Annotated in this window: 112 protein-coding genes and 2 pseudogenes (1 of these 114 cut by a window edge); 52 read left to right on the top strand and 62 right to left on the bottom strand. The window is 70.8% G+C overall.

The window, feature by feature from the left end:
• The 3 genes from JK363_RS14990 to JK363_RS14980 all read left to right on the top strand — a co-directional run.
• Window positions 1-14,428, top strand: a 14,428-nt coding sequence (locus JK363_RS14990) for an SDR family NAD(P)-dependent oxidoreductase (RefSeq protein WP_201875362.1), incomplete at its 5' end; no start/stop codon positions are given.
• A gap of 48 nt (window positions 14,429-14,476) precedes the next feature.
• Window positions 14,477-25,780: a type I polyketide synthase gene (locus tag JK363_RS14985; protein WP_201875361.1), complete on the top strand. Its 11,304-nt coding sequence runs from the start codon at window positions 14,477-14,479 to the stop codon at window positions 25,778-25,780.
• 32 nt (window positions 25,781-25,812) lie between these two features.
• Window positions 25,813-26,571: a thioesterase II family protein gene (locus tag JK363_RS14980; protein WP_201875360.1), complete on the top strand. Its 759-nt coding sequence runs from the start codon at window positions 25,813-25,815 to the stop codon at window positions 26,569-26,571.
• A gap of 86 nt (window positions 26,572-26,657) precedes the next feature.
• Here the strand turns inward: JK363_RS14980 and JK363_RS14975 are convergent, their stop codons facing one another.
• Complete coding sequence (locus JK363_RS14975) at window positions 26,658-28,013, bottom strand: cytochrome P450 (protein WP_372444763.1); 1,356 nt, start codon at window positions 28,011-28,013, stop codon at window positions 26,658-26,660.
• Between the two features lie 310 nt (window positions 28,014-28,323).
• Between JK363_RS14975 and JK363_RS14970 the strand changes: the two are divergent.
• Window positions 28,324-28,512: pseudogene (locus JK363_RS14970) on the top strand (acyl carrier protein); the annotation flags it as partial.
• Between the two features lie 84 nt (window positions 28,513-28,596).
• On the opposite strand, the gene JK363_RS14965 reads toward JK363_RS14970, so the two are convergent.
• Entirely contained in the window at window positions 28,597-29,736 is a 1,140-nt protein-coding gene (locus JK363_RS14965; protein ID WP_201875390.1) for an RNA polymerase sigma factor, read from the bottom strand.
• Complete coding sequence (locus JK363_RS14960) at window positions 29,733-30,152, bottom strand: YciI family protein (RefSeq protein ID WP_201875359.1); 420 nt, start codon at window positions 30,150-30,152, stop codon at window positions 29,733-29,735. The genes JK363_RS14965 and JK363_RS14960 overlap by 4 nt, the downstream gene beginning before the upstream one ends.
• A gap of 640 nt (window positions 30,153-30,792) precedes the next feature.
• On the opposite strand from JK363_RS14960, the gene JK363_RS14955 reads away from it, so the two are divergent.
• Genes JK363_RS14955 through JK363_RS14930 form a run of 6 tightly spaced genes read left to right on the top strand, consistent with a single transcriptional unit; the run spans window position 30,793 to window position 36,423 of the window.
• On the top strand, window positions 30,793-31,983 hold the full coding sequence (locus tag JK363_RS14955; protein ID WP_201875358.1) for a M16 family metallopeptidase: 1,191 nt from the start codon (window positions 30,793-30,795) through the stop codon (window positions 31,981-31,983).
• Complete coding sequence (locus JK363_RS14950; protein WP_201875357.1) at window positions 31,980-32,774, top strand: hypothetical protein; 795 nt, start codon at window positions 31,980-31,982, stop codon at window positions 32,772-32,774. The genes JK363_RS14955 and JK363_RS14950 overlap by 4 nt, the downstream gene beginning before the upstream one ends.
• Window positions 32,771-33,847: a nucleotidyltransferase family protein gene (locus JK363_RS14945; RefSeq protein WP_201875356.1), complete on the top strand. Its 1,077-nt coding sequence runs from the start codon at window positions 32,771-32,773 to the stop codon at window positions 33,845-33,847. The genes JK363_RS14950 and JK363_RS14945 overlap by 4 nt, the downstream gene beginning before the upstream one ends.
• A complete protein-coding gene (locus tag JK363_RS14940; RefSeq protein ID WP_201875355.1) occupies window positions 33,844-34,833 on the top strand; it encodes an ABC transporter ATP-binding protein in 990 nt (329 codons plus the stop codon). Before JK363_RS14945 ends, JK363_RS14940 begins: the two co-directional genes overlap by 4 nt.
• Window positions 34,830-35,594 carry an ABC transporter permease gene (locus tag JK363_RS14935; RefSeq protein WP_201875354.1) on the top strand — a complete coding sequence of 255 codons (765 nt, stop codon included), beginning with the start codon at window positions 34,830-34,832 and terminating at the stop codon, window positions 35,592-35,594. The genes JK363_RS14940 and JK363_RS14935 overlap by 4 nt, the downstream gene beginning before the upstream one ends.
• 25 nt (window positions 35,595-35,619) lie before the next feature.
• A complete protein-coding gene (locus tag JK363_RS14930; protein ID WP_201875353.1) occupies window positions 35,620-36,423 on the top strand; it encodes an ABC transporter permease in 804 nt (267 codons plus the stop codon).
• Window positions 36,424-36,529: 106 nt separating this feature from the next.
• Here JK363_RS14930 and JK363_RS14925 read toward each other — a convergent pair whose 3' ends face one another.
• From JK363_RS14925 to JK363_RS14865, 13 genes are all read right to left on the bottom strand, one after another.
• Window positions 36,530-37,339 (bottom strand): histidinol-phosphatase, encoded by an 810-nt coding sequence (locus tag JK363_RS14925; protein WP_201875352.1) that lies wholly within the window; start codon window positions 37,337-37,339, stop codon window positions 36,530-36,532.
• 4 nt (window positions 37,340-37,343) lie between these two features.
• Window positions 37,344-38,132 carry an SDR family NAD(P)-dependent oxidoreductase gene (locus tag JK363_RS14920; RefSeq protein ID WP_201875351.1) on the bottom strand — a complete coding sequence of 263 codons (789 nt, stop codon included), beginning with the start codon at window positions 38,130-38,132 and terminating at the stop codon, window positions 37,344-37,346.
• Window positions 38,129-39,136 (bottom strand): hypothetical protein, encoded by a 1,008-nt coding sequence (locus JK363_RS14915; RefSeq protein WP_201875350.1) that lies wholly within the window; start codon window positions 39,134-39,136, stop codon window positions 38,129-38,131. The genes JK363_RS14920 and JK363_RS14915 overlap by 4 nt, the downstream gene beginning before the upstream one ends.
• Entirely contained in the window at window positions 39,130-40,320 is a 1,191-nt protein-coding gene (locus tag JK363_RS14910) for a methionine adenosyltransferase (protein WP_201875349.1), read from the bottom strand. The genes JK363_RS14915 and JK363_RS14910 overlap by 7 nt, the downstream gene beginning before the upstream one ends.
• A 243-nt stretch (window positions 40,321-40,563) precedes the next feature.
• Window positions 40,564-41,304, bottom strand: a complete 741-nt coding sequence (locus JK363_RS14905) for a helix-turn-helix domain-containing protein (protein WP_236075773.1) — start codon at window positions 41,302-41,304, stop codon at window positions 40,564-40,566.
• Between the two features lie 109 nt (window positions 41,305-41,413).
• Window positions 41,414-42,727: a DegT/DnrJ/EryC1/StrS family aminotransferase gene (locus JK363_RS14900; RefSeq protein WP_201875348.1), complete on the bottom strand. Its 1,314-nt coding sequence runs from the start codon at window positions 42,725-42,727 to the stop codon at window positions 41,414-41,416.
• The gene (locus tag JK363_RS14895; RefSeq protein WP_201875347.1) at window positions 42,724-43,251 is read right to left on the bottom strand and encodes a P-loop NTPase family protein; all 528 of its coding nucleotides are present in this window, start codon (window positions 43,249-43,251) and stop codon (window positions 42,724-42,726) included. The genes JK363_RS14900 and JK363_RS14895 overlap by 4 nt, the downstream gene beginning before the upstream one ends.
• A gap of 58 nt (window positions 43,252-43,309) precedes the next feature.
• Window positions 43,310-44,260, bottom strand: a complete 951-nt coding sequence (locus JK363_RS14890; protein WP_201875346.1) for a hypothetical protein — start codon at window positions 44,258-44,260, stop codon at window positions 43,310-43,312.
• Window positions 44,257-45,291: a phosphotransferase enzyme family protein gene (locus JK363_RS14885; protein ID WP_201875345.1), complete on the bottom strand. Its 1,035-nt coding sequence runs from the start codon at window positions 45,289-45,291 to the stop codon at window positions 44,257-44,259. Before JK363_RS14885 ends, JK363_RS14890 begins: the two co-directional genes overlap by 4 nt.
• Complete coding sequence (locus tag JK363_RS14880) at window positions 45,284-46,396, bottom strand: inositol-3-phosphate synthase (protein ID WP_201875344.1); 1,113 nt, start codon at window positions 46,394-46,396, stop codon at window positions 45,284-45,286. Before JK363_RS14880 ends, JK363_RS14885 begins: the two co-directional genes overlap by 8 nt.
• A gap of 418 nt (window positions 46,397-46,814) precedes the next feature.
• The gene (locus JK363_RS14875; protein WP_201875343.1) at window positions 46,815-47,288 is read right to left on the bottom strand and encodes an NUDIX hydrolase; all 474 of its coding nucleotides are present in this window, start codon (window positions 47,286-47,288) and stop codon (window positions 46,815-46,817) included.
• Window positions 47,285-48,232, bottom strand: a complete 948-nt coding sequence (locus JK363_RS14870) for a phosphoenolpyruvate carboxykinase (ATP) (RefSeq protein ID WP_201875342.1) — start codon at window positions 48,230-48,232, stop codon at window positions 47,285-47,287. Before JK363_RS14870 ends, JK363_RS14875 begins: the two co-directional genes overlap by 4 nt.
• A 534-nt stretch (window positions 48,233-48,766) precedes the next feature.
• Window positions 48,767-49,855, bottom strand: coding sequence for a LuxR family transcriptional regulator (locus JK363_RS14865; protein WP_236075807.1), 1,089 nt, complete (start codon window positions 49,853-49,855; stop codon window positions 48,767-48,769).
• Between the two features lie 267 nt (window positions 49,856-50,122).
• Between JK363_RS14865 and JK363_RS14860 the strand changes: the two genes are divergently transcribed.
• Window positions 50,123-50,542, top strand: a complete 420-nt coding sequence (locus tag JK363_RS14860) for a hypothetical protein (protein WP_201875340.1) — start codon at window positions 50,123-50,125, stop codon at window positions 50,540-50,542.
• 259 nt (window positions 50,543-50,801) lie between these two features.
• On the opposite strand, the gene JK363_RS14855 is transcribed toward JK363_RS14860, so the two are convergent.
• Both JK363_RS14855 and JK363_RS14850 read right to left on the bottom strand, forming a co-directional pair.
• Complete coding sequence (locus JK363_RS14855) at window positions 50,802-51,248, bottom strand: hypothetical protein (RefSeq protein WP_201875339.1); 447 nt, start codon at window positions 51,246-51,248, stop codon at window positions 50,802-50,804.
• A 19-nt stretch (window positions 51,249-51,267) separates the two neighbouring features.
• Complete coding sequence (locus JK363_RS14850) at window positions 51,268-52,053, bottom strand: alpha/beta fold hydrolase (protein ID WP_201875338.1); 786 nt, start codon at window positions 52,051-52,053, stop codon at window positions 51,268-51,270.
• A gap of 85 nt (window positions 52,054-52,138) precedes the next feature.
• Between JK363_RS14850 and JK363_RS14845 the strand changes: the two genes are divergently transcribed.
• Both JK363_RS14845 and JK363_RS42410 read left to right on the top strand, forming a co-directional pair.
• The gene (locus JK363_RS14845; RefSeq protein WP_201875337.1) at window positions 52,139-54,457 is read left to right on the top strand and encodes an ATP-binding protein; all 2,319 of its coding nucleotides are present in this window, start codon (window positions 52,139-52,141) and stop codon (window positions 54,455-54,457) included.
• Window positions 54,458-54,794: 337 nt separating this feature from the next.
• Window positions 54,795-55,172 (top strand): ATP-binding protein, encoded by a 378-nt coding sequence (locus JK363_RS42410; protein WP_268981043.1) that lies wholly within the window; start codon window positions 54,795-54,797, stop codon window positions 55,170-55,172.
• A gap of 51 nt (window positions 55,173-55,223) precedes the next feature.
• On the opposite strand, the gene JK363_RS14835 is transcribed toward JK363_RS42410, so the two are convergent.
• The 4 genes from JK363_RS14835 to JK363_RS14820 all read right to left on the bottom strand — a co-directional run bounded on the left by JK363_RS14835 (window position 55,224) and on the right by JK363_RS14820 (window position 62,085).
• A complete protein-coding gene (locus JK363_RS14835) occupies window positions 55,224-56,552 on the bottom strand; it encodes a hypothetical protein (protein WP_307821728.1) in 1,329 nt (442 codons plus the stop codon).
• 90 nt (window positions 56,553-56,642) lie between these two features.
• Complete coding sequence (locus tag JK363_RS14830; RefSeq protein ID WP_201875335.1) at window positions 56,643-60,074, bottom strand: outer membrane protein assembly factor BamB family protein; 3,432 nt, start codon at window positions 60,072-60,074, stop codon at window positions 56,643-56,645.
• A 140-nt stretch (window positions 60,075-60,214) separates the two neighbouring features.
• Complete coding sequence (locus tag JK363_RS14825) at window positions 60,215-60,865, bottom strand: response regulator (RefSeq protein ID WP_201875334.1); 651 nt, start codon at window positions 60,863-60,865, stop codon at window positions 60,215-60,217.
• Complete coding sequence (locus JK363_RS14820; RefSeq protein WP_201875333.1) at window positions 60,847-62,085, bottom strand: sensor histidine kinase; 1,239 nt, start codon at window positions 62,083-62,085, stop codon at window positions 60,847-60,849. The genes JK363_RS14825 and JK363_RS14820 overlap by 19 nt, the downstream gene beginning before the upstream one ends.
• Before the next feature lie 109 nt (window positions 62,086-62,194).
• Here JK363_RS14820 and JK363_RS14815 point away from each other — a divergent pair, with 109 nt between their 5' ends.
• Complete coding sequence (locus tag JK363_RS14815; protein ID WP_201875332.1) at window positions 62,195-64,129, top strand: FtsX-like permease family protein; 1,935 nt, start codon at window positions 62,195-62,197, stop codon at window positions 64,127-64,129.
• 88 nt (window positions 64,130-64,217) lie between these two features.
• Here the strand turns inward: JK363_RS14815 and JK363_RS14810 are convergent, their stop codons facing one another.
• The gene (locus JK363_RS14810) at window positions 64,218-64,448 is read right to left on the bottom strand and encodes a hypothetical protein (RefSeq protein ID WP_201875331.1); all 231 of its coding nucleotides are present in this window, start codon (window positions 64,446-64,448) and stop codon (window positions 64,218-64,220) included.
• 264 nt (window positions 64,449-64,712) lie between these two features.
• On the opposite strand from JK363_RS14810, the gene JK363_RS14805 reads away from it, so the two are divergent.
• From JK363_RS14805 to JK363_RS14795, 3 genes are all read left to right on the top strand, one after another.
• The gene (locus JK363_RS14805; protein WP_201875330.1) at window positions 64,713-65,663 is read left to right on the top strand and encodes an EVE domain-containing protein; all 951 of its coding nucleotides are present in this window, start codon (window positions 64,713-64,715) and stop codon (window positions 65,661-65,663) included.
• A gap of 237 nt (window positions 65,664-65,900) precedes the next feature.
• On the top strand, window positions 65,901-67,454 hold the full coding sequence (locus JK363_RS14800) for a DoxX family protein (RefSeq protein WP_201875329.1): 1,554 nt from the start codon (window positions 65,901-65,903) through the stop codon (window positions 67,452-67,454).
• A gap of 39 nt (window positions 67,455-67,493) precedes the next feature.
• Window positions 67,494-68,432 carry an NAD(P)/FAD-dependent oxidoreductase gene (locus JK363_RS14795; RefSeq protein ID WP_201875328.1) on the top strand — a complete coding sequence of 313 codons (939 nt, stop codon included), beginning with the start codon at window positions 67,494-67,496 and terminating at the stop codon, window positions 68,430-68,432.
• Between the two features lie 22 nt (window positions 68,433-68,454).
• On the opposite strand, the gene JK363_RS43800 is transcribed toward JK363_RS14795, so the two are convergent.
• The 4 genes from JK363_RS43800 to JK363_RS14775 all read right to left on the bottom strand — a co-directional run bounded on the left by JK363_RS43800 (window position 68,455) and on the right by JK363_RS14775 (window position 86,533).
• Window positions 68,455-68,835 carry a winged helix-turn-helix domain-containing protein gene (locus JK363_RS43800; protein WP_201875327.1) on the bottom strand — a complete coding sequence of 127 codons (381 nt, stop codon included), beginning with the start codon at window positions 68,833-68,835 and terminating at the stop codon, window positions 68,455-68,457.
• A gap of 217 nt (window positions 68,836-69,052) precedes the next feature.
• Window positions 69,053-69,265: an MbtH family protein gene (locus JK363_RS14785; protein ID WP_201875326.1), complete on the bottom strand. Its 213-nt coding sequence runs from the start codon at window positions 69,263-69,265 to the stop codon at window positions 69,053-69,055.
• Between the two features lie 34 nt (window positions 69,266-69,299).
• Window positions 69,300-78,773, bottom strand: coding sequence for a non-ribosomal peptide synthetase (locus JK363_RS14780; protein ID WP_201875325.1), 9,474 nt, complete (start codon window positions 78,771-78,773; stop codon window positions 69,300-69,302).
• A complete protein-coding gene (locus tag JK363_RS14775) occupies window positions 78,770-86,533 on the bottom strand; it encodes a non-ribosomal peptide synthetase (RefSeq protein ID WP_201875324.1) in 7,764 nt (2,587 codons plus the stop codon). Before JK363_RS14775 ends, JK363_RS14780 begins: the two co-directional genes overlap by 4 nt.
• Window positions 86,534-86,773: 240 nt before the next feature.
• On the opposite strand from JK363_RS14775, the gene JK363_RS14770 reads away from it, so the two are divergent.
• On the top strand, window positions 86,774-89,152 hold the full coding sequence (locus JK363_RS14770) for an ATP-binding cassette domain-containing protein (RefSeq protein WP_201875323.1): 2,379 nt from the start codon (window positions 86,774-86,776) through the stop codon (window positions 89,150-89,152).
• A 70-nt stretch (window positions 89,153-89,222) separates the two neighbouring features.
• Here the strand turns inward: JK363_RS14770 and JK363_RS14765 are convergent, their stop codons facing one another.
• Entirely contained in the window at window positions 89,223-89,969 is a 747-nt protein-coding gene (locus JK363_RS14765) for a thioesterase II family protein (RefSeq protein WP_201875322.1), read from the bottom strand.
• Between the two features lie 158 nt (window positions 89,970-90,127).
• On the opposite strand from JK363_RS14765, the gene JK363_RS14760 reads away from it, so the two are divergent.
• The 3 genes from JK363_RS14760 (at window position 90,128) to JK363_RS14750 (ending at window position 94,797) form a co-directional block, all read left to right on the top strand.
• On the top strand, window positions 90,128-91,498 hold the full coding sequence (locus JK363_RS14760; RefSeq protein WP_236075771.1) for a cytochrome P450: 1,371 nt from the start codon (window positions 90,128-90,130) through the stop codon (window positions 91,496-91,498).
• Window positions 91,405-92,931 carry a (2,3-dihydroxybenzoyl)adenylate synthase gene (locus tag JK363_RS14755; RefSeq protein ID WP_236075803.1) on the top strand — a complete coding sequence of 509 codons (1,527 nt, stop codon included), beginning with the start codon at window positions 91,405-91,407 and terminating at the stop codon, window positions 92,929-92,931. Before JK363_RS14760 ends, JK363_RS14755 begins: the two co-directional genes overlap by 94 nt.
• 63 nt (window positions 92,932-92,994) lie before the next feature.
• Complete coding sequence (locus JK363_RS14750; protein ID WP_201875320.1) at window positions 92,995-94,797, top strand: non-ribosomal peptide synthetase; 1,803 nt, start codon at window positions 92,995-92,997, stop codon at window positions 94,795-94,797.
• Window positions 94,798-94,845: 48 nt separating this feature from the next.
• Here JK363_RS14750 and JK363_RS14745 read toward each other — a convergent pair whose 3' ends face one another.
• From JK363_RS14745 to JK363_RS14735, 3 genes are read right to left on the bottom strand one after another with little or no spacing between them, the layout of a single operon-like run.
• The gene (locus JK363_RS14745) at window positions 94,846-95,541 is read right to left on the bottom strand and encodes a tryptophan 2,3-dioxygenase family protein (RefSeq protein WP_236075770.1); all 696 of its coding nucleotides are present in this window, start codon (window positions 95,539-95,541) and stop codon (window positions 94,846-94,848) included.
• 45 nt (window positions 95,542-95,586) lie between these two features.
• A complete protein-coding gene (locus JK363_RS14740) occupies window positions 95,587-97,626 on the bottom strand; it encodes a KedN5 family methylcobalamin-dependent radical SAM C-methyltransferase (protein ID WP_215910908.1) in 2,040 nt (679 codons plus the stop codon).
• A gap of 41 nt (window positions 97,627-97,667) precedes the next feature.
• Window positions 97,668-98,354, bottom strand: a complete 687-nt coding sequence (locus JK363_RS14735; RefSeq protein WP_201875319.1) for a class I SAM-dependent methyltransferase — start codon at window positions 98,352-98,354, stop codon at window positions 97,668-97,670.
• A 358-nt stretch (window positions 98,355-98,712) separates the two neighbouring features.
• Between JK363_RS14735 and JK363_RS44195 the strand changes: the two genes are divergently transcribed.
• Entirely contained in the window at window positions 98,713-100,617 is a 1,905-nt protein-coding gene (locus JK363_RS44195) for a B12-binding domain-containing radical SAM protein (RefSeq protein ID WP_201875318.1), read from the top strand.
• Window positions 100,614-101,783 (top strand): MalY/PatB family protein, encoded by a 1,170-nt coding sequence (locus tag JK363_RS14725; RefSeq protein WP_201875317.1) that lies wholly within the window; start codon window positions 100,614-100,616, stop codon window positions 101,781-101,783. Before JK363_RS44195 ends, JK363_RS14725 begins: the two co-directional genes overlap by 4 nt.
• A 42-nt stretch (window positions 101,784-101,825) precedes the next feature.
• On the opposite strand, the gene JK363_RS14720 is transcribed toward JK363_RS14725, so the two are convergent.
• Together JK363_RS14720 and JK363_RS14715 are read right to left on the bottom strand one after the other, a co-directional pair.
• Entirely contained in the window at window positions 101,826-102,650 is an 825-nt protein-coding gene (locus JK363_RS14720; protein WP_201875316.1) for an ABC transporter permease, read from the bottom strand.
• Window positions 102,647-103,636, bottom strand: coding sequence for an ATP-binding cassette domain-containing protein (locus JK363_RS14715; RefSeq protein WP_201875315.1), 990 nt, complete (start codon window positions 103,634-103,636; stop codon window positions 102,647-102,649). Before JK363_RS14715 ends, JK363_RS14720 begins: the two co-directional genes overlap by 4 nt.
• Between JK363_RS14715 and JK363_RS14710 the strand changes: the two genes are divergently transcribed.
• From JK363_RS14710 to JK363_RS14695, 4 genes are all read left to right on the top strand, one after another.
• Window positions 103,623-103,760 (top strand): hypothetical protein, encoded by a 138-nt coding sequence (locus tag JK363_RS14710; RefSeq protein ID WP_201875314.1) that lies wholly within the window; start codon window positions 103,623-103,625, stop codon window positions 103,758-103,760. The two genes, JK363_RS14715 and JK363_RS14710, sit on opposite strands and share 14 nt — an antisense overlap.
• A gap of 50 nt (window positions 103,761-103,810) precedes the next feature.
• On the top strand, window positions 103,811-104,593 hold the full coding sequence (locus JK363_RS14705; RefSeq protein WP_201875313.1) for a TioE family transcriptional regulator: 783 nt from the start codon (window positions 103,811-103,813) through the stop codon (window positions 104,591-104,593).
• Between the two features lie 58 nt (window positions 104,594-104,651).
• Window positions 104,652-105,407: an SDR family NAD(P)-dependent oxidoreductase gene (locus tag JK363_RS14700; RefSeq protein ID WP_201875312.1), complete on the top strand. Its 756-nt coding sequence runs from the start codon at window positions 104,652-104,654 to the stop codon at window positions 105,405-105,407.
• A gap of 119 nt (window positions 105,408-105,526) precedes the next feature.
• Window positions 105,527-106,774: a pyridoxal phosphate-dependent aminotransferase gene (locus tag JK363_RS14695; protein WP_201875311.1), complete on the top strand. Its 1,248-nt coding sequence runs from the start codon at window positions 105,527-105,529 to the stop codon at window positions 106,772-106,774.
• A gap of 160 nt (window positions 106,775-106,934) precedes the next feature.
• Here JK363_RS14695 and JK363_RS14690 read toward each other — a convergent pair whose 3' ends face one another.
• Together JK363_RS14690 and JK363_RS14685 are read right to left on the bottom strand one after the other, a co-directional pair.
• Complete coding sequence (locus JK363_RS14690; protein WP_307821727.1) at window positions 106,935-107,483, bottom strand: winged helix-turn-helix transcriptional regulator; 549 nt, start codon at window positions 107,481-107,483, stop codon at window positions 106,935-106,937.
• Window positions 107,484-107,538: 55 nt separating this feature from the next.
• Window positions 107,539-107,826, bottom strand: coding sequence for a DUF5996 family protein (locus tag JK363_RS14685; RefSeq protein WP_201875310.1), 288 nt, complete (start codon window positions 107,824-107,826; stop codon window positions 107,539-107,541).
• 220 nt (window positions 107,827-108,046) lie between these two features.
• Between JK363_RS14685 and JK363_RS14680 the strand changes: the two genes are divergently transcribed.
• The gene (locus JK363_RS14680) at window positions 108,047-108,382 is read left to right on the top strand and encodes a hypothetical protein (RefSeq protein ID WP_307821726.1); all 336 of its coding nucleotides are present in this window, start codon (window positions 108,047-108,049) and stop codon (window positions 108,380-108,382) included.
• A gap of 143 nt (window positions 108,383-108,525) precedes the next feature.
• Here the strand turns inward: JK363_RS14680 and JK363_RS14675 are convergent.
• Together JK363_RS14675 and JK363_RS14670 are read right to left on the bottom strand one after the other, a co-directional pair.
• Window positions 108,526-108,818 (bottom strand): annotated as a pseudogene (locus JK363_RS14675) (glycosyltransferase); the annotation flags it as partial.
• Between the two features lie 73 nt (window positions 108,819-108,891).
• Complete coding sequence (locus JK363_RS14670; protein ID WP_201875308.1) at window positions 108,892-109,509, bottom strand: TOPRIM nucleotidyl transferase/hydrolase domain-containing protein; 618 nt, start codon at window positions 109,507-109,509, stop codon at window positions 108,892-108,894.
• Between the two features lie 392 nt (window positions 109,510-109,901).
• Here JK363_RS14670 and JK363_RS14665 point away from each other — a divergent pair, with 392 nt between their 5' ends.
• Together JK363_RS14665 and JK363_RS14660 are read left to right on the top strand one after the other, a co-directional pair.
• A complete protein-coding gene (locus JK363_RS14665) occupies window positions 109,902-110,318 on the top strand; it encodes a VOC family protein (RefSeq protein WP_201875307.1) in 417 nt (138 codons plus the stop codon).
• A 350-nt stretch (window positions 110,319-110,668) separates the two neighbouring features.
• A complete protein-coding gene (locus JK363_RS14660; protein WP_201875306.1) occupies window positions 110,669-112,003 on the top strand; it encodes a phosphatase PAP2 family protein in 1,335 nt (444 codons plus the stop codon).
• Window position 112,004: 1 nt separating this feature from the next.
• On the opposite strand, the gene JK363_RS44665 is transcribed toward JK363_RS14660, so the two are convergent.
• Window positions 112,005-112,457 carry a winged helix-turn-helix transcriptional regulator gene (locus JK363_RS44665; protein WP_201875305.1) on the bottom strand — a complete coding sequence of 151 codons (453 nt, stop codon included), beginning with the start codon at window positions 112,455-112,457 and terminating at the stop codon, window positions 112,005-112,007.
• Between the two features lie 168 nt (window positions 112,458-112,625).
• On the opposite strand from JK363_RS44665, the gene JK363_RS14650 reads away from it, so the two are divergent.
• The gene (locus JK363_RS14650) at window positions 112,626-113,624 is read left to right on the top strand and encodes an NAD(P)H-dependent flavin oxidoreductase (protein WP_201875304.1); all 999 of its coding nucleotides are present in this window, start codon (window positions 112,626-112,628) and stop codon (window positions 113,622-113,624) included.
• 69 nt (window positions 113,625-113,693) lie between these two features.
• On the opposite strand, the gene JK363_RS14645 is transcribed toward JK363_RS14650, so the two are convergent.
• Window positions 113,694-113,894: an SCO3870 family protein gene (locus JK363_RS14645; RefSeq protein WP_201875303.1), complete on the bottom strand. Its 201-nt coding sequence runs from the start codon at window positions 113,892-113,894 to the stop codon at window positions 113,694-113,696.
• A 430-nt stretch (window positions 113,895-114,324) separates the two neighbouring features.
• Between JK363_RS14645 and JK363_RS14640 the strand changes: the two genes are divergently transcribed.
• The 3 genes from JK363_RS14640 (at window position 114,325) to JK363_RS14630 (ending at window position 116,325) form a co-directional block, all read left to right on the top strand.
• Window positions 114,325-114,879, top strand: a complete 555-nt coding sequence (locus JK363_RS14640; RefSeq protein ID WP_201875302.1) for a hypothetical protein — start codon at window positions 114,325-114,327, stop codon at window positions 114,877-114,879.
• Window positions 114,876-115,838, top strand: a complete 963-nt coding sequence (locus JK363_RS14635) for a putative T7SS-secreted protein (RefSeq protein WP_201875301.1) — start codon at window positions 114,876-114,878, stop codon at window positions 115,836-115,838. Before JK363_RS14640 ends, JK363_RS14635 begins: the two co-directional genes overlap by 4 nt.
• A gap of 145 nt (window positions 115,839-115,983) precedes the next feature.
• A complete protein-coding gene (locus JK363_RS14630) occupies window positions 115,984-116,325 on the top strand; it encodes a hypothetical protein (RefSeq protein ID WP_201875300.1) in 342 nt (113 codons plus the stop codon).
• Between the two features lie 4 nt (window positions 116,326-116,329).
• Here the strand turns inward: JK363_RS14630 and JK363_RS14625 are convergent, their stop codons facing one another.
• From JK363_RS14625 to JK363_RS14615, 3 genes are all read right to left on the bottom strand, one after another.
• Window positions 116,330-116,974, bottom strand: coding sequence for a protein-L-isoaspartate(D-aspartate) O-methyltransferase (locus tag JK363_RS14625; protein ID WP_201875299.1), 645 nt, complete (start codon window positions 116,972-116,974; stop codon window positions 116,330-116,332).
• A gap of 208 nt (window positions 116,975-117,182) precedes the next feature.
• A complete protein-coding gene (locus JK363_RS14620) occupies window positions 117,183-117,653 on the bottom strand; it encodes a (2Fe-2S)-binding protein (protein ID WP_201875298.1) in 471 nt (156 codons plus the stop codon).
• Between the two features lie 9 nt (window positions 117,654-117,662).
• Window positions 117,663-119,795, bottom strand: a complete 2,133-nt coding sequence (locus tag JK363_RS14615) for a xanthine dehydrogenase family protein molybdopterin-binding subunit (RefSeq protein ID WP_236075800.1) — start codon at window positions 119,793-119,795, stop codon at window positions 117,663-117,665.
• A 545-nt stretch (window positions 119,796-120,340) separates the two neighbouring features.
• Here JK363_RS14615 and JK363_RS14610 point away from each other — a divergent pair.
• Complete coding sequence (locus JK363_RS14610; RefSeq protein WP_201875296.1) at window positions 120,341-124,708, top strand: hypothetical protein; 4,368 nt, start codon at window positions 120,341-120,343, stop codon at window positions 124,706-124,708.
• 147 nt (window positions 124,709-124,855) lie between these two features.
• On the opposite strand, the gene JK363_RS14605 is transcribed toward JK363_RS14610, so the two are convergent.
• Window positions 124,856-125,569, bottom strand: a complete 714-nt coding sequence (locus tag JK363_RS14605; RefSeq protein WP_372444756.1) for a response regulator — start codon at window positions 125,567-125,569, stop codon at window positions 124,856-124,858.
• 34 nt (window positions 125,570-125,603) lie between these two features.
• The gene (locus JK363_RS14600; protein ID WP_201875294.1) at window positions 125,604-126,809 is read right to left on the bottom strand and encodes a sensor histidine kinase; all 1,206 of its coding nucleotides are present in this window, start codon (window positions 126,807-126,809) and stop codon (window positions 125,604-125,606) included.
• 267 nt (window positions 126,810-127,076) lie between these two features.
• Here JK363_RS14600 and JK363_RS14595 point away from each other — a divergent pair, with 267 nt between their 5' ends.
• Window positions 127,077-127,862, top strand: coding sequence for an ABC transporter ATP-binding protein (locus tag JK363_RS14595; RefSeq protein WP_201875293.1), 786 nt, complete (start codon window positions 127,077-127,079; stop codon window positions 127,860-127,862).
• A gap of 50 nt (window positions 127,863-127,912) precedes the next feature.
• The gene (locus JK363_RS14590; RefSeq protein WP_201875292.1) at window positions 127,913-130,432 is read left to right on the top strand and encodes an ABC transporter permease; all 2,520 of its coding nucleotides are present in this window, start codon (window positions 127,913-127,915) and stop codon (window positions 130,430-130,432) included.
• Window positions 130,433-130,878: 446 nt separating this feature from the next.
• Here JK363_RS14590 and JK363_RS14585 read toward each other — a convergent pair whose 3' ends face one another.
• Entirely contained in the window at window positions 130,879-131,106 is a 228-nt protein-coding gene (locus JK363_RS14585) for a hypothetical protein (RefSeq protein ID WP_201875291.1), read from the bottom strand.
• 59 nt (window positions 131,107-131,165) lie between these two features.
• On the opposite strand from JK363_RS14585, the gene JK363_RS14580 reads away from it, so the two are divergent.
• Window positions 131,166-131,822: a TetR/AcrR family transcriptional regulator gene (locus tag JK363_RS14580; protein WP_201875290.1), complete on the top strand. Its 657-nt coding sequence runs from the start codon at window positions 131,166-131,168 to the stop codon at window positions 131,820-131,822.
• A 76-nt stretch (window positions 131,823-131,898) separates the two neighbouring features.
• A complete protein-coding gene (locus JK363_RS14575; protein ID WP_307821725.1) occupies window positions 131,899-134,262 on the top strand; it encodes an arylsulfatase in 2,364 nt (787 codons plus the stop codon).
• Between the two features lie 60 nt (window positions 134,263-134,322).
• Here JK363_RS14575 and JK363_RS14570 read toward each other — a convergent pair whose 3' ends face one another.
• From JK363_RS14570 to JK363_RS14555, 4 genes are all read right to left on the bottom strand, one after another.
• Window positions 134,323-135,348, bottom strand: a complete 1,026-nt coding sequence (locus JK363_RS14570) for a formylglycine-generating enzyme family protein (protein WP_236075768.1) — start codon at window positions 135,346-135,348, stop codon at window positions 134,323-134,325.
• Between the two features lie 242 nt (window positions 135,349-135,590).
• A complete protein-coding gene (locus tag JK363_RS14565) occupies window positions 135,591-136,718 on the bottom strand; it encodes a MerR family transcriptional regulator (protein WP_201875289.1) in 1,128 nt (375 codons plus the stop codon).
• Entirely contained in the window at window positions 136,712-137,497 is a 786-nt protein-coding gene (locus JK363_RS14560) for a HEAT repeat domain-containing protein (RefSeq protein ID WP_201875288.1), read from the bottom strand. The genes JK363_RS14565 and JK363_RS14560 overlap by 7 nt, the downstream gene beginning before the upstream one ends.
• 97 nt (window positions 137,498-137,594) lie before the next feature.
• Window positions 137,595-137,996, bottom strand: a complete 402-nt coding sequence (locus JK363_RS14555) for a RidA family protein (RefSeq protein ID WP_201875287.1) — start codon at window positions 137,994-137,996, stop codon at window positions 137,595-137,597.
• A gap of 101 nt (window positions 137,997-138,097) precedes the next feature.
• Here JK363_RS14555 and JK363_RS14550 point away from each other — a divergent pair, with 101 nt between their 5' ends.
• The 4 genes from JK363_RS14550 (at window position 138,098) to JK363_RS14540 (ending at window position 139,737) form a co-directional block, all read left to right on the top strand.
• The gene (locus JK363_RS14550; RefSeq protein WP_201875286.1) at window positions 138,098-138,481 is read left to right on the top strand and encodes a winged helix-turn-helix transcriptional regulator; all 384 of its coding nucleotides are present in this window, start codon (window positions 138,098-138,100) and stop codon (window positions 138,479-138,481) included.
• 158 nt (window positions 138,482-138,639) lie between these two features.
• Window positions 138,640-139,017 carry a hypothetical protein gene (locus JK363_RS14545; protein WP_201875285.1) on the top strand — a complete coding sequence of 126 codons (378 nt, stop codon included), beginning with the start codon at window positions 138,640-138,642 and terminating at the stop codon, window positions 139,015-139,017.
• A 121-nt stretch (window positions 139,018-139,138) separates the two neighbouring features.
• Window positions 139,139-139,273: a hypothetical protein gene (locus tag JK363_RS43795; RefSeq protein ID WP_268981034.1), complete on the top strand. Its 135-nt coding sequence runs from the start codon at window positions 139,139-139,141 to the stop codon at window positions 139,271-139,273.
• Window positions 139,274-139,302: 29 nt separating this feature from the next.
• Window positions 139,303-139,737, top strand: coding sequence for an SMI1/KNR4 family protein (locus JK363_RS14540; RefSeq protein ID WP_201875284.1), 435 nt, complete (start codon window positions 139,303-139,305; stop codon window positions 139,735-139,737).
• A gap of 185 nt (window positions 139,738-139,922) precedes the next feature.
• On the opposite strand, the gene JK363_RS14535 is transcribed toward JK363_RS14540, so the two are convergent.
• Both JK363_RS14535 and JK363_RS14530 read right to left on the bottom strand, forming a co-directional pair.
• Window positions 139,923-140,606 carry an ABC transporter ATP-binding protein gene (locus JK363_RS14535; RefSeq protein ID WP_201875283.1) on the bottom strand — a complete coding sequence of 228 codons (684 nt, stop codon included), beginning with the start codon at window positions 140,604-140,606 and terminating at the stop codon, window positions 139,923-139,925.
• Window positions 140,603-141,691 (bottom strand): ABC transporter permease, encoded by a 1,089-nt coding sequence (locus JK363_RS14530; RefSeq protein ID WP_201875282.1) that lies wholly within the window; start codon window positions 141,689-141,691, stop codon window positions 140,603-140,605. Before JK363_RS14530 ends, JK363_RS14535 begins: the two co-directional genes overlap by 4 nt.
• A 171-nt stretch (window positions 141,692-141,862) precedes the next feature.
• On the opposite strand from JK363_RS14530, the gene JK363_RS14525 reads away from it, so the two are divergent.
• Together JK363_RS14525 and JK363_RS14520 are read left to right on the top strand one after the other, a co-directional pair.
• Window positions 141,863-143,083, top strand: coding sequence for a sensor histidine kinase (locus JK363_RS14525; RefSeq protein ID WP_201875281.1), 1,221 nt, complete (start codon window positions 141,863-141,865; stop codon window positions 143,081-143,083).
• Complete coding sequence (locus JK363_RS14520; RefSeq protein ID WP_201875280.1) at window positions 143,080-143,718, top strand: response regulator; 639 nt, start codon at window positions 143,080-143,082, stop codon at window positions 143,716-143,718. The genes JK363_RS14525 and JK363_RS14520 overlap by 4 nt, the downstream gene beginning before the upstream one ends.
• A gap of 216 nt (window positions 143,719-143,934) precedes the next feature.
• Here the strand turns inward: JK363_RS14520 and JK363_RS14515 are convergent, their stop codons facing one another.
• Window positions 143,935-144,156 carry a hypothetical protein gene (locus JK363_RS14515; protein ID WP_201875279.1) on the bottom strand — a complete coding sequence of 74 codons (222 nt, stop codon included), beginning with the start codon at window positions 144,154-144,156 and terminating at the stop codon, window positions 143,935-143,937.
• A 28-nt stretch (window positions 144,157-144,184) separates the two neighbouring features.
• Between JK363_RS14515 and JK363_RS14510 the strand changes: the two genes are divergently transcribed.
• Window positions 144,185-145,264, top strand: coding sequence for a carotenoid oxygenase family protein (locus tag JK363_RS14510; RefSeq protein ID WP_201875278.1), 1,080 nt, complete (start codon window positions 144,185-144,187; stop codon window positions 145,262-145,264).
• Window positions 145,265-145,338: 74 nt separating this feature from the next.
• Window positions 145,339-145,545 carry an SRPBCC family protein gene (locus JK363_RS14505; RefSeq protein WP_201875277.1) on the top strand — a complete coding sequence of 69 codons (207 nt, stop codon included), beginning with the start codon at window positions 145,339-145,341 and terminating at the stop codon, window positions 145,543-145,545.
• Between the two features lie 70 nt (window positions 145,546-145,615).
• Here the strand turns inward: JK363_RS14505 and JK363_RS14500 are convergent, their stop codons facing one another.
• The 5 genes from JK363_RS14500 to JK363_RS43790 form a co-directional block, all read right to left on the bottom strand.
• Window positions 145,616-146,569, bottom strand: coding sequence for an AraC-like ligand-binding domain-containing protein (locus tag JK363_RS14500; RefSeq protein WP_443726299.1), 954 nt, complete (start codon window positions 146,567-146,569; stop codon window positions 145,616-145,618).
• Window positions 146,570-146,794: 225 nt separating this feature from the next.
• A complete protein-coding gene (locus tag JK363_RS14495) occupies window positions 146,795-148,573 on the bottom strand; it encodes a thiamine pyrophosphate-binding protein (protein WP_201875276.1) in 1,779 nt (592 codons plus the stop codon).
• Between the two features lie 35 nt (window positions 148,574-148,608).
• A complete protein-coding gene (locus JK363_RS14490; RefSeq protein WP_201875275.1) occupies window positions 148,609-149,283 on the bottom strand; it encodes a hypothetical protein in 675 nt (224 codons plus the stop codon).
• Window positions 149,280-150,320 (bottom strand): 3-oxoacyl-ACP synthase III family protein, encoded by a 1,041-nt coding sequence (locus tag JK363_RS14485; RefSeq protein ID WP_201875274.1) that lies wholly within the window; start codon window positions 150,318-150,320, stop codon window positions 149,280-149,282. Before JK363_RS14485 ends, JK363_RS14490 begins: the two co-directional genes overlap by 4 nt.
• A 126-nt stretch (window positions 150,321-150,446) precedes the next feature.
• The gene (locus JK363_RS43790; RefSeq protein WP_268981033.1) at window positions 150,447-150,575 is read right to left on the bottom strand and encodes a hypothetical protein; all 129 of its coding nucleotides are present in this window, start codon (window positions 150,573-150,575) and stop codon (window positions 150,447-150,449) included.
• A 103-nt stretch (window positions 150,576-150,678) separates the two neighbouring features.
• Between JK363_RS43790 and JK363_RS14480 the strand changes: the two genes are divergently transcribed.
• Together JK363_RS14480 and JK363_RS14475 are read left to right on the top strand one after the other, a co-directional pair.
• Window positions 150,679-151,791 (top strand): AraC family transcriptional regulator, encoded by a 1,113-nt coding sequence (locus JK363_RS14480; protein WP_307821723.1) that lies wholly within the window; start codon window positions 150,679-150,681, stop codon window positions 151,789-151,791.
• Window positions 151,792-152,055: 264 nt separating this feature from the next.
• Complete coding sequence (locus tag JK363_RS14475) at window positions 152,056-153,507, top strand: amidase (RefSeq protein ID WP_201875272.1); 1,452 nt, start codon at window positions 152,056-152,058, stop codon at window positions 153,505-153,507.
• Between the two features lie 706 nt (window positions 153,508-154,213).
• On the opposite strand, the gene JK363_RS14470 is transcribed toward JK363_RS14475, so the two are convergent.
• A complete protein-coding gene (locus JK363_RS14470; protein WP_201875271.1) occupies window positions 154,214-154,834 on the bottom strand; it encodes a TetR/AcrR family transcriptional regulator in 621 nt (206 codons plus the stop codon).
• Window positions 154,835-155,000: 166 nt separating this feature from the next.
• Here JK363_RS14470 and JK363_RS14465 point away from each other — a divergent pair, with 166 nt between their 5' ends.
• Window positions 155,001-155,966 (top strand): alpha/beta hydrolase family protein, encoded by a 966-nt coding sequence (locus JK363_RS14465; protein WP_201875270.1) that lies wholly within the window; start codon window positions 155,001-155,003, stop codon window positions 155,964-155,966.
• 114 nt (window positions 155,967-156,080) lie between these two features.
• Here JK363_RS14465 and JK363_RS14460 read toward each other — a convergent pair whose 3' ends face one another.
• Both JK363_RS14460 and JK363_RS14455 read right to left on the bottom strand, forming a co-directional pair.
• Window positions 156,081-156,845 (bottom strand): SDR family oxidoreductase, encoded by a 765-nt coding sequence (locus JK363_RS14460; RefSeq protein WP_201875269.1) that lies wholly within the window; start codon window positions 156,843-156,845, stop codon window positions 156,081-156,083.
• Between the two features lie 17 nt (window positions 156,846-156,862).
• A complete protein-coding gene (locus JK363_RS14455) occupies window positions 156,863-158,338 on the bottom strand; it encodes a DHA2 family efflux MFS transporter permease subunit (RefSeq protein WP_201875268.1) in 1,476 nt (491 codons plus the stop codon).
• A 256-nt stretch (window positions 158,339-158,594) separates the two neighbouring features.
• Between JK363_RS14455 and JK363_RS14450 the strand changes: the two genes are divergently transcribed.
• The gene (locus tag JK363_RS14450) at window positions 158,595-159,491 is read left to right on the top strand and encodes a DUF4184 family protein (protein ID WP_201875267.1); all 897 of its coding nucleotides are present in this window, start codon (window positions 158,595-158,597) and stop codon (window positions 159,489-159,491) included.
• Between the two features lie 131 nt (window positions 159,492-159,622).
• Here the strand turns inward: JK363_RS14450 and JK363_RS14445 are convergent, their stop codons facing one another.
• Window positions 159,623-160,345, bottom strand: a complete 723-nt coding sequence (locus JK363_RS14445) for an SDR family oxidoreductase (protein ID WP_201875266.1) — start codon at window positions 160,343-160,345, stop codon at window positions 159,623-159,625.
• Window positions 160,346-160,505: 160 nt separating this feature from the next.
• On the opposite strand from JK363_RS14445, the gene JK363_RS14440 reads away from it, so the two are divergent.
• Window positions 160,506-161,480: a helix-turn-helix transcriptional regulator gene (locus JK363_RS14440; protein ID WP_201875265.1), complete on the top strand. Its 975-nt coding sequence runs from the start codon at window positions 160,506-160,508 to the stop codon at window positions 161,478-161,480.
• Between the two features lie 348 nt (window positions 161,481-161,828).
• Here JK363_RS14440 and JK363_RS14435 read toward each other — a convergent pair whose 3' ends face one another.
• On the bottom strand, window positions 161,829-161,931 hold the final stretch of the coding sequence (locus JK363_RS14435; protein ID WP_201875264.1) for an amidohydrolase. It continues 1,499 nt past the right edge of the window; only the last 103 of its 1,602 coding nucleotides appear in the window; its start codon lies beyond the right edge, outside the window; its stop codon occupies window positions 161,829-161,831.

Raw genomic sequence — 161,931 nt, 5'->3', positions numbered from 1 at the left:
GCAGGCGCTGCTGGCCACCTACGGCCAGGACCGCCCCGCCGACCAGCCCCTGTGGCTCGGCTCGATCAAGTCGAACATCGGTCACACCCAGGCCGCCGCGGGCGTGGCCGGTGTGATCAAGATGGTGATGGCGATGCGGCACGGTGTGCTGCCGCGCACCCTGCACGTCGACGAGCCGTCCCCGCACGTGGACTGGTCCGCCGGTGCGGTGGAGCTGCTCACCGATCAGCGTGAGTGGCCCGCTGCGGACCGGCCCTGGCGAGCCGGTGTGTCGTCGTTCGGATTCAGCGGAACCAACGCCCACACCATCATCGAGCAGGCACCCGCGGTCGAGCAGGACGAAGCTCCGGAGCCGACGTACGACGGGCTGGTGCCGTGGGTGTTGTCGGCCAAGGGGCCCGAGGCGTTGCGGGAGCAGGCCGCGCGGCTCAAGTCCTTTGTGGACGCAACTCCCGAACTGGCCGTGGCGGATGTGGGCCGTGCGCTGGTGTCTTCGCGGTCGGTGCTGGAGCACCGTGCGGTGGTGGTCGCCGCCGACCGGTCGGAGCTGCTGGCGGCTTTGGCGGCTGTGGCCGAGGGTCAGGCGACCAGTGCCGCGGTCACGGGAGTTGCTGACGAGTCTGGCCGGGTGGGTTTCCTGTTCTCGGGCCAGGGGTCGCAGCGGCTGGGCATGGGTCGTGAGCTGGCTGACCGGTTCCCGGTGTTCGCCGAGGCGTTGGATGCGGTGCTGGGCGAGTTCGACCCGGCGGTGCGTGAGGGGCTGTTCGGCGAGGACGCCGATGCCCTGAACGAAACCGGGGTGACCCAGCCCGCGCTGTTCGCGGTCGAGGTGGCGCTGTTCCGCCTTCTGGAGTCCTGGGGCGTCCGACCCGACATGCTGGCGGGCCACTCGATCGGCGAGCTGGCCGCCGCCCACGTGTCCGGCGTGTGGTCGTTGGCCGATGCCGCCAAGGTGGTGTCGGCGCGCGGTGCGCTGATGCAAGCACTGCCTGAGGGTGGTGCGATGATGGCCATCCAAGCCACCGAGGGCGAAGTCGCGCCCGACCTGCCGGACACCGTGGGGATCGCGGCGGTCAACGGGCCGACGTCAGTGGTCGTCTCGGGTATTGCTGCCGATGTCGAGGCGGTCGCGGAACGGTGGCGTGAGGCGGGCCGGAAGGTAACGCGCCTCCGCGTCAGTCACGCGTTCCACTCGCCACTGATGGACCCGATGCTCGACGAGTTCCGCCGAGTGCTGGAGAGCGTGTCCTACGAGGCACCGACGGTCCCGATCGTGTCGACGCTGACGGGTCAGCTGGCCACCGCCGAAGAACTCGCCTTGCCGGAGTACTGGGTGCGGCACGTGCGCGAATCGGTGCGGTTCGCCGACGCCATGAGCACGCTCGTCGACGAGGGCATTGCGTCGTTTGTCGAGGTGGGGCCGGGCGGGACACTGTCCGCGATGGGGCAGGAGTCCGCGCCCGACGCCGGGTTCGTGCCGGTGCTGCGCGGCGATCGGCCAGAGGCCATGGCTGCCACCACGGCCGCGGGCCAGTTGCATGTGCGCGGCGTCCGGGTGGACTGGGAGGCGTTCTTCGCCGGTCCTGGCGCACGGCGGGTGGACCTGCCCACCTACGCGTTCCAGCACGAGCGCTACTGGCCTGAGGTGCTGCCGCTGATCGGTGATGTCTCGGCGGCCGGGCTCGGTCCCGCCGAGCACCCGCTGCTGGGCGCGGCTGTCACCCTCGGCGGCACGGACGGTGTGCTCCTGACCGGCAGGTTGTCGGTCCAGACCCACCCGTGGCTGGCCGATCACGAGGTCATGGGCTCGGTGCTGTTGCCCGGTACGGCGTTCCTCGAGTTGGCGATTCGTGCGGGTGACCAGGTCGGGTGTGACCTGGTGGAGGAGTTGACGCTTGAGGCACCTCTTGTCCTGCCGGAGAACAGCTCGATGCGGGTGCAGGTGTGGATCGGCGCCGAGGACTCCTCCGGCAGGCGCGAACTGACCTTCCACTCCAGCGCGGGCGACATCGACGACGGTCGTTCCTGGACCCGGCACGCCACCGGTGTGCTGGGCGCGGCAGGCCGCTCTGGTGGAGCTTCCCTGGTCGAATGGCCGCCCGCAGGCGCGGAGGTCATGGACCTGGACGGGTTCTACGACCGCATGGCCGACGGCGGTTTCGGCTACGGGCCGGTCTTCCAGGGACTGCGCTCGGCTTGGCGCAGCGGTCACGAGATGTTCGCCGAAGTCGCGCTGCCGGACGGTGTGAAGGCCGAGGGCTTCGGTCTGCACCCGGCCCTGCTGGACGCGACGCTGCACACCATCGGGCTGATGGGCGAGGCCGACGCTCCCGGCAAGCTGCCCTTCTCGTGGTCGGGTGTGCGGCTGCACGCCTCCGGCGCGACGGTGCTGCGGGTGCGGTTGACACCCACAGGTGCGGACGGGGTGTCGTTGGCGGTCGCGGACGGCTCCGGTGCTCCGGTGGCCACGATCGACTCGCTGGTGTTGCGACCGGCCGCGCCGGACCAGGTCGCGGGTGACGATCGGGACGACGCGCTGTTCGGCGTCGACTGGGTGTCGGTGCCGCTGTCTGACGGCGACGCCCCGACAACCGAGTGGACCGACCTGGAGACCCTGACGCGGTCGGCGGAACTGCCCGACTTCGTCATCCTGCCGTGCCCGATCACCTCGGCTTCTGATCCGGTGTCCAGTGCCCATGAAGCGGCGCACTGGGCGCTGACCACGGTCCAGAATTGGCTTGCCGACGAGCAATACGATGCGCCGCGCCTGGCCATCGTGACCAGGGGTGCCATCGCCACCACGCCCGACGAGGACGTGCGGGACATCGCGCAGGCAACGGTGTGGGGCCTGGTGCGGTCCGCTCAGTCGGAGAACCCGGACCGGATCGTGCTGGTCGACCTCGACGACGAAGCGACCTCACTCGATGTGCTGCCGTCCGCCTTGGCCACCGGAGAGCCACAGCTCGCGGTGCGCTCCGGCGCCGCCAGCGCTCCGCGCCTGACCAGGGCCAAGCAGTCCGTGATGGACGACCCCGGCTTCGGTTCAGGTGCGGTGCTGATCACCGGCGCGACAGGCACACTGGGCGGCCTCGTTGCCCGACACCTGGTCACGGAACGAGGCGTACAGAGCCTGCTACTGGTGAGCAGGCGCGGCGCCGCAGCCGAGGGCGCCGACGAACTGCGCGACGAACTCACCGCGCAGGGCGCCGAGGTGACGTTCGCGACGTGTGATGTGGCCGACCGGGAGGCCGTTACGCGGCTGCTGGCCGAGCACCAGGTCTCCGCCGTGGTGCACACCGCGGGCGTACTGGACGACGGCACGATCGGCTCGCTGACCTCGGACCGGATCGACGATGTGTTCCGGCCCAAGGTCGACGCGGCCTGGAACCTCCACGAGCTCACCCACGACCTGTCGGCGTTCGTGCTGTTCTCGTCCGCCGCCGGTGTGTTCGGTGGCGCCGGTCAGGGCAACTACGCGGCGGCCAACGTCTTCCTGGACGCACTCGCCCAGCACCGCCGCGCTGCCGGCCTGCCCGCCACCTCCCTGGCATGGGGCCTGTGGGCCACGGCCGACGGCATGGCAGGCAGCCTCGACGAGACCGACGTACGGCGGATCACCAGCGGCGGCGCGGTCCCGATCGGCGCGGCCGAGGGCCTGGCGCTGTTCGACGCGGCGGGCTCCACGGGACGCGCACTGCTTGCACCGGTGCCCCTCGACCTGACCGTGTTGCAACGGCAGGCGCGTTCCCACCCCGTGCCGCACCTCCTGCGTGGTCTGGTGCATGGCACGGCACGCAGGACCGTCGATCCCGCCGCCACCCGGTCCGCGCTGGCGCAGTCGCTGGCGGGCATGACCGAGGCCGAGCGGGAGAAGGCACTGCTCGACCTTGTCCGTACCCACGCCGCTGTGGTGCTCGGCCACAGCTCGGCGCATGCCATCGCGCCCGACCGCGCGTTCAGGGACCTGGGCTTCGACTCGCTCAGCTCCGTCGAGCTGCGCAACCATCTCAACGCGGCCACCGAGCTGCGCCTGCCTGCCACGCTGGTCTTCGACCACCCGAGCCCCGCCGCGCTCGCCGAGTTCATCGGTGCCGAGTTCGCGGGTGCGCCCGTCGTCGCGGCGCCCACCCGCACGGCCGTGGCCGTGACCGACGAGCCGATCGCCATCGTCGGCATGAGCTGCCGCTACCCCGGCGGGGTGAACTCACCCGAAGACCTGTGGCGACTCGTCCTGGACGGGGTCGACGCCATCAGCGAGTTCCCCACCAACCGCGGCTGGGACATGGACGCGCTGTACAACGAGGACCCCGACCACACGGGTACCTCGTACACCCGCGAGGGCGGCTTCCTGCACGACGCCGACCAGTTCGACCCGGCGTTCTTCGGCATCTCACCGCGCGAGGCGCTGGCGATGGACCCGCAGCAGCGGTTGTTGCTGGAGACCTCCTGGGAGGCGTTCGAGCGGGCTGGTATCGCGCCGGAGTCGGTGCGGGGCAGTGCGACCGGTGTGTTCGCGGGTGTGATGTACCACGACTACGTGGCGCGGCTGCGTGCCGTCTCGGAGGACGTCGAGGGCTACCTCGGCACCGGCGGGTCCGGCAGTGTCGCGTCCGGCCGCGTCGCCTACGCACTGGGCCTGGAGGGGCCCGCCGTCACCGTCGACACCGCGTGCTCCTCGTCGCTGGTCGCCCTGCACTGGGCGTGCCAGGCGCTGCGCCAGGGCGAGTGCACGATGGCGTTGGCCGGTGGTGTCGCCGTGATGGCGACCCCCAGTACGTTCGTCGACTTCAGCCGCCAGCGCGGTCTGTCCGCCGACGGTCGGTGCAAGTCGTTCTCCGACAGCGCCGACGGCACCGGCTGGGGTGAGGGCGTCGGCATGCTGCTGGTCGAGCGGCTGTCGGACGCCCGCCGCAACGGACACCCGGTCCTGGCGGTGATCCGTAGTTCCGCGGTGAACCAGGACGGCGCGTCCAACGGCCTCACCGCGCCGAACGGTCCGTCCCAACAGCGGGTGATCCGGCAGGCGTTGGCGAGCGCCGGGCTGGCGTCGTCCGATGTGGACGCGGTCGAGGCACACGGCACCGGCACCACGCTCGGCGACCCGATCGAGGCACAGGCCCTGCTGGCCACCTACGGCCAGGACCGCACCGGTGAGCCGCTGTGGCTCGGCTCGATCAAGTCGAACCTCGGCCACACCCAGGCCGCGGCCGGTGTCGCGGGTGTGATCAAGATGGTGATGGCGCTGCGGCACGGCGTACTGCCGCCGACCCTGCACGTCGGCGAGCCCTCGTCGAACGTGGACTGGTCCGCGGGCGCCGTCGAGCTGCTGACCGAGGCCCGGCAGTGGCCGGAGACCGGTCGCCTGCGGCGGGCCGGTGTGTCGTCGTTCGGCGTGAGCGGAACGAACGCACACACCATCGTCGAGCACGTGCCGAGCGAGGACCGCGTCCCGGCCCCGGTCGACGGTGTCGTGCCGTGGGTGCTGTCGGGCAGGAGTGCGGAGGCGCTGCGGGAGCAGGCGATCAGGCTGCGGGAGCGCATCGCGGATGAGCCGGAGATCGGCGTACAGGACGTCGCCTACTCGCTGGTGACCACGCGATCGGCCTTTGACCACAGGGCAGTTGTCCTGGGCGACGACCGCACGGCGCTGCTGGAGGGGCTCTCCGCGCTGGTTCAGGGGCAGCCGCTCCCCGGCTTGGTAGCAGGGTCCCCCGCCGTGGGTGGTGTGGGTTTCCTGTTCTCGGGTCAGGGGTCGCAGCGGCTGGGCATGGGCCGTGAGTTGTCCGAGCGGTTCCCGGTGTTCGCCGAGGCGTTGGACGAGGCGCTGGGCGCCTTCGACCCGCAGGTGCGCGAGGTGCTGTTCGGCGAGGACGCCGATGCCCTCAACGAGACCGGGGTGACGCAGCCCGCGTTGTTCGCGGTCGAGGTGGCGCTCTTCCACCTGTTCGAGTCCTGGGGCATCCGGCCGGATGTGCTGGCCGGGCATTCGATCGGCGAACTGGCCGCCGCCCACGTGGCCGGTGTCTGGTCACTCGCCGATGCCGCCAAGGTGGTATCGGCACGGGCCGGGTTGATGCAGGCACTGCCCTCGGGTGGCGCGATGATGGCCATCCAGGCGACCGAAGCCGAGGTCGCGTCGGACCTGCCGGAGACCGTCGGTGTTGCCGCGGTCAACGGCCCGAACTCGCTGGTCATCTCCGGTGTCACCGCCGATGTCGAGACCGTTGCCGAGCGCTGGCGTGAGGAAGGCCGGAAGGTGACCCGGCTGCGGGTCAGCCATGCGTTCCACTCGCCGCTGATGGACCCGATGCTCGACGAGTTCCGCCGAGTGCTGGAAGGGGTGTTGTTCGAGGTACCCGCGATCCCGATCGTGTCCACGCTGACCGGCACGCGGGCAACCGTCGAGGAGCTTGCCTCGCCGGAGTACTGGGTGCGCCATGTGCGGGAGTCGGTGCGGTTCGCCGACGCCATGAGCACATTGCGGGAGGAGGGCATCGCCACGTTTGTCGAGGTGGGGCCGGGCGGAACGCTGTCGGCACTCGGCCAGGAGTCCGCGCCGGACGCCGGGTTCGTACCGGCGCTGCGAGCCGATCAGCCGGAGGAGTCCGCGCTGATATCCGCGGTGGCACAGCTGTGCACACAGGGCGTGCGGCTGGACTGGGAAGCCTTCTTCACCGGTCGTGGCGCACGACGTGTGGACCTGCCCACCTACGCGTTCCAGCGTCAGCGCTACTGGCTGGACGCCGGGGTGGGCGCAAGCGACCTGAACGCCGCGGGGCTCGGCTCGGCCGGCCACCCGCTGCTGGGCGCGATAGTCGACACGGCCGATTCGGACGGGCAGCTCTTCACCGGCCGGTTGTCGGTGGAGTCCCACCCGTGGCTGGCCGATCACGAGGTCCTGGGTGAGGTGCTGCTGCCGGGTACGGCGTTCCTCGAGTTGGCGATCCGTGCGGGTGACCAGGTCGGGTGTGCCTCGGTGGAGGAGCTGACCCTGGAAGCACCGTTGGTGGTACCCGAGCGTGGCGGTGTGCGGGTACAGGTCCAGGTGGGTGTGCCGGATGAGTCGGGTCGTCGCCCGGTGACGGTGCATGCGCGCGGTGACGACAGCGACATATGGGTCCGGCACGCCAGTGGTGTGCTCTCGGATGGTGTTGATACGCCGCCGGTTGAGCTCGGTGCCTGGCCGCCTGCCGGGGCCGAGGCCGTGGACCTGGATGGGTTCTACGACGGTATGGCCGATGGCGGTTTCGCCTACGGGCCGGTGTTCCAGGGGCTGCGGTCGGCCTGGCGCAAGGGCGACGAGATGTTCGCCGAAGTCGCGCTGCCAGAGGGTGCGGAAGCAGGGAGCTTTGGTCTGCATCCGGCGCTGCTGGACGCGACGCTGCACACCATCGGGCTGATGGGCGAGGCCGGTGCTCCCGGCAGGTTGCCGTTCGCATGGTCAGGTGTGCAGTTGCATGCCTCGGGGGCGACGGTACTGCGGGTGCGGTTGGCACCCGCGGGTACGGACGGCGTGTCCTTGACCGTCGCGGACGGCTCCGGTGCTCCGGTGGCCACGATCGACTCGCTGGTGCTGCGCCCGGTGTCGACGACACTGTCGCGACAGGCATGGGAATCACTGTTCCGCCTGGACTGGGTGCCCGCCCCGACCCCGACCGGGAACGCTGGTTCGGTGGCGGAGTTCACGGACTGGGCCGCGATGCGGTCCGCCCTGGACGCGGGGGAATCACTGCCGGAGAACGTCGTGGTCCGGTACACCGAGTCCCATGACGTGGACGCGGTACGCCGCGAGGTGCACACCGCCTTGGAACTGGTGCAGGGCTGGCTGTCCGACGACCGCTGCGCGGCGTCGCGGCTGGTCCTGGTGACCCGCGGCGCCGTGGCGACCGGCTCCGAGGACGACGTGCCGGACCTGGCATCGGCCGCGGTATGGGGTCTGATGCGAACCGCACAGTCGGAGAACCCCGACCGCTTCATGCTGGTGGACGTCGACGTCGACGACGAGGACGGCTGGAGGTCCGCCCTGACGACCGGGGAACCCCAGGTCGTCGTGCGGGACGGACGGGTGTTCGTGGCCCGCTTGGCGCGAGTGCGGCCGGAGCCCGGGACTGAGCCGGCGTTCGGACCGGACAGTTCGGTGCTGGTGACGGGTGCGTCGGGTGCGCTGGGCGGTCTGGTCGCCCGGCACCTCGTCGGCAGCCACGGGGTCGGACGGCTGGTGCTGGTCAGCAGGCGCGGGCCGAGCGCCGACGGTGCCGAGGAGTTGCGCGCGGAGCTGACCGCGCAGGGCGCCGAGGTCACCATGGCGGCCTGTGACGTCGCGGACCGGGACGCGGTGGCCGCGCTGCTGGCCGAGCACCCCGTGACCGCCGTCGTGCACACCGCCGGTGTGCTGGACGACGGCACGATCGGCTCGCTGACCCCGGACCAGGTCGACACCGTGTTCCGGCCCAAGGTCGACGCGGCGTGGCATCTGCACGAGCTGACCCGCGACCTGGACCTGTCGGCGTTCGTGCTGTTCTCCTCGGTGGCGGGCACGCTCGGCGCGCCCGGTCAGGGCAACTACTCCGCGGCCAACGCCTTCCTCGACGGCCTGGCCCACCGCAGGCGCGCCCAAGGGCTGCCCGCGGCGTCGCTCGCGTGGGGCCTGTGGGCCGACGGCATGGGCGCTCGGGTGGCGCAGTCCGACTCGACCGGTCTGTCCGCGGAGGAGGGGGTCGCACTGTTCGACGCCGCGGTCTCCGGGACCGATCCGGTCGTCGTACCGATGCGGCTGGACCTGCGAGCCGTACGGGAACTCCCGCTGATACCACCGGTGTTCAGCGGCCTGGTGCGGACGACGACCCGCAGGGCGGCAGAGAGCGGGGCCGACCCGGCCGGGGCGCTCCGCAATCGGCTGGCGTCGCTGGCCGAGGACGAGCGCGAGCGGGTGCTGCTGGAGCTCGTCCGCACCCAGGCCGCGGTGGTGCTCGGCCACGCCGGGCCGGAGGCGGTCGCGTCCGGCCAGGCGTTCACCGAGCTGGGCTTCGACTCGCTGACCGCCGTCGACCTGCGCAACCGGCTCAACATGGCCACGGGGCTGCGCCTGCCCGCCACGCTGGTCTTCGACTACCCGACCCCCACGGCGCTCGCCACGTTCGTCGGCACCGAGTTCGCGGGCGCGCCCGTCGTCGCGGCGCCCACCGGCACGGCCGTGGCCGTGACCGAGGAACCGATCGCGATCGTCGGCATGAGCTGCCGCTACCCCGGTGGCGTCCGCTCGCCGGAGGACCTGTGGCGGCTGGTCGTCGAAGGCGCCGAGGGCATCACACCGTTCCCGACCGAGCGCGGGTGGGACGTGGACGCGCTCTACGACCCGTCAGGCGAACGGATCGGCAGCTCCTACACCCGCGAGGGCGGCTTCCTGCACGACGCCGACCAGTTCGACCCGGCGTTCTTCGGCATCTCGCCCCGCGAGGCGCTGGCCATGGACCCGCAGCAGCGGCTGCTGCTGGAGACCTCCTGGGAGGCGTTCGAGCGGGCGGGCATCGACCCCAAGTCGGTGCGGGGCAGCGCGACCGGCGTGTTCGCCGGTGTGATGTACCACGACTATGCCGCCCAGCTGCACGGTGTGCCGAAGAACGTCGAGGGCTACCTCGGCACGGGCAACGCGGGCAGCGTCGCGTCCGGCCGCCTGTCCTACACGTTCGGTCTTGAAGGCCCGGCGATGACCGTGGACACGGCGTGCTCGTCGTCGCTCGTCGCGCTGCATCTGGCGGCGCAGGCGCTGCGATCCGGTGAGTGCTCGCTCGCGCTCGCCGGTGGCGCCACCGTCATGGCGACGCCTGCCGCGTTCATCGACTTCAGCCGCCAGCAGGGCCTGTCGCCGGACGGCCGGTGCCGCTCGTTCTCCGCCGATGCCAACGGGACCGGCTGGGGCGAGGGTGTCGGGATGCTCGTACTGGAACGGCTCTCGGACGCTCAGCGCAACGGACACCCGGTGCTTGCGGTGATCCGCGGCTCCGCGGTGAACCAGGACGGCGCCTCCAACGGGCTGACTGCCCCGAACGGTCCGTCGCAACAGCGGGTCATCCGGCAGGCGTTGGCCAACGCGGACCTGGCTCCGTCCGATGTGGACGCGGTCGAGGCACACGGCACCGGTACCACGCTCGGCGACCCGATCGAGGCACAGGCGCTGCTCGCCACCTATGGACGGGAGCGGGCGGGCGACCCGCTGTGGCTGGGCTCGCTGAAGTCCAACATCGGCCACACTCAGGCCGCCGCGGGTGTGGGTGGCGTCATCAAGATGGTGATGGCGCTGCGGCACGGTGTGCTGCCGAAGACGCTGCACATCGGCGAGCCCTCGCCGAACGTCGACTGGTCCGCGGGCGCCGTGGAGCTGCTGACCGAGGCACAGCCGTGGCCTCAGGCGGACCGGCCCCGGCGAGCGGGTGTGTCGTCCTTCGGTTTCAGCGGCACCAACGCCCACGTCATCGTCGAGTCCCCGTCGGACGTCGACGCGCCGCAGACCCCCGAGGTGCCACTCGGTCCGTGGCTGGTGTCCGGCCGCACCGAGAGCGCCTTGCGCGACCAGGCGGTGCGGCTGCGTGACTACCTGACCGCGCGGCCCGACCTCGACCCGGCGCACGTCGCCCACGCGCTCGCGACCTCGCGGGCCGGTTTCGAGCACCGACTCGCCGTCGTCGGCCGGGACTTGACCGACCTGGTGGCCGGACTGACCGACGCCGTCGAAGGGCTGCCTGGTGGCGTGGCTGTGCGTGGTGTCGCCGACGAGCACCGGGTCGGCTTCCTGTTCTCGGGCCAGGGGTCGCAGCGGCTGGGCATGGGCCGTGAGTTGTCCGAGCGGTTCCCGGTGTTCGCCGAGGCGTTGGACGAGGCGCTGGGCGCGTTCGACCCGCAGGTGCGCGAGGTGCTGTTCGGTGAGGACGCTGATGCCCTGAACGAGACCGGGGTGACCCAGCCGGCGCTGTTCGCGGTCGAGGTGGCGCTCTTCCACCTGTTCGAGTCCTGGGGCATCCGGCCGGATGTGCTGGCCGGGCATTCGATCGGCGAACTGGCCGCCGCCCACGTGGCCGGTGTCTGGTCGCTCGCCGATGCCGCCAAGGTGGTATCGGCACGGGCCGGGTTGATGCAGGCACTGCCCTCGGGTGGCGCGATGATGGCCATCCAGGCGACCGAGACCGAGGTCGCGTCCGAGCTACCGGACACCGTGGGAATCGCGGCGGTCAACGGACCGACGTCCGTAGTCGTCTCCGGTGTCACCGCCGATATCGAGACCGTTGCCGAGCGCTGGCGTGAGGAAGGCCGGAAGGTGACCCGGCTCCGGGTCAGCCACGCGTTCCACTCGCCGCTGATGGACCCGATGTTGGACGAGTTCCGCCGGGTGCTGGAAGGCGTGTCCTACGAGGCACCCACGATCCCCATCGTGTCGACGCTGACCGGTGCGCGGGCGACCGCCGAAGAGTTGGTGTCGCCGGAGTACTGGGTGCGGCATGTGCGGGAGTCGGTGCGGTTCGCCGACGCCGTGGTCGACATGGGCACGGACGTCCTCGTCGAGATCGGACCCGGTGGCGTGCTGTCGGCGCTCGGGCAGGAGTCCCTGCCGGACGCGGCTTTCGTCCCGGTGCTGCGCGGCGACCGGCCGGAGGACAGCGCCGTCATGACCGCACTCGCCGAGCTTCATGTGCGAGGTGTGCGCGTCGACTGGGCCGCCTACTTCTCGCGCCGCGGCTACGGCGTTGACCTGCCGACATATGCCTTCCAGTACCAGCGGTTCTGGCCCGACACCAGCGTGCGGCCCGCCACCGACGCGACCGGGCTCGGGCTCGGTTCCGCCGACCACCCGCTGCTGGGCGCCGCGGTCACGCTCGCGGACGAGGACACCGTCCTGTTCACGGGCAGGCTGTCGCTGCGGACACACCCGTGGCTGGCCGAGCACGAGGTCATGGGTTCGGCGCTGCTGCCGGGTACGGCGTTCCTCGAGTTGGCGATCCGTGCGGGTGACCAGGTCGGGTGTGCCTCGGTGGAGGAGCTGACCCTGGAAGCACCGTTGGTGGTGCCCGAGCGTGGCGGTGTGCGGGTACAGGTGCGGGTCGGTGCACCGGAGGAGTCCGGTCGTCGCCCGGTGACGGTGCATGCACGGGATGACAACGGCGATGTATGGGTCCGGCATGCCAGTGGTGTGCTCGCGGATGGTGTTGATACGCCGCCGGTTGAGCTCGGTGCCTGGCCGCCTGCCGAGGCGGAGCCCGTGGACCTGGATGGGTTCTACGACGGTATGGCCGATGGCGGTTTCGCCTACGGGCCGGTGTTCCAGGGGCTGCGGTCGGCCTGGCGCAAGGGCGACGAGATGTTCGCCGAAGTCGCGCTGCCAGAGGGTGCGGAAGCAGGGAGCTTTGGTCTGCATCCGGCGCTGCTGGACGCGACGCTGCACACCATCGGGCTGATGGGCGAGGCCGGTGCTCCCGGCAGGTTGCCGTTCGCATGGTCAGGTGTGCAGTTGCATGCCTCGGGGGCGACGGTACTGCGGGTGCGGTTGGCACCCGCGGGTACGGACGGCGTGTCCTTGACCGTCGCGGACGGCTCCGGTGCTCCGGTGGCCACGATCGACTCGCTGGTGCTGCGCCCGGTGGCCACGACACTGTCGCGACAGGCATGGGAATCACTGTTCCGCCTGGACTGGGTGCCCGCCCCGACCCCGACCGGGAGCACTGGTTCGGTGGCGGAGTTCACGGACTGGGCCGCGATGCGGTCCGCCCTGGACGCAGGGGAATCACTGCCGGAGAACGTCGTGGTCCGGTACACCGAGTCCCACGACGTGGACGCGGTACGCCGCGAGGTGCACACCGCCTTGGAACTGGTGCAGGGCTGGCTGTCCGACGACCGCTGCGCGGCGTCGCGGCTGGTCCTGGTGACCCGCGGTGCCGTGGCGACCGGCTCCGAGGACGACGTGCCGGACCTGGCCTCGGCCGCGGTATGGGGTCTGATGCGAACCGCACAGTCGGAGAACCCCGACCGCTTCATGCTGGTGGACGTCGACGACGAGGACGGCTGGAAGTCGGCCATCGGGAGCTCCGAACCCGAGCTGGCGGTGCGGTCCGGTGAACTGCTCGCGCCCCGGCTGGTGCGGGCTCGTCCCACGGAGTCGGAGGGGCCGGGCTTCGGTGACGGTCCGGTGCTGGTGACCGGTGCCAGCGGCATGCTCGGCGGGTTGGTGGCACGCCACCTGGTGGTACGGCACGGGGTGCGACGGCTGGTGCTGGCGAGCCGGCGCGGCCACGTCGGCGCACTGCACGACGAGTTGACGGAGCTGGGTGCCGAGGTCACCACGGTGGCCTGTGATGTGGCGGACCGGGACGCGGTGGCAGCACTGCTGGCCGAGCACCCCGTAACAGCCGTCGTGCATGTGGCCGGTGTGCTGGACGACGGTGTGATCGGCTCACTCACGCCGGAGCGGATCGACACCGTGTTCCGGCCCAAGGTCGACGCCGCCCGGCATCTGCACGAACTGACCCGCGAGCTGGACCTGTCGGCGTTCGTGCTGTTCTCCTCCGCCGCGGGCACCTTCGGCAACCCCGGCCAGGGCAACTACTCGGCGGCCAACGCCTTCCTCGACGCGCTGGCCCAGCACCGGCACACCCAGGGCCTGCCCGCGACATCGCTGGCGTGGGGCCTGTGGGCCGGGGAGGACGGTATGGGCGCCCGGATGGCCGAGACCGGGGCCGTGGGCCTGTCCGCGGAGGAGGGCCTCGAGCTGTTCGACGCGGCGGCCGTCGGGGCGGACCCGGTCGTCGTACCGATGCGGCTCGACCTGCGGGCCGTACGGGAACTCCCGGTGGTGCCACCGGTGTTCAGCGGCTTGGTGCGGACGACGACCCGCAGGGCGGCGGAGACCGGGGGCGACCCCGCCGCCGCGCTGCGGGACCGGCTGGCGGCGCTGCCGACGGCCGAGCGGCCGTCCGCGCTGGTGGACCTGGTGTGCACACAGGTCGCGGCGGTGCTGGCGTTCTCCGGTCCCGAGGAGGTCGACGAGCGGCGCGCGTTCACCGAGTTGGGCTTCGACTCGCTGACCGCCGTCGACCTGCGCAACCGGCTGAACACCGGCACCGGGCTGCGGCTGCCCGCCACCTTGATTTTCGACTACCCGACCCCGCTCGACCTGGTCGGCTACCTCGCGGACGCGCTCGTCGTCGATGAGCCCGGCGGGGTGGCGCCGCTGCTGGCCGAGTTGAACCGCATCGAGGCGAGCCTCGCCTCGATCAAGCCCGGCGACGACGAGGACGACCAGGTCGGCGCCCGTCTGTCGGCGCTGCTCGCCGCGTGGCGCGACAGTCGTGCCGACGCGCCCGCGCAGGCATCCGACGACCTCGACGCCGCGACGGACGACGAGGTGTTCGACCTGCTCGGCAAAGAGTTCGGCATCTCCTGACCCGCCCGGCCACCCCACTTGCTTGACGTTCCCTGGAGTAGAAACGGCATGGACAACGAGGACAAGCTCCGGTACTTCCTCAAGCGGGTCACCGCTGACCTGCGCGAGACACGTCGCCGGTTGCGCGAGGTCGAGGAGGGCGAGCAGGAGCCGATCGCGATCGTCGGCATGAGCTGCCGCTACCCCGGCGGTGTGCGCTCCCCCGAAGGGCTGTGGGAGCTGGTCGCGAACGGCCGCGACGGCGTGACGGCGTTCCCCACCGACCGAGGATGGGGTGACGTCGAACTGTCCGACCCCGAGGACCCCGACCGGGTGTTCCGCACCGAGGGCGGGTTCCTGCACGACGCGGCCGAGTTCGACCCCGGCGTGTTCGGGATCTCGCCGCGTGAGGCGCTGGCGATGGACCCGCAGCAGCGGTTGCTGCTGGAGACCTCCTGGGAGGCGTTCGAGCGGGCCGGGATCGACGCGTCGTCGCTGCGCGGCAGCAGGACGGGCGTGTTCGCGGGCGTGATGTATCACGACTACACATCGCGGCTGCGATCGGTACCGGAGGGGCTGGACGGCTTCCTCGGCACCGGCAGCTTCGGCAGCGTCGCCTCCGGCCGCGTGTCGTACACGTTCGCCTTGGAGGGGCCCGCCGTCACGGTGGACACCGCCTGCTCGTCCTCTCTGGTCACGCTGCACCTGGCGGCGCAGGCGCTGCGGTCGGGCGAGTGTGCGCTCGCCCTCGCGGGCGGTGTCACCGTGATGGCGACCCCGCACACATTCATCGGCTTCAGCAAGCAGCGCGGCCTCGCCACGGACGGTCGGTGCAAGTCGTTCTCCGAGAGCGCCGACGGCACCGGCTGGGGCGAGGGCGCCGGCATGCTGCTGCTGGAGCGGCTGTCCGACGCCCGGCGCAACGGTCACCCGGTGCTGGCGGTCGTGCGTGGTTCGGCGGTGAACCAGGACGGTGCGTCGAACGGCCTCACCGCGCCCAACGGCCCGTCACAGCAGCGCGTGATCCGCCAGGCGCTGGACAGCGCCGGACTGACCGCGGCCCAGGTCGACGTGGTCGAGGCGCACGGCACCGGCACCACGCTCGGCGACCCGATCGAGGCGCAGGCGCTGCTGGCCACCTACGGCCAGGACCGCGGTGGTGAGCCGTTGTGGCTGGGGTCGGTGAAGTCCAACATCGGTCACACCCAGGCGGCGGCGGGTGTGGCGGGCGTGATCAAGATGGTGATGGCGCTGCGGCACGGTGTGCTGCCGCCGACCCTGCACGTCGGCGAGCGCTCCCGGCACGTCGACTGGTCGGCGGGCGCCGTGGAACTGCTGACCGAGGCGCGGCCGTGGCCGGAGACGGGGCAGCCGCGCAGGACGGCGGTGTCGTCGTTCGGCATCAGCGGCACCAACGCGCACGTCGTCCTCGAGCAGGCCCCGGCCGAGGCCGCCAACGACGTCGAGGACGCCGACGACGAGCAGGGCGAGCCTGTCTCCCCCGTCCTGGCCGACGCGGTGCCGTGGGTGCTGTCCGGCAACGACCCCGCCGCGCTGCGCGAGCGCGCCGCCGCCCTTCTGTCCCACCTGGACGGTGGGGACGCCTCGGCGGTGGACGTCGGCTACTCGCTCGCCGCGAGCAGGACCGCGCTGGAGCACCGGGCCGCCGTTGTCGGCGCGGACCGCGCGGAGTTGCTGCGCGGGCTGGAGGCCCTGGCCGCCGGTGGCGAGGCGCCGAACCTGGTGCGCGGCATGGTGGGTTCGCGCGGCAAGCTCGCGTTCCTGTTCAGTGGACAGGGCAGCCAGCGGGTGGGCATGGGCCGCGCACTGTACCGGGAGTTCCCCGTGTTCGCGCAGGCGCTGGACGAGGTCTGCGCCGGTCTGGACCCGCATCTGGACCGGCCGCTGCGGGACGTGCTCTTCGCCGAGCCCGGCACCGAGGCCGCCGACCTGCTCGACCTGACCACCTACACACAGCCCGCGCTGTTCGCGATCGAGGTGGCGCTGTTCCGCCTCGTCACGGCGTGGGGCCTCGCCCCGCAGTTCCTCGCGGGCCACTCCATCGGGGAGTTGGCGGCGGCGCATGTGTCGGGCGTGTTCTCCCTCGCCGACGCGTGCACGCTGGTCGCCGCCCGCGGCAGGCTGATGGGGGCACTGCCCGAGGGCGGAGCGATGCTGTCGCTGCGCGCGGACGAGGACACCGTCCGGCGCCTGGTCGCCGAGCACGGCGGCGCGGTGGACGTCGCGGCGGTCAACGGACCCGAGTCCACGGTGATCGCGGGCGACGCCGACGCGGTGGCCGCCATCGACAGCGCGTGGCGGGAGCGCGGCGGGAAGACCCGGTATCTGCGGGTCAGCCACGCGTTCCATTCGCCGCACGTGGACGCCGTGCTGGAGGACTTCCGCGCCGTCGCCCGGAGTGTCGCCTACGGGACGCCGGTGATCCCCATCGTGTCCACGCTGACCGGCGCCGTGCTGACCCCGGAGCGGGCGCGCGACCCGGAGCACTGGGTGCGCCATGCCCGCGAGGCGGTGCGGTTCCTCGACGGTGTGCGGTGCCTGCGCGAGCGGGGCGTCACCAACTTCCTGGAGCTGGGCCCCGACGCGGTGCTGACCGCGATGGGCCGCGACTGCGTCGACGAGGGCACGCTGCTGGTGGCCGGGGCGCGCGCGAACCGGCCCGAGGGCGCCACGCTCACCTCGGCGGTCATGGCCCTGCACGTGCGGGGCGTCGCCCTGGACTGGCAGGCGGTGTTCGCGGGACGTGGCGCCCGGCGGATCGACCTGCCCACGTACCCGTTCCAGCGCACCAGGTTCTGGCTGGACGCGGGCGCGCAGGTGTGGGACGTGGCTTCGGTGGGCCTGCGGCCCGCCGACCACCCTCTGCTGGGCGCCGCGGTCACCCTGGCCGACGAGGAGGGTGCCCTGCTCACCGGCAGGCTCTCCCTGGCCACCCACCCGTGGCTGGCCGATCACACCGTCGGGGGCGTGGTGCTCGTGCCGGGCACCGCCCTCGTGGAGCTGGCGATCAGGGCCGGCGACCAGGTCGGTCTCGACCAGGTCGAGGAGTTGACGCTGGCGGCGCCACTGGTCCTGCCGGAGGACGGCGCGGTGCGGCTCCAGGTGTCCGTCGGCGCGCCGGACGAGTCGGGGCGCCGCGCGCTGAGCGCCTACGCGCGGCCCGACGACGCGCCCGACGATCAGCCGTGGACGCGGCACGCCGTCGGCACGCTCGCGGCGGGTGCCGAGGTCCCGGCCGCCGATGGGGAGGTCTGGCCGCCCGCGGGGGCCGAGCGGATCGACACCGAGGGCCGCTACGACGACCTCGCCGCGTCGGGACTCGGCTACGGGCCCGCGTTCCGCGGTCTGCGCGCGGCGTGGCGGCGGGGCGACGAGGTGTTCGTCGAGGTGGAGCTGCCCGACCGGGACACCGCGGGCTCCTTCGGGCTGCACCCCGCGCTGCTCGACTCCGCGTTGCACGCCATCGGGCTCGGCGGCTTCGTGGCCGACGCGGAGCGCCTGCATCTGCCGTACTCCTGGCGCGGGGTGCGGCTGCACAGCGGTGGCGCGTCCGCGCTGCGGGGGCGGCTGTCCCCGGCGGGCGCCTCGGGTGTCGCGATCGCCCTGACCGACGGCACGGGCGCCCCCGTCGCCTCGGTCGAGGCACTGTCGCTGCGGCCCCTGACGGCGGACGGGCTGGGCGGCGACCGGCTGGACTCACTGTTCCGGGTCGACTGGGCGCGGGTGCGGCCCGCCGCCCCGACCCCGGCCCGCTGGGCGGTCCTGGGGGACGGGCTCGGTCAGGCGGACACCTCCGAGCCGGTCCGCGCGTACGCGGACCTGGCCGCGCTGGGGGAGGACGAGGTGCCGGACCTCGTGTTCGCCCCCGTACCCGCGGCCGCGGGCACCGCGGAGGCCGCGTACTGGGCGCTGGCACTGGCCCGGACCTGGCTCGCCGACGATCGGTTCGGCGCGGCGCGGTTGGTGTTCGTCACCACCGGCGCGGTGGCGGCGGGCCCCGACGAGGACGTTCCCGACCTGGCCAACGCGCCGGTGTGGGGCCTGGTGCGCGCGGCGCAGGCCGAACACCCCGGCCGGTTTGTGCTCGTCGACGTCGACCGGGCGGCGGCCGCGATCCACGCGCTGCCGGGCGCCGTCGCGACCGGTGAGCCGCAACTGGCCCTGCGGTCCGGTGAACTGCTGGCGCCGCGGCTGGTGCGGGCCCGTCCCGCGGAGTCGGAGGGGCCGGGCTTCGGTGACGGTCCGGTGCTGGTGACCGGTGCGAGCGGCATGCTCGGCGGGTTGGTGGCACGCCACCTGGTGGTACGGCACGGGGTGCGACGGCTGGTGCTGGCGAGCCGGCGCGGCCACGTCGGCGCACTGCACGACGAGTTGACGGAGCTGGGTGCCGAGGTCACCACGGTGGCCTGTGATGTGGCGGACCGCGACGCGGTGGCGGCACTGCTGGCCGAGCACCCCGTAACAGCCGTCGTGCATGTGGCCGGTGTACTGGACGACGGTGTGATCGGCTCACTCACGCCGGAGCGGATCGACACCGTGTTCCGGCCCAAGGTGGACGCCGCCCGGCATCTGCACGAACTGACCCGCGAGCTGGACCTGTCGGCGTTCGTGCTGTTCTCCTCCGCCGCGGGCACCTTCGGCAACCCCGGCCAGGGCAACTACTCGGCGGCCAACGCCTTCCTCGACGCGCTGGCCCAGCACCGGCACACCCAGGGCCTGCCCGCGACATCGCTGGCGTGGGGCCTGTGGGCGGACACCAGCGGCATGACCGGCGAGCTGGCCGAAACCGACCGCGGCCGCCTGGGCCGGGCCGGTGTCGCCGCCCTGTCCGCCGAAGAGGGGCTGCGGCTGTTCGACGCCGCCATCGCGCTGCCGTCGGCCGTGGCCGTGCCCATTCGGCTGGACCTGGCGCCACTGCGGGCGCGCCCCGAGGCCGTCCCCGCGCTGCTGCGCGCGCTGGTGCGCACGGCGCGCCCCGAGGCCGCCAAGGACGACGGGAGCCTGGCGGCGCGGATCTCGGCGCTGCCGGAGGACGAGCGCCTCCCGGTGCTGCTCGACCTCGTGCGCACGTCCGTCGCCGCCGTGCTCGGTCACGCGTCCGCCGCGGAGGTGGAACCGGAGCGGGCGTTCGGCGAACTCGGCTTTGACTCCCTCACGGCGGTCGAGCTGCGCAACCGGCTCGACGCGGCCACCGGGCTGCGCCTGCCCGCGACGCTGGTCTTCGACTACCCCACGCCCTTGGCGCTCGCGGGTCACCTGCACTCCGCGCTGCTCGGCGGCGACGAGGCACGGACGGCGACCGCCCGCACCACCATCGCCGAGGACGAGCCGATCGCGATCGTCGGCATGAGCTGTCGCTATCCCGGCGGTGTGCGCTCCCCCGAGGAGCTGTGGGAGCTGGTGGCGAACGGCCGTGACGCGATATCCGACTTCCCGGACGACCGGGGCTGGGATGTGGAGTCGCTCTACAGCCCGGACCCCGAGGACACCGGCACCAGCAGCGTCCGGTCGGGTGGTTTCCTCTACGACGCCGCTGAGTTCGACCCGGTGTTCTTCGGCATGTCGCCGCGCGAGGCGCTGGCGGTCGACCCGCAGCAGCGGTTGCTGCTGGAGACGTCGTGGGAGGCGTTGGAGCGGGCCGGTATGGACCCGAAGTCGTTGCGGGGCAGTGCGACCGGCGTGTTCGCGGGCGTGATGTACAACGACTACGCCTCCCGGCTCCGGCGTGCTCCGGAAGGTTTCGAGGGCCAGCTCGGGATCGGCAGCTCGGCCAGCGTCGCTTCCGGCCGGGTGTCCTACGTGTTCGGTCTTGAGGGCCCCGCGATGACCGTGGACACGGCGTGCTCGTCGTCGCTGGTGGCGATGCACCTCGCGGCTCAGGCGCTGCGCTCGGGTGAGTGCTCGCTCGCGCTCGCGGGCGGTGTGACGGTGATGTCCAGCCCCGCGACCTTCGTGGAGTTCAGCAGGCAGCGGGGGCTGGCCCCGGACGGGCGCTGCAAGGCGTTCTCCGACAGCGCCGACGGCACCGGCTGGGGCGAGGGCGTCGGCATGTTGGTGCTGGAGCGGCTGTCGGACGCGCAGCGCAACGGCCACCGGGTGCTGGCGGTCGTACGGGGTTCCGCGGTCAACCAGGACGGTGCGTCGAATGGTCTGACGGCGCCGAACGGGCCCTCGCAGCAGCGGGTGATCCGGCAGGCCTTGGCGAACGCGGGTCTGGCACCGTCCGATGTGGACGCGGTCGAGGCACACGGCACCGGCACCACGCTCGGCGACCCGATCGAGGCGCAGGCGCTGCTGGCCACCTACGGCCAGGACCGCACCGGTGAGCCGTTGTGGCTCGGGGCGCTGAAGTCGAACGTCGGCCACACCCAGGCCGCGGCCGGTGTCGGCGGCGTGATCAAGATGGTGATGGCGATGCGGCACGGTGTGCTGCCGTGCACCCTGCACGTGGATGAGCCGTCGTCGCATGTGGACTGGTCCGCGGGCGCGGTTGACGTACTGACGGAGGCCCGGCCGTGGCCGGAGGTGGGCCGCCCGCGCCGGGCGGGAGTGTCGTCGTTCGGTGTGAGCGGCACGAACGCGCATGTTGTGCTGGAGCAGGCGGCTGACGAGGCCCCGGTCGTTCCGTCGTCGGTGTCGGGGCCGGCTCCTCTGGTTCTGTCCGCGCGTTCGGAGGGCGCGCTGCGTGCCCATGCCGCCCAACTTGCCGGTGCCGGTGCTGCCGAGGGTTTGGTGCCGGTGGAGGTGGCGGACGCTTTGTTGTCACGGTCGGTGTTCGAGCACCGGGCTGTGGTGGTGGCGGGTGGTACGGAGGCGTTGGCGGCGGTGGCTCGGGGGGCCGAGTCGGCCCGCGTGGCGGTCGGGGTCGCGCGACCCGCCGGGAAGGTGGCGTTTGTCTTCCCCGGTCAGGGTTCGCAGTGGCTGGGCATGGGGGCCGCGCTGGCTGAGTCGTCGCCGGTGTTCCGCGCCTCACTCGATGCCTGCGCCGACGCTCTCGCTCCGTATGTGGACTGGTCGTTGGAGGATGTGCTCGGCGATGGTGCCGCGTTGGAGCGGGTGGATGTGGTGCAGCCGGCGCTGTTCGCGGTGATGGTGTCGTTGGCCGCGCTGTGGCGCTCCTACGGTGTCGAGCCGGATGCGGTGGTGGGGCACAGTCAGGGTGAGATCGCCGCCGCGCACGTCGCGGGCGCGCTGTCGCTGGACGATGCGGCCAAGATCGTCGCGTTGCGCAGCAGGGCGTTGTCGGAGTTGTCGGGTCAGGGTGGCATGGTGTCGCTCGCGGCCACGGTCGATGACGCGAGTGAGCGGATCGCGCGGTGGGGCGGGCGGATCTCGGTCGCCGCCGTCAACGGCCCCGGCTCGGTGGTGGTGGCGGGTGACGCCGACGCACTCGACGAGCTGGTCGAGTCGTGTGCCGCCGACGATGTGCGGGCCCGCCGGATCCCCGTCGACTACGCCTCCCACTCGCCGCATGTCGAGCTCATCCAGGAGGCGTTGGCGAGTGCGCTGGCCGGAGTGGAGGCCAAGGCCGCCCAGGTGCCGATGGTGTCCACCGTCACCGGGGAGTGGCTGACCGGGACCGAGGTGGGTGCGGACTACTGGTACCGGAACCTGCGGGAGACGGTGCGGTTCGAGGACGCTACGCGCGGTCTGCTGGACCGGGGTGTCGGTGTGTTCATCGAGTGCAGCCCGCATCCTGTGCTGGCCTTCGGGGTGCGGGAGACTCTGGACGCGACCGGTGGTGACGCCGTGGTCGTCGATACGCTGCGGCGGGACGACGGCGACCTCGACCGGTTCCTGCTCTCCGCCGCCGAGGGGTACGTGGCGGGGCTGCCCTTCGACTGGCGTGCTGTGGTGCCTGCCGGGCGGCGCGTGGACCTGCCGACCTACCCCTTCCAGCGCAAGCGCTACTGGCTGGACGCTCCCCGTGACCTGAGCTTCGACGAAGCGGCCGGTGGTCTCGGCCTGGCGGGCGCGGACCACCCGCTGCTCGGCGCAGCCGTGGACCTCGCCGACGAGCAGGGCCTCGTGTGCACCGGCAGGCTGGGCACGGACACCCACCCGTGGCTCGCCGACCACGCCGTCGCGCAGATGACCCTCCTGCCCGGCACGGCGTTCGCGGAACTCGCGCTCGCCGCGGGCGGCAGGCTCGGCCTGGACGAGGTGGAGGAGCTGACGCTGGCCGCACCGTTGGTGCTGCCCGAACGTGGCGGGGTGCGACTGCGGGTGACGGTCGGCGGCGACGACGGCTCCGGCCGCCGCACGCTGAGCGTCGACTCCTGCCCGGACGCCCCGGTCGCCGACCCCGAGTGGACCCGGCATGCCACCGGTTTCCTCACCACCGGAGCCCCCACCCACCCGGCCGCGATCACGCAGTGGCCGCCCGCCGGAGCCGAGCCCGTCCACATCGACGGCCTCTACGACGGTCTTGAGGAGGCCGGGTTCGGGTACGGGCCCGCCTTCCAGGGCCTCCGGGCGGCATGGCGCGGCGAGGGCGCCGTGTACGCCGAGATCGAGCTGGACGAGGCCCAGCACCGGGACGCCGCGTCGTTCGGGCTCCACCCGGCGCTGCTCGACGCCGCGCTGCACGCGTGCATGCTCGGCGGCCTCGTCGAAGACGCCGGTCGCCCCCGGCTGCCGTTCTCCTGGAGCGGCGTCCGATGGCACGCGACCGGTGCCACCACGGCGCGGGTCCGGCTCACGCCGGCCGGACCCGACGCCGTGACCCTGGAACTGGCCGACGCACAGGGGCACCCCCTGGCGACGGTCGCATCCCTCGTGCTGCGGCCGATCGCCGCGGACCAGTGGGGTGCGCGCCACCGCGAATCGCTGTTCCGGCTGGAGTGGGTGGCCGCACCGACCCGTGCGGCCACCCCCGCTCCTGCCCGCGGTTGCGCTGTTGTCGGCCCGGACGACCTGAAGGCCGGGGCGGGCCTCGCCGCGTCCGGCATCGCCGTCGAGGAGCACCGCGACCTCGCGGCCCTCGCCGAGGCCGGGGTGCCGGAGCTGGTCGTCGTTCCGTGCGCCGAGGACGACTCGGAGCCGGTCTCCGCCGCCCGCACCGCCGCGCTCCGCGCGCTGCGGCTTGCTCAGGAGTGGCTGGCCGACGACCGGTTCCTCGACTCCCGCCTCGTCTTCGTGACCCGCGGGGCCGTCGCGACCGGGCCGGGCGAGGACGTGCCCGACATCGCCAACGCGACGGTGTGGGGCCTGATCCGGTCGGCGCAGTCCGAGAACCCCGACCGGTTCGCGCTGGTCGATGTGGACGCGCAGGACGCGTCCTGGGCGGTGCTGCCCGCCGTTCTCACCGGTTCCGAGCCGCAGTTGGCGGTGCGCGCCGGTGACCCGCTGGTGCCACGTATCGCACGATCCGGGCCGTCCACGACGGAGTCCCCCATCGCGTTCACGCCCGACGGCACCGTCCTCGTCACCGGAGCCACCGGCATGATCGGCGGCCTGGTCACCCGGCACCTGGTGACCGACCACGGCGTCCGGCACCTGGTGCTGGCCAGCCGCAGCGGTGCCGCCGCGCCCGGAGCCGACGACCTGCGTGCGGAACTCGCCGATCTCGGCGCCCATGTCACGCTCGCCGCCTGCGACGTCACCGACCCCGCCGCGCTGGCGGATCTGCTGGCCTCGGTGGCCTCGGACCACCCGCTGACCGGCGTGGTGCACTCGGCGGGCGTGCTGGACGATGGTGTGATCGGCTCGCTGACGCCTGAGCGGATCGGCAGGGTGTTCCGGCCGAAGGTCGACGCGGCGTGGCATCTGCACGAGCTGACCCGCGATCTGGACCTGTCGGCGTTTGTGCTGTTCTCGTCGGTCTCGGGCATCCTCGGCGGCCCCGGCCAGGGCAACTACGCGGCGGCCAACGCGTTCCTCGACGCGCTCGCCCACCACCGCACGTCGGCCGGGCTGCCCGCGACATCGCTGGCGTGGGGCCTGTGGGAGACGGCCAGCGCGATGACCGGCGGAATGGTGGAGACCGACGTGGAGCGGATGTCCCGCACCGGTGTCGCAGGCTTGACCGAGGAGCAGGGCCTCGCGCTGTTCGACCTCGGGTGCGCGGCGGGTGACGCGGTCGTGGTGCCGATGCGGCTCGACGCCGGTGCCTTGCGCGGCGAGCCCGACGAGGTGCCCGCGCTGCTGCGCGGCCTTGTGCGCCCGCGAGCCACCAGGGCGGCCGACGCGGGCGAGGAGCGGTTGGCGCAGCGGCTGGCCGGGCTGACGGAGGAGGAGCAGGAGCGGGAACTGCTGCGGCTCGTCCGGGACCAGACAGCGGCCGTGCTCGGCTTCTCGCCGGACGAGCTCGATGTCTCCGGCGCCCTGACCCAGCTCGGCCTGGACTCCTTGACCGCGCTGCAACTGCGCAACCGGCTCGCGGGCGCGACCGGGCTGCGTCTGCCCACCACCGTCGTGTTCGACCAGCCGACCGGTCCGGCGCTCGCCGGGTATCTGCGGCGCGAACTCGCCGCGGGGACGGGGGACGCGTCTGTCGCGCCCGCCGCCTTGCCGGTCGAGGACACGCTCACCGGCCTGTACCGGCAAGCCTGCGAACTCGGGCTGTACGAGGAGGGGTGGCAGATGGTGAACGCGGCCGCGCTGCTGCGGCCGGTGTTCGGGGCGCCGGAGGAGGTGGCCGCACTGCCGCCGATCACGCTGGCGACCGGGTCGGGAACCCCGCTGCTGTGCTTCCCGCCGACGATGGCGCCCTCCGGCCCGCACTACTTCGGCCGGTTCGCCCCCGTGTTCGCGGGCGAGCGCGACGTGACCGTGCTGCCCAACCCCGGTTTCGCGGCGGGGGAAGCGCTGCCCGCGACCAGGGAGGCGGTCGTCCGCTTCCAGGCCGAGGCCGTCCGGAGGCAGGCGGGCGACCAGCCCTTCGTGCTCCTCGGCTACTCCTCGGGCGGGTGGATGGCCAACGCCGTCGCCGCGCTGCTCGAACGGCAGGGCAGGGCACCGGCGGCGGTGGTACTGGTGGACACCTACACCGCGACCACCTCGTTCGAGGGCCGGCTGGAAGCGGCGTTGAGGAAGCGTGCGTCCACCAGCGAGGCGTTCGAGCTGCTGACCGGTGCGCAGCTGACCGGGCAGGGCGGCTATCTGCGCGTGTTCGGCGACTGGGAGCCCGAGCCGATCGAGGCGCCGACGCTGTATGTGCACGCCACCTTCCCGCCGGGGGAGTCGGCGGCACTGGAGACCGAGGACGCCTGGCAGCCCGAGTGGCCGCACCCGCACGAGGACGCCGACGTCCCCGGCGACCACTTCACGATCCTGGAAGACCACTCGGAGTCGACGGCGCTCGCCGTGCGGGCCTGGCTGAGCGACAGCCGAGGCGACAACCCCCTCTGAGTACAGCAACAACGGGAGAATGGACAATAAACATGGCAGTTGCCGACGCCAGTGACCTCTGGCTCCGCCGGTTCCACCCCACACCGAACGCCCCGGTCCGGCTGGTGTGCTTCCCGCACGCGGGCGGATCGGCGAGCTTCTACTTCCCTGTCTCGGCCGCGCTGGAGAACGACTGCGACGTCGCGACCCTCCAGTACCCCGGCCGCCAGGACCGGCGGACCGAACCGAACCTGGACGACATCGGTGTGCTGGCCGACCGGATCGCGCCGGTGGTGGCGCCGCTGTTCGACCGGCCCGTGGTGTTCTTCGGGCACAGCATGGGCGCGATCATCGCGTTCGAGGTCACGCGCAGGCTCCAGGGGCGTCGCCACACGCCCGCGATGCTGTTCGCCTCCGGCAGGCGCGCACCGTCCACGCACCGCGTGGAGATCGTCCACCAGCGGGACGACGACGGGATCGTGGCCGAGCTGAAGTCCATGAGCGGCACCGATGCCCAGGTGCTCGGTGACGAGGAACTGCTGCGGATGGTGCTGCCCGCCATCCGCAGCGACTACCGCGCCATCGAGACATACGGTCCCGTGGACGCCACCGTCGACTGCCCGGTCACGGCCCTGGTGGGCGATGACGACCCGAAGACGACGGTCCGGGAAGCCGACGCGTGGCGTGCCCACACGACCGCCGCGTTCAATATCCAGGTGTTCCGCGGCGGCCACTTCTACCTCAGCCCGCGCGCGGCTGAGGTGATCGCGGTGATCCGCGAGGCGCTTCGCGGCGCCGTGGCCGCCCGATAGGCACGGGTGAACGGGGGGCCGGACGAGGAGATCGTCCGGCCCCCCGTTTCGCTGCGTGGTCGGTCGTGTCGAAGGTGACGGGCGCTCTATGAGCCCTCCGGAACGGGCGTGATGGAGGCGGGTGTCGGACCGTCCGGGCGGACGGTGATCCCGAAGAAGGCCGAGGCCGGGGTGGTGTGGAAGGAGGGGGTGAAGGCGGGCAGCAGGTGTTCCAGGAGCACGGTCGTCTCGCGCATGGCGAACTGCGCGCCCAGGCAGGCACGGGCGCCGAGCCCGAAGGGGATGTACGCGCCGTGCCGGGAGGAACGGCGGTCCTCGTCCCGCGCGATGAACCGCTCGGGGTCGAACCGCTCGGGCTCGGGCCACAGCGACGGGTCGCGGTGGGTGAGGTACGGGCACACGAAGATGTCGGTTCCGGCCTCGACGCGATAGCCGGCCAGGGTGTCGTCCTCGGTGGCGTGACGGGGCATCAGCCATGCCGGCGGATAGAGCCGCAACGTCTCCGAGGCGAGAGCCCGGATGGCCCTCGCGCGCTCGGGCGAGCCCGCGGCTCCCGCGTCCAGGGCCCGGCGGCGGGCTTCGGGATGACGGTCGAGCAGCAGATACAGCCAGGTCAGCGTGGTGGCAGTGGTCTCGTGACCGGCGGCAAGCAGGGTGACCAGTTCGTCGCGGATCAGCTGGTCGGTGTATGCGGGCCGGGTCTCTCCGGCGTCCACCAGGACGCGCAGCAGGCCGGGGCCCTCCGGTCCCGCCTCTCCTCGACGGGCGGCGGCGATCGCGTGTTCGGCGACGGCGTCGATCCTGGCGAGGTCCGCTGCCACGGCGGCCCGCAGTTCGGCCGCGTCGGCCGACGCGGAGGGGGTGGCCGGAAGGGCGGCGCCCACCGCCTCGACGGCGGCGAGTTCGCGGTTCGTGGTCTCGTCGAGGGGGTGGCCGGTGAGGGAGCGCCAGATGGTGTCCAAGGCGAAGAACCGCATGTCCTCGCCGACATCGGTCGGCGTGCCCGTACGGGCGCACTGTGCCCAGTGGTCGGCGGTGCGGCGCGCGGCGCCGACGATCCGCTGCTCGTAGCGAGCGATCCCCGCGCCGGTGAACTCGGCCTGGAGCAGACGGCGCTGACGCTTCCACGGTTCGCCGGTGGCCGCGAGCACCCCGTCTCCGACCAGCACGCGGGCCCGATGCGAGCGCTTGACGTAGCGGTCGGGATGCAGGGCCAGGACGTGCTGAACCGCCCCCGGGTCGGTGACCAGCACCGTGGGGCGCGAGCCGAGACGCACCGCGCTGACCCCGCCGAGCTCGCGCGCCTGGGCCAGCAGGTCGATCACCGCCCCCGAGGAGGAGCGCCACCGCTTGACGGCCGCCGGGTCGAGCTCCGGAGGCAGGGGCACGGCACCGGGCCCGGGTGACGGGACGGGGGCGCCTTGCGGGGCTGTGGTGGCCACTGTGCTCTCCTGCTCGATGACTGCGTGCGCGGACACGGGGGACGACGAAGGGCGGACCCGGTCAATGACTTCCCACCCGGCCTCCCCCGGCAAGCTACCCGACCGCCGGAAGGGTGCCGCTGCGCAACGCAGTTGAGCAACGAAGGCGTACGGGCGCCGCAGCGCGCGTTCCCTCGTCAGTGACCCGGATCGTCACGCTGCGGCCTCCCGCCCATCACCGTCTCCGGGAGCGGTAGTTCGGTCAGGTACAGGCGGCGGCGGGCGATGCGCCACTGGCCGTCCTCCTTGCGGAGCAGGTCGGCGGCCTGCCCCCGATCAGGACCTGTTCGGCTCCGGGCTGGTGTCGTCCATGTTCGCCATGCAGCTCATCGTCCATCTGGAGCAGGAGTACGGGATCCGGATCGTCGGAAAGGACCTGCGGCTGGACAACTTCCGTACCGTGCGGACGATGTCAGCCCTGGTCCTGCGGCTGCGCGGGGATACGGCGGCCGGGGGCGACGGCACGGGCCATGCCCGATCCACAGGCCGATCCGCGAACGCCATCGGCCGCGCTGGCGGAAGGCCGTGGCGCGGCCCATCAGCGTCACCGGCGGGCGTTGAGCCGGGCGGCCTGGCGCGTCAGGTAATCGCGCTCGGCGAGGTTGGGTGCGTTGTGGGCCGCCTCGGCGTACAGCCGTGCCGCCGTCGCCAGGTCGCCGTCGCGCTCGTGGAGGTACGCCGCCACCGCGGCGTGGCGGGGCACTGAGGGGTCCAGCGCCGCGAGCGCCGCCAGCCCGGCGCGCGGTCCGTCGGCCTCGCCGACGGCCACCGCGCGGTTGAGCCGGACGACCGGGCTGTCGGTCAGGCGCACGAGCTCGTCGTACCACTCGACGATCTGCACCCAGTCCGTCTCCTCGGCGGTGGGCGCGTCGGCGTGGAGTGCCGCGATGGCGGCCTGGGCCTGGAACTCGCCCAGCCGGTCGCGGGCGAGGGCCGCTTGCAGGATCTCGATGCCCTCGGCGATCGGCTTCGTGTCCCACCGGCCGCGGTCCTGTTCGGCGAGCGGTACCAGGCTGCCGTCGGGCGCGGTCCGGGTGGCGCGCCGGGCGTGGTGGAGCAGCATGAGGGCGAGCAGCCCCGCCACTTCGGGGTGGTCGATCGCGGCGGCGAGCTGCCGGGTGAGCCGGATGGCCTCGGCGGCGAGGTCGACGTCGCCGGAGTAGCCCTCGTTGAAGACCAGGTAGAGGACGCGCAGCACGGTGGCGACGTCGCCGGGCTGGTCGAATCGCACGCCGGAGACGGTGCGCTTGGCACGGCTGATGCGCTGCGCCATGGTCGCCTCGGGCACCAGGTAGGCCTGGGCGATCTGGCGGGTGGTGAGCCCGCCGACGGCGCGCAGGGTGAGCGCGACCGCGGACGACGGCGTCAGCGACGGGTGGGCGCACAGGAAGTAGAGCTGGAGCGTGTCGTCCACGGCGGGCGCGGGCCCGGGCGGCGGCTCCTCGTCGACGAGATCCTCACGCCGGCGGCGGGCGGCGTCCGCCCGGGTCGCGTCGAGGAACCGGCGCCAGGCCACGGTGATCAGCCAGCCCTTCGGATCCCGCGGCGGATCGGCGGGCCAGACGCGGACCGCCTCGACCAGCGCGTCCTGCACGGCGTCCTCGGCCGCCGCGAAGTCGGCTCCGCGGCGGACGAGGATGGCGAGCACGCTCGGCGTGAGGCTCCGGAGCAGGGCCTCGTTCATCGATGAGGGCACTCCGTGATGGTGGGCTGCGCGGCCAGGAACGGGCGGACCTCGAGCCACTCGTGAATCGGCTCCCCGCCCGCCCCGGGGGCGGCCGACAGTTCCCCGGCCAGCTCGATGGCGCGCTCGTAGCTGTCGACGTCGATCACCATCCAGCCGGCGATGAGGTCCTTGGTCTCGGCGAACGGACCGTCGGTGACCGGCGGGCGCCCCTCACCGTCGTACCGGACCCACATCCCCTCGGGGGCGAGCGCCTGACCGTCGACGAACTCGCCCGTCTTCTCCAGTTGGGCCGCGAAGTCCTGCATGTACTGCACGTGCGCCGAGATCTCCTCCGGCGTCCACTGATCCATGGGAACGTCGTTCACCGCGGCCGGGGCTCCGCGGTAGTGCTTCAGCAGCAAGTACTTGGCCATCGTGTTTCTCCTCGGTGCGGGTGCGACCCATGGTGGTCGCGTTCACCTCGGGGACGGAGCCGGTCACGGGTTCTCGACATCGCCGCCCGAATTTTTTTGTTGTTCAACGGCATCCATGGGAAACCATCACGGTAGGGCAAAGCCGTCGCCCCCGCACTTGTCGCCATGACAACGGTTCGCCGCAGGTCAGGGGCGTGCCAGACCATGGCCGGCTCGATTGCGGGTCGGCCGAGCTCGGCCTTCCACTCGTCGAGGGCCGCGGGGGCGTCCGCGTGTGACGGCCGAGGCGCGGATAGCCGCCGGGGGCACGAGGGGGTCGCGGGAAGGGACACCCTTCCCGCGACCCCCGGCAGTGCGTTCGGCAGTGCGTGCCAACTCTTTACTGGCCTTGGTTCCGCTGCGCGGAACGCCGCGCCGCAAATATTCGACCCGCTGGTAGAAAAAATCACGTGTCCGGTTCACCGGACCGGACTGTTCATTCGAACACAAAAGGAGCTCGGTATGACTCGCAACCACGTTTCCCTGCTGCGTCCGCGTCTGGACAAGATCAAGACGAAGTGACGCAAGGGCTGCCGCGGGGAGGCAGTTGCCTCCCCGCGGCAGCCCGCACAGCTGAGATCCGCCGGCCAAGGAGACGCCCATGACCATCGACCTGCGGCTGCCCGTGATGGCACTCACCGACGAACGGTTGCAGACCACCAGCTTCTGCCTCGCCGCCGCACACGGAGCCCGGGACGATCCCGCGACCGGCGGTGGCATCGCGCATCTGCTGGAACACCTGCTGATGTCGGCGCCCGTGACCGATGGCATCTCCTTCTGCGAACACGTCGAGCGCCAAGGCGGCCACGCCAACGCGCAGACCGGGCTGGACACCATCCTGTGCTACGCCCAGGTGCACGCGGACGACGCGGACCTCACCGCCGAACTCCTCCAGCGCACGGTGGGTGACCCGCAGTGGTCCCAGGATCTGCTGGACGGCGAGCGGAACGTGGTGTTGCAGGAGCTCACCGCCGCCGCCGCGGACCCCAGTGATGTGGTGCAGGATGCCTTCCTCGCCGATCTGTTCGGAGACCAGGGTCTCGGCCGACCGGTCGGAGGGATACCCGAGGAACTGGCGGCGCTGAGTCTGGATGATGTGCGGGCCGCCTACCATGACGGTTTCCTCACCGCCCCCATGACGCTGGTCGTGGTGGGGCCCCGCGTCCCGGAGCCACTGGTCGGCGCGCCGTCGGCCACCGCCGACGCGGCACGTCCCGCGTCGGCCGTTCCTGTCGCCCCCCGCAAAGAGGTGCCGCGGTGGCCACTCGACGAGGAGTTCTGCTGGGTCTGCTGCGGAGGGCTCGCACCGCGTGCGGGCGACCCGGACCGGCTCTCCTACCGCGTGCTGGCCAAGCTGCTCGGTTCCAGCCCGGCGTCGCTGTTCTACCGCGCCGCGCGCAACGAAAACGGCTTGTCCTACGCCTTCCAGGCGTGGAGCCGCGGTTACGCCGACACCGGGGTGTGGCGACTGCTCGCCGGTGTCGAGCCCCGTCATGCGGGCCAGTTGGTGGGCCTCGTCAAGCAACTACTGGACCAGATGGCCCATGTCGGGCCGACACCGGCCGAACTGGAGATCGCCCGTCGGCAGGCCTGCATGAGCATGGTGCTGGACTGGGAAACACCTCTGGAGCGCGCGAAGCTGGTGGCACAGCGGATCCGCGCGGGGCGCCCGGCCTGGTCGCTCACGCAGGAACTCAAAGAACTCGATTCCGTCACCGTCGACGACGTCCGCCGGGCCGCCGGACGGATCGCGGACGATCTGCGCATCACCGTCCGTCCGGAGCCACGATGACGGCCCCGGACCCTGGCTATCTCAAGGCCGCCGACGCCGCGGGTCTGCTGCACACTCTGGACGGTCACCGCTACGTCGCCGGAGCACACACCGATCCGGTCACCGGAGCGCATCAGACGCTGATCGAGTACGCCGACCGGGCACTGATCGAGGACCCCCGCCTGCTGGCCCGCCTGCGTGGGACGGACTCCTCCCCCGCCACCGCGATGGTGTTGCGGACACCGGCGGACCTGGAGTTGCCCGAGCCGTGGCGCCGGCAGATGACCTATGTGCAGCTGACCACTGTGGCTGAGTCCGCCGAGGACGAGGCCGTGGACGAGGCCGTGCGCGAATCCGACGCGGTGGGGGACGGCCTGGTCCGGGAGTGGCTCGTGCGGGCCTTCCAGACCGCCGGCGCCCAGACCGGGGCGCCCGTCTCCCGGGAGGCGGCCGCCCTGGAGGCCGCGGAGTCGGTGCTGGACCGGCCCGACCGGGTGTCCCTGCTGTACGTCCTGGAGGGGAAACCGATCGGCCATGCCACGCTGCTCACTGACACGGCGGACGAGGTGACCGGTCAGGCATGCAGCGAACTCGTCGATGTCCTGGTCGAACCGGGGCCGGCCCAGCGCGCCGCTCTCGCCGCACTGACCGCGGCGGCGGCGCACCGGGCCCACGCCGCCGGTCTGCCGCTGGTGGGCCACGTGGTCCATGCCGTGGAGGACGCGGAGCGGGACCACGCGACCCATGTGCTGAACTCCCTGGGCCGACGTGGGTGGGTGCCCACACACTGCTTCTGGCGGGCGGACTCGTGACGCTGCACCTGGACACGCTGCGGAGGCTGTACGGCCTCTCCCCCGACGACGGTGTGCGCGCCCTGGTGCGCGGGGCTCGCTCGTTCGCGCAGAGCCATACGCCGCTGGCGATCTCAGCGGCCGCCGCTGCCGGCGTTCCCATGGGCAGCGGCAGCCGGGACGAACTCCACCGCGCTCACCTGCGCGCAGCGGGGTACGCCGAACTGTTCGACGCGATGGCCGACGCGGCCGACATACGGACGATCAAGGGCCCCTCGCTGGCCGCGTACTATCCGGAATCGGTGGTGCGCCCCGTCGGTGATCTGGATGTGATAGCCGCATCCGAAGCGGATCTGTGGGCCGCGGCGCGTGTGGTGTGTGCCCGCAGAGACGTGGATACGATCGATCTGTCGCTCATTCCGCACGCCGACCAGAAACACGTACAACTGGGGCTGCTGTGGCCCACCGACGATCCGATGCTGGAGCGGGACCACAACATCGAGATCGGCACACTGCCGTACGCCGGTGATTTCGGCACGGTCCCGGCCATCCCCGAGCTGCCGTCCGATCCACGCCTTGCCGATCTGCTCGCCCTGGCCGAGGAGCGTTTCCAGCGTCCCTACTCCCCCAAGGACATACTGGACGTGCGTTTCCTGCTGGAGCGCACGGAGCTGGACCCCGTTGTCACCGCACGGCTCATCGCCGGTCACCGGCGTGCCCCGGAGCTGGTCGAACTGCTGGAGCTGGCCCGACCGCACGCCTCCGCGCCGGAGCTCACCGGTCTGCTCGAAGCACTGCGCGAACCGGCCGCACACGAGCGCGCGTTGCGGGAGAACACCCCCATCACCCGCTCCGATCCGCAACCGGTCGATGTCCGCGAACGCCTGGACGAGGGCCTGCCGGTGTACGGAATGGCATTGCGGCCGGACCCCCCGCAGGACCGCTCCGGCTGGCGGGCGGCGCGCCACGAGGTGGTGGACGGCAGCCATCTGCTGTGCACTCCGATCGGCGACTACCTGCTGGTCGGCGAGGCGACCGTGTCACACGAGAGTTACTCCGCCGCCATGGCGGCACTGACCCGGATCGAGGGATGAGCGACGTGGACGGTGTCGGCACCGCGGAGCCCGCGGTGGAGGTACGGGGGCTCGCGCGGGTGTATGACCGTGGCCGGGGCCGGAACTCTCGGCAGATCACCGCACTGGACCGGATCGATCTCACCGTGGCCCGGGGAGAGATACGCGGCCTTCTCGGCCCCAACGGCGCCGGCAAGACCACACTGTGCAAGATCCTTTGCACCGTGCTGCTGCCCTCCGCCGGCAGCGCCAGGGTCCTGGGTCACGATGTGACGGCGGACCCGGTGGCGGTCAAGAAGTCGGTGGGTGTGGTCTTCGGCGGTGACCGCGGGCTCTACGGCAGGCTGGACGCGCGTGCCAACCTCAATCTCTGGGGCGCGCTGCACGGTGTGCACGGTGCCGCGCTGCACCGCCAGGTGGACGCCTTGCTGGAACGGGTCGGCCTGGCCGATCGCGCCGAGGAGCGGGTGGATGGATTCTCGCGCGGCATGAAGCAGCGTCTGCACCTCGCGCGGGGCATGGTCGCCGATCCCCAGGTGCTGCTGCTCGACGAACCCACCAGCGGAATGGACCCGGTCGCCGCGCACGACTTCCGTTCCCTCGTCGAGCAATTGCGCCTCGAGGGGCGTACCGTGTTGCTGACCACCCACGACATGGCCGAGGCCGAGGCGGTGTGCGACCAGGTCACGCTGATGGACAAGGGAACACTGCTGGCAACCGAGCGCCCCAGCGAACTCTCCGCAGGGCTCAGCAGTCTCGAATCGGTGGAGGCGGAGGACGTACCGGAGAGTGCCGTAGGCGAGATCTCCGAACTGTCCGGGGTGGCCGACGTGAAGAGACTGTCGGCGGGACGGCTGCGGGTGGACACCGAGTCGTCCGACGTCACCCGGCAGGTGCTCCAGGTGCTGGTGAATGCCGGAGTCACCTCACTGGGCACGGTGCGGCCCAGTCTCGAGGACGTGTATCTGCACTACATCGGGCGGCGCGGGATGGCGGTGCGCTCATGAGGGTGTTCACCGCGGCGTTCCGGTTCCAGCTGGCGCTGGCCCGTCGTAAACCCGACACCGTTCATGTCCTGGTCACGGCACCGCTGTTCACGCTGGTCTTCGTCTCCATCGGAGTGCATGCGCACCGGCCTGACTTCACGGCGTCCGCGGTGCTCGCGCCCGTTCTGATGTCGCTGTGGTCACTGGCCCTGCTCACCGCCGGCGACCTGATCAGTCAGGACCGCAACCGTGGAACGCTGGAGGCGATCGTGGCGACTCCGGCCCGGTTCGCCACCGTGGTGCTGGGCAGGCTGACCGCGGTCGCCTCGGTCGCCCTGGTCTGTTTCGCCGAGTCGTGGCTGGTGGCGTGGTCGTGTTTCGGGGTGGTGCTGACCATCGCGCATCCGCTGGTGTTCGTGTCGTGTCTGGTGTGTTCGTCGCTGGCCATGGCGGGCACGGCGAGCCTGCTCTCCGCGGCGTTCGTCCTGATGCCCTCCGCCCGCGTGCTCCAGAACACCCTGACCTATCCGTTCTACCTGCTGGGCGGGCTGCTGGTGCCGGTGGCCGAGCTGCCCGGCTGGCTGCGTCCGCTGAGCCGCCTGGTGTTCCTGTCCTGGAGCTCGGATCTGCTGCGTGCCTCGGTTTCCGGTCCTGCCGGACACTGGTGGACGGCTCTGGCCGCCATCGTCGGACTGGGCGTGGCGGGTGCGGTATCGGGAGCGCTGCTGATCGGCGCCATCCTGCGCAGAGTCAGGCGCACCGGCACGCTTGCGCTGACATGAACCTCACCACCGACGAGGAGCCTCGTTGTCCGCATTGACCTCGTCCTTCCACGTGGTCCGCTACAGCGCCGCCAACGCGGTGGCCGACTTCCGCGCCACCTACACATGGCGGAGCTGGACCTTCGGCTGGCTGGGCCGGATGCTGGCTCAGGTCACCTTCTTCGCCACCATGGGCCTGGCCCTCCACTCGTCCGCCTCGGCTCACTACCTGGTCGTCGGCAATTCCGTGATGACCTGCGTGGTGGAGGCCATGACCGTCGTCACTTCCAGTGCCTGGGAGCGCCGGCAGGGAACGCTGCCGCTGCTGGCGGCCTCGCCCGCCCGGCTCATCTGGGTGTTCTTCGGCCGGAGCCTTCAGTGGCCGGTCAGCGGGACCGTCACGTCCCTGGTGGCGCTCCTGGGCCTGGGCCCGCTGTTCGGCGTCACCTGGTCACCGGGGCAGGTGCCGGTGCTGGTCGGGCTGGTCCTGCTCACCGCCGTGTCCACCTACTGCGTAGGGCTGTTCCTGGCCGCGTTCGTGCTGTCCGCGTCCAACGCACGGAACATCGTGTCCAACGTCGGCTACCTGGTGATGATGGCGATCTGCGGTGTGCAGGTGCCGGTGTCGTTCTGGCCCGACTGGGTGGGCGTGGTGGCGCAGTCCCTACCCCTCACCCACACGCTGGCCGCGGTCCGGGGTGTGGCCGCTCACGCCGGTGCGGGTGATATCGCCCTGCGCGCGGGCTGGGCGGTGCTGGCCGGCGCGTGCTGGCTGGGCGCGGCCGCTGTCGCGTTCACCAGGTTGCAGATACACGCCAGGCGGAACGGCCACTTCTCTTTCGCCGAGTGAGTCGACGTCCTGCCGAGTGGATCAAGGGCTCGCCGCCTTCCGGGCCACGCCCGGACGCCCCGGCCGGCCGGGTATGCGAGCCCGGACCGGCGGGGGCGGCGGAGCGTCAGGCCAGTGAGAGCGTGCGGGGCGTACCGCGCCGGAACACCGTCCAGGTGCGGAACCCGATGTCGTGGAGCACCCGGACCACCTCCGGGTACTGGTCGCAGACCCGCTCGGGAACGTGCGCGTCGGAGGCGAAGGTGATGGGCACTCCGAAGTGGTGTGCGCGCTCGAGGAGGTCGTGTTCGGGGTACCAGCCGCCGCACCTCTTGGTGTTGCCGGAGGTGTTGATCTCCATCACGGCGCCGGAGTCGCGGATCGCCCGGAGCATCTCGTCCGCCGCGGCGGGCGCCGGGACGGCCCCGAGCTTCGGGTGGTTGCCCTTGAGAGCGTCCACATGCCCCATGACCTGGAAGAGCCCGGAGCGGGCGCACTCCGCGATGGCGCGGAAGTACCGTCCTTTGACCGCGGCCAGTTCGCCGTCCTCGATGTTCTCCCAGCGGGTGGTGTCGAAGATGTCATGGCCCTCGAACATGTGGACCGAGCCGATCACATAGTCCAGCGGGTAGCTGCCCAGCGCCTTCGAGTAGGGGTCCATACGGCCCTGGAAGAAGTCCGCCTCGGTGGAGACGAGGATCTCGATGCTGTGGGCGAACTCCTCCTTGAGGGCGAGCGCTTCGGCGATGTAGGAGGGGAACTCCGACTTGGGCATCGCCACCGGGGGCAGCGCCTGGTCGGCTTCTTCAGCGAACATGGGGGTGTGGTCGGACAGGCCGAGGACCGTGACCCCCTTGTCCAGAGCGGCGATGACGTAGTCGCGCAGCGAACCGGTGGCGTGTCCGCACCGGTTGTGGTGGGTGTGAAGGTCGATCACCGGCTCACACCGCCAGGTATCCGCCGTCGACGGGCAGGTCCGTTCCCGTGATGAAGCTCGCCTCGGAGGAGAGCAGGAAGGCGATCGGTGCCGCGATCTCCTCGGGGTCGGCGAAGCGCTTCAGCAGGAACTTTCCACCGTGTTCGGGAGCGGCCTCGGCCGTCGCCCGGTCAAGGCCCAGTGCTTCGCGGTGGAATCGCTCGTTGTTGGCGTTCCACACGGTGCCCGGACTGACCGAGTTGACGCGGATCCCGCGCGGGGCGAGTTCCTCGGCCGTGCAACGGGTGAAACCGAGCACGGCGGCCTTTCCGGTGTTGTAGGTCAGATAGCCGCTCTGCGAGATGTGCGCCGATATCGACGCCATGTTCACGATGGCCGCGTCGGCCTCACGCTCCGGGAGACCCGCCACGAACTCACGTGTGACCAGGGAGAGTCCGATGATGGTCGGGTCGAGGGCGGCATGCCAGTCCGCCGCGGTCGCCTCCAGACCCTTGAAGACGAATCCGGCGGCGAGGTTGACCAGGAGCGTCGGCCGCTGCCAGCCCTCCGGGAGGCCGTCGAAGGCCGCCGTGACCGCCGCGGCGTCCATCACGTCGCCGACCACCAGATGGACCTGGTGCCCCTGGGCGGTCCAGGCCGCGACCGAGGCCCGGCCGTGCTCCTCGCTCTTGTCGTAGACCAGCACCCGGCAGCCCTCGGAACACAGTCGCTCCACGACCGCCGCACCGATGCCCTGTGCTCCGCCGGTCACCATCGCGGTGCGTCCGGCGAGTCCACGTGTCCGGCCCCTCATACTGCCCACTCCTTCGCGGTGGTGACCCACTGTCCGACGAGGCGGACGACTTCGTCACGGTCCAGGTGCTCGGTCGCGCCGTGCGGGGCCAGCGTCCGCCCCATGCCATCGGTGAGGTCCCGGTCGGCGGCCAGCGCGGCCACGGCGCCCAGGTTCACACCGGCACCCGCCAGGGACCGGCCCAGGGGGGTGCTGTCCAGGCCGTCCCCGTCCTTGGCGGAGAAGTACCGCCAGTTCTGGAACATTCCTTCCAGGTGGCCCGCCGACAGGTGCACGGCGTTGCGTCCCTCCGACACGGCGATGCCGTGCTCGCGTGCCACGGCGCCCAGGGTGCCGCGCAGTGAGCCGGGGTGGGCCCGCAACGGGTGCAACTCGCCGAGAACGTGGCCACGCAGCTCCGCCACGGGGCGCTCGCTGTGGCACTCCAGCAGGCCGACCAGGGAGTCCGGGGCGCGGTAGCCCTCGCTCAGGGCGGGCAGGAAGCCGTTGAGGACCGTCACCGGCCGGCCGTTCACCTCGGTGACCGAGGCGTACGAGCCCGAACCCAGCTTGTGGATGCCCGCGCCCCGGCAGCGTTCTTCCAGGGCGCGCGGGGACAGGCCCCCGTGGGCCATGGCCTCGTAGGCCGCGAGGACCTGGGCCACGTCCGTGCGCTCCCGCAGGGCGTCGAGTGCGCCGCGGGCGTCGGGGGTCAGGGCGGCGGCTCCGTCCGCGGCCACCCGGTGCAGTCGGGGGTAGTGCAGGAACAGGTCGCCGCGGGCGGCGAAGTCCGCCGCCGGGACCACCGCGCAGCGAAGGACGGCCACATCCTGGCGGCCGAGTGCCCCGACCGCCTCCGCCAGTGTGGCGGCCGCGTGCGGGGCGGTCATGACCTCGGGCTTGACGAGGACCGCGACATGACTGCCGGTCTCGGGGGCCGGTGTGTCCGGTCTGCCGCTGTCGGCGCGGCTCCGGGTGTCCAGCGCCTCGGCCGACAGGAAGCGGGCCCGCTCAGGGGTCACCACAGCGTGACACCCGATTCGATGAGTTCCGTCGTCAGGTCGCCGGAGCTTGCGACCGTTTTCTCCACCAGCTGCTTCAGCGCGGCCTCGTCCGCGTCGGGGGAGGTCACGACCACCTCGTCGGGACGCTCCAGCGGGGCCTCCTTGGAGGTGAAGATGTGCACCTGGGAGGGGCCGCCGAACCGCTCGTGGACCTGTCGGGCCAGCCGCATGGCCATCACGTTGTAGATCTTGCCGGTGTGGTCGAGCGGATTCTTGCCCGCGGGCGCCTCGATGCTCATCGGGCGCATCGGGGTGATGAGACCGTTGACGCGGTTGCCGCGGCCGACGACGCCCACATCGCCGGTGTCGGCCACGGAGCCGATCGCGGTGAGGTACGGACGGCCGTTGCGATCGGTGGCGTTCATGAGCATGCGGCAGTCCTGGATGCCGAGCGAGGCGACGTACGCCTCCAGCTCCTGCTGGATGACCGCCTTGCGGGCCCAGTACTGGTCCATCGACTCGATATCGGCCGCCAGGAAGGGCATGTTGACGACGAGGCTGAACGCGTCCTGACGGCGGCTGCCGAAGACCTTGACGTCCCAGCCGGTGTCGGCGTGGCGCTTCTTGAAGCCGGCGCCGTTGATGAGGTTCTCCAGGCCGAGAACCACGGTCTCCAGGCGCGACAGCGGAGCGTATCCGTGCAGCAGGTTGGTGTCGTTGGAGACGAGTCCGGCGGCGCCCAGCTGCACCAAGTCCTCCGGGGAGGACGGCTGGTAGCGGGAGACACCGCGGCCCGAGCCCTGGTGGTCGACGATGCCCAGCTCGATCACCAGGTGTTGTTCCGGCCGGAAGCCGGTGGTGACCTCGGAGAGGACGTCGGCGGCGGCGCGAAACATGATGTCGCGCACCGGGATCTCGGCGGCGCCGACGCGGTAGGCGCCCTTGCCGAACACCTTGACGCGGTACGGGGAGGTGATCTCACCCCGGCCGAAGTCGATGTCCGCGCCGCCGCCGTACAGCGTGACCTTGTCGAACCAGTGGTGGGCGACGCCACCGAACTCCTTCAGGCAGTACTGGGAGTAGTAGCGGGACATGCGCTCCGCCATGGCGTCGCACATGGTGTCAGGGTGGCCCACCCCCTTGCGCTCGACGAGTTCGTAGGGAAGGTCCTCGACGGTGCGGGAGTCGCGTTCGATCGACAGCATGGCCATCTCTTCCTGTCCTGCTCCGGCGTACGCCGGCGGCTCCTGGTCTGCGGCGGCCGCGCGTCCTCACGCGCCGCACGGGAGGGTGACGGGGTGGTGGAACAAACAGGCCCGCCAGGGACGTGGGGTGACATCGAAGGGACCGCCCGACGACCCGTGGGACCCGGCGCTCCGCGGACCGGGTCAGCCTGCCAAGCGCCCGGGGCCCGGTTCAACGGACGTTCCGGCAGCCGGAACACTGCCTCACGACGCGGTCACCAGCTCGGGATCGCGCTGCATGGCACGGGAGACCGCGGCGCACGCGGTCTTCAGGTGTGCGGCAGCCATGGCCACTTCGAGCCGGGCCCGCGGCCCCGCGACGGCCAGTGCCCCGGCGGCCGCCCCGGCCGCCGTCAGCACCGGGGCGGCGACACCGACCGCGCCGGACGCGCCGCGGACGGCCGCGAAACCCTGGTGCCGCGCCCGGGCCGTCTCGGCATCCCGGTGCACCGCGCGCCCGCGCACCACCGTGTCGTCCTCGGCCCCGAAGGCGTGGAAGATCCTGGTCGCGGCCCGGTCGGAGGCCCGCATCTCCTCCATGGCGAGTCCGTGGCCGGGTCCGTGGTCGGGTCCGTGGGTACGCCGTACGGTGTCCACCAGGACGGCATCCGGCCCGGTGGGGTCGGCGATGAAGACAAAGGCGCTACCACGGGTGATGCGGTGCAGCTGCTTCGCGTAGGGGACGGCGATGTTGCGGAGCATCAGCTGACGGGGGACCCGGGCGCCCAGCATGAACAGGCCCATGCCGAGCCTGAGTCCCCGCTCGCCGCGCTCCAGCATGCCCTCCTTGACCAGCTCGGCGATGATGCGGTGGGCCGTCGCCTTGGGCATCTCGGCCCGCCGGGCGATCTCGGAGAACGGCAGCTCCGGCTCACCCGGCCGGAAGGAGCGGAGGACGCACAGACCGCGCGCGAGCATGGAGCGGGAGCTGTTCTCGACGGACATGAGGACTTCCTCCGTGTCAGGGCGGTGCAGAAGCAGTGATGCGGTGGCGGCGCGGGACGCCGATCGGCCCCGCACCGGCGCCCGGGACCGTGGTGGTGCTTCAAGCCGGTCAGTGCTGTGCGGTGCGGGCGGGGTCCTGGACGGTGAGGGCACCGGCGGCGTACCGGTCGTGCAGTTCCCCTGCGTTGTCCACGACCTTGCGGATGCCTTCGGCCCAGGCGTCCATCAGGTCGCCCCGCTCCTCGGAGTACACGGGCAGCCGCAGCACACGGGAGAGGTAGGCGTCGACACCCGGGAACTCGTCGCCTCGGTAGCGGCGGTAGGTGCTGTCGCCGGGGTGGTACGTGCCGGGATGCCAGGACGCGCTGCGGAAGGCGGCCTCCCGGTGCAGTGGGGGTGAGGTGGGCCGGGTCAGCGGGACGCCCTCGGCCCTGGCGGCGGCGGTGAAGACGTCGATGGGGAGGCCGCCGAGCTCCTCGGCGGCGTAGAGGGGCTGGTAGCTCACGTAGTGGGCGACGCGGTCCACGTGCGCCTGCCGCACCGGAGGGGTGATGCCCGGGATGTCCCTCAGGGGGGCGCCGAGCCGGTCGCAGTTCTTCTCCCGGCCTTCCAACACGGTGTCGAGCCGGGAGAGGGCACCCCGGGCGAGGGCCGAACCGACCGGGTGAATGCGGTAGTTGAGGCCGAAACCCGTCCGGCCGTAGCCACCGTACTCCTCACTGGTGACGTCCTCCTCGCCGCGGTCGAGGCAGTGGCCGAGCAGCACCGCGCGCTCGTAGATCCTGCGGTCGTCGGTGACCAGGATGCCGCCCTCACCCGCCGTGACCTGCTTCTTGGCCTGGAGGCTGAAGGCGGCGACATCGCCGTGGCGGCCGACCGGGCGGCCCGAGCACGCCGCTCCGTGGGCCTGGGAACAGTCCTCCACGACCGCGAGGCCGTGCTCGCACGCGAAATCGGTGATGCGCTCCATGTCGGCGGGGAAGCCCATGAGGTGGGTGACCACGACGGCCCTGGTGCGGGGTGTGAGGTGGGCGGCCAGCCCGTCGGGGTCCAGGATGCCGGTGTCGGGGTCCACATCGGCCAAAACCGGCACCCCGTTGCAGGCGAAGACCGGCATGGCGGTGGCGAGAAAGGTGTAGGCCGGGGCGATGACCTCGTCGCCGGGCCGCAGATCGAGGCCGAAGAAGGCCGAATGCAGGGCGGAAGTACCGGAGTTGACCGCGAGGGCGTGAACCACGCCGAGGCGCTGCCGGTAGCCGTCCTCCAGGGCCCGCACCTCGCCCTCGCTGCCGTTGTAGGAGATCTCGCCGCGCCGCAGCAGGGCGGTCACCGCCTCGATGTCCTTCTCGGTGATGTGCGGCCACACGGGCCGCTCGGCCGGGGTCAGCAGGGGCTGCCCGCCGAGGAGCGCGAGTCGCGTCATACCCGTTCCTTCGTGAGTAGGTCCTGGATGTCGTGCGAGGTCCGCAACCGCAGACAGCGGACGGAACGGGCCCGCATACGCGTGAACAGGGCGGTGTTGGTGCGCCGGACCACGGGAAACTCCCGGTGGGCCCACAGCACGAGCCCTACGGCGCTGCCGGGGCGTTCGCGGTTGCCGTTCCACAGCTCCTCCCGTGTGCGCAGCCGTCGCAGGGTGCGGCGCAGCAGCCGCGCGGTGGTCACGGAGCGGCGCGGGTCGACCCAGACGACGGTGTCGGCGAGCTCCTCCAGCACCGGGTGGGCCGAGGCGTACTGGCCGTCGGCGATCCAGCGGTCGGTGCGGTCCAGGGCGGCGATGCCGGCGAGGAACTCGTCCTCGGGGCGCCGCTGCCAGCCCGGTGCCCAGAACATCGCGTCCAGCTCGTAGTGGGGCAGGCCCCGGGCCTCGGCGAGAGCGCGGGCCACCGTGCTCTTGCCCGCGCCCGACGGGCCGACCACCCACACCCTGTTGCCGGTCAGCGCCACGGCCGCACACCCTTCCCGGCGGCGGGGGCGGCCCCGGCACGGTCCCCTGGGGACATGCTCACGTTCCCTGCCTTTCGAGAGGTGCGGGGGTGTGCCCGGCCAGGAGCCCGGTCAGTGCGCGGGTTCCGTCGTGCAAGGCGGAGAACCGCTGCCGCAGTTCGAAGGCGGGCACCTCCGCCGCGAGACGGGCGAGGAGGCCCCGCCGGCCGGAGGGCGTGACGGAGTCGAAGAACGGCAGCAGGAAGTCGACGTGCTTGACCGGGGTGGGCAACTCGTTGGCCACCAACCGGTCCAGAGTCTCGTCCGGGCCGAGGGGCACCACTTCGGGCTCGGTGTGGAACCGCGGGAAGACCAGGATTCCCACCCGCGCCTCGGCCAGCAACGGTCGGCCGCCCACGGCGTCGCGCACCTCCGACGGGTGGAGCACACGGTCGGTGTCCCCGGGCAGGCCGACGGCGGCGAAGGTGTCCCCCCGGACGGACACCCGTCGCGGCCAGCCGCGTCCGGTCCATCCGCCGTCCGCGTGGACGGAGACGTCGTCGTTGCCGACGAAGTGGTGCCCCGACCGCAGGGCGGATAAGACGGTGGAGGTCTTCCCCGCCCGTTTCGCGCCGAGGACGAGCGCACCGGACCCGCCATGGGCGACCATTCCCGCGTGCAGGAAGACCTCCGGGTCCGCCGTGTGCATCAGTCGCAGCAGGATGCGGGTGAAGCGGACGAAGTTGTACCGCAGGAAGTCGTGCGGCATCGCCGGGTCGAACAGCACCTCGCGGGCCGTTCCGTCGTACCAGAGCCGGGTGAGGGGTTCGGTGGCGCTGGTGATCAACGCCTCCTCCCCCGTCGGCCGCTCCCCGTCCGCGATCCCGATCCGCCAGCGGGCTGCTGACGCCTCGGGCGCGGGAGCGACGGTCACATACGGGGCGAGCAGCTCACGGACGTACGCGGCGGTGTCAGGACTCACGTCCAGCGCCACCGCATGCCGGGGAGTGCGGCATACGTACCGTGTCATCGCTCTGCCCCCCGCGCGGCTGTGGCGATGACGTCCGAGAGGATGCCGCGCACCGATGCGGCGCCCTCGGCCCGCCAGCCCAGGTACCACTCCAAGTGGCCCGGGGTGTGCCGGGTGACCTGCCGGAGGTAGTCGGGCGACGGAACGAAGTTCAGCTCCAGGACGGGTATCAGGGAGTCGAGTTCATCCGGCACAAGCGGCTGGTGAGCCGTCGAGGCGTCGAGCACCGCACGGGCCCGGTCGGACAGGATCTGGAAGCTGCCGCGGGCCCGCCGGGGCAGGAACAGCAGCCCCCGGGCGATGTCGTAGACGCGGGACCGCAGTTGCAGCGCGTCCCAGTCGAGAACGCAGGCCAGCTCCCCGCTGTCGGAGTACAGCAGGTTGGAACCGGCGACCTCGCCGTGCGTGAGGACCTCGGGAAGGCCGGCGTACCCGGCGAGTTCGGTCCGGGCCCGGCACAGCACCGCGGAGAAGGCGCGCCGGGCGGCGGCGCGCACGGCGGCGCTGACATACGGGGCGGCGATCTCGTCCACCTCGTCCAGCACCTCGTGCGGGGGCCGCTCGGTGGCGAGCCAGAACTCCAGGTTCCGGGTGGAGCAGTGACCGTCCGCGGGCAGTCCCTCGACCGGGACGCGGTGCAGCGCCGACAGGAAGGCGCCGACCTGTTCGATATCGCCCGGCCGGGCGGAGTCGAAGGGCCTGCCCCGGCGCCAGGGCCGCAGTTGCCAGACGGAACCGTCGTGGACCACCGAGCCGGCTCCGGTGGCGGTCGGCAGCGGCGGCGCGATGGGGATCCCGGCGGCGGCGATCCGGGGCAGCGCCGCCCCCTCGAAGGCGAGCCACCGCGGAGCGATGTCCCGCCCCAATCGCTTGAGCACGTACTGCCCGTCTGATGTCTCCACGCGCCAGAGGCTGTTGACGCTCTCCCGGTCGAGGGACCACGTCGTGTGGGCGCCGAGGCCGTACTCCCGGGTGAGGACACGGGCGACGGTGGTGTTGTGCCCGGGCAGCCAGGTGGCGGTGTCAGGCACTCCGGTCCACCGCCTGATGGGCGTGGTGCTCCGCCGACTTGCGCACGAACGCCTGGAAGTCGTGCAGCGCCTCGGACTCCCTGGCACCTGTCTTGGGGCTCTTGAAGAGGAAGGCGCAGACCGGGTCGATGACACCGACCATGCCCTGACGGGCGGCGCTGTGCGCGGCGCGGACGGCGTTGGCCAGCACGGCGGCGGCGTTGGGGCTGTCCTCGACCTCCAGGCGCAACTCCATGTGCACGGGGGCGCCGATGATGCTCTCCCCCTCGATGCGCAGGAAACACACCTTGCGGTCGCCGAGGTGCTTGACGAACCCGTTGGGTCCCGCGGCGACCTCGCGGGAGTCGATACCGGCGTTGGCGAGGGCCTTGCGCTTGGAGACCTGCTTCGAGCGGGACCTGGACGGGTCGGAGAGATTCAGGAAGTCGGTATTGCCGCCGACGTTCAGCTGGTAGTTGTCCTTCACTTCGACAGCACGGCTCTGGAACAACTCGATCAGGGCGGTGTGCAACGTGGTGGCCCCGAGGTGACTGCGCAGGTCGTCACCGAGGAGCGCGGCACCGCGCTCGGCGAACAGTGCGGCCAGCTCGGGGTCGTTGGCGACCGGCTCGGGGGTGGCGTTGACGAAGCCCGCCCCCGCCTCGGCAGCGGCCCTGGCATACGTGGCGACGGCCTCGGTGGAGCCGGTGGGCAGCAGACAGACCACGACATCGGGCCGCGCGTCGGCCAGGGCGGCTGCCAGGGACGCCGGGGAGGCGTGGCCGACGTCCGCATGGGTGCTGACGGCATCGCTGAGCGCGCCGTCGAGGCCGTCGAGCAGCGGGCCGGCCTGGACCTTGACGCCCAGGTGCGGCACATCCACGTGGCGGACGGCGGCGGTGCGGCCGGCGTACACGGCTTCGGACAGGTCCCGGCCCACCTTCACGCTGTCGACGTCGAAGGCCGCGACGAATTCCACGTCGCCGAGCCGGTGACCACCGATGTACTCGTGCATCACACCGTTGGCGGGGCCGGGCTGTTCCCGGTCCAGGGCCACGGACTGGACGAAACTGGAGGCGCACGAACCGACGCCGACCAGCGCGACCCTGATCGCGTTGCTACTCAAAGGTTTCCCTCCGGATGTTTGCGTGACGACCAATGCACGGTTGCTCTCGGCGCGTTGAGGCATCGCACGCAGCCGGGACCGAAAAACAGCCGGGCCGTTCTCACCATGTTTATCCACCGGAGCAATCGCGTGACGGGCATAACCGATCCCCCTCTAGGGATTCACCCAGAATCTTCCGGCGCCGGACAACCCGAACCGGGGGCGCAATGGCTGCTATCACGCGAGCATTTGACCGTCCCGTTGCACAAGAATGACCCTGCAAAAGGGTTGTCGGAGCGTGGAGCTAAAACCTTTTCCAAATCCGGAACCGGATGTGTGTGATCGGCATCGGAGTGGCGGCGACAACAGGCGCGCGTTTGCCGGTACGGGGGCCCGGCGCCCTCACCGGGTCGGCGACGCCTGTCCTCCGGTCCCGCGGTCAGCTGCCGACGGCTTCGGGCCCGGCGGGGGCGCCGTCGGTGAGGACGGCGCGCAGCCGCGGCGCCAGGTCGGCGGGCACCAACCGGTCCGCGGTGGCATCCAGCTCGTCCAGCGTCCACCAGCGGTGGCCGGTGACCGTGTCGATCTCTCCCTGACTGAAACCGCTGGTGTCGATGGTGAAGTGGGGCACCCGGCAGAGATAGATGCGCTCGCGGCAGTCGTAGGTGTTCCCTCCCCAGGAGGCCACGGCCTGCCGGTACCAGATCTGGGGACCGATCGCGAGTTCCGTGAAGCCGGTCTCCTCCTCGACCTCGCGGCGGAGGGCGGCCTCGGGGGACTCGCCGTCCTTGATGCCACCGCCCACCGGGTACCAGAAGGTGCCGCCCTCGTCGACGCTGGAGAACAGCAGCAGTTTGCCGTCCTCGTCCAGCAGCAGGGCACGGGCGCTGTAGCGAATCTGAGGGGCCGTCACAGACGGACTCCTGTCGTTTCGGTGGTGTCGTCGGCTGATGTGGTCAGCCAGGCTGTCAGGGTGTCCCTCCCGTAGGTCGCCGGTGTCCACACACCGTGCCGGGCGGGTACGGCAGCGGCCAAGGCGCGGAGCCGTCCCGTGGGGTCGTCGGCCGGCTCGGGGCTCGGGTCGGCCGACAGCCACCGGCTGCGGTAGGCCGTGTCGGGCACGAGGACATGCTCGGCCAGCGCGGTCACGGCCCGCGCCGCGGGCAGCGGCCTGGACAGGGGCCGGGGCGTGCCGGTGTTCTCGAGCACCACGAGCTGGTCGATCCGGGTGGACGCCGCGAACTCGACACCTGCCAGGCGGTGCATCTCCCCGTTGCTGAGGGAGAGTTTGCCCTTGGGATCCGGCCTGCGCACGGCCGCTTCGCCATGTCTGATGAGCGTGTCCCGCTCATCGGGAGCGATACCGAGACCGAGCGCCGCCTCGCGGGTGAGCCGGGTGGACAAGGGCAGGCCGATCACGGTCCATCCCGCGGCGCCGGCCAGCAGCAGGGATCGGTCGGTGGCCACGCAGTAACCACCGGCGCGGGCGATTTGCACGGCCGTGGAGGTCTTGCCCGCGCCGGAGAGCCCCGCGAGGACGAGTCCGGTGCCGTCGGGCATGACGGCCGCCGCACCGTGCAGCATGAGCGCGCCACGGCCGACGAAGTGCTCGCGCACCAACTCCCGAATGGTGCGGGTGACAACGAGCCCCAGCTCGTGCTCCTGGGCGGCGACGATCTCCCACGCGCGGAAGTCCGTGGTGACCAGGGCGTGCGTGAACTCGTGCCCCTCCCCCGAGACGATGACGAACGCCCCGTCCTCGCGCCGGTGGCAGTCGTACCACCATCCCGCGCACGACTCCCGGCGCTCGGTCGCCGGTGGCCCGGTCAGTTCCGCGAGCCGCGACGGAGAACTCACGGCCGAGATGTCGAACCGCGTCACCACCGGGTTCACATCGGTGCGAGCGAGCTGGTGCTGACTGCTGATGTAATCGACAACTCCCGGGCCCTCGGCGCGGACTCGGAACGCCAGATCGTGCCAGACAAATTCGGTTTCACATTCCGATAGCAAGTCCACCACTCTCCGATCCCTTGCACATACCAACCTCACCTGCGGCTAGCCATGATGCCGTCACGGCATGCCCTGCGTCCCACAGAAAGCGGTGGCTGAAAAGCGATGGCTGCTCGTGAGCGGCTATCTCTGTACGGACCGGGTCAGGGCGGCGAAGTAATACGTCCCTGAGGCCGAGCATACACATGACATCGTGGTGCCCGGATTCACTCTCGATTCCCCACGTTGAGCAAACTCGCACACTCTGGCGTGCTACTGACACGCCAACTCCGCAGCGGTTCGACAAGTCTGGGACATCGCCTAGTTTCGGCTCGCCTGTCGGCGTCGCGCAGCACCTGCCCTCCCCAGCTCCGGGCCCGCTCTCGGCTCTGCGTGCCGGGCTCAGAGGCGAACGTCGAGGCTCCGGACCGCTTCGGGGAGTTGGCGTCGCCCGGTGATGTTGAGTTTGCGGAACGAACTGGTGAGGTGGTTTTCCACGGTGCGCTGGGTGATGAACCGTTCCTGGGCGATCTCACGGTTGGTGAGACCTTGGGCGGCCAGGACCACAACCCGGCGTTCGCTTTCGGTCAGGGCCTGGATTCCGACCGTACGCAGGCTGCGGGGGCGGCCCCCGAAAGTCCGCAGCCTGTCGAGGGCCCGGTTGCTCAGTGCCGTCGCACCGCAGTACTGCGCGAGCTGGAGTGAGCGGCGAGCCAGCTCGCGCGCCAGGCGGATATGGCCGGATTCGAACCTCAGGGTGGCCAGGTCGATGAGCGAGCGTGCCTGTTCCAGGGTGGCCCCGGCCTCGTCCAGCAGTCCGACGGACTCCTCCACCAAACGCTGTCCCCGCCCCCCGCGCACAGTGAGCCCGGCGGCGCGCAGGGAGATGCCCACAGCCCGCGGTGTGCCGAAGGCACGTGCCTGGTGGAGCTCCTCCTCCGCGAGGCGTTGGGCGGATGCGTGGTCGCCCATGGCCAGGTGGACGAGGGCAGCTTGGGAGCGCCAGGCCAGCACGGCCGGGTTGTCCCGTCGCCACTCCGTCTGGCGACGTCCGCATGCAAGGAGGTCCGCCAGGGCGTCTTCGAGGTGACCGTGTGCGAGGGAGAGCCGCGCGCGGGCTTCGAGAAGGTGACTGCCGTGCCAGACGCCGTCCAAGCGGTTGCCGTCGGGCACGGCGAGAAGAGGTACGGCCTGGTCGGCCTGGTCGCATTCCACCAGAGCCCGTACCAGGGGGGCCGTGACGAGGGCCAGTCGGTTGTCCCCACGGGAGGAGGACAGCAGCTCCAGACAGGTGCGGCCGGTGTCGATCGCCGTGTGCAGGTCACCGGTGCGCCAGGCGTGCTCGGTTCTGTTCAGCGACGCCCAGATCCGGGCCTGCGGCTCGCCATCGCGCTGGGCATGAGCGGCCAGCCGGTCGATGAACACGGCCGCTTCCTCGTCCTGGCCGCACCAGGTCAGCGCCTGCACGGCCAACCCGGCAACTGTGATCATCACGCCTGGCGAAAGATCACCTTTCAGCGCCCGGCGGGCCTCAGTGGCCATCGCAGCAGCATCCGGTTCCTGGTCCGCTCCACAGCGTGCGCGAAGGGCCGCCGTCCCCCGTTGGACCATCTCATCGTCCGGATACCGTCCCTCGAACTCCGCAACCTCCCGGGCCAGGTGAGGCCGCTTCGCCCGGTCGTCCGCATCGATCAGCAGACGCTGTAGGTGCAGACGCGCGGCCAGGTCATGGCGGGGTGATCCGGTGGTGACGAAGGCATGGGCTTCGCGGTCGAGCACTTCGGTTGCCTGGCATCCACGGCGACAACGGGTCAGAGCATCGGCAAGAACGGTCACCACCTCCAGCCGCCGCGCCGGGTTCTCATGGCCGAGAAGGCTGAGCGCCTCGGTGAGATGACGCACCGCAACCGCCGGATGCAAGCCCGCCTCGATCTGGCCCAGCTCCGCCAGCACAACGGCACGCTCGCCCGGCGACAGCGGCTCGTGCAGAATCCGGCGGAGGTAGTCGGCGGCAACGCCGGGCTCTGCTCGTTCCGTGGCAGCACGGGCAGCGGCCCGGAGCACACTCACCACCCATGGCTCACCGGCCGACTCGGCGGCCAGCAGGTGCCTCGCGATCTCCTCGGGCGGCGCATCCTCATCGTGCAGCGCACGCGCGGCCCGGTACCGCGGACATGACTGCTCACACGGCTCCGTCACAGTGATGACCGTTCCTCCCCACTAGACGCCCCATCAGGTCAGCCCCTCACACGGCAGACCCACCGCACATGCGGCCATCTCCCCGGGGGTGGAACCCGGCGATCCGCACCACCATGGCCGCCCGTCCGGGGCACCGGGCAGGGGAGGAATACGCATCTCACTACTCACACCGCGGATGCTCACCCCACGGCGGCAGGGCCGGCTCTGCCCGCAGAGCCGGCCCTTCACTGCATCGGTGTCACCCGGCGGCTCTCCGCAGTCCGGCCACCTGCAACGCGGCGAAGACCACGACCGCGATGCCGATGAAACCGATATACAGGGTCCCGAGATCAGTCACGGGGAACCAGCCGGCCGTTGCCAGCGCCAGGCAGCCCACTGCCCAGACGACGTTGAGAACCACCGCGCCGACCGCGATCCACCGGATCACCCTCGGCCGGGTGGCGGCGTACCACAGCGCAGCCGCGTAGACCGCCAGGAACCCGCCCTGTGCCCAGTGCAGCCACGCGGGAAGGCCCAGCAACCCGTCCATCGGCCGCGCGCCCAGCAGACTGAGCACGGCAACCGCCCCGGACACCGCCCCGTCCAGCTTCAGAGCCAAACGCAGCAGACTCTGCTCCTTCACCTGCCCGGTTCCCACCGCACCGGTCTGCGCTGCATGCATAACGACCGCCTTCACTTCCTTCACTTCTCGTGCTGAATGGTGGTCACGCGGTGCGGGAGCCGGACCGGGCCGCGGAATCAATCACCTTGGCGACCTGCTCCGGGTGGGACAGCGGCGCGGCATGGCTCGCGGGAACAGACGTGGTGATCGCCTTCATACGCTCGGCCATCCACCGCTGCGCCGCGGGCAGCAGCGCCCGGTCCTCCTCGGCCACCACGTACCACGACGGAACAGACGCCCACGCCGGCTCACCCGAGCGGGTCTCGAAGCAGGCAGGCGCAGCCGGCTTCTGCACACTGGCCAGCACCGCCGCACGGGACGGGTGCAGGTCCGCGGCGAACACCGGCCCGTACTGGTCGGGGTCAAGCCACATCCGGCCCTGCTCATCCTGGCGCAGTGCCTCAGCCACCGGCGAGGGGAAACGGGCCAGAACATCGTTGCCGTTCTCGCCCTTGTCCGGCGCGAACGCCGCGACATACACCAGGGCGGACACATTCGCCGCCCCCTGAGCCGCGTTGGTGATGACCGCGCCGCCGTAGGACCACCCCGCCAGAACCACCGGCCCGGGCAACCGGTCCACCAGCTGCCGGACCAGGGTGATGTCTTCCTCCACCGACGTCAGAGGCAGTTGCACTGCCTGCACCCGGTGCCCAGCTTGGTGGAGCTTGGGGATCACCTCGCTCCAGCTCGAACCGTCCGCCCACAGCCCGTGAACCAGCACAATATCCGTCATTGCCATCAATTCCCTGAACTCGTCGAGGGTCCGCCCGGTGATCAGCGCCGGACGGAACAGACTTGCCGGGGACCAAGACTGGTCAACCGGACGCATCGGCGGATCACGGCATCACCGTGAAGTTTTTCCGCCGCGCGCTGTCTCTCGGGGCGGTGCGGCGGCCGTGGCCTAGGCTGCGACCATGGGCGCTGCCGTGCGAGACGCATCCACCTTGCCTGCGGAAATGAACAGCTTCGTCGGTCGACGCCGGGAAGTGTCTCAAGTCCGGCACTTGCTGTCGTCCGGCCGGCTGGTGACGCTGACCGGCGCGGGCGGTATCGGCAAGACCCGACTGGCCGTGCGTGTCGCCGCCGACGTACACCGTTCTTTCCCGGGCGGCGTGTGGCTGGTGGAGCTGGCCACGCTGGAGGAGGAAACGCTGGTGGCTCAGGCGGTTGCCGCCAAGCTCAGGCTCGGAAACGAGTCGGGGCGCGAGCCGGTGGAGATGCTGGCGGACTACCTGGTGGACCAGCGGCTGCTGCTCATCCTCGACAACTGTGAACACCTGCTCGAGCAGTGTGCATCCCTGGTGGCCACGTTGCTGGGCGCCGCTCGCGATCTGCATGTGCTGGCGACCAGCCGCCAAGCGCTCGGTGTGCACGGGGAGCGTCCGTTGCCTGTGCCGCCGATGTCGCTGCCCGAGCCGGGCGAAGTGTATGCATCCGAGGCGCCGGGACAGTGTGAGGCCGTGCGGTTGTTCACCGACCGTGCCGTCGCCGTCCGTCACGACTTCGTGGTCACCGCGGACAAAGCCCAGGCGATCGCGCAGATCTGCCGACGCTTGGACGGAATGCCACTGGCTATCGAGCTGGCCGCGGCAAGAACGCGCGTCCTGTCGGTCGAAGAGATCCTGCACCGCCTCGATGACCGTTTCCACCTGCTGACCGGCGGATCGCGTAGCGCGCTTCCGCGTCACCGAACCCTGCGCGCGGCGATCGACTGGAGTTTCGAGCTGTGCTCGACGCGTGAGCAACAGTTGTGGTCACGTCTGTCGGTGTTCTCCGACGGTTTCGACCTTCCGTCGGTCGAGGCTGTCTGCTGCGGTGACGGCATCGAACGGTCCGAGGTGCTCGATCTGGTGACGGATCTGGTCGACAAGTCCGTACTGGGGTGTGAAGAGCACGGCGCACGGATGCGGTACTGGCTGCCGGAGACATTGCGCCAGTACGGACTGGAGCGGCTGGCGGCGTCAGGTGAGAAGGACACCCTGCGGGCACGCCATCGGGACTACTACCACGGCCTTGCCGATCAGGCCGAGGCCGAGTGGTTCGGCCCCGGCCAGTTCGAGCGGTTCCGCGTACTGCGCGCCGAGCATCCCAATCTCCGTGCCGCGCTGGCGTTCTGCATGAGTGATCCCGGCCAGGCCCGTAGCGGGTTGGCGCTCGCCGCCGCGATGTGGAGCCACCGGCTCGGCTTCGGCTCGCTCGGGGAGGGGCGCCGCTGGCTGTCCGAGGGACTCACCCTGGACGCGGAGCCCAGCCCTGTCACAGCGAAAGCCCTGTACGTCGACGGCCTGCTCGCGCTCCTCCAGGGTGACGGCGATGGGGCCGCGGCACGGCTGGAGCAGTTTCGCAGCCTGCCCCAGGAGCTGCGGAGCCATCCGGATCTCGCCCGTGCCGCTGTGACCATCGAAGGGCTGAGTGCGCTGTTCCGCGGGCACTTCCGCGATGCGGTCCCGGCGCTGGAAGACGCCTTCAGCCGGCATATGGCCGCAGGTGACCCCGGCTCGGCCGCAGTCACCGCCTTCATGCTGACCACCGCCTTTTTCAACCTCGACGACGCTCGGGCGGCCGAGCATGCCGAGCGATGCCTTGCCTTGTGCGAGACCCACCAGGCGGAGTGGTCCCGCACCCACGCGCGGTGGGCACTGGCCCTGGAGGAATACCGACAGGGCAGCACACGGCGCGCCGCCACACTCGTCCGTCATGCGCTGCGGGAGAAGCCGCTCTCACACGACCAGTACGGCATTGCCCAGTGCTTGGAAGTCCTGGGCTGGTGCGCCATGAAGGAGGGGCGCGGCGCTCGGGCCGCCACGCTGCTCGGTGCCGCACAGGCAACCTGGGAGGTGTCCGGCTCTGCCCTCTCCGGCTTCGGCCATCTGCTCACCGGCCACCAGCGGTGCGAGGCCGCATTGCGCCAGGAGATGGGTGACGAGGCGTTCACGCTCGCCTTTCACGGCGGAAGGCAGCTGACATTGGAGCAAGCGGTCACCTACGCCCTGGAGGAGAAGCAGGCGGCCGCGGTGCCACCACCCGCCGAGGCAGCGTCCGCACCGCTGACCCCCCGCGAACGGCAGGTCGCCGACCTCGTCGCGCAGGGGCTGAGCAACAAGGAGATCGCCGCGAAACTGGTGATCGCACGGCGTACCGCCGAAGGCCATGTCGAGCACATCCTCACCAAGCTCGGCTTCACCTCCCGCTCCCAGATCGCCGCCTGGGCGACACGTCAAGAGGCCGGCTGATCGCCGCTTCAGGAGCAGCTTGCCGCCACATCACACAGCGCGACATCACCTTCACAGATCGTGAACTCATGCGGGTCGGTGAAGAACGTAGGCAGCGCATAGGTATCGGTCCGCGTAGTGTCCCCCTTCTCTCCACGACGAGGCCCTGCGCAGTGTGAGAGGTGTTCCACCGCTGTGCCGTCCACCTCTGGTAAGGACGATGGAAACCACGCAACAGGCCGCACCTGCGATACCCACGCCGACGTGTACCACCGGCGGCAACGGCCTTCGCGACAGGGGCCAGGACGTAGCCCGCCTCGAACGCGATCCCCGTTTCGTCGACCGGACATCGCGTCGGCTGGCGCACGGCCCGGAAGCGGTCGCTCACGCCCGCCGCATCGCCCGGTCCATGCTCAGCACCTGGCAGATCGGCGACGATGCCGCCCATTCGGTGCTGCTCGTGGTGTCCGAGCTGGTCACCAACGCCGTGGAGCACGCCCGGCCGCCGCTCACCCTGCACCTGTCCCGCGAGAACACGGCTCGTCGGGTGTGGGTGGGTATCACCGATGGCGGCCCCGCGACACGGGAGGGGGCCTGGGCGTCGTCCTGTGCCCATGACGAACACGGGCGCGGCCTGGCCATTGTCGAAGCCCTCGCCACCACTCACGGTGCCCGTCGTCACACGGGTGGGACCACGTATTGGGCCCGCCTGCCCTTGGCGCACGGGGCCCGCTGATCATGGTCGATGAGTACGCCGGTTTCCGGCCGGGAGTCGCCCACCTGAGCCTCAGGGGGCCAGGACGCGTCCCGCGGCCAGTACGGAGGCCAGGCTCCCACCGAGTACGACGGCCACGGCGGAGACCATGGGTGCGCGCCGCGTCCACACGTGCAGCGTGGGCGAGTGGGAGGCGCGTGTCAGCAGGGCGTCGCGCCCCCGGAGTACGACCAGGCCGACACCGGTCAGGGTCAGCGCCATACCGCAACCGAATGCCGCCACCATCAGCACCGCGGTCCCGACCTGGCCGGTCAGCAGCCCGCTGAGCAGCACGAGGAACGCCGACGGCGAGGGCAGCAGACCGCCGGAGGTGCCGAGCAGCAGGATGCCGCGCCAGGTGAGCAGGGAACCGGCGGGGGCATGGTGGCTGTGCCCATGGCTGTGCGGGTGTCGGTGCCCATGGTCGTGGCCATGCGCGTGTCCGTGGTCGTGGCCGTGCGCATGGCCCCGGTTGCCCAGGTGGCGCCGGAGCAGGCTCACCCCGACCCCCACCACGACCAGGGCGGCCGTCAGTTGCAGCCAACCCGTCAGCGCCGCGATGTCCGGGGCACTCGCCGCGGCGAGCCACCATCCGACGGCGAGCGTGGCGACGGACGCGGTGTGCATCACGGCGACGATGACGCCCAGCCACACCGCTTCCCGCGCCCGCCCCCGGCCGGCCACGAGGAACCCGGCCGCGAGCGTCTTCCCATGGCCCGGGGCGCAGGCGTGAAAGGCCCCCACCGCGGCCGAGACGAGCAGCGCCAGGGGCAGTACGGCACGGTGTTCCAGCAGTCGGGAAAGGTCAGTGGTCCAGACGCTGAACGGCTCCTGGGGCCCGGCCGCCGCGTCCGGATCGCCTCGGCCGGACGCGCCGGGCGCGAGCGTACGGGTCGGCTCGTCGGCCGTGTGCAGACCGCCGCCGCCCGACTCCGTGACGGATATCGTGCGGTACTTCGGGTCGACATCGTTCAGCGCGGTGATGGTCATGGCGACCGTGGCCACCGGCTCCGGGCAGTGGTAGCGCAGGCGGGCGCCCGCGTCGGCGAGGTGTGCGGTGTCCGCGCGGTCCAGCGGGCAGGACCGCCCGTCCTGGCGCAGCGTGATGTGCGAGCCGAGGTACCGCGCCTGGGACATGCCCGCCCTGTCGGAGACCGTGCGGAGTACGGCCAGGTCGTCCTTGGCGGCCGACCAGACGACCTCGACCGCCTTCCCGTCGGCCTTGATCCTGGCGACCGGAGGGGTACCGAAGGGGTGGGCGTCCGCCGGGCCCGCGAGACCGAGCAGCACCAGCGTGGTGAGCGCGCCGACAAGGAAGAGGCGGCGAGCCGCCCGGGAGCAGTTGTGGCCGAAGGTGTGCACAGTGGTGTTCCGATCAGGAGTGCCCTGCGGGCCGCCTCCCCTGGAGGGGGAGCCGGCCCGCAGGGCGGGAGGGGTGTAACCGGGTGGCTGTCAGCCGCGGCGGTCGCGCCGGGCCGCCAGGGCGTGGATCGTCCCGTCGTCGGTGAGGGCGATCACCCAGTCACCGCTGACGGACAGCGCCGAAGCCACACCGCCGCCGAGGTTGTACTCGGTCAGCCGCTTGCCGGTCGCGCGGTCCAGGACGACCACTCGTCCGTCCCAGGTGCCCGCGTAGAGCCGGTCCTTGGTCACCAGGGCGTGCATCGTGGGGGAACCGGGCCCCGCGCCGGTGCAGCCGACGGCCACCCGCCACTTGTCGTCCATGGGGCTCTCCCCGGGCAGATAGCCGACGGGGGTCTCCCACAGCGGCTTGGCCGGGTCGGCCGCGCTGGTGTCGTAGGCGCGGATGACACCATCACGGTTGGCGATGTAGGCGACGCTGCCCCAGACGGCGGGGCTCGTCAGCGGAGCGCGGCCGGGCTCGCAGTTCGAGGCGTCGTTCGCCGGGGTCTTCCACAGGACCTCACCGGTCTGCGGGTTGTGCCCACGGGCACCGCTGGTGGTCCTTGTCACCACCTGCGGCTCCCCGTTGTCGGGGTCGGTGAGGGCCGGGGAGGAGTGGCTGTCGATACCGCCGTCGGTGTTCTGGGCCCACAGCTGTGTGCAGCTCGCGAGGTCCATCGCGACCAGTGTGTTGCTGGAGTCGGTGTGCAGGTAGGCGGTGTTGGTGCCGGGCTTGCGGACCGCCGTGCTGTGGAACTGCCCCCAGCTGGTCGCTCCGTTGAAGCCACCGAGCAGCTCTCCGCTGGCGGCGTCACGGCACCGGATCTTGTTCCAGTTCTGGTAGACCGCGACCTTGCGGTTGTCGCCCGTCAGGCCGAAGACACTGACCGGACCACCGGCCCGCCCGTGGCGGCGCACGGTGTCGCCGTGCTGCTGCTCGTCCTCGATCGTCTGCCAGACGACATGGCCGTCCTTGGCGTCGAGAGCATAGATCCGGCCGACAGCGGTGGTCAGGTAGACCTTGCCGTCGTGGAGGGTGGGCGCCGATTCGGCGTCGCCGTCCAGATAGGTGCGCCAGACCTCACGGCCGGAGGCGAGGTCGTAGGAGAGCATCATGCTGTACGGGGAGTCGAACGCCCGGGAGCTGACGATGACCTTGCCGTCGGCGACAACCGATCCGTTGAGGTTGAACTGCTCACCGGTACTGGCGGCCCACCGCAGGTCGAGCTTGGTGCCCGGATTGTCCGAGCTCGCGGAGCGCCCCGCCTCGTCGCGGCCCTGACGGGTCCAGTCCTGGCCGCTCCGGGGCTTGGCCAGCTGGCCGTCGGGCACCACCTGGAAAGTGTTCTTGATGGTGGGCCATGCCTTGCCCTTGGTGTCCACGGCGGTCATCTGCGCCGTGTACGTTCCCGGGGTCAGGTCCTGGATACGGTCGCTGACCCGGGTCCAGGAGATACGGGCGTCCGGACAGGGCTCCCGCTCGCCACCGGGCGCCGTGTAGCAGTTCTCGATGCCCGTCGGGTGGTTGCCCGCGCCGAACTTCAGCCCCTTCTCCTGCCGTACCGCGCGGCCACGTCCGTCGCGGACGGTGAGGGTCGCGGTGGCCGGGGTGCGGCCGTCGTCCTCGGCGTACAGCTCGACCGGGATGGGGGCACCGGCGGGGTGGACACTGTCCGCCGCGGGGCTGACCAGCGCGGCATCGTCATCGATGTCGAACTGCCGGTGTGTGCCCTTGATGTAGCCGGTGTCTTCATTGCGCTGGGTGCGCGGGTTGTCGGTGATGTCCTTGAAGTCAAGGATCTTGTAGTCCGGGTGGGCTCCGTCGATGCCGTACTTGCCCTGGTTGTTGACCTCCACCGAGCGGCGGAAGGCGCCACGGCGGTACTCGGCCTGCTGGTTGTGGCCCGCGGCGAACATCCGCACGTCGTACTTGGCCAGCTCGTCGACGGTCGGCTGCATACCGGCGCCGGGTCCCCACACGGTGAACAGGGACCGGTGCGCGAACACGAGCACCTGCTTGCCCACGGCGTGGCGCTTGAGGTCCTCACGCAACCACTCCAGCTGCGGCTTCAGACCACTGGAGTCGTAGTTGTCCTCGAGGACAACGATATGGCGGCCGTTGCGGTCGAAGCTGTACCACTCCGGGCCCATGTTCCTGCGCCAGTACTCCATACTGCCGCCATAGCCCTGGGAGGTGGCGGTGCCACCGAAGTCATGGTTGCCGATCGTCGGGTAGAAGGGCATACCGAGCCGACCGTCGGTCAGCCCCTTGCGCAGCAGGTCGTAGCCACCTTGCCGACGAGGCTCCGCGGCGTAGTCGGTAACCGACAGATCACCTGTCGTGATCACCATCGACGCTCCGTCGACCTCGGACATCGCGTCGACCTGGCCGGTCCACTCCGGGAGGGTGCTGCGCGCGGCCGCGTCCGAGGTGTTGGACACCTCGCCGTCGGAGTCCATCAGCCACTTCTCGGTGGGGTCGGCGGCGCGCTTGTCCGGCACCAGGGCGAAGTCGATGCCGGTGCGCGGACCGCTGTCGGGCACCTTCTGGAAGAACTGCGGGACGTAGTCCTTGCGCAGCGCGGGCGTATAGCCGTTCGGGGAGACGATGTTGATGAGATCGGTCTCCCGGCGGTTCGGGTCGATCCGCAGAGTGTACGAGCCGTCGGCGCCGGTCGTCGTCCAGACCTCGCCGTCGGTGACATCAACACCGGGCATGGGGTCCTCGCCCGGGTCACGTACGCCGTTGTGGTTGGCGTCCTTGAAGACGGTGCCCTCAACGGCCACCCGACCGTCGGTCGGCTCGGCGGCGAACGAGGCACCGGCGGTCACACTGGACACCATCCCCGCCACCAGCGCCGTCCCGGCCGCGACCAGCTGCTTGCGGCGACGCCGGGGGCTGTGCGCCTGCGGCTGGTGCCGACGCCGGTACCGCGCGCCGAGCCGGAGCGCCCATCGGAGGGCCGATAGAGCCACCACGGCGAGACCTATGAGCAACACCACGGGGCGCCAGGGAAAGGCCGAGCCCGCGGGCACCTCATGGGCGCCCGACGCGTCGACCACGGGGGTGGCCGCGGTAGCATCGACCGTGGTGCCGTCGAACTCCACGACGGCCTGCGTCAGTCCGCCGTCCTTCAGCATCGAGGTCAGGTCGAGCTTGTCGACATGGCAGCTCCATGCCAGCTCGACCACCACACCGCCGGGGACGCCGCCACTGTCGCCCGCGACTCCGGAGGCGCTGGTCGGGCAGGATGCGTCAAGAAGGTGCGACGCCCACGCGCCCGCCTTCTCGGGGGACACCACATCCTTGTGAACGATCAGCCGCCCGCTGGTGACGTTCTTGTTGGTGGAGACGATGAGTTCGGCATGCTGCCGCGACACATGGGCCGACGCGGGCTGCGCGCCAAAGGCCAGGCCAAAGGCCAGTACGAAGACCAGCAGCGCCAGTACCGCTCTCGCTGCTGTTCGGATTGTTTTCATGGTCATGAAGATTGGGCCCAACAGGCTGCCGGGGGTAGAACTTCTCGCAAAAAATTACCCTCCCAGCGGCGAACAGCCGTACGAGGCGAAGCCCGGCCGCGCACGCGACGCGGCTCGGACAAACGGCGCGGCGCACGTGCTCATGATCTGAGGAACGCCAGGACGGCCAGCACCCGACGGTGGGTCTCCTCCGCGGGAGGCAGGTCCAGCTTGGCCAGGATGTTGCCGATGTGCTTGCCCACCGCCGCCTCCGTGACGACAAGTTCGCGGGCAATGGCCGCGTTCGACCGTCCTGTCGCGATGAGCGCCAGTACCTCCCGTTCGCGCGGCGTGAGCCGCTGGAGCGGATCGCGGTGGCGGCGCAGCAGCTGCCGTACGACCTCGGAGTCCACGGCCGGCCGCCCTGCCGCCACCCGCTCGACGGACGCCGCGAACTCTTCCACCTCCCCGATGCGGTCCTTCAGCAGGTAGCCGACACCCGAGCCGTCCCCGGACTCCAGCAGCTCGGCGGCGTAGGCGCGTTGTACGTACTGGCTGAGCACCAGCACCGGAAGGCCGGGGTACGACTCGCGCAGGGCGAGCGCAGCGCGCAGGCCCTCGTCGCCGTAGCCGGGCGGCATGCGCACATCGGTCACCACGATGTCGGGCCGGTGTTCCGCCACCGCGGCGGTGAGCGCTTGCGCGTCGCCGACCGCGGCGACCGTCTCGTGGCCGAAGCGCTGGAGCAGGGCGATGAGTCCCTCGCGCAGCAGGACGCTGTCTTCGGCGAGGACTACGCGCAGGGACGGCACGGGATCTCCGCTCGCAGGACGGTGGGCCCGCCGGGCGGGCTGGTCAGCGCCAGTGTGCCAGTGAGGACGGACAGCCGGTCGGCGAGCCCGGTCAGTCCTGTGCCCGCGGAGGGGTCGGCCCCGCCGCGGCCGTCATCGTTCACGGTGAGCGTCAGCCTGCCGTCGTCGTACCGGGCGCTGATGCCCACCCGCGCCGCGCCGCTGTGCTTGGCCGCGTTGGCGAGGGCCTCGCGGACCACGAAGTAGGCGGCGGATTCGACGGCTTCAGGGAAGCGAGGCAGGCTCTGGGTGTCGGCTGTCGCCGGGACGGGGCAGCGGTCGGCGGCGTCGGCGAGCGCGGCGGGCAGGCCATAGTCGGTGAGCACCTGCGGATGGATGCCCTGTACCAGGTCACGGAGTTCGGCCAGGGCTGCCTGCGCCTCGGCGTGGGCGCGGGTGAGTTGGGCGTGCAGCGGGGTGCCGGGTTCGATGTCGAGGCGGGCCAGGCCCAGCGTCATCGACAGGGAGACCAGGCGCTGCTGAGCGCCGTCGTGCAGGTCGCGTTCGATACGGCGGCGCTCGGCTTCGAAGGCGTCGACCAGCCGGGCCCGGGAGCGTGTCAGCTCGCGAACCGTGACCTCGCGGATCTCGGGGGCGAGCAGAACGCGGATGAGCCGGGCACGGGCGGCGGCCAGTGCCCGCAGCGGATGGGAGGCGAGCAGCAGCAGAGCGCATCCGGCCGCGGCGCAGGCGAACGCGACGGGCTGCCCGGTGACCGACCACAGCTTGAGGACCTTCACCTCGGAGCCGTCCATGGCGAGCAGCGGTGGGGTGGCGATGAGCGCACCCGGTAGCGCCACCAGCAGCGTGAGGGCGGCGGCCTCCAGGGGCCACAGTGTGGTGGCCAGCAGGACCGCGTACCCCAACTCGCGCCATGTGGCGCCCTCGGTGAAGCGGTGCCGCGCCCACGGCCACAGCCCCGGGCGGTCCGGCGCGGTGTGCTGGGTCGGCGGTGGCGGTACGTCCAGCAGCCGCATCCGCTGTCGTTCGGCGGCGGCGACCGGGATGCCGGTGAGGGCGGCGAGCGCCAGCAGTGGCACGCCGACGAGCACAGGTGCCAGGGCGGCGCCGGAGGCGGTGAGCAGCAGGAGGGCGAGGAGCGCGGCGGCACCCAGGGGGAGGCCGGCGGCCAGGTAGGCAAGGGCGCGGGCGGTGCGGGCCGGCTGCGCGGAGGGACGCATGCGCTCCACCGTAGAGCGGGGGCGGGCCGCTGACGGTAGGCCCAGCCCTACCTTCGCCCGGGGTCTGGTGGGTGTGTGCCGGGTCGGCGCCCTCGCTGGGATGGGAGGCATGAACCCCATCCGCATGCTGAAGGTCATCCGGCGCTCCGTGGCGGCTCGTTGGGCCACGCTCACCGGCAGCTTCCTCGCGCTCGCGCTCGGCACCGCCCTCATCACCGTCATGTGCCGTGTCCTCTCCGGCGCCGCGGGGCTGCCCGCGAGTGAGGAGCTGACCACCGTCGTCGCCCTGCTCGGCACCGCCGCGGGGGTCACCGGTTTTGTGTCGGTGTTCGTCGTCGCCTCGACCTTCTCGTATGCCGTGGCGCAGCGGCGTCGCGAACTGGGCCTGTTGCGGCTGGCCGGGGCGAGCCGGGCGCAGGTTCGCCGGATGGTGCTGGGGGAGGCCGCGGTGCTGGGCGTGGCGGCGTCCGGTGCGGGATGCGCGCTGGGCGGCTACGCGGCGCCGGACGTGGTGCGCCGGCTGGTCTCCCAGCGGCTCGCGCCGGAGGCGCTGACGGCGGGCAGCGCCGCCTGGCCGTACCACGTCGCCTTCTGGACCGGGCTGACCGTGGCCCTCACGGGAGTGGCCGCCGCGGCCTGCCGCGCGGGCCGGGTCGCGCCCACGGAGGCGCTGCGCGAGGCGGAGGTGGACGAGCGGGTCATGACGCCGGGCCGCTGGGCCGCTGCCGGGACGCTGCTGGCCACGGCGATCGTGCTGCTGGGCTGGCGACTCGCAACCGATCCCGGTGAGTTGCTGCACCGCAAGACCTACACCGTGCAGCCGATGCTGCTGGTCACCGCTGTCGCACTGCTCGCCCCGGTGACCGTCGGGCCGCTGAGCCGCCTCGCCGGGCGGGCGCTGCCCGGCTGGGCGGGACGGGTGGTGCGGGGCAGCGCCGCGGGGTCGGTACGGCGCACGGGTGCGCTCGCCGCGCCGGTGCTGCTCGCGGTGGCGCTCGCCGGATCGCTGCTGGGCACCGCGCAGACCGTCGGCGCGGCGAAGGCGCGGGAGGCCGCGGCGCGGACGCGGGCGGAGTGGGTGGTGACGGGCCCGGTGCGGGCGACCGACGTCGAGCGGGTGCGGCAACTCGCGGGCGCACGGGCCCTGGTGAGCGCGCCGACGGTCGTGGAGTCCACGGAGGACAGCGATCAGCGGATCGCCTGGGAGGCCCGGGCGGTCGACCCACACGCGCTGACCGCGCTCACCGCGCTGCCGGTGACCGCCGGGCGCGTCGGGGACCTGGACGACCGGAGCATCGTCGTCACCGAGGAGTGGCTGCACCACGGCGTCGGCACCACGGTCCCGGTATGGCGCGCGGACGGTACGCACACCGACCTGCGTATCGCCGCCGTCCTGCGCACCGGCACGGGCGACAACGGTGTGTACGTCACCCCGGCCAACGCCCCCGGCGCAACCGCGGACCGGCTGGAGGTGCGCGGCGTCACGGGAGCGGCGCTGCGGGCAGCGGTGGCCGACGGGCCGCCCGCGGCACACGGCCGGACCGAGGAGCCGGGAGCGGAGCGGAAGGGTGCCACGGCGTCCGCGCTCCGGATCCGCACCGCTGAGCAGTGGCTCACCGACACCCACCCCCGAACCAGCCGCGCGACCCGCGCCGGCTTCATCCTCGTCCTGGGTATTGCCCTTCTGTACGGCATGTTGGTGCTGGCCAACACCTTGGTGATGTCCACCACCGACCGAGTGCGCGACCTCGCCGTGCTGCGGCTGGCCGGTGCCACGAAGGGCCTGGTGCTGACCGTGGTCGCCGCGGAGACGCTGCTCGTCGTCACCACCGGCGCGCTCCTGGGTACCGCGGTGGCGGCCGTCAACCTCGCCGGCGTCGCGACGGCCTTGGCCCTCCTGGGCGTTGGGACCACGATCGTGGTCCCGTGGACAACCCTGGCCGCCTTGACCGCCGCGTGCACGGCCGTCGCCCTACCGGCCGCGGTCGTGCCCGCATGGCGGGCGCTTCGGGTGCGGCCGGTGGAACGCTTGAAGGCGGCTTGACGCGCGTCGGACGGCGCTGATTCTGCCGCCGCGAACGCGGAACAGGGGGCCGACGACACCAGTCGTCGGCCCCCTGCCACCGGCCGGATCAGTACTCGCGGATGTACCAGCCCTTCGTCATTTCACCGTCCGGGGAGGCCTTGAAGTACAGGCACTTGAAGTCCGGGCCGGGGTAGCTGCCCTTCTGGACGACGTCGCACTTCGCCTTGGTCGAGAAGGGGCCGGCGACGAGTTTGATGGGAGGAGCGGCGTTGGCCACTGGAGCAGCGGCGAGGGTGGCGGCGACCGCGACCACGGCGGTGCTCAGGAGCTTCTTCACTTGATGATCCCCGTTTCACTCGGGATGCGGGTCGGGCATCCCGTGATCGATTACGGCGATCATGCTACAGAGCGACGGCCCCGGCGGGAAGGACACATGACAGTTGACCACGCCTTGCCGGGCTGGCCTGGTAACCGGCAGCAGTCAGGGTCAGAGCGACAGCCGCGATCGGCTCGGCGATCAGACATGGCTTTCATCTGCGGGAGTTGGCCCACATCTTCGAGGCGTGTAGCCTCGTCTCCACTTCAGAGACAAGGAGACATCATGGCGACACGACTCGAGGCGACGTACGGGGACAACGGGGAACGGGAACATGCCGTCGAGCACTCCGATGCGCTCGCCCGGGCGCTGGTGGCGGCGGTACGCGGGGAGCGAGGGGCAGAACCGCCGGCCGACACGAAACTCATGGAGCTGCTGCGGGACATCGCGCGCGCCAGTCGGCTGATCCAGCACCTGGAGGAGTGGCGAGAGCTGGCCATCGTGCGGGCAGACCAGCTGGATGCCGACGCAAGCCGCGTCAACCTCGGAGTGGCGGCGGGCATGTCGCCGTCGAAGCTGTACAAGCTTCTGGAGAAGCATGGTCGCCCCAAGAGCCGTACGCCTCTTACTCGTTCGGAGATCGTGGAGAGCGCCATCACCACCGAGGGGGGCGAGTGGGACGCGGCCCGTGTCATCGAGACGCTGGAGAGGTACGGCTTCGAGACGGATGACAAGGGTGCGCGGTCGCTGCTGCGAGGCCTGAACCGAGACAAGGTCCTGGAGCGCAAGCCTGGCGCCGGAGGCCGAGCGATTTACCGTGTTCCCGGGGCGGGCCGGGACTGGCTGTACGTCCTGGACCCGGAGCTGAACACCGTGGAAGGGGGGCCGTCGACTCCCGCGCGGGTGTCGCGGCTGGCCCGCGAAGCCGACGGCCCGGGGCACTGGTGGCTGGGCCGAAAGCTCAAGGACATGCGAGCCGGTGACCGGCTGTGGATCTACTTCGCGGCCCCGGAAAGGAAGATCTCCGCCATGGCCGAGGTGTCGTCGGAGCCGTACCCGGCACCCGCCGGTTCGGAAAAGCCCTACCTGGTCAATGCCACACTGCACGCGAGGGCGACCGAGGCCCTGCGGAAGAACCCGGTGAGGCTGGAGCAGTTGGCGAACCAACACCCTCAAGGATGTGTCGGCCTCGCCGACGCGGACCTGGCGCTGGCCCTGAAGAACGCCGGTCTGTAGGACGCGGGCCTGGCGGCGGCCCCCTTGCTGTGCTCAGCCCGCCGACAGGTTGGCGCGCGGGGTCGTTCGTGTTCCGTGATGACAGAGGTTCGCAAGACACCCCGGACCACACCGCGGACGGCACGACCATGGTCGTATGACTGAGCCGGTTGCCGATCCGCGGGAGGCGGCGGGCCGCACCCAATCCCTGCGTGAATTCCTCCATCGCGAATACGGCGAGCGCGAAGGCAACGAATCATGAAGCTACCCACAGCAGGCACCTGGATACGGACGCTGCTCGCGCCCGCGCCGCGGCCCAACCGGGCCGCCAGGCGGGCCGGTCCGCGAGTCGGCCCGCGGGTCGGCGGGGCGGGGCGATCGCCTCGTGCGAGGGGGATCGCCCAGGACGCGGCCTCGCACTCGGCCGATGATGCCGCCCAGTTGACCCAGGGAGTATCCCGATTCGCCGCCGAAGCCTCACAGTTCGCCCGCGACGCCTCCCGCCTCGCCCCGACTGTTTCGCAGTTCGCGCTCGGTGCCTCCCGGTTCGCCCGTGAGACCTCCCGGTTCGGCCTCGTCTACTCCGGGCTCTACTGCCTGACGAATTCCCAGATCGTGCCGTCCCTCCTGGGGGGCGGGCTGGGCCATCGACGGGCCGCGGTCGACGCGTGGTCGAAGGTCTGGGGCATACGGCCAGTGCGCTCCTGGGTGGCCTCGCGGGTGTTCCGCACCGAGGTGGACGATCGCTTCGAGGGCGGCGACAACCGGTACGCGTGGGTGGGGCAGGCCTGCTGGCTGGGGGCCGCCGCCGCGGTCACCTCCGTGTGGTCCGCGCTGGACCGGCGCCAGACGGGCTACGACGCGGCGCGGCCATGGATCGAGCTGGCCGTCCGGCTGTGTCTGGCCGGGCAGATGTTCTACTACGGTGCCGCCAAAACCATCCCGTTGCAGTTCCAGACGCCGCTCTCCCGGCTCGTCGAGCCGCTCGGAAACCTCAGTCCGATGGATCTGCTGTGGGCCCAGTCGGGCTACTCGACGGTGTATCAGATCCTGCTCGGCTGCGCCGAGATCTCCGGGGGTCTGCTGCTGCTCCAGCCGAGGACGGCGTCGCTGGGCGCGCTGCTGTCGGCGTTGGAGCTGGCCCAGGTGTTCATCCTGAACATGACCTTCGACGTCCCGGTGAAGCTCCACTCGTTCCATCTGCTTCTGCTGAGCCTCGTACTGCTGGCACCGGAGTCCGCCCGCCTCGCCCGGTCCCTCCTGGCGGACCAAGAGGTCCCTCTCGCTCCCCGGCCCCGGCTGCTGCACAACGAGCGAGCGAACCGGATCGCCGAGGCCGCGCAGGTCGCCGCGGGACTCTGGCTGCTGGGCGCGCAGCTGCGCAACAACTGGGGATTCTGGAAGAAGTTCGGCGGCGGACGGGAGAAGCCCGCGCTGTACGGCATCTGGCACGTCGACGAGTTCTCGGTCGACGGCGAGCCGCGCCTGCCGCTGACCACCGACCCGCAACGGTGGCGGCACGTCATGTTCGACTCCGGCGACCTCGTCGGCATCCAGCGCATGGACGACTCGCTCGACACCTGTCTCGCGGCCCACGCCCCGGACGGCACGTCGCTGACGCTGCTCAAGATGACCGACCCGGAGTGGAAGGCGACCGTGTCGGTGGAGCGCCCCGCGGACGACCAGCTGACGCTGGACGGCGACGTCGACGGCGCCCATGTGCGGGTACGGCTGCACCGGCTGGATCTCCGGCGGTTCCCCCTCATCGGCCGCGGCTTCCACTGGGTGCAGGAAAGCTCCTCCCTGCGATAGCGGACTCCCTGCGACAGCGGACTCGGAAGGTACCGACCCATGGCTTCGAACTCCGGCAACGAAACCGTCATCGTGGGAGCCGGCCCCGCCGGGCTCACCGCGGCGCTCGCCCTGAGCAGATACCGCCACCCCGTGGTCCTCGTGGACAGCCGGCAGGCACCGCGCAACCACCTGTCGAGCGGCGTGCACGGGCACATCGGTCTGGACGGTGTCCCTCCCGCCGAGATCCGGTCCCGCGCCTTCCGGGAACTCTCCCGGTACGCGACCACCGACATCCTGGAGGCCGATGTCGACGGCGTACGCACCGCGGACGACGGCCGGTTCCGCGTCGCCCTCGGCAACGGGGACACCCTGGAGGCCTCGACCGTCCTGTTCGCCACCGGTGTCATCGACGTCCACCCGGCCGACGTGGACGGGTTCCGCGCCTGCTGGGGCCGCACCGTCATCCACTGCCCGTTCTGCCTCGGCGAGGAGAACGCCGGCCGCCGCTGGGGCCATGTCACGGACAACGCCCAGCTCGCCGCCCTGTCGGCGGTGGCGATGCGCGCGTGGAGCAAGGACACCGTCGTCATCTGCCCCGAATCGATGCCCGGCCTCGACGAAGCCCGCACGACCGCGCGCGGCTTGGGCGGCGACATCGTCGCGGGCACGATCCGCCGCCTGCACCACCACGACGGATCGCTGTACGCGGTCGAGTTCGACGACGGCCGCACCCTGGAGCGCGACACCCTGGTGTGGACGCCGGAACAGCGGCAGCAACCCGTCATCGCACAGGCCGTCGAGGAGCTGAAACTGACCGTCGACGACTGCGGGTTCCTGAGCGTCGACGACACGCAGTGCACCAACATCCCGGGCCTGTACGCGGCCGGGGACGTGGCCTCCCGGTGGAAGCAGTCGTTCACCTCGGCGGCCGCGGCGGGTGCCGCCGCCGCCGAGGCCATGCACGCCTCGGCGGTCTTCAGCGCCATCCAGCACTGACCCCGCCCTCGGACTGTTCCCTTCAGGCCTGCGCCTTCTCCAGCATGTACCCCCGACCCCACACGGTCCGGATCGACAGATCGATCGGCAGGAGCCGGCGGCGGAGCCGCATGATGTGCAGGTCGAGCGAGTTCCTGGTCAGCGTCGGCATCCGCGAGGCCAGACAGTGCACGAACTCATTGCGGTACACCACTTCGTCGAAACGCTCGATGAGCAGCTTCATGAGCTCGGTCTGGGTGGTGGAGATGGTGATCGAGTGACGGCCGAATCTCAGATTTCCTGCCGAGTCGAGGGTCGGTATCCTACGACTGTTGAACCGGTTCTGTAAGGCTCTGACCCGAGCCTCCAGGTCGTCGCGGGAGATCGGTGGCCGGACCCAGTCCTCGACCGGGTCAATGCTCACCGGCGGCTGCGCACCTCCCTCGACGACGAGTAATCGCGGTACTCCTTCCCTACGACATCGGCTCCTCAGGTCCATTTGCACGGGCCACCGGACGAAGATGACGTCGCTCCGAGCTCCCACAGGTAACTCCACCCCCAGTTCGGCGCTTACGCGTAGTCCCTACGGCTCTCGCGATGAGTCCCTCCAAGGTGTTGTGGGCGTCGTTCCCCCGTCGGTCTCACGCGTCCATGGCCTGCTGGAGGCTTCGGGGACGCATATCGGTCCAGTTCTCCTCCACATACGCCAGGCTCTCCGCCCGTCCGGCCGGACCGAAGACCGTGCGCCAGCCGGCGGGGATCTCGGCGAACGCGGGCCAGAGCGAGTGCTGGTCCTCGTCGTTGACCAGCACATGGAACCGGCCGTCCTCGTCATCGAACGGATTGGTGCTCATGCGGCTCCTCCATCCCTTCTTGTCGGTCGGTGCCTCACGGGCGTCGCAGCTCCCGGAGCATCCGGTTGATCACACGGCTGACCTCGGCGGCGTTCCGCGGCCAGTACATCTCGTTGTGCGCGCAGGCCACGTCCACGCGGTGCACCGGCCCGTCGATGTAGCGGTGCCACCGCGCGTCCATCTCCTCGTCGAGTTGGCGCAGGTCACGCGTGTCCAGATCGAGGAGCGCATTGAAGAACACGACGTCGCCGCGGTACCGCGGCGAGGTGTAGCGCTGCATCTGCTCGATGTGCTTCACGAAGATCGACGAAGCGGTTTCGACGAGGAACTCATAGCCCTCCATCCCCTGGAGGTGCTCCATGTAGGCGGCGAGGAAGGGGCGGATCATGTCCTCGTTGAACGTCTCCAGGCCGGAGAAGTAGTTGGCTGGCGCGGCGTCGAGGATCGCGAGGAGCGCCACCTCGTGCCCGCGGCGCTGGAGCTCCGCGGCCACCGCCTGGGCGAGGGTGCCGCCGAACGACCAGCCCAGCACGTGGTACGGGCCCTCCGGCTGGACCTCGAGCACCTGGCCCACATAGTCGTCGATCATCTCCTCGATGGAGGACGACGGCGGGGTGACCCGGTCGAAGCCCCGCGCCTGGATGCCGTAGAGCGGCCACGACGCGTCGATGTGCCGGGCGAAGCTCATGTACGGCCAGCTCAGGCCGCCGCCGGGGTGCAGCCACCACAGCGGGGGGTTCTCTCCCTCGGTGCGGATCGGCAGGACGACGGCGAACGGGTCCTCGAAGGTCGTCACCTCCGTGTCCATGGACAGCTGCTCGGCGAGCTCGGCCACCGTCGGATACTGGAACACCGTCCTGATGGGCGCGTCGATGCCCATCGTCTCGCGGATCTGCCAGACAAGACGGGTCACCCGCAGCGAGTGGCCGCCGCAGGCGAAGAAGTCGTCGTCGATCCCGACCCGGTCCAGGCCCAGCACCTGGGCGAACAGGCCGACGAGGGCCTTCTCTCGCGAGGTGCGCGGGGCGCGGTAGGCGCCACCGCTCGGGTCGGGGTCGGGCAGCGCGGCGCGGTCCACCTTTCCGTGGTCGTTGAGGGGCAGCTCGGTGAGCAGGACGATCTCGCTCGGCATCATGAAGTCGGGCAGCTCCCGGGCCAGTTGCTCGCGCAAGCGCGACGGCAGCCGGGACGCGCCGCGGGACAGCGCGGGCGAGTTCACCAGCCGCCCGGTGCGGCCACGGGTGGGGCGGTAGATTCCGTCGCAGGCGGTGGCGTCCACGTCGGGCACCACGACCGCCTCGAAGCAGTCCGGTGACTCCGCCGACCAGGTGCAGTACACCGCGTAGCCCCGCTCGGCGCCCCATGCCTCCAGGTCGGCCGGGTCGAGTGCGGTGCGGTCGTCGATCTGGCCGCCCCATTCGCCCTTCTCGGTGGCCAGCCGGGCGTTCGGCACCCCGGTCAGGCGGATCTTCCCGCCGTGCCGGGCCAACGCTCCCGCCACGCCCTCCAGTTCATGGACATCGTCGCCCCAGGTTTCCATCGGCAGGGCGGCGAGGTCGAGGGCCTGGACGGGGCCCTTGTGGAGCACCACCTCGTATCGGTGGCGGGTCAGTTCGTTGTGCGCGGTGCCCTGCTTGAGCCGGACGTCGGTGGCGGCGACGTCAGGGTGTGCCTCGGCCCACCGCACGAAGAAGTCCGGGGCGATGACCAGTTCCTTCTCGTCCAGGACCGCGCGCTCGACCGCGGCCTGTACGGCGGCCGCCCGGTTCTCCGGGCGCCGCGCGCGGTGGACGGCCTCGGTGAACGCCCGCAGTGTGTGGTGGCTGCGGACATCGCCGACCACGATCCGCCCGCCCGGGGCCAGGCTGCGCATCGCGACGTCCAGCACCCGCTCGAGATAGCCGGCGTCCGGGAAGTACTGCACCACCGAGTTGAGGATCACCGTGTCGAAGTGCCCGGCGGGAAGGTCACCGGCCTCGTCGGCGCCCTGGACGCGCAGCGTCACCTTCTCCGCGAGCCGGGGCTCGGCGGCGACCTGGGCGCGCAGCCGCTCGACCACCGGGACACAGAAGTCGGTGCCCCAGTACTCCTCCGCCTCGGGCGCGAGCGGCCCCATGAGCAGGCCGGATCCGACGCCGATCTCCAGCACGCGCCGCGGCCGCAGGGCGCGCACCCGGCCCACCGCGGCGTCGCGCCACGCCCGCATCTCCGGCAGCGGGATGGGCTGACCGGTGTAGGAGCTGTTCCAGCCGGTGAAGTCCTCGCCGACCCCGTCCAGGCCCACCTCGGCCTCGCCGTACATGGAGTCGTAGATCTCCTGCCACTCGCCGAGGTGCTGCACGGCCTCGTGGTCGGAGTCGACCGACGCGTCGGGCACCACGTACGCCACCAGACGCCGTTCGCCCAGGCGGTCTTCGCGGACGGTCACGACCGCCTGCACCACGCCTTCGCGCCTGCGCAGCGCCGTGGCGATCTCCCCCGGCTCGACGCGGAAACCGCGCAGCTTCACCTGGTCGTCCACCCGGCCGAGGAACATCAGGTGCCCGGCGGTGTTCCAGCGCACCAGGTCGCCGGTGCGGTACATACGCGCGCCCGGCGCCCCGTACGGGTCGGCGACGAACCGCTCGGCGGTCAGCAGCGGTCGGTTGACATACCCGCGCGCCACGCCCTCGCCCCCGATGTACAGCTCCCCGGCGACACCGGACGGCACGGGCCGCAGGGCGGCGTCGAGCACCCGGAACTCGGTGCTCTGCAAAGGGCCGCCGATGGGCAGCGGGTCGGTGCACTCCGCCAGTGAGGCGATCCGGTGGCCGGAGACGAAGGTGGTGGCCTCCGTCGGGCCGTACGCGTTGACCACGGCGAGGCTGGGGCAGGCGGCCAGGACCTTGCGGACCGCCGACGGCGGCAGCACCTCGCCGCCGGTCCACACCTCGGCGACGTCGGCGAAGCACTCCGGGTGCTGCTCGGCCATCACGACGAACAGCCCGGTGGTCAGCCACAGGCCGGTCACCTTGCGGTCGGCGATGACGCCGGCGAGCTCGGCGGTGTCCAGCCTGCCCGCGGGGGCCAGCACCGCCGCGCCGCCGCTGAACAGGGGCACCCACAGCTCGTAGTTCAGCGGGTCGAAGGTGAACGTGGTGTGGAACAGCACACGGCGGTGCGCGGCGCCCGCCCAGCACGTGTCGAGTACGAAGTCCACGACGTTGCGGTGGGTCACCTCGACGCCCTTGGGGCGGCCGGTGGAGCCGGACGTGAACATCACATACGCGCCGCTCTGCTCCCCGACTCCCTTGATCTCGGGCGCGGAATCCGGGTGACCGGACAGGTCGGTGTCGGCGAGGGTGTGGTCCACGACGACGTCGGGCGCGGCGTCCGCGAGCATGAAGTCGACGCGGTCGGCGGGGTAGCAGGGGTCGACGGGCACAAATGCCGCTCCCGCCTTCAGGACCGCGAGGAGGGCGGCGACCATCAGCGGCGAGCGGTCGAGCCGCACCGCCACGCGGCCGTTCGGGCGGGCACCGCGCTCGCACAGGTGGTGGGCGATGCGGTTGGACCAGCGGTCCAGCTCGGCGTAGGTCCAGCGTTCCGAGCCGTCGGCGGAGATCAGCGCGGTGGCGTCCGGGTCGGCGGCGGCGACGGCGGAGAACCGCTGGTGGACGGTTCCGGCCTCGAGCCGCTCCGCGCGGCCGCAGCCGCCCCACCGGGCCAGCGTCGCGGACTCGCCGCCCATGAGGATGTCCACCGCCCCGATGGGCGTGTCCGGCGCGGCGACCGCCTGCCGCAGGAAGTGCGTCCAGCGGTCGAGCAGTGCGGTGATCGTGCCCGCGTCGAAGAGCTCGGTCGCGTACTCGGCGAAGCCGGAGATGTGCGGCCGGTCCCCCTCGTGTTCGGTGAGGCTGAGGAACAGGTCGAAGCGTGAGACACCCGCGCTGAAGATCTCCTCGGAGAGCGTCAGGCCCGGCAGGGAGTAGTTTCCCGGGGTGTTGTTCTGGAGCGCGAGGTGCACCTGGAACAGCGGGTGGTGGGCGGGCGAGCGCACCGGGTTCAGGACCTCGACCAGGTGCTCGAAGGGGACGTCCTGGTTGTCGTAGGCGGCCAGGCTCCGCTGCCGCACCCGGCCGACGAGGTCGGCGAAGGTGGGGTCGCCGGAGGTGTCGGCCCGCAGCACCCAGGTGTTGACGAAGAAGCCCACCAGGCCGGCCAGCGCATCGTCCGTGCGGCCCGCGATCGGGGCACCGAGCGGCACATCGGTACCCGCGCCCAGCCGGGTGAGGATCGCGGCCAGCCCCGCCTGGAGCACCATCGACACGGTGGCACCGGTCTCCCGCGCCAACGACCTTATGCTGCCCGTGAGTTGCTCGTCGATGTCGATGAAGACCGCGTCGCCCTCGTAGGACGCCACGGCGGGCCGCGCCCGGTCGGTGGGCAGGTCGATGGTGGCCGGCAGGTCCGTCAGCTGGGTGGTCCAGTAGTCCAGCTGGCGCCGGTACACGCTGTCCGGGTCGTCGCTGTCCCCGAGCAGATCACGCTGCCACAGGGTGTAGTCCGCGTACTGCACCGGCAGCGGCTTCCACTCCGGCCGCCCGCCCGCGCACCGGGCCTCGTAGGCCGTGGCGAGGTCCGAGGCGAGCGGGCGCGCCGACCATCCGTCCGCGGCGATGTGGTGCGCGCTGATCAGGAACATCCACTCATGGGCGCCGAGCCGGAACAGCCACGCACGGATGGGGATCTCGTTCGCCAGGTCGAAGGGGCGGCGGGCCGCATCGCGCAGCGCGGCCGGCAGTTCGGCCTCGGTGACCTCGCGTTCCTCCCACCCCACTTCGACCTCGCCCGGCGCGAGGACTCGTTGGTACGGCTGCCCGGCGTCCTCGCCGAAGACCGTGCGCAGCGACTCGTGCCGCTCCACGACGTCGTCCATGGCCTCGCGGAGGGCCGCCGCGTCGAGGTCGCCGCGCATCCGCAGGCCCAGCGGGACGTTGTAGGTGGCCGACGGCCCTTCGAGCCGCTGGATGAACCACAGCCGCCGCTGTGCGAAGGAGACCGGCAGCCGCTCCGGCCTGGTCTGGGGGACCAGCGGCGGCCGGACGGCGGTCGCGGTGGTCAGGTGGACCGCCAGCTCGGCGGGGGTGGAGGCCTGGAACACCAGGCGGATCGGGATCTCCACACCGTGCACCGCGCGGATGCGGCTGACCAGCTTGGTGGCCAGCAGCGAATGCCCGCCGATGGAGAAGAAGTTGTCGTCGGCGCCGACCCGGTCGACGCCGAGCACGGCGGCGAACAGCGTGCACAGCGACTCCTCCTCCGGCGTCGACGGGACCCGTCCGCCGCTGCCGGCGGCGTAGTCGGGCACGGGCAGCGCGCGTCGGTCCGGCTTGCCGTTGTCGGTCAGCGGCACCCCGGCGATCGGCACGATCGCGGCGGGCACCATGTACGCGGGCAGGCTCTCCCGCAGGTGCGCGCGGAGGGCGGGCAGCAGCGCGGCTATCCCGTTCGCGACGGCCGGGTTGTTGACCGGCGCCCGGTCACCCCGGCCGGGCAGGTACACCCCGCTCAGGGTCCGGCCGGCCGCCGGGCCGTCCCGGAAGACGAGCACGTCCACCCCGTCGACCGCGGTGGCTGACAGCGTCACGAGCGCGTCCCAGTTGTGCCGTTCGGCCCAGGCGTGGATCACGGGCGGATCGAGGGCTGGTGGCACCAAGGTGCCGGGCTGCTCCTCGCCGAGCTCCCGGGCGGCGGCGATCTCGTCGGTCAGGCGGGCGTTCGGCACACCGGTGACGCGGACGACCGCCGCGTCCTGTCCGCCCACCCGCGCGGCCAGGCGGTCGAGATCACCGTCCCAGGCCAGGGCGGGAACACCGGCCACGGACCGCGCCGGCTGTGTGCCGCCCGGCTTGTGCAGCACGATCTCATAGCGGTGTCCGGTGAGTTCGTTGTGCGCGTCGCCGTCCTTGACCCGGACGTCGACGGCGGCCCCGCCGGCGTGGTCGGCCCAGCGCAGGAACCACTCGGGGTCGACGACGAGTTCCTTCTCCAGCAGTACGGCCTGGTCCACGGCGCTGTGCAGCACCTCCGGTGTGGCCTCCGGGTGCCTGGCCCGCTGGACGGCGACCTGCAGCACCGGCAGGGAGGCGGCCCGGCGGACGTCGCCGAGGACGATCCGGCCGCCCGGCGCGAGCATGTCCCACGCGGCGTCCAGGACCTGGCGGAGGTAGTGCTCGTTCGGGAAGTACTGCACCACCGAGTTGAGCAGCACGGTGTCGAACTCGCCCCGGGGCAGGCCGGATGTGTCGTGGGCGGCCTGGCAGCGCAGCTCGACGCGGTCGGCCAGGCCGGCCCGTGCCACCTGACGGCGCAGCCGCTCGACGACCGCCGCGGAGAAGTCGGTGGCCCAGTACCGCTCCACCCGGCCCGCCAGATGGGCGAGCAACAGGCCGGAGCCGACGCCGAGTTCGAGGACACACCGGGGCGACTGGTCGAGGACGCGGCGCACCGCGGCGTCCCGCCAGGCGCGCATCTCCTCGATCGGGATCCGGTCGCCGGTGAAGGCGCTGTTCCAGCCGGTGAAGTCCTCGCCGAACGGCACGTCGGGTTCGTCGGCGTACCCCTGGTCGTAGACCTCGTGCCACTCCTCGATCTGCTCCTGTGCCCCGCCCGCGGTGTCCAGGGCGCCGGTGTCCGCGACGATGTAGGCGGCCAGCCGCTTGTCGCCGGGCCGGTCCTCGCGCAGGGTGACGATGGCCTGGCGGACGGCGGGGTGGCGGACCAGGGTGGCTTCGATCTCGCCGGGTTCGACGCGGAAGCCGCGCAGTTTCACCTGGTTGTCGGCGCGGCCCTGGAAACAGATGTTCCCGTCGGGGTAGAAGCTGGCCCGGTCGCCGGTCCAGTAGAGGCGGTCGCCGTCCCGGTGGGGATACGGATCGCGGAGGAAGCGTTCCGCGGTCAGTTCCGGGCGGTTGGCGTATCCGGCGCACAGCACGTCCCCGCCGATGTAGAGGTCGCCTTCGATGCCGACCGGGCACGGCTGCATGCTGTCGTCGAGGATGTAGTAGCGCGCGTTGTCGATGGGCCGGCCGTAGGGAATGCTGCGCCAGGCCGGGTCGATCTCGCGTACGCGGAAGTAGTTGGACCACACCGTGGCCTCGGTCGCCCCGCCGAGGCTGACGATCTCGGCGCGGTCGAACACCGCGCGGATCTCATCCGGAAGGGGCAGCGGGGTGTAGTCGCCGGACAGGAACACCAGGCGCAGCCTGTCGGTCCCCTCCCAGGTGTCCTTCCGGGACAGCAGGGGCGGCAACTGGTTGAGCGTGGTCGGCACCGAGTTCCAGAAGGTGATCGGCTCGGTGAGCAGCAGGTTGAGCAGGAGGGCGGGATCGCGCTGCTGGGCCTCGTCGGCGACGTACAGCGAGCCGCCGCAGCCCAGGAGGCCGAAGATGTCGAAGACCGACAGGTCGAAGCCCAGCGAGGTGAGGCACAGGCCGGTGTCGTCGGGGCCGAAGCCGAAGGTGCGGAAGCACCAGTTGAGCAGGTTGTGCAGCGGCCGGTGGGTCATCACCACGCCCTTGGGCTTACCGGTGCTGCCGGAGGTGAAGATGACGTACGCGGTGGTGTCCGGCCCGGCGGACGGCTCCGGATCGCCCTCGGCGGCGTTGGGCGGCGGGTCCTGCTCACCGGCGACCTCGACGCGGGTGACACCGTCGGGGAGGGCCAGGGGTTCGGTGTCCGCCGTGGTCAGCACGGTGTCCGCCCCGGTGTCGGCGAGCATGCCGGCGACGCGCTCGGCGGGGGACGACGGTTCGAGCGGCAGATAGGCGCCGCCCGCCTTGAGCACGCCGAACACCGCCGCGACCATGACCGGGCCGCGCCGGATGCCGATGCCGACCACCGTCTCCGGGCCGACGCCGTGTTCCTTGAGGTCCCAGGCGATCCGGTTCGCCCGCTGGTTCAGCTCGCGGTAGGTCATGGTGCCGTCGGTCCAGCGCACCGCGATCGCGTCCGGGCGCAGGGCGGCCTGCTCCTCGAACAGCACATGGATCGGCCCGGGACAGGGCACCTCGCGCGCGGTGTCGTTCCACTCGACGAGGATCGTGTGGCGCTCCGCCGCGTCGAGCGGGCGGCGCGCGGCGTCGGGCGCGGGGGCCTCGTCGTCCGTGGTGGTGTGCTCCCCGCCGCCGACGGCCGGTACGTCGACTGCGCCGACGCTGATCTCCGGGTCGGCGACCACCTGTTCCACCACCCGTACGAACCGGGCGGCGATCTCCTCCACGGTCGAGCGGTCGAACAGGTCGGTGGCGTACTCGATCTCGCCCGTCACCGACCCGTCGGACTCGTCCGGCGCCATGTTGAAGAACAGGTCGAACTTCGCGGTGCCGGTCGGGATGGGCTCCATCGACACCGTCACACCGGGTATCTCCAGCTCCGGCGGCGTGTTGTTCTGCCAGGCCAGCACGGTCTGGAACAGCGGGTGGTGGGCGGTGGACCGCTCCGGCCGCAGCAGTTCGAGGAGCCGCTCGAAGGGGACGTCCTGGTTCTCGTACGCCGCGAGCGCCTTGCTCCGCACCTGGTCGAGCACGGACGCGAACGACGCTTCCGCGGACACCTGGACGCGCAGCACCCACGAGTTGACGAAGAATCCCACCAGGTCGTGCAGCGCGTCGTCGGTGCGGCCGGCGATCGGTGAGCCGACCGTCACGTCGTCACCGCCGTCCAGCCGGTGCAGCAGCACCGTCAGCGCCGCCTGGAACATCATCGACACCGTCATGCCGCGGGCGCGGGCCAACTCCTCGACGCGTGCCCGGATCTCGCTCGGCAGGACGAGCGGGACGGATCCGCCGCGGTGGCTCGCCACCTCGGGCCGGGGCCGGTCCAAGGGGAGCGGAAGCGGCGTGGAGACCCCGGCGAGCTCCTCGCGCCAGTACGCCGCCTGGGTCGACAGGACGCTGTCCGGATCGTCCAGGTCTCCGAGCATCTCCCGCTGCCACACCGCGTAGTCCGCGTACTGCACCGGCAGTTCCGCCCACCGGGGCGCGTGTCCGGCCACCCGTGCGCGGTAGGCCGCCGACACATCCCGCGCCAGCGGCGCCAGCGACCCGCCGTCCCCGGCGATGTGGTGGATCACCAGGACCAGCAGGTGTTCGTCGTCGCCGCTCCGGACGAGGCTGCCCCGCAGCGGCGCGTCGGACGACAGGTCGAACCAGCTGCCGATGATCGAGGAGATCACGCCCGGCACCCGGTCGGCGGCCACCCGGCCCCAGTCCGTCCAGGGCAGTTCGACCTCGTCCGGGTCGAGGATGCGCTGGTAGGGCTCGCCGTCCTCCTCGCCGAACACCGTCCGCAGGACCTCGTGCCGCGCCATCACATCGCGGAACGCGGCGCGCAGCGCGCCGGTGTCGAGCGCTCCGGTGAACCGCAGGAGCAGGGGGATGTTGTACGTCGGGGACGGGCCCTCGAAGCGGTTGATGAACCAGAGCCGACGCTGCGCGTACGACAGGGGAATCATGTTCTCGTTCACCTTTCGATCATTCTGCGCAACTGCGTGCGGGCAGGGGCCGACATCTCGTTCCAGCGATCGGACAGCTCGGCGGGGGTCCGTGAGGTGAACAGCGCGCGGATCGGGATCTCCACGCCCAGTTCCGCGCGCACCCGCGCCACCAGCCGGGTGGCCAGCAGGGAATGCCCGCCCAGGGCGAAGAAGTCGTCGTCCATCCCGACGCGTTCGGCACCGAGCACCTCGCCGAACAAGCGGCACAGCGTCGCTTCTCGCCCGGACCGCGGGGCGCGGTAGGCGACTCCCGCGAACTCCGGCGCGGGCAGCGCCGAGCGGTCCAGCTTGCCATTGGGGGTGAGCGGGAATTCCGTCAGCACGACGACGGCCGCGGGCACCATGTACCCGGGCAGCCGCTCGCCCACCAGCGTCCGCAGCCGCTCGGCGGACGGCACCTCGGCGCCGCTCTCCGGCACCACGTACGCCACCAGCCGACGCTCGCCGGGCTGGTCCTCCCTGAGGACGACGGTGGCCTGGCAGATGGCGTCGTGGCCGGCCAGCGTGGCTTCGATCTCGGCGGGTTCGATGCGGAACCCCCGCAGTTTGACCTGGTGGTCGGAGCGGCCGAGGTACTCGACCTCGCCGCTGCCGGTCCAGCGGGCGAGGTCCCCGCTGCGGTACATCCGGGACCCCGCGGGGCCGTACGGGTTCGCCACGAACCGCTCGGCGGTCTGCGCCGACCGGCCGAAGTAGCCGCGAGCCAGACCGTCTCCGGCGATCCAGAGGTCGCCGGTCACCCCCGGCGGCACCGGGCGCAGGCCATGGTCCAGGATCAGGATCCGGTAGTTGGCCACGGGTGCGCCGATGGACGGGGGCAGGCCCGAGGAGCCGGGGCCGAGACGGGCGGCGGTGGCGTAGATGGTCGCTTCGGTGGGGCCGTACAGGTTGGTGGCCTCGGCGGCGTGGCCGCGCAGCTCCTCGGCCAGGGCACGCGGCAGAGCCTCGCCGGTGCTGATCACGCGGAGTCCGGCCAGGCGGGCCGGGTCATGGGCGATCAGCTCCTGCCAGAGCGCCGGGGTGGCCTGCACGAGGGTGACGCCCGCCCGGTCGACGAGGTCGAGCAGCGCCGGGGGCTGGAGGACGTCGTCCTTGCCCGCCAGCACGACCCGCGCCCCGGTCAGCAGCGGCAGGAACAGCTCCAGCGCGGCGATGTCGAACGCGACGGTGGCGACCGCGAGGACCCGGTCGCGAGGGGTGAGCGCGAACCGTTCCCGCATGCCGGTGAGCAGGTTGACCAGCGCGCCCTGCTCGACGACCACGCCTTTCGGCCTGCCGGTGGAGCCGGAGGTGTAGATGGTGTAGGCGGCGTGCCGCGCGGTGACCGGTGTCCGCGGCGCGTCGGCGGGGCAGACGGACAGGTCCGCCCCGGCCAGCCGCTGCGCGTCGAGCACCAGCACCGGGCCGCTGTCCTCGACCACGGAACGCACCCGGGCGGCCGGGTAGTCGGGGTCCACCGGCACATACGCGCCGCCGGCCTTCCCCACCGCGAGCAGCGCGACCACCAGGTCGGTCGAGCGGGGCAGCAGCACCACGACCCGGGCCTCCGGCCGCACGCCCTGCCCGATCAGCCAGTGCGCCAGGCGGTTGGCTCGCTCGTCCAGTTCGCGGTAGGTGAGGGTGTGCCCGTCGTGCTCGACCGCCACCGCGTCCGGTGCCGCCGCCACCTGCCGGGCGAACAGGGCGGCCACGGTCTCCCGGGGGACCTCGGCGGCCGTGTCGTTCCAGCGGTGCAGCACCTGGTCGCGCTCGTCCGCGGTGAGCACGTCGAGGGCGCCGACGGTGGTGTGCGGGTCGGCGGCGATCTGCCGCAGTACCTGGGTCAGCCGGCCGGCGATGGCCTCCACCTCGTGGTGGTCGAAGGCATCGCGCTGGTACTGGAAGGACAGCCGCAGCAGGGGGTCGGCGGCCGCGATGACGGTCAGCGGGTAGTGCGGCGGGGCGTAGGGACGCACGCCGGTCACGGCGAGACCCGGTGCCGCGCTCGCGGCGGACAGACCCGCCCGGTCGACGGGGAACGACTCGAAGACCATGAGGGTGTCGAACAGCGCGCTCAGCCCGGTCGACCGCTGGATATCGGCCAGCCCGAGGTGGTGGTGTTCCACCAGCCCGGCCTGGGCGTCCTGGAGTCGGCCCAGCATGCGCCCGAGGTCCTCGCCCGGTGCGCAGGTGACACGGACGGGCACCGTGTTGATGAAGAGGCCGATCACCCCGTCGGCTCCCGGGAGTTCGGAGGGCCTGCCGGACACGGTGACGCCGAAGAGCACGTCGTCGCGGCCGGTCAGACCGGCCAGCACCATCGACCACGCGCCCTGCACCAGGGCGTTGATGGTGACGCCGAGGCCCGTGGCCCTGCGGGCCAGCGCCGCGGCTTCCTCGCCGGACAGCGCCGCGACGACCTGCCCGCTGCCGGTGCGGTCCGAGCGCGGCCCGGGCGCGAGGAGGGTCGGCTCCGCGACCCCGGCCAGTTCCGCGCTCCACGCCTCGGCCGACCGGGCCGCGTCCTGCCGTGACAGCCAGCGCAGGAAGTCCCGGTAGCCGTGCGCGGGCGGCGGCTCCGGGGCGCCGCCGTGTGCCGCGTACAGCCGTATCAGTTCCCGCTCGATCAGCGGGACCGACCAGCCGTCGAACAGCACGTGGTGGGCGGTGAGGACGAGGTCGGCCAGGTCCGGTCCCCGGGTCACGAGAGTGAAGCGGAGCAGCGGTGGCGCATCGGCGCTGAACGGGGCATCGCGCTCGTCGGTGATGATCCGCTCCAGGCGCTCCTCCGCGTCGGGCTCGCCGGTGAGGTCGACGTGCCGCCAGGGCAGCGGTACGTCCTCCACCACCACCTGTACGGACTCACCGGCCGCGGTCGACACGAAGGCCACGCGCAGGTTCGGATGGCGCTCCAGCAGGGCCTGGCCCGCCGAGCGCAGCCGGTCCGGGTCGACCCGACCGCTGAGCCGGAAGACGAACTGCGTCTGGTAGGCGGCGATCGCGGGGTCCGCGAGCATCGTGTGGAACAGCAGACCGGCCTGGAGCGAGGTCAGCGGCCACACGTCGTCGATCCGGCCGAAGCGCCGCTGCCAGCTGTCCAGTTCGGCCTGGCCGACGGTCACCAGCGGTACGTCGCTGGGGTTGAGTCCGGTCGCGCCTTCGGCGGCCCGTGCCCGCAGTCCGGTGAGGGCGGCGCGCCAGTCGGCAGCCAGTGCGCGGACCTCGTCGGCGCCGAGCACACCGGTGGCGAAGGTGAACAGGGCGGTGAGGCGCGGCCCGTCGTCGGCCCGGGTCACCAGGGCATTGAGCTCCAAGGCGCTCAGCGCGGGCATGTCGGGATCGGGGGCGGCGACGAGTTCGGGGTGCTCCGGCGCGGGGGTCCACCCGTCGCTCCGCCCGGACCGGGGGGTGTCGAAGGAGAAGTGCCCGAGGAAGTTGAAGCCGATCTCGTCGGCCGGGTGGGGGCGCAGGGCCGCCGCGGTCTCGTCGTTGAGGTGGCGCAGCAGTGTGTAGCCGTTGCCGTCGCCCGGCAGGGCGTGGCGCTGTTCCTTCACGCGCTTGAGGGCTTCGCCCGCCGCCGCTCCCCCGGCGATCGCCTCGTCGACGTCGATCCCGGAGAGGTCGAACCGGACGGGGTGGACGCCGGTGAACCAGCCGACGGTGCGGGAGAGGTCCGCGCCGGGGACGAGGTCCTCCTGCCGTCCGTGGCCTTCGAGCCGGACGACCGCGGGGGCCTCGGGCGCGCCGCGCCGGTGCCGGGCCACCGCCAGGACGAGGGCGGTGAGCAGCACGTCGTCGACGCCGGAGCGGAACGCTGCGGGCACCGAGGTGAGCACGGCGTCGGTGAGGTCACCGGGGAGTTCGACGCGCAGTGTGTCCGTGGTGGCCATGACGTCGGCCTTGGGGTCCAGCGGGCGGGAGCCGACCGGCGGGACGGGACCGGCGAGCAGGTCGCGCCACCGCGGCAGTTCCGCCGTCCGGGCCGGTCGCGCCGCCTCCTCGGACAGGGCTCGCAGCCAGCGCCGCAGCGATGTGCCGACCGGCGGCAGGTCCGGTGCCGTGCCCACCCGTATGTGCCGCCATGCCGTGGCGAGGTCGGGGAGCAGCACCCGCCATGACATGCCGTCGACCACCAGGTGGTGCGCGGCGATCAGCAGCCGCCCGGGGCCGCCCGCCTCGGGGCCGAACCATACGAGCCGGAGCATACGGCCCGCCCGGGCGTCGATGGCGCGCAGCGCCGCGTCGGCCTCGGTGCGCAGCAGCTGGAGCCAGGAGGGGGCGTCCCAGTGGCCCGGACAGCCGACCCGGGTGATCAGTCCGGCGGGGTCCACCGCGCCGGGCGGCAGCACCAGCAGGCCGTCGTCGACGAGGCGCGAGCGCAGCACGTCGTGCCGGTCGAGGACGGCGCCGACCGTCGCGGCGAGGCCGTCGCGGTCCACCCCGGCGGGCAGTTCGAGCACCAGCCACTGGGCGAGCCGGTCGAGTCCTGGGCCGCGCTCGGCGATCAGCCGCGCCATCGGCGGCAGCGGCACCAGGCCGACGCCGCCGCCGTCGAGTTCGGCGAGCGCCGGCGCGGCGGTGTCGCGGGTCGCGGCGACGGCCAGCGCGGCGACGGTGCGGCACTCGAACACGGTGCGCGGGGTGAAGGCGAGGCCGCCCGTCCGGGCGCGGGCCACCACCTGGATGGCCCGGATGCTGTCGCCGCCGAGGGCGAGGAAGTCGTCGTCCGCCCCGACCCGGCTCACCCCGAGCACCTGGGCGAAGGCGTCCGCCAACAGCCGCTCCTCGTCGGTGCGGGGCGGCCGGTAGGCGCGGGCGGCGAACTCCGGTTCGGGCAGCGCGCCGCGGTCCAGCTTGCCGTTGGCGCTCAGCGGCAGCCTGTCCAGGATCTCGAAGGCGGCGGGGACCAGGTGGTTCGGCAGCCGGGCCGCGGTGAAGGCGCGTAACTCGGCGATGTCGAGACCGGCGTGGAAGTCCCAGTCCGTGGCCTGTCGGCCGGTGCCGCCGGAGTTCTTGGGCACGACGTACGCGACCAGTTGGGCGGCCCCGTCGGCGCCGCGGCTCTCCCGGGCGACGACCGCGGCGCCGGCCACCCCGGGGTGGGCGGCGAGCACCGCCTCCACCTCCGCGGGCTCGACCCGGAAGCCACGGATCTTCACCTGGTGGTCGGCGCGTCCGGCGAACTCGAGGTCCCCGTCGGCGTTCCAGCGCGCCAGGTCGCCGGTCCGGTACATACGCTGCCCGGCGGGTCCGAACGGGCACGCGACGAACCGCTCCGCGGTGAGGGCCGACCGGCCGAGGTAGCCCCGCGCGAGCCCGGCGCCCACGATGTACAGCTCGCCGCGGACGCCGCGGGGGACCAGCCGGAGCCTGCTGTCGAGCACGAGCAGCGTGGTGTTCTGGATCGGGGTGCCGATCGGGATGGTGGCGGCCTCCGGCCGGCACCGCCACGCGGTGACGTCCACCGCGGCCTCGGTCGGCCCGTACAGGTTGTGCAGGGGCACGCCGAAGAGCCGGTCGAACCGCGCGGCGACGTCGGCGGGCAGCGCCTCGCCGCTGCACACGACCCGGCGCAGACCGGTACAGCGGGCCGCGGTCTCCTCGGCGGTGAACTCGGCGAGCATGGAGGGGACGAAGTGCAGCGTGGTGACCCGGGCCCGTTCGATCACCTCGGCGAGGTAGGCGGGGTCGCGGTGGCCGTCCGGCCGTGCCATCACGAGGGTGGCGCCGGTGATCAGCGGCCAGAAGAACTCCCAGACCGACACGTCGAAGGAGGCCGAGGTCTTCTGGAGCACCCGGTCGGTGCCGTCCAGCCGGAAGTGGTCCTGCATCCACAGCAGCCGGTTGACGATCGCGGCGTGTGTGATGACCGTGCCCTTGGGCCGCCCGGTCGACCCGGATGTGTAGATCATGTACGCCGGGTGGCCGGGGCGGTGGGGTGCTGCCGCGGTGGGCCCGCCGGCCGGGGGGATCTCGTCCACGGCGAGGGCGGGGACGTCCCCGACGGGCAGCTTCCCGGCGCTCTCCCCGGCCACCAGGAGCAGCGCGGGCCGCGCGTCGGCGAGCATGAACTCCACGCGGGCGGCGGGGTATTCCGGGTCGACCGGGACGTAGGCCGCGCCCGCCTTGAGCACCGCGAGCAGCGCCACGACGAGGTCCAGGGAGCGGGGGATGGCCACCGCGACGAAGCGCTCGGGTCCCGCGCCCGCCTCGATCAGCGTGCGGGCGAGGCGGCCGGACCGGTCGGCCAGCTCCCGGTAGGTCAGGCTCTCGTCCTCGAAGGTGACCGCGGTCGCGTCGGGGGTGGCGCGGGCCTGCCGCTCCAGCAGCTCGGTCAGCGTGACGTCCGGGACGTCGACCGCCGGGCCGGAGCAGGCGGCGAGCAGCGCGCGTCGTTCGGCGGCGCCGAGCGGGCTGATGTCCGCCACCCGCTGCGCGGGGTCGGCGAGCGCGGCGCGAAGGAACGGCACAAAGCTGTCGGCCAGACCGGCGAGGTCCTGCTCGCCGTAGTGCGCGGCGGGCGCGTCGAAGCGGACGTACAGATCGCTGTCGGCGGTGCCGTCGGTGTAGAGGGACACCATGATCTCGTCGACCAGGCCGAACGTGCCGCCCGCGAACCGTGCCACGCTGCCCGCGAGGTCGAGCGCCTCGACGAACGGGAAGACGTTGACGATGGTTCCGAACGGGCTGCGCGCCTCGGCGGCGCGCCCGGTGGCCCGCTTGATCAGGGCCAGTTCGTGCCGGGCGTGCCGCAGCACGCCGCGGCGCTCCCGGCCGAGCGCCCCGGCCAGCTCCACGAGACTCGCCTCGGGAGCGGCCTCGGCCCGGATCGGGATCCGGTTGGAGAACAGGCCGAGCGCCTGCCGCGCGGCACCGGTGCGGTGGTTGACGGTGATGGTGTGCAGGGGTGCGGACGCGCCGCACATGAGCTGGAGGTAGGCCGCGGCCGCGGCGGAGAGCAGGTCCGGCACGTTCGTCTTCAGCCGGTGCGCGGCGCCTTCCCATGAGGCGCGTTCGGTGGCCGGAACCGTCGCGGTGCGGGTGGTCATGCCCAGCGGCCCGGTGAGAAAGTCCCAGGGCCCGGGCTCACTCGTGGGTGCCCCCTCGGGCGGGCGTACGCCGGTGGGGAGCCGCGCCGCGGTCGGCTCACCGGCGAGGTAGTCCCGCCAGAACCGCTCGGCGTCGGCGAACCGCCGCGACGACCGGTACGCGGCGTCCGCCGCGACGGCGTCGTCCGCGGGCCGCGAGACGCTCTCGGGGACGTCGGACTTCTCGCACAGCGCCCGGTAGACCTCGGCGATCCGCCGGGACAGCAGCATGAGCACACCGAAGGCGTCGGTGAGGATGTGATGGAAGATCAGGACCACGAGGTGGCGGGCCGGGGCCAAGCTGATGGAGCCGACCCGCAGCAGCGCGTCCCGCGCCAGGTCGAACGGTTCGCTCGTCAGCGAGGCGACAGCGGCACGGGCCGCGTCAACCGGTTCGGGGGCGTCACTGACGTCGAGGTGAAACGGTTCCCACGTGCCCGGGTCACGGGCGATCACCCGGAGCCCGTCAGCACCCCGCCGGAAATTCACCCACAGAGGGTCAGTCTCCGCCATCACCACGCGCAGCGCGGAGGTGAAGAGGGGGACGTCCAGGCCACCGTCGACGTTCCACAGCGTCACCACATTGTTCGGTTGGGTCGGGGCGAACTTCTGTGCGAGCCACATGGCTTCCTGCGCGGCCGTGACGTCGGTCGCCGATGCCATTCAGGCATCCCCCCTGTCGACGTGGTATCCAGAACACAGGGCACTCAACTCACCCCATAGTGACGCAACCCACAGGGTTGGCTACCAAGCTGAAAGAAGTTGGCCAGACACGCACAGTTGCCACCCTGTGTACGGACCGCAGTTTCCGGTCAACACGGTGCCAGGGTCCGATACGGACCCGACAGCGAAGACAGGCTCGTTCGACAACAAGACACCCTCGTCCGGCAAGTGGAGGATTGGATGACCGTGAGGACGACTGCCGACACTCAGCAGACCGAACAGGACTTAGCCGATCAGCACGACCGGATCCGCGTGCACGGCGCGCGGGAGAACAACCTGCGGGACGTGAGTCTGGAGATCCCCAAGCGCCGTCTGACGGTGTTCACCGGCGTCTCCGGATCGGGCAAGAGCTCGCTGGTCTTCAACACGATCGCCGCCGAGTCGCAGCGGCTGATCAACGAGACCTACAGCGCCTTCGTACAGGGGTTCATGCCGTCCATGGCGCGGCCCGAGGTCGAAATGCTGGACGGGCTGACCACCGCGATCATCGTCGACCAGCAGCCGCTGAGCGGCCACCCCCGCTCCACGGTCGGCACCGCCACCGACGCGGGCGCGCTGCTGCGGATCCTGTACAGCCGGCTCGCCAAGCCGTATATCGGCAGCCAGAAGGCGTTCGCCTTCAACGTCGCGTCGGCCGACGCGTCGGGAACCCTGGTGGTGGGCGGAAAGGCCATCGAGAAGCGCGTCAGCGTCGTCGGCGGCATGTGTCTGCGCTGCGAGGGGTTCGGCACGGTCACCGACATCGATCCGGACCAGCTGTACGACGCCGACACGTCGCTGGCCGACGGCGCGATCACCGTCCCCGGCTGGAAGCCCGACGGCTGGGTGGTGCAGTCGTTCATCCAGTCCGGCTTCCTCGACCCGGCCAAGCCGATCCGCGACTACACCGCCGGGGAGATGCACGACTTCCTGCGCCGCGACCCCGTGAAGGTCAAGGTGAAGGGCGTCAACACCACCTACGAGGGCCTGCTCGCCCGGGTGCGGAAGACATTTCTGGCCAAGGACCAAGAGGCTCTTCAGCCGCATATCCGGGCCTTCGTGGATCGGGCGGTGACCTTCACCGCCTGCCCCGACTGCCACGGCACCCGGCTCAGCGAGCTGGCCCGGTCGGCGAAGATCGACGGGGTCAACATCGCCGAGGCCTGCGCGATGCAGATCACCGACCTGTCCGCGTGGGTCCGGAACATCGCCCAGCCGTCGATCGTCACCCTGGCGGCGAACCTGTGTCAGGCCCTCGACGCCTTCGACGACATCGGTCTTGGCTACCTCTCGCTGGACCGGCCCACCGGCACGCTGTCGGGCGGCGAGGCACAGCGCGTCAAGATGGTCCGCCATCTCAGCTCGGCGCTCACCGACGTCACGTATGTCTTCGACGAGCCGACCGTCGGCCTGCACCCGCATGACATCCAGCGGATGAACAGCCTGCTCAGGCGGCTGCGCAACAAGGGCAACACCGTGCTGGTGGTGGAGCACAAGCCAAAGATGATCATGATCGCCGACCATGTCGTCGACATGGGGCCGAAGGCCGGTACCGAGGGCGGCCAGGTGGTCTTCGAAGGCACCATCGACGAGCTGCGGTCCAGCGGGACGCTGACCGGCCGGCATCTGGATGCCGGTGTCTGTCTCAAGCCGTCGGTGCGCACCCCGACGGGCAAGCTCGCGGTGCGCGGCGCCAACGACCACAACCTGCGGAACGTCGATGTCGACATCCCGCTGGGCGTACTCACCGTACTCACCGGAGTGGCTGGTTCCGGCAAGAGCTCGCTCATCCGCGGCTCCGTGGCCGACCGGGAGGGGGTCGTGCTGGTGGACCAGGGCCCCATCAAGGGCTCCCGGCGCAGCAATCCGGCCACCTACACCGGGATGCTGGAGTCGATCCGCAAGACCTTCGCCAAGGCCAACGGTGTCAAGCCCGCCCTGTTCAGCCCCAACTCCGAGGGCGCGTGCCCGCAGTGCAAGGGCGCCGGGGTCGTCTACACCGACCTGGCGATCATGGCGGGCGTCGCCATCACCTGCGACGAGTGCGAGGGCAAGCGGTTCCAGCCGTCGGTCCTCGACTACCGCGTCGGCGGCCGCAACATCAGCGACGTCTTCGAGATGTCGGTGGCCGCGGCCGAGGAGTTCTTCGGCCAGGGCGAGGCGCGCACGCCCGCCGCGCACACCGCCCTGCGGCGGCTCGTGGACGTCGGGCTCGGCTACCTCCCGCTCGGCCAGCCGCTCACCACGCTGTCCGGAGGCGAGCGGCAGCGGCTGAAGCTGGCCACGCACATGAATGAGGACCGCAGCGTCTTCGTCCTGGACGAGCCGACCTCCGGTATGCACCTCGCCGACGTGGAGCAGCTCCTCGCGCTGCTCGACCGGCTGGTGTCCGCGGGCAAGTCGGTCATCGTGATCGAGCACCACCTGGCCGTCATGGCGCACGCCGACTGGATCATCGATCTGGGTCCCGGCGCGGGCCACGACGGCGGCCGGATCGTCTTCGAGGGGACACCGGCCGACCTCGTCGCCGCCCGCTCCACCCTGACGGGCGAGCACCTGGCGGATTACGTGAGCAGCTGACCGACGCCTGACCCACCTGGTGCGCCGCCGGGGCCCGTTGGCCTCGGCGGCGCACCCTTTTCCTGGCCGGTCACGCCGTTTCGCGCCCCAGGATGTCCGACACCAGACCCGCGATGTCGGTGCCCACGTGGAAGTGCCCGCCCGGCCGGACCCGCAGCCTGAACTCGCCCGAGGTGACGTCCGCCCACTCCCCCAGCAGCGCTTCGTCCACCATCGGGTCGCCGACGCCGTGGTAGCAACTCACCGGGCAGGACAGCGGCTTGGTCCCGGAGCAGGGCCGGTAGGTCGCATGCGCCCGCAGGTCCGAGCGCAGCGTCGGCAGCAGCAGCTCGCGCAGCTCCTCGTTCTCGGCAATGCCGGGGTCGATGCCGCCCAGCGCGTACAGGGTCGCCCAGAATTCGTCGTCGGGCGCCGCGTGGACCTCCCGGTTCTTCATATGCCCCGGGGGAAGACAGGCGGAGGCGCACAGCATCCTCGGCTGTTCGCCCATGTCGCGCAGGAGCAGGGCGGACTCGTAGGCCACCAGGGCGCCCAGGCTGTGCCCGAACAGCACGTCGTCGCAGGTGGGCAGCCGGAGCAGCTCCGCCACGGCGTGGCTGGCCATCTCGGCGACGTCGTCAACCAGTTGCTCGACAAAGCGGTCACCGCGTCCGGGGTACTGGACGGCCACGAGTTCGACCTCGGGCGGCAGTGCCGTGGCCCAGTCGGCGAACGCCGACGCCGAGCCCCCGGAATGCGGGAAGCACACCAGTCGGACGGCGGGGGCCTCGACCGTGACCAGTGACCGAATCCAGCCCTGTTCCCGCATCCGGCTCATCGCATCGCCTTTCTCGATAGCCCACCGCTTTCACCAGTTCCATGGTGTCCGCTTCCGCCGCCATCACGGGATTCACGAAAGAACTAGGTAAGACATGGGGGGCGCCGGGCGGTCGGGTCATGACGATTTATCACGGTGCCAGTGAAAGGAGTGTCCGGATGAGTTTGTCACTCGACCTCACGGACCCGGCCACATTCGTCGAGCACGACCCGCACGCGTTCTGGCGGCGGGTGCGCCGGGAGCGGCCCGTCCACTGGCACCCGGCCGCCGCGGGACGCCCCGGTTTCTGGGTCGTCGCCGGGTACGAGGACGTTCTGTCCTGTCACGACGACTGGAAGCGGCTGAGCTCCGCCCGCGGCAACGTCCTGGACGTGCTGCTGCACGGCGGCGACTCGGCGGGCGGGAAGATGCTCGCGGTCACCGACCGCCCCCGGCACCGGCAGTTGCGGAGCATCATGCTGCGCGCCTTCTCCCCCCAGGTGCTGGGCGAGGTGGTGCGCAGGGTCGAGCAGCGCACGGCGGAACTCATCGGGAAGGTCACCGAGCTGGGATCGTTCGACTTCGCCGCGGAGGTCGCCGAGCACATCCCGATGAACACCATCTGCGATCTGCTGTCCGTTCCCGAACAGGACCGCAAGAGCCTGCTCGCGTGGAGCAAGGCGGCGCTGGCATCCGATGCCCCGGGCGGCGCGCAGCTGGACGCGCTGGAGGCCCGCAACGAAATCGTGCTCTATCTGATGGACCTGGCCTTCGAGCGGCGCGCGAACCCGGGCGACGACGTGATCAGCATGATCGCCGGGGCCGAGGTCGACGGCCGGCCACTGACGCCGGAGGAGATCGCGCTCAACTGCTACAGCCTCATCCTCGGAGGGGACGAGTCGTCGCGGATGACCGCGATCAGCTCGGTCCTCGCCTTCACGCAGCACCCCGAGCAGTGGCGGGGTCTGCGCGAGGGGAGCATCTCCGTGGACACCGCGGTGGAGGAACTCCTGCGCTGGGCGACACCGGGTATGCACTTCGCGCGCACGGCCCTGTGCGACTTCACCCTGCGGGGCGAGCGGGTGCGCGCGGGCGACATCGTGACGCTCTGGACCATCTCCGCCAACAACGACGAAACCGTCTTCGCGTCGCCGCGCGACCTCGACCTGTCCCGCGCCCCGAACAAGCACCTCACCTTCGGCCACGGACCGCACTTCTGCGTCGGCGCGGCGCTGGGCCGGGCCTCGGTGAGCGCGCTGGTACGCGGTCTCCTCGCGCACGTGGACAGGATCGAACTCGGCGGGGAGCCGTCCCGGATCTACTCCACCTTCCTTTACGGCCACAGCAGGCTGCCCGTCACCTTCCATCCGCGCTCCTTACGAAAGGCAACGCGATCATGCTTGACGGATTCGTCCCCTGGCCCGGCCACCTCGCGGAGAGCTACCGCCGACGGGGACTGTGGCTGGGGCGGCCGCTCGGCGACCTCCTGCTCGACTCCTGCGAGCGGCACGCCGACCGCGTGGCCGTCGTCTGCGACGAGGAGCGGCTGACCTACGCGGAGCTGGCCCGGCGGGCCGACCGGCTGGCGCGCGGACTGCTCGGGGCGGGACTCAAGCCGCTCGACCGGGTGGTGGTGCAGCTGCCCAACGTCCCCGCGTTCCCCGTCGTGCTCTTCGCGCTGCTGCGCGCCGGGGTGATTCCGGTCCTGGCCCTGCCCGGGCACCGCGCGCTGGAGATTGCCCACCTGAGCGAGCACTCCGGTGCCGTCGCCTACCTCGTGAAGGACGAGTTCGGCGGATTCGACTACCGGCAGCTGGCGCGGGAGATCCCCTCGGTCCCGCGGGTGCTCGTCAGCGGTGACGCCCAGGAGTTCACTTACCTGGACTCGCTGCGCGGCGACGACATCGCCCTGCCCGCGGTGGACCCGGCCGCCCCCGCGCTGTTCCTGCTGTCGGGCGGCACCACCGGACAGCCGAAGCTGATACCCCGCACCCATGACGACTACGGCCTCGTCGTGCGGGCCTCCTCCGAAGCGGTGGGCGCCGACCGGGACTTCACCTATCTCGCCGTCAACCCGGCCGCGCACAACGCGGCGTTGGGATGCCCCGGCATCCTGGGCGCACTGCTGCTCGGCGGCAAGGCGGTACTGACCTCGACGGTGCGGCCCGACACGGTGTTCCCGCTGGTCCGCCGGGAGGGGGTCACCCTGACCACGGTCGTCCCGGCCGTGCTGCGGCTGTGGGCCGACGCGGACCGGGACATGAGCGACCTGGCGGGGCTGACGCTCCAGGTCGGCAGCGCCCCGCTGGACCCGGCACTCGCGCAGCGGGCGGGCAAGGCGCTGAGCCGCGAGGTGATGCGCTGGTACGGCATCAGCGAGGGCTTGCTGACGCACACCAGGTTCGACGACCCGGACGAGGTGAAGACGGGCACCGACGGGCGGCCCATGTGCCCGGAGGACGAGGTGCGCGTCGTCGACAAGTCCGGGGCGGTGGTGCCCGACGGCGAGACCGGCGAGCTGCTCACCCGGGGCCCGTACACGATCCGCGGATACTTCCGGGCTCCCGAGGAGAACGCGCGCTCGTTCACACCCGACGGGTTCTTCCGCACGGGCGACCTGGTGCGACGCTCGGCCGACGGCAACATCGTCGTTGTCGGGAGGGTCAAGGAGATCATCAACCGCGGCGGCGAGAAGGTGTCCGCCCTGGAGGTGGAACGCCAGTTGTGCACCCACCCGGAGGTGCGGGACGCCGCGGTCATCGGCGTGCCGGATGCCTCCCTGGGCGAGCGGACGTACGCGTTCCTGGTGGTCGCCGGGGACGGCTTCCGGGCGGCCGCTATGAAGGAGTTCCTCCGGGGGTGCGGGCTGGCCACGTACAAGATCCCCGACCGGATGGTGCGGCTCGACGAGCTGCCTCGCTCCCCGATGGGCAAGGTCGACAAGAAGGCCCTGCTGTCGCTCGCCACACAACCCGCGAGGTGACCTGTCCGAGCCCCCGGGCGGCGCACAGTCCACATGTTCGGGAGAAACGGAGGACCAGGTCCCATGACACGTGACGTCGACGGGCACGGCGCGGCGCACGGCCGCGCGCCGGACGTGGTGCCGCGCACCGTACCGCGTCTGTTCGAGACGGTCGCCGCGCGGGCGGGCGACCGGACCGCCGTGCTGTTCGAGGACACGGCCGTCAGCTACGCGGAGCTGAACGCGGCGGCCAACCGGCTCGCACGGTGGCTGATCGACCGCGGGGTGGGCCCCGACCGCGCGGTCGCGGTCTCCGCGCCCAAGTCCGAGGACCTGATCACCGTGCTGCTGGCGGTGCTCAAGGCGGGCGGTGCCTACCTCGCGCTCGACCCCGCCTATCCGTCCGAACGACTTGCGCACATGGTGGCGCAGGTCCGGCCGGTGCTGCTGCTCCACACGTCCAAGGACGCGGAACTCGCCACGCCTGGCACCGACATGCCGCGCATCGTCATCAACGACCCCGACGTCCGGGCGGAGTGGGAGACGCGTCCCGGCCACGATGTGACCGACGCGGAACGGCACGCGCCGCTGCGTCCCGACCACCTGATGTACATCGTGTTCACCTCGGGGTCGACCGGCAGGCCCAAGGGTGTCGCGGTGACGCACGGCGGCGTCGCGGGCCTGGTGGCCGGCCAGCGCGAACAGATCGGCACGGGCCCCGGCGACCGCGTGCTCCAGTGGGCGTCGATCAGCTTCGACGCCGCCTTCTGGGACATCTCGCTCGCGCTGATGTCCGGCGCCACCCTGGTGATGGCCGCGGCCGACGACCTGCTTCCCGGCCAGCCGCTGCGGGACACGCTGATCGAGCGGCGGGTGACCCATGCCACCCTGCCGCCGGTCGCCCTGAGCGTCACCGACGCCGACGATGTCCTGCCGGGCGGCACGCTGGTGTCGACCGGCGACGCGGTGTCCCCCTCCCTGGTGCGCACCTGGGCCGAGGACCGGAGGATGTTCAACGGCTACGGCCCCACGGAGGTGACCGTCGGCAGCAGCATCGGGCGCATCTCGGATCCCGACAACATCGGCATCGGCCGGCCGTTCCCCGGCAGCGCGGTGCGCGTCCTCGACGAGCGGCTGTCCCCCGTCGGCAGCGGTGAGGAAGGCGAGCTGTATCTGGCCGGGCCCGGCCTGGCGCGCGGATATCTGAACCATCCCGGGCTGACCGCCACGCGGTTCGTGGCCGACCCGGCGGGCCCGCCCGGCAGCCGGATGTACCGCTCGGGCGACCGGGGGCGGTGCCGCGCGGACGGCGAGCTGTTCTTCACCGGCCGGGTGGACAGCCAGGTCAAGGTCCGCGGCTTCCGGATCGAACTGGGCGAGATCGAGGCGCGGCTGGCCGCGCACCCGGCCGTGGACCTGGCCTGTGTCGTGGTGGAGGGCGATATCGCGACCGCCCGGATCATGGGGTACGTGACCACGTCCACCGGCACGGGCGCCGACGGCGCGGAGCTGCGGCGGTACGTGGCCAGGTCGCTGCCCGAGCACATGGTGCCGTCCACCGTGGTGGTCCTGGACCGCTTCCCCACCGACCCGAACGGCAAGGTCGACCGGGCGGCCCTCACCGCCGCCCGCGCCGGGCACCCGGCGGCGGAGGCGGCCGCCTCCGGGGACATCGACCTCTGCGAGCTCGTCCGGCGGATCCTCGGGGTCCCGCGGGTACGGCCGCAGGACAACTTCTTCGAACTGGGCGGCCACTCGGTCCTCGCGACGATGCTGGCGCGCCAGATCCGCAAGGAATTCGACGTCGTGATCCCGATGCGGAGCATATTCGAGGCCACGACGCTGGCCGAACTGGCGGATCTGGTGGACGCGGCCCGGCAGGGGTGAAGGCCAGGGTCCGGCTGCGCAGAGGGCCGTGCGCACCCGGCACGGCCCTCAGCCGTCGTGCAACTGGCTCCGCAGCCCGCGCAGCTCTGCGAACGGCATGGTGACCCGCCGGGCCAGGAAGTCGACGCCGCTCGTGCCGCCGGTGCCCTGGCGGTTGCCGGCCATCTTCGACATCAGCGCCAGGTGGGTCACTTTCCAGTGCCAGTAGCCGTTGCCGATGTCCATCAGCGCCTCGGCGATGCGGTGCAGGGCCCCGGCTCCCACGCCCTGCCGGCACACCTCGGGAACCGTCCGGCCGTGATACGCGGCCGCCGCCACGAACGCCTGGTACAGACTGCCGGGATGCTGATCGCTACCCAGCAGCCGTGCCAGCTGCCGGAACTGCGCCGACTGGGCGCCGCTCGCCGTGCCCAGGTACGGCCGGAACTCGGCGAAGTACTGGACCGGCAGCTTCTCCAGGGCGAGCAACTGGCCGTGCAGCACACGCAGGATCTCCCCCGTGCGCATCAGGAACTCGACGCCGGACTCCAGGTCGTCGACGTCGCAGGGCGGCGTGAGCGCATCGGCCGCGGCGCCCAGGTCCGCCCCGACTTGCTTCAGCCACAGCTCACACGACTGGTGAGTGATGATGAAGAACTGCTCGGCCAGTACCGCCGCCCGGCCCGCTGTCGCCGGAATCCGGGGCTCCTGCAACGAGAGCAGGGTCTCCATCTGCAAATAGTCGGTATACGTCAGAGTGGTCAAGACACCGCTTCCTCGCTGGTCAATTCCGGTCCCTTCGGGGACCGTTCACGAATAGCCGCCGTGCTCGCTGAGCGTGAGGGACAGGCCCTGACGGCCGCCCTGCACCTGCTGGGCGTCCTCGTCGGCGTCCTCCGCGTCGCGTTTCGCCGCGCGGACGGCGGCGGCGGCCTCCACCTCGTCCCGGGTCAGCCCGATGAAGTGGACGACCTCCTCATGGTTCGTGGACCCGATGAAGTTCTCCGCGCCCTGGCGGTAAAAGAGGTCCACGGTGTGCTCACGGGCCGTCAGGTCCGTCGGTGTGACCTGCCCCGTCCGCAGCGCGACGAGCAGCGCCGCCACGTCGTAACGCATCGTCACGCCGCTGCGCCGCAGATACCGCTCGCCACGGATGGTCTCGGTGTCCAGGCGCTCGGGCCGGCCCGCGGCGTCGGGGTGGTGGTAGTACGGCTGGGTGAGCAGGTCGTACCGGAAGACCTCGTCGAAGAGGTCCCCCCGCTCCGGGGGCAGCAGCGGACGCACCGACTCCGTCCACCAGCGTTCCAGCAGCTCCCGTGCCACCGGGTCGCCGAAGAGGTACTTGATGGCGTCGCCGCAGGCGGTGTTGCTGTTCTCCGCCTCCGCGACCCAGGCCCGCAGCGGCAGCGCCGCCGGATCGTCGACCTGGTGCACGAACGCGTCGAGGTTGGTCAGCACCTGGGACTGGGTGAGGTCGCTCAGATCGCGGATGGCGACCCACGTACCGCGCAGGACGGCGTTCTCCGCCATCACCCGCGCCCAGAACAGGAACCGCTTCATCCGCCGGTTGTCGGCAAAGCTCATTGTGTTATGGGACAGGATGTACTCGAAGTCGTCGACGTTGCCGCGCACGGACACGATGCCGTACTCCGCCTTCTTCTCCGCGTAGTCCGTGTTGGGCAGCAGATGCAGCGGATACACGGCGATCCGCGAGACATGCCGGGACAGCCGGTCGTAGCCCTCCAGGAACGACTCGACCGTCTCCCCCGGGGCACCCCAGATCAGCTCCGCGTAGGCGTCGAGGCCCTCCCGGTTCAGCCAGGCGGCCAGGTCCTCCCAGTCGTTCACCTTCATGTTCTTGCGGTTCATCAGGTGCAGCGCGGTGTCGTCGAGCGTCTGGAGCGCCAGGGTGAAGGAGCTGCGCATGCCGTGCTTCTTCATCTTCCGCACGATGTTGAAGAACACCTTCGACTTGTTCTTCGCCCACGAGGCTTCGACCGCGCGCGGATACCCGTACCGCTCACGGAGGTCGATGACATCGTCGACGAACTCCTCGTCGGCCCGCAGCATCCCGAAGTTCGCGTCGCAGAGCACGATGGTGTGCACCTTGAGCCGGGCGAACAGCTCCAGCTCCGCCCGCAGCCGGGCCCGCGAGAAGCTCTGCACCCGCTGCCCGACGGCACCGCCCCAGTAGCAGAACGAGCACTTGTACGGGCAGCCGCGGTTGGTCTCCATCAGCGCGACGTCGTAGCGGAACCGGTCGTTGTCGTCGAGCAGCGGAATCGCCCCGGTCAGGAACGGCGACGGAATCACGTCCAGGTCCTGAATCCGGGGCCGCGCCGGGGTCGTCACCACGGTGCCTCCGGCGTCCTTGTAGGTGATGCCGGCGATGTCCCCGAGCGCGGTGCGGTCCACTCCGCGCAGATACGCGTCGAGCACATCGGGCAGCACCAGGTCGCCCTCGCCGTTCACGATGACGTCGACGTCGTCGAACATCCGGAACGTGCGCTCGGCCTGGTTCGCCACATGCGTGCCGCCGAACACCACCAGACCGCGCGGGTTGAGCTGCTTGAACGTCTCCGCCAGCGCCCCGAACTCACGGATGTTCCAGCCGAGCACCGAGAACGCCAGCACGTCCGGCGCCCCGTCGGCGAACAGTTCGTTCGCCATCCGCATCAGGGTGACGCCGCCGCGGAAGTTGCGGATCGACACGTCCACGTGGTCGCGGACGCGCTCGTCGGTCTGGACGCAGGCCTTCAGATATCCCGACGCCAGCGGCATCGACTCCAGGGGCATGTCCCACACGCCCTGCTGCACCAGATGGACAGAGAGCCGCCCGAGTTCCTCCATGATGAACACTCCTCGTCGTCCGTGCGAGGCGGCGGGTGTCGTCAGATACGGCGGAACCGGTAGAGCCAGGAGGCCGGTTGGAGGGTCTCCGTCGTCTCGGACGGGAGGATGTAGTGCACCGCGCTGTCGGTGACGGACTCGACCGTCCAGTGCCGGGAGAAGCCGTCCGGGATGTGGTTGAACGTCAAGCTCAGTCCGCCGGCGCCCTCGTCGTCCTTGGGGACCTCCTTGGGGATGCCGTCGATCTCCTCGGCGAGCCGCGCCGTCAGGTCCTCCATCCCGCTCTGGGTGAGGGCGAGGACATACGCGAACGCCCCGGGCCGGCACAGCCGGTGCAGCACCGCCGCGTAGGTCGCCAGCGTTCCGGAGTCGAACATGCGCGCCGTACCGGAGTCGATCACGGTGTCGTAGAGCCCGCTCTTCCCTCCGTCCGCAAGGATGTCGGCGACCTCGAAGGTGACGTCGAGACCGCGCTCCTCGGCCTTGCGCCGTGCCGTGGCGATCGCCGTCGCCGAGAAGTCGACGCCGGTCACCGTGTGGCCCTTGCTCGCCAGATAGAGCGATGTCTCGCCCGTGCCGCAGCCCGGATCAAAGACGTCACCCCGGACGAGTCCCGCCTCCTCGATCGCGACGAAGGCGGGCTGCGGCCTCTCGATCTCCCATGGCGGGCGTTTGCCGTACACGCTTTCACCGCGATAGACGGACTCGAAGAGGTCGGATGAAGTCATGTTCTCTCCCGACTGAGAAAAGTGGGCCAGTCAGATCCGTCTCGGGCGTGAGAGGGCACGGTAAGCGTCATACGCGAGACGGGCACGGTTTTATCGTGATGCGGCCGCCTCTCCCGAGCGTGCTCATTCTTGGTAGCACAACGAGACCTGCCCTTATATCAACTCTGTCAACTGTCCTTCACGAAACTCCGGCGACGCCTGCCCGCTGCGTCATGATGGATTGGCGACGTCATGTAGTGACGCGGAGTCGAACGTCGCGGTGCAATGGCGCAAAAGAGAGGGAGCCTCCAAAGACCCCATGGAACACCCGTGTTCCATGACGCCCACGACACTGAAATGTGGAGGGGGAGCAGTTCGAGTGCATCAGGAAATCGAGGTCCGACGAATTCCGCGAACCGGTGTCTCCGCGGACCTCGCCCAGCGCCGGGCCCGCCGCCGGGCCCGGCTCGCCGAGCAGCTGCGCGACGGCCGACGCCCTGACCGCTGGTTCCCGGTGCTGTCCGTGCTCGCACCGGTCATGACCCAGGCGGAAGGGGAGATCACCTACCCCGGTGACCCCATGTGCCTGTACGCGGCGTTGTCGGTGGCCGTGCACAACGCGGTCCACGACGCCGTGCCGCTGGAGCGGGCGCGGCACTACAACGATCTTGCGCCCCGGTGGACGAGGTTCCCGGACCAGTCCTACCGCCTCTCCGTCGAACACGACGGCTTCCGGGTCCACGGCGACGACCCGAACACCGACGAGACCGTCTACGACCCGCGCGTATGGGACCAGCACGCCAAGAACCGCTGGCTGGAACTGCTGCGCCGGGCGCGGCCGAAGGTGGTGCTGATCTCCAGCGTCTCCCCCGCGCACCGCTACGCGCTGGAGATCGCCGCGATGGCCAAGGCAGAGGTCCCCGGGGTGTTCGTCGTGCTCGGCGGGCGGCACGTGGACGAGACGATCACCTGCCTGCCCGGCAAGGACATGATGATGGTGGCCCCGAGCAGCACGCTGTCGGTGATCCGCACCGGCAAGGTGCCGCACGTCGTGGACGCCACCATCTCCGGAGAGGCCTACTACTCCCTCGACCTGCTGATGCGGGCGATCGCGGCGGCCGTCGACCTGGACACGGACCTGGTCCGGCCGGACGCGGTGCGCAGGTTGCTGGAGGAGTTATTGTCCGAGCAGGAGCCGATGCCCGGCCGCTCCCTGATCACCTTGCTGACCCCCGAGACCACCCTCGCCTACCCGCAGGAGGGCCCGAAAATCGACCTGGCGGCCCTGCCGTCGCCGTACGAGGGTTTCGCGATCCGCTCCCGGTTCCCGATCTTCGTCGACCCGCGCACCGACGAGATCCGGCGCACCGCACATGTGATGGTCTCCAACGCCTGCCCGTACCAGTGCAATTTCTGCTCGGAGACGGCGAAGCTGGCGGGCGGCCTGAAGAGGTTCCGCCAGACCTCCGCGGGCGTCAACCGCGTTGTGGAGTACGTCGGTTATGGCGCGGAGGCGCTGTTCTTCGACGACTCGGTGTTCTGGAGCGGCACCTACCGCGATGTTGTCGACTTCTGCGAGGAGCTGTGCCGGGTCCGCGAGACACCGGCCGGGGAAATGGCGGAGCACCATCGCCGCCTTCTCCCCACCGCCGCCGATGTGGAGCGGCTCGGCCGGCTGGAGTGGGGGGCGCAGCTGACCGTGGACGTCCTGGTCGCCCTGCACTCCCTCGAGGAGTCCCGGCGGACCCTGGAGATCATGCGGGCGGCCGGGTGCAGCTACGTCTACATCGGCATCGAGAGCATGTCCGACCAGGTGATGGACAAGATCCACAAGAATATCCGGCGGGTGGAGGGGCACAGCTGGGCGGAGAAGGTGCGCGCGGCGGTGTCGCTGGTGAAGTCGACGGGACTGCGGGTGGGTACGTCCGTCCTGTTCGGCCTGGAGGGCGAGACCCGGGCCAGCATCGACGAGACGATCGCCGGGGTGAGCAACCTGATCGCCGACAAGCTGATCGATCTGGCCAGCCCCAACATACTGACGTACCACCCGGCGACCCCGATCACGAGGATCCACGGCATGGTCGACAAACTGGACTACCACTCGCCGAATCTCGACAACCGCAAGCCGTACACCTATTTCGAGGAGGCGTTCCCGGGCGTGGTGTCCGTCGCGCTGAGCGAGGAGGACCTCTGGTACATCCACACCGAGACCGACCACCGCTGGGGTACGACACGGAACGACAGCGCGGCGGTCCCGCTCGACCAGGGGCAGGTGGGCGTGTGACCCGACTCGACTCGGTGGACCTGGCCGGATTCCGGGTCAGGGACGGGGAGAAGTGGGGCAGCGTGGCGGACGGAGTGCTGCCCGCGTGGATCGCCGACATGGACTTTCCGGTGGCCCCCGCCGTGCGGGAGGCCGTGCTGCACCGCGTGGACACCGATCTGGGCTATCCGTCGGGGTACGACGAGTCCGACGGCGGCCCGCTGGGGCGCACCTTCGGCGACCGTATGCGGCGTCGCTTCGGGTTCGCCGCCGATCCGACACATGTCCGCACCTTCACCGACATCAATCAGGCAATGCAGGTCGCGCTGCACCTGGGCACGAAGACCGGTGACCCGGTGGTGCTGCACTCCCCCGCCTGCCCGCCCTTCACGGACGTCCTGGTCAAGCTGGGGCGTCCGCCGCGGCCGGTGCCCGTCGTGCACCGCGACGGGGACTGGCAACTGGACCTGGACCGGGTGGCCGACGAGGTGCGGGCCGGGGCCCGCGCGCTGTTCCTGGTCAACCCGCACAATCCGACCGGGCGGGTGTTCCGCCGCGCCGAGCTGGAGGCGCTGGCCGAACTGGCCGTCGCGCACGACCTGTTGGTGATTTCCGACGAGGTCCACGCCGACCTGGTCTTCGACGGCCACCGGCACATCCCGTTCGCCTCGCTCTCCGCGGACGCCGCCGCGCACACCGTCACGCTCACCTCGGGAAGCAAGGCGTTCAACCTGGGCGGGGCACGCTGCGCGGTGGCCCATATCGGGGTGCCGCGGCTGCGCGAGGCCGTCGACGCCCATCGCGGCATCCTGTTCGGCCAGGTCGGGATTCTGGCCATGACGGCGCTGAAGGCGGCGTGGACCTCCGGCGACGGCTGGCTGGACGGCGTCCGCGAGGTGATCGCGCGCAATCGGCTGCGGGTGCACCAGGAGCTGCCCGAGGGCGTGGTGCGCCACCTGCCGGAGGCCACCTTCCTGTCCTGGCTGGACTGCCGTCCGCTCGGCCTGGGCCACGACCCGGCGAGCTTCTTCACGGAGCACGCCCGGGTGATGCTCTTCCGCGGCGGCGACTTCGGCCCCGAGGGGCTGGGCCACGTACGGCTCAACTTCGCCACGACGCCGGACATCCTCGACGAGGTGCTGCGCCGTATGCGGGAGGCGGTGGCGCGGGTGCTGTCCCAGCACTGACGGGTGGGTCCGGGGCGCGGCTTTCGGCCGCGCCCCGACACGTCAACGCGCCGTCAACGACTCGAACTTGCGCATCGACAGCCAGCCGAAGACCACGATCAGCCCGAAGGACCAGGCGACCGTCTGCAGCACGTCGCTCGCCGCGGGCCCGCCGGTGAACAGCGCGCGCAGCGCGTTCACGGCCGTGGTCATGGGGCTGTTGGCCGCGTACACCTGGAGCCATCCCGGCATCGTCTCGGTCGGCACGAACGCCGAGGAGATCAGCACGAACGGGAAGACCCACACGCCGCCCGCCGCCTGGGCGGCCTGCGCGCTGTGCACCGACAGACCGATCCAGGCGCCGAGCCATGACACCGCGTGGCCGAACAGCAGCAACAGCAGCATGCCGCCCAGCGCGGGCAGGAAGCCGTTCTCAAAACGGAAGCCCATGAGCAGACCGATGGGCACCATCACGGCCAGCGAGGCCACGGTGCGGAAGACCTCCGACACCGTACGGCCGAGGAGTACGGCGGTGCGGCTCATCGGCATCGACCGGAAGCGGTCCATCAGCCCCGTGCGCATTTCCGCGGCGACGCCGATGGTGGTGCCGGTGGCCGATCCGTAGAGCGCCATCTGGACAAAAATGCCGGGCAGCAGGAACTGCACATAGTCCCCGCCGACCTCGATCGCGCCGCCGAAGACATACGCGAACAGCAGAATGAACAGCACCGGCTGAAGGAGCGAGTACAGCACCATCTCGGGGCTGCGCACCAGATATCTGATGTTGCGCAGCGTCATTTCCCACAGGTCGGAGAACCACCAGGAGACCCCGCCCTGCGGCCGCGCTGCCACCGCGCTGCTATCGGGCGTCAAGGCCGCGGACGTCATGACCACGTGGTGTCCTCCCCGGTCTTCTCGTCGGTCTCCGGCTCAGCGGAATGCGCGGCATGTCCGGTCACCGCGAGGAACACATCGTCGAGCGTCGGACGGCGTACGGACACATCGCCGATCTGGACGCCGGATTCCCGGAGCGTGTGCAGCAGATCGGCCAGCGAACCGCCGTCGGAGAGCGGCGCCTGCACCCGCAGCGTCTCCGGGTCGGCGGTCAGACCGGCGCCCAGCTGGTCCCGCAGGAGTTCGGTGGTCGTGTCGAAGTCGGCGGTGTCGATCAGGGTCACCACGGCCCAGTCGTTTCCCACCTGCGACTTCAGCTGGTCCGGGGTGCCGCTGGCGATGACCTTGCCTTGGTCGACCACCGACAGCGAGTGGGCGAGCTGGTCGGCCTCTTCCAGATACTGCGTCGTGAGCAGCACGGTGGTGCCCTCCGCGACCAGCTCACGGACGATCCGCCACAGTTCCATCCGGCTGCGCGGGTCGAGGCCGGTGGTCGGCTCGTCGAGGAAGATGAGCCGGGGCCGGGCCATGAGGCTCGCGGCGACGTCGAGCCTGCGCCGCATGCCGCCCGAGTACGTCCGCGCCGGCCGGTCGGCCGCGTCACCGAGGTCGAAGCGCTCCAGCAGTTCGCCGGCGCGGGTCTTCGCGGCCGGCCTGGACAGCCGGAACAGCCGGCCGATCATGACCAGGTTCTCGCGCCCGGTCAGCAATTCGTCGACCGCCGCGTACTGTCCGGTCAGTCCGATGATGCGGCGCACCTGTCGTGGATCCCTGCGCACGTCGACGCCGAATACCTCGGCCCTTCCGTCGTCCGGCGTGAGCAGGGTGCTCAGGACGCGGACGATGGTGGTCTTGCCCGCGCCGTTGGGTCCCAGCAGGCCGTGCACCGTCCCTTCCGGCACGGTGAGTTCGAGGTGATCAAGTGCGGTCACCGAGCCGAAGCTCTTGCATAGTCCAGCCACTTCGATGGCTGTCGGCATTCCGATGGTCCTTCCCGAGATCGACCTGTCGGCGGTGGGAATTCCGGCGCCGCGCATTTCCGCCGCCGACGCCGGGATTCACATGCTTTTGAGCGTACACCTGAAAAGTCGGTTGAAACTTTGACACCGATGGCCGTGAGAATTGGGGGGGAGCTGAGGGTAAAGTTTCAATCCATGAGACATCTGCGCCCGGTCGACCTCGCGCGTGAGCACGGCATCTCCACCCAGGCGGTCCGCAACTACGAGAAGGATGGCTGTGTCCCCCCGGCCGACCGCACCGCGAGCGGTTACCGCACCTACACCGCGTCGCACGCGGCGGCGCTGCGCGCCTATCTGGCGCTCATCCCGGCCCAGGGGTACGCGATGAGCGGGCAGATCATGCGGGCGTTGAACACAGGCCGGATCGACGCGGCGCTGACGGCCATCGACCGCGGCCACGCCCAGCTGCTGCGCGACCGGGGCACGCTCGACGCGGTCGAGGAGGCGCTCCAGGATCTCGCGCCCGCCGAGGGCGCCGCCCTTCAACCTCCCACCGGCGGCGTGGCGTTCAGCATCGGGGAGCTCGCCCGCCGCCTCGGCGTCACCCCGGCGACCCTCCGGAACTGGGAGCAGGCGGGCATCCTCACCCCGCGGCGCGAACCCGTCTCCGGACGCCGCTCGTACGGTCCCGACGACCTGCGCGACGCGGAGCTGACGCTCCTGTTGCGACGCGGCGGTCACGGGCTCGACCACATCCGCACCATCATCGAGCAGATCCGTACGGCCGGGGGCACACAGGCCCTCTACGCCGCCCTCCACGACTGGCGGCAGGGCCTCACCACGCGCGGACTCGCCATGCTGAGCGCGTCCGTCCTGGTCGCGCGGTACGTCGAGCTGCTGGACGTCGGTACGAAGGTCGGTACGAAGGATTTCCGAAAGGCACGCCGAGGTACAGACGCTTCTGGGACAGAGTCGTAGGCAGACGGCCGGCCGCAGGCGAAGCGTCGGGGCAACCACAGGCGAGGAGCGTGCGCGGATGAGTGTGTCCGGCAAGACTGTCGTGGTGACCGGCGCCGGCTCGGGCATCGGCCGTGCGGCGTGCGAGCTGTTGTGCCGGGCGGGCGCGCGGGTGGGGGCGATCGGCCGACGCGAGAAGCTGCTGCACACGCTTGGCGACGAACTGCGCACTGAACCAGGGGAGTTGGTGGCCCTGCCCGCCGATGTCGGCTCCGCGTCCGAGGTCGAGGCCGCGGTGCGGGCCCTGACCGAGCGCTGCGGCCCGGTGACCGGTGTGGTCAACAACGCCGGTCTGGCACGCTTCGCACCGATCGACTCGGCCTCGCTGTCCGACCTGGACGCCATGTTCGCGGTGCACCTCCGGGGCCCGGTGAACACGCTGCGGGCCTGCCTTCCCGCCCTGCGCGCACACCGTGGCGCGGTGGTGAACGTGTCGTCGGTCGGTGGCGCCCTGGCCATGCCGAACCGCTCCCTGTACGGCGCGACGAAGGCCGCCGTCAACAGCCTCACCCGCTCGTGGGCGCGGGAGCTGGCGCCCCGGATCCGGGTGAACGCGATCCTGCCCGGCCCGGTCGACACGCCGATGTACGCCGACCTGGGGCTCACCGACACGCAGACGGAGACGCTGCGCGCGGACCTGCTCGCGTCCACCCCGCTGGGCAGGTTCGGCGAACCCCACGAGGTCGCGAGGTGGATCACGCTGCTGCTCGACGACGACATGTCGGGGTGGATCACCGGCGCGCTCGTACCGGTCGACGGCGGCAGGACGACGTGACACCGGGCGCGGCCGACGCAGCACAGCGGAGGAGCAGTGCGGCGAACGCGCGAACGCGCGAACACACCACGGACGAGGCACAGCACGAACGGGGCCACTCACGGGAAAGGGAGAACACGATGGCAGCATCGGCGCCAGCATCAGCGTCGGCGGAGTTCCCACCGGCGGCCGGAATTCCACCGTCGTGCCTGCACGATGTGTTCCGCGCCGCCGATGCCCTGGAGCGTGAGACCGGCCGCCCGGTGAACCAACTGCACGTCGGCGAGCCCTCGTTCCGCATGCCACCAGAGGTGGCCGAGGGGCTGACCAAGGCGATCACGGACGGCCGCACCACCTATACGTCGGCCGAAGGCATGCCGCGGCTCCGGGAGGCACTGACCGCCAAGCTGGAAACGGAGAACGGGCATCACACCACCCCGGACCGGGTGTTCGTGTCCCCGGGTTCGTGCCAGGGCCTCGCCGCGCTGCTTCAGTCCATCGCCACGCCGGGCGCCGAACTGCTGCTGCCGGAGGTGCACTGGCCGATTCACCTTCAGCAGGCGCTGCTGGCCGGTTTCCGCCCGGTGTTCTATCCGCTCCGGGCCGACCTCGGTGTCGACATCGAGCGGCTCGCGGACGTGTCCGGGCCGCGCACCCGCGCGATCGTGGTGAACACACCCTCGAACCCCACCGGAGCCGTACTGGAGGAAGCCGAACTGCGGCGGCTGCTCGCGCTCGCCGAGGAGCACAACTGGTATGTGATCAGCGACGAGGCGTACGAACACTTCGTCTACGAGGGACAGCATGTGTCGCTGGCCTCGCTGGAGCGGGACCTGCCACCGGACCGGCGGCGGGTGTTCAGCACGTACAGCTTCTCCAAGAGCTACGCGATGACCGGGTGCCGCCTCGGCTATGTCGTCACCCCCAACGACGTCACGGCGAGCGCGCTGCGGGTCGTCCAAGAGGCGAGCATCATCGCCCCGGCGACCCCGGTCCAGTACGCGGGCCTGGCCGCGCTGGACGCGCACGCCGCGGTGCGGCGCCACCGCGAGATGGTCCGGGCGGCGCGGGACGAGGCGCTGCCGATGCTGGTCACGGCGGGACTGCTGGACGCGCTGCCGGCCGGCGGCTGGTACGCACTGCTCGACGTCGGACGCACCGGCATGGACGCGAACACCTTCGCCGAGGGACTGCTCGCAGCGACGGATGTCGCGGTGGCACCCGCGACGGGGTTCGCCCTGCGGCCGGTCGTCGACAACACCGGCCGGGTGACCGAGGTAGGGTCCCTGCCGATGGCGCGGCACTTGGTGCGGGTGGCGATCTGCGGCGATCGCGAGCTGCTGTGCGCGGGCGTGCGGGCGCTGGTGGACTTCGCCTCGCAGCGGTAGCGCGGCAGGGCGCCTGCCGCTCGGTTCGCGACGCGAGGAAACAGAGCGCTCGCTCCTTCGTACGCCCGGCACGGTTACGCACCCGGATTCCGAAGCGCGGCGGACGGCGCGGCGGACGCGAGCGGTCGGTGACCGGCCGCGCCCGCCCCGTGTGGCAGGCTCAGGCGGAATGCCGAGGCGGGGCGGCCTCACCGCTGCCGTGTGACAGGCCCTTCTTCCGGTATTTGAGCCGCAGAGGCTCACTGGCCACCGGCCCGGCGGTGAAACGGAACGCCTCCGAATCCACCCGCACGCCACTGACGGAGTCCACCACCACGGGCTCGACCTCCGCCCCGGTGGCGGCGTCGACCAGGATCAGGCTCCGCTCGTGGGCGGCGAGCCCACGATTGCCCCACGCCGCCATCGCCAGGATGACGGGCCGCAGCGACCACCCGAGCTCCGTCGCCTCGTACCGGCCGTCATCCCGCCGCGCCAGCAGCCCCCGCTCCTCCAGGGCGTCCAGCCGCTCGGCGAGCACCTCGTCGGACAACCCGAGGTTCTCCCGGATCTCATCAGGTTCGGTGAACCCGTCGAACACCTCGTGCAGCAGCTCCAGCGTCCACCACTGCCGTACGGCGAGCACGGTCCTGGCCAGCGGACAGTCCTTGATCCTGGGCTCCACCCCGACCACCTCCGCCCAGGTTCTGACACCGTGGCGGGGCTCCAACACAACTCTGTCCCTAACCTGTTGACGCAGTCGCACACAGTCTGACGCATGCGCGACGTCAGTGGTGTTCCCAACGGTGGGGGTCGGCTTCCAACGTCGCGCGGTCCCAGTGGGCCAGCTCGGCGGTTGCCGCGTAGGTGGTGTGCAGGAATGCGCTCAGGGCCCGGTCCGGATCAGGGGCAGTGGCGACCGCCTCGTAGGGCAGCACGAATTCGCCGGATTCCCGCCGGTAGGACGCGGCGGCGAGGCGGATCGGGTGGTCGGCGAGGCCGGCCGGCTCGGGGTAGGCGTAGGTGTAGAACGTCGGGCCGATTGAGTACCCGTGTCCTGGCGGGTGGAAAACCACCCTGCACTTATGCGGCAAAAGCCCAGGTCAGGCCCCTGAGCTTTGGTCATTCGCGTGGTCCGCCCATAAGGCCGGCCGGGGTCTTCACACGCATCGCGCGCGCCGTTCGGGAGGGGTCCCAGGGCCGGCGGGTTAGAAATGCCCAGCGGGGATCAACCCTTGAAAACAGGAGGTACAACTGATGAATACGGGCATGCGCCGACGAGCCGCGACGACTACCGTGACGCTGACCATGGCGGGCACACTGGGCTTCGGCCTGATGACGCCGGTGGCGTCTGCCGCTGGTAGCGGCCCCTGCTACGACGGGCGGTGCAAGACCACCGTATCGGCGCCCAAAACCATCAAGGTCAACAGCCGCACGTTCGGATTCGGCAAGTTGAAGATCACGCACATCAGGTCCCACTCCGTGAAGATGACGGCCGTCACCACGGGCGGAGCGCACCTGAGTGGCACCACCAGTCCGGGCGGCACCATCACGTTCAACAACCTGGAGATCTGGGTGAAGTCGGTTACCGGCCGCAAGGCCAAGCTCCAGCTGTCCCCCACGTCCTCCTGAGCTGTCGCCGAACCCCGGCGCACATCTCGCGCCGGGGTTCGACGTTCCCGTCTTCACCGTCTGCCACCTCTGGCGCAACGTGGAAGCCACTGCCCGGGCCGGGCGACGTTCACTCCGACGCGGGCGGCCTTCCCTGGCTCACTGGCGTCGAAGGTCGGCGTCGGGCCGTCGTGAGCCGAGCCGATGCCCAGCTCGGCCACTCGGTCGGCCCATTACGGCTGGTCGGCGATCAGGGGACCACCACCTGAGGCGCCCCCGCCCGGGTCGCCGTCGTCGTGGTGCCCGCGCCGCCGTGGTGCACAACGGCGGCCACCCGGCGGAACAGTGCCTGCTGGTTGACCTCGCCGACGACGAAGCGGTCATCGACGTCGTCGATCGGGGCCGGCTCGGCCCAGCCGCGCGCGAGGAGAACGCGGCGGCCGTGCGCGCGGCGCGCACACCCACATCTGCTCGCCCACCGCATACGGCGGTACGTCGGGTGGGTGGCCGAAATCGACGTCGCCCAACGGTCAGAGGTTGGTGAGCAGACCGTCGAGTGGAGCGGGGATGCGGTCGAGGTCGAGGGCCTCGACGAGGACGCGGCCGTAGCGGATCTTGCGCCCCTTCTTCGTGCCGAGGAAGCGCCGCAACTGCTGCTCTGAGGTGCGGCCCCGCTGTGCGGGCTGGCGCAGGAAGGTCTGGAGGGCGCGCAGGTCGCCCTCCGCCCGGACGAGTTCCTCCACCCGTGTCACACCCAGCGCGCGGATGAGCTCGTCTTCCAGATCCGCCGCGCAGACGAAGAACCGTTGCTGCGCCGCACTGGCCCGCGCCAAGCCGCGGGCGTAGTAGCGACGCTCCGCCTCGTCGCACAGTCCCGTGAGGCGGAGGCCCAGCCCCGGTGGCCCGAGGAGGCCGGCGAAGCGCCCGACGCTCATCGCACCGCCCATCGGCAGAACGCAGACCCCTTCGGCCGCCAGGTTCCGGCCGCGGCGCGCGGCCAGCGCACTGACCGCCGCGACGTCACTCGGCCCTTCGAGCAACACGGCCGCCCGGACGGGCAGTCGCGCCGCCAGCTCGCGCGCGGGATCGCCGGGGCCACCGGCCGCCCACGCGGTGACCGCCTCCCGGAACGACCCCATGTCAGCCATGGGACGAGTCTCCGCCCTTTCCGGCGACCTGGGTAGGGGATTTCCGCCGGCGCGTCGATCGTCGGTGAGCCGTCGGGCCCGAGGGTCCGAGGGTCCGAACGAAGGAGGAAGCTGCCACAGCAGCGGTGCCAGGCGCCACCCCATCGGACGCCGCGTCCTGCGCCAAAGCGGCACCATGATGCGCGCCGTCACCCTCGGCCCGGTCGCTGCCCGTCCCCCCGCGGGACAGCAGCCGCGGCCGACCGCCGCCCGGACCCCGCGCCCCGACCCCGTTACGGCGGTCCGCCTGCGCACCCGCCCAGGCGAGCGACCACGTCCCTCAGGTCGTCCGACTTCGCTGCTGAGGCACGTAGGCTGCCCGCGTCGACCATTCGTAACGAAAGGCACAAATTATGCCCTCTCGCCTCAACCCATACATCAGCTTCTCCGGTGAAGCGAAGCAAGCCATGGAGTTCTACAAGGAGGCCCTCGGCGGCGACCTGGCCGTCCACACCTACGGCGCCTTCGGCTCCGAGGCGCCACCCGGATACGCCGACAAGATCATGCACAGCATGCTCGAGACCGCCAGCGGATTCACACTGATGGGCGCCGACAATCCGCCCGGGACCGAACACAAACCCGGGAACAACTTCGCGGTGAGCCTGAGTGGCGACAACGCGGATGAACTGCGCGGCTACTGGGACAAGCTGTCCGACGGCGGCACCGTGTCCGTTCCGCTGGAAAAGCAGAAGTGGGGCGACGTGTTCGGCATGTGCACGGACAAGTTCGGGATCACGTGGATGGTCAACATCAGCGAGCGGCAGACCTGATCCGGACATCCGCGCGTCGGCGACCGACAGGATCGCCGACGCGTTGTCCATGTCAAGCCGCCACCAGTGAGGTTCAGCCGCTGTAAGCGGGGCTCAACGTTCCAGTTAGGCGGACAGGAGAAGTTCGGACTCCGGACCAGCGGGCCAACCACCAACGGCGCGACCGGCGAAGCCACCCGTACCGCCGCGATGGCATGATCGGAGTCTGGACGAGCACCGTCTTCGCCCGTGCTTCACCGGAAAGCCGTACTATCCAGCACGAAGAGTGACCTCTTCACCTCACACCTAACAAATCGGCCAAACAATTGATACCTACAGCATCGCGGGTGTTTTCCCGAATAAGCCGCAAAATGACGTTCGCCACGTGGCGTCAACCACGGACGATCCTGTGGGCCACCGCGGGTGTGGCGGCCCTCGGATTGCTCATCGCGCTGGAGATCGCCGCGCGTCACTACGGCGGCCAACCGGGGCCGATCACCAACCAGGCGCGAGAGGTGATCTTCGCCCCCAAACCGGGGCCGCTGTACGGCGGTCTGGCGTTGATGATGGTGGTGCTCACCTGGCGGCAACGGTTCATCGCGACCGGTGTCGCGATCGGCATCGACGTCGTCTTCGTGCTGGTGCGGTGGGCGGTCGACGCGAAGGTGCCCGACGGCCAATTTTTTGGCAACGGCGCGTTGTGGGTGATGTTGGGCTATGCGGTCATCGCGATCACGCGCCGCACGGGCCAGGAACGTGTTCTGCTGCTGAAGGGCGTCGGGCTGGGCCTGCTGCTGGTGGCAGGCCGCAAGACCGGCGATACCTGGCTGCTCATCACGGCGAAGACCCACCCGACGGTGCTCGACCAGTACGTGGCAACCGCCGATCACGCGCTGGGCAACCCGTCGTGGCTGGTGGGCCGGATCGTCAAGGCCACCGACCCGATCAGCACCGTGGTTCTCGATGACTGGGTCTACGGTGAGCTTGCGGTGGCTGCGATCGTCGTCGCGCTGTACCAGCTGCGCAACGTGGCGGTCGAGCGTCGCTTCCCGAGCCATCACCTGTTGCGCACCTTTCTGGTGATCGGCCTTGTCGGGCCGGGTATCTACATGATCTTCCCCGTGGTCGGTCCGATCTTCGCCTACGGCCCGGGCACCTCCGGCACCGGCGGCGTGCAATGGGCGGCGGCCAACCTGTGGCCGCACACACCGCCGCCGATCAGCATCCCGCACCCGATGCCGTACGACGGGATCACCCCACGCAACTGCATGCCCAGTCTGCACACGGCGTGGGCTACCGCGATCTTCATTCACTCCCGAACGGGCCCACGGATTCTGCGCTTCGCGGGCACGTTCTGGCTGATCGCCACCCTCAGCGCGACGCTGGGCTTCGGCTACCACTACGGCGTGGATCTCATTGCCGGTGTGGTGTTCACGCTCATGATCGAGGCAGCGCTGCGCGCGTTCGACCGTGGCTGGGACCGGTCAGCAATCCAGCTGGTCGCTTACGGCACCACGGTCTTCGCCGCGCTCTTGGTGTCCTATCGCTATCTGCCGATGGAAATGGCCCAGCATCCGTGGGTGTTCGGCCCCCTCCTCCTGCTGGCGATGGCCTCAGTGATCTACGGCTACGTGCGGACCACCAGACTGTGGGAACCGAAGGCCGCACCAGTGCTGCAACCGGAACCGCAACCCGAACTGGTGTGAGTCATGTGGCATCAGGTTGTGGGGGCTCCGCCGCGGCATCTGACGCGCGTGGCCGCTTCATCGGGTCCGCCCGCCGATCCGAAAGTAGTGCCCTAGTTTTGCTCCTGCCCCAGTTTTGCTCCTGCCCCGCATCGGGGGTGTCCGGGGCGCCGGCGGTAGGGGTGCCGGGATCGGCGGACTGCTCGGCCAGTTCGGCGGCCCAGGTGGCCGACCAGTCGACGAGGGGGCTGAGCGCTGTATGAGCCTGTCGTCCCAGCGCGGTGAGGGCGTAGTGGCCGTCCGAGGTTTGGTGCACCAGACGCGCCTCGATCAGCTCGACGAGGCGTTGACGCAGCACGCTGGAGGACATGTCGCCGCAGCGTCCACGGAGGGCACGGAAACCCAGGGCGCCTTCGTGTAGTTCCCACACCACTCGCAGGCTCCATCGCCGACCGAACAGATCGAGCGCGGCCATGAGAGGGCGTCCGGTGGTCGAGCCACGCACCGGCCGTCCTGGTGTCGGTGTGACCATCGCGGTCCTCCTGCGCTCCTACAGATCCACAGCCCCTGGTGCTTCGATTTCCGAAACACTAACATCACGCAGTGATTCGGAAACCGAAGCGCTCTACGTGGGGAGGACGGCATGACGGCGTTGACCACACCTCTGTGTCGGCAGTTGGGGATCGAGGTGCCCGTGGTGCAGGCGCCCATCGGGTCTGCGGTCACAACAGACTTGGTGGCTGCGGTGGCGAACGCGGGCGGGCTCGGCACCCTCGCCCTGACGTGGGTCACCCCAGAGGAGGCGGTGCGCCGGATCCAGGGGGTTCGGCGGTTGACGCCGAAGCCCTTCGCCGTGAACTTGGTGCTGGACTTCCCGGTCGACGAGCTTCTCGACGCCTGCCTGGCGGAAAGTGTGCCGGTCATCTCGACGTTCTGGGGTGATCCCTCGGCTGTCGCCGAACGCACGCATTCGGCCGGCGCCATCCACCTCCACACGGTCGGTTCCGTCACCGAGGCCGAACGCGCCGTTGCCGCAGGCGTCGATGTGATCGTCGCCCAGGGGTGTGAAGCAGGCGGCCACGTGCGCGGGGAGACCACCACGATGGCGCTCGTGCCCGCAGTCGTGGACGCCGTGCACCCGGTGCCCGTCATCGCGGCCGGCGGCATTGCCGACGGGCGCGGGCTCGCCGCCGCACTGGCTCTCGGGGCCCAGGCCGGATGGCTGGGCACCCGATTCCTGACGGCCTACGAGGCGGCCACGCACGAGGTCTACCGCGAAGCCGTGATCCGGGCGGCCCCGCAGGACGCGGTGCACACGCGGTGCTTCGACGGTGGCTGGCCCAACGCCCCGCATCGTGCACTGCGCAACTCCACGCTCAGCGCCTGGGAGGCCGCGGACTGTCCCGCCGCGCCGAACCGTCCCGGAGAAGGCGCCGTGGTGGCCCGCAACGCCGAGGGACGAGCCTGGTCGCGTTACGAGGACATGGTCCCCGTGCCCGGCATGTCGGGCGACCTGGAGGCCCTCGCCCTCTACGCGGGCCAGAGCGCCGGGCTCGTCCACGACGTCGCAGCGGCGGGCCGCATCGTGGCCGACATCGCCGCTGGTGCCGCAGCCCTCTTGGGGTCGAGACTCACCGTCTGACGACCGCGATCGCCCGCACCCGACCGGCGCCGGGCCGGATGCCCGACGCCGAGCCGGCAACCGTGGAGCTCAGTTGGAGTTCGTCTGCCGGTAGCGGATCCATGTCACGACCGTCAGGCAGGCCGTGATCCACATCACGACACTGGCGTTGGCCATGGACTCGACGTACTGCTCATAACCGTCCGCGCGCAACTGGACCGTGAACAAGCCCAGCACGGTCCCAAGACTCGCAATCGCGGTGGACAGAGCGGCGAAGGGAGGCTGTGTCATTCCATCTCCTTTGACCTATGAGTTCAACACAATGATCTTCGAGTCTAATCACGAACTCGTCACTCTGTCGGACGACTTGGCCCGGGACCTCGTCGCAGCCTTCGTACTCGTGGGCCAACCGCCGGGCCCTCTCCCCTGCTGGCGCCCGGAGCTTCCGTGGCTGCCAAAGCAGGTGGGAGATGCCGCATCCCCCAAGCCTCGAGAGGATACGAAGTCCTGCGCATCGACTGCTCAGGGTGTCGTTCTCCTGCGCTTTCTGGTTTCCGAGGCGGCTCGCGCTGTTCGAGGGTGTGTGCGGTTGGACATCGACGACAGTCGAGGACGTGGTGGACCTGTTGCCCGAGAGGGTGCGGGCAGCGGTGGATCCGCTGGGACCACGGATGTTCACGTGGGATGGGGCGGCGGCCCTGAGGGCCGCTGAGGAAGGTCGATGTCGGGGGATGGCAAGGGTGGTTCGGCGGCGGATGGGCCGAAGCCGGGCGATGGCTACCGGGTGGAGATCGATTCGGTACAGAGGGTGCTGACACCGCTGGATGAGTCGGTCGTCGCTGCGCGGAAGATCAAGAAGGACTGGAAGACACTGGCCGACAGCATCCGAACCTCCGCCGCCTTCGACATCTACGACTCCTCGGAGAAGCTGCTGTCCGCCTGTGGGTTCGGTATGGGCCGGGTGGCCGAGCACGCGGACACAGTGGTGGAGACCCTCCGGCAGGTGATCGCCGCCTACCTGCTCGCCGACCTGCTGCGCATCAAGGACTTCGCGCCGACCGAGGACAACATGGCCAAACTCCCCTTCGGCGAATACGGCATGAAGGCGTGGAAGGACGGCTACCGGCCGAAGTTCGATCCACCGCCGCAGATCTACAAGGAGCCCTGGCTCGACGATGACGGCGGCACCTACACCGGAGACGTGCCCACCAACCCGCGGCTTCGCTACGACGGCGGCTGGGAAGTCGACGGCGGTTCCAAGGGAGTGACCGCATGACCCACAAGGACGCGACCGAGGGCGGCACGACCGAGCGCATACCCGCCAACGCCAAACCCTCCGACGTCATCCCCGGCAGCCCCTACGTCGAAGACCTGGCCGTCAAACTCCGCGCCTACGCGGGCGCGTTCCAGGACGGGGTCGAACAACTCGACGTGCTGTCCTTGATGAACTGGACCGGTGCGGCGTCGGAGGGCTTCCAGGGCGCGACGGAGAAGCTGCCCAAGGAACTGGGCTCGGCCAAGACCTACTTCACCTCCGCCGCGAGCGCACTGGACTCGTACGCCGCGAAGCTGCGGTCGGTGCAGAAGCACGTCAAGCCGATCATCGACGACGCCGATGAGGCGCGGGCAGCGTCCAAGAGCCACTGGCAGCGGTGGAAGGATTACAGCGAGGCGGATGACCGCAAGGACGATCCCCTGCCGGAGAAGCCACCGGAGGACGATCCGGGGATGGCAGCGCTGGACGCCTGCTACAAGCGCCTGGACAAGCTGGAGAAGGAACTCAAGCTCGTCGTCGACACCGCCAAGCGCACACTCGACACCGCCAAGGAGAAGGCCCCGGACAAGCCCGCGGCCCCCGAGGGCGTGGACTACCTCAAGCAGAAGTTGGGGGACTTCTTCGGGGGAGCGAAGGACACCGCCCACGGGTGGTACAAGGAATTCGAGTATCTCGTCGAGGACGGGCCCCAGGGGGCTGGGCTGCGGCTCGCGGGCATGGCAGACGGGGCCGCCTACGCCGTCGACCACCCCAAGGAGTTCGCCAAGGCCGTCGTCAACTGGGACGAGTGGCAGCGCAACCCCGCCCGCGCCGCCGGACAACTCACCCCCGACCTCCCCCTGGCACTGGCCACCGGCGGCACCGACGCCATCCGCCGCGGCGGCAACGTGGCTTCTGGCACAAACAAGACACGGAAGACATCGTCTTCTCTTTGCGGCCAGGGGCACACGAGCCACTGATCGTCAAGCCCGACGGCACTATCATGAACGGAAACACCAGGGTCGCCGTGCTGCGGTCACGTGGGTACGACGTGGATTCGCTGCCTCGCGAATCCTATGGTGGAGGCCGGCCGATGACGGACGAAGACTTCTGGGATATGGACCAATGAGTGCTCGCGACCGCGTACTGGCAATTCTGGATTCGCATTCGAGGGAGACATTCCTGATCGCCATGGGCCATCGGCTGGGGGTCTCGGCGCGCGAAGTTTTCACCGGTGAAGGCCCGCATCGGCTCGCGCAGGCTCAAGCCTGCAACGAGATGATGATCTCCATCTGGTCACAGCTGTGGGCCACGAAGGAATCCCAGGACAGCGGCTACCCGGACCCGGAATTCCTCTCGGCCCTGCTGAGCAAAGCCGATGCCGGGGACGCACGCGCACACCTACGACATGCGCTGGAAAGCGCACTGCGAACGGTGGATGACGCTGGGAACACCAACGCGTCCTAGAGGCTCAGGAGGGGTAGCCGTACCGTCCTCGCAAGCGGACGAAATGAGCGGGCGTGAGTATCCGCCGACGCTCCAGCCCCGTCGCGGTGCGCAGAAAGGACACCACCTGGTCCCAGCCACCCGGCCCGACGGGCTGTACGAGGCGACCGCCGAAACGCAGTTGTCCGGTCAGCGGCGCAGGGACCTCCGGGAACGCGGCGGACACGATGACCGCGTCATACGGAGCGCGGTCCGGCACGCCGCCGCTGCCGTCCCCGACGCGCGACTCGACATTCCCGATGCCCTGCCGGGCGAGGTTGCGCCGTGCCTGATGTGCGAGGTCCGGCCACATCTCTATGGTCACGACATCGGCGGCCAACCGGGCGAGCAGTGCGGTCTGGAAGCCGAGGCCGGTACCGATCTCAAGGACGTGTTCATCCCCGCTCAGGTCGAGACCCTCGATCATCATGGCCGAGAGCGAGGGTTGCGTGGTCACCTGTCCGTGCCCGATCGGAATGGGCACGTCGTGATAGGCGTACGGGTGGTGGCCGGTGGGGACGAATGCCGCTCGGGGAGTCGCTCGTACGGCCTGGAGCAGGCGCTCGTCGCTGATGCCTGCAGCTCGGAGAGCCCGTACAAGACCCTCAGGTGGATGGGCGGATTCGGTCATGGCCAAGGCTCACCGCACCACCTGCGCCAGGCACTCCGTCTCCGGCCTCATCACCCCTGCTTTCCCTTCACGCATCCACACGAACGATCCGTGCCTCCATCGTCGTACCGCGGGCTCGTACCCGCGCGTCGGCCTCGTCGGACTGCCCCGGGTGCGGGGCGGTGCGGCCGAGGCGAGAATGGAGTTCGGGCCGCCGTCATGCAGGCTGTCAGTCCTCGGCGGGCGGGCTGCCTGCGGAGGCTTTCTTGATCGCTTCGCGTATCCGGGAGTAGGTGCCGCAGCGGCAGACGTTCTCGATCCGGTCGATGTCGGCATCCGTCGGCCGGGGCGTCTTCTTCAGCAGGGCTGCCGCGGCCATGATCTGTCCTGGCTGGCAGAAGCCGCACTGCGCGACATCGCAGTCGAGCCAGGCCCGCTGTACGGGATGCAGTGTGTCTCCGTCGGCCAGGCCCTCGATCGTGGTGACCGAGCGGTCCGCGCAGTCCGCGACGGGCACGATGCAGGGCTGGACCTCCTCGCCGTCGAGATGACTGGTGCAGGCGCGGCAGACCCCGACGCCGCAGCCGTACTTGGGGCCGGTGACCCCCAGCATGTCGCGCAGCACCCACAGCAGCGGCATGTCGGCCGGTGCCTGGACAGTGACCCGTTCCCCGTTGAGGACGAAGGCGTAGGAGGGCATCGGTACCTCTCAGAAGTTGACCGGGAAACGGCGGGGTCGGGTACCGGTCGCCCGGGCATAGGCGTTGGCGACGGCGCCCGCCGCGGCGGGAACGCCGAGTTCGCCGGCCCCTCCGGGGTCACGCCGGGAGGGCATGATGTGCGCTTCGAAGTGCAGAGGCGCGTGCCGCCCGCGGGCGTAGCGGAAGTCGGAGAAGCTGCTCTCGCGGACCGCGCCACGGTCGATGTGGAGGCCGGCCCGCAGCACGGTGGAGATCCCGTCGATCGCGGTGCCCATGAGCTGCGCCTCGAGGCCCCGCGGGTTGACGGCCGTTCCGACGTCGGCCCCCATCACCACCTTGGTCACCCGGGGGTTCTTCGGATCGGTGGCGTCGATCTCGACCAGGCAGGCCACGCAGGAGCCGTACTCCTCGTGGACAGCCACGCCCTGGGCCTGGCCCGCCGGCATGGTCCGGCCCCAGTTTCCGGCGGTCGCGACCTTGTCGAGTACGGCCTTGACGGCCTTGTTCCGGAGTGTGGTGCGCCGGAACGCGACCGGGTCCTTGCCCAGCCTCTTGGCGACCTCGTCGACGACGATCTCCTCGGCCGTCCTCGTCGTCCCGGAATCCACCGACCGCCAGGCGCCGAGGGGCATCGCCAGCCCGACCCCGCCCGAGTCCTTCGAGACGCGTCCGAAGTTGTACAGTCCATCGTCGCTGGGGAGCGGGCCCGCCGCGGGAGCGCGCGCGGTGCGTGCGGCGGCGGTGGTGGTCACACCGCCCTGCGCGGCCGTGCCCTGCTGTACGGAGGACTCGTTCACCGAGGCCATCGAGTGGGCGAAGGCCACCACCCTGCCCCGCGCGAGGCTGGCCCGGATCCTGTGGTGGCTGGCCGGGCGCATCCTGCCGTGCCGTATGTCGTCGCCCCGGCTCCACATCAGCTTCACCGGCCGGTGTGCCTTTTGGGAGATCAGTGCGGCCTCGATCGCAGCGTCGAAGTTCAGCCGCCGTCCGAACGAACCCCCGCCGCGCACGACGTGCACCCGGACCTTGGACTTCGGCAGTCCGATCGCCTCGGCGATGCTGTCCCGCGCGTCCATCGGCGTCTGCGTGGAGAACCAGAACTCCGCGCGGTGGGCGCGCACATCCGCCACCGCGGTCAGCACCTCCATCGGGGCGTGGCTGACGAAGGCGAACTCGAACTCGGCCTCTGTCTGCGCCGATCCGCGCGGTGGGGTGCCGAGCCGTGGAACAGCGGCCCGCAGTCGGGCCCGGATGGCGGCATCCGACAGGGGCGCGAGCGGGCCCGGGGCCCATGTGATCCGCAGCGCGTCCCTGGCCTTGAAGGCGTGGTGGAAGGTGTCCGCCACCACCGCGACACCTCCGGGGACCCTGACGACGGCGCGGACGCCCTGCATGGCGCGGGCCGCCCTGTCGTCGACCGAGACGACCTTCCCCATGATCGTCGGCGGCCGGGCCACCACGGTCGGCTTCGCTCCGGCCACCGAAAGGTCTCCGGCGTACTTCGCCTTGCCCGTGACGATGTCCCGCGCGTCGATCCGGGTCGTCGGCCGCCCGATCACGCGATGCCGGGACGGAGGCTTGGGCTTGCTCGACACGGCGGGCCGATGGATCCCGGCGGCGCTCGCGGTCAGTGATCCGTAGGTGGCCGTGCGCCCGTCCGGTGCGATGACCATCGTGTCCCGGGTGCGCAGGGTCCGGGCAGGGAGGTGCCACCGTCTGGCAGCCGCGGTCACAAGCCTGGCGCGGGCGGTGGCGGCCAGTTGGCGGGCCGGACCGTACAGTGAGCTGACCGAGCTCGAACCGCCCGTGTACTGGTTGCCCTTGTCCCGGGCGTCGGCGAGCGGGATGTCGACATCGACGAGCCGGGCGTCCAGCTCCTCGGCGATCATCATGGCGACCGCGGTCGTGATGCCCTGGCCGACCTCGACCCGGGGCAGCCGCACGATCACCTTGTTCGTCGCCGTGACCTGGAGGACCAGCATCTCGTCGTCGGCGCCCCTCACCACAACGCCGGACGGTTTGCGCGCAGACTCCGGGCTGCCGTCGGCGCCTTCCGCCGAGGACGTGTCGCAGCCGAGCGGTGCGGCGACCGTCAGGGTGGACGCCGCCAGCGAATAGACGACGAATCGTCGGCGGGACAGCCGGCCGGCCTCACGGGACTGCCGGGACGCTGTCGGCCGTGGCACCTCGTCCCGAGGCGTACCAGTGCCGGCGGCGGAAGACTCGAAACCGTCCAACAGACAACCCTCCCAGTGCGTCGCCCGCTCCTCGCATCGCGCGTCGGGCCCGTCCATGACATGAGTACTCGGGTCCGTCCAACTGGTATGAGGTGTCTTGTTTCTTTTGGGTTGCGTGCCGAAGCGGAATTGCTGCCGCAGGAGTTGATGAGGCGGACCCCCGCCGGATCCGGGCGGTCGCCCGGTCGCGGGGTATCGGTGCGGCCGTCGAGGCATCGCGGTGAGGGCGCGAGCGGTCCCGCAGGCGGCACACCACCACGCCCTGTCCTTCCCGGGTGGAAGTCTCCAGCATGTGCCGTGCCTTCGGGAGGAAGCCCTCCAGTGCACACAACGCTTGGACTTCTGCGTGCAGTTGCACCCTCGGAAAGAGCGATTCAAGCCTGTGTGATGGGGTTCCCCTCGGACCACCGTCCGAAGACGACAGACGACAGACGCAAGGGATACGATCGGTGACATCAGGCTCAGCGACCCGCTACGACCGGAGCGGTGCGCAACTGCTCGCCCTGCTGCTGGCCGGGGCCGCCCCTGGCGATGCCGGGCGGATACGCCGTCGGCTGGGCGAAGCGGAGCCCCGCTACCTCACCTGGGTGCCCCTCACCGCAGAGGCCCGGGCGAACGCGGCCCGCGACCCCGACACATGCGTACGGCGAGCCCTGGCACGAGCCAAGGGGCTCACCGGCGACGACCTGGCCGCGCTGCTCGAACGCCCCGACCCCATCGTCGACCAATGCGTGTACGAGCATGCCGAGGCCCGCCCCTGGATGCGCCGTCTCATCCTCTCCCCCGGGCGGCACCCCGAGCCCACCGCCCTCGCCCCGCTGCTGACCCGGATCCGCGCGACCACCCAGGAAGCGCCCGCGCTCCCGCACTTCGTGGGTGCGGCCGTGGTGAGCGGCACGCCCGAGCTGGTCGAGCACGCCCTGACCACCTGCGGCCGCGCGCTGACCACCGCCGAGCAACTGCGAGCCGTACTCGGGCTGTTCGCGCAACCCGACCGGCTGCGCCTGCTGCTCGACCCCGCGACCGGCCCGGTCCCCCTGCACCCCGCCGTTGCCGACATCGCACGCGGCGCGCTCGACAGCGACGGCGACCCCGGCGGCGACTCCGGCGGTGACCGGCTGCGCGCCGCGGTGGCCGCCACCGAGGGGCCGGAGGGCATGGTGGCCGGACTCCGCGCGGGCGAAGCCGAACCGGCCTGGCGCCGTACCGTCGACTGGGACGCCATCGTGACGGCTCATCGGTCCGCGCCGCTGCCGGAGCCCGCCGTACGCGTCCTCGCGGCCCACTCCGACTGTCCCGAGCGGCTGCTCACCGACCTGTACCGCACCCATCCCGCGGTGGTCGCCGAGGTCGCACCCGCCTGCCCGGCCCTGCTGCGCGCCGCCGTCCACACGCCCGGCCACCCCGAACTCCTCCGGATCGCCGCCGGTCTGGGCCCGTCCGACGACCGCGCGGACCTCAGCGCACTCGTCCTCGACACCATCGCCCCCGCGCGCACAGCGGCCCGGGCTCTGCTCGAACTCGGCCCCACCGCGCCCCTGCGCGTCCTTCTCCACCGACAGCTCGGCGGCGACCCGCGGCGCTGGGCCACCCTGCGCACCTCTCTGTCCCGGTACCTGGGCACCCTCGCCGACCTGTTGGCCGGTATCGCCGACGGCACGGTCCCCGAGCCCGCACCCTCGGTCACGCCACCGGCACTGACCAAGACGTACCGGTTCCTGCTGTACGCCGCCGAACCCGACGATCTGCGCGAGCTGCTCCCGCACCTGCCCGACGAACTGCTGCACGCCCTGCTCGGCAAGGGTTCGCTGCCGTCGCACGCCCTGCCCACCGCGCTCGCGGCGTCCGCCCCCCGCGTGCGGGCCGCCATCGGCGGCAACATCGCCCTCGGCGCAGGCGATTTGCGCCGACTGACCGAGCGCGACGAGCCGCCGGTCAACGCCGCCGTGTACGGCAACCAGAAGACCACCCTGTCCCTGCGCCGCGCGATCGCCTCCGGCGTCCCCCGCACCCCGGGCCGCGCCGAGCCCGTCCCTCTCGACGCCGGGCTGCGTGCTGAACTCCTCGCCACCAAGGACCGGTCCCTTCGCAGCCCGCTGATCACGAGCGGCGACCCCGAACTGGTCCTGCACTCCTGGGCGTGGTGGACGAGCGACGGCGCACGCCACTACTCCGTGGTCCGGGTGTGGGAGCGCGGCGGTCCGGACGCCGTACGCCGACTCCTCGGCCTGGTCCCCGCCGACCCGCCCCCGATCCTCGTCGAGGCGGCCGCCGCGCTGGACCACCCCGACGGCCTGGACAGGTTCAGGGAAGGGCTCGAGCCCTACGAAGACCCCGACGCGCTGCCCCGGGTCTTCGCCGACCCGCGCGGACGCAATGCCACCCGCCGGCTGATGCAGGAGATCGTGCACGAACCCTATGTGTACGACTTCCCGCGCCTGATCGCCGCCCACCGCGAGCACACCTTCCAGCCCGAACCCATCGAGGAGCTTCTGCGCCACGAGGACGTCGACGAGGCGATCCGCCAGGCACTCACCACACCCGCGAGCAACCTCGACTCCGAGCCGGTCGATCATCTGCGCGCCACGTCGTACGACACCACCCTGCACCGCTGGTTCGTCGACACCGTCGAGCGGGACCTGCTGGAACCCGAGCGGCTCGTCGACACCGCCCAGCCGGCCGCGGCGGTCCTCACCCACCTCCACCACGACGCCGTCGGTGCCCGGGTCCACCGGCACGCCGTCGACCTCGTACACGAGCATCTGGCCGGACACTCGGAAGCGTGGGTCATCGCGCTCCACCTGGTCGGAACCTTCGCCGGCTCACTCGCCGAACTGATCACCGCGGCGGCGCAGGTGGCCGGCCCCCGGCCCAACGCCGACGAGCTCGCCCGCCTCGACGCGAACGCCCGGACCACCGGCCCCCCGGACCCGGCCGAGGCACCCGCACCGGCCGCGCCCGCACTCACCCACGCCGAACAGCGGGCGCGGGAACACATCTTGGACCGGGACGCGGCCCTCGCCTCCGCACATCTGCTCCGCACGCTCGTCGCGGGCGCGCCACTGCCCACCGATCCCGGTGTGCTCGACGTCCTCGCCGCTACGTACCCGGTCAGTTTCCCCGGACTCGCCCATCCCGCCTGGCTCGTGGAGGCGTGTGACCGGCACGCCTCGCCCGACACACGCCGGCGCCTCGCCGAGACAACGGCCGACCGGGCAGGGAAGGACGATCTGCTGGCCTGTCGGCAGGGGATCGTCGCACCCAGCGAGATGGTCGCCCGGACGCCCGCACATGAGATGTCCCCGCTGCCAATCGGCTGGTTCATCCGTAGAGTGCCGGCCGCTGCCGCTGTGTGTGCCGCGCGCCGACTGGTCGCCGACCGGCTCGGCACCGACCTCGAGCGGTGGCTGCGCGCGCTCGCCGCGATGGACAGCGACTGGGCCGAGCGGCCTTTCGCCGAGCTGCTCGAGCACGGCAGCGCGGACACCGTCCCCACGGTACTCACCCCGGCAGGCGCCGGACTCCTGCTCCACGCGGGCACCGACGCTCTCGCGGCCGTACTGCCGCGGCTGGACGCGCGGGCCACGCTCACCCTCACCGAGCGCGCGTGCAAGACCAACCACGTGCCCGACGCCCTCCTGGACCATCTGTTCGCCCACGACGACCACGCCGCGCTGCTCCTCCTGGCGCGCAGCTCCCGCCACCGGGACCTGCATCTGCGGCTCCTGGCCGTCGACGACCCCACGATCAACGCGGCGCTGTACGGGGAGGTCCACAGCAGCAGCCCGTCCGTCGAGATCCGCCGGATCATCCTCTCCCGCCGACCCCAGGGCCGCACCGCCGAAGGGCCGGACGACCTCCTCCCGCTTGCCCCGGAGCTCCGCGAACGGCTGCTCGCACGAGACCATTTCGACAAGGGATCAGCGAAGTACCTCCGCCTTCTGGTCGAAGCGGCCGACCCCGAACTCGTGGAGCACGCGCTCGCCTCATGGGGCAAGCGCGTTCCGCTGCCGGACCACCTCCTGGCAGCGCGCAACGCCCTTCGCCACGGCGGCCCCGACTGTCTCCGCTCGCTGATCGACCGGGGCCTGCTCAGTGCGGGCGCCGCCAAGGTCGCCACGAAGGCGCTGTCCGCGCCGGCCCCGGACGCTGTCCTCACCGCCCGCCTCGACAAGGAGCTGAGCACCGATCGCCTGGTCGCCAAGCTCCGCACCTGTGGGGAGTACGAACACGAGGACGTCCTGGACCTCCCCTACACCCGCGACTGGGACGTCCTGATCCGGGCCCACGAACAGGAGCCGTTCCGCTCGCGGGTATGGGGCACCATCGCCCGGCTGCCGGACGCTCCGGACGAGCTCGCGCCGGCGGCGTTCGAGTACTGGTCCTGCTTCATCGACCGCACCCTGACCGACCGTGGCCCCAGCTGGGCCCGTGCGGCCATCGGGAACATCCCGAACCTGTCGATCCCGCGCAACGAGTGGGCCCCCGTCCTCGACGCTCTTCTCGAACGGGGCCTGCTCTCCGGCAAGGAGATCATCCACAGTGGCGCCATGGCCAGCCGCATGCTCCACTACCTCGCGGAAGCCTCCGTGCGCCAGGAACTCCCCACCGCGCTCCGGGCCGCCGTCCAGGAGGCCACGAACGAACTGGCCGCCCTGGCCGGCAAGCTCCTGGGCACGGACGACGAAGCCTGGCAACGCCTCTTCGCCGCCCTGGCGGGCAAGGACCCTCACTGGCCCATGCACGACTCCCACACCACCCCAGCTGCCCTCCTCAACCACGCATCCCGCAGGCCCCTCGTCCCATCGGAGTACTAAGCGGCCTCGCTGAAGTCCGGGGAGGTTCGGTTGCGCCCCGAAGGGGCACGGGGCTGTGTCGATGTGCGGCTCCGCCGCGTGGGCGCGACCAGCCACGACGCTGCCGCGGACAAACGACCCCACCTCGCGGCCCTTCCTGCGGAGCGCTTAAGCGCTCCCCTCGCCTCCGCAGACGCCCGTCTCCCACGCCCATGCGGCGATCTCGACGCGGTTGCGTGCGGCCAGCTTCCGCTGGACGTTCGCCAGGTGGGTCTTGACCGTGGACAGCGTGACGTAGAGCTCCGCGGCCAGTTCGTCGTTGGTGCGGCCGCGGGCGACGAGCCGGACGACGTCCAGTTCGCGCTGGGTCAGCGGCTCGGCCGGCCGGACCGGCCCGTTACCGGTGCCACCGCGCACCGCGGGTGCGGCCGCCGGCCGGTTGCGGTGCGGGGCCATATGCGAGAGCAGCCGGACGGTGATCGACGGCGAGATCAGGGAGTTGCCCGTGGCCGCGGCTCGTACGGCCTCCGTGAGCAGCGCGGGCGCTCCGTCCTTGAGGAGGAATCCGCAGGCGCCGTTGCGCAGCGCGGTGTAGACGTACTCGTCGAGATCGAAGGTGGTGGCGATCAGCACGTTCATCGGGTCCGGCACACCGGGGCCCGCGAGCTGCCGGGTGACTGCGAGACCGTCCAGCTTCGGCATCCGGATGTCGAGCAGGCAGACGTCGGGTCGCAGCCGCCGTGCCTCCTCGAGGGCCGCCGCCCCGTCGGCGGTCTCCGCCACCACCTCGATGTCCGGCTGGGAGTCGAGGATCATACGGAAGGCGGCACGGAGCATGGCCTGGTCGTCGGCGATGAGGACCCGAATCGTCATGGACGACATGATTCCAGGGGGACGCCGGGCGGTCAGTGCGAGGTCAGGGTGTGAGTGGCAGGACCGCGTGGACGCACCAACCACCGCCCGGCCGCTCCCCCGCGCTGATCCGCCCGCCGATCCCCTCGACTCGCTCGGCGAGACCGACGAGACCGTATCCCCCACCGGCCGCGTGGGCGTTCGGCGCCGCATTCTCGCCCGTGGGCCCGCCCTGGTTCCGGCGGCGGCCGTCGTCGGTCACCGACACCTCCAGGCGGTCCGGCGCCTCGGGGTGCGGCGCGACCCGCACCTCGACCTGCGTCGCCCCCTCCGCGTGCTTCCGCGCGTTGGTCAGTGACTCCTGCACGACGCTGTAGACGGTGGTGGCGACCTCCGGTGGCACCGGGCGGTCGGTCAGGTACGGGTCGACGGTCAGCGTCGCGCGCGGCCCCGCGACCGAGAACTTCTCCGTGAGCGTGCGCAGGGCGCCCAGATCGCCCGCGGGGCGGGTCGCCGCGGGAGTCGCGGGATCCCGCAGGACGGAGACCATGGCACGCATCGATCCCAGCGCCTGGGCCCCGGCCTGCTCGATCTGGGCCAGCATCCGGTCCTGGTCCTCGCGGCTCTGGACGTGTCCGGCGTCCGCCGTGAAGCGCGCGGCCTTGGTCTGGGCGACGATCGCCGTGACGTGGTGGGCGACGAAGTCGTGCAGCTCCCGTGCGTACTCCAGGCGTTGGGTCTGGGCCACGGCCTCGAACGCCCGGGCCCGCAGGATGTCGCGCATGCGCAGCGCCAGTCCGAGGATGACCGCGGAGGGTACGGCGAACAAGATGAGAAGGCTGATGAACAGATAGAGGTGGTCGTCCCAGTCCTCCAGGCGCAAGGAGAGGACCACCGCCGCGCAGGAGGCCGCCGCCGAGAGCCCGATCGCCTTCAGGGGCCGGAGGCGCCGCACCGCGCGGGTGACCACCAGCAGCAGCACGGCCAGCTCCACCATCCCGGGCGTGTTCTCGGGACGCTGCCTGAGCTGGGTCTCCACGACCGTCAGGGTGAGGGACGCCGTCGCGGCGGCCGAGACGCACTGCCAGAACCAGCGCTCCGGCGCGAAGAGGGCGAGCAGCGACAGCGCCCCGGTGACGACCGTCGCCGCCACCACGGCGGCGTACGGCGCGTTGCGGCCCTCGAGTACCACCAGGGCGAATAGTCCCGGAACGACCAGGCATATGAAGGCTCGCTGGAGCGGGGAGCGGGCCAGGAACGCGGCAATCATGCAGGTCACGCTACGCCAGGCGGCTCCCCTTCCCCCTCGGCCGTTCGGCCGAGGGAGGTGGCTCGCCGTTCGGCTTTCCGGTGGATCCGCGGAGGCGCCGCGGCCCGGCAGCATCGGAACGGTCCGGTGGGGCGGCTGCGCAGACCGCACCGTCCCGCCACCCGAAACCCATGGATTCCTTCGCCGCCGCGGGGGTCCGGCCGTTCGACCGGTCGTGCCGCTTCGGCCGCGGACCGTCCCGAGAACGTCATGCAGGAGCGATGTGCAATGAGCCAGCGATCGGACGCCCCCGCGTCCTCCCCCAGGTTCGGTGAGGTGGTCGCCGCGGGCCACCACGTGACCAAGGTCTACGGCGAGGGCGAAACCGCGGTGACGGCGCTGGCCGGTGTGTCGGCCCAGTTCGTCTCCGGGGAGTTCACCGCGATCATGGGCCCTTCGGGGTCGGGCAAGTCGACGTTCATGCACTGCCTCGCCGGTCTCGACACACCCACGTCCGGCAGTGCGTGGATCGGCGACACCGAGCTGGGCTCGCTCGACGAGGCCCGGCTCACCAAGCTGCGGCGTGAGCGCATCGGCTTCGTCTTCCAGTCGTTCAACCTCCTCCCCACACTCACGGCGCTGGAGAACATCACCCTCCCCTGCGACCTGGCCGGGATCACTCCCGACCCGGCGTGGCTGCAGGAGCTCGTCAGCACCCTGGGCCTGGCCGACCGGCTCGGTCACCGGCCGGACCAGCTCTCCGGCGGCCAGCAGCAGCGGGTGGCCTGCGCCCGGGCGCTCGCGTCGCGCCCCGCGATCGTCTTCGCCGACGAGCCCACCGGCAATCTCGACTCCCGGGCGGGCGCACAGGTCCTGTCGTTCCTACAGATGTCCGCGGAGATACTCGGGCAGACGGTCGTGATGGTCACCCATGACCCCGTCGCGGCCGCCTACGCCGGTCGCGCCCTCTTCCTGGCCGACGGCCGCCTCGTCCACGAGATGGCGAAGCCCAGCGCCGCCGGGGTGCTGGAGCAGATGAAGGCGTTCGACGCCGGGCAGCAGGCCGTCCGATGAGGGGCGTCCCGCACTCGCCCCGCAGCCGCCCCTCGCCCCGGAGGTTCGCCATGCTCCGTACCACCCTGCGCACCCTGCGCTCGCACCGCCTCCGGTTCGCGCTGCCCGCCCTCGCCGTTGTCCTCGGCGTCGCCTTCGTGACCGGATCCCTGATCTACGGCGACTCCGTCAGCGCCGCCCTGGCCAAGGCCCGCGCCAACTCCCAGCCCGATGTGTCCGTCGCGGTGCGGCCCGCGGAGTCCACGCAGTACTCCACGTCGGACTCCCCCGACGCGGCACCCCGTCTCGACCAGGCGCTGCTGAAACGCCTGCGAGCCCTGCCCGGTGCCGCGGCGGCACGCGGGACGGTCGAGGGCCCTTCGTTCCTGGCGGGTTCGGACGGCGGACTCGTCGGCGACCTGTACCGGTCCGCGGGCGTCAACTACGTCCCGGGCCCCGGGGGCAAGGACCCCCGCTACCCCCTCACCGCCGGACGCGGCCCGCGCGCCTCCGGGGAGATCGCCATCGACAAGGCAGCGGCCGAGCGTTCCGGAACACGGGTCGGCGGCACGGTCCGGATCGTCGTGAACGGCACGGCACGCGACGCCCGCGTCGTCGGCCTCTTCACCGCGGAGGACAGCCGCCTCGCCTCCGGCGGCACGCTCACCGCGTTCGACAACACCACCGCGCTAAGGCAGTTCGCCCCGGATCAGGGCGGCTACACGACGATCACGCTGACCGCCGACGAGGGCACGTCCCAGGCCCAACTGGCCGAGCACGCGCAGGATGTGCTGCCGCGCGGGCTCGAGGCCGTCACCGCGGACCAGCTGCGGGGCGAGGCCACGGCCGCGTCCGACGCCAAGCTCACCACGGTGCTGCTCGGCTTCGCCGGTGTCGCCCTGTTCGTCTCCACCTTCCTCGTCGCCAACACCTTCACGATGCTGAGCGCCGCGCGCGCCCGTGAACACGCCCTGCTCCGCGCCGTCGGAGCCACCCGGCGGTATGTGATGCGCCAGGTGCTGACCGAAGCCGGGGTCGTCGGGGCGGTCGCTTCGGTCGTGGGCTACGCGGCGGGCATCGGCGTCGCGGCGCTGCTGAGCACCCTGTTCGGGGACACGGGCGGCGTCGTCGACGTCCCGTTGCGGATCCTCCAGCCCACGCCCGTGCTGGCCGCCTTCGGCGTCGGTGTCGCGGTCACCATGCTCGCGGCCTACGTCCCGGCCCGTCGTGCGGCGTCAGTCTCCCCCGTGGCGGCACTGCGGACGAGCCGTCCGCCCACGCCCGCGTCGCTGCGCCGCCGCGGTGTCGTCGGCGTGACGGTCACCGGGCTCGGGGTGCTGCTGCTCTGGGCGGCCGCCGGGGACGAGAACATGCTCTACCTCGCCGTACCCGTCCTCCTTGTCGGCCTGATCGTCCTCACCCCGCTCATCGCCCTCGGCGTCACCGGCCTGCTGCGGACGCCACTGCGGCGGCTGGCGGGGATCCGCGGCAAGCTCGCGGTGGAGAACGCGCGCCGCAACCCTCGGCGTACGGCGGCCACCGCGGCGACCCTCATGGTCGGCCTCGCCATGGTCACCGCCGTCACGGTCGTCGTGGCGTCGCTCAGCCGGGTGGACGAGGACGAGGCCGACCAGGCCATGGCCTCCGATCTGCGCATCACGGCCGTCGACTTCGGGGAGATCGGGGCCGATGTCGCTGCCCGCGTCGCACGCCTCCCGGACGCCGCGGCCGTCACCGCCGTCGTCAACACCGACATCCGCATCTCCCGCGAGGACATGCTCCCCGCGGCGGCCGTCACCCCCAGCACGGTGGAACGCCTGGCCCCCATCACCCTCCGCGAGGGGTCGCTGAAGCGTCTCGACCGCGGCATCGCCCTCGAGGAAGAGACCGCCGCGGCGCGCCACTTGAAGCTCGGGAGCCGCGTCACGGGCAGCGTGGCCGGTACGGAGCGGAAGACCGCACTCCCGGTCGTGGCCATCTACGAGGGGAAGGACTTCGCGTCCGCGCTCGTCTCGCGCACCCAACTGCCCCGTACCGCCGACGGCGACCATGCGCGCGTCGCGTCGGTCCTCACCGACGCCGACCCCGGCCGTACGGCCGCGCTCCAGCGCGACATCCGGCGTACGCTCGACAACCCCGCGCTTCTGGTGCAGGACCGTGCCGAGGTGCGGAAGGCGGCGAGCAGCACCTCGGCCGAGTTCCTGAACATCATGTACGCCCTGCTCAGCATCACTGTCCTGATCGGCATCCTGGGCGTGGTCAACACGATGGGCATGGCCGTCTCCGAACGCGTCCGCGAGATCGGCCTGTTGCGCGCGCTCGGACTCGACCGCCGACGGCTCGCCTCGGTCCTGCGCATCGAGTCGGTGACCATCTCGCTGCTCGGGGCGGCCCTCGGCCTCGTCGCGGGCGCGGCGATCGGTGTGGCCGCCGTCCTCACCCAGCCCAGTGTGCCGCTGGTCGTCCCCTGGGACCGGGCGGCCCTGTGCTTCGCCGGCACGGCCGCGATCGGCGTCCTCGCCTCGCTGTGGCCGGGGCGGCAGGCGATGGCGGTCCCGATGCTGAGGGCGGTGGGCACGGACACGGAGTAGGGACGTACACGAAAGGGGCCGGGTACGGCGTGGGCACCACGCGCCGTACCCGGCCCCTGTTCGCAGATCGTGCGGTCCTGGACCACTTGAGTGCCACCCACACCGTCATGCGCTGGGCGCTGAGCACGGCATGTACGTGATGGGCGCCGAGACCCCCCGCCTTCGGCGCCGCCTATCTCGACTACCACCTCCGTGACGGCATCGCCGAACAGATCGCATGCCCCGCTCCGATCTGTGAGGCCGCCGAGGACCTGTTCTTCGCCGGACAGGCCCGGCAGCCCCGGCAGCTCCGGCGTGGACGGTTCGGCGTCGGTCCGCTGCCGTCGATGACCACATCGGCGCTGAGCGGTCCGGCGCTGGTCTCGATGCGCCACCCCTGGGCGCCCTCGTCCCAAGCCGGCTTCAGCAGTGCGGTGTTGAACCGGGTGTGCGGCAGCAGCCCGTGGTCACGTGCGGTCCGGCGCAGATAGTCGCGGATCTCCGGCTGCCTGGGAAAACGACTGCGTCCAGTGGGGGTTGGGCGCGAACGACAGCGAGTACAGGTGCGACGGAATGTCGCAGGCGCAGCCGGGACAGGTGTTGTCGCGCCACACCCCGCCGACCTCGGCCCCGGCGTCGACGACCACGACTACGACCACGACCCGCAGGTGTTCGACCCGCTCCATCCCGGTCATGTATGCGATCTCCCTGAAGCTAACGCGAAGCTAACGCGAGTCGCGTTACAGTTCCAATCGTGTCAGCAGCCGTCGAGACTCCGCATCCCGAACCGCCCGAACGGGCCGACCAGGACCGGCGCCGGCGTCAGCCGGTGCAGGCGCGCAGCCGCGAGACCGTGGAGAGGATTCTGGATGCCACAGCCGCCCTGATCGACGAGGGCGGCGTCGACGCGGTCACCACCAGGGCCGTCGCCCAGCGCGCCGGGATCACCGCCCCCTCGCTGTACCGGTTCTTCGCCGACCGCGAGCAGATCATCGACGAACTCGTCCGACGCCACCTTGTCCGGCTCCAGGCGTTCGTCGCAGTGGCCGAGCAGGACTGGACCCCGTCGTCGCTGCTCGACTTCGTCGAGCACGAACTCGACATATACGTCCGCTACTTCCGGGCTCACCCCAACGCCAACAGGCTGTGGCTCGACGGACGAGTGTCGCCGACGGTGCGCGCCGAAGTGCTGCGCCAGCACCATCACACCGCCGCCCGTATGCAGGCACTGGCCACCGCGGCCGGGCTCAGCAGCCCCGACACCGATCCACTGGTCTTCGTGATGATGGTCGAACTGAGCGACCGGGTGCTCGAACTCGCCTTCCGTGACCGCGACGAGCCCGACCCGCAGAGCATCAGCCACGGCATCACGGCATTGACCGCCTATCTGACGGCCGCACTGCGGCCCTGACCCACCCTCCGCAACGGCGTCGGCAGCCCCGCACCGGGAGTCGGCGCCGTCGTCATCCCCGAGAGCAGGAGAACCCGTGCCGGACCAACTGCCACGCACCGTGCTGCCCCTACCCGACCGGCCCGACACCGGGCCGATCGCGTACGACGTGCACGACCCGGACCACCGCCAGGCTTCGATCACGCCGCTGCGCCCGCCCGCGGGCGCGCCCAATGTGCTCATCGTGCTGCTCGACGACGTCGGCTTCGGCGCCAGCAGCGTCTTCGGCGGCCCCGTGGACACCCCCGTCGCGCAGCGGCTGGCCGACGGCGGCCTGCGCTACAACCGCTTCCACACCACCGCCCTGTGCTCACCGACCCGGCAGGCGCTGCTGACCGGCCGCAACCACCATTCGGTGGGCATGGGCGCGATCACCGAGCTGGCCACCGCGGCGCCCGGCTACCACACGGTGCGGCCCAACACCAAGGCGACGCTGGCCGAGACGCTGCGCCTCAACGGGTACGCCACCGCGCAGTTGGGCAAGTGCCACGAGGTCCCGGTGTGGGAGACCAGCCCGGCCGGGCCGTTCGACCGCTGGCCCACCGGCAGCGGCTTCGAGTACTTCTACGGCTTCGTCGGCGGCGAGACCAGCCAGTACTACCCCACCCTGTACGAGGGCACCACCCCGGTGGAGCCCCCGCGCACCCCCGAGCAGGGCTACCACCTCACCGAGGACCTCGCCGACCGTGCGGTGGACTGGATACGCCGCCAGCACGCCCTCCAGCCGGACCGGCCGTTCTTCATGTACTTCGCCCCGGGCGCCACCCATGCTCCGCACCATGCCCCTCAGGAGTGGGCCGACCAGTACGCCGGGCGCTTCGACGCCGGCTGGGACGCGCTGCGCGAGGAAGTCTTCGAGCGGCAGAAGGCGCTGGGCGTCATCCCCGCCGACGCGCAGCTGACCGCCTTCAACCCCGAGGTGCCTCACTGGGACGACATGCCCGACGACCTCAAGCCCGTGCTGGCACGGCAGATGGAGGTCTATGCCGGGTTCCTGGCCCACACCGACCACCACATCGGCCGGATCGTGCAGTCCCTGGACGATCTGGAACAGCTCGACGACACGCTGATCTTCTACATCGTCGGCGACAACGGCGCCTCGGCCGAGGGCACCCCGCAGGGCAGCTTCAACGAGATGATCAACTTCAACGGGCTCGGCGCCGTGGAGACCACCGAGTTCCTGCGCACCAGGGTCGACGACCTCGGCACCCCCAGCGCCTACAACCACTACGCCGTCGGCTGGGCGCACGCGCTGAGCACGCCGTACCAGTGGACCAAGCAGGTCGCCTCCCACTGGGGCGGCACCCGCAATCCGGCCGTTGTGCACTGGCCCGCCCGGATCACCGCCGCCGGTGGCCTGCGCCAGCAGTTCGCCCACGTCATCGATGTCGCGCCGACCATCCTCGAAGCGGCCGGCCTGCCGGAGCCGGTGACCGTCCACGGCGTCACCCAGGCCCCGATCGAGGGCGTCAGCCTCGGCTACACCTTCGCCGACGCCGAAGCCCTGGACCGCCACCAGACCCAGTACTTCGAGATCACCGGCAACCGCGGCATCTACCACCACGGCTGGACGGCGGTCACCAAGCACCGCACGCCCTGGCAGCTGGTCGGCGCCCAAACCGTCGCCTTCGACGACGATGTGTGGGAGCTGTACGCCCCCGACGACTGGACCCAGTCCCGCGACCTGGCCGCCACCCAGCCACAGATGCTGCACCGGCTCCAGCGGCTGTGGCTGATCGAGGCAACCCGACACGGGGTGCTGCCGCTCGACGACCGCGCCCTCGAACGCGCCGACGCCACCCTGGCCGGCCGCCCACAGCTGATCAAAGGCACCACCCAGGTGCTGTTCCCCGGCATGGGGCACCTCAACGAGAACTCGGTCATCAACATCAAGAACCGCAGTCACGCCGTCACCGCGCAGCTCGTCGTCCCCGACAAGGGCGCGGACGGCGTCATCGTCTCGCAGGGCGGCATGGCCGGCGGCTGGAGCCTGTACGCCCACGACGGCCGGCTGCGCTACTGCTACAACCTGGTCGGTCTGCATCGCTCCTACGTCGCCGGCGACACCGACCTGCCGCCCGGGGAGCACCAGGTGCGCATGGAGTTCGCCTACGACGGGCCGGGCCTGGCCAAGGGCGGTACCGTCACGCTGCATCTGGACGGGGCCGAGGTCGGCCGCGGCACCGTCCCGGCCACCCAGCCGGTGCTGTTCTCCGCCGACGAGGCGACCTGCGTCGGCCGCGAGACCGGCTCCCCGGTCACGCCGGAGTACGCCGAACGCGGCAACGACTTCACCGGGTCCATCCGCTGGGTCCAGATCGACATCGATGCCGCCGCGGACAACCCCGAGCACCTGATCCCGATCGAGGAACGCTGGCGCATCGCCATGGCCCGGCAGTAAGCCCTGGACCGTGTAGGCCGCCGGGCTCGCCCCGGCGGCGTACACGGAAACGCGCCGACGTCACGGAACGCGCTGGCTCGAAGTCGAGGGCGCAGCTGCCGTCCGGACGACGCAACGGAAGCCGACATGGCCGGTCGTCGTGTCGACCGGTTGAGCGAGCCTGGCCGCGGGCCGGTAACGGCGGCAGTAGTTCGGCGCGCACAGGTACGACCCGCCCTTGATCACCCTGCGGGGTATCCGCGCGTGCGGTGGCAGCGCCGCATCGACCGACAGCGCCCGGCTCCCGCCGGTCGGGTTGGCCCGGTCCGCCGCGCCGGCGCAGCACGCCGACGCGGGTGCGGGCTGGTGAGCCGACCACCAGTCGGCGGTCCACTCCCACACGTTGCCGATCATGTCGTGCAACCCGAAGCCGTTGGCCGGGAACGCGCCGACCGGCGAGGTCAAGTACCAGCCATCGGCACGGTCGTTGACGTGCGGGAAGTCACCCTGCCACACGTTGGCCATATGCCGCCCGCCCGGCGTCAGCTCCGTGCCCCAGGCGTACTCACCGCCGACGGCGCCGCCGCGAGCGGCGTACTCCCACTCGGCCTCCGTGGGCAGCGCCTTGCCGGCCCAACGGGCATAAGCCTCGGCGTCGGCGTAGCCGACATGGACCACCGGATGCCCGCCCAGCTCGTCGATCGAGCTGCCGGGCCCCTGCGGGTGACGCCAGTCGGCGCCGGGAACGAGGGACCACCACTGGTAGGCGTCACGCAGGTCCACCTGGTGCGCCGGCGGCGTGAACACCGCGGAGGCTGCCACCAGCAGCGATGCGTCGGCACCGGGGTAGTCGGCCGGATCCGGCACACGCTCGGCGAGGGTCACATGGCCGGTCTCCGCCACGAACGTGGCGAACTGCTCGTTGGTCACCGGATTCCGGTCGATGGAGAAACTGTCCACCGTAACCGGGTGGGCCGGCGCCTCCTCGGGATAGTGGTCATCGGACCCCATCGTGAACCGGCCCGCGGGCACCCGGACCATCGCCGCGGTCACCTCCGACGCAGCACTGCCGGTGATCATGTCGGTCATCGTCTTCCTCGCTGACATGCTGGTTCCCTCTGATTCTCGCCGACGTTACGGGACCGCGACCGGCGAGGCACGGCCCTGCCAACCGGCGCTGGGATGCTCACGGTTCGGGAATCGTCGGGGTCTTGCGGATCGCCGTCTCCGGACGCCTGGGCGAGCCAGGCGATGACGGCCGACTGGTGGCGGTCCAGCTCCCACCCCGACCGCCGGGAGGTACGTGTCGAGTGCCGCACCACGGCGCACCCGTGAGCCGACAGCGGCGGTCAAGCGGAACCTGGCGGTCGCGCCGTCTCCGATCCCGGCGGCAACATACCGTCGGGACGCGGTCCCGCGGCGCCTCGGTCGCGCGCTTTCAGGAATCCTCGTCGCCTCGGTCTCCCGAGGGACCGCTCGTCGAGAACTCCGACGAAGGCCGAGGCAACGAGGGCGACAGCGGGGTCGTCGTCGTGGGCCAGTTGGCGCAGGACCTCCTGCGCGGTGGTCCCCGACAGCTCGACCAGCGCCTGGGTCAGGCGTATCCGCATCGCCGAGTCCGCGGTGGGCGCGGCGAGTTCGTCGACCAGTGCGGCCATGATCCGGTCCGCGCACCCGGGGTCCTGGGACAGCGTTCCCAAGACCTCTGCCGCGTCGACGTCGTTGGCGCCCTCGACCACCATGCCGACGAGTGTCGGCACGGCCGCGGTCACGCCATGCCTGCCCAACGCCAGAGCGGCGTGCCTGCGCACCGTCGCGTCGGGGTCCCCGATCGCGTCCGCAAGCACCGCGGTCGCCCCCGGGGCCTCGGACATCTCGGCGATCGCCAGCACCGCGCGCCGCCGGATGTCGACGTCCTCCGCGTGCATGCCGGCGGCCAGCGTCGCCACGCCGTCGCCGCCCGATCGGGCGAGCGCCCAGCGCAGGGCGCCCGCGACGTTGGGGTCGGATTCGGCCAGAACCGCCCCGGCCAGCAGCTCGGCGGGGACCGAGACGCCCTCCGGCCGGGCCAGGACGGCCTGCTGCCTGCGCGCGGCGCTGGTCGAGTTGAGCCCCTGCATGAGTTCGACGATGTGCAGGACGTCCTGCCAGCCGGTGGGCGCCGACGCATCGATCGCGCGGAGCCGCTCGAGCAGTTCCTGTTCCCGCTCCAAGCGGTCTTCCGTCCATCGGATGAGGTCGCTGACCAGGGTGGACGGCGTGAAGGCCGGGTCCTCCAGCGCGCGCCCAACCTGCTTGAGCGAGAGCCCGAGGGACCGCAGGCTCTCCACGTGGAAGATCCTGCGGACGTCCTCGGCGGAGTACTCGCGGTAGCCGCCGACAGTGCGACCGGTCGGTCGCACCAGCCCGAGGGCGTCGTAGTGCCGGAGCATCCGGGTGCTCACCCCCGAGTGACGGGCCACATCGCCGATCAACAATGCGCGTTCCCCGCAGTCTTCGTGGCCTTGGCAGCCTCCGTCGACTCGGTCGCCTCCGTGGGCTCGGCGGTCTCCGCGGGCTCCGCGGCGCCGGCAGCAGCGGCTCGTTCCGGGCCGAGTGTGACGACTCGCTTCGCCTCGTCGATGGCCGCGTCGAAACCGGTCTCCGGGTTCTGCTGGAGCAGCTCGGTGGCACGGGCGTGTGTGGCCACCGCCGGGTCGGGGTTCGCCGCGGCCTCCTCCAGGGCGGGCTTGGTCACGTCGCCGAGGTCGACGAGAGCCCGGCTCAGGCTCAGCCGCACATTGCGGTCGCCGCGGCCGAGCTGCATGACCAGTTCGTCGACCAGGTCCTTCTTCTCGTCCTCGGGCACGAGGACGACCGCGACGCGCCACGCGGTCCGCGCGACCTCGTCGTCGGCGTCGCGCAGCATGCCGCGCGTGATCCAGGCCCACGCGCTCGTGTCGCCGATCTTGGAGAGCGTGTGCAACGCCTGGCTGCGGGCCTGAGCGCGCTCAGAGTCGAGTTCCTGGCGAATACGGGGCAGGGTGATCTCCGGCGAGAGGCGGGTCAGCGCCCAGGACAGCATGTCTCGCACGAAGAAGTCCGGCTCGACCGCGCACCGCTCGATGAGCGTCTCCAGGAAGCCAGGGTCGGGGTTCGAGCCGACCGCCAGGGCCGCCTGAAGCCGGACCGACGAGTCCTTGGCGCCCAGGGCGTTGGCCACGCGGGTGTTCCGCGGGGTTCCGTTTGTCGCGTTGATCGGGACCACCTCCTGCACCCAGGGGACTCCTTATCACTGTGTCAAGGTCAAGCCCATGACCGGCGGATCAGAAGATCCTGTGCCGCTCGAAAAGCCATCGTTGCATTGCGCGGGCTCAGGCGGGCAGCTTCGTGTCGACAACGAAGCTGATCTCGATGACCTGGCCGGGGAAGGTCAGTTCAGTGACGCCCACGACCGTGCTGGCCGGGCGGTGGTGGCCGAAATACGCCAGGTTGCCCTCCGCCGTCACCGCGGCGTTCTGCTGCAATTCCACTACGTACAGGGCCTGCGAGTCCACCTGGTTCCGGGTGACTCCGTAGTGGTCCAGGACCTTGTCCATGTTGAGGTAGCTCAACTGGAGTTGAGCGGCGAAGTCGTCCGCGTAGACGAACTCGCCCGCCTCGTCGAGCGAGAGCTGACCGGAGACGTGGATCAGCTCGCCAGACTTGATCGCCTGCGAGTAGCCGAAGTCGCTCTCGGCCGGCACGTTGTGGTTGAAGACATCGAACGTGGCCATGGTGCTCGCCCTTCCGAGTTGCTCTCTTGTGGTTACTCAAAAACTGTAGGAGAGTGACAGCTGACCTGGAAGAACGCACTTTTCGGTGACTGAGGAACCTGATGGTGACCAAGCATCTGCTCAAGGGCCTGCCCGAGGACGCCGACCTGAGGCGCGCGGACTCTCTGGCGCGGGAGATCTTCTCGGACGTCGCCAACAAGTGGGCCCTACTGATCATCGAGGCGCTCGGCGAGCGCACCCTGCGCTTCAGCGAGCTTCGGAACGAGGTCGCGGGTGTCAGCCACAAGATGCTCACCCAGAACCTGCGCATGCTGGAACGCAACGGCTTGGTCGACCGCAAGGTGCACCCCACCGTGCCGCCGCGGGTCGAGTACACCCTCACCGAGCCGGGGCGGGCCCTGCGCGCCGCGGTCGACACCATATGCGGCTGGACCCACCAGTACCTCGGTCACATCGAGAACGCGCGCCGTCACTTCGACGCCTGACGGGCGCGCAGCACCACGCCCCCGTTGCGCGCTTCGGCAGGCCGAGGCCGACCCCTGCTGCTTTGCATGGCGTACGGACGTACGGATAGCGTGATCAACTTCTTGATGCTCGCTCCAGAGCATTGAGCCTTGCCATCGACCTTTACGGGGGATCACCCATGCGCATGCGCACATTGGCGGCGGCCGGCATCACCGGAGCCGCTCTGATCACCACCCTGAGCGGTGGAGTCGCCACAGCCGGAACTCCCGGTCCGGCGCAGAACGCTGACGTTACGTCAGTGACCGCCTCCTGCTACAAGCTGACCGCCAGGGAGACGGTCAACATCCGGGCGCACAGGAAGCTGAACGCCACCGTCAACGGCACACTTCCCAAGGGCAAGTCGGGATGCGGGGACGACGACACCGGAACCGGATTGGAGGGCCAGTCCTACCGCCTCTGCGGCAAGTCGAATAATTCCTGGGTCCACCTGACCTACGGGCGAGTCAGCGGCTGGATACCCGCGTACTGCACCACGCAGTGGAACCCGCGGCCGTAACACCTGCCCCCTTCACGCCCCAACACCTCGGTGCGCCACGAGCTTCCGTCCGGCCCGTGGCGCACTGTCGTGTCCGGCTCAATGGCCCTCGAGCGCCCGGCAATTCGAAGGCGCGAGCTCCATGAGCGAGTACGCGGAATCCACCGCCACCATCATCCACGACTGGCTGGTGAGTATGTCGGTTCCGCTCACGCAGCCGGGGGGCACCTGCCGGGGCAGCAACGCGCGTCCGCTGGCTGAGAGTTCTGCACTGTGAGCCATGCACGAGCTCGTTAGGCTGACTCCATGTGGAAAGAAGTCGCAGGCCAGGCATTCCCTGAGGCCGAGTTCAACTCGCCGGTCGACGCAACCCGGGTGGCCGCTGCGGAGCAACGGCTGAAGTACTCGCTGCCGTCCGAGCTCGTGAGTCTGTTGCAGGAGACCGACGGCATCGTGGGGCGCTATGGGGTGGAGACGGTCTGGCCCCTGGAGCGGATCGTCGAGGATAATCTTCGCTTCTGGTCGGACAGCGCGCTTGCCGACTTGTACATGCCGTTCGAACCGCTTCTCTTCTTCGGTGACAACGGGGATGGCGATCAGTACGCCTTCGTCCGGCGGCCCTCGCGAGCCGACATCTTCGTGTGGGAGCACGAGGACGACAGCCGCTGTTGGGTCGCCCGGGACCTTCAGGACTACCTCGGCCGGTCTCTGGCCGCTGAAGGAGATTGCTGGCATCAGTAGCGGAATTCGACCGCTGGCTCACCAGCCACCCGACCCAGCACGTCGTGATCGGTTCCTTCCTCTGCTGGGTATCGGCCCGGCTGATGACCGGCCCTCTCGAACTGCCCACGCGGGGGCGCCCGTTCGCCGTGAACACCGCCGTGATCGAGGCGCAGTCGGCGCGCACTGGCGTCCTTCTCCACAGGTCAGTGGGTCGCTGTCGAGAGGGTGAGCCTTCCGTCGTGGACTTCGGCGATCTGATCGACGGCGGTGAGGTGGGTGCGGTCGTGGGTGACCAGGACGGTGGCGGTGGCCTGCTGGTGGGTGACTTGGTGGATCAGGTCGATGACAGCGGCGCCGCGTTCGTGGTCGAGGGCGCTGGTGGGTTCGTCGACCAGGAGAACGGTGGGGTCGTTCATCAGGGCGCGGGCGATGTTGATGCGCTGGCGTTGGCCGCCGGAGAGCTGGTGGGGGCGGCGGCCGGCCTGGTCGGCCAGGCCGACCACGGCGAGGAGTTCCATGGCCCGGTTTCGGGCGGTGCGGGGCCTGCGGCCGTCGATCTGGGCCATGACCTGGAGCTGTTCGGCGGCGGTGAGGGAGGGCAGCAGGTTGGGCTGCTGGAAGACGATGCCGATCTTGTGGCGGCGCAGCTCGGTCAGCTCGCCTCGGCTCAGGCCGGTGGTGGAGGTGCCGTCGATGGTGACGGTGCCGACGTCGGGCGTGATGAGGGTGGCGGCGACGGCCAGGAGACTGGACTTGCCGGAGCCGGAGGGACCGACCACAGCAGTCAGACTGCCCTGGGGAACCTCCAGGTTGACGCTGTCAAGGGCAGTCAGGCGGGTGTCACCGTCGGGGTAGACGAGGGTGATGTCGTTCAGCTCGAGGCTCATCGGGCGCTCCCCAGGGCGGTCAGCGGGTCGACGGAGGTGATGCGGCGGATGGACAGAGCGGCTCCGAGGGCACCGAGGGCGATCATCACCGCGGCCGGGATCAGGACGGTGCCGGGGGTGAGGACGAACGGCACGGCACTGCCGGCAACGAGGGCTCCCAGGCCGACGGCGATGCCGGTGCCGGTCAAAGTGCCGCCAGCGAGCAGGACCACGGCCTGGCCGAGGGCGTCCTTGAGCAGGGTGGCAGTGGAGGCGCCCAGGGCCTTCAGGACGGCGACGTCGCCGCTGCGCTGAATGGTCCAGACGGTGAAGAAGGCGCCGATGACCAGGGCGGAGATGGCGAACAGGAAGCCGCGCATCAGCTGTAGGGAGCCGTTCTCGGAGGTGTAGGAACCGATCGCGGACAGCGAGTCGTCGGTGGAGACGGTCTGGGTACCGGCCTGCTGGTCGGTGGCCGCCACATCGGCCTTGGAGGTGGTGTTCAGGGCGATGACAGTGGCGGTCTGACCGTCATCGCCGCCGGTGGGCGGCGCGCTCTGCTGCCAGACATCGAGGCTCGTCCAGATGACCGGGGTGTGGCTGAAGTAGGCGTCGCCCCGCACCGCGGCCACCTTCAGCTGCTGCCCGGCCAGGGTGAGGGAGTCGCCGGTGTTCACCCCGAGGTCGTCGGCGGCCGCGGTGGACAGCACCACCGACTGGTCGTCGATCTTGCTGCTTTCCGGGGCGAGGCGGGAGCCGGCCTGGACGCCGAAGGCGGAGACGGCGGTGCGGTTGTCCCCGGCGGTGGCCCTGGTGGTGGTGATTCCCAGCGGTTCGGCGCTTTCGATGCCGGGGGCCTTGGACCACTGCTGCCACTGCTTCTGGGTGACGGTGGAGTTGGCATACGACAGATCCTGACCGCCGGCGGGATCCTGGAAGGCGATCTTGTCGGCGGGCAATCCCGTGATCGCTGAGATGTTCTGCCGGCCCAGTCCGGCCGTCAGCCCGGACAGCAGCCCGACCAGCAGGGTAATCAGCACGATGACGGTTCCCATCAGGGCGAAGCGCCCCTTGGCGAACGTCAGATCTCTCCAGGCGACGAACACAGCCTTGCCTGTCCTCTCCGGCGGTGGAAGCGGTATGCCTTCACCGTCGCCGCCAGCCCTCCGTGTGCGCGTCTGGCGCAGGACGGCACTTCGCCGGCCGGAAGACAGCACGCGGGTTCCAACTTTCGATGGAGGCCCCGAGCACCATGCTTTCGTAGCCTGGGAGGCACTGTGAACGCCGCTGCCCCCACCCTGACCCCGACCACCCGGGCCCTGGCCTGGTGCCTGCACCTGCTCGTCATCGGCCTGCTGGCCCTGGCCGCCGGGCGGGCCGTAGCCGACGGCGAGCCGCATGCCGGGTTGAAGGTCGCCTCCGCGGTGGCGTGCGCTGCGGTGTACGCAACCGGGCCACTCCTGCCCAGCATCCGCTGTTCCCGGCGGGCCGCCGCGCTGTGGCTGGCCGCTGTGGGAGTCGTGTGGCTGGTGCTGCTGGCCCTGTCCCCCGACGCCGTATGGATGGCGTTCCCGCTGTACTTCCTCCAGCTCCACCTGCTGCCGCGCCGCGCCGGGCTTATCGCCGTGGTTGCCACCGCGGCGGCGGCCATCACCGGCTTCGCCGCCCACCAACGCTCCTTCAGCGCGGCCATGGCGATCGGCCCCGCGCTCGGCGCCGCCGTCGCCGTCGCGGTGGTGTGGGGGTACCAGGCCCTGTACCGCGAGAGTGAACAGCGCAGGCGCCTCATTGAGGAGCTCACCGCCACCCGCGCCAATCTGGCCGAAGTCCAGCACACTGCCGGGGTGCTGGCCGAACGCGAACGCCTGGCCCGCGAGATCCACGACACCCTCGCCCAGGGCCTGTCCAGCATCCAGCTGCTGCTGCGCGCCGCCGAACGCGCCCTGCCCGACCGGCCCGATGCCACCGCCCGCCACGTGGAGGCGGCCCGGCAGGCCGCGGTGGACAACCTCGCTGAAGCCCGCCGCTTCGTCGCCGCACTCACCCCGCCCGCCCTGGAAGGCACCACCCTGGCCGGCGCCTTGGCACGCCTGTGCACCACGACCAGCACCCGCCACCGGATCACCGCACGCTTCCACCTCACAGGCGACCCTGTCCCGCTGGCCACCGCGCACGAAGTCGCCCTCCTGCGCATCGCTCAGTCCGCCCTCGCCAACACCGTGCGCCACGCCCACGCCGCTACCGCCGAGATCACCCTCAGCTACCTCGGCCACCACATCGCCCTCGACGTTGTCGACGACGGCACCGGCTTCGATCCCGGCCGACTGCCCGCCCCCGACCCCGAAAACGGCGGCTTCGGCCTGGCGGCCATGCGCGCCCGCATGCACGCCCTCGGCGGCACCCTGACCATCGAATCCACCCCTGGCCACGGCACCGCCCTGGCCGCCCAACTCCCCCTTACCCCGCCCGCCGACACCGCGCCCGAGGCCCGCCCGTGACCGAAGACACCCCCATCCGCCTCCTCTTGGCCGACGACCACCCCGTGGTCCGGGCCGGACTGCGCGCCGTGCTGGAAACCGAGCCCGGTCTCGTCGTCGTGGCCGAGGCCGCCACCGCCGAGAACGCCGTCGCCCGCGCCACCGAGGGCGACATCGACGTCGTGCTCATGGACCTACAGTTCGGCAAGGGCATGGGTGGCGCCGAGGCCACCGCCCAGATCACCGCCCGACCGGACGCCCCCCGCGTTGTGGTCATCACCACCTACGACTCCGACGCCGACACCCTGACCGCCATCGAAGCCGGCGCCACCGGCTACCTCCTCAAGGACGCCCCGCCCGAAGACCTGGCCGCCGCCGTACGCACCGCCGCCGTCGGCCGTACCACCCTGGCCCCCACGGTCGCCGAGAGGCTCATGAACCGGCTGCGCACGCCCGGCACCGCCCTGACCCGACGCGAGACCGAAGTCCTCGCCCTGGTCGCCGACGGCCTGTCCAACCAGGCCATCAGCCACCGCCTCCACCTCACCGAGGGCACCGTCAAATCCCACCTCGCCCGCGTCTACACCAAACTCGGCGTCGGCTCACGCACCGCCGCCGTCGCCACCGCCACCGACCTCGGCCTCATCCGCCGCTGACCCGGCCTCTGGCGATCACCCAGGCGATCCCCTCCAGATCCGGTCCGCCCAGGGGACCCAGCAGTGGCTCCCAAGACAGAAGCCGCACCGCTTCCGGGACTTCCCCGCGACCCGCTGCGCACACAAGGCCGACCGCTTCCTCCCCAGGGTATGGTTGCTGCCCGCGAAAGGCAGCAACCATCTGTCCATCACAGCCCAATGCCGGGCGGCTCAGGATCACCTCGTGTCGTACTCGGCATCCTCCCAGTCGACGCCATACGAGCACTCGGCCTTGGCGTAGCCATAGCGCCAGGCACTGGTGTTGCGCTGCCCGTCTACGCAGGTGATCGTGATGTGCAGGTAGACGCCGGGACACTTCGCGTGGGCCCGGCCGGCGCCGCCGGGCCCGTTGTTGTCGAACCATGTGCTGCAATTGTCGGCCGTCGCCGTGGGGGCCACGACAACGGCATCTCCTTTCCTGGACGGCGTGCCGTTCACCGGAACCGAGCTCGAAGTCAGCGCCGCCGCCACCAACATCATCTTCCACGGGGGCCGCTATCTGGCCCTCCAGGAGGCCAACCTGCCCTGGGAGGTCAGCGCCGACCTCGACACGATCGGCGTCCACGACTTCGGCGGCAAGCTCACCAGCTCGATGACCGCCCACCCCAAAGAAGACCCGGAGACCGGCGAGCTGCACTTCTTCAGCTACAGCCCCTTCCCGCCGTACCTGACCTACTACGTGGCCGACGCCTCCGGCGACATCGTCAAGTCGGAAGTCATCGACGGCTCCGGCCCGTCGCTCATGCACGACTGCGCCATCACCCGCGAGCACGTCGTCTTCATCGACTCGCCGGTGGTCTTCGATCACGCGGAGCCGTCCGGTATCCCCTACCGCTGGCACGACGACGTCCCGCTGCGTATCGGCGTGCTGCCGCGTGCCGGGGGCAAGACCACCTGGTTCGAAGTGGCCGACCAGGCGGCGCTGTTGCACGTCGCCAACGCCTACACCGACGCACAGGGCCGGATCATCCTCGAAGCACCACGCTTCGACCGTTCCGCCTGGGAGAGCTCGTGGAAGTGGTGGTTCGGCGCGCCCGGCTACGGCACCAGCCCCGACGCCGGCTCGACCTTCTACCGGTGGATCATCGACCCGGCCACGGGCAAGGTCACCACTGAGTCCCTCAACGACCTGGCCACCGAGTTCCCGTCGATCAACGACGCCCACACCGGTTCGGCCTACCGCTACAGCTACGCCATCGCCTTCCCCGGCGCGGGCCTGTCGGGCTACCACACCGTCAAGTTCGATACGCAGACCGGCCAGGAGAAGCTGCTCGCGCACGGCGAGGGCCGGATGCCCGGTGAGGCCGTCTTCGCGCCTGCCGAGGGCGGGACCGCCGAGGACGACGGCTACCTGCTCACCATCGTCAGCGACCTCAAGGCCGACGCCTCGGAGTTGCTCGTCCTGGACGCGAGCGACCTGAGCACCGTGGCCGCCGTCGAACTCCCCCGCAGGGTGCCCGCCGGCATCCACGGCCACTGGATCCCCGACTTCGAACTGCCCGCCTGACCCGCCCCAGCCGCCCGGGCCGCCGTTGAATCCCCCGCGACGGTGGCCCGGGCCCCCGACACCGAGGAACCGCCATGCACCGCATCCTGTGGGGCGGTCCCGCGCACGGCATCACCGGCGTGCACGAGTGGACCTTCACCGAGGACGGCGACGGCGTCGTGGTCCGCACCCGGGAGTCCTGGGCGGGCGCGCCGGTCGACGCCGACCGGGACAACCTCGCCGCCGCGCTGGACGACTCGCTCAGCACCTGGCTCGACGCCCTGAAGAAAGCGGCGGAGTAGTGGCCGAGCCTCGGCCACCCGATGGACGACCAGGGCAACAGACGCGTCGATCCCAGCTACGCTGCACTTCTCAATACTGTCGGCGGAATTCCCGTGGCGTCAATCCGTACGTTCTGCGGAAGATCCGGCTGAAGTCGGCGCCGCAAGGGAAGCCGCAGCGCGCCGCGAGGGCGTAGATCGGGGTGTCGTTCAAGGCCGGGTCAGCGAGGTATCGGCGCACGCGTTCCAGGCGTCGCCGGCGGATCCAGGCGGCGAGTGTCTCCTCCTCCTGCTGGAAGACGCGGTGCACGTAGCTGGGGGAGATGTGGTGCGCTTCGGCGATGGATCGCGGTGTGAGCTCGGGATCGTCCAGGTTTTCCTCGATGAAGGCCCGGATCCGCAAGCTCAGAGTCCGCTGGCGAGTCTCCGGCGGCAGGAAGGTTTCCCGGTCCAGGACATGGGCCAACAGAGATGACAGCAGGTCAACAATGATCGAACCCAGCCGGGGGCCGTCCGCGGGGCCGTACGGTCCAGTGTCCTTCGCCAACTGACCCAGCAGCTGTGCCAGTAGGCTTCCGTAGCCTTCATCTCCCGGCAATCGCCGGGTGAGCAGCAGGTCGGCCTTCTCCTTGCGCAAGGGCACCAGTTTCCTCGGCACCTCCAAGCCCACCCCGTGCAGGCGGCTCGTGACGCAGTGGAACGGCTGCGAGGTATCCACCACGTACATCTCACCGGGCCCGTGGACGGCCTCCCGGCCCGCCTGGGTGATGCCGACCGAACCGGTGATCGGGAAGGTGAGGTGGTAGTACTCCGGGTCGGAGTGCCGGATAAGGCGGGGCGTCCTCCGCCAGCTCATGGGCTCCACGGTCGTCGGCCACACGCTGACAGGCTGAAGTTCCAACACCCGTGTCTCCGCCTGGAAGTGCTCCGGGTGTTCGCTGTCAAGGTCCATGGGGCACAGGGTTTTCGACATCAGATCCCGCCAGCAGTCGAACCTGTCAGCCGGGTCCACCTCGCCGGTCCGGAACACCGTCGCTCCCTGCACCAGCCCCTCCTCGCCATGCCCCGTTCCGGCTATTGTCGCCCAGAAGGCTGACACAGCCGCCTCTACGGTTCACAGCGGATCGCCTCCCCGCCCGTGGGATGACCGGAACTCGCTTCCCAGCCATGGCCAATGGGTCGGCGCTGTACGCCGAGGGGCGGTGTGGTGTGCCCCGGCAGAGCGATGCCCGAGGTGCGTCCTATGAGGGCCGAGGGCCCGCCGGCGTGCCTAGGACGAGACGGCCGCGCAGACCGACGCGTCGTCGGCGCGCGGCACCGGCACGGTCGGCTCGTCCGGCGGCAGGAGGGTGGTGAACGGCGGCATCTCCTCGGCGGGGATGCGGAGTTCGAGGACACCGGGAAGGTCCGGGTGCCGCTCGTGGTAGTCGGCGAGGCGGGCGCGCAGCTCCGCGGCCGTGCCCGCGCTGCCGACCCACAGCCGGTCGGACGGGCCCAGACCGCGGGCCACCTGGGCGACGTCCACCGGTGCGTACTGGACGCACTCGATCCGCGCCTCGAAGAATGTCTGCTGGCGGGTGGCGCACATGCCGTGCATGTTGTTGTTGAAGATGACGAAGAGCACCGGGAGCCGCAGATCGACGGCCGTGTGCAGTTCGAGCCCGTTCATCAGGAAGGCGCCGTCACCGCACAGCACAGTGGTGCGGGTGCCGGACGGCGAGCCCAGCTGGGCGCCGACCGCGGCGGCCAGGCTGTAACCCATCCCGCCCATGCCGAGCGCGATCGTCGAGGTGCCGCCGGCCGGCACCTCGGAGAGGTGGATCGCCGCCGACGCGCAGTTGCCGGCGTCGAGCACCACATGACCGTCACGGGGGAGGTACGCCGTCAGCAGCGAGATCGCCTCGCTCTGGAGCAGATCGTCGCCGTCGACGCCGTGCCCGGGCGGCCGGGACGGGACCGGGGGCGCGAGCCGGGGCAGGAACCGGCGCAGCTCGTACGCGCCCGGCGCCGGCACCTCGAAGGGCTCGGCGTCCCACAGCCGCAGCAGATGCTCGAAGGTGACGCCGGCCTCACCCCGTACGACGATCCGCGGGGCGACGGCCCGGACGGCCTCCCCGGGGTCGGGGTTGACCACCGCCACCGCCGCGCCGTTCAACTCCGGCACCGGGCCCCGGGTCATCATGTTCAGCCCGGTGCCTACGGCGACCACCAGGTCCGCGTCGAGCACGGTGTCGACCACGGAGCTGTGGCCGGCCACCCCGAGCACACCGAGGTAGCGCGGATCGTCATTGGGGAACTCGGCCCGCGCGGACATCGTGGTCGCCACGCGAAGCCCCGTGCGCCGGGCGAACCGCACCACGGCCGATGGGTTGTCGCTCCTGCGCACACCGTGCCCCAGCACGAGGACTGGCCGCTTCGCCTGGCGTATCTCGTCGAAGAGCGTGCGCGCCGCCTCACGGTCGAACGTCGGGGGATCCGCCGCCCCCGCGAGCGTCGCGGGGAAGCCGTCGGGACGGTCCCCGACCTCCGCCTCGAAGACGTCACGCGGTACCAGGACCGCCACCGGCCCGGGCCGCCCGCTGAGCGCGGTCCGTACGGCGTCGAGCACATCGCGCCAGAAGGTCTCCGGCGGGCCCAGCTTGACGACCTTCTTGGTGATCGCGCCCAGTATCGCCTCCGCATCGACCGTCCGGCCGATGCCCGACGAGTCCTGGAAGGCGCCGCGGCCCTCCAGGGCGGTGGGCGGCTGGCCGATCAGGGCCAGTACAGGAACGGACTCGGCATACGATTCGGCGAGCCCGACGGCGAGGTTCATCATCGCCCCACCCGACGTCGCACAGCAGACCCCGAGGGTGCGGTGCACCCTCGCCCGGGCATCGGCCATGAACGCCGCACCGTCTTCCCGGCGGGCCATCACCGACCGGAGTTTCCCTTTCCCGAGCCGGTGGATTGCATCATGAAGATGTTCAATGTTCGCTCCGCTGACTCCGAACACATACTTCGTGTCCCAGTCGCGCAAGAGCATGACGAGCGCATCGGAAACGCGCATTCCTCTGATCCCCCGTGTGTGCTTGGTGCGCCCGCTCAGTCGGCGGGCGTAATCGGTGTCCCGACGCCGAAGCGGGTCTCAAGAATGGTCTTCAGATTCCGGGTCTCGATCTTGTGGATCGCATCGAATTGCGGCCAGATGTCGCCGACCCAGTATCGGTCGGTCCTGGCCCGGCCCGCGCGGATGTACTCGGGGACATCCGTGACGGCGCGGTCGTAGTACGGGTGCTTGCAGTTGGTCCACAGGACCACCGTCCCGGGCCGATTGAGTGTACGCGTGGCGTCGATGACGGTGAAGTAGTAGCGCATCCACAGTTCGTGGCCCTGGTCCCAGGCGCACGGGTAGTTGATGAGGCCCTGCTCGGGGCCCTTGAGCGAGTCCGCGCGGACGAAGATCTCGGTGTTCGGCTGGATCGCCTCCCGACCGCGGTACAAACCGCCGCCGACATACGACAGATCCCGGATGCTGAACGTCCACTCCTCAAGGGAGTGCACATTCGCGCAATACTCGAAGACGACGTCGTACGGCACCTCGATGTACTCGGCGAGCGAGCAGTACCGGCCGAATATCTCCTCGTGCGAGTAGCTCTCCTTCGTCATGTCGCGCATCAGCTTTTCGATGTCGCTGCTGCTGGTGTTCTCACAGCGCACCAGATCCAGAGCGGGCAGGTCCGCGCCGTCCAGGGGACGGTTGTGGGACGGTGCTGTCACGAGGTCGTTCTCCTGTCATTCGTCATTCGAGTCTGCGGATTACCGTTCCATCGCACGGTCATCGCACTCACCATGTCGCCCCCGTTGGAGAACGTGCCGAATGCGAGCAGATCGCCCTGCCGGACAAGGCCGTGGTCCAAGGCGTCCGCGAGGGTCACCGGAAGCGACCCGTGAAAGAGATTGCCGTACTTGGCGAGCGTGTCGTGAGCGCGCGGCCTGTCGATACCGCACCGTCGGCGCCACTCCGCGATGTACTCGTCATTGGGCTGGTGGGTGATGAGCAGCGATACGTCCTCGGCCGTCACCCCGGCCTGCTTCAGCGCATGCGCCACGGCCTCCGGCACCAGCGTCAGTGCGTTCTCCCGCAGCAACTCCAGCCGCTCACGGGTGAAATTGACCGTGATGGGACCGCAGCCTCGCTGCCAGTAGTTCCGGAACACGCCGTCCACGAAATCGGGTTCAAAGCGGAGCAGCCCGTAATGCGCGCCGTGCGAGCGCTCGAAGCCGGAGAGAATGGACGGGTCCCCGGGCGTCAACAGGGTCGCCGTGGCTCCGTCGCCGAGCACCCGCGAGCGCGTGGAGCGCTGGAACTCGGGGAGCCGTGAGACGAAGTTGGTCACCGTCAGCACGACAATGTTCCGGTGCTGCCCGGATTCGATGAACGCCTGCGCCGTACGCAGCCCGGAAAGCCACGAACAGCAGCTCGTGTCGACCTGAAGAATCGTCGCCCCGTCCGCGCCGACCCTGCCCTGGACATCCGACCCGATACCTGGCCAGAACGTGTCGTTGAACTGGCAGCTGTAGATGATGAGATCCAGCTCGCCCGCAGACATTCCGGTCCGGTCGAGCAATTTCTGTACGGCGCGCACCCCGAGATCCGCCGAGGAGTACTCCGGCGAGGCGAAGCGACGCTCCGCGACCCCCCGGAAAAAGGCGTGCTCCGCCAATTCGTCGTCATCGTGCGAGTGCTCGCCATTCGAGACCACTCGATCCGGCATAAAGCTGACAACATCGACTATCCGCGCGGATAGCGACATCTCATCCCCCAGGTCAAGAAAGTGTGCTTTTGCTGATGGCTCCCCCGGCAGCCTGCCGCGCCGGACCTACTGCAATCCCCCTGGCCTACGACAATTCCCCCGTTGATCAGCGGAGTTCCCCTTTGCTTACCGCAGTTCCCCCCACTTGCCCTCGGCCGCCGAGCGGTTGACGTACGCCGTGAAATCGGCGGGCTGCCGTCCGAGCGCCTGCTGCACCCTCTCGCTCAGCCGCTCGTCCCACCCGTTCCGGATCACCTCGAACAAGCCCGCGAGCAGCCCCGCGTGCTCGTCCGGCAGCCCGGCCGAGGTGGCGCCGAAGCGGCAGCCCCGCGGGCGTCCCCCCGAGGACGGTCGCGGTATGGGTCATGCCTGGAATCCAACCGGACGCCGGGCCCCCGATGGCATGGCTGAGCGTCCATCGCGCATGTCCGTTCGTCCACGATGCGCACATCCGTTCGTCTACGGTGAACCCGTGGACCTGCTCGCGGACTTACTTCGGCATTCCAGGGCGCGTGGTGCCGCCGTCGCACGGTCGATCGTTCAACCACCGTGGTCCGTCTGCTACTTGGACGCGGCGCCGGTGTCCATACATGCCGTCGTACGAGGCAGCGCCTGGCTGCTCATGGACGGCGAGCCGCCGAGGCGACTACACGCCGGCGATATCGCCATCGTCCGGGGTCCGCAGCCGCACACCCTCGCCGACGACCCCGCCACCCCGGCGCACATCGTCGTCTACGGTCCGAACCGGTACGCGCCGGCCGGCGAACCCCCTGACAGGGCGGGCGACCGCCCGCGGGTCTCGGCGGGCCACACCTACGGCCGGCGGCGCCACGGGGACAGCGAGGGGGACCACCAGGGGGATCGCGACGGGGATACGGCCCTCATCCGGGGCGCCTACCAATGCGCCGACGATGTCTCACCGTGGCTGCTCGAGTCGCTGCCTCCGGTCCTGGTGCTGTCCGGCGCGACCGGTGCACAGAGGATCCTCGAACTCGTCGGCACCGAGGTCGACCGCCCCGAACCCGTCCAGTCCGTGGTCCTGGACCGGCTGCTCGACCTCCTGTTCATGGTCTCGCTGCGCACGTGGTCGGAGCGGCAGGACAGCGACCCGCCACGTTGGCGCCGGGCCATGGCCGACCCCGCCATCGGTCGCGCGCTGCAACTGCTGCACCAGCACCCGTCCCGCCCCTGGACCGTCGGCACACTGGCCGACACCGTCGGACTCTCCCGCTCCGGATTCGCCCGCCGCTTCCACACCCTGGTCGGCCGGCCCCCGATCAGCTACCTGTCCCAGTTGCGCATCACCCTCGCCGCCGAGCTGCTGACCGAGCCGGGCCAGACCCTGGACAGCATCGCCCGCACCGTCGGCTACGCGGACGCGTTCTCGCTCAGCAGCACCTTCAAGCGGGTGCGGGGAGTCAGCCCCAACGAGTACCGGGACGAGTTGGGCGGTGTCGGCGGGCTGTCGTGAAGGAGCCGCCTGCATGCGACCACAACCCCGAGATATGGACGCATGGGAAGGCGTATGGGAAGCGGGCTATGAGGTGGCTTTTCACGCGGAGAGCGGGGTTCAGAGTGTTTCGGTGACGGTGAAGTATCCCTATGTGGGACTTGCGGAGAGCGTGAACTCTCCCCGCGAATATCCGCTCACCCAGTTCCCAGGGCCAATGCGGTGCATCCCCTTGCGCGAAGCGGCATTTCATGGCCTGCTCCAGAGGCCGGTACGGTCGGATTCATGGAGTGGAATTTTCAGACGGCAGAAAAACTCGCGGCTGCCTTGCGTGCCGGTGAAGTGACCTCGGCGGAACTGACCGACGAGGCGATCGCCCGTATCGAGCGGGACGACAAGGCGATCAACGCGATCTGTGTGCCGGACTTCGACCGTGCACGGGCCGCCGCCCGCGGTACCGACCGGGCGCGCGCCCGCGGTGAGGACCGGCCGCTGCTGGGTATTCCGGTGACGGTCAAAGAGTCCTACAACATGGCTGGGCTGCCCACGACCTGGGGCATGCCGCCGCAGGCGAACTTTATGCCGGCCGAGGACGCGGTGCAGGTGTCGCGGCTCAAGGCCGCGGGCGCGGTGGTGCTCGGTAAGACCAATGTGCCGGTGGGGCTGCAGGATATCCAGAGCTTCAACGAGATCTACGGCACCACCAACAATCCGTGGGATCACGGTCGCACCTCGGGTGGGTCCTCGGGCGGATCAGCGGCGGCCCTGGCGTCCGGGTTCGGCGCGCTGTCCATCGGCTCCGACCTCGCCGGCTCGTTGCGCACCCCCGCGCATTTCTGCGGCATCTACGCGCACAAGCCGACACTCGGACTGGTGGCAACCCGCGGCATGGTCGCGCCGCCGGCACCGCCGATGCCGGTCGACCTCGACCTCGCCGTCGTCGGTCCGATGGCGCGCACCGCCCGCGACCTCACGCTCCTGCTCGACGTCATGGCCGGACCGGACCCGCTGACGCACGGTGTGGCGTACGACGTGACGCTGCCGCCCGCGCGCCACGAGCGGCTCGGCGACTTCCGGGTCCTGGTGCTCGAGGAGCATCCGCTCATTCCGACCGGGTCCGCTGTGCGGGCGGGCGTGAACCGGGTGGCCGAAGCGCTTGCCGACGGCGGCGCCCGCGTCGAACGGCACACTCCGCTGCTGCCCGATCTGGCCGAAGCCGGGACGCTCTACACGCAGTTGCTGGTCTCGGGCTCCGTCGCGCGTTTTCCCATCGACGCCTACGAGCAGCTGCAGACCCGCGCCGCCGGACTGAGCGCAGACGACCAGAGTCTCGACGCGGCGCGGCTGCGCGCCATGGTGTTCAGCCACCGCGACTGGATCGAGGTGAACAACCGCCGCGAGCTCCACCGCCACGGCTGGCGGCAGCTCTTCACCGAGTTCGACGCCGTGGTCTGTCCGATCACGCCCACTCCCGCGTTCCCGCACGACCACAACCCCAATCCGCTGGAACGCCGGATCGACATCGACGGCGTCGAGTACCCGTACTTCGACCAGCTCGTCTGGGCCGGTCTGGCCACTATGCCCGGCCTGCCCGCCACCGCCATACCAGCGGGCCGGTCCCCCGAGGGTCTGCCGGTGGGAGTGCAGCTCATCGGCCCGATGTTGGAGGACCGCACCCCGCTGCGGCTGGCCGAACTGCTCGAGCAGAAGATCGGCGGCTTCCAGGCACCGAAGTAGGGCGTACGACCGGGTGTCCGTCGAGCACAACACGCGCCCCGCATCGACGCGTTCGTGGCCGACGGGGAGAACCGGCCCGGCTAGGTATGGGTGGCGCGTCGTACGACCGCGTCCCGTAACGCGCGCAGCCGTACGAGGCCGGGCTGCCTGTCGGCCGCCACCGCTTTCTCCGCGCGATGCTGTGCCTCGGCGACCGTCCGTGCGAGACCGGCTTTCCGCCGGCAGCCCGCGTCCTGCTGGGAGAGCTTCAGCTCGTGGCGAGCGACAGCGCGGAGTGCGGTCCGGTCCGCCGCGGCTCGACGGAGCCGACTCCTGCTTCCCCGGCAGCCGGACATGGACCTGGTGTGCCTTCGTTCCGAGCAGGGCCTCGCGCCACTGGTGTTCACGGGATCGAGCTTTGTTGGGGTCATGGGGCATCCGCTGCAGGTGGCATGCTCAGGATTCATTTCACCAGTGACGACCTGGCACGGATCACCCTGGCGCCAGGAGCTGATCCGCTGTGGGAAGTGCTGCTGAGTTCCTATCGACTGCGGCGCCAAGAAGGAGCCGCGACCTTCGGGCATTGGAAGCGCTCCGTCCTCCGCGAAGCCGGACTGATCACCAGCCAACGCCACCGCAACTCCGTGATTCACACGGTCACTTGCCTGGGCCGGTCGCTCCTCAACGGTCTGGATCCACGCCGCCGCATACGGGCCCACCGTCGACATCAGGATGACTGCGGTCGCTGTAGTCCCTGAAGGAGAAGTTCGACCAAGCGGCGCGGGTCATAGCGTGGGTCGCTGTCACGTCCGATGCAGAGGTTGCCGATGCCGCGCATCAGTTCGTAGGCGTGGATACCGGGCCTGATTTCTCCGGCGTTGACCGCGGCGTCGAGCAACTGCGCGCAGACGGGCAGCAAGCGGTCCAGGAAATAGCTGTGGAGCGCGGCGAAGCCGCTGTTGTCCGATTGTAGTGCGTTGGCGAGTCCATGCTTCGTGACCAGGAAATCCACGAAGAGGTCGATCCACTGACGGAGTGCTGCAAGCGGAGACTCGGCACTGGCCAGCAGGCTCGGGCCCGCCTCGGCGCATGCCTCGACCTGATGGCGGTAGACGGCGCCGACCAAATCCGAGCGGGTCGGGAAGTGGCGGTAGATCGTCCCCATCCCGACGCCCGCCTTGGCCGCGATCTCGCGGATCGGCGCATCGACGCCGGAGGTCACGAACACCTCAGCGGCGGCGGCAAGCAGCGTCTGCTGGTTGCGCAGCGCGTCGGCTCGCTTGCTTCGGGCCGGGACCTCCCCGGACTGGCTTGTCGTGGACACCACGCTCTCCCTTCCCGGGGGCATCGACGAAGCGGAACGGCGTTCCGTTTACAACCGGAGCAGTGTTCCGTATATTAAGTGGAACGGCGCTCCGCTTTCAGCGTAGCTGACGCCGGCCGATCCCGTCCGCCTCATCCGTCACCAGCGGCATGAGATCGACAGCAGACGCCCTCGAAGGGAAAGACGCATCATGAGTGCATCGACGTACGCATCCGGCATCGTCAACTCACCCGCTCCCGTCCTCTCGGTCAGTCCGGTGGCGCTCCCGGCTCCCGGCCGAGCCGTGGACATACAGGTGCGAGTCTCCGCGCCCGTGACCGGAGACAAGCTGCCGATCATCCTCCTCTCGCACGGCCAAGGGCCCTCCAACAACCTCTCCTCGCTCAACGGCTACGCGCCCCTGGCCAACTTCTGGGCAGCGCACGGCTTCGTCGTGATCCAGCCAACTCACCTGAGCTCCAAGACGCTGAGCCAGGTCCTGGATCCCGACACCCCCGGGGCGCCTCTGTACTGGCGTTCGCGGACCGAGGACATGCGGCGCATCCTCGACCGGCTCGACGTGATCGAAGCCGCCGTCCCGCAGCTCCTCGGGCGCCTGGACCCGGACAAGGTCGCCGTAGCCGGGCACTCGATGGGCGGGCACACCGCAAGCCTGCTGCTGGGTGCCCGGCTCACCGATCCGGACGAGGGAACCGAAGTAGACCTGGCGGAGCCCCGAATCAAAGCGGGTGTGTTGCTCGCCGCGCCCGGCAGAGGGGGCGATGCCCTCACCGGGTTCGTGGCCGAGAACTATCCCTTCTTCCTGACCACGGATTTCTCCGAGATGACGACGCCCACGCTGGTGGTCGCCGGCGACAGGGACGCGTCTGCCCATATGACGGTTCGGGGTCCGGACTGGCATACCGATCCGTACGTCCTCTCCCCGGGCCCCAAGTCCTTGCTGACCCTGTTCGGCGCGGAGCACGGGCTCGGCGGTGTCTCGGGATACGACGTCGCTGAGACCACGGACGAACACCCCGATCGAGTGTCCGCGGTCCAGCAACTCAGCTGGGCCTACCTCCGCACCATCCTCTACCCCGGGGATTCCGCTTGGCAGGCGGCGCGTAACGCGCTGACGACCGGTGCGAACCCCCTCGGACGGATCGATTCCAAGTAGCCCTGAGCTGAGCCGCTGTTCAGAAACTCATCACTGCCAGTGAGGCTGCTGCATGCCGGGGTGGACGCTGTCGCCGAACGAGTCGTACGCGATCCGTGTGCTTCCTGACCAGGTCTAGGCGGCGAAGCCGCCGTCGATGGTGAGGCTCGCGCCGGTGACGAACGCGGATTCCGGGCCCGCCAGATAGGCGGTCAAGGCCGCGATCTCATCGGGGGCCGCGAAGCGGCCCAGTGCCATCCACCCCCGCATACTGTCCGCCATCGGGCCGTCCGCGGGGTTGGCCTCGGTGTCGGTGGGGCCGGGCTGCACGTTGTTCACGGTGATGCCACGGGGGCCCAACTCCCGTGCCAGACCGCGGGTCAGCCCCGCGACCGCCGCCTTGGTCATGGCGTAGACGGAGCCGCCGGGGAAGGGAACCCGGTCGGCGTTCACACTGCCGATGGTGATGACGCGCCCGCCCGGGGGCAGATGGCGAAGCGCGGCCCTGATGGCAGTGAGCACGCCGCGGATGTTGACGTCGATCATCGTGTCAACGGTTTCCTGGGGCAGTTCGTCCACGGGCCCGAAGACGCCGCCTCCCGCATTGTTGACGAGGACGTCCAGGCGGCCCAGGTTCTCGGCCGCCTCATCGACGGCGGCCGAAATGGCGGCGGGGTCGGCGCTGTCCGCACGGATGGTCTGTGCATGGCCTCCTCGCCGGCGGATGCCGTCGGCCACTTCCTCTGCGGCGTCCTTGGAGCGGGCGTAGGTGAGCGCTACCGCGGCGCCGTCGGCCGCGAGACGTTCGGCGATGGCGGCGCCGATGCCCCGCGAACCTCCTGTCACCAGGGCCCCTTTGTTCTTCAGAGGGGTTCGGCCGGCGGCTGGTGTGTACGGCATGTGTCTTCTGGGTCCTTTCAGTCGAGGCTGTGACGTGGCAGGAAGAGCGCGGTGACGGTGCCCAGGGCGCAGAGCCCGAGCGTCCACCAGAAGGCGAAGCCGAAGGCGTCGTCGACCGTGGGGTGCACGGAAAGCTGTTGCTGGAGCACCACCGCGAGGAGAGCGGTGCCGACAGAACCGCCCAGCTGGATGGCGGCGATCATGATGCTGCTGGCCCGGCCGACGCTCTCCGGCGCGACGCCGGCGAATCCCGTCGCGAGTGCGGGCGCGAGGGTGACGCCCAGCCCCACTCCTCGGATCAGCAACGTGACGACCAGCAGCGGCAGGTCCTCGCGGGCGTCGCACCAGGTGTAGCTGACGGTGCCGAGGCCCGCGACGGCCATGCCGGAGAACACGACCGCCCGGGGGCCGAAGCGTGCCGTCAACCGTCCGACGACGGGCAGGACCAGCACGGTCCCGAGGCCCTGTGGGGCAAGGAGCAGCCCGGAGGTCCAGGCGTCGAACTCGCCTGCCTGCTGGAAGAAGAGCGGCAGCAGGAACATCGCGCCGTAGACGGACGCGCCGAACAAGAACGCCGCCAGCACACACACCGGGAACCGGCCGGCGGCGAACAGCCGAAGGTCGAGCAGCGGCACCTTGCGGGTGCGGAGCGCGTGCACGGCGTACGCCGCGAGCAGCAGGACACCGCAGGCCAGCGAGAGCGGGACAACGAGGTGCGCGGCTGTGGACGCCGTCCTGCCCGCCGCGCCCTCGCCCGTGCTCGCCGCCTGGGACAGACCGAGCATGAGCGCCGCCAGACCGCCGGACAGCAGCACGAGCCCGGCCACATCAAGGCTCCGGTCGCGGGAGGAGGCGCGCGGCGCGTCCCGGGGCAACAGCCGGTGCGCCAGCGCCGCACAGAGCAGACCCGCGGGAACGTTGCACCAGAACAGCCACCGCCAGTCGAACTGGTCAAGGAGTGCGCCTCCCACCACGGGACCGAAGACCGGGGCCATGGTGATCGGGATCTGAACCAGGCTCATGACCCGTGTGACCCGTCCGGGCCCCGCGGCCCGGGCGAGCATGGCAAGCATGATCGGCTCGAACATCGCGGCGCCGATCCCCTGCACCACACGTGCCGTGATCAGCACACCAACCGTCGGAGCGAGTCCGGCGGCAACGCACCCCACGAGGTAGACGGCGAGTGACGCCTGCCACAGACTCTTCTCTCCGAATCTGTCCATGGCCCAGCCGGCGACCGGAATCGTGACGGCCAGGGCCAGCAGATTGGCGGTGCTCACCCACTGCACGGTGGGCAACCCCGCGGAGAACTCCTGGGCGAGTACGCCCATCCCCACCGACACCAGCGTGGTGCTCAGCAGTGCGAGCACCGCGCCGAGTGACAGCGTCGACCCGAGGGCAAAAAGACTCGTACTCGCGCCTTGGGCCGCACCCCCCTCGTGGCCACCTTCGGCCGGCGGCCGGGCGAGGACGACCTCTTCGCTCTTGCTCACGAGTGCGGACCTTTCCGCCAGATGTCGACCGGAACAGACATCGAGTCTCACGACAGTCGGCCGTGGCTTCTGGCGGAATGCGGACAGCGCGTTCCGGCCCTGCGTCAGCCCCGTACTCGGCACGGGCCGCCGTCAGGGCTTCAAGATCAACTCACTGGCCCCCTTTACCGCGTATCACACCTCAGAAGGAGCAACTCTGCCGTCGGCTCCGGCGTCCTGCCGAGAGCACGAGAAAAGAGGAACGAGGAACTCCGCCATGCCCTTCACGCTGAGCCACGCCGCCGCTGTCCTGCCCCTGCTACGCCCGAACGGTCGGGCGCGGGGACCGCTGATCGCCTCGGCCCTGGTGGCCGGGGCATTGGCACCCGACGTGCCGTACTTTGCCGCCACGGTGGCAGGCGGGGCCATCCGCCTCGGAGACACGACGCACACCATTCTCGGCGCCATGACGGTGGACGTGCTGTTCGCCGCTGGTCTGGTCGGGATCTGGTGGCTGTTGCGCGAACCACTCCTGATGCTCGCGCCACCCGGCCACCGGGCCCGGGCAGCCGCCCTGCTCGCAAGCGGCCGATGGCGCAGCCGTTCTCTGTACCGGCTCGCCGGACCATTCTGGGCATCTGCCGCAGTCGGCGCGGCCACACACGTCCTGTGGGATTCCTTCACCCACCCCGGCCGCGCAGGGGTTCGGCTGTTCCCGTGGCTGGAGACCTACGCAGGCGGCTTTCCCCTCTACACCTGGATGCAATACGGGAGTTCCGCGATGGCTCTTGTAGTGATCGCCGGTTTTCTCCGACGCGCCCTGCGCACGATCCCCACGCCGGTCCCCGTTGCGAGCGACACCAGCAGCCCGCGGATTCCGGGCCAGACCGCCCTGGCTGTCACGGCCATCGCGGGCACCACGCTCGTCGGGGCCGTGCTGCGGTGCGCGCAGAAGCGGGAGTTTCTCGCCCACGCCCCCACTCATCAACTGCTGCCGACGGCGTTGTTCGGGGCGGGCGGCGGTCTGCTGGCCGGCCTGCTGTTGTACGCCCTGCTCGTGCACGCGGTGTGGCAGCTTCGCCCGAGCCACGGTCGCGTCCGCCGGGAGCCCAGCACGAGCCAGGGCAGCAACACAAGGGAGGCGGCCGGGCAACACCCTGAAGGGCCGGCATAGGACAGCATTCACCACAGCATCTCGATGAACTGCTCGCGGCCGACGTCGACTTCGGCGTGCCGGCGGACCGCCGAGCATCGGCGGCCTGCCTTTGCGGGCCGCGCGTCCCGTGGTGGGGTGGGAGTGGCCGGTCAGGCTTCCTGACCGGTGGCGGCGAGGACGATCTCACGGATGGTGACGTTCTGCGGCTGCCGGTAGGCGTAGGCGACCGCCTCGGCCACGGCCTGCGGGTCCAGGGCGCCGCCGGCGGACTTCTTCCATGCCTCGTAGTCCTTCTTGATCTGCTCGTCGCTGGTGTGGGAGAGCAGTTCGGTCTCCACGGCGCCGGGGGCGATGGTCACCACGCGGACGCCGCGGGAGGCGACCTCTTCGCGCAGGTTCTCCGACATGGCGTGGACGGCGAACTTGGTGCCCACATAGGCGGTGTGGTTCGGGAAGGTCTTGCGGCCGGCGATGGAGCTGACGTTGATGATCGTGCCGGTGCCGCGGGCGAGCATGCCGGGCAGGACGGCACGGACGCCGTACAGCACGCCCTTGATGTTCAGGTCGATCATCCGGTCCCACTCCTCGGCGGGCTGGTCGGCGAGACGGCCCAGGAGCATGGCCCCGGCGTTGTTGACGATCGCGTCGGCGGGCCCGAACCGCTCTTCGGCCTCGCGTACCGCGGCCTCGACCGCGTCCCGGTCGGTGACGTCGACCTTGCGGCACAGGGTGTCGGGCAGGCCGAGTTCGTGAAGCTTCTCCAGCCGCCGGGCGAGGAGGAGCAGCGGGTGCCCTTGGGCGGAGAGGAGGCGGGCGGTGGCCGCTCCGATGCCGGAGCTGGCGCCGGTGATGACGATCAGGGGCTTGGACATGGTGATCCCTCGTGAGACGAGTGCGAACAGGGTGCCGGTCTCCACAAGACCATCGGACGGAGGGCGCTGAGCACCGGCAGCGGAGGGAGGGTGTACCGGGGGTCCGCCAGACCCCCCTTCACCGCCCGGCGGCGGGCGCACCCCGCCCTATCCTGGAGCGATGAGCACGTCAGCGGGGCGCGAGCCCAACCGTGAGCTGCGCGGCTTCCTGCACTCACGCAGGGCCCGGGTCAGTCCCGGCGAGGCCGGTCTGGGTCCGGACGCCGCCGGGCGGCGCCGGGTGCCGGGGCTGCGCCGCGAGGAGGTGGCACGGCTGGCCGGGATCAGCGTCGACTACTACGTACGGCTGGAGCGCGGGCGCAACCCGAATGTCTCGGCGTCGGTGCTGGAGGCCGTGGCCCGCGCACTGCGCCTGGATCAGGCCGAGCGGGCCCACCTGTTCGACCTGGCCCGCCCCAGGCCGGGTTCGGGCCGTCGCCGCCCCGTGCCGCCGCAGCGGGTACGCCCCGGACTGCTCCGGCTCCTCGACTCCCTGACCGACACCCCCGCGATGATCATGGGCCACCGGCTGGACGTGCTCGCCGCCAACGCCCTCGCCAAGGCCCTGTACACGGACTTCGACGCACTGCCGCACCGCGACCGCAACCTCGCCCGGTTCCTCTTCCTCGACCCCGCCGCCCGCGACCTGATCGGCGACTGGCAGACCGCTGCCCGTGGCACCGTGGCGGCCCTGCGCCTGTACGCGGGGCGCCACCCGCACGACTCCCGTCTCACCGAGCTGGTGGGCGAGTTGTCCGTGCACGACGAGGACTTCCGCCAGTGGTGGGCCGATCACGACGTGTTTGCGTACACCCACGGCACCAAGCGCTACCGCCACCCCCTCGTCGGCGAACTGGCCCTGGAGTACGAGTCGCTCACGTTGCCGGACGACCCGGACCAGGCCCTCTACCTCTACACGGCCGAGCCCGGCAGCCCCTCCGCGCAGGCCCTGCGCCTGATGGGCAGCTGGTCGGCAGCGGATCTCACGGCCGGGCGGACGCCGCAGCCCACGCCGGACACCGAGGACACCGCCCGCTCCGGCCACCCGAGCCCTGCCGCGGACACACCGCGCAGCGGCACCGGCCGCGACCGCTGACCTCCGGGCCTCGGCTCGCATGCGCGTGCCGGGTGCGCATGGCCTGCGGACCGGGTTCCGATCCGCAGGCCATGCGTCCTCGTCTCCGTCCTCGGCCGCGGCTCAACCGGCTTGGCCCGGATCGAGACTGCGCTCGGCCAGTCCGCGTGACTCCAGCCGGTCGATGATCGCGGTCCTCCTCCGGCATCGGCCTGGCCACCACCGTCGCCGCCGCCGCGCAGAGCGGCTGGCACGTGATCGCCACCATGCGCGACACCACCGAGGCGGGCACGCTGGCCGTCGATGTCCGGGCGCTGTAGGCGCGGGCCACCACGGCACGCTGGTCGCCAGATCGATACCCCGCTTGTCTCAGGCGCGGTGGGTGACGTTGCCGCCGAGCATCGTCAGCGCGATGGGCGCGTCGGCGAGTTCGTCCGCGGGGGCGTGCACCGGGTCCGCGCCGAACACGGTG

The sequence above is a fragment of the Streptomyces coffeae genome (assembly GCF_016741875.1).
GTDB classification, from domain to species: domain Bacteria; phylum Actinomycetota; class Actinomycetes; order Streptomycetales; family Streptomycetaceae; genus Streptomyces; species Streptomyces coffeae.
This window is presented reverse-complemented; position numbering and strand designations above follow the sequence as displayed.

Bases quoted from the DNA above. Each gene is read 5' to 3' on its own strand.
- JK363_RS14985 (WP_201875361.1), top strand. From the start codon at position 14,477: ATGGACAACGAGGACAAGCTCCGGTACTTCCTCAAGCGGGTCACCGCT.
- JK363_RS14980 (WP_201875360.1), top strand. From the start codon at position 25,813: ATGGCAGTTGCCGACGCCAGTGACCTCTGGCTCCGCCGGTTCCACCCC.
- JK363_RS14965 (WP_201875390.1), bottom strand. From the start codon at position 29,736: ATGAACGAGGCCCTGCTCCGGAGCCTCACGCCGAGCGTGCTCGCCATC.
- JK363_RS14960 (WP_201875359.1), bottom strand. From the start codon at position 30,152: ATGGCCAAGTACTTGCTGCTGAAGCACTACCGCGGAGCCCCGGCCGCG.
- JK363_RS14955 (WP_201875358.1), top strand. From the start codon at position 30,793: ATGACCATCGACCTGCGGCTGCCCGTGATGGCACTCACCGACGAACGG.
- JK363_RS14950 (WP_201875357.1), top strand. From the start codon at position 31,980: ATGACGGCCCCGGACCCTGGCTATCTCAAGGCCGCCGACGCCGCGGGT.
- JK363_RS14940 (WP_201875355.1), top strand. From the start codon at position 33,844: ATGAGCGACGTGGACGGTGTCGGCACCGCGGAGCCCGCGGTGGAGGTA.
- JK363_RS14935 (WP_201875354.1), top strand. From the start codon at position 34,830: ATGAGGGTGTTCACCGCGGCGTTCCGGTTCCAGCTGGCGCTGGCCCGT.
- JK363_RS14920 (WP_201875351.1), bottom strand. From the start codon at position 38,132: ATGAGGGGCCGGACACGTGGACTCGCCGGACGCACCGCGATGGTGACC.
- JK363_RS14910 (WP_201875349.1), bottom strand. From the start codon at position 40,320: ATGCTGTCGATCGAACGCGACTCCCGCACCGTCGAGGACCTTCCCTAC.
- JK363_RS14905 (WP_236075773.1), bottom strand. From the start codon at position 41,304: ATGTCCGTCGAGAACAGCTCCCGCTCCATGCTCGCGCGCGGTCTGTGC.
- JK363_RS14900 (WP_201875348.1), bottom strand. From the start codon at position 42,727: ATGACGCGACTCGCGCTCCTCGGCGGGCAGCCCCTGCTGACCCCGGCC.
- JK363_RS14890 (WP_201875346.1), bottom strand. From the start codon at position 44,260: ATGACACGGTACGTATGCCGCACTCCCCGGCATGCGGTGGCGCTGGAC.
- JK363_RS14865 (WP_236075807.1), bottom strand. From the start codon at position 49,855: ATGATCACAGTTGCCGGGTTGGCCGTGCAGGCGCTGACCTGGTGCGGC.
- JK363_RS14860 (WP_201875340.1), top strand. From the start codon at position 50,123: ATGGGCTTCGCGGTCGAGCACTTCGGTTGCCTGGCATCCACGGCGACA.
- JK363_RS14850 (WP_201875338.1), bottom strand. From the start codon at position 52,053: ATGCGTCCGGTTGACCAGTCTTGGTCCCCGGCAAGTCTGTTCCGTCCG.
- JK363_RS14845 (WP_201875337.1), top strand. From the start codon at position 52,139: ATGGGCGCTGCCGTGCGAGACGCATCCACCTTGCCTGCGGAAATGAAC.
- JK363_RS14830 (WP_201875335.1), bottom strand. From the start codon at position 60,074: ATGAAAACAATCCGAACAGCAGCGAGAGCGGTACTGGCGCTGCTGGTC.
- JK363_RS14820 (WP_201875333.1), bottom strand. From the start codon at position 62,085: ATGCGTCCCTCCGCGCAGCCGGCCCGCACCGCCCGCGCCCTTGCCTAC.
- JK363_RS14815 (WP_201875332.1), top strand. From the start codon at position 62,195: ATGAACCCCATCCGCATGCTGAAGGTCATCCGGCGCTCCGTGGCGGCT.
- JK363_RS14805 (WP_201875330.1), top strand. From the start codon at position 64,713: ATGGCGACACGACTCGAGGCGACGTACGGGGACAACGGGGAACGGGAA.
- JK363_RS14800 (WP_201875329.1), top strand. From the start codon at position 65,901: ATGAAGCTACCCACAGCAGGCACCTGGATACGGACGCTGCTCGCGCCC.
- JK363_RS14795 (WP_201875328.1), top strand. From the start codon at position 67,494: ATGGCTTCGAACTCCGGCAACGAAACCGTCATCGTGGGAGCCGGCCCC.
- JK363_RS14785 (WP_201875326.1), bottom strand. From the start codon at position 69,265: ATGAGCACCAATCCGTTCGATGACGAGGACGGCCGGTTCCATGTGCTG.
- JK363_RS14775 (WP_201875324.1), bottom strand. From the start codon at position 86,533: ATGGCATCGGCGACCGACGTCACGGCCGCGCAGGAAGCCATGTGGCTC.
- JK363_RS14770 (WP_201875323.1), top strand. From the start codon at position 86,774: ATGACCGTGAGGACGACTGCCGACACTCAGCAGACCGAACAGGACTTA.
- JK363_RS14765 (WP_201875322.1), bottom strand. From the start codon at position 89,969: ATGAGCCGGATGCGGGAACAGGGCTGGATTCGGTCACTGGTCACGGTC.
- JK363_RS14760 (WP_236075771.1), top strand. From the start codon at position 90,128: ATGAGTTTGTCACTCGACCTCACGGACCCGGCCACATTCGTCGAGCAC.
- JK363_RS14750 (WP_201875320.1), top strand. From the start codon at position 92,995: ATGACACGTGACGTCGACGGGCACGGCGCGGCGCACGGCCGCGCGCCG.
- JK363_RS14740 (WP_215910908.1), bottom strand. From the start codon at position 97,626: ATGGAGGAACTCGGGCGGCTCTCTGTCCATCTGGTGCAGCAGGGCGTG.
- JK363_RS14735 (WP_201875319.1), bottom strand. From the start codon at position 98,354: ATGACTTCATCCGACCTCTTCGAGTCCGTCTATCGCGGTGAAAGCGTG.
- JK363_RS14720 (WP_201875316.1), bottom strand. From the start codon at position 102,650: ATGACGTCCGCGGCCTTGACGCCCGATAGCAGCGCGGTGGCAGCGCGG.
- JK363_RS14710 (WP_201875314.1), top strand. From the start codon at position 103,623: ATGGCTGTCGGCATTCCGATGGTCCTTCCCGAGATCGACCTGTCGGCG.
- JK363_RS14715 (WP_201875315.1), bottom strand. From the start codon at position 103,636: ATGCCGACAGCCATCGAAGTGGCTGGACTATGCAAGAGCTTCGGCTCG.
- JK363_RS14705 (WP_201875313.1), top strand. From the start codon at position 103,811: ATGAGACATCTGCGCCCGGTCGACCTCGCGCGTGAGCACGGCATCTCC.
- JK363_RS14700 (WP_201875312.1), top strand. From the start codon at position 104,652: ATGAGTGTGTCCGGCAAGACTGTCGTGGTGACCGGCGCCGGCTCGGGC.
- JK363_RS14695 (WP_201875311.1), top strand. From the start codon at position 105,527: ATGGCAGCATCGGCGCCAGCATCAGCGTCGGCGGAGTTCCCACCGGCG.
- JK363_RS14670 (WP_201875308.1), bottom strand. From the start codon at position 109,509: ATGGCTGACATGGGGTCGTTCCGGGAGGCGGTCACCGCGTGGGCGGCC.
- JK363_RS14665 (WP_201875307.1), top strand. From the start codon at position 109,902: ATGCCCTCTCGCCTCAACCCATACATCAGCTTCTCCGGTGAAGCGAAG.
- JK363_RS14660 (WP_201875306.1), top strand. From the start codon at position 110,669: ATGACGTTCGCCACGTGGCGTCAACCACGGACGATCCTGTGGGCCACC.
- JK363_RS44665 (WP_201875305.1), bottom strand. From the start codon at position 112,457: ATGGCCGCGCTCGATCTGTTCGGTCGGCGATGGAGCCTGCGAGTGGTG.
- JK363_RS14650 (WP_201875304.1), top strand. From the start codon at position 112,626: ATGACGGCGTTGACCACACCTCTGTGTCGGCAGTTGGGGATCGAGGTG.
- JK363_RS14645 (WP_201875303.1), bottom strand. From the start codon at position 113,894: ATGACACAGCCTCCCTTCGCCGCTCTGTCCACCGCGATTGCGAGTCTT.
- JK363_RS14640 (WP_201875302.1), top strand. From the start codon at position 114,325: ATGTCGGGGGATGGCAAGGGTGGTTCGGCGGCGGATGGGCCGAAGCCG.
- JK363_RS14635 (WP_201875301.1), top strand. From the start codon at position 114,876: ATGACCCACAAGGACGCGACCGAGGGCGGCACGACCGAGCGCATACCC.
- JK363_RS14630 (WP_201875300.1), top strand. From the start codon at position 115,984: ATGAGTGCTCGCGACCGCGTACTGGCAATTCTGGATTCGCATTCGAGG.
- JK363_RS14625 (WP_201875299.1), bottom strand. From the start codon at position 116,974: ATGACCGAATCCGCCCATCCACCTGAGGGTCTTGTACGGGCTCTCCGA.
- JK363_RS14620 (WP_201875298.1), bottom strand. From the start codon at position 117,653: ATGCCCTCCTACGCCTTCGTCCTCAACGGGGAACGGGTCACTGTCCAG.
- JK363_RS14605 (WP_372444756.1), bottom strand. From the start codon at position 125,569: ATGTCGTCCATGACGATTCGGGTCCTCATCGCCGACGACCAGGCCATG.
- JK363_RS14600 (WP_201875294.1), bottom strand. From the start codon at position 126,809: ATGATTGCCGCGTTCCTGGCCCGCTCCCCGCTCCAGCGAGCCTTCATA.
- JK363_RS14595 (WP_201875293.1), top strand. From the start codon at position 127,077: ATGAGCCAGCGATCGGACGCCCCCGCGTCCTCCCCCAGGTTCGGTGAG.
- JK363_RS14590 (WP_201875292.1), top strand. From the start codon at position 127,913: ATGCTCCGTACCACCCTGCGCACCCTGCGCTCGCACCGCCTCCGGTTC.
- JK363_RS14585 (WP_201875291.1), bottom strand. From the start codon at position 131,106: ATGACCGGGATGGAGCGGGTCGAACACCTGCGGGTCGTGGTCGTAGTC.
- JK363_RS14570 (WP_236075768.1), bottom strand. From the start codon at position 135,348: ATGTCAGCGAGGAAGACGATGACCGACATGATCACCGGCAGTGCTGCG.
- JK363_RS14555 (WP_201875287.1), bottom strand. From the start codon at position 137,996: ATGGCCACGTTCGATGTCTTCAACCACAACGTGCCGGCCGAGAGCGAC.
- JK363_RS14550 (WP_201875286.1), top strand. From the start codon at position 138,098: ATGGTGACCAAGCATCTGCTCAAGGGCCTGCCCGAGGACGCCGACCTG.
- JK363_RS14545 (WP_201875285.1), top strand. From the start codon at position 138,640: ATGCGCATGCGCACATTGGCGGCGGCCGGCATCACCGGAGCCGCTCTG.
- JK363_RS43795 (WP_268981034.1), top strand. From the start codon at position 139,139: ATGAGCGAGTACGCGGAATCCACCGCCACCATCATCCACGACTGGCTG.
- JK363_RS14540 (WP_201875284.1), top strand. From the start codon at position 139,303: ATGTGGAAAGAAGTCGCAGGCCAGGCATTCCCTGAGGCCGAGTTCAAC.
- JK363_RS14535 (WP_201875283.1), bottom strand. From the start codon at position 140,606: ATGAGCCTCGAGCTGAACGACATCACCCTCGTCTACCCCGACGGTGAC.
- JK363_RS14505 (WP_201875277.1), top strand. From the start codon at position 145,339: ATGCACCGCATCCTGTGGGGCGGTCCCGCGCACGGCATCACCGGCGTG.
- JK363_RS14495 (WP_201875276.1), bottom strand. From the start codon at position 148,573: ATGCGCGTTTCCGATGCGCTCGTCATGCTCTTGCGCGACTGGGACACG.
- JK363_RS14485 (WP_201875274.1), bottom strand. From the start codon at position 150,320: ATGTCGCTATCCGCGCGGATAGTCGATGTTGTCAGCTTTATGCCGGAT.
- JK363_RS14480 (WP_307821723.1), top strand. From the start codon at position 150,679: ATGGGTCATGCCTGGAATCCAACCGGACGCCGGGCCCCCGATGGCATG.
- JK363_RS14475 (WP_201875272.1), top strand. From the start codon at position 152,056: ATGGAGTGGAATTTTCAGACGGCAGAAAAACTCGCGGCTGCCTTGCGT.
- JK363_RS14470 (WP_201875271.1), bottom strand. From the start codon at position 154,834: ATGCCCCCGGGAAGGGAGAGCGTGGTGTCCACGACAAGCCAGTCCGGG.
- JK363_RS14465 (WP_201875270.1), top strand. From the start codon at position 155,001: ATGAGTGCATCGACGTACGCATCCGGCATCGTCAACTCACCCGCTCCC.
- JK363_RS14460 (WP_201875269.1), bottom strand. From the start codon at position 156,845: ATGCCGTACACACCAGCCGCCGGCCGAACCCCTCTGAAGAACAAAGGG.
- JK363_RS14450 (WP_201875267.1), top strand. From the start codon at position 158,595: ATGCCCTTCACGCTGAGCCACGCCGCCGCTGTCCTGCCCCTGCTACGC.
- JK363_RS14445 (WP_201875266.1), bottom strand. From the start codon at position 160,345: ATGTCCAAGCCCCTGATCGTCATCACCGGCGCCAGCTCCGGCATCGGA.
- JK363_RS14440 (WP_201875265.1), top strand. From the start codon at position 160,506: ATGAGCACGTCAGCGGGGCGCGAGCCCAACCGTGAGCTGCGCGGCTTC.